At 67.7% G+C, this 224,473-nt stretch carries 205 protein-coding genes and 2 pseudogenes (2 of these 207 only partly in view); 136 read left to right on the top strand and 71 right to left on the bottom strand.

Annotated features, from left to right (window positions below; all coding sequences use genetic code 11):
* The 8 genes from DIS04_RS04070 to DIS04_RS04035 form a co-directional block, all read left to right on the top strand.
* On the top strand, positions 1-1,112 hold the 3' portion of the coding sequence (locus DIS04_RS04070) for a Bcr/CflA family multidrug efflux MFS transporter (RefSeq protein ID WP_111412421.1). Its footprint begins 73 nt before the window's first position; only the last 1,112 of its 1,185 coding nucleotides appear in the window; its start codon lies off the left edge, out of view; it ends in the stop codon at positions 1,110-1,112.
* Positions 1,105-1,839, top strand: coding sequence for a sulfite exporter TauE/SafE family protein (locus DIS04_RS04065; protein ID WP_111412420.1), 735 nt, complete (start codon positions 1,105-1,107; stop codon positions 1,837-1,839). Before DIS04_RS04070 ends, DIS04_RS04065 begins: the two co-directional genes overlap by 8 nt.
* Before the next feature lie 105 nt (positions 1,840-1,944).
* Complete coding sequence (locus tag DIS04_RS04060) at positions 1,945-2,973, top strand: substrate-binding domain-containing protein (RefSeq protein WP_111412419.1); 1,029 nt, start codon at positions 1,945-1,947, stop codon at positions 2,971-2,973.
* 110 nt (positions 2,974-3,083) lie between these two features.
* Complete coding sequence (gene pstC / locus DIS04_RS04055) at positions 3,084-4,340, top strand: phosphate ABC transporter permease subunit PstC (RefSeq protein ID WP_111412418.1); 1,257 nt, start codon at positions 3,084-3,086, stop codon at positions 4,338-4,340.
* A gap of 18 nt (positions 4,341-4,358) precedes the next feature.
* Positions 4,359-5,525, top strand: coding sequence for a phosphate ABC transporter permease PstA (gene pstA / locus DIS04_RS04050; RefSeq protein WP_111412417.1), 1,167 nt, complete (start codon positions 4,359-4,361; stop codon positions 5,523-5,525).
* Positions 5,526-5,586: 61 nt separating this feature from the next.
* On the top strand, positions 5,587-6,396 hold the full coding sequence (gene pstB / locus DIS04_RS04045; protein ID WP_111412770.1) for a phosphate ABC transporter ATP-binding protein PstB: 810 nt from the start codon (positions 5,587-5,589) through the stop codon (positions 6,394-6,396).
* A 10-nt stretch (positions 6,397-6,406) separates the two neighbouring features.
* Positions 6,407-6,832: an arsenate reductase ArsC gene (locus DIS04_RS04040; RefSeq protein WP_111412769.1), complete on the top strand. Its 426-nt coding sequence runs from the start codon at positions 6,407-6,409 to the stop codon at positions 6,830-6,832.
* A 95-nt stretch (positions 6,833-6,927) separates the two neighbouring features.
* Positions 6,928-7,281 (top strand): metalloregulator ArsR/SmtB family transcription factor, encoded by a 354-nt coding sequence (locus tag DIS04_RS04035; protein ID WP_111412416.1) that lies wholly within the window; start codon positions 6,928-6,930, stop codon positions 7,279-7,281.
* Between the two features lie 282 nt (positions 7,282-7,563).
* Here DIS04_RS04035 and arsB read toward each other — a convergent pair whose 3' ends face one another.
* The gene (arsB, locus tag DIS04_RS04030) at positions 7,564-8,646 is read right to left on the bottom strand and encodes an ACR3 family arsenite efflux transporter (RefSeq protein WP_281270161.1); all 1,083 of its coding nucleotides are present in this window, start codon (positions 8,644-8,646) and stop codon (positions 7,564-7,566) included.
* A 136-nt stretch (positions 8,647-8,782) separates the two neighbouring features.
* Between arsB and DIS04_RS04025 the strand changes: the two genes are divergently transcribed.
* Positions 8,783-9,403, top strand: coding sequence for an ABC transporter ATP-binding protein (locus tag DIS04_RS04025; RefSeq protein WP_111412415.1), 621 nt, complete (start codon positions 8,783-8,785; stop codon positions 9,401-9,403).
* Positions 9,394-10,197 (top strand): ABC transporter permease, encoded by an 804-nt coding sequence (locus tag DIS04_RS04020; protein WP_111412414.1) that lies wholly within the window; start codon positions 9,394-9,396, stop codon positions 10,195-10,197. Before DIS04_RS04025 ends, DIS04_RS04020 begins: the two co-directional genes overlap by 10 nt.
* Positions 10,198-10,207: 10 nt before the next feature.
* Here the strand turns inward: DIS04_RS04020 and DIS04_RS04015 are convergent, their stop codons facing one another.
* Entirely contained in the window at positions 10,208-10,993 is a 786-nt protein-coding gene (locus tag DIS04_RS04015; RefSeq protein ID WP_111412413.1) for an alpha/beta fold hydrolase, read from the bottom strand.
* 19 nt (positions 10,994-11,012) lie between these two features.
* Positions 11,013-12,200 (bottom strand): acetyl-CoA C-acyltransferase, encoded by a 1,188-nt coding sequence (locus tag DIS04_RS04010; protein WP_111412412.1) that lies wholly within the window; start codon positions 12,198-12,200, stop codon positions 11,013-11,015.
* Positions 12,201-12,369: 169 nt separating this feature from the next.
* On the opposite strand from DIS04_RS04010, the gene DIS04_RS04005 reads away from it, so the two are divergent.
* The 5 genes from DIS04_RS04005 (at position 12,370) to DIS04_RS03985 (ending at position 18,593) form a co-directional block, all read left to right on the top strand.
* Positions 12,370-12,975, top strand: a complete 606-nt coding sequence (locus DIS04_RS04005; RefSeq protein ID WP_111412411.1) for a TetR/AcrR family transcriptional regulator — start codon at positions 12,370-12,372, stop codon at positions 12,973-12,975.
* 199 nt (positions 12,976-13,174) lie between these two features.
* Positions 13,175-14,845 carry an AMP-binding protein gene (locus tag DIS04_RS04000; RefSeq protein ID WP_111412410.1) on the top strand — a complete coding sequence of 557 codons (1,671 nt, stop codon included), beginning with the start codon at positions 13,175-13,177 and terminating at the stop codon, positions 14,843-14,845.
* A gap of 242 nt (positions 14,846-15,087) precedes the next feature.
* Positions 15,088-15,855: an SDR family NAD(P)-dependent oxidoreductase gene (locus DIS04_RS03995; RefSeq protein WP_111412409.1), complete on the top strand. Its 768-nt coding sequence runs from the start codon at positions 15,088-15,090 to the stop codon at positions 15,853-15,855.
* A 90-nt stretch (positions 15,856-15,945) separates the two neighbouring features.
* Positions 15,946-16,398, top strand: coding sequence for a MarR family winged helix-turn-helix transcriptional regulator (locus DIS04_RS03990; protein WP_111412408.1), 453 nt, complete (start codon positions 15,946-15,948; stop codon positions 16,396-16,398).
* Positions 16,399-16,781: 383 nt separating this feature from the next.
* Positions 16,782-18,593, top strand: a complete 1,812-nt coding sequence (locus DIS04_RS03985) for an acyl-CoA dehydrogenase C-terminal domain-containing protein (RefSeq protein ID WP_111412407.1) — start codon at positions 16,782-16,784, stop codon at positions 18,591-18,593.
* A gap of 96 nt (positions 18,594-18,689) precedes the next feature.
* Here the strand turns inward: DIS04_RS03985 and DIS04_RS03980 are convergent, their stop codons facing one another.
* On the bottom strand, positions 18,690-19,703 hold the full coding sequence (locus DIS04_RS03980) for an alpha/beta fold hydrolase (protein WP_111412406.1): 1,014 nt from the start codon (positions 19,701-19,703) through the stop codon (positions 18,690-18,692).
* Positions 19,700-20,002, bottom strand: coding sequence for a winged helix-turn-helix domain-containing protein (locus DIS04_RS03975; RefSeq protein WP_111412405.1), 303 nt, complete (start codon positions 20,000-20,002; stop codon positions 19,700-19,702). The genes DIS04_RS03980 and DIS04_RS03975 overlap by 4 nt, the downstream gene beginning before the upstream one ends.
* A gap of 177 nt (positions 20,003-20,179) precedes the next feature.
* On the opposite strand from DIS04_RS03975, the gene DIS04_RS03970 reads away from it, so the two are divergent.
* Positions 20,180-20,440 carry a hypothetical protein gene (locus tag DIS04_RS03970; RefSeq protein WP_111412404.1) on the top strand — a complete coding sequence of 87 codons (261 nt, stop codon included), beginning with the start codon at positions 20,180-20,182 and terminating at the stop codon, positions 20,438-20,440.
* Between the two features lie 18 nt (positions 20,441-20,458).
* Here the strand turns inward: DIS04_RS03970 and DIS04_RS03965 are convergent, their stop codons facing one another.
* The gene (locus tag DIS04_RS03965) at positions 20,459-20,884 is read right to left on the bottom strand and encodes a DUF721 domain-containing protein (protein WP_111412403.1); all 426 of its coding nucleotides are present in this window, start codon (positions 20,882-20,884) and stop codon (positions 20,459-20,461) included.
* A gap of 553 nt (positions 20,885-21,437) precedes the next feature.
* Between DIS04_RS03965 and secA the strand changes: the two genes are divergently transcribed.
* The 3 genes from secA to DIS04_RS03945 all read left to right on the top strand — a co-directional run bounded on the left by secA (position 21,438) and on the right by DIS04_RS03945 (position 26,509).
* A complete protein-coding gene (gene secA / locus DIS04_RS03955; protein ID WP_111412402.1) occupies positions 21,438-24,179 on the top strand; it encodes a preprotein translocase subunit SecA in 2,742 nt (913 codons plus the stop codon).
* A 60-nt stretch (positions 24,180-24,239) separates the two neighbouring features.
* Positions 24,240-25,469 (top strand): bifunctional glutamate N-acetyltransferase/amino-acid acetyltransferase ArgJ, encoded by a 1,230-nt coding sequence (gene argJ, locus DIS04_RS03950; RefSeq protein WP_111412401.1) that lies wholly within the window; start codon positions 24,240-24,242, stop codon positions 25,467-25,469.
* A gap of 80 nt (positions 25,470-25,549) precedes the next feature.
* Positions 25,550-26,509 carry a Nudix family hydrolase gene (locus DIS04_RS03945; RefSeq protein WP_111412400.1) on the top strand — a complete coding sequence of 320 codons (960 nt, stop codon included), beginning with the start codon at positions 25,550-25,552 and terminating at the stop codon, positions 26,507-26,509.
* A gap of 210 nt (positions 26,510-26,719) precedes the next feature.
* On the opposite strand, the gene DIS04_RS03940 is transcribed toward DIS04_RS03945, so the two are convergent.
* Positions 26,720-27,622 (bottom strand): carbon-nitrogen hydrolase, encoded by a 903-nt coding sequence (locus DIS04_RS03940; RefSeq protein ID WP_111412399.1) that lies wholly within the window; start codon positions 27,620-27,622, stop codon positions 26,720-26,722.
* Positions 27,619-28,680, bottom strand: coding sequence for an agmatine deiminase family protein (locus tag DIS04_RS03935; protein ID WP_111412398.1), 1,062 nt, complete (start codon positions 28,678-28,680; stop codon positions 27,619-27,621). Before DIS04_RS03935 ends, DIS04_RS03940 begins: the two co-directional genes overlap by 4 nt.
* 161 nt (positions 28,681-28,841) lie before the next feature.
* Between DIS04_RS03935 and DIS04_RS03930 the strand changes: the two genes are divergently transcribed.
* Positions 28,842-30,083, top strand: coding sequence for a lipoprotein-releasing ABC transporter permease subunit (locus DIS04_RS03930; protein WP_111412397.1), 1,242 nt, complete (start codon positions 28,842-28,844; stop codon positions 30,081-30,083).
* The gene (locus tag DIS04_RS03925) at positions 30,076-30,810 is read left to right on the top strand and encodes an ABC transporter ATP-binding protein (RefSeq protein WP_111412396.1); all 735 of its coding nucleotides are present in this window, start codon (positions 30,076-30,078) and stop codon (positions 30,808-30,810) included. The genes DIS04_RS03930 and DIS04_RS03925 overlap by 8 nt, the downstream gene beginning before the upstream one ends.
* 55 nt (positions 30,811-30,865) lie before the next feature.
* Here the strand turns inward: DIS04_RS03925 and DIS04_RS03920 are convergent, their stop codons facing one another.
* Entirely contained in the window at positions 30,866-31,405 is a 540-nt protein-coding gene (locus DIS04_RS03920) for a DUF2062 domain-containing protein (protein ID WP_111412395.1), read from the bottom strand.
* Positions 31,406-31,544: 139 nt separating this feature from the next.
* On the opposite strand from DIS04_RS03920, the gene DIS04_RS03915 reads away from it, so the two are divergent.
* From DIS04_RS03915 to murB, 9 genes are all read left to right on the top strand, one after another.
* Positions 31,545-33,824, top strand: coding sequence for a DNA internalization-related competence protein ComEC/Rec2 (locus tag DIS04_RS03915; RefSeq protein WP_111412394.1), 2,280 nt, complete (start codon positions 31,545-31,547; stop codon positions 33,822-33,824).
* A 33-nt stretch (positions 33,825-33,857) separates the two neighbouring features.
* A complete protein-coding gene (locus DIS04_RS03910) occupies positions 33,858-34,526 on the top strand; it encodes a MotA/TolQ/ExbB proton channel family protein (RefSeq protein WP_111412393.1) in 669 nt (222 codons plus the stop codon).
* Positions 34,523-34,951 (top strand): ExbD/TolR family protein, encoded by a 429-nt coding sequence (locus DIS04_RS03905; protein WP_111412392.1) that lies wholly within the window; start codon positions 34,523-34,525, stop codon positions 34,949-34,951. The genes DIS04_RS03910 and DIS04_RS03905 overlap by 4 nt, the downstream gene beginning before the upstream one ends.
* Positions 34,948-36,705 carry a lipid A export permease/ATP-binding protein MsbA gene (gene msbA, locus DIS04_RS03900; protein ID WP_111412391.1) on the top strand — a complete coding sequence of 586 codons (1,758 nt, stop codon included), beginning with the start codon at positions 34,948-34,950 and terminating at the stop codon, positions 36,703-36,705. Before DIS04_RS03905 ends, msbA begins: the two co-directional genes overlap by 4 nt.
* Positions 36,702-37,712 carry a tetraacyldisaccharide 4'-kinase gene (gene lpxK / locus DIS04_RS03895; protein WP_111412390.1) on the top strand — a complete coding sequence of 337 codons (1,011 nt, stop codon included), beginning with the start codon at positions 36,702-36,704 and terminating at the stop codon, positions 37,710-37,712. Before msbA ends, lpxK begins: the two co-directional genes overlap by 4 nt.
* Before the next feature lie 77 nt (positions 37,713-37,789).
* Complete coding sequence (locus DIS04_RS03890) at positions 37,790-37,999, top strand: Trm112 family protein (RefSeq protein ID WP_111412389.1); 210 nt, start codon at positions 37,790-37,792, stop codon at positions 37,997-37,999.
* The gene (gene kdsB / locus DIS04_RS03885; RefSeq protein ID WP_111412388.1) at positions 37,999-38,772 is read left to right on the top strand and encodes a 3-deoxy-manno-octulosonate cytidylyltransferase; all 774 of its coding nucleotides are present in this window, start codon (positions 37,999-38,001) and stop codon (positions 38,770-38,772) included. The genes DIS04_RS03890 and kdsB overlap by 1 nt, the downstream gene beginning before the upstream one ends.
* 9 nt (positions 38,773-38,781) lie before the next feature.
* Positions 38,782-39,261, top strand: a complete 480-nt coding sequence (locus DIS04_RS03880) for a low molecular weight protein-tyrosine-phosphatase (RefSeq protein WP_111412387.1) — start codon at positions 38,782-38,784, stop codon at positions 39,259-39,261.
* Complete coding sequence (gene murB, locus DIS04_RS03875) at positions 39,258-40,265, top strand: UDP-N-acetylmuramate dehydrogenase (RefSeq protein ID WP_111412386.1); 1,008 nt, start codon at positions 39,258-39,260, stop codon at positions 40,263-40,265. Before DIS04_RS03880 ends, murB begins: the two co-directional genes overlap by 4 nt.
* Before the next feature lie 74 nt (positions 40,266-40,339).
* On the opposite strand, the gene rne is transcribed toward murB, so the two are convergent.
* Positions 40,340-43,528: a ribonuclease E gene (gene rne, locus DIS04_RS03870; protein ID WP_179951211.1), complete on the bottom strand. Its 3,189-nt coding sequence runs from the start codon at positions 43,526-43,528 to the stop codon at positions 40,340-40,342.
* Positions 43,529-44,091: 563 nt separating this feature from the next.
* Here rne and DIS04_RS03865 point away from each other — a divergent pair.
* The 3 genes from DIS04_RS03865 to sppA are packed head-to-tail and all read left to right on the top strand — an operon-like array spanning position 44,092 to position 46,837.
* Positions 44,092-45,039 carry an RluA family pseudouridine synthase gene (locus DIS04_RS03865; RefSeq protein WP_111412384.1) on the top strand — a complete coding sequence of 316 codons (948 nt, stop codon included), beginning with the start codon at positions 44,092-44,094 and terminating at the stop codon, positions 45,037-45,039.
* 38 nt (positions 45,040-45,077) lie between these two features.
* Positions 45,078-45,728, top strand: a complete 651-nt coding sequence (locus tag DIS04_RS03860; RefSeq protein WP_111412383.1) for an HAD family hydrolase — start codon at positions 45,078-45,080, stop codon at positions 45,726-45,728.
* Positions 45,729-45,751: 23 nt separating this feature from the next.
* Positions 45,752-46,837 carry a signal peptide peptidase SppA gene (gene sppA / locus DIS04_RS03855; RefSeq protein ID WP_111412382.1) on the top strand — a complete coding sequence of 362 codons (1,086 nt, stop codon included), beginning with the start codon at positions 45,752-45,754 and terminating at the stop codon, positions 46,835-46,837.
* Here sppA and DIS04_RS03850 read toward each other — a convergent pair.
* Positions 46,822-47,418 (bottom strand): Maf family protein, encoded by a 597-nt coding sequence (locus DIS04_RS03850; protein ID WP_111412381.1) that lies wholly within the window; start codon positions 47,416-47,418, stop codon positions 46,822-46,824. The genes sppA and DIS04_RS03850 overlap by 16 nt on opposite strands.
* Before the next feature lie 118 nt (positions 47,419-47,536).
* On the opposite strand from DIS04_RS03850, the gene DIS04_RS03845 reads away from it, so the two are divergent.
* The 17 genes from DIS04_RS03845 (at position 47,537) to DIS04_RS03765 (ending at position 62,442) form a co-directional block, all read left to right on the top strand.
* Complete coding sequence (locus DIS04_RS03845; RefSeq protein WP_111412380.1) at positions 47,537-48,064, top strand: YceD family protein; 528 nt, start codon at positions 47,537-47,539, stop codon at positions 48,062-48,064.
* Positions 48,065-48,095: 31 nt separating this feature from the next.
* Complete coding sequence (gene rpmF, locus DIS04_RS03840; RefSeq protein WP_111412379.1) at positions 48,096-48,266, top strand: 50S ribosomal protein L32; 171 nt, start codon at positions 48,096-48,098, stop codon at positions 48,264-48,266.
* A gap of 35 nt (positions 48,267-48,301) precedes the next feature.
* Positions 48,302-49,339 (top strand): phosphate acyltransferase PlsX, encoded by a 1,038-nt coding sequence (plsX, locus tag DIS04_RS03835; RefSeq protein WP_111412378.1) that lies wholly within the window; start codon positions 48,302-48,304, stop codon positions 49,337-49,339.
* A 5-nt stretch (positions 49,340-49,344) separates the two neighbouring features.
* Positions 49,345-50,298, top strand: a complete 954-nt coding sequence (gene fabD / locus DIS04_RS03830) for an ACP S-malonyltransferase (protein ID WP_111412766.1) — start codon at positions 49,345-49,347, stop codon at positions 50,296-50,298.
* Between the two features lie 73 nt (positions 50,299-50,371).
* The gene (fabG, locus tag DIS04_RS03825; RefSeq protein ID WP_111412377.1) at positions 50,372-51,115 is read left to right on the top strand and encodes a 3-oxoacyl-ACP reductase FabG; all 744 of its coding nucleotides are present in this window, start codon (positions 50,372-50,374) and stop codon (positions 51,113-51,115) included.
* A gap of 122 nt (positions 51,116-51,237) precedes the next feature.
* Positions 51,238-51,471, top strand: coding sequence for an acyl carrier protein (gene acpP, locus DIS04_RS03820; protein ID WP_008956801.1), 234 nt, complete (start codon positions 51,238-51,240; stop codon positions 51,469-51,471).
* A gap of 190 nt (positions 51,472-51,661) precedes the next feature.
* Complete coding sequence (gene fabF / locus DIS04_RS03815) at positions 51,662-52,903, top strand: beta-ketoacyl-ACP synthase II (RefSeq protein ID WP_422667578.1); 1,242 nt, start codon at positions 51,662-51,664, stop codon at positions 52,901-52,903.
* Between the two features lie 9 nt (positions 52,904-52,912).
* Entirely contained in the window at positions 52,913-53,734 is an 822-nt protein-coding gene (gene pabC, locus DIS04_RS03810) for an aminodeoxychorismate lyase (RefSeq protein ID WP_111412375.1), read from the top strand.
* A 52-nt stretch (positions 53,735-53,786) separates the two neighbouring features.
* Positions 53,787-54,791 (top strand): endolytic transglycosylase MltG, encoded by a 1,005-nt coding sequence (gene mltG / locus DIS04_RS03805; RefSeq protein ID WP_111412374.1) that lies wholly within the window; start codon positions 53,787-53,789, stop codon positions 54,789-54,791.
* A 52-nt stretch (positions 54,792-54,843) separates the two neighbouring features.
* Positions 54,844-55,497 carry a dTMP kinase gene (gene tmk, locus DIS04_RS03800; protein WP_111412373.1) on the top strand — a complete coding sequence of 218 codons (654 nt, stop codon included), beginning with the start codon at positions 54,844-54,846 and terminating at the stop codon, positions 55,495-55,497.
* Entirely contained in the window at positions 55,488-56,489 is a 1,002-nt protein-coding gene (locus DIS04_RS03795; RefSeq protein WP_111412372.1) for a DNA polymerase III subunit delta', read from the top strand. The genes tmk and DIS04_RS03795 overlap by 10 nt, the downstream gene beginning before the upstream one ends.
* A 24-nt stretch (positions 56,490-56,513) precedes the next feature.
* On the top strand, positions 56,514-56,849 hold the full coding sequence (locus DIS04_RS03790) for a PilZ domain-containing protein (protein WP_111412371.1): 336 nt from the start codon (positions 56,514-56,516) through the stop codon (positions 56,847-56,849).
* 44 nt (positions 56,850-56,893) lie between these two features.
* Positions 56,894-57,739, top strand: coding sequence for a TatD family hydrolase (locus DIS04_RS03785; RefSeq protein ID WP_111412370.1), 846 nt, complete (start codon positions 56,894-56,896; stop codon positions 57,737-57,739).
* Between the two features lie 33 nt (positions 57,740-57,772).
* Positions 57,773-58,330, top strand: coding sequence for a DUF1285 domain-containing protein (locus tag DIS04_RS03780; protein WP_111412369.1), 558 nt, complete (start codon positions 57,773-57,775; stop codon positions 58,328-58,330).
* Positions 58,327-60,558 (top strand): ATP-dependent helicase, encoded by a 2,232-nt coding sequence (locus DIS04_RS03775; RefSeq protein ID WP_111412368.1) that lies wholly within the window; start codon positions 58,327-58,329, stop codon positions 60,556-60,558. Before DIS04_RS03780 ends, DIS04_RS03775 begins: the two co-directional genes overlap by 4 nt.
* Positions 60,555-61,376 (top strand): sulfurtransferase, encoded by an 822-nt coding sequence (locus DIS04_RS03770; RefSeq protein WP_111412367.1) that lies wholly within the window; start codon positions 60,555-60,557, stop codon positions 61,374-61,376. Before DIS04_RS03775 ends, DIS04_RS03770 begins: the two co-directional genes overlap by 4 nt.
* A gap of 88 nt (positions 61,377-61,464) precedes the next feature.
* Positions 61,465-62,442, top strand: a complete 978-nt coding sequence (locus tag DIS04_RS03765) for a Gfo/Idh/MocA family oxidoreductase (RefSeq protein WP_111412366.1) — start codon at positions 61,465-61,467, stop codon at positions 62,440-62,442.
* Between the two features lie 63 nt (positions 62,443-62,505).
* Here DIS04_RS03765 and DIS04_RS03760 read toward each other — a convergent pair whose 3' ends face one another.
* On the bottom strand, positions 62,506-64,176 hold the full coding sequence (locus tag DIS04_RS03760; RefSeq protein WP_111412365.1) for an electron transfer flavoprotein-ubiquinone oxidoreductase: 1,671 nt from the start codon (positions 64,174-64,176) through the stop codon (positions 62,506-62,508).
* Between the two features lie 347 nt (positions 64,177-64,523).
* Here DIS04_RS03760 and DIS04_RS03755 point away from each other — a divergent pair, with 347 nt between their 5' ends.
* The 3 genes from DIS04_RS03755 to DIS04_RS03745 all read left to right on the top strand — a co-directional run bounded on the left by DIS04_RS03755 (position 64,524) and on the right by DIS04_RS03745 (position 67,029).
* On the top strand, positions 64,524-65,273 hold the full coding sequence (locus DIS04_RS03755) for an electron transfer flavoprotein subunit beta/FixA family protein (protein WP_111412364.1): 750 nt from the start codon (positions 64,524-64,526) through the stop codon (positions 65,271-65,273).
* 14 nt (positions 65,274-65,287) lie between these two features.
* Entirely contained in the window at positions 65,288-66,214 is a 927-nt protein-coding gene (locus tag DIS04_RS03750; protein ID WP_111412363.1) for an electron transfer flavoprotein subunit alpha/FixB family protein, read from the top strand.
* A gap of 203 nt (positions 66,215-66,417) precedes the next feature.
* Entirely contained in the window at positions 66,418-67,029 is a 612-nt protein-coding gene (locus tag DIS04_RS03745; protein ID WP_111412362.1) for a superoxide dismutase, read from the top strand.
* A 79-nt stretch (positions 67,030-67,108) separates the two neighbouring features.
* Here DIS04_RS03745 and DIS04_RS03740 read toward each other — a convergent pair whose 3' ends face one another.
* Entirely contained in the window at positions 67,109-67,876 is a 768-nt protein-coding gene (locus DIS04_RS03740) for an ATP-binding cassette domain-containing protein (protein ID WP_111412361.1), read from the bottom strand.
* 75 nt (positions 67,877-67,951) lie between these two features.
* A complete protein-coding gene (locus DIS04_RS03735) occupies positions 67,952-68,362 on the bottom strand; it encodes a hypothetical protein (RefSeq protein ID WP_111412360.1) in 411 nt (136 codons plus the stop codon).
* Positions 68,363-68,583: 221 nt separating this feature from the next.
* Here DIS04_RS03735 and fhuB point away from each other — a divergent pair, with 221 nt between their 5' ends.
* Positions 68,584-70,569 carry a Fe(3+)-hydroxamate ABC transporter permease FhuB gene (gene fhuB / locus DIS04_RS03730; RefSeq protein WP_111412359.1) on the top strand — a complete coding sequence of 662 codons (1,986 nt, stop codon included), beginning with the start codon at positions 68,584-68,586 and terminating at the stop codon, positions 70,567-70,569.
* A gap of 24 nt (positions 70,570-70,593) precedes the next feature.
* On the opposite strand, the gene DIS04_RS03725 is transcribed toward fhuB, so the two are convergent.
* The 3 genes from DIS04_RS03725 to DIS04_RS03715 are packed head-to-tail and all read right to left on the bottom strand — an operon-like array spanning position 70,594 to position 73,270.
* Positions 70,594-71,472, bottom strand: coding sequence for an ABC transporter substrate-binding protein (locus DIS04_RS03725; protein WP_111412358.1), 879 nt, complete (start codon positions 71,470-71,472; stop codon positions 70,594-70,596).
* A gap of 23 nt (positions 71,473-71,495) precedes the next feature.
* The gene (locus DIS04_RS03720; RefSeq protein WP_111412357.1) at positions 71,496-72,431 is read right to left on the bottom strand and encodes a sucrase ferredoxin; all 936 of its coding nucleotides are present in this window, start codon (positions 72,429-72,431) and stop codon (positions 71,496-71,498) included.
* Positions 72,428-73,270 carry an ABC transporter ATP-binding protein gene (locus DIS04_RS03715; RefSeq protein ID WP_111412356.1) on the bottom strand — a complete coding sequence of 281 codons (843 nt, stop codon included), beginning with the start codon at positions 73,268-73,270 and terminating at the stop codon, positions 72,428-72,430. Before DIS04_RS03715 ends, DIS04_RS03720 begins: the two co-directional genes overlap by 4 nt.
* Positions 73,271-73,453: 183 nt before the next feature.
* On the opposite strand from DIS04_RS03715, the gene DIS04_RS03710 reads away from it, so the two are divergent.
* From DIS04_RS03710 to DIS04_RS03665, 10 genes are read left to right on the top strand one after another with little or no spacing between them, the layout of a single operon-like run.
* Positions 73,454-74,887, top strand: a complete 1,434-nt coding sequence (locus tag DIS04_RS03710) for a DHA2 family efflux MFS transporter permease subunit (protein WP_111412355.1) — start codon at positions 73,454-73,456, stop codon at positions 74,885-74,887.
* Entirely contained in the window at positions 74,859-76,685 is a 1,827-nt protein-coding gene (locus DIS04_RS03705) for an IucA/IucC family protein (RefSeq protein ID WP_111412354.1), read from the top strand. Before DIS04_RS03710 ends, DIS04_RS03705 begins: the two co-directional genes overlap by 29 nt.
* Positions 76,682-78,526 (top strand): IucA/IucC family protein, encoded by a 1,845-nt coding sequence (locus DIS04_RS03700; protein WP_111412353.1) that lies wholly within the window; start codon positions 76,682-76,684, stop codon positions 78,524-78,526. The genes DIS04_RS03705 and DIS04_RS03700 overlap by 4 nt, the downstream gene beginning before the upstream one ends.
* 9 nt (positions 78,527-78,535) lie before the next feature.
* On the top strand, positions 78,536-79,312 hold the full coding sequence (locus DIS04_RS03695; RefSeq protein ID WP_111412352.1) for an HpcH/HpaI aldolase family protein: 777 nt from the start codon (positions 78,536-78,538) through the stop codon (positions 79,310-79,312).
* Positions 79,309-80,607 carry a type III PLP-dependent enzyme gene (locus DIS04_RS03690; protein WP_218938121.1) on the top strand — a complete coding sequence of 433 codons (1,299 nt, stop codon included), beginning with the start codon at positions 79,309-79,311 and terminating at the stop codon, positions 80,605-80,607. The genes DIS04_RS03695 and DIS04_RS03690 overlap by 4 nt, the downstream gene beginning before the upstream one ends.
* The gene (locus tag DIS04_RS03685) at positions 80,582-82,558 is read left to right on the top strand and encodes an IucA/IucC family protein (RefSeq protein ID WP_162623012.1); all 1,977 of its coding nucleotides are present in this window, start codon (positions 80,582-80,584) and stop codon (positions 82,556-82,558) included. The genes DIS04_RS03690 and DIS04_RS03685 overlap by 26 nt, the downstream gene beginning before the upstream one ends.
* Before the next feature lie 33 nt (positions 82,559-82,591).
* The gene (locus tag DIS04_RS03680) at positions 82,592-83,554 is read left to right on the top strand and encodes an ABC transporter substrate-binding protein (protein ID WP_245904473.1); all 963 of its coding nucleotides are present in this window, start codon (positions 82,592-82,594) and stop codon (positions 83,552-83,554) included.
* On the top strand, positions 83,548-84,552 hold the full coding sequence (locus tag DIS04_RS03675) for a FecCD family ABC transporter permease (protein ID WP_111412350.1): 1,005 nt from the start codon (positions 83,548-83,550) through the stop codon (positions 84,550-84,552). The genes DIS04_RS03680 and DIS04_RS03675 overlap by 7 nt, the downstream gene beginning before the upstream one ends.
* A complete protein-coding gene (locus tag DIS04_RS03670; protein WP_111412349.1) occupies positions 84,549-85,583 on the top strand; it encodes a FecCD family ABC transporter permease in 1,035 nt (344 codons plus the stop codon). The genes DIS04_RS03675 and DIS04_RS03670 overlap by 4 nt, the downstream gene beginning before the upstream one ends.
* A gap of 33 nt (positions 85,584-85,616) precedes the next feature.
* Positions 85,617-86,240 carry an RraA family protein gene (locus DIS04_RS03665; protein ID WP_111412348.1) on the top strand — a complete coding sequence of 208 codons (624 nt, stop codon included), beginning with the start codon at positions 85,617-85,619 and terminating at the stop codon, positions 86,238-86,240.
* Between the two features lie 85 nt (positions 86,241-86,325).
* Here the strand turns inward: DIS04_RS03665 and DIS04_RS03660 are convergent, their stop codons facing one another.
* Positions 86,326-88,461: a TonB-dependent receptor gene (locus DIS04_RS03660; protein WP_111412347.1), complete on the bottom strand. Its 2,136-nt coding sequence runs from the start codon at positions 88,459-88,461 to the stop codon at positions 86,326-86,328.
* A 219-nt stretch (positions 88,462-88,680) separates the two neighbouring features.
* Between DIS04_RS03660 and DIS04_RS03655 the strand changes: the two genes are divergently transcribed.
* Positions 88,681-90,753 carry a TonB-dependent siderophore receptor gene (locus DIS04_RS03655; protein ID WP_111412346.1) on the top strand — a complete coding sequence of 691 codons (2,073 nt, stop codon included), beginning with the start codon at positions 88,681-88,683 and terminating at the stop codon, positions 90,751-90,753.
* Between the two features lie 68 nt (positions 90,754-90,821).
* On the opposite strand, the gene DIS04_RS03650 is transcribed toward DIS04_RS03655, so the two are convergent.
* The 3 genes from DIS04_RS03650 to DIS04_RS03640 form a co-directional block, all read right to left on the bottom strand.
* Positions 90,822-92,924, bottom strand: a complete 2,103-nt coding sequence (locus DIS04_RS03650) for a TonB-dependent siderophore receptor (RefSeq protein WP_111412345.1) — start codon at positions 92,922-92,924, stop codon at positions 90,822-90,824.
* A gap of 101 nt (positions 92,925-93,025) precedes the next feature.
* On the bottom strand, positions 93,026-93,967 hold the full coding sequence (locus DIS04_RS03645) for a helix-turn-helix transcriptional regulator (protein ID WP_111412344.1): 942 nt from the start codon (positions 93,965-93,967) through the stop codon (positions 93,026-93,028).
* Positions 93,968-94,141: 174 nt separating this feature from the next.
* Entirely contained in the window at positions 94,142-97,219 is a 3,078-nt protein-coding gene (locus DIS04_RS03640) for a cellulose binding domain-containing protein (protein WP_111412343.1), read from the bottom strand.
* A 369-nt stretch (positions 97,220-97,588) separates the two neighbouring features.
* Between DIS04_RS03640 and DIS04_RS03635 the strand changes: the two genes are divergently transcribed.
* From DIS04_RS03635 to DIS04_RS03610, 6 genes are read left to right on the top strand one after another with little or no spacing between them, the layout of a single operon-like run.
* Entirely contained in the window at positions 97,589-98,356 is a 768-nt protein-coding gene (locus DIS04_RS03635) for a DUF3450 domain-containing protein (RefSeq protein WP_245904472.1), read from the top strand.
* Positions 98,353-99,735 carry a MotA/TolQ/ExbB proton channel family protein gene (locus DIS04_RS03630; protein ID WP_111412341.1) on the top strand — a complete coding sequence of 461 codons (1,383 nt, stop codon included), beginning with the start codon at positions 98,353-98,355 and terminating at the stop codon, positions 99,733-99,735. Before DIS04_RS03635 ends, DIS04_RS03630 begins: the two co-directional genes overlap by 4 nt.
* Positions 99,683-100,252: a MotA/TolQ/ExbB proton channel family protein gene (locus tag DIS04_RS03625; protein ID WP_111412340.1), complete on the top strand. Its 570-nt coding sequence runs from the start codon at positions 99,683-99,685 to the stop codon at positions 100,250-100,252. Before DIS04_RS03630 ends, DIS04_RS03625 begins: the two co-directional genes overlap by 53 nt.
* The gene (locus DIS04_RS03620; RefSeq protein WP_111412339.1) at positions 100,245-100,652 is read left to right on the top strand and encodes an ExbD/TolR family protein; all 408 of its coding nucleotides are present in this window, start codon (positions 100,245-100,247) and stop codon (positions 100,650-100,652) included. Before DIS04_RS03625 ends, DIS04_RS03620 begins: the two co-directional genes overlap by 8 nt.
* A complete protein-coding gene (locus tag DIS04_RS03615; protein ID WP_111412338.1) occupies positions 100,649-101,419 on the top strand; it encodes an energy transducer TonB in 771 nt (256 codons plus the stop codon). Before DIS04_RS03620 ends, DIS04_RS03615 begins: the two co-directional genes overlap by 4 nt.
* 4 nt (positions 101,420-101,423) lie before the next feature.
* Positions 101,424-102,503 carry a tetratricopeptide repeat protein gene (locus DIS04_RS03610; protein WP_245904471.1) on the top strand — a complete coding sequence of 360 codons (1,080 nt, stop codon included), beginning with the start codon at positions 101,424-101,426 and terminating at the stop codon, positions 102,501-102,503.
* Positions 102,504-102,517: 14 nt separating this feature from the next.
* On the opposite strand, the gene xthA is transcribed toward DIS04_RS03610, so the two are convergent.
* On the bottom strand, positions 102,518-103,348 hold the full coding sequence (gene xthA, locus DIS04_RS03605) for an exodeoxyribonuclease III (protein ID WP_111412762.1): 831 nt from the start codon (positions 103,346-103,348) through the stop codon (positions 102,518-102,520).
* The gene (locus DIS04_RS03600) at positions 103,348-103,596 is read right to left on the bottom strand and encodes a hypothetical protein (RefSeq protein WP_111412337.1); all 249 of its coding nucleotides are present in this window, start codon (positions 103,594-103,596) and stop codon (positions 103,348-103,350) included. Before DIS04_RS03600 ends, xthA begins: the two co-directional genes overlap by 1 nt.
* A 144-nt stretch (positions 103,597-103,740) precedes the next feature.
* Here DIS04_RS03600 and rhlB point away from each other — a divergent pair, with 144 nt between their 5' ends.
* Entirely contained in the window at positions 103,741-105,015 is a 1,275-nt protein-coding gene (gene rhlB, locus DIS04_RS03595; RefSeq protein WP_111412336.1) for an ATP-dependent RNA helicase RhlB, read from the top strand.
* A 256-nt stretch (positions 105,016-105,271) separates the two neighbouring features.
* Positions 105,272-107,407 carry an ATP-dependent DNA helicase DinG gene (dinG, locus tag DIS04_RS03590; protein ID WP_111412335.1) on the top strand — a complete coding sequence of 712 codons (2,136 nt, stop codon included), beginning with the start codon at positions 105,272-105,274 and terminating at the stop codon, positions 107,405-107,407.
* Between the two features lie 58 nt (positions 107,408-107,465).
* On the opposite strand, the gene DIS04_RS03585 is transcribed toward dinG, so the two are convergent.
* Positions 107,466-108,542 carry a 3-deoxy-7-phosphoheptulonate synthase gene (locus tag DIS04_RS03585; protein WP_111412334.1) on the bottom strand — a complete coding sequence of 359 codons (1,077 nt, stop codon included), beginning with the start codon at positions 108,540-108,542 and terminating at the stop codon, positions 107,466-107,468.
* A gap of 298 nt (positions 108,543-108,840) precedes the next feature.
* On the opposite strand from DIS04_RS03585, the gene rpoE reads away from it, so the two are divergent.
* The 11 genes from rpoE to acpS all read left to right on the top strand — a co-directional run bounded on the left by rpoE (position 108,841) and on the right by acpS (position 119,251).
* Positions 108,841-109,446, top strand: coding sequence for an RNA polymerase sigma factor RpoE (gene rpoE, locus DIS04_RS03580; RefSeq protein WP_111412333.1), 606 nt, complete (start codon positions 108,841-108,843; stop codon positions 109,444-109,446).
* Positions 109,447-109,624: 178 nt separating this feature from the next.
* A complete protein-coding gene (locus tag DIS04_RS03575; protein WP_111412332.1) occupies positions 109,625-110,338 on the top strand; it encodes a sigma-E factor negative regulatory protein in 714 nt (237 codons plus the stop codon).
* Positions 110,338-111,327: a MucB/RseB C-terminal domain-containing protein gene (locus DIS04_RS03570; RefSeq protein WP_111412331.1), complete on the top strand. Its 990-nt coding sequence runs from the start codon at positions 110,338-110,340 to the stop codon at positions 111,325-111,327. The genes DIS04_RS03575 and DIS04_RS03570 overlap by 1 nt, the downstream gene beginning before the upstream one ends.
* 129 nt (positions 111,328-111,456) lie before the next feature.
* Complete coding sequence (locus tag DIS04_RS03565) at positions 111,457-112,875, top strand: DegQ family serine endoprotease (protein ID WP_111412330.1); 1,419 nt, start codon at positions 111,457-111,459, stop codon at positions 112,873-112,875.
* Between the two features lie 197 nt (positions 112,876-113,072).
* Positions 113,073-114,890, top strand: coding sequence for a translation elongation factor 4 (gene lepA, locus DIS04_RS03560; RefSeq protein WP_111412329.1), 1,818 nt, complete (start codon positions 113,073-113,075; stop codon positions 114,888-114,890).
* A 13-nt stretch (positions 114,891-114,903) separates the two neighbouring features.
* Entirely contained in the window at positions 114,904-115,707 is an 804-nt protein-coding gene (gene lepB / locus DIS04_RS03555) for a signal peptidase I (RefSeq protein ID WP_111412328.1), read from the top strand.
* A 24-nt stretch (positions 115,708-115,731) separates the two neighbouring features.
* Entirely contained in the window at positions 115,732-116,424 is a 693-nt protein-coding gene (gene rnc, locus DIS04_RS03550; RefSeq protein WP_111412327.1) for a ribonuclease III, read from the top strand.
* Positions 116,421-117,320, top strand: coding sequence for a GTPase Era (gene era / locus DIS04_RS03545; protein WP_111412326.1), 900 nt, complete (start codon positions 116,421-116,423; stop codon positions 117,318-117,320). The genes rnc and era overlap by 4 nt, the downstream gene beginning before the upstream one ends.
* A 21-nt stretch (positions 117,321-117,341) precedes the next feature.
* Positions 117,342-118,043, top strand: coding sequence for a DNA repair protein RecO (gene recO / locus DIS04_RS03540; RefSeq protein ID WP_111412325.1), 702 nt, complete (start codon positions 117,342-117,344; stop codon positions 118,041-118,043).
* Positions 118,044-118,073: 30 nt separating this feature from the next.
* Positions 118,074-118,871, top strand: a complete 798-nt coding sequence (gene pdxJ / locus DIS04_RS03535) for a pyridoxine 5'-phosphate synthase (protein WP_111412324.1) — start codon at positions 118,074-118,076, stop codon at positions 118,869-118,871.
* A complete protein-coding gene (gene acpS / locus DIS04_RS03530) occupies positions 118,868-119,251 on the top strand; it encodes a holo-ACP synthase (RefSeq protein WP_111412323.1) in 384 nt (127 codons plus the stop codon). The genes pdxJ and acpS overlap by 4 nt, the downstream gene beginning before the upstream one ends.
* On the opposite strand, the gene DIS04_RS03525 is transcribed toward acpS, so the two are convergent.
* Entirely contained in the window at positions 119,185-121,911 is a 2,727-nt protein-coding gene (locus DIS04_RS03525; protein ID WP_111412322.1) for a HAMP domain-containing sensor histidine kinase, read from the bottom strand. The genes acpS and DIS04_RS03525 overlap by 67 nt on opposite strands.
* 115 nt (positions 121,912-122,026) lie before the next feature.
* On the opposite strand from DIS04_RS03525, the gene cysM reads away from it, so the two are divergent.
* Genes cysM through ppc form a run of 5 tightly spaced genes read left to right on the top strand, consistent with a single transcriptional unit; the run spans position 122,027 to position 130,159 of the window.
* On the top strand, positions 122,027-122,923 hold the full coding sequence (gene cysM / locus DIS04_RS03520) for a cysteine synthase CysM (protein ID WP_111412321.1): 897 nt from the start codon (positions 122,027-122,029) through the stop codon (positions 122,921-122,923).
* A gap of 1 nt (position 122,924) precedes the next feature.
* On the top strand, positions 122,925-124,340 hold the full coding sequence (locus DIS04_RS03515; protein WP_111412320.1) for a TRAM domain-containing protein: 1,416 nt from the start codon (positions 122,925-122,927) through the stop codon (positions 124,338-124,340).
* A 4-nt stretch (positions 124,341-124,344) separates the two neighbouring features.
* Entirely contained in the window at positions 124,345-126,621 is a 2,277-nt protein-coding gene (gene relA / locus DIS04_RS03510) for a GTP diphosphokinase (protein ID WP_111412319.1), read from the top strand.
* Positions 126,618-127,514 carry a nucleoside triphosphate pyrophosphohydrolase gene (gene mazG, locus DIS04_RS03505; protein WP_111412318.1) on the top strand — a complete coding sequence of 299 codons (897 nt, stop codon included), beginning with the start codon at positions 126,618-126,620 and terminating at the stop codon, positions 127,512-127,514. Before relA ends, mazG begins: the two co-directional genes overlap by 4 nt.
* Positions 127,511-130,159, top strand: a complete 2,649-nt coding sequence (ppc, locus tag DIS04_RS03500) for a phosphoenolpyruvate carboxylase (protein ID WP_111412317.1) — start codon at positions 127,511-127,513, stop codon at positions 130,157-130,159. Before mazG ends, ppc begins: the two co-directional genes overlap by 4 nt.
* Positions 130,160-130,258: 99 nt before the next feature.
* On the opposite strand, the gene DIS04_RS03495 is transcribed toward ppc, so the two are convergent.
* The 4 genes from DIS04_RS03495 to DIS04_RS03480 form a co-directional block, all read right to left on the bottom strand.
* Positions 130,259-130,918: a peroxiredoxin gene (locus DIS04_RS03495; RefSeq protein WP_111412316.1), complete on the bottom strand. Its 660-nt coding sequence runs from the start codon at positions 130,916-130,918 to the stop codon at positions 130,259-130,261.
* 161 nt (positions 130,919-131,079) lie between these two features.
* Positions 131,080-131,724, bottom strand: coding sequence for a hypothetical protein (locus DIS04_RS03490; protein ID WP_245904470.1), 645 nt, complete (start codon positions 131,722-131,724; stop codon positions 131,080-131,082).
* 163 nt (positions 131,725-131,887) lie between these two features.
* The gene (locus DIS04_RS03485) at positions 131,888-132,793 is read right to left on the bottom strand and encodes a ketopantoate reductase family protein (RefSeq protein ID WP_111412314.1); all 906 of its coding nucleotides are present in this window, start codon (positions 132,791-132,793) and stop codon (positions 131,888-131,890) included.
* 67 nt (positions 132,794-132,860) lie between these two features.
* Positions 132,861-134,792, bottom strand: a complete 1,932-nt coding sequence (locus DIS04_RS03480; protein WP_111412313.1) for a DNA topoisomerase III — start codon at positions 134,790-134,792, stop codon at positions 132,861-132,863.
* 140 nt (positions 134,793-134,932) lie between these two features.
* Here DIS04_RS03480 and DIS04_RS03475 point away from each other — a divergent pair, with 140 nt between their 5' ends.
* Both DIS04_RS03475 and DIS04_RS03470 read left to right on the top strand, forming a co-directional pair.
* Positions 134,933-136,177, top strand: a complete 1,245-nt coding sequence (locus DIS04_RS03475; RefSeq protein ID WP_111412312.1) for an ABC1 kinase family protein — start codon at positions 134,933-134,935, stop codon at positions 136,175-136,177.
* Between the two features lie 83 nt (positions 136,178-136,260).
* Complete coding sequence (locus DIS04_RS03470) at positions 136,261-138,078, top strand: SEC-C domain-containing protein (protein WP_111412311.1); 1,818 nt, start codon at positions 136,261-136,263, stop codon at positions 138,076-138,078.
* A 6-nt stretch (positions 138,079-138,084) separates the two neighbouring features.
* Here the strand turns inward: DIS04_RS03470 and DIS04_RS03465 are convergent, their stop codons facing one another.
* Positions 138,085-139,452 (bottom strand): AmpG family muropeptide MFS transporter, encoded by a 1,368-nt coding sequence (locus DIS04_RS03465; protein WP_111412310.1) that lies wholly within the window; start codon positions 139,450-139,452, stop codon positions 138,085-138,087.
* A gap of 176 nt (positions 139,453-139,628) precedes the next feature.
* Here DIS04_RS03465 and rfaH point away from each other — a divergent pair, with 176 nt between their 5' ends.
* From rfaH to ccoM, 3 genes are all read left to right on the top strand, one after another.
* On the top strand, positions 139,629-140,171 hold the full coding sequence (gene rfaH, locus DIS04_RS03460) for a transcription/translation regulatory transformer protein RfaH (protein WP_111412309.1): 543 nt from the start codon (positions 139,629-139,631) through the stop codon (positions 140,169-140,171).
* Between the two features lie 42 nt (positions 140,172-140,213).
* Positions 140,214-140,720 (top strand): FKBP-type peptidyl-prolyl cis-trans isomerase, encoded by a 507-nt coding sequence (locus DIS04_RS03455; RefSeq protein ID WP_111412308.1) that lies wholly within the window; start codon positions 140,214-140,216, stop codon positions 140,718-140,720.
* A gap of 157 nt (positions 140,721-140,877) precedes the next feature.
* Positions 140,878-140,994 (top strand): cytochrome c oxidase subunit CcoM, encoded by a 117-nt coding sequence (gene ccoM / locus DIS04_RS20820; RefSeq protein WP_281270158.1) that lies wholly within the window; start codon positions 140,878-140,880, stop codon positions 140,992-140,994.
* Positions 140,995-141,089: 95 nt separating this feature from the next.
* Here the strand turns inward: ccoM and DIS04_RS20885 are convergent, their stop codons facing one another.
* From DIS04_RS20885 to DIS04_RS03440, 3 genes are all read right to left on the bottom strand, one after another.
* Entirely contained in the window at positions 141,090-141,821 is a 732-nt protein-coding gene (locus DIS04_RS20885) for a lytic transglycosylase domain-containing protein (protein ID WP_340148160.1), read from the bottom strand.
* Complete coding sequence (locus DIS04_RS03445) at positions 141,757-143,478, bottom strand: proline--tRNA ligase (protein ID WP_111412307.1); 1,722 nt, start codon at positions 143,476-143,478, stop codon at positions 141,757-141,759. The genes DIS04_RS20885 and DIS04_RS03445 overlap by 65 nt, the downstream gene beginning before the upstream one ends.
* Before the next feature lie 281 nt (positions 143,479-143,759).
* Complete coding sequence (locus tag DIS04_RS03440; protein ID WP_111412306.1) at positions 143,760-144,353, bottom strand: GNAT family N-acetyltransferase; 594 nt, start codon at positions 144,351-144,353, stop codon at positions 143,760-143,762.
* Between the two features lie 133 nt (positions 144,354-144,486).
* On the opposite strand from DIS04_RS03440, the gene DIS04_RS03435 reads away from it, so the two are divergent.
* Positions 144,487-144,924 (top strand): hypothetical protein, encoded by a 438-nt coding sequence (locus DIS04_RS03435; protein WP_111412305.1) that lies wholly within the window; start codon positions 144,487-144,489, stop codon positions 144,922-144,924.
* 6 nt (positions 144,925-144,930) lie between these two features.
* On the opposite strand, the gene DIS04_RS03430 is transcribed toward DIS04_RS03435, so the two are convergent.
* The 5 genes from DIS04_RS03430 to DIS04_RS03410 form a co-directional block, all read right to left on the bottom strand.
* A complete protein-coding gene (locus DIS04_RS03430) occupies positions 144,931-145,821 on the bottom strand; it encodes a peptidoglycan recognition protein family protein (RefSeq protein WP_245904469.1) in 891 nt (296 codons plus the stop codon).
* A gap of 38 nt (positions 145,822-145,859) precedes the next feature.
* Positions 145,860-146,618, bottom strand: a complete 759-nt coding sequence (locus tag DIS04_RS03425; protein WP_111412303.1) for a DUF3307 domain-containing protein — start codon at positions 146,616-146,618, stop codon at positions 145,860-145,862.
* Positions 146,615-147,250: a hypothetical protein gene (locus tag DIS04_RS03420; protein WP_111412302.1), complete on the bottom strand. Its 636-nt coding sequence runs from the start codon at positions 147,248-147,250 to the stop codon at positions 146,615-146,617. The genes DIS04_RS03425 and DIS04_RS03420 overlap by 4 nt, the downstream gene beginning before the upstream one ends.
* A 215-nt stretch (positions 147,251-147,465) precedes the next feature.
* Entirely contained in the window at positions 147,466-148,647 is a 1,182-nt protein-coding gene (locus DIS04_RS03415) for a vWA domain-containing protein (protein ID WP_111412301.1), read from the bottom strand.
* Positions 148,648-148,650: 3 nt separating this feature from the next.
* Entirely contained in the window at positions 148,651-149,505 is an 855-nt protein-coding gene (locus tag DIS04_RS03410; protein ID WP_111412760.1) for an AAA family ATPase, read from the bottom strand.
* A 123-nt stretch (positions 149,506-149,628) separates the two neighbouring features.
* Between DIS04_RS03410 and DIS04_RS03405 the strand changes: the two genes are divergently transcribed.
* On the top strand, positions 149,629-150,474 hold the full coding sequence (locus tag DIS04_RS03405; RefSeq protein ID WP_111412759.1) for a sterol desaturase family protein: 846 nt from the start codon (positions 149,629-149,631) through the stop codon (positions 150,472-150,474).
* On the opposite strand, the gene DIS04_RS03400 is transcribed toward DIS04_RS03405, so the two are convergent.
* From DIS04_RS03400 to DIS04_RS03390, 3 genes are all read right to left on the bottom strand, one after another.
* Positions 150,471-151,397 (bottom strand): NAD(P)-binding domain-containing protein, encoded by a 927-nt coding sequence (locus tag DIS04_RS03400; protein ID WP_111412300.1) that lies wholly within the window; start codon positions 151,395-151,397, stop codon positions 150,471-150,473. The genes DIS04_RS03405 and DIS04_RS03400 overlap by 4 nt on opposite strands.
* 72 nt (positions 151,398-151,469) lie before the next feature.
* The gene (locus tag DIS04_RS03395) at positions 151,470-152,288 is read right to left on the bottom strand and encodes a DUF1206 domain-containing protein (protein WP_245904467.1); all 819 of its coding nucleotides are present in this window, start codon (positions 152,286-152,288) and stop codon (positions 151,470-151,472) included.
* 300 nt (positions 152,289-152,588) lie between these two features.
* Positions 152,589-153,164 (bottom strand): hemerythrin domain-containing protein, encoded by a 576-nt coding sequence (locus tag DIS04_RS03390; protein ID WP_111412299.1) that lies wholly within the window; start codon positions 153,162-153,164, stop codon positions 152,589-152,591.
* Between the two features lie 168 nt (positions 153,165-153,332).
* Between DIS04_RS03390 and DIS04_RS03385 the strand changes: the two genes are divergently transcribed.
* On the top strand, positions 153,333-154,094 hold the full coding sequence (locus DIS04_RS03385) for a metallophosphoesterase family protein (protein WP_111412298.1): 762 nt from the start codon (positions 153,333-153,335) through the stop codon (positions 154,092-154,094).
* Between the two features lie 88 nt (positions 154,095-154,182).
* On the opposite strand, the gene nhaD is transcribed toward DIS04_RS03385, so the two are convergent.
* Entirely contained in the window at positions 154,183-155,655 is a 1,473-nt protein-coding gene (nhaD, locus tag DIS04_RS03380; protein ID WP_111412297.1) for a sodium:proton antiporter NhaD, read from the bottom strand.
* Between the two features lie 213 nt (positions 155,656-155,868).
* On the opposite strand from nhaD, the gene DIS04_RS03375 reads away from it, so the two are divergent.
* From DIS04_RS03375 to DIS04_RS03365, 3 genes are all read left to right on the top strand, one after another.
* Positions 155,869-156,150: a DUF503 domain-containing protein gene (locus DIS04_RS03375; protein ID WP_111412296.1), complete on the top strand. Its 282-nt coding sequence runs from the start codon at positions 155,869-155,871 to the stop codon at positions 156,148-156,150.
* A 486-nt stretch (positions 156,151-156,636) separates the two neighbouring features.
* Positions 156,637-157,962, top strand: coding sequence for an NTP/NDP exchange transporter (locus DIS04_RS03370; protein ID WP_111412295.1), 1,326 nt, complete (start codon positions 156,637-156,639; stop codon positions 157,960-157,962).
* A 10-nt stretch (positions 157,963-157,972) separates the two neighbouring features.
* A complete protein-coding gene (locus tag DIS04_RS03365) occupies positions 157,973-158,917 on the top strand; it encodes an aldo/keto reductase (protein ID WP_111412294.1) in 945 nt (314 codons plus the stop codon).
* Between the two features lie 112 nt (positions 158,918-159,029).
* Here the strand turns inward: DIS04_RS03365 and DIS04_RS20925 are convergent, their stop codons facing one another.
* Positions 159,030-159,521 carry a con-10 family general stress protein gene (locus DIS04_RS20925; RefSeq protein WP_111412293.1) on the bottom strand — a complete coding sequence of 164 codons (492 nt, stop codon included), beginning with the start codon at positions 159,519-159,521 and terminating at the stop codon, positions 159,030-159,032.
* A 317-nt stretch (positions 159,522-159,838) separates the two neighbouring features.
* Between DIS04_RS20925 and DIS04_RS03355 the strand changes: the two genes are divergently transcribed.
* From DIS04_RS03355 to DIS04_RS03345, 3 genes are all read left to right on the top strand, one after another.
* Positions 159,839-160,837 (top strand): potassium channel family protein, encoded by a 999-nt coding sequence (locus tag DIS04_RS03355; protein ID WP_111412292.1) that lies wholly within the window; start codon positions 159,839-159,841, stop codon positions 160,835-160,837.
* A 151-nt stretch (positions 160,838-160,988) separates the two neighbouring features.
* A complete protein-coding gene (locus tag DIS04_RS03350; RefSeq protein WP_111412757.1) occupies positions 160,989-162,779 on the top strand; it encodes a methyl-accepting chemotaxis protein in 1,791 nt (596 codons plus the stop codon).
* Positions 162,780-162,850: 71 nt separating this feature from the next.
* Entirely contained in the window at positions 162,851-163,822 is a 972-nt protein-coding gene (locus DIS04_RS03345) for a YbgA family protein (protein ID WP_111412291.1), read from the top strand.
* A gap of 41 nt (positions 163,823-163,863) precedes the next feature.
* Here the strand turns inward: DIS04_RS03345 and DIS04_RS03340 are convergent, their stop codons facing one another.
* Positions 163,864-165,639 carry an ABC transporter transmembrane domain-containing protein gene (locus tag DIS04_RS03340; protein ID WP_111412290.1) on the bottom strand — a complete coding sequence of 592 codons (1,776 nt, stop codon included), beginning with the start codon at positions 165,637-165,639 and terminating at the stop codon, positions 163,864-163,866.
* Between the two features lie 103 nt (positions 165,640-165,742).
* Positions 165,743-168,217, bottom strand: coding sequence for an NAD-dependent epimerase/dehydratase family protein (locus DIS04_RS03335; protein ID WP_111412289.1), 2,475 nt, complete (start codon positions 168,215-168,217; stop codon positions 165,743-165,745).
* A gap of 191 nt (positions 168,218-168,408) precedes the next feature.
* Between DIS04_RS03335 and DIS04_RS03330 the strand changes: the two genes are divergently transcribed.
* Positions 168,409-169,134, top strand: a complete 726-nt coding sequence (locus DIS04_RS03330) for a glutamine amidotransferase (RefSeq protein WP_111412288.1) — start codon at positions 168,409-168,411, stop codon at positions 169,132-169,134.
* A gap of 4 nt (positions 169,135-169,138) precedes the next feature.
* On the opposite strand, the gene yejK is transcribed toward DIS04_RS03330, so the two are convergent.
* The 10 genes from yejK to DIS04_RS03280 form a co-directional block, all read right to left on the bottom strand.
* Positions 169,139-170,155, bottom strand: coding sequence for a nucleoid-associated protein YejK (gene yejK / locus DIS04_RS03325; protein ID WP_111412287.1), 1,017 nt, complete (start codon positions 170,153-170,155; stop codon positions 169,139-169,141).
* Between the two features lie 114 nt (positions 170,156-170,269).
* Positions 170,270-171,496: a GGDEF domain-containing protein gene (locus DIS04_RS03320; protein ID WP_111412286.1), complete on the bottom strand. Its 1,227-nt coding sequence runs from the start codon at positions 171,494-171,496 to the stop codon at positions 170,270-170,272.
* Between the two features lie 316 nt (positions 171,497-171,812).
* Positions 171,813-172,574 (bottom strand): ABC transporter permease, encoded by a 762-nt coding sequence (locus DIS04_RS03315; RefSeq protein ID WP_111412285.1) that lies wholly within the window; start codon positions 172,572-172,574, stop codon positions 171,813-171,815.
* Positions 172,571-173,545, bottom strand: a complete 975-nt coding sequence (locus tag DIS04_RS03310) for an ABC transporter ATP-binding protein (protein ID WP_111412756.1) — start codon at positions 173,543-173,545, stop codon at positions 172,571-172,573. The genes DIS04_RS03315 and DIS04_RS03310 overlap by 4 nt, the downstream gene beginning before the upstream one ends.
* A gap of 110 nt (positions 173,546-173,655) precedes the next feature.
* Positions 173,656-175,122, bottom strand: coding sequence for an Nramp family divalent metal transporter (locus tag DIS04_RS03305; RefSeq protein ID WP_218938120.1), 1,467 nt, complete (start codon positions 175,120-175,122; stop codon positions 173,656-173,658).
* A 151-nt stretch (positions 175,123-175,273) separates the two neighbouring features.
* A complete protein-coding gene (locus DIS04_RS03300; protein ID WP_111412284.1) occupies positions 175,274-175,552 on the bottom strand; it encodes a peptidylprolyl isomerase in 279 nt (92 codons plus the stop codon).
* Between the two features lie 94 nt (positions 175,553-175,646).
* Positions 175,647-175,934 (bottom strand): DUF1330 domain-containing protein, encoded by a 288-nt coding sequence (locus DIS04_RS03295; RefSeq protein ID WP_111412283.1) that lies wholly within the window; start codon positions 175,932-175,934, stop codon positions 175,647-175,649.
* A gap of 15 nt (positions 175,935-175,949) precedes the next feature.
* Complete coding sequence (locus DIS04_RS03290; RefSeq protein ID WP_111412282.1) at positions 175,950-176,270, bottom strand: hypothetical protein; 321 nt, start codon at positions 176,268-176,270, stop codon at positions 175,950-175,952.
* 30 nt (positions 176,271-176,300) lie between these two features.
* Positions 176,301-177,185, bottom strand: coding sequence for an SDR family NAD(P)-dependent oxidoreductase (locus tag DIS04_RS03285; RefSeq protein ID WP_111412281.1), 885 nt, complete (start codon positions 177,183-177,185; stop codon positions 176,301-176,303).
* Positions 177,182-177,814 carry a glutathione S-transferase N-terminal domain-containing protein gene (locus DIS04_RS03280; RefSeq protein ID WP_111412280.1) on the bottom strand — a complete coding sequence of 211 codons (633 nt, stop codon included), beginning with the start codon at positions 177,812-177,814 and terminating at the stop codon, positions 177,182-177,184. The genes DIS04_RS03285 and DIS04_RS03280 overlap by 4 nt, the downstream gene beginning before the upstream one ends.
* 134 nt (positions 177,815-177,948) lie before the next feature.
* Between DIS04_RS03280 and DIS04_RS03275 the strand changes: the two genes are divergently transcribed.
* From DIS04_RS03275 to DIS04_RS03260, 4 genes are all read left to right on the top strand, one after another.
* Positions 177,949-178,419: a GFA family protein gene (locus DIS04_RS03275; RefSeq protein WP_111412279.1), complete on the top strand. Its 471-nt coding sequence runs from the start codon at positions 177,949-177,951 to the stop codon at positions 178,417-178,419.
* Positions 178,420-178,485: 66 nt separating this feature from the next.
* Complete coding sequence (locus DIS04_RS03270; protein ID WP_111412278.1) at positions 178,486-179,022, top strand: hypothetical protein; 537 nt, start codon at positions 178,486-178,488, stop codon at positions 179,020-179,022.
* On the top strand, positions 178,994-180,205 hold the full coding sequence (locus DIS04_RS03265) for a methyltransferase (RefSeq protein ID WP_111412277.1): 1,212 nt from the start codon (positions 178,994-178,996) through the stop codon (positions 180,203-180,205). The genes DIS04_RS03270 and DIS04_RS03265 overlap by 29 nt, the downstream gene beginning before the upstream one ends.
* 148 nt (positions 180,206-180,353) lie before the next feature.
* Positions 180,354-182,339, top strand: a complete 1,986-nt coding sequence (locus DIS04_RS03260) for a diguanylate cyclase (protein WP_111412276.1) — start codon at positions 180,354-180,356, stop codon at positions 182,337-182,339.
* Between the two features lie 24 nt (positions 182,340-182,363).
* On the opposite strand, the gene DIS04_RS03255 is transcribed toward DIS04_RS03260, so the two are convergent.
* A complete protein-coding gene (locus DIS04_RS03255) occupies positions 182,364-183,485 on the bottom strand; it encodes a site-2 protease family protein (RefSeq protein WP_111412275.1) in 1,122 nt (373 codons plus the stop codon).
* Between the two features lie 212 nt (positions 183,486-183,697).
* Between DIS04_RS03255 and DIS04_RS03250 the strand changes: the two genes are divergently transcribed.
* On the top strand, positions 183,698-184,708 hold the full coding sequence (locus DIS04_RS03250; protein WP_111412274.1) for a M28 family peptidase: 1,011 nt from the start codon (positions 183,698-183,700) through the stop codon (positions 184,706-184,708).
* A gap of 88 nt (positions 184,709-184,796) precedes the next feature.
* Here the strand turns inward: DIS04_RS03250 and DIS04_RS03245 are convergent, their stop codons facing one another.
* Positions 184,797-185,267: an aminoacyl-tRNA deacylase gene (locus tag DIS04_RS03245; RefSeq protein ID WP_111412273.1), complete on the bottom strand. Its 471-nt coding sequence runs from the start codon at positions 185,265-185,267 to the stop codon at positions 184,797-184,799.
* Between the two features lie 213 nt (positions 185,268-185,480).
* Here DIS04_RS03245 and DIS04_RS03240 point away from each other — a divergent pair, with 213 nt between their 5' ends.
* From DIS04_RS03240 to DIS04_RS03200, 9 genes are all read left to right on the top strand, one after another.
* On the top strand, positions 185,481-185,828 hold the full coding sequence (locus tag DIS04_RS03240; RefSeq protein ID WP_111412272.1) for a hypothetical protein: 348 nt from the start codon (positions 185,481-185,483) through the stop codon (positions 185,826-185,828).
* 39 nt (positions 185,829-185,867) lie between these two features.
* Complete coding sequence (locus DIS04_RS03235) at positions 185,868-186,974, top strand: heparan-alpha-glucosaminide N-acetyltransferase domain-containing protein (RefSeq protein WP_111412271.1); 1,107 nt, start codon at positions 185,868-185,870, stop codon at positions 186,972-186,974.
* Positions 186,971-188,059, top strand: coding sequence for a serine hydrolase (locus DIS04_RS03230; protein ID WP_111412270.1), 1,089 nt, complete (start codon positions 186,971-186,973; stop codon positions 188,057-188,059). Before DIS04_RS03235 ends, DIS04_RS03230 begins: the two co-directional genes overlap by 4 nt.
* A 221-nt stretch (positions 188,060-188,280) precedes the next feature.
* Complete coding sequence (locus tag DIS04_RS03225) at positions 188,281-189,357, top strand: TRAP transporter substrate-binding protein (protein ID WP_111412269.1); 1,077 nt, start codon at positions 188,281-188,283, stop codon at positions 189,355-189,357.
* 64 nt (positions 189,358-189,421) lie between these two features.
* Complete coding sequence (locus tag DIS04_RS03220) at positions 189,422-190,012, top strand: TRAP transporter small permease (protein WP_111412268.1); 591 nt, start codon at positions 189,422-189,424, stop codon at positions 190,010-190,012.
* A gap of 3 nt (positions 190,013-190,015) precedes the next feature.
* The gene (locus DIS04_RS03215) at positions 190,016-191,299 is read left to right on the top strand and encodes a TRAP transporter large permease (protein WP_111412267.1); all 1,284 of its coding nucleotides are present in this window, start codon (positions 190,016-190,018) and stop codon (positions 191,297-191,299) included.
* Between the two features lie 15 nt (positions 191,300-191,314).
* Positions 191,315-191,839 (top strand): gluconokinase, encoded by a 525-nt coding sequence (locus tag DIS04_RS03210; protein WP_245904466.1) that lies wholly within the window; start codon positions 191,315-191,317, stop codon positions 191,837-191,839.
* Positions 191,840-191,953: 114 nt separating this feature from the next.
* Complete coding sequence (locus DIS04_RS03205; RefSeq protein WP_111412266.1) at positions 191,954-192,949, top strand: substrate-binding domain-containing protein; 996 nt, start codon at positions 191,954-191,956, stop codon at positions 192,947-192,949.
* 20 nt (positions 192,950-192,969) lie between these two features.
* Positions 192,970-193,869, top strand: coding sequence for a DMT family transporter (locus DIS04_RS03200; RefSeq protein WP_111412265.1), 900 nt, complete (start codon positions 192,970-192,972; stop codon positions 193,867-193,869).
* Here DIS04_RS03200 and DIS04_RS03195 read toward each other — a convergent pair.
* The 4 genes from DIS04_RS03195 to DIS04_RS03180 form a co-directional block, all read right to left on the bottom strand.
* Entirely contained in the window at positions 193,847-194,596 is a 750-nt protein-coding gene (locus DIS04_RS03195) for an ABC transporter ATP-binding protein (RefSeq protein WP_111412264.1), read from the bottom strand. The two genes, DIS04_RS03200 and DIS04_RS03195, sit on opposite strands and share 23 nt — an antisense overlap.
* Positions 194,590-195,660, bottom strand: coding sequence for a FecCD family ABC transporter permease (locus DIS04_RS03190; protein ID WP_111412263.1), 1,071 nt, complete (start codon positions 195,658-195,660; stop codon positions 194,590-194,592). Before DIS04_RS03190 ends, DIS04_RS03195 begins: the two co-directional genes overlap by 7 nt.
* On the bottom strand, positions 195,650-196,783 hold the full coding sequence (locus tag DIS04_RS03185; RefSeq protein WP_111412262.1) for an ABC transporter substrate-binding protein: 1,134 nt from the start codon (positions 196,781-196,783) through the stop codon (positions 195,650-195,652). Before DIS04_RS03185 ends, DIS04_RS03190 begins: the two co-directional genes overlap by 11 nt.
* 177 nt (positions 196,784-196,960) lie before the next feature.
* Positions 196,961-197,386, bottom strand: coding sequence for a RidA family protein (locus DIS04_RS03180; RefSeq protein ID WP_111412261.1), 426 nt, complete (start codon positions 197,384-197,386; stop codon positions 196,961-196,963).
* Positions 197,387-197,552: 166 nt separating this feature from the next.
* On the opposite strand from DIS04_RS03180, the gene DIS04_RS03175 reads away from it, so the two are divergent.
* Both DIS04_RS03175 and DIS04_RS03170 read left to right on the top strand, forming a co-directional pair.
* The gene (locus tag DIS04_RS03175) at positions 197,553-198,971 is read left to right on the top strand and encodes a bifunctional enoyl-CoA hydratase/phosphate acetyltransferase (RefSeq protein WP_111412260.1); all 1,419 of its coding nucleotides are present in this window, start codon (positions 197,553-197,555) and stop codon (positions 198,969-198,971) included.
* Positions 198,968-200,218 carry an acetate/propionate family kinase gene (locus tag DIS04_RS03170; protein ID WP_111412259.1) on the top strand — a complete coding sequence of 417 codons (1,251 nt, stop codon included), beginning with the start codon at positions 198,968-198,970 and terminating at the stop codon, positions 200,216-200,218. The genes DIS04_RS03175 and DIS04_RS03170 overlap by 4 nt, the downstream gene beginning before the upstream one ends.
* On the opposite strand, the gene DIS04_RS03165 is transcribed toward DIS04_RS03170, so the two are convergent.
* Entirely contained in the window at positions 200,197-201,300 is a 1,104-nt protein-coding gene (locus tag DIS04_RS03165; protein ID WP_111412258.1) for a class I SAM-dependent methyltransferase, read from the bottom strand. The two genes, DIS04_RS03170 and DIS04_RS03165, sit on opposite strands and share 22 nt — an antisense overlap.
* A 107-nt stretch (positions 201,301-201,407) precedes the next feature.
* Between DIS04_RS03165 and DIS04_RS03160 the strand changes: the two genes are divergently transcribed.
* Positions 201,408-202,442, top strand: a complete 1,035-nt coding sequence (locus DIS04_RS03160) for a GlxA family transcriptional regulator (protein ID WP_111412257.1) — start codon at positions 201,408-201,410, stop codon at positions 202,440-202,442.
* A gap of 14 nt (positions 202,443-202,456) precedes the next feature.
* Here DIS04_RS03160 and DIS04_RS03155 read toward each other — a convergent pair whose 3' ends face one another.
* The gene (locus DIS04_RS03155; protein ID WP_111412256.1) at positions 202,457-203,851 is read right to left on the bottom strand and encodes an aminotransferase-like domain-containing protein; all 1,395 of its coding nucleotides are present in this window, start codon (positions 203,849-203,851) and stop codon (positions 202,457-202,459) included.
* Between the two features lie 97 nt (positions 203,852-203,948).
* Here DIS04_RS03155 and DIS04_RS03150 point away from each other — a divergent pair, with 97 nt between their 5' ends.
* The gene (locus tag DIS04_RS03150; protein ID WP_111412255.1) at positions 203,949-204,551 is read left to right on the top strand and encodes a LysE family translocator; all 603 of its coding nucleotides are present in this window, start codon (positions 203,949-203,951) and stop codon (positions 204,549-204,551) included.
* Between the two features lie 26 nt (positions 204,552-204,577).
* Here DIS04_RS03150 and DIS04_RS03145 read toward each other — a convergent pair whose 3' ends face one another.
* Together DIS04_RS03145 and DIS04_RS03140 are read right to left on the bottom strand one after the other, a co-directional pair.
* Positions 204,578-205,525: a threonine ammonia-lyase gene (locus DIS04_RS03145; RefSeq protein ID WP_111412254.1), complete on the bottom strand. Its 948-nt coding sequence runs from the start codon at positions 205,523-205,525 to the stop codon at positions 204,578-204,580.
* Positions 205,526-205,534: 9 nt separating this feature from the next.
* Positions 205,535-206,155 (bottom strand): exopolysaccharide biosynthesis protein, encoded by a 621-nt coding sequence (locus tag DIS04_RS03140; protein ID WP_111412253.1) that lies wholly within the window; start codon positions 206,153-206,155, stop codon positions 205,535-205,537.
* A 307-nt stretch (positions 206,156-206,462) separates the two neighbouring features.
* Between DIS04_RS03140 and DIS04_RS03135 the strand changes: the two genes are divergently transcribed.
* Both DIS04_RS03135 and DIS04_RS03130 read left to right on the top strand, forming a co-directional pair.
* Positions 206,463-208,178 carry a methyl-accepting chemotaxis protein gene (locus DIS04_RS03135; protein ID WP_111412252.1) on the top strand — a complete coding sequence of 572 codons (1,716 nt, stop codon included), beginning with the start codon at positions 206,463-206,465 and terminating at the stop codon, positions 208,176-208,178.
* A gap of 240 nt (positions 208,179-208,418) precedes the next feature.
* Positions 208,419-209,768: a cytochrome P450 gene (locus tag DIS04_RS03130; RefSeq protein WP_111412251.1), complete on the top strand. Its 1,350-nt coding sequence runs from the start codon at positions 208,419-208,421 to the stop codon at positions 209,766-209,768.
* A gap of 72 nt (positions 209,769-209,840) precedes the next feature.
* On the opposite strand, the gene DIS04_RS03125 is transcribed toward DIS04_RS03130, so the two are convergent.
* Entirely contained in the window at positions 209,841-211,370 is a 1,530-nt protein-coding gene (locus tag DIS04_RS03125; protein WP_111412250.1) for a GGDEF domain-containing protein, read from the bottom strand.
* Between the two features lie 381 nt (positions 211,371-211,751).
* Here DIS04_RS03125 and DIS04_RS20920 point away from each other — a divergent pair.
* Together DIS04_RS20920 and DIS04_RS20705 are read left to right on the top strand one after the other, a co-directional pair.
* Positions 211,752-212,021 (top strand): annotated as a pseudogene (locus DIS04_RS20920) (AraC family ligand binding domain-containing protein); the annotation flags it as partial.
* A 262-nt stretch (positions 212,022-212,283) separates the two neighbouring features.
* Entirely contained in the window at positions 212,284-212,586 is a 303-nt protein-coding gene (locus DIS04_RS20705) for a helix-turn-helix domain-containing protein (RefSeq protein ID WP_340148164.1), read from the top strand.
* Here DIS04_RS20705 and DIS04_RS03115 read toward each other — a convergent pair.
* The 3 genes from DIS04_RS03115 to DIS04_RS03105 all read right to left on the bottom strand — a co-directional run bounded on the left by DIS04_RS03115 (position 212,572) and on the right by DIS04_RS03105 (position 214,424).
* The gene (locus tag DIS04_RS03115; RefSeq protein WP_111412249.1) at positions 212,572-213,165 is read right to left on the bottom strand and encodes a LysE family translocator; all 594 of its coding nucleotides are present in this window, start codon (positions 213,163-213,165) and stop codon (positions 212,572-212,574) included. The genes DIS04_RS20705 and DIS04_RS03115 overlap by 15 nt on opposite strands.
* A 73-nt stretch (positions 213,166-213,238) precedes the next feature.
* Positions 213,239-213,925, bottom strand: coding sequence for a type 1 glutamine amidotransferase domain-containing protein (locus tag DIS04_RS03110; RefSeq protein ID WP_111412248.1), 687 nt, complete (start codon positions 213,923-213,925; stop codon positions 213,239-213,241).
* Between the two features lie 73 nt (positions 213,926-213,998).
* Complete coding sequence (locus DIS04_RS03105; protein WP_111412247.1) at positions 213,999-214,424, bottom strand: DCC1-like thiol-disulfide oxidoreductase family protein; 426 nt, start codon at positions 214,422-214,424, stop codon at positions 213,999-214,001.
* A 284-nt stretch (positions 214,425-214,708) separates the two neighbouring features.
* Here DIS04_RS03105 and DIS04_RS03100 point away from each other — a divergent pair.
* From DIS04_RS03100 to DIS04_RS03085, 4 genes and pseudogenes are all read left to right on the top strand, one after another.
* A pseudogene (locus DIS04_RS03100) lies at positions 214,709-215,080 on the top strand (glyoxalase superfamily protein); the annotation flags it as partial.
* A gap of 40 nt (positions 215,081-215,120) precedes the next feature.
* Entirely contained in the window at positions 215,121-215,504 is a 384-nt protein-coding gene (locus tag DIS04_RS03095; protein WP_111412245.1) for a nuclear transport factor 2 family protein, read from the top strand.
* 54 nt (positions 215,505-215,558) lie between these two features.
* Positions 215,559-216,305 carry an SDR family oxidoreductase gene (locus DIS04_RS03090; RefSeq protein ID WP_111412244.1) on the top strand — a complete coding sequence of 249 codons (747 nt, stop codon included), beginning with the start codon at positions 215,559-215,561 and terminating at the stop codon, positions 216,303-216,305.
* A 343-nt stretch (positions 216,306-216,648) separates the two neighbouring features.
* Positions 216,649-218,841, top strand: coding sequence for an OsmC domain/YcaO domain-containing protein (locus tag DIS04_RS03085; protein WP_111412243.1), 2,193 nt, complete (start codon positions 216,649-216,651; stop codon positions 218,839-218,841).
* A gap of 86 nt (positions 218,842-218,927) precedes the next feature.
* Here the strand turns inward: DIS04_RS03085 and DIS04_RS03080 are convergent, their stop codons facing one another.
* A complete protein-coding gene (locus DIS04_RS03080) occupies positions 218,928-219,362 on the bottom strand; it encodes a GFA family protein (protein ID WP_111412242.1) in 435 nt (144 codons plus the stop codon).
* Positions 219,363-219,516: 154 nt separating this feature from the next.
* Here DIS04_RS03080 and DIS04_RS03075 point away from each other — a divergent pair, with 154 nt between their 5' ends.
* From DIS04_RS03075 to DIS04_RS03055, 5 genes are all read left to right on the top strand, one after another.
* A complete protein-coding gene (locus DIS04_RS03075; RefSeq protein ID WP_111412241.1) occupies positions 219,517-220,533 on the top strand; it encodes a GlxA family transcriptional regulator in 1,017 nt (338 codons plus the stop codon).
* 186 nt (positions 220,534-220,719) lie between these two features.
* On the top strand, positions 220,720-221,193 hold the full coding sequence (locus DIS04_RS03070; protein WP_111412240.1) for a LabA-like NYN domain-containing protein: 474 nt from the start codon (positions 220,720-220,722) through the stop codon (positions 221,191-221,193).
* Between the two features lie 56 nt (positions 221,194-221,249).
* Entirely contained in the window at positions 221,250-221,600 is a 351-nt protein-coding gene (locus DIS04_RS03065) for a DUF1622 domain-containing protein (RefSeq protein WP_111412239.1), read from the top strand.
* Between the two features lie 58 nt (positions 221,601-221,658).
* The gene (locus DIS04_RS03060) at positions 221,659-222,249 is read left to right on the top strand and encodes a GNAT family N-acetyltransferase (protein WP_111412238.1); all 591 of its coding nucleotides are present in this window, start codon (positions 221,659-221,661) and stop codon (positions 222,247-222,249) included.
* A gap of 183 nt (positions 222,250-222,432) precedes the next feature.
* Positions 222,433-223,371: a GGDEF domain-containing protein gene (locus tag DIS04_RS03055; RefSeq protein ID WP_111412237.1), complete on the top strand. Its 939-nt coding sequence runs from the start codon at positions 222,433-222,435 to the stop codon at positions 223,369-223,371.
* Positions 223,372-223,410: 39 nt separating this feature from the next.
* Here the strand turns inward: DIS04_RS03055 and DIS04_RS03050 are convergent, their stop codons facing one another.
* On the bottom strand, positions 223,411-224,067 hold the full coding sequence (locus DIS04_RS03050; RefSeq protein ID WP_111412236.1) for a Crp/Fnr family transcriptional regulator: 657 nt from the start codon (positions 224,065-224,067) through the stop codon (positions 223,411-223,413).
* Between the two features lie 60 nt (positions 224,068-224,127).
* Between DIS04_RS03050 and DIS04_RS03045 the strand changes: the two genes are divergently transcribed.
* Positions 224,128-224,473: the 5' portion of a Spy/CpxP family protein refolding chaperone gene (locus DIS04_RS03045; RefSeq protein ID WP_111412235.1), read on the top strand. The gene runs 182 nt beyond the window's last position; the window shows 346 of its 528 coding nt (coding positions 1-346); it begins with the start codon at positions 224,128-224,130; its stop codon lies off the right edge, out of view.

The raw sequence follows: 224,473 nt of genomic DNA, 5'->3' as shown, positions 1-224,473 counted from the left end.
CCTATCTCCCCGCCATGGCGGCACTGGCCGCCAGCATCGGCGCCAGTATCCACCATACCGAACTCTCCTTGAGCGCCTTTCTGGCCGGCTTCGCCCTGGGCCAGCTGCTGTTCGGCCCGCTCTCAGATCGGGTGGGGCGCAAGCCGGTGCTGCTGGGCGGCCTGGTGGCCTTCCTCCTGGCCAGCCTGGTGATCACCACCGTCGACTCGCTGGCGGAGCTGCTCGCCTGGCGCTTCGTGCAGGCGCTGGGCGGCGGGGCCACGGTGGTCAACTCGGCGGCCATCGTGCGCGACTGCTTCAGCGGTCGGGAGGCGGCCAAGGTGATGTCGACCATGGCGATCATCATGCTGCTGGCGCCCCTGGTGGCGCCGGTGGTGGGCAGCGGCCTGCTCTACCTCGGCGACTGGTGGCTGATCTTCGTCTTCCTGGCCGGCTATGCCGCCTTCCTGATGTGGCTGATGGGCACCCGGCTGCCCGAGACTCGGCCCCCCGGGGCACCCGCCGCCTCGCCGCGCCAGATGCTGGGCAACTACCTCAGCGTGCTGCGCCACCGCGAGGCCATGGGCTACGTGTGTGCGGCCTCGATGTCCTTCGCCGGGCTGTTCGCCTTCATCACCGCCTCGCCGTTCCTCTACCTGGAGCACTACGGGCTGAGCCCCGGGCTCTATCCGCTGGTGTTCGGTGTCAACGTAATCGCCATGGCGGCCTCCAATCGTCTCAACATCCGCCTGCTGCGCCGCCGCACGCCGCAGCAGAACCTGCGCCTGGGCCTGGCCATCCAGTTGGCGGCGGCGAGCGGGCTCGCCCTGCTGGTGGCCACGGGGCTGGAGTCGCTGTGGAGCATGGTGCCGCTGATCATGCTGTTCGCCGGCACCATCGGCCTGGTGGCGCCCAACGCGATCTCCTCGCTGCTCGATCACTTCCACCACATGAGCGCCACGGCGGCGGCCCTGCAGGGCAGCATCCAGTTCTCCTGCGGGGCGCTGTCAGGGGTGCTGGTGGGTGCCTTCCAGATCGACAGCGCCTGGCCCATGGTCGCCACCATGCTGGCGGCGTCGCTGGCAGGCAACCTGGGGCTGCGCCTGCTGTCGGCCCGGGGCGGTCATGCCTGACCTCTGGCTGTCGTGGCTCGACATGACCTCGGCCACCTGGTTCGGCTGTGCGCTGGTGCTTGCCCTGGGCGCCTTCGTGCAGCGTGTCACGGGCTTCGGCCTGGCGGTGATCGGGGCGCCGCTGCTGCTGATGCTCGAACCCCGGCTGGTGCCGGTGATCCTGGTGCTGTTCGGCTTCACCGTGTCGCTGATGATGGTTCGCCACTACCGCCACGAGGTGCGCCTCGGCGAGATCGGCATGGCGCTGCTGGGGCGCCTGCCCGGCAACGGCCTGGGGCTGTGGCTGCTGCTCGCCGCTCCCATGGCGGTGCTCGAGCAACTGATCGCCGCGAGCGTGCTGTTCGCGGTGGCGGTGACGCTGTTCCGCCTGCGCCTGCCGGTCAACCGGGTGAGCCTGTTCGGCGCCGGGGTGCTGTCGGGCATCTTCGGCACCGTGGCCGCCATCGGTGGGCCGCCCATGGTGCTGTTGATGCACGGCCTGCCGCCGGACCGCCTGCGCGGCAACCTGGCGGCGTTCTTCGTCATCACCGCCAGCCTCACCCTCGCCACCCTGGCGCTGGCCGGTCAGGTGCGTCCATGGCACCTGGGGCTCGCGCTCACCTTCCTCCCGGCGATACTGCTGGGCAACGCCCTGGCCGACCGTATCGCCCATCGCCTCGATCGTCGTCAGCTGCAAGGCGCCTCGCTGGCGCTGTGCACGATGGCGGCGCTGGGGCTGCTGATCTGAGGGCGCGACAAAGTTCGGTCACATTGTCACGAAGCTGTCATGGAGCTGCGGCATCTTATGCCAAGCAAAGGCCAGATACCTTTCTCATCGACAGGAGTGACTCGCATGAACCGCACCCTCAAGGGCCGTGTCTTCAAGACCACCATCGTCGCCGCCGCCGTCATGGGCGTGGTGGGCGTCGCACAGGCTCGCGATCAGATCCGCATCGTCGGCTCCAGCACCGTCTACCCGTTTGCCAGCTACGTGACGGAGGAGTTCGGTGCCGTCACCGACTACCCGACCCCGGTGATCGAGTCGACCGGTTCCGGTGGCGGCATCCGGCTGTTCTGCAACGGTGTGGGCGAGGGCACTCCGGACATTTCCAACGCCTCGCGACGCATCAAGGCCTCTGAGGTGGAGCGCTGTGAAGAGAACGGCGTGACCGACGTCACCGAGGTGAAGATCGGCTCCGACGGCATCGTCTTCGCCCAGTCCAGCGCCAACGAGGCGCTCGACCTGACTCTCGAGCAGCTGTTCCTCGCCGTGGCGGCCAAGGTGCCGGTCGATGGCGAGCTGGTCGACAACCCCTACGAGAAGTGGAGCGACATCGACGCCTCGCTGCCGGATCGCGAGATCTCCATCTACGGTCCGCCCAGCACTTCCGGGACCCGTGACGCCTTCGAGGAGCTGGTCATGGAAGCGGCTTCCGAGGAGTTCGAGGAGTATGGCGACGAGGCCTATACCGAGATTCGCTCCGACGGGGTCTACATCGACGCCGGCGAGAACGACAACCTGATCGTCCAGCGCCTCTCCGAGGACACCAAGGCCTTCGGCATCTTCGGCTACTCCTTCCTGGTCGAGAATCCGGACGCCCTGGTCGCCGCCAGCATCGAGGGCGTCGAGGCGGAGCCCGAGGCCATCAGCGCCGGCGACTACCCGATCGCCCGCTCGCTGTTCTTCTACGTCAAGAACCAGCATGCCGAGGAGGTGCCGCCGCTGTATGACTACGTCGAGATGTTCGTCTCCGAGGAGATGATCGGCGAGCTTGGCTACCTGGCCGACATCGGCCTGATCCCGCTGCCCGAGGAGGAGCGTGAGGCGACCCGGCAGAAGGTCGAGGAGCGTACCCGCCTGCAGGTTTCCGACCTGGATTGAGGACGGAAGCGGGCAGGGAGGCCTGATCGGCCGACAGCCTCTGGCTGTCGGCCGTCGCACGTTCCGGCAGTCGAGTCGAACTGCCGTCGTCAGTCACCCGAGAGAGAGACATGCAGACCAACCACCTTCTGACACTCTTCATCGGCGGCCTGCTGCTGCTGGGGCTGCTCGCCTTCGTGCTGGGGCGGGCCAAGGCGGCTCGGGTCCGGGCCTCGGGACAGGCCATGTATGCCCAGCCCGACCAGTACGCCTGGTTCACCGTGATCTCAAGTGCCGGGCCGGCGCTGCTGGTCGGTGCCGCCGGCGCCTTCGTCATGCTGCTGCTGGGCGCCGACATTCCCGTCTTCCTGCTGCTCGCCGCCAGCCTGGCGGTCGCCGCCGTGGGTGCCATCGTCGGCCTCGCCTGCGTCAGGCCCGAGTTCCATGCCCGTCAGGCGATCGAGCGGGTGATCCGCTGGCTGCTGGTGGGCGCCGCGCTGATCTCGATCTTCACCACCTTCGGCATCCTGTTCTCGATCGTCTTCGAGGCGCTGCGCTTCTTCCAGATGCACAGCTTCTGGGAGTTCGTCACCGGCACCGTATGGAACCCGGGCGCGAGCTTCCTGGCCGCCGCCGGCCGCGCCGGCGAGGGCGGCAGCGCCGCCCAGTTCGGCTCGGTACCGCTGTTCGCCGGCACCTTCATGATCACTGCCATCGCCATGCTGGTGGCGATCCCCATTGGCCTGCTGGCGGCCATCTACATGTCGGAGTTCGCGCCCCAGCGCGTGCGTACCCTGGCCAAGCCGACCCTGGAGGTGCTCGCCGGCATTCCCACCGTGGTCTACGGCTTCTTCGCCGCCATCACCGTGGCGCCCATCGTCGTCAATGTCGCCGGTTTCTTCGGCCTGGATGCCTCGTTCAACAACGCCGTGGCCCCGGGCGTGGTGATGGGCATCATGATCATTCCCTTCATCTCGTCGCTCTCCGACGACGTGATCAACTCGGTGCCCGACAGCATGCGCCAGGGCTCGCTGGCGCTGGGCATGACCCAGGCCGAGACCATCCGCGACGTGGTCATCCCGGCGGCCCTGCCCGGCATCATCTCGGCCTCGTTGCTGGCCGTGTCGCGTGCCCTGGGCGAGACCATGATCGTGGTGATGGCCGCCGGCATGCGCCCCAACCTGACGGCCAACCCGCTCGAGGACATGACCACCGTGACGGTACGCATCGTCGCCGCCCTGACCGGCGACCTGGAGTTCGAGAGCGCCGAGACGCTCTCGGCCTTCGCCCTGGGGCTGGTGCTGTTCGCCGTCACCCTGAGCCTGAACCTGGTGTCGGTGCTGATGATCCGCCGTTTCCGCGCCAAGTATCGCGTCAACAATCTGTAATGCCGAGGTAACGACCCGATGAGTCAATCCTTCGACGCCATCAGCGCGCAGTTGAGAAAGCGCCACCGCCGCTCGGCGCGGCTCAAGTGGACCTCGATGGGGGCGCTGGGGCTGGCCGGCCTGTTCCTGGTGCTGTTCTTCGCCGACATGCTGAGCAAGGGGCTGCCGGCCTTCCAGCAGGCCTACATGCAGGTCGAGCTGGAGTACAGCGAGGAGGCGAGCCGCATGGGGCGAGCCGCCATGGACCCCGAGGTCGCCCGGCTGGTAAGCCGCACCTTCGAGCGGGTCATTCCGCGCATGATCCGCAACGACCCCGACCTGCTGGGCACGAGCGAGACGCGCTGGGTGCTGGCCAACAGCCAGGTCGACCAGTACCTCAAGGGGCATGCCAGCAAGCTGCGCGACAACGAGCGGGCGGTGGTCGACGAGCTGGCCGAGGAGGGGCGCGTGGCACTGCGCTTCAACACCACCTTCTTCAGCCGCGGCGACTCCAAGATGGCCGAGAGCTCGGGCATCCTGGCCGCGGCCGTGGGTACCGTGATGACCATGCTGGTGACGCTGGCGATCTCCTTCCCGATCGGCGTGATGACGGCGGTCTACCTCGAGGAGTTCGCTCCCGACAACCGCCTGACCCAGCTGATCGAGATCAACATCAACAACCTGGCGGCGATCCCCTCGATCCTGTTCGGCCTGCTGGGCCTGGCGATCTTCATCAACTTCTTCGGCGTGCCGCGCTCCTCGCCGCTGGTGGGCGGCATGACCCTGGCGCTGATGACACTGCCGGTAATCATCATCGCCACGCGCACGGCGCTGCGCAGCGTGCCCGACTCGATCCGCCATGCCGCCTTCGGCGTCGGCTGCTCGCGCTGGCAGGTGGTGCGCGACCACGTGCTGCCACTGGCCATGCCGGGCATCATGACCGGCTCGATCATCGGCCTGGCCCAGGCCATGGGCGAGACGGCGCCACTGATCATCGTCGGCATGGTGGCCTTCATTCCCGACGTGTCGGCGTCGTTCACCCAGGCGGCCACCGTGCTGCCGGCGCAGATCTTCACCTGGGCGGGAGAGCCGGAGCGCGCCTTCGTCGAGAAGACCGCGGGGGGTATCCTGGTGCTGCTGGCGATCCTCATCTTCCTCAACGCCAGTGCGGTCATCCTGCGCAAGAAATTCGAGCGCCGCTGGTAAGCCCATCGCCACAGGACACACTACGATGAACATTCACGTTGCCGAGCGGAGCACCGCGTCCATGTCCCGACACGAACCCGGCCAACCGGTCACCCGCAATAGCGAAGCCAACCATGAGTTGAGCATCCGCGTGCGCGATCTCAGTCTCTGGTACGGCGAAAGCCAGGCCTTGAAGAATCTCAACATCGACCTCTACCAGAAGAACGTCACCGCGCTGATCGGTCCCTCGGGCTGCGGCAAGTCGACCTTCCTGCGCTGTCTCAATCGCATGAACGACCTGATTCCCGGCGTGCGCGTCGAAGGGCTGGTGGAGATGGACGGGCGCGACATCAATGCGCGCAAGATGGACGAGGTCGCGCTCAGGCGTCGCGTGGGCATGGTGTTCCAGAAGCCCAACCCGTTCCCCAAGTCGATCTACGAGAACATCGCCTACGCGCCGCGCATGCACGACCTGGTCGGGCGCAAGGCCGAGCAGGACGAGCTGGTGGAGCGCGCCCTGCGCGACGCCGGCCTGTGGGAGGAGGTCAAGGACAAGCTGCACCAGCCCGGCACCTCGCTCTCGGGCGGCCAGCAGCAGCGCCTGTGCATCGCCCGCGCCATCGCCGTGCAGCCCGACGTGATCCTGATGGACGAGCCGACCTCGGCGCTCGACCCCATCTCCACCGCCACCATCGAAGACCTGATGGACAAGCTCAAGCGACAGTTCACCATCGTCACGGTCACCCACAACATGCAGCAGGCGGCACGGGTGGCGGACTACACCGCCTTCTTCCACCTCGGCGAGATCATCGAGTACAACGATACCAAGACGATGTTCTCCAACCCTGCGACCAAGAAGGCCGAAGACTACATTACCGGACGTTATGGCTGAGGCACCGTTCATGACACGCAAACGTGTGCTGTTCCTGTGCAATGCCAACTCGGCGCGCTCGTTGATGGGAGAGGCGCTGCTGCGCCACATGGCGGGAAATCGCTTCGAGGCCTTCAGTGCCGGCACCGAGCCCGACCGCCCGCACGAACTGGCACTGGCTGCCTTGGAGAAGCAGGGCATCTCCACCCAGGGATTGGCCAGCAAGCCCCTGGAGGCATTCGAGGGCGAGCACTTCGATACCGTGATGATTCTCTGCGACAAGGCGCAGCAGGCCTGTCGTGAATGGCCTGGCGGCTGCGAGGAGCGGCTATTCTGGGATATTCGCGATCCCCGGTTGATCGGCCGCCCCGATGCCTATGAGCAGGCCCTGCAGGAGATTCGCCGCCGTCTTGTGCTATGGCTTGAAGTCGCGTCGCGGGGGGATCTCGCGCGCTGAGGAAGCGTGGGCGTGGCGGCGTCAGCCGCCGCTGTTGGTGCACCGGGATTGACGTAGAATGGTGACGTCAACTCCCGTCGTATAAAGGAGGCGCCTTGACCCTGCCCGAGCCTGCCCGACTCTTCAAGTGCCTCGCCGATGAGACTCGCCTGCAGTTGACGCTGCTGATCTGGCGCGAGGGCGAGCTGTGCGTGTGCGAGATGACCCATGCGCTCGGCGAACCCCAGCCCAAGGTATCGCGCCATCTGGCGCAGCTGCGCGAATGCGGGCTGCTGCAGGATCATCGCGATGGCCAGTGGGTCTATTATCGGCTGGCCGAGCCCCTCGCCGACTGGGTGACGGCCGTCCTCGCCGCCGCCGAGGCCGGTGAGGCGTCCCGCCTGGACGCCTTGCAGGCGCGTCTGCTTGGGATGGGTAACCGTCCGGAGCGCCGCGCTGCGTTTTGTTGATTAATCCTGGCCGTTCCTCTCGTTTTTCCTGTCTTCCTCGAACTGTCATCTTCAGCTGTTACTTATGTTCCCCGACGAGGCGGCCTTTGATGGCTGTGTCGGACGACCACCAACGCGCGGGGAGCGTATGAAGCGATTCCAAGACATGACGGTACGGCTCAGCTGGTCGCTGGTGCTGGTAACCTTCAGCGTGCTGATCCTGGGTGCGGTTGGTTTCCGGCAGTAGCCCGAAGGCAAGGTGACGCCCGTGCAGCGCCCGGTTGAAGCGCTGCTCGAACCGGCTTAGCCCCGGCCCACGCTGGCGGATGGAAAGTGGTGTCGTGTGCTGTTGGCGATGCGCACCAGGGCCAGCATCAGCGGCACTTCCACCAGCACGCCCACCACCGTGGCCAGTGCCGCGCCGGATTGCAGACCGAACAGCGAAATGGCAGCGGCCACAGCCAGTTCGAAGAAATTGCTGGCACCGATCATCGCCCCGGGGGCGGCGACGCTGTGGGGGACCCGCCACGCCTTGGCCCAGCCATAGGCGATGAAGAAGATCAGAAACGTCTGGAGGACCAGTGGAATCGCGATCAGCACGATGTGCAGCGGGTTGGCGAGGATGACGTCGCCCTGGAAGGCGAACAACAGCACCAGGGTGACGATCAGGCCGACGGGGGTGATCGGCCCCAGCCGCTTCATGAAGACGGAGTCGTACCACGCGAGGCCGTGGCGGGCGATCAGGCTGCGCCGGGTCAGGTAGCCGGCCGACAGCGGGATGACGATGTAGAGAAGAACCGACAGCGCCACGGTATCCCACGGCACCTGGATGTTGGAGACGCCGAGCAGGAGGATCACGATGGGGGCGAAGGCGAACAGCATGATCAGGTCGTTGAGAGCCACCTGTACCAGGGTATAGGCCGCGTCACCGCGAGTCAGGGTACTCCAGACGAAGACCATGGCGGTACAGGGCGCGGCACCGAGCAGGATCGCGCCGGCGAGGTACTGGCTGGCCAACGGTTCGGGAATCCAGGGCCGGAACAGCACCATCAGGAAGCCCCAGGCGATGGCGTACATGGTAAAAGGCTTGATCAGCCAGTTCACCGTGGTGGTGATAACCAGCCCCTTGGGCTGGCGGCGAACGCCGAGCACGGCGGTGAAATCGATCTGCGCCATCATCGGAAAGATCATCGCCCAGATCAGGAGCGCCACCGGGATCGAAACCTGGGCGACTTCGAAGCGAGCCAGTGTCTCGGGAACGGCGGGAACGAACTGGCCCAGCAGTACCCCGGCCACGATGGCAAGGGCCACCCACACGGAGAGAAAACGCTCGAAGTCACCCATCCCCACGTCGGAGGAGGGCATCTGAGGGGAACCGCCTGCCATTTGTATCGCTCCTTCGATTCTCGCTGTGCCTGGCGAAAGATATATGCTTTCCCATATATGGGCAACGCCGCCAGGCATGTCGAAACCAGGGCGAGCGCTGCTATGATTCGGCCAATACCGAGAACGGGGAGGCGACTTGGGCTCAACCGAAACTCTGCGGCTGGCTGACGTAGGCATCGGCGCCCTGAATGGCATCGAGCTCGAGGTCTCGCCAGGCGAGATCGTTTGCCTCTCCGGTGCCAGCGGCTCGGGCAAGAGCCGGCTGCTGCGCGCGGTGGCCGATCTCGACCCCCATGAGGGCGAGATCTGGCTGGGTGACCAGGCTCAGGCGCATATGCCCGGCCACGCCTGGCGGCGTCGGGTGATGCTGGTGCCCGCCGAGAGCCACTGGTGGGCCGAGACGGTGGGCGAGCACTTCACGGGCGAGCCGGAGGCGGCGGAGCTGGAGGCGCTGGGATTCACGCGCGACACCCTGGCCTGGCAGGTGGGGCGACTCTCCACCGGCGAGAAGCAGCGCCTGGGGCTGCTGCGGGCCGTGAGCCGCGAGCCTGGGGCGCTGCTGCTCGACGAGCCGACCGCCAACCTGGACGACGTTGCCAGTCAGCGTGTGGAAGCCTGGCTCCTGGAGCGGGTTCGTGAGCGCGGCTGGCCCACCCTGTGGGTGGCGCATGACCGCGAGCAGATCGCCCGGGTGGCCAACCGCCATTGGCGGATCGTGCAGGGGCGGCTGGAGGAGGTGGGCGTCGCATGGGCGTGATCGCGCTTTCCTGGTGGCAGCTCGCACTGGCGGCCACGATGGTCGTGGGACTTGCCGGCTGCGTCGCCGCCATGCGGCTGGGCATGAGCCGCAGCCTGCTGGTGGCTGCACTGCGTACCGTCATTCAGCTGGCGCTGGTCGGCCTCGTGCTGGAGGCGTTGTTCGCGGCGGAGCGGCTGCTGTGGGTGGTGCTGATGGCGCTGGGCATGCTGCTGATTGCCGGTCGTGAGGTGATGGCGCGCCAGAAGCGTCGCCTGCTGGGCGGCTGGGCCTTCGGTATCGGCACGCTGTCGATGTTTCTCTCCTCGTTTACCGTTGCCGTATTGACGCTGACCGTGGTCATCGGCCCCGAGCCGTGGTATCGGCCGCAGTACGCCATTCCGCTGCTGGGCATGCTGCTCGGCAACACCATGACCGGCGTGGCGCTGGCGCTGGATCGCCTGACCGATACCGCCTGGCGCCAGCGGGGCGTGATCGAGAACCGCCTGATGCTGGGCGAGCCGTGGCAGGTGGCGATCGGCGACATCCGCCGCGAGGCGATGCGCAGCGGCTTGATGCCGATGATCAATGCCATGGCCGCGGCGGGTGTGGTCAGCCTGCCGGGGATGATGACCGGACAGATCCTTGCCGGTACCGCGCCGGGCCTGGCGGTGAAGTACCAGATACTGATCATGTTCGCGATCACGCTGGGTACGGGCTTCGGCACCTTGGCGGCGGTGGCGGTGGGTAGTCGTCGGCTGTTCGATTCCCGCGAGCGCTTGCGCCTCGACCGGCTCGCCACTCCCCAGAGATGAGCGAAGGCAACTAGCGGATCGCCGGATCGGCGAGGAAGGGCTGGATGAGATCGAGCAGGCGCTCGGGGCACTCGCGATGGGGAACGTGGCCGCAGTCGGGCAGCAGTCGTGCCTCGGAGGGGCCCGCCGTCAGCGCGGCGATGCGTGCCGGTTGCTCGGCAGAGCCGTATGCGTCGTCTTCTCCGTGGAGCGCCAGCGTCGCGCAGCGTACCTGGTGTAGGGCATCATCCAGGCGCCAGTCGCGGAAGGCTTCGGAGTGCCAGTTGTCGACCCAGCTACGCAGCACCCATACGGCCTTGTCACCGTGGTATCGCGCCAGGCGCGCCATCTGCTCGGGGGCGGCGAAGGCCCGCTCGGCCTCGCGGATTCCCGCCAGGGTGCGCGGCTCGCTGAAGGCCTGGGCGCTCACCGTTACCAGCGCCTCGCAGGCGTCGGCATGGACGCCGGCGGCGTGGACGGCCATGCAGCCGCCCACGCTGTGGCCCAGCAGCACGAAGCGATCCAGCCCCAGCCGCTCGCGGACCGCCGCCAGGTCTTGCCGTGGTTCGTCCGCGATGAAGCTGGCGGGCTGGGGGCCGGGATAGGCATCGGAGCGCCCGTAGCCCAGGCGATCATAGGCGATGACTGGGCGTCCGGTGCGCCGCGCCAGGCGCTGCGGGAAATCCCGCCACAGGGCCACGCACCCCAGGGAGTCGTGCAGCAGCACGACGGGGCTGCGCCCCGTAGCCTCTTCCGCCGGCGACCAGCGCACGGCCTGCAGCTCACCCCGTGGCGTCTCGATGCGGTATCCCCTCATGACGGTCTCCCGGCCGCGCTCAGTCGATCAGCTCGACCGCCACCGCCGTGGCCTCGCCGCCGCCGATGCACAGGCTGGCGATGCCGCGCTTGCCGCCCCGGGTGCGCAGGGCGTGGATCAGCGTGGCGATGATGCGCGAGCCGGTGGAGCCGATGGGGTGGCCCTGGGCACAGGCGCCGCCATAGACGTTGACCTTGTCGTGGGGGATGTCGAGCCCGTCCATGGCCAGCAGGGTGACCACGGCGAAGGCCTCGTTGATCTCGAACAGGTCGACGTCGGCGACGCTCCAGCCCAGCTTCTTGAGCAGCTTGTCGATGGCGCCCACCGGGGCGATGGTGAACTCGCTGGGGTGCTGGGAGTGGGTGCTGTGACCGAGCATGCGCGCCAGCGGCTTGGCGCCGAGGCGGTCGGCGGCGGCCTGGCTCGACAGGATCAGCGCCGAGGCGCCGTCGGAAATCGAGCTGGAGTTGGCCGCGGTGATGGTGCCCTCCTTGGCAAAGGCGGGGCGCAGCGAGCGGATCTTGTCGAGCTTGGCCTGGAACGGCTGCTCGTCGTGCTCGACCACGCTCTCCCCTTGGCGGCTGGTGACCGTGACCGGCGCCATCTCGGCGTTCAGGTGGCCGGCGTTGGTGGCCGCCATGGCGCGCTCCAGCGAGGCGATGGCGAAATCGTCGAGGCGCTCGCGCGAATAGCCACGCTGGCTGGCGACCTCCTGGGCGAAGACCCCCATCAGCTTGCCGGTCTCGGCATCCTCCAGGCCGTCGAGGAACATGTGGTCCTTGAGCTCGCCGTGGCCCAGGCGGTAGCCGGTGCGCGCCCTGGTCAGCACGTGCGGGGCGTTGGACATCGACTCCATGCCCCCCGCCAGGATCACCTCGCCGCTGCCGGCGCGGATCAGGTCGTGGGCCAGCATGGTGGCCTTCATGCCCGAACCGCACAGCTTGTTGATGGTGGTGGCGCCGATGCCGTCGGGGATGTTGGCCTGGCGCATCGCCTGGCGGGCCGGGCCCTGCTTGACCCCGGCCGGCAGCACGCAGCCCATGATGCCTTCGTCGATGGCATTGGCCTCGATGCCGGCGCGCTCGATGGCGGCGCGGATGGCCGTGGCGGCAAGCTCGGGGGCCGTGAGACTGGCCAGGCTGCCGAGCATGCCGCCCATCGGGGTGCGGGTGGCGGAGAGGAAGACGATATCGGTGGGACTGCTCATGGTGGCGCTCTCCTGTCGTGTCTTGCGTTGTGTCTGTTGTCGTCGCGAGCCGGACCGCTGGGGCGTGTCGGCTGTCTCGTCCGCGCATTCTCGGCGGCATGTCGCGTTGACCTGCCAGCGTCGCTGTGCTTTTCTCAAGATCAACCAAGCAAGCGCTAGTGTAAACCCGATGAATGTCGTTAACGAGTCCCCTCGCCGCAAGGAATTGACCCGTCTGGCCGCCCAGTTGTTCGTCCAGGAGGGCTTCGACCGCACCACGGTGCGCATGCTCGCCCAGGAGATGGGCATCAAGTCCGGCAGCCTGTTCCACCATTTTCGCGACAAGCAGGAGATTCTCGCCGCGGTCATCGAGGAGGGCACCCAGAACGCCCTGACGCTGGCGCGGCAGGCCCTGGAGGAGTGCGGGGAGTCGGCCAGCGAGCGCCTGCACGCCATGGCCCGGGCGCACCTGGAGACGCTGCTGACCGACCGCAACGCGCATGTTGTGGCGCTCTACGAGTGGCGTCGGCTCGACCCGGCGGCCCGCGACCACCTGAGCCACCTGCGCGACGCCTACGAGGAGCTGTGGGAGCGGGTCATCGACGAGGCCCTCGCGGCCGGGCTGATCCACGGCGACCGCTTCTTGGTATCGCGCTTCGTCATGGGGGCGCTGAACTGGACCGTGCGCTGGTACGACCCCGAGGGGCCGCGCAAGCCCGAGGATCTCGCACGCGAGCTGGTGGCGATGATCGCCCCGGCGACGCACCCCCGGCCCGGGTTGTCGACCAAGGTCTAGCCCGGCTCCCTGCCTCGGGGGGTTGCCCCGCCCACGCTTTGCTTCTAGCTTGTACCAAGCGCTTGCTAGGTTGACGCTTACGTCAACTGACTCTAAGCAGAAGAGATTCCGACGCGTGGCACGACCGCGTACCGCCTCGGAGTGCGCCGGAGCCAAGGCGCATCGACAACAAGCACAAACCGGTACAAGAGGGCACTCCATGAGCACGCCAACCCTTCCTGCGTATTCCCCCTATTACGAGCGTTTCTCCATCGACGACGTCATTGGCCGCCTCGACGACCATGGCGACGGCAAGTTCAACGCCTTCGAGTCCTGTTGCGGACGCCACCTGCGCGCTGGCCGGGGCGAGGTGCTGGCGCTGATCCACGAGGATACCCAGGGCCGCGTGAACCGACTCACCTATGCCGAGCTGGAGGCGCGCAGCGCCAGGCTGGCCGGCTGGTTCGCCGAGCGTGGCCTCGGGGTCGGCGATCGCATCGCCTGCATGCTGCCGCGCTCGCCCGAACTGTTGGTCGCGGTGCTGGCTACCTGGCGCATCGGGGCGGTCTATCAGCCGCTGTTCACCGCGTTCGGCCCCGATGCCGTGGACTACCGCCTGGGGCGTGCCGACACCAGGCTGGTGATCACCGATCACGCCAACCGCTTCAAGTTCGACGGCCTGTCGCAGTGCCCGCCGGTGCTGGCCGTGGGCGGCGCAAGCGAGGGGCACGACGCCGACCTCGACTGGGGCGAGGCGTTGTCCCATTCGCCGATCCAGGCCAATCCGCCGCGGCTTTCGCCGGAGGCGCCGTTCCTGCAGATGTTCACTTCGGGCACCGTGGGCAAGCCCAAGGGCGTGGCGGTGCCGCTCTCCGGCATGCCCGCCTTCGCGCTCTACATGGAGCTGGCCATCGACCTGCGCGAGAGCGACCGCTTCTGGAACATGGCCGACCCCGGCTGGGCCTACGGCCTCTACTACGCCATCGCCGGGCCGTTGCTGCTGGGGGTGACCACGCACTTCTGCGAGGCGGGCTTCAGCGCCGAGGGGGCGCTCGCCTTCATGCAGCGGCATCGCATCACCAACTTTGCCGCCGCCCCGACCGCCTATCGCCTGATGAAGGCCTCGGGGCTGTTCGATAGCGCCCACGAGCGCCTCGAGCTGCGCGTGGCCAGCTCCGCCGGCGAGCCGCTCAACACCGAGGTGGTGACCTGGGTCGAGCGCTCGCTGGGCTGCCCGGTGATGGACCACTACGGCCAGACCGAGACCGGCATGACCTGCTGCAACCATCATGCGCTCGAGCATCCCAAGCACGTCGGCGCCATGGGCGTGCCGATGCCCGGCTACCGCCTGGCCATCCTCGACGCCGAGTACAACGAGCTGCCCGCGGGCGAGCCCGGCGTGCTGGCGGTGGACATGAAGCGCTCGCCGGCCCACTTCTTCGCCGGCTATACCTGGCAGGAGAAGCACCCCTTCGCCAACGGCTACTACCTGACCGGCGACGTGGTGATCCGCAACGAGGACGGCACCTTCCAGTTCGCCGGCCGTGACGACGACATCATCACCACCGCCGGCTACCGCGTCGGGCCCACCGACGTCGAGAACACGGTGATGACACACCCGGCGGTGGCGGAATCGGCCGCGGTGGGCCAGCCCGACGAGATTCGCGGCGAGATCATCAAGTCCTATGTGGTGCTGCGCGAGGGCTTCGAGGCGAGCGATGAGCTGGCCGAGGAGATCCGCCAGCGGGTGCGTGAACGGCTCTCCACCCATGCCTTCCCGCGGGTGATCGAGTTCGTCGACACTCTGCCCAAGACACCCAGCGGCAAGATACAGCGCTTCAAGCTGCGTGCCGATGCCGCCGAGAAGGCTGCAACTGGCACTGCGTCATGACGGTACCCTGAAGCGAGAGGTGGAGAGGGCAGGGCGTAGAGGGGGACTTATGCCATGGGTGAGGAGCACTGCTCCGAACGGGCTGGCCATGGATGGCCAGCACCGGCCCTGCAAGCGAAGCAGGATGCGAGAGCGAAGCAGGGCATCAGTAGCGCCCGGGGATGGGGTCACCGCGTCCCCTCATGGTCCTGTCGTCGGAACAACCTCCCGTATCTACAGCCATTTGAACTCAGGAATTCGATATGCAAGTGAAGGACCGTACCTTTCTGATCACCGGCGCCGCCTCCGGGCTGGGGGCGGCCACCGCCGAGCGCCTGGTCGCCGGCGGGGGGCGCGTGGTGCTGTGCGACCTGAGCGAGGCCGTCGAGGCCCACGCCGAGAGGCTCGGGGAGGGCGCCCGGGCGGTGCGCGGCGACGTGACCTCGGCCGCGGACATGCAGGCGGCGGTCGACGCCGCCGTGGCGCTGGGGGGGGGGGCAGGCCTGGCCGGGGTGGTGCACTGTGCCGGCGTGGTCAGCGTGGCCAAGCTGGTCGACCGCGAAGGCCACCCCGCCGATCTCGAGGCCTACGCGCGTACCGTGCAGATCAACCTGGTCGGTACCTTCAACGTGATGCGCCTGGCGGCCGCCGCCATGGCGAGCAACGCTCCCGGTGACGACGGTGAGCGCGGGGTAATCGTCAATACCGCCTCCATCGCCGCCTTCGATGGCCAAGTCGGGCAGTGTGCCTACAGCGCCTCCAAGGCCGGCGTGGTGGGCATGAGCCTGCCGGCGGCACGCGAGCTGTCACGCCACGGCATCCGCGTGATGGCCATCGCGCCCGGCGTGTTCCAGACGCCGATGATGAGCGAGATCCCCGACGAGGCCGCTCAGGCGCTGGCCGCTTCGGTGCCGTTTCCCAAGCGGCTGGGGTATCCCGACGAGTTCGCCCGGCTGGCCGAACAGATCATCACCAACCCCATGCTCAACGGGGAGGTGATTCGCCTGGACGGCGGCATCCGCATGCAGTGAGCGTTGGCGACCATGCCTTGGCAGGTCCAGGCTGGCAGGATAGCGTAGGGCGCACGCGACTCGCACGACTAGACCAGGGGAGCCACCGCCATGGCCAGCCAGGAGATCGGCGCCGAGCTCGAGCTCGACAGCCAGCTCTGCTTTACGCTCTATTCCACCTCGCTGCTGATGACCAAATTCTACAAGCCCCTGCTCAAGGGGCTTGGGCTCACCTATCCGCAGTACCTGGTGCTGCTCACCCTGTGGCAGCAGGATGGCCTGAGCGCCGGTGCCATCAGCCGGCGCCTGATGACCGATACCGGCTCGCTGACTCCCGTGTTCAAGCGCCTGGAAGTCGATGGGTTGCTCCAGCGGGTGCGTAGCCGGCGCGACGAGCGGGTCGTCGAGCTGTTTCTCACCGAACGGGGCAGGGCGCTGCGGGACCGAGCCCGAGAGATTCCGGACTGTGTGGTGATGGCCAGCGGCCAGCCGCCCGAGGAACTCGCCGAGCTCAAGGCCCGGCTGGAGACGTTGCGGCACAGGCTGCAGGAGGCCATGCCTTAGGCGGTGGCGCGCTGTCGCGCCGCTGGACCCGGCTAGATGTCCCTTTGCCTCAGATGCCTTGCGCGCCAGTATTCTGAACGAAAGTCTTCGCTGCGCTTTTCAATGGCAGGCTTGCTTATTGCTCTAACCTATTCTGTAGACGTTTTTTCTCCTCAGCCTTCCGCCTGGACATTGCGGCAGGAACGCCGGTCCGCCCCGCCCGTCGCTCAGCGGTTGAAGGCCGGTCGTGGGCGTTTGCCAGGCGAGCGGCGCTGGAATTAAAACGGGCGCTTGACTCTCGCTCGTCCGCGAGCTAGTTTCAAACACATGTTTGAAAGCGGTGGCTGCCGCTTTGCCTCGCCTGGCTTTCGGCGACCGAATGGCGACCTTATTGGAGAGTTGAGATGCCCGACTATCAGGCCCCCCTGCGCGACCTTCGCTTCGTGATGGACGAAATGCTGGACTATCCCGCTCACTATGCCCGGCTGCCGGGCGGTGAGGAGGCGACGCCCGACGTGGTGGCCGCCATTCTCGAGGAAGGCGCGCGCTTCGCCCGCGAGGTGCTGCTGCCGCTGAACCAGAGCGGCGACCAGGAGGGTTGCCTGCTGGAGGGCGGCGAGGTGAAGGCGCCCAAGGGCTTCAAGGAGGCCTACCGGCAGTACGTCGAGGGGGGCTGGCCGAGCCTGGCCGCAGATCCCGCTCACGGCGGCCAGGGGTTGCCGCACTCGCTGGCCATGGTCCTCAACGAGATGGTGTGTTCCACCAACCTGGCCTGGGGCATGTACCCGGGGCTGTCCCATGGCGCCGCCGATGCCCTGCGTCACCACGGCACCGAGGAGCAGCAGGCCACCTACCTCACCAAGCTGGTGGAAGGCGTGTGGACCGGCACCATGTGTCTCACCGAGCCCCACTGCGGCACCGACCTGGGCCTGATCAAGACCCGCGCCGTGCCCACCGCCGACGGCGCCTACGAGATCACCGGCACCAAGATCTTCATCTCCGCCGGTGAGCACGACCTGGCCGAGAACATCGTGCACCTGGTGCTGGCCAAGCTGCCGGACGCACCCGAGGGCTCCAAGGGCATCTCGCTGTTCGTGGTACCCAAGTTCCTGCCTGACACAGCGGGCAATCCCGGCGAGCGCAACGGCGTGGCCTGCGGTTCTCTCGAACACAAGATGGGCATCCACGGCAACGCCACCTGCGTGATGAACTTCGATGCCGCGCGCGGCTATCTCGTCGGCCCGCCCAACAAGGGGCTGGCGTGCATGTTCACCATGATGAACGCGGCACGCCTGGGCGTGGGCATCCAGGGCCTGGGCCTGACCGAGGCGAGCTTCCAGAACGCGCTGGCCTATGCCCGCGATCGCCTGCAGATGCGTGCGCTCTCCGGCCCTCAGGCCCCCGAGAAGCCCGCCGACCCGATCATCGTGCACCCGGATGTGCGGCGCATGCTGCTGACCCAGAAGGCCTTCGCCGAGGGCGGGCGGATGCTGGTGCTGTACACGGCGCAGATGCTGGATATCGTCGAGCACGGCCAGGACGCCGCCGAGCGCGAGCGTGCCGAGACCCTGCTCAGCCTGCTGACGCCGATCGTCAAGGCGTTCCTCACCGAGGTCGGCTTCGAGGCCACCAACGAGGGCGTGCAGGTCTTCGGCGGCCACGGCTTCATTCAGGAGTGGGGCATGGAGCAGCTGGTGCGCGATTCGCGCATCACGCGCCTCTACGAAGGCACCACCGGCATCCAGGCCCTCGACCTGCTGGGGCGCAAGGTGCTGATGAGCCAGGGCGAGAGCCTCAAGGTGTTCACCAAGGAGATCCACAAGTTCTGCCAGGCGGAAGAGGCCAACGCCGAGCTCGCCGAATTCGTCGGTCCGCTGGCCAAGCTCAACGCCGAGTGGGGCGAGCTGACCATGGGCGTCGGCATGAAGGCGATGAGCGACCGCGAGGAGGTGGGCGCGGCCAGCGTCGACTACCTGATGTACTCCGGCTACGTCACGCTCGCCTATCTCTTCGCCCGCGCGGCGAAGCAGGCCCGGGAAGCGCTGGCGGCAGGCGGTGGAGATGCTGCCTTCTACCAAGCCAAGATCAAGACGGCACGCTTCTATTTCCAGCGTCTGCTGCCCCGCACCCTGGCCCACGTGCGCATGATCCAGGCCGGCGCGGAGCCGCTGATGGCGCTGTCGTCGGAGGAGTTCGGGCTCGGCTTCGAGATCTGACCAACCAGGCATCTCTCTCGGTCAGTGCGGCTGATCGGTGTCTTGCGGCGGGCCTGTGCCCGCCGCTTTTTTGCGTCACCCGGACCCGGGCTCGCCTCACTCCTGGCACAGCTCGCGGCGCAGCGTGTCGCGGTCGCTCTCCTCGCCCGAGGGCAGCTCGGCGGCGGGGTCCCGCAGCCAGGCGGCCAGGTCGCGCTCGGTGCGCTCGCGCTGGGTGTAGCGAGTGAGCATGTGATAGCCCTCGGGGTAGAGCGCCAGGCGTATCGCCTCGTCGCCGGGGAGGCGCTCGAGCAGGGCGCAGAAGGCGGCGCTCGGGATGACCTCGTCCTGGTCACCGTAGAGCACCAGGGCGGGCGCGGGCAGTTCACGGGCGGCCTGCAGCGCCAGCCCCATGGTGCGGGTCAGGCCCGCGAGGGTGTCGACCCGGGCGCTGCGCAGGATAAGCGGGTCACCGGCCAGCTGGCGCTTGATTTCATCATCGTCGGTGGGCTCGATGCCGAGGCGGCGCGTGGTGTTGACCGAGAGCGTGGCCTGGGGGATCAGCCTGACGCCCAGCCACAGCCCCAGCCGCTGATACCAGGGCATGGTCTGCTTGCTCCACACGGCGGGGGAGATCAGCACGCTGCCCTCCACCGGTGGCGGAACCTCCGCGGTCATGGCGAGCAGCACCACTGCGCCACCCATGCTCTTGCCGACCAGGTAGAGTGGCGTGTCGGGGCGGCGTTCGCGCAGCAGCCTGGCGAGCAGGATGACATCGTCACGCAGCCGCTCGTGGCCGGCCCACAGTCGACGCTGCGCGGTGGTGCCGAAGCCGCGCTGATCGTGAGCGTAGACCTCGATGCCGTGCTCGGTCAGGGTCCTGGCCATGACCTCGAAGCTGCCGGCGTGGTCGTTGAAGCCGTGCACCGCCAGCACCGTGGCATGGGGATCGCCCGCCGCGGGCCAGTGGCGCAGCGGCAGCCGGTAGCCATCGTCGGCGATAACCAGATGAGGCCTCAGTTCGGGCACGCTGTCGGCGGGCCCGGGGGTCTGCAGCTGCGGCCCGGCACAGCCGGCCAGCACGAGCGCCAGGGCGACCAGCAGCGCTCCGGTTCGCCCCGGCCGCCTCATGTCAGCGCAGGATAGCCCAGGGTGCGACGCAGGCGTTCGGCATGACGCGCCACCCAGTCCCGGTCGATCGGCCCCCAGTCGGTGATCTCGTAGCGGCCGCTGTTGTGGCGTTCGCCCGGCGCGGGCCGGAACTCGCAGCGCACGTCCAGCTCCTGGAGCGCCTTGAGGGTATCCTGGGCGGTGCGCCGAGGCATGCCGGTGGCATCGACGATCGCCGGTACGCTGGCGATGCCGCTTGCGATCAGATGGGCGAGATAGAGACGACGGTAGAAGCTGGACTGGGTCTTGCTTGGCGTCATGGGCTGCCTGCGCTGGCGGAGGGGCGGAGGTCCAGCATAGCGCCGGCTGCGGCATGGCTCCAGCGCTGGCCGAGCGTGAGGATGTCGTTGCCGCCGGTATCCCCTACAGTGTAGGAGAAGCGGGCTTGTCCATGCTTTCGCCGGTGTTGCACCGGCTCAGCGTTCAAGGAGGGAGCCATGACCGTAAAGCAGGTGGATAAAGAGACTCTTCGCGCCCAGGTCGAACGCTGCATGTTCGGCGAGCGGCTGGTGATCGAGCACGAAGGCAAGCGCTTATCGGCGCGTGTGCAGCACGTGGGAGTCACGGGAGTCAAGGTGGTGCCCGAGACGATGCTGATGGAGCACGAGGGCGAGCCCGGCGACATCAACGGTGTCACCGTCCCCTATGGCGACATTCGCGAAGTCGAGGTCGGCGGGGTCACCTATCGCCTCGCCTGAGCCTCGGCAGGGCAAGGGTCAGTCGCCGCGCTCCGCATGCGAGGCGAGGCGCTCCAGGGCACGCTTGAGGCGCGGGTCATCGACGTCGGCGGCGCAGGCCGAGATCTCGTCGGCGGCCGGTGCCGGCAGGGTGCGTACCTGGCGCGGCGGCACCTTGAGCGGGCGCACGGGGCGCACCTTCAGGCTGAAGCCGGTGACCGCGGCGAACTCGGGTAGCTGGTGCAGCAGCTCGAGCAGCCGCGGCTGCTCGTAGCGCAGCCAGGTCAGCCAGACCGCGCGATCGGTGAGCAGGGTCAGCCTGCCGTCGTGGTAACCGCCCACGTAGAGGTGGTCGCGCACCTCTTCCGGGAGCCGTTCGCGCAGGTGCTGTTGGGCCCGGGCGATCAGCCTTGCCGTGCGCATCAGCGGCGCCAGTTCCCCGTTGCTCCCCAGGAGGCGAGACATGGGCTGTGCTCGTGCGCGCTTAACCTTTATACTCATGGGCTTGTTTCTCGTCCGAACCAACACGCCAAGCCTAGCACGCTCGGAGACCCGCGACAGCATGACCGCCGCCCAGCCACAGGATCGTAGCGTCGCCAGCCCAACGGCTGTGTCGACCCGCTGTCGACAGCGGTCGCGCTGGTGGCTGGCGGGCCTGCTGGTGAGCTGCCTGTTGCCGGCCGGCCTGACCCAGGCGGAAACGCTGCGCTTGGCCGAGCGCGTGGTTCAGACTTGTATCCTCGCCCCGACGCTGATGCGTGCCCGCTGCCGTAGCGAGGCCCGTCGGCGCGCCTTGCCGCACTGGCCGCGGCGGCGCCCGCGTGGCATGCCGAAGCGTGCCGTGGCGCGGCGTGCGGTGCCGCCGCGTCGCTGGGCGGCCGCCCATGACGTCCTTTCCCGCCGGGGTCCGCCCGGCCTGCCGTGTTGTTCACAAGCCAACCCATGCTGCCGGTGACGGCTGGCCGTCTGCCAGCCTCGTACAGCACCGGCTGAACGCGACACGCAGAATGGACCTTTCATGATCAATACACTGTTACGCAAGGTCGTCGGCTCGAAGAACGACCGCGAAGTCAAGCGCATGCAGCGGCAGGTGGCACAGGTCACCGCGCTGGAACCGCAGTTCGAGGCGCTCGACGACGACGCGCTGCGGGCGCGCACCGAGGAGTTCCGCACGCGCTTGCAGGCCGGCGAGAGCCTCGACGACCTGCTGCCCGAGGCCTTCGCCACCGTGCGCGAGGCGAGCAAGCGGGTGATGGGCATGCGCCACTTCGATGTGCAGATGATCGGCGGCATGACGCTGCACCGGGGGCGCATCGCCGAGATGAAGACCGGCGAGGGCAAGACCCTGGTGGCGACCCTCGCGGTCTATCTCAACGCCCTGCCGGGCGACGGCGTGCACGTGGTGACCGTCAACGACTACCTGGCGCGCCGCGACGCCGAATGGATGCGCCCCCTGTACGAGTTCCTCGGCCTCTCGGTGGGCATCATCTACTCGGGGCAGACCTCCGCGGAGAAGCGTGCCGCCTACGCCTGCGACATCACCTACGGCACCAACAACGAGTACGGCTTCGACTACCTGCGCGACAACATGGCCTTCTCGCTGGAGGACAAGGTACAGCGCGGCCTGAGCTACGCCATCGTCGACGAGGTCGACTCGATCCTGATCGACGAGGCGCGCACGCCGCTGATCATCTCCGGTGCGGTGGACGAGAACACCGAACTCTACAAGGTGGTCGATCGCCTGGCGGCGCAGCTGGAGAAGGGCGAGGTCTCCGAGGACGCCGACGCTCCCGTCAACGGCGACTTCCTGCTCGAGGAGAAGCACAAGCAGGTCGAGATCACCGAGGCCGGCCACCACAAGGTCGAGGAACTGATGCGCGCCGAAGGGCTGCTGGGCCCCGAGGACTCGCTCTACGCCGCGCAGAACCTCAACCTGCTGCATCACATGCACTCGGCGCTGCGCGCCCGGCACCTCTACCACCGCGATGTCGACTACATCGTCGCCAACAATCAGGTGGTGATCGTCGACGAGCATACCGGGCGCACCATGCCGGGGCGGCGCTGGTCCGAAGGCCTGCACCAGGCGGTGGAGGCCAAGGAGGGCGTGCCGGTGCAGCGCGAGAGCCAGACGCTCGCCTCGACCACCTTCCAGAATTACTTCCGCCTCTACGACAAGCTTGCCGGCATGACCGGCACCGCCGACACCGAGGCCTTCGAGTTCCGCCAGATCTACGGCCTCGACGTGGTGGTGATTCCCACCAACCGGCCGCTGATCCGCCGCGATCTCAACGATCTGGTCTACCTCACCGCCGAGGAGAAGTTCGAGGCGATCATCGACGACGTCAAGACCGAGACCGAAGCCGGTCGCCCGGTGCTGGTGGGCACCGCCTCCATCGAGACCTCGGAGTACCTCGCCGGGCTGATGAAGGAGGCCGGACTGCGCTTCAACGTGCTCAACGCCAAGCAGCACCAGAGCGAGGCCGAGATCATCGCCCAGGCCGGGCGCCCCGGCGCCATCACCATCGCCACCAACATGGCCGGCCGCGGCACCGACATCGTGCTGGGCGGCAACTGGGAGGCCGAGGCGGCCAAGCTCGACAACCCCACCGAGGCGCAGCTCGAGATGTTGCGCGAGGAGTGGCGGGAGCGACACGAGGCGGTGCTGGCGGCCGGCGGCCTGCACGTGATCGGCTCCGAGCGCCACGAGTCGCGGCGCATCGACAACCAGCTGCGCGGCCGTGCCGGCCGCCAGGGCGACCCGGGCTCGACGCGCTTCTTCCTCTCCATGGAAGACAGCCTGATGCGCCTGTTCGGCTCCGATCGCGTGCAGCGCATGATGAAGGCGCTGGGCCTGGAACGCGGCGAGGCCATCGAGCACAAGATGGTCACCAACGCCGTGGAGCGGGCCCAGAAGAAGGTCGAGAGCCGCAACTTCGATATCCGCAAGCAGCTGCTGGAATACGACGACGTGGCCAACGACCAGCGCCGCGTGATCTACGAGCAGCGCAACGAGATCCTCGCTGCCGAGGATGTCTCCGAGAACGTGCTGGGCATCCGCGACGAGGTGCTCGACCTCGCCATCAGCGAGTTCGTGCCGCCGCAGAGCCTGCCGGAGCAGTGGGACCTGGCCGGCCTGCAGGAGCACCTCAAGGCCGAATTCAATCTCGAGGCCCCGGTAGTGGCGTGGTCCGAGCAGGACGAGCGCTTCCACGAGGAGCAGCTGCGCGAGCGCCTGCACGAGATGCATCGCGGCATCTACCAGGAGAAGATCGACATCGCCGGCGCCGAGCTGATGCGGCGCTTCGAGAAGCAGATCATGCTGCAGGTGCTCGACACGCGCTGGAAGGAACATCTGCAGTCGATGGACCACCTGCGCCGCGGCATCCACCTGCGTGGCTATGCCCAGAAGAACCCCAAGCAGGAGTACAAGCGCGAGGCGTTCGAGCTGTTCCAGGCCCTGCTGACCAACATCAAGGCCGACATCACCCGCATTACCAGCCACGTGCAGGTGCGCCGGCCGGAAGAGGTCGACGAATTGGAGCGTCAGCGCCGCGAGGCACTCGAGCGCGAGAAGGCGGCCGCCGCGAGTCGTCACGAGGCGCCGGAACTCGCCGGGGGCGGCGAGCAGGCCGAGGCCGCGACGGCACCGGCGGCGGACAGCCGGCCGGTGCGCCGCGAGGGACCCAAGGTGGGGCGCAACGACCCCTGCCCCTGCGGCTCGGGAAAGAAATACAAGCAGTGCTGCGGACAGCTGAGCTGAGACCTGAGGCGAGGCGCCCGACGCGGCGCTCGCCCCAACCACGTGAGGAGTAGAGTAGCCATGGCAGTGGGTGAGACACGTTTCCCGGCCATGCCGGTCATCGAGGGGCTGCGCCTGGGCACTGCCATGGCCGGCATCAAGAAGCCGGGGCGGCGCGACCTGGTGGTGATCGAGATTCCCCAGGCTGCCCGGGTGGCGGGAAGCTTCACCCGCAACGCCTTCTGCGCCGCGCCGGTCACCGTGGCCAGGGAGCACCTGGCGGCCTGTCAGTCCCGCGGCGAAGGCCCCCGGCTGCTGGTCGTCAATACCGGCAACGCCAACGCCGGCACCGGCGAGGTCGGCTTGCGCGATGCCCGGGAGACCTGTGCCGAGCTGGCCCGGCTCGCCGGCGTGCCGGAGGACAGCGTGCTGCCGTTCTCCACGGGGGTGATCGGCGAGCCGCTGCCCATGCCGCGGCTGCTGGATGGCCTGCCGGCGGCACTGGAGGCGCTGGGCACCGACGGCGAGGCGTGGCGGCAGGCCGGGGAGGGCATCCTGACCACCGATACGCGGCCCAAGGGGGCCAGCGCGACCCTCGAGTTGGACGGGCAGCGGGTGACCATCAACGGCATCAGCAAGGGTTCGGGCATGATCAAGCCCAACATGGCGACCATGCTGGCCTTCGTCGCCACCGACGCCGCCATCGAACAGCCGCTGCTCGATACGCTGCTGCGCGAGACGGTGGATCGCTCGTTCAACTGCATCACCGTGGACGGCGACACCTCGACCAACGATGCCTGCATGCTGATCGCCACCGGGCGTGGCGCGACGGTCGCCAGCGACGCTCAGGTCGCCGTGTTCCGCAACGCCCTGCAGCGGGTCATGACCGAGCTGGCCCAGGCGATCATTCGCGACGGCGAGGGTGCCACCAAGTTCGTCACGCTGCACGTCTGCGAGGCGGCCAGCCGCGAGGAGGCGCTCGAGGTGGGATTTACCGTGGCGCACTCGCCGCTGGTCAAGACGGCGCTGTACGCCTCCGACGCCAACTGGGGGCGCATCCTGGCGGCGGTGGGCCGGGCCCCGGTGAGAGATTTCGACGTCGAGCGGGTGACCATCGACCTGGGCGACGTGCGCCTGGTGGAGCACGGCGGCCGGGCCGCCGGCTATACCGAGGAGCAGGGCAGCCGCGTGATGCGAGAGGAGGAGATCGGCATCCGCATCGCGCTGGGACGCGGCAGCGAGAGCGCCACGGTGTGGACCTCGGACCTGTCGCACGACTACGTCAGCATCAACGCCGACTATCGCAGCTAGGACACGGCCGCGACGCAAGAACATCACCCTCGCAGCGCGCATGACGGTGCGGGACAAGCGGGTAGGAGTCAATGAACGTAATGGTGAAGAGAAGGGTGCACGTGGCGGCTGCCGCCATCCTCAGCAGCGATGGCCGGAAGGCGCTGATCGCCCGCCGCCCCTCCAACGTCGACCATGGTGGGCTGTGGGAGTTTCCCGGCGGCAAGCTGGCGCCCTACGAGACTGGCCTGGAAGGGCTGAAGCGTGAGCTCCACGAGGAGCTCGGGGTCGAGATCCGGCGTGCCCAGCCGCTGATTCGCGTGCACCACGAGTACCCTGACAAGCACATCCTGCTCGACGTCTGGCAGGTGCACGAGTTCAGCGGCGAGCCGTTCGGGCGCGAAGGGCAGGCGGTGCGCTGGGTGCCGCTCGACGAGCTGGTCAACTACCCGTTCCCTGCGGCCAACCTGCCGATCCTGCAGGCGGTGATGCTGCCGACCGAGTACCTGATCACCGACGAAGAGGGCGACGAGGGCCTCTTCGACGCCTGCCTGGAGCGGGCCCTGGTGGAGGACCGCGTGCGCCTGGTCCAGCTGCGTGCCAAGACGCTCGACGAGACGGCCTACCTGGCACGCGCCGAGCGCGCCCTGGCGCTCTGTCACCGGCACGGTGCGCGTCTGCTGCTCAACGCGGAGCCCGAACTGCTGGAGCGGGTCGATGCCGACGGCGTCCATCTCACCAGCGAGCGGCTGGTGAGCCTCGAGCGTCGCCCCATCGCCGAGGCCAAGTGGCTGTCGGCGTCGACCCACGACCGCCAGCAGCTCGGCCAGGCGGCCCGCATCGGCTGCGACTTCGTCACCCTGTCGCCGCTGCGCACCACGCCGTCGCACCCCGAGGTGGCGCCGATGGGCTGGCACGACTTCCAGCAGCTGGTGGAGCGCGCCGCCATGCCGGTGTTCGCGCTGGGGGGCATGACCCGCTTCGATGCCAACCACGCCCGCGCCGTGGGCGCCCAGGGCATCGCCTCGATTCGCGACTTCTGGAAAGCGCCGGACGCCTGAGTGCCAGCCATTGGCCGCGCGGGCATGGCTCGCTTGCGCCAGACCTGAACCCCGATGCGTCACGAGCCGGGCGACGCGTCGGGGAAGAACAAGGTCCCTCTTGCTTCCCCTCGATCGACGTCCCTGTCGATCGCCGCTGCCCGGCTCGTTTGCATCGGCGCTCTGGCAGAATCGCTCGCAGGCCTCGCACGGCCACCCGCCGCGAGTCTTTCAGTCTCTATAACGCCGGGTCAGGTCGCCATAGGCGTCGATGCGACGGTCGCGCAGGTAGGGCCAGATGCGCCGCACGTCCTCGCCGCGACTCATGTCGAGCGTTACCAGCAGGCGTTCGGCCTCGCTGCCGGCGTGGGCCAGCAGCTCGCCCTGGGGGCCGGCGACGAAACTGCCGCCCCAGAAGTCGATACCGTCGCCGACGCCCGAGTGGTCCGGCTCGTGGCCGACGCGGTTGGCGACGATCACCGGCACCCCGTTGGCCACCGCGTGGCTGCGCTGGATCAGCGTCCAGGCCTCCTTCTGGCGCGCCTTCTCGCCGTCGTCGTCGGCGGGGCTCCAGCCGATGGCGGTGGGGTAGAGCAGCACTTCGGCACCGGCCAGCGCCATCAGTCGCGCCGCCTCGGGGTACCACTGATCCCAGCAGACCAACAGCCCCAGACGGCCCACCGAGGTGTCGATGGGCTGGAAGCCCTGCCTGCGGCTGTCGTCCTGGTCGCCCGGGGCGAAGTAGAACTTCTCGTAGAAGCCGGGATCGTCGGGAATGTGCATCTTGCGATAGAGGCCTACCTGACCGCGGTCGCGATCGTAGACCACGGCGGTGTTGTGGTACAGGCCCGGGGCGCGACGCTCGAACAGCGAGCCGACCAGCACGATGTCGAGCTCCGCGGCGAGTGCCGCCAGGCGCCGGCCGGTGGGGCCGTCCAGCGGCTCGGCCAGGTCGAACAGTTCGGTGTCCTCGTACTGGCAGAAGTAGTGCGTGGCATGCAGCTCCTGGAGCAGTACCAGCTCGGCGCCGGCGGCCGCCAGTTCGCGTACCCCGGCTTCGCTCTCCGCCAGGCTGCGCTCCTTGTCCGGCCAGGCGGGTTGCTGGACCAGGCCGACCTTGAGGGTGCGGGTCATCGAGTTTCTCCTTGCTGTGTGGCGACGTTCAGGGTGCCCCGGGGAAGTTGCATGGTCAGGCAGTGCAGGCTGCCATGCTGGCGGATCACGCTGAGGCAGTCGATCGGCACGATGTCGCGGCCGGGAAAGGCGGCGGCCAGGGCGGCCAGCGCGCGGCTGTCGGCGGCATCGCCATAGACAGGCACCAGCACCGCCGAGTTCACGATCAGGAAGTTGGCATAGGTCGCCGGCAGCCGATGCCCGTCCACCGGGTCGAAGCAGGGGCGGGGCCAGGGCAGCGGCACCAGGCGGTAGGGCTCGCCGTCGGCTCGACGCAGCGCCTCGAGCTCGGCCTCCATGGCGGCCAGGGCCGGGTAGTGCGGATCGGATTCGTCGTCGCAGCGCACGTAGGCGATGGTGGTCGGGTCGCAGAAGCGTGCCAGGGTGTCGACGTGGCTGTCGGTGTCGTCGCCCTCGAGGTGCCCGTGGGTCAACCACAGCACCCGCTCGGCGCCGAAGTCGGCCCTGAGCAGGGCCTCCACCGCCTCGCGGTCGAGCTGCGGGTTGCGGTTGGGGTTGAGCAGGCAGGCCTCGGTGGTGAGCAGGGTACCTTCGCCGTCGGTGTCGATGGCGCCGCCCTCGAGCACGATCTCACGGCGCTCGACCGGGCAGCCATAGGCACCGGCCTCGGCCAGGCGGCGGGTCAGCCGGTCGTCGCGAGCGGCCTCGAACTTGCCGCCCCAGCCGGTGAAGACGTAGTCGAGCAGCACGGGGCTGCCGTCGCGCTCGATGGTGATGGGGCCATGGTCGCGGGCCCAGGTGTCGTCGGCCTCGGCGACGACCAGGTGCAGGCGCTTGGCGTCGACCCCCAGGTTGGCGAAGCGCTGCGCGAGGTGGGCACGGGTGGCGGCGTCGGGCACCGCGATCAGCACCTGCTGGTAGCGCGCGATGGCCACCACCATCGCTTCCAGGGTGGCCTCGATGCGTTCGAGCAGCGGCGCCCAGTCGCTGGTCGGGCCGGGCCAGGTGAGCTGGACGGCATCCTGCGGGTGCCATTCGGGAAGCAGGCGGTTGGCCATGAACGAAGCCTCTTGAGTCGCGTCACAAGACGGTGCCGGGCACCGGGTCGGCGCAATGTAGGTGCGTACCGCCCATGTTGCAAGTAGCGGTATCCACACGCAGCCGATGCAGTGCGACGCAAAAAACCGTACCATGGCCTCCTCTGACAAGGAACGCGAAGATGCTCGACCGCCTGCCACTGCTGATCGGGTTGCGCTACGTGCGCGCCAAGCGCCGCAACCATTTCATTTCCTTCATATCCTTGACCTCCATGCTGGGCCTGATGCTGGGCGTGGCGGTACTCATCCTGGTGCTCTCGGTGATGAACGGCTTCGACCACGAGCTGCGCACCCGCATCCTCGGCATGGTGCCGCACACCAAGATCGAGTCGCGCAGCGGGCTGGTCGAATGGGAGGCCCTGGCCGAGCAGCTGATGCAGCGCGAGCGGGTGATCGGCGCGGCGCCCTACGTCGAGCAGCAGGGCATGTTTTCGGTGAGCGGCCGCAACGAGGGCGCGATGGTCAACGGCATCCATCCCGAGTGGGAGGATCGCGTCTCGATCATCGGCCGCCACATGCGCCAGGGCAGCCTCGACGACCTGCAGCCCGGCGAGTGGAACATCGTGCTGGGCTCGTTGCTGGCGCGCCACCTGGGGGTCGGTGTCGGCGACCGGGTCACGCTGCTGGTGCCCGAGGCGTCGATCACGCCGGCCGGGGTATTCCCGCGCCTCAAGCGCTTCACGGTAAGCGGCATCTTCAGCGTCGGCGCCGACCTCGACGCCAACCTGGCCTACGCCAACATCGAGGACATGCAGACCCTGGCGCGACTGGGCGATGCGGTGGGGGGGCTGCGCCTGGAGCTCAACGATCTGTTCGCCGCCGGTGCCGAGACGCGCGCCATCGTCAACGAGCTGGGCAGCGATTACCGCGGCATCGACTGGACCTTCTCCCATGGCAACCTGTTCCAGGCGATCCAGATGGAGAAGCGCATGATCGCGCTGCTGCTGACCGTGATCATTGCCGTGGCCGCCTTCAACATCGTCTCGACCCTGGTCATGGTGGTCACCGACAAGCACGCCGATATCGCCATCCTGCGCACCATCGGCGCCACGCCGCGCTCGATCATGGGTATCTTTGTGGTACAGGGGCTGGCAATCGGCGTGATCGGCATCGCCATCGGCGTCGGGCTCGGCATCCTGCTGGCGCTGACCGTCTCCGACCTGATCGGCTGGGTCGAGTCGACACTGGGCATCCAGTTCCTCGATGCCGGCGTCTACTTCATCAGCGACCTGCCGTCGCGCCTGCACTGGGACGACGTGCGCGACATCGTGGGCGCCGCCTTCGGCCTGACCTTCCTGTCCACTCTCTATCCGGCCTGGCGCGCCTCGCGCGTGCAGCCCGCGGAGGTACTGCGCTATGAGTGATTCGGCCACCGCGAACCACGAGAGCCTGATGCAGCGTACCGCCAGCGGCAGGGTGATGCTGGCCTGCCGCAACCTGACCCGCATCTACCGCGAGGGGCCTCAGGACGTCACCGTGCTCGACGGCCTCTCCCTCGAGGTGCGCGCCGGGGAGCGGATCGCGGTGGTGGGCAGTTCAGGGTCGGGCAAGACGACGCTGCTCAACCTGCTCGGGGGGCTGGACCGCCCCACGCGCGGCGAGGTGGCGATCGCCGGCGAATCCCTGCTCGACCTGGGCGAGGCGGCGCTGGGCAAGTTCCGCAACCGGCATATCGGCTTCGTCTACCAGTTCCACCACCTGCTCGCCGAGTTCACCGCACTGGAGAACGCCGCCCTGCCGCTGATCATCCGCGGTCTGCGCAAGAAGGCTGCCGAGTCGCAGGCCCGCGTGCTGCTGGAGAGGGTCGGCATCGCGCATCGCGCCGACCACAAGCCGGGCGAACTCTCGGGCGGCGAACGCCAGCGGGTGGCCATCGCCAGGGCGCTGGTCACCGACCCCAGCCTGGTGTTGATGGACGAGCCGACCGGCAACCTGGACCAGGCCACCGCCGCCAGCATCCTGGCGCTGATGGACGAGCTGGCGCGCACCATCGACTGTGCCTTCGTGGTGGTGACCCACGACCCCTCACTCGCCGCCCACCAGGACCGCGTGCTGCGCCTGGACGGGGGGCGTCTCACCGAGCAGGCCTGAGGTCGAAGCGGCCGCCAGGCTGCGCCCCCCCTTCCGAGCCCCTTGCCCAAGGGGCTCAGTCGGTCATCTCGCGGCGACGCAGTCGGCGCTTCATGCCGCGCCGCTTCCAGCTGCGCGAGATGTGCCAGCGCCAGGCCAGGCGCACCACCAGGTTCACCACGATGGCCAGCACCACGGCCGTTGCCACCGACCCCAGGGCCAGGGCGGGCAGGATGCTGGCCATGCGCTCCGCGATCCAATGGGTCGAGATGCGCGCCGGCGCCTCTCGCGCCGGGGTGTCCATCAGCCAGGCGCCGATCCGGTAGTTGCCGTAGAAGACCAGCGGCATGGTCAAGGGGTTGGTGATCCATACCAGCCCCACCGAGAGCGGCAGGTTGCAGCGCAACAGCCAGGCACCGACGGCGGCGACCGCCATCTGGCAGGGTATCGGCAGCATGGCGCTGAACAGACCCACGGAGAAGGCGTTGGCCACCGTGCGACGGGAGAGCGCCCACAGCCCGGGATCGCCGATCATGCCGCGCATGAAGCGCAGCGAACGCTGGCGCCTGAGCGTCTCGGGATTGGGCATGTAGCGCTGCAGGAATCGGCGCGGCATGTCGGGTTGGCTCGCGGCTTCGGGACCCGGGTATTATCCATGTATGGGAGGGGGCCCGCCATGTCGGGGGTGGAAGGCGGCTCAACGGATGCGTCGGGCCAGGGGCGGTGAGGAAGGGGGCGAGGGAGTGCGACTGGGCATGGCAATGCCGCTGGCGCTGGCGGGGCTCGCCGGCGTGGCGTTGGGGGGGTGGGCGCCGTCGGGGCTGGTCGAGGTCTGGGCCCTGGTCCTGCTGTGTCTGATTGCCCGAGGCGATTGGCGGGCGCTTGCCCTGGCGGCGGTGATCGCCTTGGCGGCGACCCAGGTGCTGCTGGCCAGGGGCGCCGTGCTGCCCGACGGGCTGCTGCGGGCCGATCTCGCCCTGGTGGGACACGTCGAATCCGTCGAGGAGGAGGGGCGGCTCAGCCGCCTGATGGTGCGCGTCGAGGCGTGCCGGCCCAGGGAACCCGCCAGGCTGCCGTGCGACTCCCTGCGCCGGGTGCGCTTGAGCTTCTTCGAGGCGCCCGCGATCGAGCCGGGCGAGTGCTGGGCGATGACCGTGCGGCTGAGGCCGCCGGCGGGCTTCGCCAATCCCGGGACGTTCGACTATGGCGCCTGGCTGTGGCGCGAGGGCATCCAGGCCACCGGCTACGTGCGCAGCGAGCCGGCGGCCGAGCGGCTGGCGGCGGCACCGACAACGCTGCGCCAGCGGGCGCTCGAGCATCTCGACGCACGGGAGTTAGCCCCGCAGACCCGGCGCTGGCTGGCGGCGCTGACCCTGGGGGCAGGCGAACGGCTTGCGCGCGACGACTGGGAGCTGCTCAACGCCAGCGGTACGACCCACCTGGTGGTGATTTCCGGCCTGCACGTCGGGCTGGTCGCCACCTTCACGCTGCTGGTGGCGCGCGCGTTGGCCCGGCTGCTCGTGCCGCGGCGCTGGCGCATGGCGGTATGGCCGTGGTGGCTGGCCGGCGTCGCCGCCGTCGGCTACGCCTGGCTGGCGGGGCTGCAGCCCCCGGCCATGCGCGCCATGCTCATGACCCTGGTCGGGCTGTGGGTGGCTAGCGGGCGCCATGCCCCCGGGCCGTGGCAGGCCTGGTGGCTCGCCCTGGGGCTGGTGGTGCTGATCGATCCGCTGTCGGCCTGGCGCCCCGGGCTGTGGCTGTCGTTCCTGGCCGTGGCGTTGCTGATCCTGATCTGGCAGGGACGCCCGCGCCCCCGGGGCGTCTCCGGCTGGAGCTGGGGACTGGTGCGCACCCAGCTGCTGCTGGCACCGCTGATGGCCGCCGCCGTGCTGCTGGCGTTCGCCCGGCTGGCACCGGCGGCGCCGCTGGTCAACCTGGTGGCGGTGCCGCTGGTGAGTCTCGTGCTGGTGCCGCTCGGCCTGCTGGGCTGGCTGTTCGCGCCCTTGCCCTACCTCGGGGCTGCCTGCTGGTGGCTCTTCGGGCATGTCACGCGGCTATTGGTAGGCCTGCTGGCGCTGGCCGTGGAACGTCTGCCGCTGTGGTGGCCCTCGCCGGAGCAGGTGCTGCCGCTGGCCCTGATGCTCGGCCTCGTGGCCGTGCTGTGGGCGCTGCCCGGCCTGGCCAGGGCGCTGCGCCTGGGGGCCACGCTGCTGCTGGTGCCCGCCATGCTGGGGCTGACGGCGCCGCTGCCCGAGCCGGGCGTCCTGCGGGTCAGGGTGCAGGACGTCGGCCAGGGACAGCTGATCGAACTGCGCAGCGCCACTTACCGCTTGCTCTACGATGCCGGGCCCCGCTTCGCCTCGGGGTACGCGCCGCTGCGTTCGTTGTGGCCGGCGGGGCAGCGCTTCGAGGAGGTGATGATCAGCCACGGCGATCTCGATCATGCCGGAGGGCTTGCCGAGCTGGCCGAGCAGCACCGGGTGGGGAGGTACCTGGCGCCACCCGGCGAGTCGATCGGCGTGCCGTTCGAAAGCTGCCGGCGCGGCCAGGCCTGGCGTCGGGACGGCGTGGCGTACCGCGTGCTGTGGCCGCCCGCGGAGGTGGCGCACCTCGCCGACAACGATCGCTCCTGCGTGCTGCAAGTGACGGCCGGGCGCGACCGGCTGCTGATCACCGGCGACGTCGGCCGCGAGATCGAGCGCCTGTTCCTGCTCGACGTGGCGCGGCCGGTCACCCTGCTGGTGGCCGGGCACCATGGCAGCCGCACCAGCTCGGGGCCGCAGCTGGTGCAGTGGCTGAGCCCGCGACACGTGATCTACAGTGCGGCCCGCCACGGTGCCTTCGGGCATCCCCACGACGAGGTGGTGCGGCGCTTCCGCCGCGCCGGCAGCTGCCAGTGGAACACCGCCCTGGATGGCGCCGTGACCTTCTGGCTCGGCCGTGAGGAGGGGGTCGAACCCGCCGCCGTGCGCGGCATGCCCTGGCGCCGCGGCGGTGTCGAAGGCAGGTGCCATGCGGTAGAATCGCGCCATTGATCGCGACGCTCGTGGCGTGAAGAGAGGAAAACGATGGACATGATGGATGCGCTCATCGCCGGTGGCTGGCTGATGATCCCGCTGCTGGGATGCTCGCTGCTGGCCACGGTAATCATCATCGAGCGCCTCTGGACCCTGCGCGCCAAGCGTATCGCGCCATACGGCCTGGGCCAGGAGGTCTGCTCGCTGGTGGCGCGCGGCCAGGTCAACCTCTACTGGCTCGAGGGCCATTCGCCGCTGGGCGGCGTGCTGGCCGCCGGGCTGCGCAATGCCCGCCTGGGCCACGAGCAGGTCCGGGCTCGACTGCAGGAGGCGGCCACGGCGGTCATCCACGACATGGAGCGCTTCCTGAGCCCCCTCGGCACCATCGCCGCCATCACCCCGCTGATCGGGCTGCTGGGCACCGTGGTGGGCATGATCGAGGTGTTCTCGGTGATCGTGTCCGCCGACGGCGCCAGCCGCACCGCCGAGCTGGCCGGCGGTATCTCCCAGGCGCTGGTCACCACCGCGGCGGGCCTCACCGTGGCGATCCCGGCCCTGATGTTCCATCGCTACTTCCTGCGCCGGGTCGAGGACATCACCGTGCGCATGGAGGAGCAGGCAGGCCAGGTGGTGGAGTTTCTCGCCCATTATCGTGGCGAGCTGGGCTTCAGCGAGCAGCACGAGGGCGAGCGACCCGCCGCGGAGGCCAGGGGCTCGTGAAGTTCACGCGCCGTCGCCGCGACCCGGTGGAGGTCAATCTCACGCCGCTCATCGACGTGGTCTTCCTGCTGTTGATCTTCTTCATGGTCTCGACCACCTTCGAGACGCGGCAGGCACTCGAACTCACGCTTCCCGAGAGCGCCGCCGGGGTCGACCTCGAGGCTTCGCCGGTCACCCTGGTCGTGACGGAGCAGGGGCGCTATCGGCTGGAGGAACGCGAGCTCGGCGGCAACGAGCTGGGCGACGCGCTCTCCGCCGAGGCCGAGCAGGCCAGGCGCCACGGCCTGGTGGTCGAGGCCGACGCCCGGGCGGTACACGCCGACGTGGTACGGGCGCTCGACCAGGCGGGCATGCTCGGCATCCGGCAGGTTCGCATCGCCACGCGTGCCCCACAGGCAACATCCACGCAAGCGGAGACACCGTGACAGAAGATCGCAGCCAACACTCGGGTTGGGCCCTCTACAAGCAGCTGCTGGCCTACGTCAAGCCGCACTGGATCTCCTTCTCCCTGGCGATCGTCGGCTACGCGCTCTATGCGGCCTCGAGCACCGCCCTGGCCGAGATGATGAAACGGCTGATCGACGGCATCCAGGACCCCGATGCCTCCTTTCGCCTGCTGCTGCCGCTGTTCGTGGTGTTCATGTTCGCGGTCAGGGGGATCGGGACCTTCCTCGGCACCTACTTCATGAGCAACGTGGCGCGCAACGTGGTGCACGCGCTGCGCTGCAACGTGTTCAACCACATGCTGCACCTGCCGGGGCGCTTCTTCGACTCCCACTCCAGCGGCCATCTGATCTCGCGGGTCACCTACCATGTGGAGCAGGTCACCGGCGCGGCCACCAACGCCATCACCATCCTGCTGCGGGAAGGGCTTTTCGTGCTCGGCCTGCTGGGCTACCTGCTGTGGACCAACTGGATGCTGACCCTGCTGTTCATGGCCGTGACCCCGCTGATCGGCGGCGTGGTGAGCTATGCCAGCAAGCGCTTCCGGCGCATCTCCCAGCGTATCCAGAGCTCCATGGGGGACGTCACTCACGTCGCCTCCGAGGCGCTCACCGGCTATCGCGTGGTGCGCACCCACGGCGCCGAGGCCTTCGAGAAGGCGCGCTTCGCCCGGGCCAGCGACTACAACCGCCAGCAGAAGATGAAGGAGGCCCTGACCAAGGCGATCAGCACGCCGGTGATCCAGCTGATGATCGCCGTGTCGCTGGCCCTCCTGGTGTGGCTGGCGATGTCCCCGGCGCTGCTGGCCAACATGACCCCCGGCGAGTTCGTCGCCTTCATCACCGCGGCGTCCCTGATGGCCAAGCCGGTGCGTCAGCTCACCGAGATCAACAGCGAGATCCAGAAGGGCATCGCCGCGGCAGGGGAGCTGTTCGGCCTGATGCGGGTGCCGACCGAGCCCGACGAGGGCACCGTCGAGCCCGAGCGGCTGCGCGGCAGGGTCGAGCTGCGCGGGGTGCATTTCCGCTACGGCGACGACCAGCCCGAAGTGCTCAAGGGCATCGATGTCGTCATCGAGCCCGGCGAGATGATCGCCATCGTCGGGCGTTCCGGAAGCGGCAAGTCGACCCTGGCCGGGCTGCTGCCGCGCTTCTATCGGCCCACCGCCGGTCAGGTGCTGATCGACGACGTGCCCATCGACGACTACCGCCTGGCGCCGCTGCGCCGGCAGATTGCCCTGGTCTCGCAGCAGGTGACCCTGTTCAATGCCAGCATTGCCGACAACATCGCCTACGGCGTGCCCCAGGCCGAGCGCCGCGCCATCGAGGCGGCGGCGAAGGCGGCCTACGCCCACGAGTTCATCGAGCGACTGCCCGAGGGCTACGACACCATCGTCGGCGACAACGGCGTGATGCTCTCCGGCGGCCAGCGCCAGCGCCTCGCCATCGCCCGGGCGATCTTCAAGGACTCGCCGCTGCTGATCCTCGACGAGGCCACCTCGGCGCTGGACACCGAGTCGGAACGCTATATCCAGCAGGCGCTGGAGGTGGTCTGCCATGGGCGTACTACGCTGGTCATCGCCCACCGGCTCTCCACCATCGAGCGGGCCGACCGTATCCTGGTGATGGAACAGGGCCAGATCGTCGAGCAGGGCAACCATGCCGAGCTGCTGGCGCGCGAGGGGGCCTATGCCGCGCTGCACCGCCTGCAGTTCCAGGAAGCCTCGTTGACATGAGCCGTGGGCTGGGCGAGCGCTGGCTGCAGGCGGCCTATGACGACGCCGCCTGGCTCAGGGCGCTGCGGCCGCTCGAGGCGGTGTATCGCTGGGCGATCGCGCGCCGGGCCGCGGCCTACCGCGAGGGGCGTCGCGAGGTCTGGCGCGCCCCGGTGCCGGTGATCGTGGTCGGCAACGTGACCTTGGGCGGAACCGGCAAGTCGCCCCTGGTGGCCTGGCTCGCCCGTCACCTCAGCACGCGCGGCTGGCGGCCGGGCATCGTGTCGCGGGGCTATGGTGGCAAGGCGGGGCGGGACGCCGGCTACCCCTTGGCCGTGACGACGCGGACGCCCTCCGCCGAAAGTGGCGACGAGCCGCGCATGCTGGCGCGTCAGACCGGCCTGCCGGTGGTGGTCGACCCCGATCGCCCGCGCGGGGCGAGGGCGCTGCTCGACCAGGGTTGCGATATCCTGCTCAGTGATGATGGCCTGCAACACCTGGCGCTGGGGCGCGATATCGAACTGGTGGTGGTCGACGGCCGCCGTGGCTTCGGCAACCAGCGCTGCCTGCCGGCGGGCCCGTTGCGCGAGCCCTTGTCGCGTCTTGGCGAGGTCGATGCCGTGCTGATCAACGGGGAGGCGGCCTTCGCGCCACCCGAGGGCGCCCATGCCTTTCGCCTGGCGCCGGTTCGCTGGCGGGCCATGGCGGACGGTGCGCTGTTTCCCCTCGCGCCGCTGCCCTTTCACGGACCGGTGCACGCCGTGGCGGGGATCGGCAACCCCGGGCGCTTCTTCGCCACGCTGGCCGACCTGGGCGTGGAGGCGCGGCCGCATGCGTTTCCCGACCACCACCGCTTCACTCCGCAGGACCTGGCCTTCGGCGACGAGCTGCCGGTGGTGATGACGGCCAAGGACGCCGAGAAGTGCGACAACGTGACCCTGCCCCGGGGCTGGGTGCTCGAGGTCGACGCCGAGCCCTCGGCCGACTTCGTGGCCTGGCTGGACAGGCGGTTGGCTGGGCTGCGATAACCACAGGACGAGGTGGGACAAGAGTTGGAATCAGGCGGGGCGCCGCCCCGCGACGGTCGGACGAGAGAGGTGAAACGATGGACAAGGAACTGCTGGCCATGCTGGTCTGCCCGCTGTGCAAGGGCAAGCTCAAGTACGACCGGGAAGCCCGGGAGCTGGTGTGCCACTACGATGGCCTGGCCTATCCGATACGCGACGATATCCCGGTCATGCTGCCCGAGGAGGCGCGCCGGCTGGACGTCGACGAAAAACTGCCGCCCTCGTCCGGCCGTACCGGGGAGGCGTGATGGCGACGGAGAACGCCTTCATCGCGGTGATTCCTGCCCGTTTCGGCTCCTTGCGCCTGCCGGGCAAGCCGCTGCTCGACATCGCCGGCGAGCCCATGGTGGCGCATGTCTGGCGGCGTGCGGGCGACAGCGCCGCCACTCGCGTGGTCGTGGCCACCGACGATGCGCGCATTCGCGATGCCATGCTGCCGCTCGGGGCCGAGGTGGTGATGACCCGGGCCGATCATCCCTCCGGCACCGATCGCCTGGCCGAGGTCGCCGAGCAACTGGGCCTCGCCGACGATGCCGTGCTGGTCAACGTGCAGGGCGACGAGCCGCTTGTCCCGCCGCGCCTGATCGATCAGGTCGCCTTGCGGCTCCTCGACGACCCGGGTGCCTCCATCGCCACGCTTGCCGAGCCCATCGCCGACGTCGAGACGCTGTTCAACCCCAATGTGGTCAAGGTGGTTCGAGCGCTCTCGGGGCGTGCGCTGTACTTCTCCCGGGCGCCGATTCCGTGGGACCGCGAGGCCTTCGCCGCGCGCCCCGAGTGGCTCGAGACCGACGCCTGGCTGCGCCATATCGGGCTGTATGCCTACCGTGCCGCTTTCCTGGCCGAGTATCGCGACTGGTTACCCTCGCCACTGGAACGGCTGGAGCAGCTGGAGCAGCTCCGGGCGCTGCACCACGGCCACGCCATCCAGGTGGCACTGGCCGCCGAGCCCAATCCGGCCGGCGTCGACACACGCGAGGACCTGGAGCGCGTCAGGGCGCTGCTGAGCACGAGGAAGTAAGGAGGGAGGATGCGCGTTCTGTTCGTCTGTCTCGGCAACATCTGCCGTTCCCCGACCGCCGAAGGCGTGTTTCGCCGCGAACTCGAGGCGGCCGGGCTGGTCCACCGCGTGGAGGTCGACTCCTGCGGCATCGGCGACTGGCACGTAGGCAGGGCGCCGGACCCCCGCGCCGCGGCCGCCGCTGGTCGGCGCGGCATCGACCTGAGCGGGCTGCGAGCGCGTCAGCTGGCGGCCGAGGACTTTCACCGCTTCGATTACCTGCTGGCCATGGATCATGACAACCTGGCGGCGCTGCAGGCGCAGTGTCCCGAGGGCTGTCGGGCCCACATCGGCCTGTTCCTCGACTTTGCCGGGCACCACGACCGCCCGGTGCCCGACCCCTACTACGGCGGCGAGCGGGGCTTCGAGGAGGTGCTGGAGCTGATCGAATCCGCCTCGCGCGGGCTGGTCGAGGAGATCGCCGGACGTCTCGAGGGGCGGCGGCCTTGAGCGATGCCGTCCTGGCCGACCATGACCTGGGCTCGGCCAACACCCTGGGGCTGCCTTGCCGCGCCGAGCGCTTCGCCGCGCCGGCCACCCTCACGCCGCTGCGCCGGTTGCTGCGCCTGGCGAGCGCTCGCCAATGGCCGCTGACCGTGCTGGGGGGCGGCAGCAACCTGATCCTGCCCGAGCGGCTGCCGGGCCTGGTACTGCAGCCGGCATTGCGGCAGTGGTGGCTCGAGCAGCGGGGCAGCGCTGTCCTGGTGCACGTCGGGGCGGGGGTCGAGTGGCATCCGCTGGTGATGGCCCTGGCCGAACGCGGACTGTGGGGCACGGAGAACCTGGCGCTGATACCGGGTTCCTGCGGCGCCGCGCCGATCCAGAACATTGGCGCCTATGGCGTCGAGCTGGGGGAGGTGGTCGAGGCGGTCCGGGTGCTGTTCGTCGAGGATGGTCGTGATGCGCTGCTGACTCCCGAGGAGTGTGCCTTCGGCTATCGCGACAGCATCTTCAAGGGCGAGCTGGAGGGCAGGGCGATCATTACCGGCTTGACCCTGCGGTTGTCCCGCTCGGCATCCCCGCGCCTGGCCTATGGCGACCTGGCCCAGCGGGTAGGCAGACACCCGGGGCCGCTCGAGGTGGCCCGGGCGGTATGCGCCATTCGCCGTGAGAAACTGCCTGACCCGGCAGAGCTGGGCAACGCCGGCAGTTTCTTCAAGAATCCCATCGTCGATCGCGAGGAGGCCGCCGAGCTGCTTGCGGTGTGGCCCGACATGCCGCATTTCGCTCTGCAGGATGGGCGCGTCAAGCTGGCGGCCGGCTGGTTGATCGATCGCTGCGGGCTCAGGGGATGGCGTGACGGCCACTTCGGCGTGCACGACCGCCAGGCCCTGGTGCTGGTGCATTTCGGCGGCGGCAGCGCCGTGGAGCTGATGGCCTTTGCCGAGCGCGTCGCCGAGCAGGTACGGGCGCGCTTCGGCGTGTCGCTCGAGCGAGAGCCCCGGCTGGCCTGAAGCCGCCGCCGGCCAGCAGCGCCCAATGAAAAATGCCCGCGCGTTGCGCGGGCATTCTCGTTGGCGGCGTAGGCTTATCCCTGCTTGCCTTGCTGCGCTTCCTGCTCGCGTCGACGAATCTCGCGCGGATCGTTGTGCGCCCGGCGCCGACGGCGCGAGGCGGCCTGGGACTGAGCCGTCGGCTCGCCGCTGGCCTCCTGCTGAGGTTGCTGTGGCTTGGGCGCGTCGGCCTTGGGGGTCTCGGCCTTGGGGGGCTCGGCCTTCGCCGGCTCGGCGGGCTTCTCCGTCGACTTGGGCGCCTCGGCCCTGGGTGTCTCGGCCTTAGCCGGCTCGGCGGGCTTCTCCGTCGGCTTGGGCGCCTCGGCCCTGGGCGTCTCGGCCTTCGCCGGCTCGGCGGGCTTCTCCGTGGGCTTGGGCGCATCGGCCTTCGCCGGCTCGGCGGGCTTCTCCGTCGGCTTGGACGCCTCGGCCCTGGGCGCATCGGCCTTCGCCGGCTCGGCGGGCTTCTCCACCGGCTTGGGCGCGTCGGCCCTGGGCGCATCGGCCTTCGCCGGCTCGGCGGGCTTCTCCGTGGGCTTGGGCGCCTCGGCCCTGGGCGTCTCGGCCTTTGCCGGTTCGGCGGGCTTCTCCGCCGGCTTGGGCGCCTCGGCCCTGGGCGTCTCGGCCTTCGCCGGCTCGGCGGGGGTCTCCGCCGGCTTGGGCGCCTCGGCCCTCGGCGCCTCGGCCCTCGCCGGCTCGGCGGGCTTCTCCGCCGGCTTGGGCGCCTCGGCCCTGGGCGCATCGGCCTTCGCCGGTTCGGCGGGCTTCTCCGCCGGCTTGGGCGCATCGGCCTTCGCCGCTTCGGCGGGCTTCTCCACCGGCTTGGGCGCGTCGGCCTTGGGCGTCTCGGCCTTCGCCATCTCGGGCTTGGCTTGCGACTTCGGCTGCTCGGCCTTCACCCCCTCGACGGGGACCTCCTGCGGCGGTTCGCTCTTGCTGGGTTCGGCCTGTTCGCCCGCTTGCAGGCGCTTCTGCTCGGCCTCGGCCTGCGGATTGATGGCGTGCTGGCGCGAGCGGTTGCGCGGGTTGTTGCGCGTGCGCTTGGGCTTGCCATCGTCCGACTTGGCGGGTTCGGCCGCTGACTCGGCGGGCTTCTCCTGAGGCTCGGGCTTCTCCTGAGCCTCGGGCCTCTGGCGCCGGGGCGCCGCCTCGTCACGGCCGCGGGACTTGCTGCCCTGGCGACTCTCCTCGCCCGGCTGCGGCCGGTCGGTGCGTGCCTGGCCACGACCGCGGCCGCCGCGACCTTCCCCGCGGCCGGCGGCTCCGTCCTGACGCGAGTCGGCACGCCCGCTCTCCTGCTGCCCTTGCTGACGCGCCTGGCCACGCTGGCTGCTGCGGCCATCCTCCTGGGCATCGCCACGCGAACGACGTCGCTGGCGGCCGTTGCGCTCGCCGCGCTCTTCACTGCCGCTACGGCTCGGCGTGGGGCTGGTCGGCTTGCGGGGCTCCACCGGCGTGGCGGTATCCTGCTCGGCGCCGCCAAGCAGCTTGGTAACTCCCTTGAGCAGGCGGCCGAGCACGCCGGCAGCGGGAGCGGCAGCGGCCGGCGCCGGCGGGGCGGCAGGCGGCGGGGCGGTCGGCTGCGAGGCGTGCTCCTGCTGCAGGGATGCCGGTGCCGGCTCGTTGTGGATCACCGTCTTGACCGCCGCCTCGGTGCGGGCGACCGGCTTGGCGATGCTCATGTCCGGCTCCTTGCCGATCTCGGTATGCACCGAGAGCTCGAAGCTGGACTTGTCCTGGTCGCCTTCCTCCTCGATATGGTCGTCACGCAGGCGCTGCACGTCGTAGTGCGGCGTGTCCATGTCGGGGTTGGGCAGCACCAGGACACGCACGCCCTGGCGCTTCTCGATATCGGCGAGTACCGCACGCTTCTCGTTGAGCAGGTAGGTGGCCACCGGCACCGGCAGGATGGCGCGGATCTGGGCGCTGCGCTCCTTCATCGCCTCCTCTTCGATCAGGCGCATGATCGACAGCGACAGCGAGCGCACGTCGCGGATGGTGCCCTGGCCGTTGCAGCGCGGGCAGACCACGCCGCTGGTCTCGCCCAGCGACGGACGCAGCCGCTGGCGCGACATCTCCATCAGGCCGAAGCGCGAGATGCGGCCGATCTGGACCCGGGCGCGATCGAGCTTGAGTGCGTCGCGCATGCGGTTCTCGACCTCGCGCTGGTTGCGCGCCGGGCTCATGTCGATGAAGTCGATCACCACCAGGCCGCCGATGTCGCGCAGGCGCAGCTGGCGAGCGATCTCGTCGGCCGCCTCGAGGTTGGTCTGTAGCGCCGTCTCCTCGATGTCGCTGCCACGGGTGGCGCGTGCCGAGTTGATGTCGATGGAGACCAGGGCCTCGGTGTGGTCGATGACGATGGAACCGCCGGAGGGCAGCTTCACTTCGCGCTCGTAGGCGGTCTCGATCTGGGATTCGATCTGGAAGCGCGAGAACAGCGGGACTTCGTCGGCGTAGAGCTTGATCTTCTGCTGGTACGAGGGCATGACCTGGCGAATGAAGGCCAGGGCACGCTGATGCACCGTCGGGTCATCGATGAGCACCTCGCCGATGTCCTGACGCAGGTAGTCGCGCATGGCGCGGATGATAACGTCCGACTCGCGGTAGATCAGGAACGGGGCCGGGCGCTTGCCGGCCTCCTCGGTGATCGACTCCCATACCTGGACCAGGTAGTTGAGGTCCCACTGCAGCTCTTCGCTGCTGCGGCCGATGCCGGCGGTACGCACGATCACGCCCATTTTTTCCGGCACGGTGAGCTGGCCCATGGCCTCCTTGAGCTGGGTGCGCTCGTCGCCCTCGATGCGCCGCGAGATGCCGCCGGCGCGAGGGTTGTTCGGCATCAGCACGAGGAAGCGACCGGCCAGGCTGATGAAGGTGGTCAGCGCGGCACCCTTGTTGCCGCGCTCCTCCTTGTCGACCTGGACGATGACTTCCTGGCCCTCCTTGAGCACTTCCTTGATGCTGGGGCGCCCCGAGGCGTCCTTCAGGAAGTACTCGCGAGAGATCTCCTTGAGGGGGAGGAAGCCGTGGCGATCGGCCCCGAAGTCGACGAAGGCGGCCTCGAGGGAAGGCTCCACGCGGGTGATCTTGCCGCGATAGATATTGGCTTTCTTTTGTTCCCTGGCACCCGACTCGATGTCCAGGTCATACAGGCGTTGTCCATCTACCAGCGCGACGCGCAGCTCTTCGGGCTGGGTCGCATTGATGAGCATCCGTTTCATGTTGTCTCGCAAACTGGACGCGCCGGTAGGCTTCGAAGAAGGCGAACCTCTGGGTGCTGCGTGCTTGTGCTCAGCGCATGTCGCGGATGCGCAGTGGCGCCCGATCGAGCAGGTACCCGAAACGGGCCCAGCACGACATGATCATGTTGAGTACGTGGCGGAGGCAGGACATGTCTCGGTGGGGCTTCTCCCATCCGGCCCTGCGGTCACCGCCAGACACCTGGCATTCATCGATTCGCCAACGCCGGCCACCGGCACGATGTGGAACGATTCCCGTGGCCACCGCTCGCCTGTGTCGCGAGTCGGGTCCGGGCGTGGCGTCACTGCTTGTCTACTTTCTTGCGTCTATCACTCGTCGGCGGCGGGGCCCGTGGTTGAGGGATCGTCGCCGCCCGATTTCGTCGCTCCGGCCTGCGTGTCTGTCGTGCAGGCGCCATGGGACCGAAGGGATCCATCCGAGCGAGCTGGCAATATAGCAGTATTGCCAGGGCGCAGCAATTGGCGCAGCGTGTCGCCGAGTGCGTTAGAATGCTGCCTCACAACAGATTTTCAGCAGGAGTGTCATGGCCGAGGGGCGCGACGTACAGTGGGTGGAAGTGGGCGAGGGCCAGTCGGGCCAGCGGGTCGACAACTTCCTGATAACGCGCCTGAAGGGCGTGCCGCGAACGCTGGTCTACCGCATCGTGCGCAAGGGCGAGGTGCGGGTGAACAAGAAACGGGTGAAGGCCGACTACCGTCTGGAATTGGGCGACGTGGTGCGCATTCCGCCGCTCAAGCTGGCCCCGCGCGAGGCGGTCAGGCAGGTCAGCGAGGGGCTGCGCAACCTGCTGGCCGGCAGCGTGTTGGTGGAGGGGCCGGGCTGGCTGGTGCTCAATAAGCCCGCGGGGCTTCCCGTGCATGGCGGCAGTGGCGTCAAGATCGGCCTGATCGAGGCGCTGCGCCAGGTGCGCGAGGACCTCGACTTTCTCGAGCTGGTGCATCGCCTCGATCGCGACACGTCGGGCTGCCTGCTGCTGGCCAAGTCGCGCCCGGCGCTGCTGGCGCTCAACGAGGCGCTCAAGCATCACCAGATGGACAAGCGCTACTTGGCGTTGGCGGCGGGGCGCTGGCCGGCGCGCCGCGAGTTCGTCAGCGCGCGTCTCGATCGCTACGATGCCGGCAACGGCGAGCGCCGGGTGCGCGTGGATGCGGCCGGCAAGGTGGCGCGCACCCGCTTCGCCATACGCGAGGCCCTGCCCAAGGCGACCCTGATCGAGGCCGAGCCGGTGACGGGGCGCACCCACCAGATCCGCGTGCATGCCGCCCACGCCGGTCATCCGCTGCTCGGCGACGACAAGTACGGCTCCCGCGAGGGTGAGTCGCTGGCACGGCGCCTGGGGCTTGGGCGCCTGTTCCTGCACGCCGAGTCGCTGACCTTCCCCGAGCCCAGCAGCGGGCGGCCGGTACAGATCCGCGCGCCGCTGCCCGCCGAGCTCGAGGCGGTGCTTGCAAGCGCTCGTGTAGGCGGTTGAAGCCCGACCCGCCACTGACCAGAGGATCGGAGCCGTCCATGCGCTATCGACTGGTGATCTTCGACTGGGACGGCACCCTGATGGATTCCGCCGCCCGCATCGTCGCCTGCATGCAGGCCGCGGCCCGCGACGCCGGCTGGGGCCGTCTCGAGGAGGCTGCCGTGCGTGACATCATCGGCCTGGGGCTGCCCGAGGCCATCGACCGGCTGTGCCCGGGCATCGATGCCGAGCGCTTCGAGCTGCTGCGCAGTCGCTACGCCCATCATTTCGTCGAAGGCGACCGCACGCCAATGAGCTTCTTCGATGATGTCGAGGCCGGCATCGCCACGCTGCGCGAGCATCCGTCGCGGCGCCTGGCCGTGGCCACCGGCAAGAGCCGGCGTGGGCTCGACCGGATCTTTCGCGAAAGCGGCAGCGGCAGCTGGTTCCATGCCAGTCGAACCGCCGACGAGACCCGTTCCAAGCCGCACCCGCAAATGCTCGAGGAGCTGCTGGTCGAGCTGGACGTGGCGGTGGAAGAGGCCGTCATGGTGGGGGATACCGAATACGATCTGGAGATGGCACGCGCCCTGGGCATGGATCGGGTGGCCGTGACCTGGGGGGTGCATGCCGCGGAACGGCTGGCGGTGAGTCACCCTGTCTATACTGCCCGGGCGGTGACCGAGCTGTTCGACTGGTTGAACCGATAGCAGGCCAAAGGAAGACGACGTCAATGAGCGATGACAAGCGAGAAGGTCGCGACATCCGCGAAGACCGCTGGACCGAAGGGCCGGAGCTGCCCCCCGGGCAGGCCCATCAGGAGCGCCAGGCGAAACCTGGGGCGCCGGCGGAAGGCCCCGAAACGCTGCGCGAGCGCCGGCGCCTGGCGCAGCAGGAGATGCTCGACCGCTGGATCGACGGCGTCCTGGTCGAGCAGCGCCGCTCGCGGCGCTGGAAGCTGTTCTTCCGTTTTCTCTTTGCCGCGCTGATCCTGGCGTCGCTGGCCGCCACGTTCTACGGCCTGTTCGGTGATCCGACCTCGGAGCCGCAGCGACAACACCTGGGGGTGGTCAAGGTCCAGGGGGTCATCGACAGCGAGTCGCCGGCCAGCGCGGAGCGCATCATCGAGGGCTTGAATCGCGCCTGGGAGTCGACCAATGCGGCCGGCGTTGTGCTGCACATCGACAGCCCGGGGGGCAGTCCGGTGCAGTCCCAGCGCGTCTACGACGAGATCGTGCGGCTGCGTGAGAAGGGCGACAAGCCGATCATCGCGGTCATCGAGGACGTGGGGGCCAGCGGCGCCTACTACATGGCGGCAGCGGCCGACGAGATCGTCGCGGCGCCGGCGAGCCTGGTGGGCTCGATCGGCGTCATCTTCGCCAGTTTCGGCTTCGAGGAGGCCATCGATCGGCTCGGCATCGAGCGGCGCATCTACGTCAGCGGCGAGAACAAGGGCTTCCTCGATCCCTTCTCGCCGGTAGAGCCGGACGAGCGTGACTTCTGGCAGGGCGTCATGGATACCACGCATGAGCAGTTCATCGAGGCGGTTCGCGCGGGCCGAGGCGACCGTCTGGCCGATGACGAACGCCTCTTCACCGGCCTGATCTGGAGCGGCGAGCAGGCCGTGGAGCTGGGGCTGATCGACGGAATCGGCAGCCTCGACACGCTGAGTCGTGACCTGTTCGGCGAGGTGCGCCTGCACGACTACACGCCACGGCTGGATCCCTTCGAGCGACTGAGCCGCCAGTTCGGCAGGGTCGCCGCCGAATGGATGGGGGTGCCCTCCAGCGGTTCACCGGTACGCTACCAGCTGCCCTGAGTGCCCAGCGGGTCGAGGCCCGCTTCGCGCAGCAGCGCGCACAGCCGGATCAACGGCAGCCCGATCAAGGTGTTCGGGTCGTCGCCCTCGAGTCGCTCGAACAGGGCGATGCCGAGCCCCTCCATGCGAAAGCTGCCGGCGCTGTCCAGTGGCCGTTCGCGCTCGACGTAGCGGGCGATCTCGGCGTCGCTGAGCCGGCGAAAGACCACCGCGTAGCGCTCATGACAGACCCAGTGCCGTGCATTGCGGGTATCGACCACTGCCAGGCCGGTCAGGAACGTCACCCGGTGGCCGGAGAAGCGGCCCAGCTGTGCGCGAGCCGTCATCTCGTCGCCGGGCTTGCCGAGGATCTCGCCGTCGAACACGGCGACCTGGTCCGAGCCGACCACCAGGTGGTCGGGGTGATCCTCGGCCACGCGGCTGGCCTTGGCCAGTGCCAGGCGGTGGACCAGTGCCTCGGGCAGTTCGCCCGGACGGGGTGTCTCGTCGATATCGGGGCTGGCCCAGGCGTAGGGCAGCCCGAGTCGGTCGAGGAGCTGGCGGCGCCAGCGGGAGCCGGAGGCGAGGACGAGTCGAGGCATGCAGCCCTCCTGTGGCAGGCGGTGACAGCGGCAATCGGGGGTCGAGCAGGTGGGTAGTGTAACCTGTTGAGATGGCGTCTTTGACAGGGACAGGGGGAGTGCCTATCATTGCGCGCCTATGTTGACCTCACGACTTCCCAACAGGGTCGAGCCCTATCGGCTTGCCGCCCGCGACGAACGCCTCTCCGGCCTGATGGCGCTCGACCAGTTCGAGCGCCTCGCCGCACAGGTGGGGGCGCAGGCGGGCGACTGCCAGGTGTGGCTCGATTTCGGCATTGATGCCCAGGGCCGCCGCGAGATTCGCGGTCGCCTTGAAGCCGAGCTGCAGCTGCCGTGTCGGCGCTGCCTCGAGCCGATGGCGCAGCATGTCGAGAGCGAGTTCCTGCTGGGCATGGTCTCGAGCGATGCGCTGGCGGCAGAGCTGCCGAGCACCCACGAGCCGGTGCTGGTGGAAAACGAACAGCTGAACCTGCTGGAGGTGGTCGAGGATGAACTGATCCTCAGCCTGCCCCAGGTGGTTTACCACGACGAGGCGCTTTGCCGTGTCTCGCGCGACCAGCTGAGCAGCGGCGAGGAGGCCGAATCGAGCGAGCCGACTCCCGCGAGTCCTTTCGAGGTGCTGCGTCACCTCAAGGGCAAATCCTGATTGTTTATCGTCTCACTTCGGAGTGACTCCCATGGCAGTTCAACAGAACCGTAAGACCCGTTCCAAGCGTGGCATGCGTCGCAGCCACGACGCGCTGGGCGCACCGACCCTGTCCCAGGACAAGGAGACCGGCACCACTCACCTGCGTCATCACGTCTCCCCCGACGGCTTCTACCGTGGCCGCAAGGTGGTCGACGCCTGAGTCGACCCGCACTCGATGACCGTCGGCACCTGAACGTGCGGATTGCCATCGATGCGATGGGCGCAGACGCCGGTCCCGCCGTTGCCGTGCAGGGAGCCGCCGCCGCCGTCCAGGCCTGGCCGGGGCTGGAGATCGACCTGTTCGGCCCGGGCGACCAGCTGTCAATCGAGCTCGAGAACCTGCCGCGGCCACTCGCCGCGGCCGGTTCGCATCTGTCCGTCCATCACGCGCCGGGGCTGATTCGTCAGGATCAGCGACCCTCCGACGCGCTGCGACGTGGTGGCGACACGAGCATGGCGCGGATGCTCGAGCATGTGGCCGGGCGTCACGCCGCCGCAGGCATCAGCGCCGGCAATACCGGTGCTCTGATGGCCCTGGCCCGGCGGGCGCTTGGCACCGTGGCGGAGATCCCGCGTCCGGCCATCTGTACCGCCATCCCTACCCGTGGCGATGGACGCTGCTACCTGCTGGACCTGGGGGCCAACGTCGACGTCACCGCGGAGCGGCTGGTGGACTTCGCCCGCATGGGGGAGGTCATGGCGCGTCACGTCGACGGGCTCGCCGCTCCCCGGGTGGCGCTGCTCAACGTCGGCAGCGAGGGTACCAAGGGCAGCGAGTCGGTGCGCCAGGCGGATGCGCTGCTGGGGGCGCTGGGCTCGCTGAACTATATCGGCTTCATCGAGGGTGACGGCATCTTTGCCGGCTCCGCCGATGTGGTGGTATGCGACGGCTTCGTCGGCAATGCGGTGCTGAAGGCCAGCGAAGGCCTGGCGCGGATGCTGATCGAGCGGGTCCAGACGACCTTCGAGTCGCACTGGGGCAGCCGCCTGGTCGGCCTGCTGGCAAGGCCGGCGCTGCGTCGCCTGAAGAACGAACTCGATCCGGTGCGCTACAATGGCGCCAGCCTGCTGGGCCTCGATGGCATCGTGATCAAGAGTCACGGCAGTGCCGATGCGACCGGCTTCTCCTACGCCGTGTCGCGGGCCGCGCAGGAGGTCAGCCGCGACTTGCCGGGACGGCTCGCGGTGGAGCTGGGCGCTCGCTGTGACAGCACTCAACAAGAGCAATGGTGAACGACATGACACAACCCCTTGCCCTCGTCTTTCCCGGGCAGGGCTCCCAGCAGGTGGGCATGCTGCGGGAGCTGGCGGAACGCTACAGCGTCGTGCGGACAACCTTCGAGGAAGCCGCCGATGCCTTGGGCTACGACCTGTGGAAAGTGGTCCAGGAGGGGCCCGAGGAGGCCCTCAACGCGACCGCCTGTACGCAGCCGGCGCTGTTGACCGCCAGCGTGGCCATCTGGCGCGTCTGGCAGGAGCTGGAAGGGCCGCGCCCCGGTGCCATGGCGGGCCATAGCCTGGGCGAATACAGCGCCATGGTGTGTGCCGGCGTGATGGGGTTCGCCGATGGCGTTCGCCTGGTGCGCCTGCGCGGCGAGGCGATGCAGGAGGCCGTCCCGGTCGGCCAGGGCGCGATGGCGGCCATCCTCGGGCTCGAGGATGCCAGCGTTGAAAAGGCATGTGCCCAGGCAGCGCAGAATGAGGTGGTCGCGGCGGTGAACTACAATGCCCCGGGGCAGGTGGTGATCGCCGGCGACAAGGCCGCCGTGGAGCGTGCCATCGTCCTGTGCCAGGAGGCGGGAGCCAAGCGCGCCATGCCGCTGCCGGTGTCGGTGCCTTCGCACTGCGCCCTGATGCGGCCGGCCGCCGAGCGGCTCGAGGCGGCCATGGCGGAGCTCGACATGCGCCCGCCGCGCTACACCGTCTACCAGAACGTCGATGCCCAGGCGCACGCCGATGTCGCGACCCTGCGCACGCGCCTGATCGAGCAGCTCTATCTGCCGGTGCGCTGGACCGCCTGTGTCGAGGCGATGGAGGCGGCCGGTGCCGCGGTCTTCATCGAATGCGGGCCGGGCAAGGTGCTCACCGGTCTCGGCAAGCGCATTGCCAAGGGCAGCAAGGGGCTGGCCGTCAACGACCCCGACAGCCTCGAGGCGGCGCTTGGTCTGGCGCGTGAGGCGGCCGGCCTGTAAGGCACGGCAGCCCGTACAAGGAGGGGCGTTGCAGCCCTCTACGACTCAACAGCATTCGGAGCGGGAACAGGTTATGTCCAGCGAACGCAGAATCGCCCTGGTGACCGGGGCCAGCCGTGGGATCGGCCAGGCCATCGCCCATGAGCTTGGCCGCCAGGGGCGCGTGGTAATCGGGACGGCCACCACGGAGTCGGGAGCCGCCAGGATCGACGAGGACCTGCGGGCCAACGGCATCGAGGGCGCCGGCAGGGCCCTCGACGTGACCGATCAGGGTAGCGTCGATGCGCTGATCAAGGCCATTGGCGAGGAGTTCGGCGCCCCCACCATCCTGGTCAACAATGCCGGCATCACACGCGACAACCTGCTGATGCGCATGAAGGAGGACGAGTGGGACGCGGTGCTCGACACCAACCTCAAGTCGGTCTACCGCGTCACCAAGGCGTGCCTGCGCGGCATGACCAAGGCTCGCTTCGGTCGCATCGTCAGTATCAGTTCCGTCGTGGCGACCATGGGCAATCTCGGCCAGACCAACTATGCTGCCGCCAAGGCGGGCATGGAGGGCTTCACTCGCGCCCTGGCGCGTGAGGTGGCGTCGCGGGCGATCACCGTCAATGCGGTGGCGCCGGGCTTCATCGCCACCGACATGACGCGGGCGCTTCCCGAAGAGCAGCACCAGGCGCTGCTGACCCAGATTCCGCTGGCGCGTCTTGGCGAGCCCGAGGAGATCGCCGCCGCGGTCGGTTTCCTGGCGAGCGAGGCCGCCGGCTACATTACCGGCGAGACGCTGCAGGTCAACGGCGGCATGAACATGCGTTGAAGCCCCCGTCGGTCGGTGGTTGCGCCGACAGGGGGGCGTCTATAAACTACCCCGCAGCTTGAGTTTGCGGACCAAACGGCTGGTCATCTGAACGGCTAACTTGAACGACTGGAGTACGTATAATGAGCACCATCGAAGAGCGCGTGAAGAAGGTTGTGGCCGAGCGCCTGAACGTCAAGGAAGAGGATATTCAGAACAGCTCCTCCTTCACCGAGGACCTTGGCGCTGATTCCCTGGATACCGTCGAGCTGGTCATGGCGCTCGAAGAGGAATTCGATACCGAAATCCCCGATGAAGAAGCCGAGAAGATCACCACCGTTCAGGAAGCCATCGATTACGTCAACGCCCATCAGTAAGGGCGCGGTCGTCACTGCTTGCTGAGGTGAAGGGCTCTGCCTGGGCCCTGGAAAAGCCGTCCTGTGTGCCAGGGCGGCTTTTTGCTTTGTGTCGTGGCCGTGGCTGCCCAAGCGAGGAGCATGTCCGGTATAATGCGCGCAATGACGGCCCGGGAGAAGGGCCGTGTCATCAAGGTTGTCTGGAGGATTTCTGATGGCTCGTAGAGTTGTGGTGACCGGACTGGGGCTGGTCACGCCGGTGGGCAATACCGTCGAGGAGAGCTGGGAGAACATCCTGGCCGGCAAGAGCGGTATCGCCCCCATCGAGCATTTCGATGCTACCGGCTTCAACACTCGCTTCGGCGGTTCGGTCAAGAACTTCGACATCAGCCCGTACCTGAACCCGAAGGATGCGCGCAAGATGGACCTGTTCATCCAGTACGGCGTGGCAGCGGGAGCGCAGGCCATCCAGGATGCCGGGATCGAATGCAGCGAGGAGAACGCCGAGCGAATCGGCGTCGCCATCGGTTCCGGCATCGGTGGGCTGCCGATGATCGAGCACAACCACAACGCCCTGCACAAGGGCGGGGCGCGCCGTATCTCGCCGTTCTTCGTGCCGGGGTCGATCATCAACATGATCTCGGGCAACCTGGCCATCCAGCACGGCTTCCGTGGTCCCAACATTGCCATCACCACCGCCTGCACCACCGGCACCCACAACATCGGCTACAGCGCCCGCACCATCGCCTACGGCGATGCCGACGTGATGATCTGCGGCGGCGCCGAAATGGCCACCACGCCGCTGGGGCTGGGCGGCTTCTCCGCTGCCCGGGCGCTGTCGACGCGCAACGACGATCCCCAGGCCGCCAGCCGTCCCTGGGATCGCGATCGCGACGGCTTCGTGCTGTCGGACGGTGCCGGTGTGCTGGTGCTCGAGGAGTACGAGCACGCCAAGGCACGCGGCGCCCGCATCTATGCCGAGCTGACCGGTTTCGGCATGAGCGACGACGCCTATCACATGACGGCACCGCCCGAGGACGGCAGCGGGGCGGCACTCTCCATGCGCAATGCCGTCCGTGACGCCCGGCTCGACCCCGCGGCGGTCCAGTACATCAATGCCCATGGCACCTCGACCCCGGCAGGCGACCTGGCCGAGAGCCGGGCGGTGCGGAAGGTGATGGGCGCGTCGGCCGATTCGGTGGCGGTGAGTTCCACCAAGTCGATGATCGGACACCTGCTGGGGGCTGCCGGTGCGGTCGAGGCGGTGTTCTGCATCCTGGCGATCCGCGATCAGGTGGCGCCACCGACGATCAACCTGGACAACCCCCAGGAGGGTTGCGACCTGGACTACGTGCCGCACACCGCCCGCGAGATGAAGATCGAGGTGGCGCTGTCCAATTCGTTCGGCTTCGGTGGCACCAACGGTACCCTGGTCTTCTCCCGGCTGCGCTGAGCGCCTGACATGACCCGGCCGCCGTCACATGCGTGGGTCCCGGTCGACGACCGCGGCCTGGCCTATGGCGACGGGCTGTTCGAGACCGTGCTGGTACGCGACGGAGAACCGCTGCTGTGGGCTCGGCACATGGCCCGGTTGGCCTGGGGCTGCCGCACACTGGGCATTGCCATGCCGGCCAGCACCGTGCTCGACGGCCTGCCCGGCCAGGCGGGGGCCGGTCTCAGGGTGCTCAAGTTGATCGTGACCCGGGGCAGCGGTGGGCGCGGCTATCTTGCCCCGTCATCGGCCGAGCCGCGCCTGCTGTGGCAGGTCGACGACTTCACGCCGCAGGCGCAGCGCTGGGAGTCGGGTGTGCGGGTGCGCCATTGCCGGTTGGCGCTGGGCATCCAGCCCGCACTGGCCGGGCTCAAGCACCTCAATCGGCTCGAGAACGTCCTGGCGCGCGGCGAATGGGACGACCCCGAGGTGGCCGAGGGCCTGCTCCGCGACAGCCGTGGCAACCTGGTCGAAGCCACCTGCATGAACCTGTTCTGGCGGCGTCATGGGCGGTTGGAAACGCCGCGACTCGACGGCAGCGGCGTGGCCGGTACCCTGCGCGCGGCGCTGCTGGAACGCCTGGAGATCAGCGAGGTCGCCCGGGGGCCGGAAGCGCTGGTCGACGCCGAGGCCGTGTGGCTCGGCAACTCGGTCCAGGGGGTCTGGCCCGTGGTGCGTCTCGATGATGCCGAGGGCTCGCCGCTGGGCAGCTGGCGGTTGGGGCGCGCGCATCGTGCCTTCCAGGACGAGGCCCATGCGCTGCTGGGATACCCGGCGCGCTTCTCGAGTTGAATGCCGCAGACAGGGGGTCGCGGGCGGAAATGACAGGTAACGAGGAAGACGCATGCTGCGTGTGGTGAAGTTTCTGTTGGTGCTGGTCGTCCTGGCGGCCGCGGTGGCCTTCGCCGGCCATCGCTACTGGGAGAGCCGGCTCGAGGCCCCCATTGCGGTGGACGAGGAGACGCTGTACGAGGTGCCGCGTGGCGCGGGCTACAACCGCGTGGTGTCGCAGCTGGCGGAACGCGGCGTGATCGAGGACGAGTGGGCGTTTCGCCTGCTGGCGCGCCTCGAGCCCGAGTCGATCCCGCGTCTGCGCGCCGGCGAATACCTGCTCGCGCCGGACATGAGCGGGCGAGAGCTGCTCGAGCTGCTCGGCAGCGACCGGGTCGTCACCTACCCGCTGACCATCCCCGAAGGCTGGACGTTCCGCCAGATGCGCAACCGCCTCGATGCCGCGCCCAAGCTCGAGAACCATACCGCGGAACTCAGCGACGACGAGATCATGGCGCTGCTCGAGCGCGAGGGACGCCATCCCGAGGGCTGGTTCTTCCCCGATACCTACCGCTACCACAAGGGCATGAGCGACATCGACATCCTGCGTCAGGCGCTCGCCAGCATGGAGCGGGTGCTGGACGAGGTGTGGGAGGCGCGTCGCGACGACCTGCCGTTCGAATCGCCCTACGAGGCGCTGATCATGGCGTCGCTGATCGAGCGCGAGACCGGCGCCCCCGAGGAGCGTCGCGAGATCGCTGGCGTCTTCAAGCGTCGGCTGGAGCGCGGCATGCGCCTGCAGACGGATCCGACCGTCATCTACGGCATGGGCGAGCGCTACGAGGGGCGCATCACCCGTGCCGACCTGCAGGAGTCGACCGCGTACAATACCTACACCATCGACGGCCTGCCACCGACGCCCATTGCCATGCCGGGGCGCGCCTCGCTCGAGGCCGCGGTCGATCCGCTGCCCGGCGAGACCCTCTACTTCGTCTCGCGGGGCGACGGTACGCACCACTTCTCGCGCACGCTGCGCGAACACAACAATGCCGTGAACCGCTACATCCGCAACCGCTGAGATCACCCTCTTAGCGGCTTGCCGGAGCGCGGTCGGACTGACAGGAGCGCCGATGCAACAGCGTGGACGATTCATCACCCTGGAAGGCGGCGAGGGGGTCGGCAAGTCGACCAACCTGGCGTGGCTGGCGCAGTGGCTGACGGCGCGCGGCATCGAGGTGGTGCGTACCCGGGAGCCGGGCGGCACGCCGCGGGCCGAGGCCATGCGTGAACTGCTGCTCGCGCCGCAGGCCGACGAGCCCCTCGATGCCGATGCCGAGCTGCTGCTGGTGTTCGCCGCTCGCGCCCAGCACCTGGCGCAGTGCATTCGCCCGGCACTGCAGCGGGGCGCCTGGGTCCTCTGCGACCGCTTCACCGATGCCACCTTCGCTTACCAGGGCGGCGGCCGCGGCATCGCAGCCGACCGCATCGCCCAGCTGGAGCGCTTCGTGCAGCAGGGACTCGAGCCCGACCTGACCCTGCTCCTCGACATGCCGGTGGAAGCCGCGCAGCGGCGCCTGCAGGGCCGCCTGGCCGCCAGCGGCCAGGCCCGCGACCGCTTCGAGCAGGAGCACGCGGCCTTCTTCGAGGCCGTGCGTCGCGCCTACCTGGCGCGGGCCAGCGCGGCGCCCCGGCGGGTAGCGGTCATCGACGCCGATGCCCCCCTCGAGACCGTTCAGGCGCGCCTGGCGGCATGCCTGGAGGAGCGGACGGGAGCATGGCGGTGAGCGAGCCCTCGCTGGCCACCCCGCTGCCGTGGCAGGCGCCGCTGTGGCGCCAGTTCCTGGCGCTCTACCGCGGCGCTCGCCTGCCACACGCGCTGCTGCTCTCGGGGCCGCACGGCGTCGGCAAGCAGCGCTTCGCCGACGCCCTGGTCGCCCATCTGCTGTGCACCTCGCCCGGCGAGGTGGCCTGCGGCCAGTGCCACGGCTGCCGCATGCTGGCGTCGGGCTACCATCCCGACCTGCTGCGCGTGTCGCCCGACGAGGGCAAGCGGCAGATTCGCATCGACCCCATTCGCGAGGTCAACGCCTTCGTCGCCCAGACCGCCCAGCAGGGCGGCCATCGCGTGATCGTGCTGTCGCCGGCCGAGGCGATGAACGTGGCCGCCGCCAATGCGCTGCTCAAGAGCCTGGAGGAGCCGGGTGAGCGCACCCAGTTCGTGCTGCTGGCCGACGTGCCCTCGCGCATGCTGGCCACCATTCGTTCGCGCTGCCAGCACTGGAGCCTGCCGTTGCCGGAATCCGAGCACAGCGTGGCGTGGCTGGCGCAGCAGCTGGGCAGCCGCGAGGAGGCCGCCTTCTGGTATCAGGTCGCGGGTGGCCTGCCGCTGCTGGCGGCCGAACTGGCCGCCCCCGAGTCCCGGGCGCTGCGCAAGCAGCTGCACGAGACCTTCGACGCCCTCGTGCGCGGCGCCGAGCCGGTGGCGGAGGCGGCCCGCCTCGATCGCCAGTCCCTGGAGGCGATCCTGTGGTACGGTATTGCCTGGCTCGAGGATCTCATCCGCCTGGGCCTGTCGGGAGAGACCGGGGAGGTGCGCAACCCCGACCTGCTGCCGCTCTATCGCCAGGCGGTCAAGAATGCCCGGGTGCAGGACTGGTTCCGGCTGCTGGACTTCGCTCGCGAGCAGCGTCGCCTGCTGGCCGTGGGAGGCAATCCCAACCCTCAGCTGGTCCTCGAGGCCTGGCTGGTACGCTGGTCGACCCTGCTGCGTTCCTGAGGCGGGGCGAAGGGAGGAGAACGCATGGCACCGCAGAAGGCCCTGTCACTGACGATCCAGGACGAGCAGACGCTGCTCTCCGCCTACATGCCGCTGCTGGAACGGGGCGGGATCTTCGTGCCCACCCGCGAGCGCTACGAGCTCGGCCAGGAGGTCTACCTGCTGCTGACCCTGCCCGGCGAGAGCGAGCGGGTGCCGGTGACCGGCCAGGTCGTCTGGGTCTCGCCAGACGGGGTGGCGGGGCGGCGCGTGCCGGGAATCGGCATTCACTTCAGTCCCGAGGACCAGGCGGTACGCGACCGCATCGAGACCCTGCTGGCGGGGCAGCTGGACAAGGGCGCCCCGACCTATACCCTGTGACGGGGCGACGCCGCCCAACGCATTCACCAGACGAGTTTCCCCGCATGTTTGTCGATTCGCACTGCCATCTCGACCGCCTCGATCCCGCCACCCACGGCGGCAGCGTCGCCGCCGCCCTGGAGGCGGCCCGTGGCTGCGACGTGCGCCAGTTCCTGGCCATCGCCGTGTCGCTCGATGATGTGCCGACCCTGGCCGGGATCGCCCGCGAACACGCCGACGTGGCGATCTCCGCCGGCGTGCATCCGTTGCAACTGCTGGAACGCGAGCCCGATATCGACACCATCAAGGAGGCGGCGGAGCGCTTCGATGCCGTTGCCATCGGCGAGTGCGGCCTGGACTACCATTATCTGGGCAAGACGCCCGAGCGCGTGCCGTCGCGCGAGGTACAGCGCGAGCGCTTCCGCCGCCAGCTGGTTGCCGCCACCGAGCTCGAGCTGCCGGTGATCGTGCATACCCGCGACGCCCGCGAGGACACCCTGGCGCTGATCCGCGAGCACAGCGACCCGGCCATCGGCGGGGTACTGCACTGTTTCACCGAGGATCTGGAGATGGCACGGGAGGCGGTGCGTCACGGCTTCCATATCTCGCTCTCGGGCATCGTCACCTTCCGCAACGCCGAGCGCCTGCGCGAGGTGGCACGCCGTGTGCCGCTCGACCGGCTGCTGATCGAGACCGACAGCCCCTACCTGGCACCGGTGCCGCATCGCGGCAAGCCCAACGAACCGGCCTGGGTCGTGGAGGTCGCCGAGTGCATTGCCGCCGAGCGCGGCATCAGCATCGAGGAGGTCGCCATGCAGACCACGGCCAATTTCTTCCGGCTGTTTCGCCGCGCCGCCCCCGAGGTCTCGGCCGAGACCCGTGAGGTCCTGGCCCATGCCGGCCTGGTGTAGCGGTCAGGCGATGAACCTGTCGAAGGGGCACGCATGAACCTGGACCCTCTGCTCAATCACGTCGACTCCGACGGCACCCTGCCGCCGGTGGATCGCTGGCAGCCGACCCAGGTCGGGGAGATCGACCTGGAGATAGCCGCCGACGGCCGCTGGTTCCATGACGGCCGCGAGATGTCGCGGCCGCGCCTGGTGCGGCTGCTCTCGACGCTGCTGCGGCGAGAGGCGGACGGCCACTACTACCTGGTGACCCCAGTGGAGAAGCAGCGCATCCGCGTGGTCGACCGGCCCTTTATCGTGGTCGACGCCGAGCATGACGAGGCCGCCGGCGACTGGTGGCTGACGACCCACGCCGGCGATCGCCTGCGGCTGGACGATCGGCATCGGCTGCAGGTGAGTGCGACACCGGATGGCGCCCAGGTACCCGAGGTGCCGGTGCGCTTCGGTCTGGCCGCGCGACTGGGGCGCAACGTTTTCTACCGCCTGGTCGAGCAGGCCGAGCAGCGCGAGCGTGAGGGCGGCGCGATCGAGCTTGGCCTGACCAGCGGCGGTTGCTGGCAGCCGCTCGGCGAACTACCCGCCGAGGCATCGTGAGACTGACCCGCGAACAGCGCGCCGTGGTCGAGCATGGCCCCGGTCATGCCCGGGTGGCGGCGGTCGCGGGCGCCGGCAAGACCACCACCCTGGTCGCCCGCGTGCTGCATCTGCTCGCGCGGGGCGTCCCGGCGAAGCGGATCCTGGTGCTGATGTTCAACCGTTCGGCACGCGAGGACTTCCAGCGTCGACTCGTCGAGATGGCCCCCGCCGGCCAGCGCCTGCCCGATGTGCGCACCTTCCATTCGCTGGGGCATCGCCTGACCGCCAGCCTGACCCGCTGGGGCGTGCTGGCCCCGCGCCGGCTGGTTGCCGCCGACTGGCAGGTGGAGCGGCTGCTGCGCCAGGCGACCCTCGAGGTGCTGGAGGATGGCGAGCAGCGCGAGCTGGCGCTCGAAGCCGATACCCTGGAGGCGCTGGCGCACTTCTGTGGCCTGGTGAAGGCCGAAATGGTGCCGGCGGCCACGCTCCTGGAGCGGCTCGACCACGATGAGGGCTGCGGACACTTCGCCGAGGCGTTCGAGCGGCTCGAGACGCTGCTGGCCGAACACGGCCTGATGACCTATTCGGACCTGCTCTACCGGCCGCTGCGTGCGCTGGAGGCCGACCCCCGCCTGGCACGTCGGGTCCAGGGCTTTCTCGACCAGGCGATCGTCGACGAGTACCAGGACATCAACCAGGCGCAGCTCCGCCTGCTGGCGCTGCTCGTCGGTCGCGACGCCGACGTGATGGCGGTGGGAGATGCCAACCAGTGCATCTACGAGTGGCGCGGGGCCCATCCCGACACCATGCGCGAGCACTTCGCCGCGACCTTCGGCACGGCAACCGACTATCCGCTCTCGACCACCTTTCGCCATGGTCACGGGCTGGCGCTGCTGGCCAACCATGCCATCGCCGCCAACCGGCGGCGGCCCGACCAGCTGTGCCTGGCCGCGCCGGGAAACCCCAATACCGATCTCGCCGTCGAGCAGGGCCGGGCGGCGCTGCAGGCGACCCTCGACCGCTGGCAGGACGCCGGAAGAACCCTCGGCGAGGCGTGCCTGCTGGTCCGCAGCTGGGCGCTGTCGGTACCGGTGCAGCTGCAGCTGCTGCAGGCCGGTATCCCCTTTCGCCTCTCCCGCGAGGATCGCTTCGTCTTTCGCCTGCCGCTGGTGCAGGCACTGGCCGGCTACCTGCGCCTGGCGCGCCACCCGGCCCTGCTGCACGACCCGGCCCATCTCCTGCGCCTGCTCGAGCAGCCCACGCCGTTCGTCGCCCGGGAGCGTCTCGTCGCCCTGGCCCAGCGCCTGGCGCAGACGCAGCGCTACCCCGAGCGGGACGACCCGCTGCTGGCCGGCCTCAAGCCCATGCAGCGGCGCAATCTCAAGCGGCGCTGGACCCTGCTGTGCGAGCTGCCGCGCCTCGGCGAATGGCCGCCAGCGCGCCTGCTGGCGCATGTCGTCGAGGCGCTGGATGCCGAAAAGGTGCTCAAGCGCGCCGCCGCGCGCCGCGAGAAGGGGGAGGAGGACGTCCGCCTGCTCGACGTGCTCGTCGAGCAGGCGGGCGAGACGCATCATGTCGATGCCTTCATCGAGCTGCTCGAACGGCCTGTCGAGAACCGTGCCGACGGGCTGCTGATCACCACCGTGCATGGCGCCAAGGGGCTGGAGTGGCCGCTGGTGATCGTCGCCGGCGCCAACGAGGAGGATTTTCCCCACTACAGCCGCGACAATCCCTTGACGCCCGCGCGCCTGGAGGAGGAGAGGCGCCTGTTCTACGTCGCCGTGACCCGCGCGCGTGAACGACTGCTGCTGTTGCATGACGGCGGCGATCACCGTCCCAGCCGCTTCCTGGCCGAGACGGCATGGGAGGATTGCCGGCAGGTCGCGGCCCGGCTGTCGGCCCCGGAGCAGGACGATGCCGCCCTGGCGGTGGCGTCTCCCGAACTGGTCTCGCGCTATCTGACGGCTGTCGGTCATGCAGGGGTCGGGCTGCTGCCGCGCGGGGCGGCGGTCGGCGAGCCGGGCGCGACGTACGCCGTGCAACCATGCCGCCCCGGGCAGTGGCTGCGCCACGCGGTATTCGGTGACGGCGAGGTGGTGGTGGTGGAGGGCGACCCCGCGGATCCGGTAATCGAGGTAAACTTCAAGCAGGCCGGGCGACGTCGTTTGCTGGCCTGCCGGGCGCCCGTCGAATGGCTCGCCAGCGAGGGCGGGCCTGCGGAACCTGTCCAAGGAGAACGCGCATGAGCCAGGTGCTGATCACGGCCACCGAGCTGGCCGATTCACTGCAGGGACGACAGCCTCCGCGGGTGCTCGACTGTCGCGCGCGGCTGGGCGATCGCGATGCCGGGCGTCGCCTGTGGGAAGCCGGCCATGTACCCGGCAGCCTGCATCTCGACCTCGATCGCGACCTGGCGGCCATGCCGGGCGCCGGCGGCCGCCACCCCTTGCCCACGCCGGAGGCCTTTACCGCCACGCTGCAGCGGCTCGGCATCTCGCCCGCTGTTCCGCTGGTGGTGCTGGACGACATGGGCGGGCAACTGGCCGCTGCCCGGGCCTGGTGGATGCTGGCCGTGTGGGCGGGCCATCCCTCGGTCCGCCTACTCGATGGCGGCCTGCGCGCCTGGCAGGAGGAGGGTGGCGAGCTGGTGCTGGGGCGGGAAGCGCTGCCCGAGCCGAGCGGCTGGCAGCCGCGGTTCGACGATTCGGCGCGGGTCTCGTCCGACGAGGTGTTCTCGGGGCGGGAACTCAAGGTCGATGCCCGCAGCGAGGAGCGCTTCCGCGGCGAGGCCGAGCCCATCGACCCGGTGGCGGGGCACATCCCCGGCGCGGTGTGCCGGCCCAGCGCCGCCAACCTCAACGAGACGGGGCGCTTCAAGCCAGCCGAGACGCTGGACGCCGAGCTGCCCCGCGACGAGGCCGTGGTGGCCTACTGCGGTTCCGGCGTGACCGCTTGCCACAACGTGCTGGCCTACGCCATCGCCGGTCGCCCGCTGCCCCGGCTCTATCCCGGCTCGTGGAGCGAGTGGATACGCGACCCTGCGCGGCCGGTGGCGCGAGGCTGAGTGAGCTAGGCTTCAATCACCTGCAGGCGGCCTGCACGGGCAGCCAAGGGGCGGCAAACGCCAGGCATGGGAAGCGAGGGAGGACACGATGAATTTTGCCCTCATCGGTGCTGCCGGATACATCGCACCTCGTCACATGCAGGCCATCAAGGAGACGGGCCACACCCTGGTGGCGGCTTACGATATCAACGATTCGGTGGGCATCATCGATTCCATCTCGACCGACTGCGCCTTCTTCACCGAGTTCGAGAGCTTCATGGAGCATGCCTGGTGGCTCGGGCGACAGCCGGGGAGGGGAATCGACTACTGGGTGGTCTGTTCCCCCAACCATCTGCACAGCGCGCACATCACCGCCGGCCTCTACCTGGGCTGCGACGTGATCTGCGAGAAGCCGCTGGTGTCGACGCCGGCGCAGCTCGATGAGCTGCGCTGCATCGAGCGCGAGACCGGGCATCGCGTCTACAGCATCATGCAGCTGCGCCACCATCCGGCCATTCACGAGCTGCGCGACAAGGTGCTGGCCGAGCGCCGCGACGGCCGATACGAGGTCGAGCTGACCTACGTCACCGTACGCGGCCCCTGGTACCTGGCCAGCTGGAAGGGGGATCCGCGCAAGTCGTTCGGCGTCATGGCCGAGATCGGCATCCACTTCTTCGACATGCTGCAACTGATCTTCGGTGAACTGGGAAGGCAGGTGCTGCACTACCACGACGAGCACAAGGCCGCCGGCTATCACGAGTATGAGAAGGCACGGGTTCGCTGGTTCCTGTCCATCGACGCCGAGGACCTTCCCGAACGCCTGGGCGGGCAGCCCTCGACCTATCGCAGCATCACCTGCGATGGGGAGGAGTTCGAGTTTTCCACTGGCTTCGCCGACCTGCATACCGTCAGCTACCGCGAGATCCTCGCCGGCCGCGGCTTCGGCATCGAGGCCGTGCGGCACTGCCTCGAAACCGTGCATGAGCTGGGTTCGCTGTGCCCCGAGGTCCCGCGCGAGGGCGAGGCGCACCCGCAGCTGTCCCGGCTGGTGGCGGTCACCGCACGGGCCGCCGGCGGCGGCCGTTGACCGCTACCCGCCCGGAACGGCGAAGGGCGCGCCGACTGGCACGCCCCTCGTCAGGTTGCACCGTCACATGTTGGGGTAGTTGGGGCCGCCACCGCCCTCCGGCGCCACCCACTTGATGTTCTGCGCCGGGTCCTTGATGTCGCAGGTCTTGCAGTGCACGCAGTTCTGGAAGTTGATCTGGAAGCGCGGCTTGCCGTCGTCGTCCTCGACCACCTCGTAGACTCCGGCCGGGCAGTAGCGCTGCGCCGGCTCGGCGTACTTCGGCAGGTTCTCGCGGATCGGCAGCTCCGGGTCCTCGAGCCGCAGGTGACAGGGCTGATCCTCCTCGTGGTTGGTGTTCGACAGGAACACCGAGGAGAGCTTGTCGAAGGAGAGCTTGCCGTCGGGCTTGGGGTAGTCGATCCTCTCGAACTCGCTGGCCGGCTTCAGTGCCGCGTGATCCGGGGTGGTGTCGTGCACGTTGGGCAGCTTGCCACCCAGCAACTGGTCGAGGAAGTTGTAGGCCCCGCCGCCCACGGTGCCGTACTTGTGGATCGCCGGGCCGAAGCTGGCGCTCTCCTTGAGTTCGGCGTAGGCCCAGCTCTGCTCCCACTTGCGGCTGAAGGCGGTCAGCTCCTGGCCGCCCTCGTCGCCGCCGGCGATGGCCTCGAAGACCGCCTCGGCGGCCACCAGGCCGGATTTCATCGCCGTGTGCAGGCCCTTGATCTTGGCGAAGTTGAGCGTGCCGGCATCGCAGCCGATCAGCAGGCCGCCGGGGAAGGTCATCTTCGGCAGGCAGTTGAGGCCGCCCTTGGTGATGGCGCGTGCGCCGTAGGCCACACGCTTGCCGCCCTCGAGGTGCTGGGCCAGCACAGGATGGTGCTTCATGCGCTGGAACTCGTCGAAGGGCGAGAGCCAGGGGTTCCGGTAGGAGAGGTCCATGATCAGGCCGACCACCACCTGATGGTTTTCGGCATGGTAGAGGAACCAGCCGCCGTGGGTGTCCTTGGCCAGCGGCCAGCCGGAACCGTGCAGGACCAGCCCCGGCTCGTGCTTGTCGGCGGGGATGTCCCACAGCTCCTTGAGGCCGATGCCGTAGTGCTGGGGATCCTTGCCCGCGTCGAGGTTGAAGCGCGAGATCAGCGCCTTGCCCAGGTGGCCGCGGGCACCCTCGGCGAACAGGGTGTACTTGGCGCGCAGCTCCATGCCCGGCATGTAGCTGTCCTTGGGTGTGCCGTCGGCGGCCACGCCCATGTCGCCGATGAGGATGCCGCGCACGGTGCCGTCCTCGTCGTGAATCACCTCCTGCGCGGCAAAGCCGGGAAATACCTCGACGCCGAGCGCCTCGGCCTGCTCGGCCAGCCAGCGGCACAGGTTGCCGGCGCTGATCACGTAGCGAGTGAGTTCGCCGCCGGTGTTGTGCATGCTCTTCGGCACCAGGGCATTGGGCAGCTTCTGTGCCTTGTGGGCGTCCTTGAGCAGGTAGACCTCGTCGCGGGTCGCCGGGGTGGTCAGCGGGGCGCCACGCTCCTCCCAGTCGGGGAACAGTTCTTGGAGCGCGCGGGGCTCGAAGACCGCACCCGAGAGGATATGAGCCCCCACCTCGGAGCCCTTCTCCACCACGCACACCGACAGCTCCTGGCCCGCCTCGCCCGCCTGCTGCATCAGGCGGCAGGCCGCCGACAGCCCCGAGGGACCGGCGCCGACGATCACCACGTCGAAATCCATCGAATCGCGTTCTACATGCTCAGACATCCACTCGCTCCTCCCTCGGCTCCGGCGTCGGACAGCTACCACCAACGTCGAAAGAAAATAAAACGGTCGTTTGCTTCTCGATATTCTCCATGATAGGCATAATAAACGACTCAGGACACCCCTACGATGGCAATGTAGGATGACTCGACTCTGCCAGGGGATTGTTGCCACAGACCGGGCTATGGCACATTGGCAAAGTTTTTCGATTCGGCGCCTATCAAACGCTTGCATGAAACATATAAAGGCATGCCAACCGGTTCTAAGGAGTCGTTGACCCTCCCCCGAGGTGCCGGGCGTCAGCGAGTCAAAACCAGACGGTTCACCCCATCGAACCAAGCGAGGACACCATGAAAGTACTCGTCGCGGTCAAACGCGTCATCGACTACAACGTCAAGATCCGCGTCAAGCCGGATCACTCCGACGTCGACCTCACCAACGTCAAGATGGCCATGAACCCCTTCTGCGAGATCGCCGTGGAAGAGGCCGTGCGGCTGAAGGAGAAGGGCGTCGCCAGCGAGGTGGTCGCCGTCACCATCGGCCCCAAGGCCGCCCAGGAGCAGCTGCGCACCGCGCTGGCGCTGGGTGCCGACCGCGCCGTGCATGTCGAGACCGAAGAGCGCGTCGAGTCGCTGGCCGCGGCCAAGCTGCTGGCCAAGGTGGTGGAAGAGGAGCAGCCCGGTCTCGTCATTCTCGGCAAGCAGGCCATTGACACCGACAACAACCAGACCGGCCAGATGCTCGCGGCGCTCGCCGGCCTGCCCCAGGGCACCTTCGCCTCGGAGGTGGTGGTCGATGGCGACAAGGTCCAGGTCACCCGCGAGATCGACGGCGGCCTGCAGACCGTCGAGCTGACCCTGCCGGCCATCGTCACCACCGACCTGCGCCTGAACGAGCCGCGCTACGCCAAGCTGCCCGACATCATGAAGGCCAAGAAGAAGCCGCTCGACGTCAAGTCGCCGGCGGACCTCGGCGTCGAGGTGGCGAGCCGACTCACGCTGCTCAAGGTCGAGTCGCCGGCCGAGCGCAAGGGCGGCATCAAGGTGGGCTCCGTCGACGAGCTCGTGGACAAACTCAAGAACGAAGCCAAAGTTCTTTGAAAGGAGCTGATTTCATGAGCATCCTGGTACTTGCCGAACATCACGACGGTCAGCTCGCTGGCGCCACCGCCCACGTCGTGGCCGCCGCCCAGGCCATCGGCGGTGACATCGACGTGTTGGTGGCCGGCGAGAACGTCGCCGCCGTGGCCGAGGCCGCCGCCAGGCTCGACGGCGTGCGCAAGGTCCGTGTGGCCGACCACGCCGTCTACGCCCACCAGCTGGCCGAACCCATGGGGGCGCTGCTGGTCGAGCTCGCCGGCGCATACAGCCACGTGCTCGCCGCCGCCTCCACCACCGGCAAGAACGTGCTGCCGCGCGTCGCCGCGCTCAAGGACGTCTCGCAGATCTCCGAGATCGTCGAGGTGGTCGATGCCGACACCTTCAAGCGGCCGATCTACGCCGGCAACGCCATCGCCACGGTCAAGAGCGACGACGGCCTCAAGGTGATCACCGTGCGCTCGACCGGCTTCGACGCCGTCGGCGAGAGCGGTAGCGCCGCCGTCGAGAGCGTCGATACGGTGGTCGAGAACAGCCAGTCCTCCTTCATCAAGCAGGAACTGGCCCAGAGCGACCGCCCCGAGCTCGCCGCCGCCAAGGTGGTCATCTCCGGCGGGCGCGGCATGGGCAGCGGCGAGAACTTCAAGCTGCTCGAGGGCATCGCCGACAAGCTGGGCGCGGCCATCGGCGCCTCGCGCGCGGCGGTCGACGCCGGCTTCGTGCCGAACGACATGCAGGTGGGCCAGACCGGCAAGATCGTCGCCCCGGAGCTCTACATCGCGGTGGGCATTTCCGGCGCGATCCAGCACCTGGCCGGCATGAAGGACTCCAAGGTGATCGTGGCGATCAACAAGGACGAGGAGGCGCCGATCTTCCAGGTGGCGGATTATGGCCTGGTGGGCGACCTGTTCGAGATCCTGCCGGAGTTGGAAAGCAAGCTGTAACCACTCCCGCAAGCCCCTCGGAAGCCGGCCCCAGGGCCGGCTTCCTGCGTACTCACCAAGTACATTAGGAATGGCTATATGCAGGCTGCGAATTCGCTATTAGCGTGAACCGCCACTCTTTGCCATGCTAGCTGGATGGAATCCGGGGGACTTCTTCCCCCTCGACCGTTGCTTTCATCCGTTGCTTTCATGGAGGAGCGAACATGCCGCATACATTGCCCGAGCTTCCTTACGCCTACGATGCGCTCGAGCCCCATATCGATGCGATGACCATGGAGATTCACCACTCGCGCCACCACAAGACCTACGTCGACAAGCTCAACGCCGCGCTGGAGGGTACCGGACTGGAGGATGTTCCGGTGGACGAGCTGATGGCCAGCATCGATCGCGTGCCGCAGGAAAAGCGACAGGAGGTGATCAACAACGGAGGCGGCCATTCGAATCATTCCAAGTTCTGGCAAATGATGTCGCCCACCGGTGGTGGTAACCCCCAGGGCCGGGTGGCTCAGGCCATCGACAGCGAGCTGGGGGGATTCGACGCCTTCAAGGAGGCTTTCACCAAGGCGGCCCTGGGGCGCTTCGGCAGCGGCTGGGCCTGGCTGAGCGTCACTCCGGAGAAGAAGCTGGTGGTGGAGAACACCCTGAACCAGGACAGCCCGCACATGCACGGTAACACCCCGGTGCTGGGTGTGGACGTCTGGGAGCACGCCTACTACCTCAAGTACCAGAACAAGCGACCCGACTACGTGGCGGCCTTCTTCAACGTGATCAACTGGGAGGACGTGGAGCGCCGTTACCAGCAGGCCGTTTCCTGAACGCAGTGCAAGCGCGCTATCGCGAGTCGCCGCAGCCCATGGCTGCGGCGACTTTCGTTAAAGGCCGGCTGCCTGCCTCTCAGCATGCCACGGCGATTCGATGCGCTGCGCTGGGATGGGGCATGACCTGCATGGGCAGGCCGTAGATGGCTTCCAGGGTGGCGTCGGTCATCATCTCGTCGGGCGAGCCATGGGCCAGAACGCGGCCGCTGTGCAGCGCGAGCAACTCATCGCAATAGCGCGAGGCCATGTTGATGTCGTGCAGCACGATGATCACGCACAGTTTCAATTCGTCGCACAGCTGGCGGATCAGGGCCAGCACCTCCATCTGGTGGGCGATGTCGAGGGCCGCCAGCGGCTCGTCCAGCAGCAGGAAGCGACTCTCCTGTGCCAGCAGCATGGCCAGCCAGACGCGTTGCCTCTCGCCTCCGGAGAGAGTGTCCACCAGGCGGTCGGTGAAAGTCTCGGTGTGGCTGAGCGCAATGGCACGTTCCACCGCCGCCCTGTCCCGGGACGATTGGCGGCCCAGCAGACCGTGCCAGGGATAGCGACCGAAGCCGATCAGCTCGCGCCCGGTAAGGTTCTCGGCACTGGGAAGGTGCTGGGGCAGATAGGCGACACGGCGAGCGAACTCGCGCGGCCCCCAGTCGCTCAGGGAGCGCCCGTCGAGCAGGATCTCGCCATGACTGACCGGCTGCTGCCGGGCGAGCAGCTTGACCAGCGTCGACTTGCCCGATCCGTTGTGGCCGATCAGCCCGTAGACCTTGCCTTCCGTGAAGCGGTGCTCGACGGGCTGAAGCAGCGGCTTGCCATCGATCTCGAAGGTGGCGGCCTTGACCTCGAACATGAAAGTCCTTGCGGGAAGTTGCGGAGACGTAGGGTAAACGAGAATTGTTGTCCTTGGCCAGTGCTGCCGGTACGGCTACGATGACCACCCCAGCCAGCTGCGCAGCCGCTGCCGGGGTGAGCTGTCGTCGCAGGCTGAGGTACGGCCGGCACTGCCCGAGAGCTGAGCCGTAGCTTGCTTGAGTGGCGCCATGATGGCCTCGAGATGATGCTGGCACAACCGCCGATCGAGGGCGGCGGGGCATTGCGCCATCAGCAGGCCGCAGTGATAGATCGCCACATCCAGCGGCGGGCAGGCCTCCCGGAACGGGGCGGCTTCCCGCCGGCAGCGCTTCAGCTCGCCGAACAGCAGGCTCAGCATCTGTGCATCCAGCCAGCACGGCGTCTCGTCTCGTCCGCGGGAAGCCGCCATCGAGTTCTGGATGGCCTGGAAGGAGACGTGCAGGAAGACGCAGGTGTAGTAAAGCTGGGAGCGCTCTGCGGCCATGAATCCTCCCGGAGGGTATTAATGAGACTGATTTGCATTCTGGTTGGCTTCATGCGCCCTGTCAATCGATAAGGCACATCCTGCAATTTTATTGAGAATCGTTTTCAGATAAGATCGCCGCCAGTGCAGTTGTCAAAAGGGTCAAGGGTCGAATGCATGGGCGACGAAAGCGTGCTGGGGAGCGCAGGGGCGGCGGACAACGAACGCCGGGAGCGTTGGCCATGAGTGCACCCACGATACGGGCCGCCTCGCCGGCACGTACCTGTCTGCTGCTGAGCCTGCCGCTCCTGAGCCTCCTCTGGCTGAGCCTGCAGGAGCATGGGGGCATCGAACCGGCACTGCAGGTTCTGCTGGCGCCGTCGTTGCGGGAGGTCGGGGATCTGCTGCTCTACTACGCCTGGTGGCCCAGGCTGACGGTTGCGCTCCTGGCCGGCGGCGGGTTGGCCCTGGCCGGGGTGCTGATGCAGCAGGTACTGCGCAATCCGCTGGCGTCGCCCACCACCCTGGGGGTGGCCGCGGGTGCCAACCTGGCGCTGCTGGCCGCGACCCTGCTGGCGCCTGGCCTGCTGGCGCTCGGGCGCGAATGGGTGGCACTGGCTGGCGGCGGGCTGGCGATGGGCCTGGTCTTCGCGCTCGCCTGGCGACGCGGCCTGGCCCCCATCGTGGTGGTGCTGGCGGGGCTGGTGGTCAACCTGTACCTCGGGGCCCTGGCCTCGGCCCTGCTGCTGTTCAATCACGAGGCGCTGTCGGGCCTGATGATCTGGGGAGCGGGCTCGCTAGCCCAGAATGGCTGGGACGGTGTGGCGACGCTGTGGCCGCGGTTGGCCATCAGCAGCGTGGCAGCCTGGTTGCTGCTGCGTCCGCTGGCGGTGCTCGAGCTGGACGATGCCAGTGCCAGGAGCCTCGGCATATCGCTGCGCTACCTGCGCTTCGCCGGCATGGGGCTTGCGGTCTTCATCACCGCCAGCATCGTCAGCGTGGTGGGCATCATCGGTTTCATCGGTCTGGCGGCGCCCAATATCGTACGTCTTGCCGGTGCGCGTCGCCTCGGCGAGCGTTTGCTGTGGGGGACGCTGCTGGGCGCGGTACTGCTCGCCACGACCGACCTGCTGCTGCAGAGCTTCACCGGCCTGCAGTCGACGCTGATTCCCACCGGTGCGGTGACCGGTGCGCTGGGGGCGCCACTGCTGCTGTGGCTGATCCCGCGCCTGAAGCTGCAGGGAAATCGTCCGCCGCAACCCGCAACCGTGCTCGCCAACCGTCGTGTTGCCCCGGGGCGTCTGATTGCGGTCCTCGTCCTCGGGCTGCTGCTGGCGACCGTGCTGGGGCTGCTGCTGGGGCAGGGCGCGGATGGCTGGTTCTGGCTGGCGCCGGCCGACTGGGACATCATGCAGTGGCGCCTGCCTCGCGTGCTGGCGGCAGCCGCCAGTGGGCTGATGCTGGCCCTGGCGGGCACGCTGCTGCAGCGCCTCTCGGCCAACCCCATGGCCAGCCCCGAGGTGCTGGGGGTCAGTGGCGGGTGCGCCATTGCCCTGATCGTCGGCGTCTTCATGCTTGCCGCGCCGAGCGGCGGCGTCCTCGCCGGTGTCGGGACCCTGGGCGCCTTCGCCACCTTGCTGGTCCTGGCGGTGCTCAATCGTCGCAGTGGCTTCGTGCCGGAGCGGCTGTTGCTCACCGGGGTGGCGATCACTGCATTGTTCGATGCCGTTCGCGGGGTGATGCTGGCAGGCGGCGATCCGCGCGGACAGCAAGTGCTCGCCTGGCTGGCAGGTTCCACCTATTACGTCGATCTCGACAGTGCGCTCGTGATGGCTGCACTGGCGGCATTGCTGGCGCTCTGTACCCTGCCGCTCTCCCGCTGGCTGGACATCCTGCCGCTGGGGGCAGCGACCACGCGAGGGCTGGGAGTGGAGCTGGGCCGTGCGCGCCTGGCGCTGCTGCTGTTGGTGGCCCTGTTGACCGCCTGCGCGACCCTGATGGTGGGGCCGCTCTCCTTCGTCGGGCTATTGGCGCCACACATGGCCAGGCTGCTGGGCCTGTCACGGGCACGCCAGCATCTGCTGGGGGCGGCGCTGGTCGGCATGCTGCTGATGGTATTGGCCGATTGGGTCGGCCGGCAGGTGATCTTTCCCTATGAGATCCCCGCCGGCCTGGTCGCCTCCCTGATCGGTGGCGCCTACTTCATGTGGGGACTGAGGCGACTGTGACGAGGTGCCGGCCCCGACGGGACGCTAGGCCTCCGGAGACCGTGACAGCGCGTCGACGAGGAGGTCGGCAAAGCGGCTTGCCGAGGGCAGGGCGCCGAAGCTCCATACTGGCGGCAGGGTGATCAGGGTACCCTCGCGCACGCTGGGGTGGAATTGCCAGAGCGCGCTGTCGGCGAGCTTCTCTTCGACGCCGACGGGATAGGGCTCGACCACCACCAGGCGCGCCTCGAGCTCGAGCAGTGCCTCCAGGCCGACCAGCGAGAAGCCCCAGGAGTTGGTTTTTCCCTGCCAGGCGTTCTCCAGGCCTAGACGGTCCAGCACGGCCTGGAACAGGCCATGCTCGCCGAACACCCGCACGTGCCGGTCGTCCATGAACTGAATGATCAGGAGGGGCGGGGTCGTCTGCGGCAGGCGCGACTTCAGTGTCGCCAGGCGTGCCTCGGTCGAGGCGACCAGGCGCTCGGCCGACGCCGGTCGTCCGATCGAGTCACCCAGCTCACGGGTGAGGGCGAGCATCTGCTGCCAGGTGTCGCCCTCCGGCGTGTAGATCTCCCTGACGTCCACCGCCCCGACACGGCTCAGGCGAGGCGCCAGGTAGGTGAACATCGGCGTGAGCAGGGTCCGTTCGGGCGCGATGTCGGCGAGCAGCTCGACATTGGGTTGCGTGCGCAGCCCCAGGTCGACGACCCGATCGGGCAGCCTGGGTGCGCCGACCCAGCTGTGATAGTCCCCGACCTGGGCAACCGCTTCGGGGGGCTCGCCCAGGGCGACGAGGGTTTCGGCCAGAGTCCAGTCGAGGGTGGCCAGGTTTGCGCTTTCGTCGGCCCCTGCGGGGCCGACGGCCAGCCACAGCCAGGCGAGCAACCCGAGCAGGCGGCGAAGGGGGAGGAACGACAGGGGCATGGCGTGACTCGGGTTAGGGTTGATCAGTGCGGTACGGCCATCTCGACGGCCTCGACGCGTGTCGGTACCCACACTTGGCTTGGTGTAGGCGGTCCCGCGACGAGATCGGCGCAGGTGTCGTGGCGCCGCAGCCACCTGGATTCGCAGCGCACCACGAGCCGCCCCGCGCCGCTCTTGCCATGCCAGACCACGGCCAGCTGGCAGCGCCCCGAGGTTCCTGCCTCGACTGGCTGTTGCATCGCCACGTCGGCGTGGATGCCCCGTGCCGCCAGCCACTCCAGCGCGGCGACCTGGGCGCACTGCTGCACTGGGCTCAGGCGCGAGTCGCCGCGGTAGCAGGGCAGGTAGGGGCGTCCAGCCATCTCGCTCTCGAGCAGCGGCAGCACGTCCGCCTCGCCGATGCGGCCGTACTTGCGCAGGGCGGGAAACACCATGGCGCTGGCCGCCAGCCGGCAGCCGCCCAGGTGGGTGCTCTCCCACACCTCGAAAGGCAGGTCACGCTCCGTTACCGCTGTGCTCAAGGCCTTGTAGGCGGCATAGCCGAACTTGGCGCAGCACTTGTCCTTCTTGCCGTGGGTACAGCACAGCAGCAGAGAGCCCGAGGGCGGGGCGGTTTCCCAGCGTGCAAGGGGCGCCCGCTCGCGCAGTGCCGCCAGGAACGCACCCAGTTCCTCGTGGCTCACCTCGAAGCCGCGATTCTCCGGCATCAGGTAGAGGCGGTGACAAGCGTCGGACTGGTCGCGGCGATGGATCAGGTTGACCCGCCGCCCCGCCTCGGCGATGGCTTCCAGCTGCGACATTACCGCATCAGGCATGTCGCTTGCCCGGCGCAGGCTGCGCTGCCATTTGGCGCGTGGCCAACTGAGCAGCAGGTTGTGCTCGGCGTGGGCGGCGCTACCCGCCAGCGGGTCGCCCAGCGCGACACTCTCCCGAGCGCAGAAACGCTTGGCACCGTTCATGCCGGTACCCCCCGATGCACCGGCCCCGGCGACATGGCACCGCCCATGGCCGGCACGCAGACCGGCCGGCCGGTATTCGGTGCACGCATGACGTCGGCATCGAGATCGAACACCTGCTTCAGGTTGGCCGCGGTAAACACCGCTTCCGGCGGGCCGCTGTGCACGATGCGGCCCTCGCGCAGCATCACCAGTACGTCGGCATAGGCGGCGGCCAGGTTGAGGTCATGCAGCACCACCAGCAGGGTGCGGCCGCGCTCACGCGCCAGCCGCCCCAGCAGCTCCAGCAGATCGACCTGCACCTTGAGGTCGAGAAAGGTCGTCGGTTCGTCGAGCAGGATGAGATCGGTCTCCTGCGCCAGCACCATGGCGATCCAGCAGCGTTGCCGCTGGCCGCCCGAGAGGGCGTCCACCGGGCGTTCGGCGAACTCGGCGACCCGAGCAACATCCATGGCCGCTCTTACCGCGCGTTCGTCCTCCCTCGACCACTGGCGCCACAGCCGCTGGTGAGGGAAACGTCCCATGCCGACCAGTTCCCGTACCGTGAGGCCTTCGGGTGCGCTGGGGCTCTGGGGCAGGATGCCGAGCCGATGGGCCACGTCGCGGGTGTGCATGCGGTGGATGTCACGACCGTCGAGCAGCACGCGGCCACATTCCGGTGGCAGCGTGCGCGCCAGGGTCTTCAGCAGCGTCGACTTGCCGCTGCCGTTGGGGCCGAGCAGTGCCGTGAGCCGACCCTCTTCGACGCGAAAGTCCACGCCGTCGAGAACGCGCCGACCCTCGTAGCCTGCGGCAAGAGCCACGCCCTGAAGGCGTGCGGGGGCAGAAGGGGAGGAAGTCATCGAACACCGACTCATGAAAATCTGGTGCTGAGTATAAGCGTTTCTCATTCCCAGTGCGATGCTTACATAAGACTACGAATGATTCTGAGAATCGTTTGCATATAAGGATCGGCTGTGGCAGCCTCTCCCTTGTTGTCGCGTCCCGCTCGGCTACTGACGGGAAGAAATCGAGGAAGGAGCCTCATGAGGACAAGGAACGCCGTCGCTTATCGAACGCTCATCACCGTGCTGCTGGGGACGTTTACCGTCAGCCTCAACAACAGCGCGCTGAACCTGGCGATTCCTGAACTGATGCGCGTGTTCGACGCGGGAGCGGCCCGCGTCGGCTGGGTGATGAGCCTGTTTCTGCTGGCAATGGGCATGACCATGCCGCTGACCGGTTTTCTTGCCGCCCGCTTCGGCACGCGACGCCTCTATCTGCTGGGCCTGTGGCTGTTTCTGCTCTCCTCCCTGCTCGGTGCCCTGGCCGCGGGCTTGGCGGGGGTGCTGCTGGCGCGTGGGCTGCAGGGTGTGGCCGCGGGGCTCATGATGCCGCTCTCGCTGCCATTGATCTTCGCCGCCTGGCCCGCCGAACGGCGTGGCCGGGTGACCGGCCTCTGGGGCTTCGCCGCGATGGTGGCTCCGGCGATCGGTCCCGGCGTCGGTGGGCTGTTGCTGGAAGTCAGTTCCTGGCCGGCCCTGTTTGTGATGAACCTGCCGGTCGCCATCCTGGCGCTGGCGAGCGGTCACGGCTACCTGACGGAACGTCCTCTCGACCGCAAGCGCCCCTTCGACCTGGCCGGCTTCGTGCTGGTGACCCTGGGCGTCGGCGGGGTACTGATTGCCCTGGGTGCCGTGGCGTCGCCGCTCGACCTGCTGGCATATCGAAGCTGGGCTCCGCTCGCCGTCGGGATGCTGCTCCTGGTCGTTTTCGTGCATGTCGAGCGGGGAAGGCGATACCCGCTACTTGAACTGCGGCTGTTCTCCGTTCGCGTCTTTCGCGCCAGCGTTCTCATCGCCTGCGCTCAGGCCGTCGCCACCTTCGGTTGCCTGCTGCTGATCCCGCTCTGGATGCAGCAGGTGATGGGCTACGACGCGCTCACCACCGGCATGATGTTCTTGCCTGCCGCTCTGATGGCGGCCGCCTGCTCCCCCTGGGCGGGTCGCCTGGTCGACAGGGGCTCGGCGCGCCGAATCGTGGTCCTCGGCCTGCTGGTGACCGCAGCCGCGCTGCTGGGACTCGCCGCGCTGGGCCACGACGCGCCGCTGTGGCTGATCGGCGTGTTGATGGCGGCGCGCGGAGTCGGCCTTGGCTTCGGCTACCTGCCGGCGACCACGGTCGGTCTCAATGCCCTGCATGACGACCGCATCGCCCAGGCGTCGGCGATGAACAACCTGGGCCGCCGGCTTGCCTCGGCGCTGGGGGTCGCGGCACTGGCCCTGCACCACGACCTGCGCACGTCGCACCTCATCGCCCAGGGGGCCTCTGGCGAGGCGGCCGCGCTCGCGGCAGCGAGCGAGGCCTTCGTCGCCCTGGCCGTTCTGGTTCTCCTGGCAACGCCACTGGCGTTGTCGCTTCCCTCCCACCGCTGTGAGGAAACGCCAGCCCATGACTCACATCGAGCTACCAAGATCTAGCGCTCCCGAGAGAGCACAAGCCCCGGATCAGGCCCCCCTGCCTGCGCCCCACGCCCACTGTCCTTCCTATGCCAGCCACCTGCTGGCGAAGGAGGCCACGCTGCGCGCGCTGCTCAACAGCTACCTGCGCGAGACGGGATGCCATGACCCGCGGCGGGACGAGAGCGAGCTGGCGGCACCGCTGCTCGATGCCGGCGAGCCTTTCCGGGTGACGCTGCCGGCGGGCGAGCTGATCGGCACGCTGCGCACCTTCTCGCCCTCGGGGCAGCATCGCTACGGTGCGGCCTTCTATCTGCGCGATGCCCGGGGGCGGGTGGTGCCGCTGGACATGCAGGACATCCTTCAGCACCTGCTGGAATCGTTGGGCGTACCGGCAAGCGGCAACACCCACGAGCTGCGGCTGTGGGACATGCGCGACAAGATCAACAACAGTTTCACCCGCATGGCGGCGCATCTCGACGACTTTCGTCGCCGCCACGCCGGCACGCCATCCGAGGCGCCAGACTTCATCACCGCCGAGCAGTCGCTCTACCTGGGGCATCCCTTCCATCCGTTCCCCAAGTGCTCCCAGGGTGCCGAGCGGCGCCCGTTCGACGACTACAGTCCGGAGCGCGGCGCCCGTTTCCGGCTCCGCTATGTGGCCGTGCGACGCGAGTGGCTGGTAGAGGAGTGGCTCGAGGCGCCCGGCGGCGGCCTCGCCGAGGACGTGGTGGCCGCGGCCCGTCGTCGGCTCGGCGGGCGATACGACGACCATGCCGTCCTGCCCATGCACCCCTGGCAGGCGGACTATCTGCTGCCGCAGCCCGACATCCGGCCACTGCTGGAGAGGGCAGATCTCGTCGACCTGGGGACGCTTGGCCCATGGGCCTATCCCACTTCCTCGGTGCGCTCGGTGTGGCTGCCCGAGACCGGCCACGGCTACAAGCTGCCCCTGCAGGTGCGCATCACCAACCTGGTCCGCGAGAACACCCTGGAGCAATCGCGCCGAACCCTCGACGCCGCGCGGGTCATCCACCGCCTGCGGGGAGACCTGGAGAGCGAGGCCTTCCAGGTGGTGAAGGAGACCGGCTATCGCACCCTGGATTCGGCACATCCGGCACTGGCCGCCCACCGGGTCGCTGCGTTCACGACGCTCTTTCGGCCGATGCCGGCCGACACCCGGCAGGCCTGCGTTCTCGCGTCGCTGCTCGAGCCCTATCCGGGGGAGACCGAGCCCAAGCTGATCGCGGCGATTCGCCAGGGCGCCGGCGGAGAGGTGGATCTCGCCCGCTGGTTCGAGGCCTACCTGGATATTTCCCTGGTACCGATCCTGAGCGTCCTGGCGCAAACCGGGGTCAGCTTCGAGGCGCACCTGCAGAACTGCCTGTTGCGTCTGGAGCAGGGGTGGCCGCGGACCCTCTACGTACGCGACCTGGAAGGCGTCAGCCTCGATCGCGAGCGGGTCGCCGAGCTATACGCCTGGCCCGCGCTCGGCATTGCCGAGGACAGCCCCTTGCTGTACGCGCCGGAGACCGCCTGGCGGCGCACCCAGTACTACTTCTGCGTCAACCACCTGGGTGGCGTGGTGAATGCGCTGGCCGGTCACCTCGGCGTCTGCGAGAGCCGCTTATGGCGACTGGTGGGCGCTCGCCTGGCGCGCCTGCGAGAGGAGGGGGGCGAGCGCCTCGCGGCCTACGCCGAAGCGCTATTGCGGGCCGACCACTGGCCGGCCAAGGCCAACCTGTTGAGCTGTTTCCGCCAGCGCGGCGCCTCGCCGCTGTTCATCGATATCGTCAACCCGATCAAGCGAGCCGAATGAGCGACATGGAAGCGATCCTTCACACCCCCACATCGATCGTCGAGCCGGGGCTGCTGCCCGCCACGCCGGAATACGCGCGCGCACAACAACGCGTACTGCGCCAGCTCATCCAGGCCCTGCTGTTCGAGGACGTCCTGCCTTGCGTCGAGGAGCCGGACGGCGCCAATGGCTTGCGCGCCTTCTCGCTCAGCGGACTGGACGCCGAAGGCTCCGAGGTACGCTACACCGCCTGGGGCGCACGCAAGCGGAGCTTCGGCCGGGTGCGCCTGTCGCTGCATCCGGTGCAACGCCAGGCGGCGGACGGGCGCCAGCGTGAAGCGGCCCTGGCCGATTTCGTGACCGAGACGATGGCGCCCATCGTTCCCGCCGAACGCTTGCCCCGGCTCTTGGAAGAACTGCAGCAGACCCTGCTCAAGGACGCCCAGTCGCTCGTCGTGAGCGGCATGCCGACCGTGCCCGACCTGGCGTGGGATCATGACGCCTGGGAAGGCCGGCTGCAGGAAGGACATCCCTACCACCCCAGCTACAAGTCGCGACTGGGTTTCTCGCTAGACGACAACGCCCTCTACGGCCCCGAGTTTCGTCAGCCGATCCGGCCCCTCTGGCTAGCCGTGCATCGTGACGACTGCCGTGTCTCGGCTTCCGAATCGCTGCAGCTCGGTGCCTTCCTGCGCGAAGAGCTGGGGGAGGCGACACTGGACCGTTTCCGCCGTCGGCTGGTGGCCTCGGCGGGACGTCGCCCCCAGGACTTCGTCATGCTGCCGGTGCACCCCTGGCAGTGGAGCCATATCGTCCTGCCCGCCTTCCAGGCCGAACTCGCCGCCGGCCGGCTGTGCTACCTGGGTGCGGCCGCCGACACCTACCGCGCCCAGCAGTCGATCCGCACCCTGGCCAATGCCAGCCGACCGCGGCGGGCCAACCTCAAGCTCGCGTTGAGCATCGTCAACACCTCCACCAGCCGTATCCTGGCCGCCCACACGGTGGAAAACAGCGCACGCGTCAGCGACTGGCTCCACGACCTGGTGAGGCGGGATGCCTCGCTGCGAGACACGGCGGTCATACTGCGCGAGGTGCTGGGTGTGGCTCACGACGTCTCGCGCCTGGCCGAGCCGCGGCGCAGCCAGGCCTACGGCACCCTGGGCGCCGTGTGGCGGGAGAGCCTGCATCGACATCTGCGGGCGGGAGAGCGCGCCCTGGCCTTCAACGGCCTGACCCAACTGGCTGCCTCGGGTGCCCCGATGCTCGATGGCTGGGTGCGACGCCATGGCGTGGCGGCCTGGACGCGCCGCTTGCTGGAAGTCACGGTCACGCCGCTGATCCACCTGCTCTACGCCCACGGTGTCGGCCTGGAGTCCCATGGGCAGAACATCCTGCTGATCCACCGCGACGGCTGGCCCGAGCGCGTCGCGCTGAAGGATTTCCACGACGGCGTGCGCTTCAGCCCGGCGCTGCTGGCCGAGCCCGAGCGTGCCCCGGCGCTGGTGCCGGAGCCGGCCAGTCACGCGGCGGTCAATCGCAATTCCTACCTCCTGACCGACGATCCCGACGAGGTGCGCGACTTTACCTACGACGCCCTCTTCTTCATCGCCCTGGCCGAACTCTGCCTCTGCCTGGAACAGCACTACGGCCTGCCGGAGGCCGATTTCTGGGCGATGACCGCCGGGGTGATCCGCGACTACCAGGCGGCACGGCCGGAGCTGACGGCCCGTTTCGCGCTGTTCGACCTGTTCGCCGCGACAGTGAACATCGAGGAGCTCGCCAAGCGCCGGCTGTTCGGCGACGGCGAGAAACGCATTGCCACCCGCGACAATCCCCTGCATCCCTATCGGCCAACCACCTGAGGAGACCCGATGCTGACCCCCAATACCCTCAAGCGCCGACTGGAGCGCGGCGAGACGGCGCTCGGCCTGTTCGCCTCGATTCCCACGGCCGTAACCGTCGAGATGATCGGCCAGGCGGGCTTCGACTTCGTCATCCTCGATACCGAACATACCCTGGTGAATCCCGAGACGCTGGAGCACATGCTGCGTGCCGCGGAGCTCGCCGGCATCACCGCCCTGGTGCGGGTGAGACGCCCCGATCCCGATGTCGTGGTGCCGCTGCTCGACGCCGGCGCGCGGGGCATCGTGCTGGCCGACGTGCGTGGGCCGGAAGCGCTGGCGGCACTGAGCGACAGCCTGCGTTTCCAGCCGCTGGGGTGGCGCAGCATGAACGGAGGGCGCCCGGCGCGCTTCGGTGCCGACGACCTGGTCGACTACCTGCGGCGCGCCAACGACGCGCTCATGCTGGTGCCCATGATCGAGCACCGTGAAGGGGTGGAGAACCTCCCCGCGATCCTGAGAGTGCCTGGCGTGGACATGGTGCTGGAGGGGGCGGCGGACCTGTCGCAGTCGCTGGGCCTGCCCTGGCAGACCGACGCCCCGGCGGTGCGCGAGATGCTCGACCGGATCCACGCCGAGTGCCGGCGCGCCGAGGTGCCGTTCTGTGCCATTCCCCGCGGCACCGCGCGACATGACGACTGGCGCGAGCGGGGTGTTCACGCCTTCGTGCTGGGCGACGAGCGCGGCATTGCCTTTCGAGCCTTGCAAGCGCAGCTGGCCACCTATCGCGAGGAGGCGAGCCCATGACGAGCGCGGCCAGCATCATGGTGCGGGCGCCCTGGCATCTGCCGTCAGAGGCAATCCGGCGTCGCCTGACGGCGTTCGACGAACAGGCCGCCGAGGGCACGCACGAGCCGGTCTGCGCGTTTCTCTACGACCTGGCGGCGCTACGCGAACACGTCGCAGCGATGATGACGGCACTGCCGCAACGTTGCCGGCTCTACTATGCCGTCAAGGCCAACCCCGACCGCCATCTGATCGCGGCGCTGGCGCCGCTGGTGGCGGGCTTCGAGGCCGCCTCGATCGGCGAGATCCGTCGCATCCGCGAGGTCAGCGATACGGCTTCGATCCTCTTCGGCGGCCCGGGCAAGAAGGATGCCGAGCTGGAGGAGGCGCTGGCGCTTGGGGTGGAGCGTATCCACGTCGAGAGCCTGCACGAGCTGCGACGCCTGCGCCTGATCGCCGAGCGGCGCGGCCTGGTGGTGCCGATCCTGCTGCGCGTGAACCTGCACGATACCCTGCCCGAGGCCACCGTCACCATGGCCGGGCGGGCCACCCAGTTCGGCATCGACGAGCCGCAGGTGGCCGAGGCGATCGCCGAGGCACGGCGCAGCCCGGCGCTGCGGCTCGACGGCTTTCACCTGCACTCGATCTCCAACAACCTCGACGCTCGCCTGCACGCCCGGCTGGTGGCCACCTACCTGGCGCGGGTGCGTGCGTGGGCCGAGCGCTTCGACCTCGAGATCCGCTGTGTCGATGCCGGCGGTGGCTTCGGTGTCTCCTACGACGAGCGCCCGGATTTCGACTGGACGCTGTTCCTCGAGGCGCTGCGCCCGCTGCTCGACGACGATCCGCTGCCCGGGGCGGAACTGCTCTTCGAGCCCGGGCGCTTCCTCGTGGCCTTCTGCGGCTACTACGCCGCCGAGGTCATCGACCTCAAGCAGAGTCATGGCCGCGATTTCGCCATCCTGCGCGGGGGCACCCATCACTTTCGTCTGCCCGCCTCGTGGCGCCACGACCATCCTTTCGAGGTGGTGCCGCGTCGCCACTGGCCCTATCCCTTCCCGCGCCCCACCCTCGAGGGCCGGCGCGTGACCCTGGCCGGCGAGCTGTGCACGCCCAAGGACGTGCTCGCCAGCGAGGTGCCGGTGGCGCGGCTGCGGGTCGGCGACGTGGTGCTGTTCCACCGCGCCGGCGCCTACGGCTGGACGATCTCGCACCATGACTTCCTGGGCCACGCCCACCCCCAGCACCTCTACCTCGACGATCGCTGCGACGACAAGGAGCTTGCCCGTGATGCCGACTGCCCCCTCCTTCCCTGACGCCTCCCTCCGGGGCGAGGCGGCCCGCCTCGCCGAAGCGCGCCTGCTCGGCGACCTCGTCGACACCCTGCTGGCCGAGGGCTTCCTCGACGGCCAGCCGGTCGATTGGCCGGCACCCGGGGCGTTGCCCGCCGGCTTGGGCTGGCCGTCGGGGGCGGAGTGCCTGCGCTGGTGGGTCGCGCCCGAAGCGGGGCGAGCATTGCTGTTGCCGCTGCGCGGCGCCGTGCTGCCGCCGCGGCGGCACGTCGCTGGCGCCGGGGTCCTCGCGGTGGGCTTTCGAGCCGATGGCGGCATTGCCGAGTGGCGACGCCTGACGTCAGCCGAGCTGTTCGAACAGGTCGAGGCGAGCTGCCTGGACGAGACCCGGCGACAGCAGCCCGGAGTCGCCAACGTGCGACGCCTGCTGGCGACCACCCTGTGGCAGACGCGTCAGTCGATCGCCGAGGCACCGCTGTTCGAGGCGTCGTTGGGGCAGTCCGCCGCGGCTGGCCTGCGCAGCCTGGAGCGTCGCGCCGCACTGCGCGACCGACCCTTCCATCCGCTGGCCAGGGCCAAGGAGGGACTCGACGAGGAGGACCACCGCCGCCATGCGGCGGAGTTCGCCCGACCCATACGGCTGCGCTGGCTGGCCATTCGCCGTGAGTCGGTGGCAACAGGCAGCGCGGCGATGCCCGGAGCGCCGGAGCCGATGGCGCTACTGCTGGACGAGGCCGGCCGCGCCGAGCTCGAAGCGGAGATGGCACGGCGCGGGCTGAACCGCGAGGCCTGGCTGGCGTTGCCGGTGCATCCCTGGCAACACGAGCATGGCTTGCCCAGGCACCTCGGCGACATGCTGGCGGCAGGGGAGGGCATGGCGCTGGAAACCGCCGTCGGCGACTTCGGCGCGACATCGTCGCTGCGCTCGCTGGCACCGCTGGGTGAAGGGCGCTTTCACCTGAAGCTGCCCATGGCGGTCTTCTCCCTGGGGGCTGCACGCTACCTGCCGGCGGTCAAGCTGATCAATGGCGAAGGCGGCCAGACCCTGCTCGAGCAGGCCCGCGAGCGTGACGCGGTCCTGGCCGAGCGGCTCCATCTTTGTGACGAGCGCCGCTGGTGGTCCTATCTGCCCCGGGGCAGCGGCCTGTTCGACGATCCGCCGCGCCACCTGGGCGCGCTGGCCCGCGAATACCCCCGGGTACTGCTCCAGGACCCGACAGTGCGCCTGCTGCCCATGGCGGCGCTGGGCGTGTCGACCGCCCAGGCGGCTTGCGCGGGGGAGCACCCCTTCGCGGCGTGGCGTCGCCAGCGCGGGCTGGACGATGGTCCGGCGGCGACGGTCACGCTGTTCGGCGAACTGTGCGACGTCTTCTTCGAGGTGGCCCTGCGCCTCTATCGGCTCGGGCTGATGCCCGAGATCCACGGCCAGAATGCCGTACTGGTATGCCGCGACGGGCGCCTGCAAGGCTTGCTGCTGCGCGATCACGACTCGGTGCGCCTGCATCGGCCGTGGCTCGATCGTCATGCCATCGACGACCCGCAGTACCGCATTCGGCCGGGCTACTCGAACAGCCTCTACAACGACACGCCGCGAGACCTGCTGTTCTATTTCCAGACCCTCGGCGTGCAGGTCAATCTGGGCGCGATCGTCGACAGCCTCGTGATCGAACATGGCCATCAGGGCCTGACGGAGGTTCGGCTGTGGCAAGCCATGCGCGAACGCCTGGAGGCGATGATCGCGGCCGTGCCGTTCGACGACGCGCAGCGGTGCACCCTGAACGAGGAGTTGTTCGCGGCGCCGCGCTGGCCGCTGAAGTGCGTGCTGCGTCCGCTGCTCGAACAGCAGGGCGTGCCCGGCAGCATGCCCTCGGGAAAATCGAGTCAGCCCAACCCCTTCCGCCGGGTGGTCGAGACTGAGGACCTGGTGAATCCTGCCTCGAGCGGGGAGTGCGTTGTCGGCACCGAACCTGTATAAAGGGCACGTCTCACCGAATGGCGAATGATTCTCATGCCTTTTTTGCGAAGCTGCCATCGCCTGGTTGCCCTGATGCTGCTGTCGGGCTGCCTGGCGAACACGCTGCACGCCGGGACGCCGCGGCAGGTCGAGCACGCCCTGGGCAAGGAGCCCATCGAGGGCGAGCCTCGCCGCATCGTCACGCTCTACCAGGGCGCCACCGACAGCGCCCTGGCCCTGGGGCTCGAGCCGGTAGGGGTGGTCGAGTCCTGGCTCGAGCGCCCCATGTATCGCTACCTGCGCGACGCGCTTCCGGCGCAGGTGCGCTACCTGGGACTGGAAACCCAGCCGGATCTGGAGGCAGTGGCGAGTCTCGCGCCAGAACTGATCGTCGGGGCCCGTTACCGTCACGCCGATATCTACCCCCTGCTCTCGCGCATCGCGCCGACGGTGATCGCCGAGACCGCCTACGACTTCAAGGCCTTGCTCGAACTGCTCGGGGAGGCGACCGGGCGCGAGGCCGAGGCCCGGGCACTGCTCGCCGCCTGGCATGCGCGGGTCGCCGACTTCCGTTGCCGCGCCGCGGCCAGGCTGGGCGAAGCCTGGCCGCAGCGGGTCTCGGTGGTCAGCTTTCGCGGCGACCACGTGCGCCTCTACTACGACGGTTTCGCGCGACGCGTTCTCGATCAACTGGGCTTTCTGAGGCCGGAAGGGCAGCAGGGAAGCCACTGGGGCATCAAGCTGGTCAGTCGCGAGAGCCTTCCGGCCATGGATGCCGACGCCATCTTCGTCTTCATGCGCGACGATGCGGCAGTCAGCGAGCTTCATCGCCGCTGGACGAGTCATCCGCTGTGGCAGCGCCTCGAGGCGGTGGAGCGGGGCAGGGTCTATCGGGGCGATCCCATCCTCTGGAGCATGGGCGCCGGCATCCTGGCCGCCAATCGCCTGCTGGACGAACTCTATGCGCACTATGGCTTGCACGACGAGACCCGCGAAGGAGAGTTCACCTCATGCTGAACACGCCGCTGACCAGGCTGCTTGGACTGGCGTTGGCGGCGGCGCTGGCGCTCATGGCCGGCGTGGCGAGCCTGGCCTTCGGCGCCACGACCGTGGCGCCCGCCAGCCTGGTGCAGGCATTCCTTGCTCCCGACCCGGGCTCGGTGGCCCATCTCATTCTGCTCACCGAACGCTTGCCGCGCGCGGTGATTGCCGCCGTGGTGGGGGCCAGCCTGGCGGTGGCCGGGGCCTTGATGCAGACCCTGACGCGCAACGCGCTGGCCGCACCGAGCGTGCTTGGCATCAACGCGGGGGCGATGTGCTTCGTGGTGGTGGCGAGCAGCCTGTTCGCGCTGCGCTCGCCGCTGGCGCTGGTCTGGATGGCCTTTCTCGGGGCACTGACGGCATCGCTGCTGGTCGCGCTGCTGGGGCGCGAGCGGGGTGGTGGCCTCTCGCCGGTGCGGGTGGTGCTGGGCGGCGTGGCGGTCACGGCGCTGTTCGTTTCGCTGGCCCAGGGGCTGCTGATCATCGATCAGGAGGGCTTCGAGAGCCTGCTGCTGTGGCTCGCCGGCTCGGTGGCGGGGCGCGGCCTGGAGGGGTTGAAGCCGCTGTTGCCGTTCCTGGTCGCCGCCGCCGCCGCCTGCGTGCTGCTGGTGCGCCAGCTCAACCTGCTGATCCTGGACGACGAGCTGGTCAAGGGGCTCGGGCAACATACCGGTCGCATCAGGCTGCTGGCCGGTGCCGCGGTGATCGTGCTGGCCGGTTGTTCGGTGGCGCTGGCCGGGATGATCGGCTTCGTGGGGCTGATCGTGCCGCACATGGTGCGGGCGCTGTTCGGTCGGGATCATCGCTGGGTGCTGCCCGGCTGCGCCCTGCTCGGTGCCGGCCTGCTGCTCGCCGCCGATACCCTGGCGCGCTTCCTGATGCCGCCCCAGGAGGTGCCGGTGGGCGTCATGACGGCGCTGCTCGGCACCCCGTTCTTCCTGCATCTCGCCCGCCGCCGGAGCCTGGCGCCATGAGCCGTGCCGTCATCCTGCGCGCCGTCGGCGGGCGGCTGTCGCTGCGACTGGAGCGCCGCACCCTGACGGCGACGCTGCTGCTGGCGCTGGTGCTTGCCGCGAGCGCCCTGGCTTCGCTGAGCCTGGGCAGCCAGGCGACCGCTCCCGGAGAAGTGCTCGAAGCCCTGATCCACCCCGAACGCAGCGAGATCGCCCTGGTCGTTCGAGAGATTCGCCTGCCGCGCATCGTCCTGGCGATTCTCGTCGGTGCCTGCCTGGGCGTCGCCGGGCTGCTGCTGCAGGGTCTGGTACGCAATCCGCTGGCTTCGCCCGACGTGATCGGCATCACCGGCGGGGCCTCGCTGGCGGCGGTGTGTTTCCTGGCCCTGGGCGGGGCGGCCCTGGGCGAGGCCTGGCTGCCACTGGCGGCGTTGGCCGGTGCGCTGGCGGTGGCGCTGCTCATTCTCGCCCTGACCGGTCGCAATGTGACCCCGGCGCGGCTGGTGCTGATCGGCATCGGCGTTGCCGCCGCGCTGGGGGCGGGCACCACCCTGGTGCTGGTGCTTTCCACCGACACCACGGCGATGCGCGCCTATGTGTGGCTCACCGGTAGCCTCTACGCCGCCCAATGGGGGGAGGTGGCCGGTCTCGCGCCCTGGGCGCTGCTGGGATTGCCTCTGGCCATGACGCTGTCGCGGCGCCTGGATGTGCTGGCACTGGGCGACGAGATGGCCATCGGGCTGGGCACGGCGGTGCGGGGCACCCGGTTCGCGCTGCTCCTGCTGGCCGTGGCGCTGGCCGGCGCGTCTGTCGCCTACGCCGGCGGGCTCAGCTTCATCGGCCTGCTGGCGCCCCACATCGCGCGCCGCCTGGTGGCGCGTGGCCACGCTGGCCTGGTGCCGGCCACGGCAATCATCGGTGCCCTGATCGTGCTCCACGCCGACCTGCTGGGGCGGGTAGCCTTCCTGCCCCGAGACCTGCCGGCGGGCATCTTCGTCGCCGGCATCGGGGCACCGTTCTTCATTTTCCTGCTTTACCGCTGGCGGCGCTGAGTGCCAGCGAGTCTCTGGCAAGGAGTCACGCTCATGTTCGCCATTCATCCCCGAGGGTCGGGCGTCGTGCCTGAACTGCTGGACCGCTACCGCGAGGTGGCCACGTCCACCCTCGGCCACCTGACCGATTTCGGCGCCATCGTCGGCATCTCGCCGTTGCGTCGTCCGGTGAGGCTGCTGGGCCCCGCGCTGACGGTGCGTATCCCGCATCTCGACGGCAGCGTGATCCGCAGCGCGCTGGAAATGGCCGAACCGGGAGATGTGCTGGTGATCGACGTCTGCGGCGACGAGCGTCGCGCCTGTTGGGGTGAGCTGCGTAGCTACGCGGCGCTGCGCAAGGGGCTCGCGGGTGTGGTCACCTCGGGACGGGTCACCGACACGGTGGAACTGGCTCGACTCCGGCTGCCGGTTTACTCCCGCGGAACCAGCCCGCTCACCACCCGTGCCATGGAGCTCGAGGGCGAGGTCAACGTGCCGGTTTCCATCGACGGCGTGGCGATCTCGCCGGGTGATCTGATCGTTGGCGACGACGACGGTCTCTTCGCGCTCGCACCGGCACGCGCCGAGGCGCTGCTGGATCCCGTGCTCGACAAGCAGGCTCGTGAAGCGGAGCGGCGGCAGGAACTCATGGCCGCGCATCCCGAGTGGTGGCGTTGAGGGTAAAGGAAGAAAGGTAACGACGAAAAAGGCGGCGCCCGAGGGCGCCGCCAAGCAGCAAGCCAGGTCCGTGTCAGGCCGCGGATCAGAAGTCCAGCTGATAGCCGAGGGTGAAGGTGCGACCGCGGCCGGCGAAGTACTGGGCATCGCCGTCGCGGGCGGTCTGGGAGTAATAGGTGACGTACTGTTCGTCCAGCAGGTTATCGATACCTGCGCTCACCCTGCCGACCGGGAGCCGATAGGTCACGGCGGCATCTACCAGGCTGTAGCCTTCGAATTCGTCGAGATTCTCCGGCTGGTCGTCGAAACTCGAATCGAAGTAGTGGCTGAACTGGACGAAACTGCTCAGCTCTTCATTCCAGCGGGCATTCCAGCCCAGGGTCAGACGCTCCGGGGCGATATTGAGCCCACCGAGTTCGCTGTCGACGCGACCATCCCCGTCACTATCGGCCTCGCCCTCGCTCCAGGCGTAGGAGGCGTGCAGGTCGTGGGCTTCGTTGAGCGCCAGCTCGCCGCTGAGCTCGACGCCGCGGATCTCGGTCTTCTCGCGGTTGCTGACGAAGGTACCGCCTTCCTCCGACAGGCGCTCTCCCAGCTCCGAATCGGATTCGTAGTAGCTCAGCTCGGCGCTCAGCCGGTCCCACTGCAGGCGTGTACCGATCTCGCGGTTGTCAGTGACGATGGGCTCGAGTTCGAAAAGCGTATCGACATCGCCGGGTTCGTCGACGCCACGCAGGACACGGCCAACATCGGGCAGGCCGAAGCCTTCGGAGTAGTTGGCGAACAGCTGCGCCCAGTCGGTGACCTGGTAAACGGCACCGAAGTTGTAGAGCGTCTCGTCGAAGCTGGGCTTGCCGCCTTCGACCGTAACGCCGTTGGCCGAGGCGATGGTCTGGTAGGTATCCACATCCAGTTCGGCGTACTCCTGGCGCACGCCGGAGTGCAGGGTCAAGGACTCGGTCAGGTCGAAGCTGCCCTGCACGAAGAGAGCGGCGTTGCGGAATTGCGTCTCCGGTACCCATTGACGATCGGTCTGGGTCAACACCTGCTGGGTGTCGTCCTGCAGCAGGTCGAGGCCCGTGGTGAGGCTGAGACGATCGTCGAGCAGGCCGCTGCGAGTGAGGGTCAACTTGGCACCGAGCTTGTCCGACTCGTTGCGCGACTGGTCGATCAGCGTGCCGACCGGGGCAATGGCGGGATCCTGAAACGTCGGGATGATGCTGGCGCCGCCATATTGCCCCTCGAAGCGCTGGCGATACAGCTTGGCATCCAGTTCGTTGCCGAACCAGTCGGCATGTGAATACGACAGGCTGGCCGTCGTGGATTCGTTGTAGGCGGGGTCGCCTGGCGGGCTGCCGCGGCGAGCCGTGGTGGTGATGCCGCGGCTTCGATCACCATCCACGGACTCGTAGTCGCCCTGGTTCTCCAGGTTGAAGTGATTCAGCGCAACCTCCAGGTTCTGGTCGTCATCCAGCCAGTACCCGAGTCGGGCGAAGAGGTTGTAAGAGGTGGAATCCTGGATTTCGCCTTGGGTGTTGTCGACACCGATGCGTCGCCCGTCGCCGTCACGAAATACACCTTGCTCCTGGCGTGTCACCGCGGCGAGGTAATCCCACCGGTCTCTCTGGCCGTTGATGTGATAACGGAGCTTGTGGCCGAAGCCTTCGGAGTCGAATTCATCGTCGGTGGTGAGGCTCGCCGCGGCAGACTGATTGAGTTCGCCGGGTTCTGCCCTGCGAGTCACGAAGTTGATGATGCCGCCGGTGGCGCCCAGGCCATGCTCCGCGCTGGCGCCATGCAGGACTTCGATCCTCTCGACCATATCGAGGTCGATGGTATAGCCGTCGCGCGCCCCGGGTCGGATGGGGGTCGATTGGGGGATGCCATCGATCATGTAGAGCGGAGCCCGCCCGCGGAAGGTCTCGCCGGAGTTGGTCATTTTCTGCCGGCTGGCAGAGTAGCCGGGGATCAGGTTGCCCAGGATTTGCCCGCGATCGCTGGTGAAGGCGAGCTGCTGCTCGATCTGCTCGCGGTTGATCACGGTGACCTTCTGGGGCGTCTCGCCTGCCTGGCTGCGGTTGCGGGTGGCGGTCACGACCAGCGGGGAGAGGTCCGACGAGGCGCCGGGCTCGTCGGTCCCGGCCTGGCCGAAAGCCAGCCCTGGCAGGGTGGAGCCGAGCACCACTGGCGCCAGCCAGGCGATATGCGTCTTTTGTGTCATCGGAAGTCGTTCCCTTGCTTGTGGTTGGGCTAGTGCTTCGCCCTGCGCGAGCGTGCGGATCCGTGACGAAGCGCAGCGAATGATAATTCTTATTATTTGTGATTTCAAACCAGTCGGCATGCCGAGTCATTTATTGTTGCTAAACGTAATGAGAATGATTGTAAAATGCTTCTAAGCGGCGCATCGCCATTCCGCCAACACCTAGCCAAGAGGCATCCCATGTCAGCCGTAGCTCGTACGCTCCACCCTACCGTCCTGTCCAGGGCGGTTCGTCAAACCATCGGTCTCACGCTCGGCAGTGCCCTGGTGGGTCTGCCGACCCCGGCGCTTGCCGCCGAGGATGCCGTCGAAACGGATACCCTGGTGGTGGTGGGCACGGCACTGAAGGTGGCGACGCCGTTGGTCGAGACACCGCGTCCCGTCTCGCTGGTCGATCGTGAGGAACTCGAGACGCGCAACGTGCAACAGCTCGACGAAACCTTTCGCTACCGTGCCGGTGTGCTTTCCGGCCACTACGGTTCGGACAACGACACCGACTGGCTCAAGGTGCGTGGCTTCAATCACTCCACCTATCAGGATGGCCTGCGTCTCTATCGCGAGGGCTTCTACCAGTGGTTGCCGGAGCCCTACGGGCTGGAGAGGGTAGAGGTTTTCAAGGGACCCTCGTCGATTCTCTACGGCGAGGCGCCTCCCGGTGGGTTGATCAACGCGGTGAGCAAGCGCCCCACGGACGAACCCCAGGGACGCTTCGACCTGCAGCTAGGCAACCGCGACCATCGCCAGGTCGGCGTCGACAGCTCAGGGCCCGTCAGCGAGACGGGGGACATCCGGTACCGGCTGGTTGGTACCTGGAAGGAGCGCGATGGAGATCTCGACCACACCGGCAACGAGCGCTACTACTTTGCCCCGAGCCTGGCGGTGGATATCGGCGAAGACACCACTCTGACACTGCTTTCCAGCGTGCAGAAAGACGATGGAGTGCCCGTCAACCCTTTCAAGCCACCCTACGGAACCCTTCAGGACACTCCCTTCGGCAAGATCGAGCGTCCGACCAATCTCAGCCAGCCCGACTACGATACGAACGAGCGTACTCAGTGGGCCCTGGGCTACGAACTGGAGCACTGGTTCGACGACATCTGGCGCTTCGAGCAGAACCTGCGCTACAGCGAGTTGGACTTGCTGCTGCGCAGCAGTTATGCGCTGGGCATGATCGGGGCGCGAGAAGCGGGGCAAGGCCATACGCACCGTGATGGTGACATCCACAGCTGGACGGTGGACAACCGTTTGCTCGGCAACTGGTTCGGAGATGGGTACGAGAACACGCTGCTGCTTGGCATCGACTACCAGGACCTCGAACTCAGGGGGCAGGAAGCCGACAACTTCGCTTTCGGCACCATCGACGTCTTCGACCCGGTCTATGGCAGCTTCACGCCCATCGACGACAGTCAGCGAGTTCAGCGCGATATCGACAAGCAGCAGACCGGCGTTTATCTGCAGAACCAATTGCGCTTGGACGACCGATGGGTACTGCTGGGCGGGGTGCGCTACGACCAGGCGGAGACCGAGAATGCCAACCGCACTGCCGAGCTGACGGAACGCTCTGACGACAATCACCTCTCCTGGAGCGGTGGGGTGATGTACCTGGGCGATGGGGGCATCAACACCTACCTGAGCTATACCGAATCCTTCGATCCGCTGGGGCGTGTAGACGATACGGGTGCCCTCTACGAACCCCGCGAGGGGGAGCAGTGGGAACTCGGAGTGAAATTCGCCCCGGTAGAATGGGATGGCTACATCACCGTGGCTGTGTTCGACCTCGAGGAGAGCAACGGCCTCGTGACTTCACCGGGTGGTTTCCAAGTGCAAGAGGGCGAGCAGCGCTCCCAAGGCGTCGAACTGGAGGGCCGTGTACAGTTGAGCGAGGAACTGCGCCTCACCGCCGCGTATACCTACACCGATGCGCGCACCGAGGAAGATCGGCGCAGAGATCTGGTACCACGTCACCAGGCCTCCACGTGGGTGGATTATGCGTTTACCCAGGGGGCACTCGACGGTCTACGGCTGGGAGGTGGCATTCGTCATGTGGGTTCCAGCGTGGGGGGCGAGCTTGAGGCGCCCGACTACACCCTGTTCGATGCCATGGTCGCCTACGACTTCGACGACAACTGGCGGGCGCAACTCAACGTCAACAACCTCACCGATGAAATCTACGTCGCCTCCTGTGAGGCGGATTTCTGGTGCTACTACGGCGAATCGCGCAGTGTGATCGGCAGTCTCAGCTATCGCTGGTAATTCGTCAGAACCGAAAGGAACGCGCTGCCGGCCTGTGCCGACAGCGCGTTCCGCTTTGCGGGGGCGGATCAGAAGGCGTAGCTCAGCGTGCCGAGCACGCCGCGCTCGGCGCCGAAGTAGCAGAACTCCAGCGAGTTGCACGAGGCAACATGCGTTTCATCGGTGAGGTTGGTGACGTTGAGGCGTGCGTTCATGCCGTCGAGGCCAAGACGGCCGAGGTCATAGCCCAGGGTGGCATCAACCAGGGTGTACGACGGCAGCTCGAAGGTGTTGGCGCGATCGGCCTGGATATCGGCGTAATGGCGCACGCCGAGCCCGGCATCGAGGCCGGCGAGCATGCCCGTGTCGAAGGCATAGTGTCCCCACAGGCTGGCCTGGTGGCGCGGGGCGTAGATGGCGCGGTTGCCCTCGTTGCCATCGTCGCTGCGCTTGTAGGTGATGTCGGTAAGGCTGTAGCTCGCCTGCAGGCGCAGCCTGTCGGTCAGGTGGGCATGGGCCTCGAGTTCAACGCCCTCGGACTGGATCTCGCCCACGGCACGGTAGGGATCGGTGGGCTGCTCCTTGGTCGCCACGTTCTCCTGGTTGATCTGGAACAGCGCCACGCTGTAGCGATCCCTCGACCCCGCCGGCTGATACTTCATGCCAGCCTCGATCTGCTTGCCTTCCATCGGCGGCAGCAGGTCGCCCTCGGCATCGACGAAACTGGTTGGGGTGAAGGCGGTGGAATAACTGATATATGGCGCAACCCCGTTGTCGAACAGGTAGAGCAGGCCGGCACGCCCGCTGAACTGGGTGTCGTCGAGCTCGCTGGTATCGTTGGTATCGAGGTTGGTATTGCGGATATCGACCCAGTCATGACGTCCTCCCAACGTCAGGCGCCAATTCCCTAATGCCATCTGGTCCTGCAGGTAGACACCGGTCTGGCGCAGTTCGTGATCCTCGCGAGTCGGTGCGAAGAAGGCGAGCGGCTCGGCGCCGTAGTGGGGGGCGAAGGCATCGATGTTGGGGAACCAGCCCGAGGGCCATGAAACCCGATTGTCGCGGCGCTGATAATCGGCCCCGACCAGCACGGTATGATCGATGAAGCCGGTGGCAAGGTTGGCCTCGAGCTGGTTGTCCAAGGTCCAGGCTTCCAGGGACTCGTCGGCGCCGGAGTAGTAGCGGGTCAGCTCGGTATCACTGCCGGGAGCCCAGCCGAAGGCGTAGACCTGATTGAGCACGACGTCGGAGCTGAGGTAATTGAGGCGCTGGCGGCCGGTCCAGGCCTTGCCGAAGCGGTGCTCGAGCTCGTAGCCGAGCAGGCGCTGGGTACGTTGGTACTGGTCGTGTTCCTCCTCCCCTTCGAAGAAGGTATTGGCGATACGCCGACCGTGGCGATCCACCACGGTACCCTCGTAGGGCAGCCCGGCATGGTAGCCGCCTTCCGGGTCCTGCTGCAGATAGGCCTTGAGCGTCAGGCTGGTGGCGTCCGTAACATCCCAGGTCAGCGAGGGGGCGATGGCGTAGCGCTCCTCTTCCACCGGGCCGAACTGGGTATCCGCAGCCCTGGCCAGGCCGACGAGGCGGTAGGCGACGCGCTGCTCCTCGCCCAGCGGCCCCGTCAGGTCGAAGGCGGCGCTGCGCTGGGCGTTGTTGCCTGCGGAGAGGCGCAGCTCGCCGCCTTGCTGGAATCGGGGGCGCTTGCTGGTGAGGGCGACGACGCCTCCCGGCGATGCCTGGCCATAGAGAACGGAGGCGGGCCCGCGTACCACCTCGATATTCTCCAGGAACCAGGGGTCGATGGTCATCGAGCTGTGCGAGTTGGCATCGCCCATCAGCTTGAGGCCATCGAGAAACGCGTTGCTCAGGCTGCCGTCGGAGAAACCGCGCAGCACCAGGTAGTCGAAGCGATTGGATGCGCCGATCTGGTTGGTGAAGACGCCCGGGCTGTAGTCCAGGGCACGTTGCACCGTGCGCGCACCACGACGCTCCCACTCCTCGCGTTCGAGGGTGGAAGTGGCCTGGGGCGTTTCGTTGAACGGCGTCTTGGTCTTGGTTGCCGCCTGGCCGGTAACGGTCAGGGTATCCAGCGTATCGTTATTCTCAGCCTGTGGCTGCTGAGCCTGGGCATTGGCCACGACGAGGGCGGACACAAGCGAGATGGCCAGTGCCAGGGGACGGGGTGTGAGCATGCCGGTTCCTCTGCGGATTAATATCATTGGGTAATGATAATTATTCCATATTCATTGAGGCGTCGCCCTGTGCGGCGCGCTCAACTTTCTCTTCATGGCGCTCAGGTGGCGCGCGGCAGGGCGCTCGGTGGGTAGCCGTAGCGCTGTCGAAAAGCGGTGGTGAAATTGCTGGCGTGGCGGTAGCCCGCGCACCGTGCGGCCTGCTCGACCGTATGACCTTGCAGCAGCCTGGCACGTGCGAGTTCCAGTCGTTGCTCACGCAGGTAATCGAAGACGCTGCAGCCATAGGTCGCCGGAAACTTGCGACGCAGGGTGGCCGGGCTCATCGCGGCGAGTTCGGCCAGCGCCGCCAGGCTGTGCGGGTGTCCCGGGTAGGCCTGCAGCCGTTCGCGGACCCGCTCCAGGCGCTGCCGTTCCCCAGGGGAGACACGAGAGGCTGGTTCCATGAGGCCCGGCGGCAGGCCATGGGCCAGCAGCTGCAGCGCAAGCCCCTCCCACAGCAGGCGCATGGCGATGCCGGCGAGCGGACTGCTCAAGGCATGCTCCAGCATGTGTTGAAGTCCGGCTGGCAGCGGCCAGGCATGCAGGCTGGAGTTCGCCACTGGCCGCTTGCCGCCCAGCGCATCGGTCAGGCGCGATGCGTCCAGGGCCAGGGTGAGGGCCCGGATGCGCTGGTTGGGTGGCTGCATGGCCTGCAGACCCTCGCGGTCGTTCAGCCTCACGCTCAGGGCCGTGCCGGCGGCGAGACCAAGGCGTTGGCTCCCCAGCCCGACTTCGGCGTGTCCCTCCAGCATGACGATGATCGATAGAGGCGCGGCGCGACGGGAGTGCGAATCGTAGCGCTGCAGCACCTCGATGTCCGACGCCACCACCTGCATGCCGCGCCCGGGGACGAACTCCTGGATGCGCCCGCGCAGTACCGGTACCCGGCGCAAGCCCTTGGGGGGCAGCGAAGGAAACCGGTAATCGATGCCGTAGCGCTCGCCATAGCGCCGGAGGTCACAGGGCGTGTGATGCTGGATGCCGTCGCTCGGCAGGTTCATCGGGGGCAGGTCTCGCGCGCACAGCGGGAAGCCAGCATAGCAGGCCCGGGACGAATATCAATGAGACGTATTGGCGTTTATTTGGGCGGCCTGCGCATCCTGATCAATCTGGCATGAAAACGCCCGGCACGTGGCCGGGCGTGGGGGGCGGGGTGGAATGTGGAAAAATGTCGCCTACAGCAGGAAGTCCTCGGCGCGCAGGCCGTCGACACCCAGGACATCGATCTGCAGGTCGACGACGCCGTCGCCGTTGACGTCGCCCTGGAGCAGGCCGCCTTCGCTGCGCAGCTCGCCGGCGGTGCCGCTGAAGGCGGCGCTGCCGACCCAGGCAAACGCCTGCGCGCCATCGCTGGCGAGATCCGCATCGATGCCTGAGAGGTCGATCAGGTCGCCTTCACCACGCTCGAAGTCGACGATGATGTCGCTCTCGAACGCCGTCGACTCGTAGGTCGAGAGGTAGACGAAGCGGTCTCCACCCTCGCCGCCGGTCAGGCTGTCGCCGCCCAGGCCGCCGTAGAGGACGTCGGCCTCCGCCGTGCCCAGCAGGGTGTCGTCGCCCTCGGTGCCGATCTGGCCATCCAGTTCCACTGTGGGGGTACCGGCCAGCTTGCCTTCGGCGGCAAGACCTTCGGGCAGGGCCTGGCTGTCGTCGCGGACCTTGTAGGAGATGCGCCATGTCTCGCCGGGATCCAGTGTCGTTGCACCGCCGGTCGCGGCCACGGCGTAGCCTTCCTCAGTGGCGGTATATGTTCCGTTCCACATGTCGGTGATGCTCCCCGGCAGGCTGAAGCTTACCGATGGCATCTCGATGACGACGTCCGCGGTGTTGGTGACCAGTACCTCGGACATGTAGCCACCCGACCAGGTCTTGGTGACATTGCTGGCGATGTCGAGGAAATCCGCGGCCGTGGGGGCGGGGGTCAGGGCCTCGACCAGGGCCGGGTCGGCGGCTTCTCCGGCTACCAGCGCCGTCGGGTCCAGCGTCAGCTCGGTGCCGTTCAGGGCCAGCGACGTCGGCAGCTCGCTGACCGGTGCGTAGGCCTTGAACGAGAAGCGCATCACTCCGCCGGCCTTGAGCGTGTCGCTGCCGTCATAGGCGACCCGGTAGGCATCGCCATTTTGCTCCAGCAGCGTCGCGCCATAGAAGGTGGTGATCTCCGCCGGCAAGGTGAAGGCGATCTCGGGACTGGCCACGTCGATGGCGGTGTGGTTGGCGACCTCCACACGCAACACGTAGCCGCCAGACCAACGGCTGGCAACGGTCAGGCCGAGGTCGAAACCGCTGGCATCGAGGGCCGGTTCCCCGGCTTCGGGCAGGGGCGAGTCCGGTTCCGGCGTCGACTCTTCAGGTGCCCCGGTCGCGGCCTCCTCCTCGGGCAGGGGCGTGTCGGTGCCCGTGCCCGGGGCGGGGTCGGCGAGGATCTCCTCCGGCGTGGGAACGCTCGGTGCCTCCCCCAGCGATACGGAGCGCGAGACGATGTCGAGCACGGCGCCATCGGTGAACAGTACACGCTCGACATCGATCAGCAAATCGTCCTCGCCTGCGCTGGAGAGAAGGGCACTGCCGTCGTCGTTGAAGTGGATCTCGTAGGCGCTGTAGCCCTGCTCCATATGCGCCACGTCGAAGCCGGCACCACCGTGGAGAAGGTCGTTGCCCAGGCCGCCACGCAGGACATCGTCGCCGCTGCCGCCGATCAGCGTATCGTGGCCCAGGGCGCCATCGAGATAGACGCCATTGTCGGTCCCCAGGATCAGGTCGTCACGGCGCGTGCCGATCGCGTAGTCGAAGACGATCTGATTGGCGCCCGCTTCGGTGATGGCACCGAACGTCTCGCCGCCGCTGTTGTACCACACCACGGGGGAGAGCCCATCGGCCTCGGCGTCGCGAATCGAGCGTTCGACGTGCACGGTATTGCCATGGTCCTGGCCACCGTGGAAGTTGATGTCGCGATCCGTCGCCTTCACATGGATGTCGTTGCCCACCGAGGAGCGCCAGGAGGCGAACAGCACGCTATGGCGCATGCCCGAGTCCTCGAGGTTGCTCAAGGTGCCGTCATAGCTCTCGCGCAGCTCGTAGGCGTAGCCATTGCCGCCGCCGCCCTTGTTGAAGGCGCCATGCGCGCCGAGCGAGTCGGCATGCAAGTCGAGCGAGAGGGCGAACTCGAAGGCGGTGGAGGGGCCATCGAGCACCTCGATGTCCACGACCCGGGCGCCCACCGTGCCGTTGAGCTTGATCGCCTGGTAACCGGTCAGCTCCGCCAGGCTGTTGCTGAACGATGCCTTGTCGGGCGCACCCAGCTCGTAGCCCAGCGTGAAGCCCTGCAGGGTCACGTTCTCCAGCGCGTCGAAGCGCTGCACCTTGGCCTCGCCACCGTCGAAGTCGAAGTGCAGGCCCCGGTCGAGCGTCACCGTGCCGCCGTCCACCGAGACCACCTTGGCCATGCTGGTGCGCAGGGGAGCATTGAGCTTCTGCCAGGAGGTATCGCCGATCTCGTCGAAATACGCCTGCGTGTTGTCCTGCCAGATGCGCACGGTGTCGCCGACCTGCAAGCCATGGTCGGCCCTGAGCGACAGGCGGTTGTCGCCCATCGCGGCATCCTGCCCGAGGTAGCCGGCGAAGCGCGTCGCCGTGCCTTCCACCAGGAAGCCGTGCGCATCGCCCGAGGCGAGCGCTTCGTTGCTGAAAGTGATGCGCGTCTCGCCGCGTCCCGCTCCGACGAGGGCAATATCCGCGCGGCTCACCGTGATCGTCTGATCGAAGCGATAGTCACCGGCGGCCAGGCGAAGTACGGCGCCCTCCGGGGCGGAGTCGATCAGCGCCTGCAGCTCGGTGGCGGTGATCCCGGGGCCGACGGTAGCGACTCCATCCTCGTCGAAAGGGCTGGGCTCGGGCGGTTGGGGTTCGAGGCTCTCGGCGGCCAGCAGCATTTCCGCCTGGGGGGAGAGCTCGGGAGCGACGCCATTGACCGTCAGCGAGCCGGGCATCTGGCCGCTTTCGCCGAGGGCCTTGAACTTGAAGCTCACGGTTTCACCCGGCGCGATGTCGTTGGCGATGTCATCGTCGACAATGGCGTAACGGCCAGCGTCGTGACCGGCGATCGTGCCATTCCAGACATCGGTGACGGTCGCATCGAGGGAGAATTCGACGCGATAGTCGACGATCGGTTGAGTTCCCTGATTGGTGATGAAGATCTCCATCACGAAGCCGCCGTTCCACTGGCTGCTGAGAGAGGCATCGATGAAGGGACGCATGGGACTACCGCCATGAATAGTGAAAGCAGGCCGCCGGGGCGGGCCGAATGTCGTCTGCGGCAGAAGAAGCGCACACGCGAGTGAGCGGGGCTCGGGTCGCGTGGCTGGGCAGTCAGTTGCCCCTGTGTCGTCCCTGGGGGTGTTCTATCGGGCAGGACGGCGCAAATATAGCGTTTCGTTGCGTTTCGCTTCTGAAAGAAAAGCGAACATTTCTTTACGCAATTCTCGGACCTCCCTGTCGCCGGGCATGCCCGAGGTCCGCAGGTGGCCGGCGCGACCAGTGGATTGATAACAATTATCATTAGTGGCATCATCGACGCCGCCCACCCAAGGCGACCGTTCACCCTTTCACGTCTCGGGAGTCCGCCAGTGAGATCGTTTCGACCCCCCTGCCTCATGGGCCTGCTGTGGCTGGGCCTCGTTGCCTCGGCCGTTGCCGACCCCGAGGTCCGCGAGGAGGCCAGGCAAGCCCAGCGCAGCCAGGCCGAGCTGCAGGAGCGCATCGACGCCGCCGATGACGAGTCGCGGGCCATGCTCGAGGAGCTGCGCGAGCTGGAGCGCGACGAGCGACGGCTGGCTCGGGAGAACGCCGAACTCGCGCCTCGCCTCGAGCGTCAGGCCGCTTCGCTGGAACGCCGCGAGCAGGCCCTGGATACGCTGGAGGAAACCCGCGACGCCTTGCCGGCGCTGCAGGAGCGCATGATCGACCGTCTCGAGCGCTGGGTCGAAAACGACATGCCGTTCCTGCGCGAGGAGCGCCTGGCGCGGGTGGCCAGCCTGCGCTCCCAGGCCGACGAACTGTCCGCGGCAGAGCGCTGGGAGCGCATTGTCGAGGCCTGGCGCGCCGAACTGGAGTACGGCAGCGAAGTCGATGCCTGGCGAGGTTACCTGGGCGAGGGGGACTCGCGCCGCGAGGTGGACTACCTGCGCCTGGGACGCGTGGGCTTCTACTATCTCACCCCCGATGGCCGCGCGGGCCGCGTGTGGCAGGCCGATGCGGGCAGCTGGGCCGCGCTCGACGAAACCCAGCGCCGCGAAATTCGCAACGGCTTGCGCATTGCCCGCGACCGTCGCGCACCGGAGCTGCTCAGCGTGCCGCTGTCGCAGCCGCTCGAGTCGGTGGAGGACGACACATGAAGGCGACACGATACGCCGCGGCCTTCCTGGCAGCGTTGTGGCTGAGCGTCGGGCTGGGCCAGGTGCAAGCCCAGGCCCAGTCGGAGCCGCTCGAGAGCCTGCGTGCCGAACGCGAAGCCGCGGAGAGCCGCGACCGGGCGCGACTGGCCGAGCTGGTCGAGGACCGCGAGGCGCTCGAGGCGGCCCTGGAAGAGGCGCGCGCCTCGCATGCCGAGGCCGAGACGCGAAACGAGGCGCTCAAGCGAAGGGCGCGCGAGCAGGACGCGCGGGGCGACACCCTCGAGGCGCGCCAGGACGAGCAGGACGACGATCTCGAGGCTATCCTGGCATCGCTGAAAGAGCACAGCGGCGAGCTGCGCGACAGCCTGGCGGATAGCTGGCTCGTCGTGGGCGGTGCCGGTCTGCCGCCACGCCTCGACGATGCCGAGGTGCTCGAGCTCGGGCACCTGGAGGCGTTCGCCGACAGCCTGATCGCGCTGACGGTCGACAGCGCTCGCGTGATCCGCTTCGAGGCGCCGGTGGCGGATGCCAGTGGCGACATCGCTGACCGCGAGGTCGTGCGCCTGGGCGACTTCGCCGCCTTCACCGACAGCCATCTGCTGCGGCGCGGCGCCGACGACGAAGCGCTATCGGTGGTCGAGCGCACTCCCTCCGAAGTGGTCGACAGCCTGGCGGCCTTCCATGCCGGAGAATCCCGCGAACTCACGCTGGACCCGACCCGGGGCGAAGTGATGGCGGCCCTGGCGCAGCGTCCCAGCCTGGTCGAGCGCTTTCACCAGGGGGGCGCCGTGGGCTACGTGGTGGTCGGGCTGGGCGCCATCGGCCTGCTGGTGGCCCTGCTGCAGTACGGCTACCTGCTGAAGGTCAGCCTGGCCATGCGCCGTCAGCTGCGCGACCTCGACACGCTGCGCGAAGACAACCCGCTCGGACGTGTCCTGCTGCGCTTTCGCGCGCTACAGGACGACCCCGTGCCGGAGGCGCTCGAGGCCCGCCTCGACGAAGCCGTGCTGGCCGAGCTGCCGCGCCTCGAGCGTGGCCAGCCGATCGTCAAGCTGCTGGCCGCCGTGGCGCCGCTGCTGGGGCTGCTGGGCACGGTGACCGGCATGATCGTGACCTTCCAGGCGATCACCGTGTTCGGCACCGGCGATCCCCAGCTGATGGCCGGCGGCATCAGTCAGGCGCTGGTGACCACCGTGCTGGGCTTGATCACCGCCGTGCCGCTGCTGTTCGCCCACACCGCCCTGGCGGGTCGCAGCCGGCACCTGGCCGGTCTGGTGGAGGGGCAGGCGAGCGCGGCACTGGCCGAGCAGCTCGAACAGCGTCCGCATGGACCGGGCAGCGTTACCGGGGGCACGCGCCGTGATCCCGCTCTGGCTTGAGCCGCTTGAGCGCCTGGTCGAGGCGGGCGGTGCGGTACTGGTCGTGATCGCCCTGGTGGCGATGCTGCTGTTCAGCCTGGCGCTGGAGCGGGTGTGGTATTTCCGCATTACCTATCGCCGGGCGAGGCGCGCCCTGATCGGGCGCTGGGCGGCACGCCATGATCACCTGAGCTGGAGTGCCTTGACCCTGCGCGAGGCCTGGGCGCGGGAGCTGATCGGGCGTCTGCGGCGTCCGCTGCCATGGCTCAGGCTGTTGGTGGCGCTGTGCCCGCTGCTGGGCCTGCTGGGTACCGTGACCGGCATGATTGCCGTGTTCGACAGCCTGGCGATGACCGACACCAGCCAGGCCAGGGCCATGGCCGACGGCGTCGCCCGCGCCACCCTGCCCACCCTGACCGGCATGGCAGTGGCGGTGGTGGGGCTACTCTTCACCAGCCGTCTCGAGCACATCATTCGTCGCGAGGACCAGCGGCTGCACGACCGCCTGGCTCGCGCCGTGGAGGATACCGATGCGTAGACGCCGCCTTGGCGCCGACGATGGCGAAGCCAGCGAGGTCAACCTGACGCCGATGCTGGACGTCGTCTTCATCATGCTGATCTTCTTCATCGTCACCACCAGCTTCATCAAGGAGAGCGGGGTGGAGGTCGAGCGCCCCGAATCGAGCGCCGCCTCGCCGCGGCCCGACGCCCAGGTGATGGTCGCCATCACGCCGGAGGGAGCGGTGTGGGTCGACGGTCGCGCGGTGGACCTGCATCGCGTCGGCAATGAGGTGGCCGGGTTGGTCAGTGACGACGGCTCCGTGGTGATCCAGGCCGATCGCGACTCCACCACCGGCCTGCTGATCGAAGTGATGGATCGCATCCGCGAGGCGGGTGTGGAGCAGGTGGCGGTGGCCGCCAGCCGGAGCCGGTCGTGACCCGTATTCCCTTCTCCTCGCTGGGCGGCGTGGCTCTTGCGCTGCTGCTGTTCTGGCTGCTGGCCCTGCTGGTGGCGCCGCCGGAGGAGGAGTTCGACGTGCTCGACGAGAGCATGACGATGCGCATGGCCGAGGCGCCCGAGCCAAAGCAGAGCGAGCAGGAAGAGGTGGCCGAGCCCAGTGCCGAGCCGCCGCCCCAGGCCGAGGCCGAGGCCAGCCCGCCGCCCCGGCCGGAGCCGCTGCCGCCGCTGGAGAGCGAGATCCCCATGCCCGAACCGGAGCTGCCGTCGGAGCCGGTCGAGTCGCCCGAGCTCGACACCAGCCTGCCCGAGTTGAGTGAAGCGCCGCCGGAGCCAGAACCCGAACCCGAACCCGAACCCGAACCGACCCCTGAGCCCGTAGCGGAACCCTCCCCCGCACCGGCTCCTGCGGCCGAGTCCAGTGCCGCCGCGGAGGGTGAAGAAAGCGATGAGCAGGCCGCTCCCGCCGAGCAGGGCCCGGTGGACGTCGGCGAGATCGCCCCGACCAATCGCGTGCCGCCGGAGTATCCTCCGCGTGCGCAGCGTCGCGGTCTCGAAGGGTATGTCGAGCTGCAGTTCCTGATCCGTCCCGACGGCAGCGTCGACCGCTCCTCCGTCCGCGTGGTCGAATCGCGCCCCCGCAGCGTGTTCGACTCGGCGGCCGAGAAGGCCGTGGCGCGCTGGCAGTTCGAACCGGCCGATGGGGTGCGCCGTGCGCGTCAGCGGCTCGAATTCCAGTTGAGGTGATGTCATGTCAATTCGTGCCGTGATGCGCATCGTCACTAGTCTCGGGTGGCTGCTCGCCGCCGCGGCGCAGGCCGATGCGCCAGCGCTGCCCGGCGATATCATCGCCGACCTGGAGCGGCTCCAGACCCAGCTGCAGCGGGGCGAGCCCGAAGGCGTGAGCGAGCGAGCTCGCTCGCAGGCCACCCGCCTGGAGAGCGGTAACGCCGCCGACCGCTGGGCCAGCGCGCTCTACCGACAGCTTGCGGCCGGGGCCGACTCGCGGGCCGGTCGCCATGGGGCGGCGGCCGAGCAGCTGCGTCAGGCGCGTCGCACCGAGGGGGCGCCGCAGGCGCAGCGCGACCGCTGGCTGCGAGAGGAGGCCCGACTGCGACTGGCGGCGGGGCAGACCGAGCAGGCGGCGACGCTTCTGCGCGACTGGCATCAGCGGCATGATGGCAGCCCCGATGACCGTTGGCGCCTGGCGCGCGCCCTGGCCGAGCTTGAACGCTGGGACGAGGCGGCGGATTGGGTCGAGCGGGCGCTGGCCGACGAACCCGACCCGGATGATCGCCGGCAGGCCCTGGCGATGGCCGTGTTCCAGCGGGCGGGACGCGGCGAGCAGGCGCTGGCCCACCTGGAAGCCTCGCTCGATGCACAGGCCGAGCCCGAGGCCTGGCGACGTGCCGCGGCACTGGCCCAGGGGCTCGGCGAAGCACGGCGCGCCGCGGCCATCTGGGAGGCCGGCTGGCGGCTGGGGGCGCTGGCGGGCGAAAGCGACCTGCGCCGGCGCATCGAGCTGCACCTGGCGGCGGGAACCCCGGCTCGTGCCGCGGAGATGCTCGAGGCGGCGCTGGGCGACGGGGTGCTGTCAGAGACCCTGGCCGAGCGGCGCCTGCTGGCCCGCGCCTGGGAGCAGGCCCGCGACCGCGAGCGGGCGCTGGCGGCCTGGCGCGAGGTCGCCCGGCGCAGCGGGCAAGGGGAGGACTGGCGACGCCTGGGCCTGCTGGCGCACGCCTGGGGTCGACTCGAGCTGGCGCAGGAGGCCCTGCAGCAGGCCCAGGCGCGGGGCGTCGAGATCGATGAGCGCTGGCTCTCGACCCGCTAGGGCGAGGCCAGACGCTATAGGTCGAAGTCGGTCCACACCGGGGCGTGGTCCGAAGGGCGCTGCATGGCGCGCAGCTCGTAGTCGATGCCGGCATCGCGCACACGCTCGGCCAGCGGCGGCGTGACCAGGATATGGTCGATGCGCAGCCCGCGCCTGGGGTCCCGTTCGAAGCCGCGGGAACGGTAGTCGAACCAGCTGAAGCGGTCGTTCACCGCCGGATGACGTACCCGGTAGCTGTCGGAGAGCCCCCAGGCCTTGAGCGTGCCCAGCCACTCCCGCTCGATCGGCTGGAAGCTGGTCTTGCCCTCGCGCAGCCAGCGCTTGCGGTTGGCCTCGCCGATGCCGATGTCGATGTCCTCGGGAGAGATGTTGAAGTCTCCCATCACCACCAGCCGCTCGTCGGGACGGTGCCGCTCGTGCAGCAGTTGGGTCAGCTGGGCGTAGAAGGCCCGCTTGTTGGGAAACTTGGTCGGGTGCGCGACGTTCTCGCCCTGCGGGAAGTAGCCGTTCCACACCGTCAATGCTTCGCCGTCGGCGGTGCGCAGTCGCGCGCCGATCAGGCGCCGCTGGGACTCCTCGCCGTCGCCGGGCAGGCCGAAGAAGACCTCCTCCGGCCCGCTGGGGCACAGCGTCTTGTGACACAGCAGGGCGACGCCGTAGTGCCCCTTCTGGCCGTGGAAGTGGACGTGGTAGCCCATTGCCTCGACGGCCTCGCAGGGAAACTCGTCGTCATGGACCTTGGTTTCCTGCAGGCCGATCACCAGCGGCCGGTGGGCGGCGATCAGCGCCTCGAGCTGGTGCAGGCGCGCACGCAGCCCGTTGATGTTGAACGAGACCAGGCGTATCACTCGTCGCGCTCCTCGCTGGATGTCGAGGTGGGTTCGGGGTGGATGGCGATGCCTTCGCCCTGCGCCTGGCGGGCCAGCTTGCGCGCCGCCTGCAGCTTGCGCTGCTGGCGCTTCTTCTGGGTGAAGCGGCGCGACGAGGTCACCTGGTCGGGGTTCTCGTGGCGCCACTTCTTGTAGTCCTTGCGCTTGCCGGTGCGGATGGTCACCTTGTCGGCCAGCGAGCGAGTCTTCTTGCGGCGTGTCATCGGGCCTGGCTCCAATGGGTGTCGAGTGGCAGCAAAGCGCCATTCTACCAGTCCAATGCAAGAGGCGCGCCCTCGACGCCATAGGCTGGTACAATATGCGGCTGTACAAAGTTCATCCATTGCTACGGACAAGACATACAGCCTATGAGCGAGTCGGAACAGACCACAGCCCCGGCCGAGAACCGCAAGCCCAAGCGTCGTCGTCGCAAGCCGCGCCGCCGCCAGTCGAACTGGGATCTGCGCCAGTTTCAGGTGCCTGCCGTGGCGGGCAAGTGGCGCTTTCACGACTTCGATCTGCCCCTGCCGCTGATGCGCGCCATCCATGCGCTGGGCTTCGAGTACTGCACACCGATCCAGGCGGAGGCGCTGACCCATACGCTGCTCGGTGGCGACGTGGTCGGCAAGGCCCAGACCGGTACCGGCAAGACCGCCGCCTTCCTGATCTCGATCCTGGCCTACTTCCTCGAGGAGGAAGCGCCGGAAGGGCAGAAGCCCGGCGCCCCGCGCGCGCTGATCGTCGCCCCGACCCGTGAGCTGGCGCTGCAGATCGAGAAGGACGCCAAGGCGCTGGCGCGCTTCACCGACCTCAACGTGGCCAGCGTCGTCGGCGGCATGGACTACCAGAAGCAGCGCGAGAACCTGGGCAAGAAGCTCGACATCCTGGTCGCCACTCCGGGGCGTCTGCTCGACTTCCACGAGAAGCGCGACGTCGACCTGACCCAGGTCGAGATCCTGGTGCTCGACGAGGCCGACCGCATGCTGTCGATGGGCTTCATTCCCGACGTCAAGCGCATCATCCGCCATACGCCGAAGAAGGAGGAGCGCCAGACCTTCCTGTTCTCCGCCACCTTCTCCCAGGACATCCTCAACCTGGCCAGCCAGTGGACGCACCAGCCGACCCACGTCGAGATCGAGGTCACGGTCGACAACAAGGCCAACATCGATCAGCGCGTCTACATGGTCAGCGACGAGGACAAGCCGCGCCTGCTGATCAACCTGCTCAAGCAGGAGAGCTTCGACCGGGTGATGGTGTTCGGCAACCGCCGCGACCTGGTGCGCAAGCTCGAGGGGCTGCTCAAGAAGGCCGACATCAACGTGGCGATGCTCTCCGGCGACGTGCCGCAGAACCAGCGTATCAGGACCCTCGAGCAGTTCCGCGAGGGCGAGGTGCAGGTGCTGGTGGCGACCGACGTGGCCGGCCGCGGCATCCATATCGAGGACGTCAGCCACGTGATCAACTACACCCTGCCCGAGGACCCGGAGGACTACGTCCACCGCATCGGTCGTACCGGCCGTGCCGGGGCAGCTGGGGTGTCGATCAGTTTCGTCGGCGAGGAGGATGCCTTCTCGCTGCCGGAAATCGAGCGCTATATCCAGGACAAGCTGCCCTGCGTGCATCCGCCCGAGGGGCTGCTGTAACGCTTGATGACCTCGCCGCGAATACGCCGGGGACAGGTTGAAGAGGAGATCTTTTGCCAGGGGTGAGGAGCACTGCTCCGAACGGGCTGGCCATGGATGGCCAGCACCGGCCCTGCAAGCGGAGCAGGATGCGAGAGCGCCGCAGGGCAAAAGTAGCGCCCAGGGGGCACAGCGCCTCCTCGAAAACCTGTCGACGGCGTTGAAGCCACCACCGCCAGGCGTTCCCCAGCCAGTAAGATCTCTAGAGAGTTAGGCCATGCTCGACGAGGCCCTCAAGGGCGAGATACAGGCCGCCTACCGCCGCGTGCTGGAGGCCCAGGGGCTGACGCCACGCTACGGCCAGCGACTGATGATCGCCGAGATCGCCCGCACGCTGGGCGCCATCGAGGCCGATGACGCCGGCCGGCGGCTCTCCGACGAGCATGTCTGCGTGCTCGAAGCGGGCACCGGCACCGGCAAGACCCTGGCCTACCTGCTGGCGGCGCTGCCGGTGGCCAAGGCCAAGGGCAAGCGCCTGGTGATTGCCACGGCCACCATCGCCCTGCAGGAACAGGTGCTGCTGCAGGACCTGCCTACCCTCAAGGCCCACAGCGGCCTCGACTTCGACTACGCCCTGGCCAAGGGGCGCGGCCGCTACGTCTGCCTGACCCGCCTGGAGCAGGCGCTCGATGGCGTCGAGGACAACCCCACCCTGTCGCTGTTCGAGCAGAGCCTGGCCCAGGGCGGCGGCGACCACTTCCAGGCGCTGGTTCAGGAGATGGCCGACGCCTACGGCAGCGGCCGCTGGGAAGGGGATCGCGAAAGCTGGCCGCAAGCCATCGACGACAGCGAATGGCGGCGCCTGACCATCGACCATCGCCAGTGCACCAACCGCCGCTGCGGCCACTTCGCCGCCTGCGCCTTCTTCCGCGCCCGCCGTGACCTCGAGAGCGCCGACATCATCGTCGCCAACCATGACCTGGTGCTGGCCGACCTGTCGCTGGGTGGCGGCGTGGTGCTGCCACCCCCCGGCGACTGCATCTACGTCTTCGACGAGGGCCACCATCTGCCGGACAAGGCGCTGAGCCATTTCGCTCACCGCGTGGGCATCAACGGCAGCCTGCGCTGGCTGGGCAACCTCAAGAAGTCGCTGACCGAACTCCACCAGGCGCTGGCGATACAGCCGACCCTGGCAAGGCTGCTGGCCGGCCTGCCGGAAACCATTGGCGCGCTGGAACCGCGCCTGGGCGAGGCCTTTTCGCTGGGCCATCAACTGGCCGGGCGGCAGCATGGGCTGGAGGAGGGCGAGGAGAGCCACCAGTACCGCTTCGAGATGGGCCGCGTGCCCGAGGCCCTGCGCGAACACGCCGGTGGCCTGCAGGTGGCGTTCGCCGAGCTGTCCCGCACCCTCGAGACGATGAGCGACATCCTGCGCGAGAGCCTCGACCCCGACAAGCACACCGGGCTCGAACGCGAGCAGGCCGAGGCGTGGCTGCCGCTGCTGGCACTGCTGCACGGTCGAGCGCTGGAGGCGCACGGCCTGTGGGAGGCCTATGCCGAGGCCGACGTCGACGGCGAGCCGCCACGCGCCCGCTGGCTGACGCTCGAGCGCTTCGGTGCCGACCCCGAGCTGGTCTACTCGGCGAGTCCCGTGTCGGCGGCGCCGACCCTGGCCCGAAGCCTGTGGGGTAGCTGCTTCGGTGCGGTGGTGACTTCGGCCACGCTAACGGCGCTGGGGCGCTTCGAGCGTCTTCAGGAGCGCGCCGGGCTGGCCAACCGCTACCGCTACCAGCGTCTGCCCAGCCCCTTCGACTACTCCCGCGCGGTGCTCAGCGTGCCGCGCCAGGCCGTCGACCCCGGCGATCGCGAGGCTCATGAACGGGCCATCATCGACTTCGTCACCGACCTCGGTCGCAAGGAGGCGGTGCTGATGCTGTTCTCGTCGCGGGCGCAGCTGCGCACCGTGGAGAAGGCGCTGCCGGCGCCATGGCGCGAACGGGTGCTGGCCCAGGACCGCCTGCCCAAGCGCGAGCTGATCGAGCGCCATCGGGCGCGGGTGGATGCCGGGGAGGGTAGCGTGATCTTCGGCCTGGCGAGCTTCGCCGAGGGCATCGACCTGCCGGGCGACTACCTGACCCACGTGGTGATCACTCGGCTGCCGTTCGCCGTGCCCGACGACCCTGTCGGGGCGACGCTGGCCGAGTGGATCGAGAGCCGGGGCGGCAACCCCTTCATGCGCATCAGCGTACCTGACGCCTCGATCAAGCTGGTGCAGGCCTGCGGCCGGCTGATCCGCAAGGAGGCCGACCAGGGGCGCATCACGCTGCTCGACCGGCGCGTGCTGACCCGGCGCTACGGCCAGGCGCTGCTCGACGCACTGCCGCCGTTCGCAAGAGAGATCGACGGCGGCTAGAGGGGCACACAGGAAGGCCCGCCAGTCGCGGGCCCCTGCCTGGCAGCGCGAGCGTGTCTCAGCCCTGGTGGCGCTTGGGCAGCACCGGGGCGAGCTTCTGCGCCATGCGGGTCATGCTCTCCTCGGTGGTCGGCCAGTCGATGCAGGCGTCGGTAATGGAGACGCCATACTGCATCTGGCTGTGGTCGTCGAGGATCTTCTGGCTGCCCCAGCCGATGTTGGACTCGACCATCAGCCCCATGATCGAGCGGTTGCCCTCGAGGATCTGGTTGGTGACATTGTCCAGCACCAGCGGCTGCAGCGCCGGGTCCTTGTTGGAGTTGGCGTGGGAGCAGTCGATCATGATATTGGGTTTGATGCCGGCCTTCTTCAGCTCCTGTTCGGCCAGTGCCACGCTTACGCTGTCGTAGTTGGGCTTGCCGTTGCCGCCGCGCAGCACCACGTGGGCGTAGGCGTTGCCGCGGGTGCGGATGATCGCCACCTGGCCGCTCTGGTTGATGCCGAGGAAGTTGTGCGGGTGCGAGACCGACTGCAGCGCATTGATCGCCACGTCGAGGCTGCCATCGGTGCCGTTCTTGAAGCCGACCGGGCTGGAAAGGCCGGAGGACATCTCGCGATGGGTCTGGGACTCGGTGGTGCGGGCACCGATCGCCGACCAGCTGATGCAGTCCTGCAGGTACTGGGGCGAAATGGGATCCAGCGCCTCGGTGGCCAGCGGCAGGCCGAGCTCGGACAGGTCGACCAGCAGCTTGCGGGCAATATGCAGGCCCTCCTCGATCTCGAAGGAGCCGTTGAGGTGGGGGTCGTTGATCAGTCCTTTCCAGCCCACCGTGGTGCGGGGTTTCTCGAAATAGACGCGCATCACGATGAACAGGCTGTCCTTCACGGCATCGGCCAGGCGGCGCAGGCGGCGCGCGTAGTCCAGGGCGGCATCGACGTCATGGATCGAGCAGGGGCCGATCACCACCAGCAGCCGCGGGTCGCTGCCGTCGAGGATGTTCTGGATCGTCCGGCGACCCTCGATCACCGTTCTCTCGGCGACTTCGCCGAGGGGGATCTCGTTCTTGAGGGCTTCGGGAGTGATCAGTACGTCCTGGGACAGGACGTTGAGGTTGCTGACCTGCTGATCTGACATGTTGCTACCTGTGTCGTGATGCGTTGATGGCGAGAGGATGAACTACTATACACCCGCCGAGGAAGAATTCCGCAATCGCAACGGAACCCGGCGCCTCGGGGATTGTCACAGCGCGGGCGGCATGGCGAGCGGCTTGATGCGCGGCCAAGAAACAGGAACACTTGTCGAAACGGGCGATGACGCCCCGAGACTTACAGCGGCCAACGGGCTCCAGGTTGATACCATGCATGCAGACCACCTAACGACGCCTTCGTCGCTCCTCCCGCTTCGGGGTCCCTCCCTGCCGGGGGGAGCGTGAATGGGTAACCGGGAAACCGATCAACAGCTCGTGGAGCGCGCACAGAAGGGCGATACGCGAGCCTTCGATCTACTGGTCAAGAAATACCAGCACAAGATCATCGGGCTGATTGGACGCTACATACAGGATCACGCCGAAGTGCAGGACGTGGCCCAGGAAGCCTTCATCAAGGCCTATCGCGCACTCGGCAAGTTTCGCGCCGAGAGTGCCTTCTATACGTGGATGTATCGCATCGCCATCAACACGGCGAAGAACCATCTGGTGTCGAAGGGGCGCCGGCCTCCCGGCAGCGATCTCGACATCGTCGACGCCGAGATCCTCGACCATACCGGGCGTCTGGCCGACATCGAGACGCCGGAATCGTCGCTCGCCCGGGACCAGCTCGAGGCGGCCGTGTTCGAGGCGATCGAGAACCTGCCCGACGACCTGCGCACGGCGATTACCCTGCGCGAACTCGACGGGCTCTCCTATGAGGACATCGCCAATATCATGCAGTGTCCGGTAGGCACGGTGCGTTCGCGCATCTTCCGTGCTCGCGAGGCGGTGGACCAGCACATCCAGCCGCTGGTCACGACGTCGCGCACGCGGGAATCGCTGACGGAATGACGTTTTCGACAATGATTTCGCCTCGGCGCTGAACTGTCTCGCGTCGATGGCGTCTGAAGCATTGACCGCTGTATGACAGCGACGATACGGGCCGCCGGCATTCCGGTTGGGTGTGGTCTGGAATGCCGGGAATATTGATTGCGAGGCAGGGTGCCTTGACGATGTGGGGGTGTAAGGAATGAGTCAGAATGCACGGGAATCGCTTTCTGCCCTGATGGACAGCGAAGGTGATGATCTCGAGCTTCGCCGAACTCTGAAATCGCTCGAGAGCGATCCGGATGCGGCAGAAGCCTGGCGGCGCTATCACTTGATGCGCAGCCTGATGCGGCGGGATCATGACATCGACGTCAGCACGGATCTTTCGGCCGGTATCATGGCCAGGCTGGACGCCGAACCGGCGCCGGTCCTGGAGGAGCCGCCCATCGCACCGCGCCGCTCCCACCCCCTTGCGCGCAGTGCCGGCATCGCCGCCGCCGTCACCCTGATGGTGATCACCGGGGTGCAGTTCTATCAAGGCAACGGCTTCACCGGAACGGGCAGCGACACCCAGCTGGCCGACGGAGAAGTGCCCGCCTCCTCCGGGCAATCGCAGCGCAATCTTGCGGTTCAGGCGGGCAGCGGCGGCCAGGCGACTCCCGTCGGCATGCCGCTGGCCTCCCCGGCGGCTTCGGGCGGGCAATCCGGCCTGATGCCGGTAGGGGCGAGCTTCGATTCCCCCCTGTTCATGACGCCCAACCCTCGCCAGTCGCAGCGCTCCGACCAGGACCAGGCGCGCCTGCTGCAGTCCTATCTCGATCGCCACTCCGAGGGTGCGACCTATCGCAGCGGCGATGTCTGGATGCCCCTGCTGCGGGGTTCGGGAGCGGGTAACGAGACACTGGGGCAGCGCTGATGGCGGGCAGGCGTATCGCAAGGCGCCTGGCCCTCTACAGCAGCGCTGCGCTGATTGCCTATTTGTCGCCTGCCGTCGCCGAACCCACCCAGGGACAGGCCGACGCCGAGCGATTCGACTGCCGCCAGCTGGCCGATTGGGATCAGCCCGAATCGCCGTTGGAGTGGTTCGAGCGCAGCCTGTGGGCCAACCATTGCCTCGTGTTCCAGGCGCGTGCGGTGCGCATCGGTATCGATGGGGTGCGTACGCTGGCGCTCTCGCGCGACATCCGCGACGGTGTCGAGCGCGAGGTGGCGCGCTTTCTCGATGGGCCACCGGTCATCTTCGAGCGCAGCGGCGGTATCAGCCGCATGAGCTGGTCCAGCGCCGATGACGAAGCGCCGGCCTCGCCGGAGGGCATCGCACGCCATGTCGACCAGTTCTACCGTCTCTCCCTGGGCAACGACGAGCGAATCGCCAACCGCAGCGCGGTGAGGCTGGATATCGAACCGCTCGACGGCATGCGCTTCGGCCAGCGCCTGTGGCTCGATGCCCAGACCTCGCTGCCGTTGAAGCGCGAACTCATCGATGACCGCGGGCGCGTGGTGGAGACCTTCCAGCTCACCGAGCTGCAGTCGCCGCGGCTGCACGAAGGGGGAGTGCTGCTGGACGACTATCACGAGGCGCCGGAGCCGTCCTGGCACCCCGCCTGGCTGCCCGAGGGGTTCGTCGACCAGCCGGCCGACAGCGACGCGGAAGATCCGGATCGAGCGGTCGAGCATCGCATCTACAGCGATGGCCTGTCGACGCTCAGCCTGTTCGTCGAGCCGATCGAGGAGGGGCACGAGCGTCTCATTCCCGGGCTGCATCGCCTGGGAATCTCGCTCGCCGTGGTTCGCCACGTGGTGGCCGACGAGCGACCTCACCAGGTCGTCGTCATGGGCGAGCTGCCGCCGCGCGTGCTGGTCCAGGTGGCGGAAAGCCTGACCTGGCGCGAGGCGCCCGAGTGAAGGCGGGCCGATCGGCAGGTCTCCTCGAGGGTCCTGGTCCCTTTGAATGGTGCATGAGCCACCTTGAAAATCGACGTGTGGCTCCCTAGTTACCGCTTGTGACGACGTTAAGCTGATGCAGGAGCTCTTATGATGCCATTGACGCGACAGTTCTCCCTCTGGGCGCTCATGCTGGCCGTGCTGCTGTCGTGGCAGTCAGCCTTCGCCCGCGATCTGCCCGATTTCACCGAGCTGGTGGAGCAGGCCGCGCCCGGGGTGGTCAACATTTCCACCACTCGGGTCATTCCGGATCGTTCGCAGGCTTTCGAAGGTTTCGGTGGCCAGGAGATTCCCGAGATCTTCCGGCACTTCTTCGGCGACCGCTTCCCGGCGCCGCCGGGCGGCCCCGGCCAGGGCGGGGAGCGCCAGTCTCTGGGGTCCGGTTTCGTCATCAGCGAGGACGGCTACATCCTGACCAATGCCCATGTGGTCGAGGGGGCCGACGAGATCCTCGTGCGTCTCAACGACCGCCGCGAGCTCGAGGCGGAACTGGTCGGGGCCGATAGCCAGACCGACGTGGCCCTGCTGCGGGTGGATGCCTCCGACCTGCCGACGCTGAACATGGGGGATTCCGACGACCTGCGCGTGGGGGAATGGGTAGCCGCCATCGGCTCGCCGTTCGGCTTCGATCACTCGGTGACCGCCGGTATCGTCAGTGCCATCAACCGCACCCTGCCGCGCGACACCTACGTGCCCTTCATCCAGACGGACGTGGCGATCAACCCGGGCAACTCGGGGGGACCGCTGTTCAACCTGGATGGTGAGGTGGTCGGTATCAACGCCCAGATCTTCACGCGCAGCGGCGGCTTCATGGGGGTGTCCTTCGCGATTCCCATCAACGTCGCCATGGACGTGGCCACCCAGCTGCGTGACGACGGTCGCGTACGGCGCGGCTGGCTCGGCGTGATGATCCAGCCGGTGTCGCGCGACCTGGCCGAGTCGTTCGGCATGGACAGCCCCAGCGGTGCCCTGATCGCCGACCTCGACCCCGAGGGGCCGGGGGCGCAGGCGGGCCTGCGGGCGGGTGACATCGTGCTCGAGGTCGATGGCGAAGAGGTCGAGCGTTCGCGCAACCTGCCGCGGCTGATCGGCCGGGTGAGCCCCGGCGACGAAGCCGAACTGACCATCATGCGTGACGGCGAGCGCCAGGACCTCTCCGTGACCATCGGCGACTGGCCCGATAGCGAGCAGAGCGCCCAGGCTCCTGCCGGCGAGTCGGACGCCCAGGCGCGCCTGGGAATCGCCGTGGCCGAGCTGGAGCAGGCCGAGCGTCAACGACTGGGGGTCGACAGCGGCGTGCTGGTGCGTGACGTCGACCCGCGCGGGGCGGCAGCCGAAGCCGGTATTATGCCGGGCGACGTGATCGTCAGCCTCGACCACCATGCCGTGGAGAACGGAAGGCAGCTGCGCGAGCTGATCGAATCGGCGCCCACCGATCGCGCCATACCCGTGCGACTCTATCGCGAGGGGCGCTCGCTGTTCGTGGCGCTGCGCCTGGGTCGCGGCTGATCCGACCTGGCAGCAGTCGAGCGACCGGACACCTCCCGCTCATGCGGGGGGTGTCCGCGTTCTGGGCGCCTCATGCGGCTGTGCTGTCCAACCCAAGGCCATGCCGGTACAATACCGGCCATCGAATTCTCATGACGTTAGCGGGCGCCGATGACTCCGCCGCTGCCGCGCTCGTGTCGAACACCGGATTGGGCTAGATGAGCAACGAAGCAAGCAACGAAAAACTGAAGCACATTCGGAATTTCTCGATCATTGCCCATATCGATCACGGCAAGTCGACCCTGGCGGACCGCCTGATCCAGAGCTGCGGAGGGCTTTCCGAACGCGAGTTGAAGGAGCAGGTGCTCGACTCGATGGATCTCGAGCGCGAGCGCGGCATCACCATCAAGGCGCAGTCGGTCACGCTCGACTACCAGGCCCAGGACGGCAACACCTACCAGCTCAACTTCATCGATACCCCGGGGCACGTGGATTTCTCCTACGAGGTATCGCGCTCGCTCTATGCCTGCGAAGGGGCGCTGCTGGTGGTGGACGCCGCCCAGGGCGTCGAGGCGCAGTCGGTGGCCAACTGCTACACCGCCATCGAGCAGGGGCTCGAAGTGCTGCCGGTGCTCAACAAGATGGACCTGCCCCAGGCCGACCCCGACAAGGTCTCCCACGAGATCGAGGAGATCATCGGGCTGGACGCCACCGACGCCTGCCAGGTCTCGGCCAAGAGCGGCCTGGGCATCGATGCGCTGCTCGAGCGCCTGGTGCGCGACATTCCACCGCCCAAGGGCGACCCGGGGGCACCGCTGCAGGCGCTGATCATCGATTCCTGGTTCGACAACTACCTGGGCGTCGTGTCGCTGGTGCGCATCTTCGACGGCACCCTGAAGAAGGGCGAGAAGATCCGCATCAAGTCCACCGGTCGCGACTGGCAGGCCAACGAGGTGGGCATCTTCACGCCGCTGCGCAAGGAGACCAACATCCTGCGCGCCGGCGAGGTGGGCTTCGTGGTGGCCGGCATCAAGGACATCCAGGGCGCGCCGGTGGGGGATACCATCACCCACGCCAAGACGCCCGACGTGCCGCGCCTGCCCGGCTTCCAGAAGGTCAAGCCGCAGGTCTACGCCGGCATGTTCCCGGTCAGCGCCGACGACTACGAGGACTTCCGCGACGCGCTCGAGAAACTGGCGCTCAACGACGCCTCGCTGGAGTACGAGCCCGAGAACTCCGACGCCCTGGGCTTCGGCTTCCGCGTCGGCTTCCTCGGCACGCTGCACATGGAGATCATCCAGGAGCGGCTGGAGCGCGAATACGACCTGGACCTGCTGACCACGGCGCCCACGGTGGTCTACGAGCTGGCGATGAAGAACGGCGACGTCAAGTACGTCTCCAACCCCTCCAAGCTGCCCGACATGGCCGACGTGGAGGAGATGCGCGAGCCGATCGTGCGGGCCAGCATCCTGGTGCCGCAGGAGTTCGTCGGCAACGTGATCATGGAGTGCGAGAACCGCCGCGGCAACCAGCTTGACATGCAGTTCCTCGGCAGCCAGATCCAGCTCACCTACGAACTGCCGATGTCCGAGGTGGTGATGGATTTCTTCGACCGCCTCAAGTCCATCTCCAAGGGCTACGCCTCGCTGGACTACAACTTCGAGCGTTTCGAGGCGGCCAGGCTGGTGCGCCTGGACGTGCTGATCAACGGCGACCGCGTCGATGCACTGGCGGTGATCATCCACCGCGACCACGCCCATTCGCGCGGCCGCGTACTGGTCGAGAAGATGAAGGAACTGATTCCACGGCAGATGTTCGACGTGGCGATCCAGGCCGCCATCGGTGGCCAGGTGGTGGCGCGCTCCACGGTCAAGGCGCTGCGCAAGAACGTTACCGCCAAGTGCTACGGCGGTGACGTGACGCGCAAGAAGAAGTTGCTCGAGAAGCAGAAAGCGGGCAAGAAACGCATGAAGCAGGTCGGTCGGGTGGAAATTCCCCAGGACGCCTTCCTGGCCGTGCTCAAGGTGAACGACTAGGAACGGCGACGCTATGGACTTTTCACTTCTGTTGGTGGTGGCCGTGGCCGTCACCGGCTTGATCTGGCTGCTCGACCTCGTCTGGCTGCGTCCGGCACGCCGCCAGAAGCTGGCCGCGGTGGAGGCGGGTACCACGGAAGGGCTCGACGAGTCCGCCCGCGAGCGGGCGATGAAGGAGCCCTGGCCGATCGACTACGCGCGCTCCTTCTTTCCCGTGCTGCTGGTGGTGCTGCTGCTGCGCAGCTTCCTGGTGGAGCCGTTCCAGATTCCTTCCGGCTCGATGCGCCCGACCCTCGAGGTGGGCGACTTCATCCTGGTCAACAAGTTCGCCTACGGCCTGCGCCTGCCGGTGACCCATAACCGCATCCTCGAGGTGGGGGAGCCCGAGCGCGGCGACGTGATGGTGTTCCGCTTTCCGACCGAGCCCTCGGTGAACTTCATCAAGCGCGTCGTGGGCCTGCCGGGCGACACGGTGCGCTACGAGGACAAGCAGCTCTATGTCAACGGCGAGCCGGTCCCCAAGCGGGTGCTCGACGAGGCGCCTTCCACGGCGCCGGGCGAGTGGCTGCTCGAGGAGCGACTGGGCGAGGTGAGCCATCGTATCTACAATAACCCTCGTGACCCGGGGCCCCGCGTGCGCGAGATCGTCGTGCCCGACGGCCACTATTTCACCATGGGTGACAACCGCGACCACTCCAACGACAGCCGCTACTGGGGCTTCGTGCCCGAAGAGAACGTCGTCGGCCAGGCATTCGCCGTGTGGATGCACTGGGATGGCGGCCTGCCCAGCTTCACCCAGGTTCGCCGCATCCATTGATGGACCGGAAATAACAGGAATTTCGTGAGCACATCCCTTACCGCCTTCAGCCGCCGCATCGGCCACAGCTTTCGCGACGAGTCGCTGCTGGAACTGGCCATGACCCACCGCAGCTTCGGGGGACGGAACAACGAACGGCTGGAGTTCCTCGGCGACTCCATCGTCAACTTCGTCATCGCCGAGGCCCTCTACCAGCGTTTCCCCCAGGCGCGCGAGGGGCAGCTGTCGCGCCTGCGCGCGCGCCTGGTGCGCGGCCAGACCCTGGCCGAGCTGGCCCGGGAGATGGCCTTCGGCGAATGCCTGCGCCTGGGCTCGGGCGAGATGAAGAGCGGCGGGCAGCGGCGCGACTCGATCCTGGCCGATGCCGTCGAGGCCGTGCTCGGGGCGATCTATCTCGACGCCGGCATGGACGTGGCCCGCAGCCGAGTGCTGTCCTGGTACGCCGAGCGTCTGGAGTCGATCGACCTGCAGGATACCCAGAAGGATCCCAAGACCCGGCTGCAGGAGTTCCTGCAGTCGCGCCAGTCGCCGCTGCCGCGCTACGAGGTCGTGTCGGTGGAGGGCGAAGCCCACGACCAGACCTTTACCGTGGAGTGTCACATCGAACTGCTCGATACACATACCCTGGGCAGTGGCTCCAGCCGCCGCCATGCCGAACAGCAGGCCGCCGAACTCGCGCTGCTGCAGCTGGAGAATCGCAAGGGGCAGATGGCATGAGCGAGACCTGCGGCTTCGTGGCCATCGTCGGCCGCCCCAACGTCGGCAAGTCGACCCTGATGAACCGGATTCTCGGCCAGAAGATCTCGATCACCTCGCGCCGGCCCCAGACCACGCGACACCAGGTCATGGGCATCAAGACCGTGGGCGAGGCCCAGTTCATCTACGTCGACACGCCGGGCATCCACATCCTCGGTCGCGACCGCAACAAGGCGATCAACCGCTTCATGAACCAGGCGGCGACCCAGGCCCTGCGCGATGTCGACTGCGTGGTCTTCATCGTCGACCGCACGCGCTGGACCGACGAGGACCAGGTGGTGCTGACGCGGCTCGCGCACGTCGCGGCGCCGGTGATCCTGGCCGTGAACAAGGTCGACCGGCTCGAGGACAAGAGCACGCTGCTGCCGTGGCTCGGCGAGGTCGGCGCACGCCGCGACTTCGCCGCCATCGTGCCGATCTCGGCCAAGCATGGCACCAACGTGCCCGAGCTCGAGGCGGAGGTGGCCAAGCACCTGCCCGAGGGGATCCACCATTTTCCCGACGACCAGATCACCGACCGGAGCCAGCGCTTCCTTGCCGCGGAGCTGGTGCGCGAGAAGATCATGCGTCAGCTCGGCGACGAGCTGCCGTACCAGGTGACGGTGGAGATCGAGGAGTTTCGCGACGAGGGCAGGGTGGTACACATCAGCGCCCTGATCCTGGTGGAGCGTGACGGCCAGAAGAAGATCCTCATCGGCGACAAGGGCGAACGGATCAAGAGCATCGGTCGCGAGGCGCGGCTCGACATGGAGCGTGCCCTGGACGCCAAGGTGATGCTCAACCTGTGGGTCAAGGTGAAACGCGGCTGGTCGGATGACGAGAGAGCACTCAAGAGCCTTGGCTATGATCTCGACTGACCTCGCCTGACGCCCCCGACCATGCAGCCCCAGCCGGCCTTCCTCCTGCACAAGCGCCCCTACCGCGAGACCAGCGCGCTGGTCGAGCTGCTCACCCTCGACCATGGCCGCGTGCGCGCGGTGGCCCAGGGCGTGCAGCGTCCGGGGTCGCGCTCGCGGGGGCGGCTGCAGCCCTTCGCCCCGCTTCACCTGACCTGGGTGGGCGAGGGTGAGCTCAAGCGCCTGCGCCTGATGGAGAGTCGCGGCGCGGCGGCGCTGCTGGTGGGCGAGGGCCTGCTGTGCGGGCTCTATGCCAACGAATTGCTGACGCGTACGCTGCCGGTGGAGCTGTCGGCGGCGGAAGTGTTTGCCTACTACACTGCGCTGCTGGAGGCGTTGCCTCGCCCCGATGGCCGCGCCGTGGCGCTGCGGCACCTGGAATTCGCCGTGCTCGAGGCGCTGGACGCCGCCCCCCGCTACACCACGCCGGAGGGCGGGGAGCTCGACCCCCAGCGGCGCTACCGCTTCGATACGCCCTCGCGCGCCTTCGTGCCCGGCGAGCCCGGCCTCGACGGGCGTACCCTGCGCCTGCTGGCCGGCGGCGACTGGGCAGCGCCCGGCCTGGCCGGTCCGGCCAAGGCGGTGGCCCGGGCCGCGCTGGCCCCGCTGCTCGGCACGCGGCCGCTGCGTTCGCGCGAGCTGATGCGCCAGCTTGCCGAGCGGCGCCGTTCCGCCTCACACTGAAGGCTCACCCGACCTCAGCTGGAGACCCTCATGCACCCCCCGCGCATACTGCTTGGCGTCAACATCGATCACATCGCCACGCTGCGCCAGGCGCGCGGCACGCGCTATCCCGATCCGGTCCAGGCGGCGCTGCTGGCCGAGGAGGCCGGCGCCGACGGGATCACCGTGCACCTGCGCGAGGACCGTCGGCACATCCGGGAGCGCGACGTACGCCTCCTCGCCGAGGTGCTCAACACGCGCATGAACCTGGAGATGGCGGTGACCGAGGAGATGCTCGCGCTGGCCGAGGAGCTTCGCCCGGCGCATGTCTGCCTGGTGCCCGAGAAGCGCGAGGAGCTGACCACCGAGGGCGGCCTGGACGTGGCCGGTAACTTCGACGCCATCGCCGCGGCCTGCCGGCGCCTGGCGGCAGCGGGCTGCGAGGTGTCGCTTTTCATCGACCCCGAACCCACCCAGATCGAGGCCGCCAGGCGTGCCGAGGCGCCGGTCATCGAGCTGCATACCGGGGCCTATGCCGAGTGCGCCGGCCAGGCGGCCCGCGAGGAGCATGCCCGACTGGCGGCGGCGGCAGAGATGGCCCTGGAGCTGGGGCTCACGGTCAATGCCGGGCACGGCCTGCACTACCACAACGTCGAGGCGATCGCGGCGATCCCGGGCCTGCACGAACTCAACATCGGCCATGCCATCATCGCCCGGGCGTTGTTCGTCGGGCTCAAGGAGGCCGTGGCGGAGATGAAGCGGCTGATGATCGCCGGCCAGGAGGCGGGATTCATCGCCTCGCTGGAAGAGCACGAGCACGATCACCACGGCGACCACGACCACGCATGATCCTCGGCATCGGCACCGACATCGCCCGGATAGCGCGCTTCGAGGCCGCCATGGCGCGCCACGGGGAGCGCTTCCCGGCGCGCCTGCTCGGTGAGCTGGAGCGGGAGCAGCTGGAGCGGCGCGCCGATCGGGCGGCGTTTCTCGCCAAGCGCTTCGCCGCCAAGGAGGCCTTCGTCAAGGCGCTCGGTACCGGGCTTCGGCATGGCATGCGCTGGGCCGAGATTCAGGTGGCCAGCGATGCCCTCGGCCGGCCGTCGCTGATGCTCTCGGGGCGGGCACACGAGCTGGCCACCACGGCGGGGGTACGGGCCATTCACCTGTCCCTCAGCGACGAAGCCGAGGTGGCGCTGGCAATGGTCGTGCTGGAGGGGGGCGCCTGAAGCGCGGCACGCCATTCGCCCAGGCGTCCGATGGCCTGGAACAGGTCGTCGATGAGGCTGTCGACCTCGGCCATCCCGCGCGAGCGCAGCCGGGTCTCCAGCGTCTCCGCCACCAGCGCGAGCTCGGGCGCTCCGCAGTATCGGCAGGCGCCGTTGAGCGCATGCACGGCATCCAGCAGCCGCTCCGGGTCGCCGCTGGCCAGGGCGCCGCGCAGTTCGTCGACGGTCTTCGGCAGCGACGCGACGAGTTCCTCGAGCAGCTCGCGCGCCAGGTCCTCGTTGCCGTTGGCCAGGCGCGTGCCGAGCTCCATGTCGACGACCTCCAGCTGGCTGGCCAGTCCGGCCTCCTGAGTGGCGGGCAGGCTCGGCGTCTGAGGTAGTGCCGCCAGGCCGACGTGGCGATGGAGCACGGCCTCCAGGCGGTTGGAATCCACGGGTTTGACCAGCACTTCCTGCATGCCCGCCGCCTGCAGCCGCTCGTGCTCGCTGTCGTGGGCATGGGCGGTCACCGCGATGATCGGGCAGGTCGCCCAGTGGCCGCCCAGGCGACGCAGTGCCTGGGTGGTTTCGATACCGTCCATGCCCGGCATGCGGATGTCCATCAGCACCAAGTGGAACGGGGGGGACTCGGCGAGCGCCAGGGCTTCCTCGCCGCTCGCGGCTTCGACCAGCTCCAGGCCGGGGCGCTGCAGCAGCTCGCGCAGCAGGCGGCGGTTGATGCCGTTGTCGTCGACGACCAGCACGCGAGTCGGGCGCGCCTCTGCGGTCTCGGGGCAGCGTTTTGCCTTGCTGCAGCGACGCAGGGCATCCGCCAGGGCCTGACGCGACACCGGCTTGCCGAGGATCTCGCAGCCGCTCGGCAGGTGCAGGTCGGGCATCTCGAGCGGCGCCACGTTGATCAGGAGCAGCACGGGGCAGGAACTTGCCTGCAGCCTTGCCCGCCACTCGTCGAGCACCGCCTGGTTCAGGTCGGCGGGCAGCGCGGCGACCAGCAGCGAGGGGAGGGGAGGGGTCGGCTCGGGCTGGTGGAGCTCCACCACCTGGCCGCCCCATAGCGTGAGCAGGTGGCTCAGGGCGTGGCGCGTCGGGGCGTGCGGCTCGTAGAGGGCGACCCGCTGGTTGTCGAGAATGGTCTCGGCCGCGGGTTCACCGCTGTCGATGACGTCCAGCGGCAGGGTGAAGGAGAACGTCGAGCCTCGCGACGGCTCGCTCTCGACGGTGATCTGGCCGCCCATCTGCTCGACCAGCTGGCGGCTGATCGCCAGGCCCAGCCCGGAGCCGCCGTAATGGCGGGAGTGGCTGGCGGCGGCCTGGCGGAAGGCCTGGAACAGGTTGTGCTGTTCCTGGGGGGTGAGTCCGATCCCGGTGTCGCTGACATTGACACGCAGCAGCGCGCGCCCCTGGGCGTTCTGCTCCTCCAGCATCACCCGCACGATGACCTCGCCGTGCTCGGTGAACTTGAGCGCATTGTGGATCAGGTTGGTCAGCACCTGGCGGATGCGCAGCGGATCGCCGCGCAGCAGCGTCGGCACGTCGTCATAGACCAGGCCCAGCAGGTGCAACCCCTTCTGGTGGGCCAGCGGTGCCTGCTGGCTCAGCGCCTCGTCGACCAGCGACACCATGTCCAGCTCGGCACGATCCAGCTCCAGCCGGCCAGCCTCCATGCGCGAGAAGTCGAGGACGTCGTTGACCAGGGCGAGCAGGTTGTCGCAGGCGATCTGCACCTGGTCGAGCCACTCGCGCTGGCGCGGCTCGAGGCGCGAACGCCCCAGCAGCCGGCAGAAGCCGACGATGCCGTTGAGCGGGGTACGAATCTCGTGGCTCATGCTGGCCAGGAACTCGGACTTGATCCGGTTGGCCTCCAGCGCCCTGCGGTGGGCCAGGTCGAGCTCGATGTTCTTGATCTCGATGGTCTCCATCGACTCTTCCAGGTCGCTGGTGGTCTGCTCGATCTGGCGCTGGATGTTCTCGTGCGATTGCTGCATCTCGTCGCCCAGCGCATTCACGTGGCGGGCCAGGCGTCGCAGTTCGGGGGCTCCTGCCTCCGGCAGGTGCACCTCGAAGTCGCCGCCCCGCAGCCGCCTCAGCGCTTCGGCGGCATCGCCCAGGCTGGTATCCACGCGACGGCCGAGGGCCGAGGCGATCACGAACAGCAGCAGGCCGAGGATCAGCAGGCCCAGCCCCGTGATGGCAAGGCGGCGATAGTAGCCGAGGGTGAGCGGGCGGCTGTCCACGTCGAGCTCCAGCCAGGCCCGGCTGGTCATGCTGCCCTCCAGCTCGGCCGGGGCCAGCGGCACCATCAGGCGCCACAGGTCGCTGCTGGTATCGAGGTGCACCTCGAGCGGCGGCGTCGTGGCGACCTGGGCGCGGTTGCGGCCCAGCTCCAGCTGAATCATGTCGCTGTCGGTGTAGATCCCCACGCCACGCGCCTCGTCGATTTCCAGCAGGCGCCTGGCCATGCCGTCCAGCCGCGACTGGTCGGCCTCGATGACGGCTCGGGCCATTTCCGGCGCCTGCTGCTCGACGGCGGTCACGACACGATCGCGCAGGGCCGACTTGCGCCATTCGGTATCCAGGTGCAGCGCCAGCAACGCCGCGAGCAGCAGCACCAGCAGGGGGAGACACAGTATCCACAGCGTCAGGCGATTTCCGAGTGACATCGGCTTTCCTTGGTCACGGCCTTTGTCCCAGTATGCCACATTGTCGGGGCATGCCTGTCCAGCGCTCGGCGGCACGGATATACTAGCGAAAAGACCTTAGCCGAAGGACGCTTACATGCAGTTCCCTACCATCGAGGATATCGTTGGGCATACGCCGTTGATTCGGCTCAAGCGGATCACCGCGGGGCGCAACAACACCCTGCTGGCCAAGCTCGAAGGCAACAACCCCGCCGGTTCGGTGAAGGACCGGCCGGCGCTGTCGATGCTGGAACAGGCCGAGGCCAGGGGCGAGATCGTGCCTGGCGACACCCTGATCGAGGCGACGTCGGGCAACACCGGCATCGCCCTGGCCATGGCCGCGACGATCAAGGGCTATCGCATGATCCTGATCATGCCCGAGAGCGCCTCGAGCGAGCGCAAGCAGGCCATGGCGGCCTACGGCGCCAGGCTGATCACCGTCAGCAAGGAGGGGGGCATGGAGGAGGCTCGCGACCTGGCCGAGGCGATGATCGCACGCGGCGAGGGCAAGCCGCTCAACCAGTTCGCCAATCCCGACAACCCGTTGTCCCACTACCGCGGCACCGGCCCCGAGCTGTGGGAGCAGACCGGGGGCACGATCACCCACTTCGTCAGTTCAATGGGCACCACCGGGACCATCATGGGGGTATCGGCTTACCTCAAGGAACGCAATCCCCAGGTTCAGATCGTCGGCCTGCAGCCGGAAGACGGCGCCAGCATTGCCGGCATTCGGCGCTGGCCCAAGGCGTACCTGCCGAGCATCTTCGATGCCTCCCGGGTCGATCGCGTGCTGGATATCGGCCAGTACGAAGCCGAGGAGCACATGCGCCTCCTGGCCAGGGAGGAGGGCATCCTCGCGGGGGTCTCCTCGGGCGGGGCCCTGGCCGGTGCGCTGCGCGTCGCCGAGGAGGTCGAGAATGCGGTGATCGTGTTCATCGTCTGCGATCGAGGCGATCGCTATCTCTCGACCGGGTTGTTCGCCCCGGAGGCTTGAGGTGGCCATGCTAGGCAAGCGACGACCGGCGCGCCGGCGCAGCGGCGTGTCGGGGCTGCAGCGGCGCCCGGGCGAAGGGCCTCCGGCGCCATCCGCCGACGAGGCGGCGGTGAACATCGAACGCTTGGCCCACGACGGCCGGGGCGTGGCGCGTGGCGCCGACGGCAAGACCCTGTTCGTCGATGGGGCACTGCCCGGCGAACGCGTCGAGGTGGCCGTCCACCGCACGCGCAAGCGTTTCGACGAGGCCCATGTCCGCGCGCTGCTCGAGCCGGCGGCCGAGCGTGTCGCGCCGCCCTGCGCCTACTATGGCCAGTGCGGCGGCTGCGACCTGCAGCACCTCGCCGTCGCGGCCCAGCGCGAGCACAAGCGCGAGGTGCTCGTCGAACTGCTCCAGCGTGAGGGCATCGAGCTGACCGAGCCGCCCGAAGTGCTGGTGGGAGAGCCGCTCGGCTATCGCCGCCGAGCCCGGCTGGGGGTCAAGGTGGATGCCGAGGGGCGCGTGCATCTCGGTTTTCGCGCGCGTCACGCCAGCCGGCTGGTCGACATCGAGACCTGCAAGGTGCTGCAGCCCGGACTGTCGGCGCTGCTCGAACCCCTGCGGGAGCTGCTCGGGGAACTCGAGGCGCCGCGACTGGTGGGCCATCTGGAACTGATCGCGGCCGACTCCCGGCGGGCGCTGGTGGTGCGTCAACTGCGCGACAACCGCGTCGACCTGCAGCGCTGGCGTGCCTTTGGCGAGGCCAACGACGTGGCCGTGGCCTGCCTGCTGGGCCGCGAGGCGCCGACCCTCGAGTGGCTGGGGGAGGTCCCGAGGCTCGGCTACCGGCTGCCGGCGGGCGACGCCGGGCTCGAGCTCGGCTTTGCCCCGGGGGATTTCGTCCAGGTCAACGGCGAGGTCAACCGGCAACTGGTGGCCACGGCACGGCAGTGGCTGGCCCCGGTGGCCGGCCGGCGCGTGCTCGACCTGTTTGCCGGCATCGGCAACTTCGGCCTGCCGCTGGCGTCCGACGGTGCCCGGGTCACGGCGGCGGAGGGCAACCCTGCCATGGTCAGCCGGCTCGAGATCAATGCGGGCCGCAACGGACTCGACATCGAGGCCCTGCAGCTCGATCTCAACGATCGAGCGGCCGTGGCGGAACTCCTGGCGCACCTTGCCCCGGAGGCGGTGGTGCTGGACCCGCCCCGCGACGGTGCCGATGCGGTGTGCCGTGCGCTGATCGAACGCCCCGTCCCGCGGCTGGTCTACATTGCCTGTGACCCTGCCACGCTGGCGCGCGATGCGGCACGACTCGTGCATGGCGGTTATCGCATCACTCGGGTGGCGGTGGCCGACATGTTCGTGCACACCTCGCACCTGGAGTCCCTGTTGTTGCTCGAACACGGTGCAACGCAGCCGTCATCGCAAGGAGCCTAGAGAGATGGTGAAAGTACGCGACGATCAGCCACTGACGGATAATGGTGACGTCGACATCGGTCACTGGCTGGAGCGCCTGCAGGAAGACGTCAAGCTGCGCGACCCGGGGGAAATGCGCGAGGCGTGCGATCTCGCCAGGCGACTCTCGCAGGAGGCGGATCGCCCCCACAAGGCCTGGCTGCCGCGGGACGCCACCTATCGCATGGGCCTCGAGATGGCCGACATCCTGGCCCAGCTCAAGCTCGACCAGCCGACGCTCGAGGCGGCGGTTCTCTACCGCGCGGTGCGCGAGGGCCTGATCTCAGTGGAGGCCGTGGCCCGCCGCTTCGGCAAGGAAGTGGCGCACCTGATCGAGGGCGTGCTGCAGATGGCCGCCATCAGCAACGCCCAGATCCCCAGCCAGGGGCTGGTCCAGCACGACCAGCAGGACAACCTGCGCAAGATGCTGGTGACCATGATCGACGACGTGCGCGTGGCGCTGATCAAGATCGCCGAGCGCACCTGCGCGCTGCGCCAGGTCAAGGATGCCCCGCGCGAGAAGCGCCTGCAGGTAGCGCGCGAGGTGTTCGACATCTATGCGCCGCTGGCGCATCGGCTGGGCATCGGCCAGGTCAAGTGGGAGCTCGAGGACCTCTCCTTCCGCTACCTGCATGAAGACGACTACAAGACGATCGCCCGTCAGCTGGCCGAGAAGCGCCTCGACCGCGATCGCTACATCCACGACGTGGTGGAAGTGCTCAAGGGCATGCTCGAGGCGCAGGGGATCACCCGCTACGAGGTCAACGGCCGCGCCAAGCACATCTATTCGATCTGGCGCAAGATGAAGCGCAAGCGCATCGACTTCGGCCAGGTCAACGACGTGCGCGCGGTACGCATCCTGGTGCCCGAGGTGGCCGACTGCTACACCGTGCTGGGGCTGGTCCACTCGCGCTGGCACCACGTGCCCAACGAGTTCGACGACTATATCGCCAACCCCAAGAAGAATGGCTACCAGTCGCTGCATACCGCCGTGCTGGGGCCGGAGAACAAGGTGCTGGAGATCCAGATCCGCACCTTCGCCATGCACGACGAGGCCGAGCTGGGCGTGTGCGCCCACTGGCGCTACAAGGGCCACGACACCGGCGGCAAGAGTTCCAGCTACGAGGAGAAGATCGCCTGGCTGCGCCAGGTGCTCGAATGGCAGGACGAGGTGGGCGACTTCGGCGACCTGCGCGAGGGGCTCTCCAGCGACGTGGCGCCGGACCGCATCTACGTCTTCACCCCGGACGGCCACGTCATCGACCTGCCGCGCATCGCCACGCCGATCGACTTCGCCTACCGCGTGCATACCGAAGTGGGCCACCGCTGTCGCGGGGCCAAGGTCGACGGCCGCATCGTGCCGCTCACCTACAAGCTCAGGACCGGCCAGCAGGTCGAGATCCTCACCGCCAGCAAGGGCGGCCCCAGCCGCGACTGGCTCAACCCCAGCCTCGGCTACGTGCGCACCTCGCGGGCGCGTGCCAAGATCCAGTCGTGGTTCAAGCACCAGGCCCGCGAGCAGAACGTGGAAGAGGGCAAGGCCCTGTTCGATCGCGAGATGAAGCGCCTCGACGTGGAGGACATGGACCTCGATACCCTGGCCCACAAGGTCAACTACCAGACTCCCGAGGACATGTACGCCGCGCTGGGGGCGGGGGACCTGCGCATCGGCCAGGTGCTGCACCAGGCCCAGCAGCTGTTCGGCGAGACCGACGACCAGGAACAGCTCGATCGCCTGCTGGCCAAGCCGCGGCGCGACCAGGGCAAGGGCGCCGCCAGCGACATCACCGTGCTCGGCGTGGGCAACCTCAAGACCAGCATGGCCAACTGCTGCCATCCGGTGCCCGGCGAGCCGATCGTCGGTTTCATCACCCAGGGCCGCGGCGTCACCGTGCACCGCCAGGATTGCCCCAATATCCTGCAGCTGCGCCTGGAGGAACCGCAGCGGGTCATCGAGGTGGAGTGGGGGCAGCGTGCCCGCACCCAGTATCCGGTGGACATCGAGATCCAGGCCTGGGACCGTTCCGGCCTGCTGCGCGACGTCACCGGCATCCTCGGCAACGAGAAGGTCAACGTGCTGTCGGTGAATACCCTGACCGATACCCGCGACGGCATCGCCCGCATGCGCATCACCGTAGAAGTCGACGGCCTGGAGACGCTGGGGCGGCTGTTCTCGCGCATCCAGCAGCTGTCCAACGTGATCGAGGTCCAGCGCCTGCGCACCGGGGCCAAGGGCACCAGGCACAAGGGGAGCGGCACATGAGCGAGACCCGCCACGCCATCGACGACCTGCTGACGCTGATGGCCGTGCTGCGCGACCCCGGGCAGGGCTGTCCGTGGGATCTCGAGCAGGATTGGGACAGCATCGTGCCGCACACCCTGGAGGAGGCCTACGAGGTGGCCGACGCCATCGAGCGGCGCGCCTGGGACGAGCTGCCCGGCGAGCTCGGCGACCTGCTGTTCCAGGTGGTCTACTACAGCCAGTTCGCCCGCGAGGAGGGACGCTTCGACTTTCACGACGTGGTGCAGACCCTGATCGCCAAGATGGTGCGCCGCCATCCCCACGTCTTTCCCGACGGCACCCTGGCGTCGCGCCGCCCGCCCGGGGTCAGCGCCGAGCAGGTCGAGACCCGGCAGGTCCACAGCCGCTGGGAGTCGCTCAAGGCCGCGGAGCGCGCCGGGCGCAGCGACGAGGCGCTGGGGGCGTCGGTGCTCGACGACGTGCCGCGCACCCTGCCGGCACTGTCGCGTGCCGCCAAGCTCTCCAGGCGCGCCGCCCGCGTGGGCTTCGACTGGCCCGACAGCGCCGGCGTGATCGCCAAGATCCGCGAGGAGCTCGACGAGGTCGAGCAGGCCCTGGCCGCCGACGATCGCGCCCAGGCCGCGGAGGAGGTCGGCGACCTGCTGTTCGCCGTCACCAACCTGGCGCGGACCCTCAAGGCCGACCCCGAGCGCTGCCTGCGCGAGACCAACGCCAAGTTCGAGCGCCGCTTCCGCCACGTGGAGGCGGCGCTGGCCGAGCGTGGCACGACCCCCGGCGACGTCGATCTCGACACCATGGAGCGGCATTGGCGCGAGGCCAAGCGGCGCGAACGCAGCGAATACGAAACCTCAGTTGAACATCCCGAACCGTCTTCAGGAGGAGATCGGCCATGAGCGGCGATCTGCACGAATCCCTACGCGACAACGTACGCATCCTCGGCGACAGCCTGGGCCGCACCATCGCCGATGACCTGGGCCAGGGTTTCGTCGATCGCATCGAGACCATCCGCGGGCTGGCCAAGAGCGGCCGCCAGGGGGACGGGCAGAGCAGCCGCGAGCTGATCGACTACCTGCGCAAGCTCCCCGACCGCGACCTGCTGCCGGTCACCCGCGCCTTCAACCAGTTTCTCAACCTGGCCAACATCGCCGAGCAGCACTACCGGGCTCGCTTCCGCCGCGTCGAGGATTACAAGCCGGGCTCGCAGCCGGTGCTCTCCGAGTTGCTGGAGCGGGCCCGCGGCGCCGGGCACGCGCCGCGCAAGCTGGTCGAGAGCCTGGCCAGCATGCGTGTCGAGCTGGTGCTCACCGCGCACCCCACCGAGGTCATCCGGCGTACCCTGATTCAGAAGTACGATGCCATCGACGAGTGCCTCACCGTCATCGAGTCGTCGCTGGACTACCCCGAGCGCGCCAGCCGCGCCCGCGGGCGCCTCGAGGAGCTGATCAGCCAGGCCTGGCACACCGACGAGATCCGCCACGAGCGGCCAACCCCGGTGGACGAGGCCAAGTGGGGGTTCGCCGTGATCGAGAACTCGCTGTGGCAGGCGGTGCCGGCTTTCCATCGCGATCTCGACAGCCTGCTGCTGGAATCCGCCGGCGAGCGCCTGCCGCTGGACGCCGCACCGATCGTCTTCGCCTCGTGGATGGGGGGCGACCGCGACGGCAACCCCAACGTCACCTCGAAGGTGACTCGCGAGGTGCTGCTGCTGGGGCGCTGGATGGCGGCCGATCTCTACCTGCGCGACCTCGAGCAGCTCAAGGCCGAGCTCTCCATGTGGAAGTGCAACAGCGCCCTGCGCGCCGAGGTCGGCAACGTCGCCGAGCCCTACCGCGAGCTGCTCAAGCGCCTGCTGCAGCGGGTCGAGGCGACACGTGACTGGGCCAAGGCGCAGCTCGACGGTCGCAGCTACGAGGGCGGCCCGATCATCGAGAACAGCGACCAGCTCTACGCGCCGCTGCTGACCTGCTACCGCTCGCTGTGCGACGTCGGCCTCGACACCATCGCCAACGGCGCGCTGCTCGACACCCTGCGTCGAGTGGCGGTATTCGGCGTGACCCTGACCAAGCTCGACATCCGCCAGGAGGCCAGCCGCCATGCCCAGGTCATGGAGGAGCTCACCGATGCGCTCGGGCTCGGCCACTACCGCGACTGGAGCGAGGAGCAGCGCCAGGCATTCCTGCTCGCCGAACTCGAGTCGCGTCGACCGCTGATCCCGCGGCGCTGGGAGTGTTCGGCCGAGACCCGTGAAGTGCTCGACACCTTCATGGTCATCGCCAGCGAGCAGTCCGAGGCGCTCGGCACCTACATCATCTCGATGGCGGGTCAGCCCTCCGACGTGCTCACCGTCGCGCTGTTGATGAAGGAGGTCGGCGGCGTCGTCTCGCTGCCCATCGCCCCGCTGTTCGAGACCCTCGACGATCTCAATCGCGCCGGCGACGTGATCGACCGGCTGCTGGCGCTGCCGGGCTACCGGGCGCTGGCCGGCGACCGCCAGGAGGTGATGATCGGCTATTCCGACTCGGCCAAGGATGCCGGCCAGCTGGCAGCGGCCTGGGCCCAGTACCGCGCCCAGGAGCGACTGGTGGACATCTGTCGTGGCCACGGCGTGGCCCTGACCCTGTTCCACGGCCGCGGCGGGGCGGTGGGGCGCGGCGGCGGCCCGGCCTATGCGGCGATCCTGTCGCAGCCGCCGGGCTCGGTGAACGGCAGCCTGCGTGTCACCGAGCAGGGCGAGATGATCCGCTTCAAGTTCGGCCAGCCCGACATCGCCCTGCGCTCCATGGAGATTTACGCCTGCGCGGTGCTGGAAGCGACGCTGCTGCCGCCACCGGCGCCCGAGCCGCACTGGCGCGAGGAGATGGATCGCCTGGCCGAGATCGCCCACCGCAGCTATGTCGGCGTGGTGCGCGAGGACCCCGACTTCGTGCCCTATTTCCGGGCGGTGACGCCCGAGGGTGTGCTCGGCCACCTGCCGCTGGGCTCGCGCCCGACCAAGCGTCGCCAGGATGGCGGCGTGGAGACCCTGCGCGCGATTCCCTGGATCTTTGCCTGGACCCAGATCCGCCTGATGCTGCCGGCCTGGCTGGGCAGCGGCGAGGCCTTCTCGGCGCGCATGGAGGAGGAGGGTGGGCTCGAGGTGCTGCGCGAGATGCGCGATCGCTGGCCGTTCTTCGGCACCTACCTCGACATGCTGGAGATGCTGCTGGCCAAGGCCGACGTGGGCATTGCCTCCTACTACGAGCAGCGCCTGGTCGACGAGCCGGCGCTCAAGGAGCTCGGTACCCAGCTGCGCCAGCGCTTCACCCAACTGCAGCAGGTGGTGCTGACGATCCTCGACCAGCCGCAGCTGCTGGAGCAGACGCCGCTGATCCGGCAGGCCATCGAGGTGCGCAACCCCTACATCGACCCGCTGCACGGGCTGCAGGCCGAGCTGTTGCAGCGCAATCGCGATGCCGACGGCGCCATCAGCGGGGAGCTGTCACGGGCCCTGATGGTGACGATGGCGGGGATTGCCGCGGGCCTGCGCAACACGGGCTGAAAAAGTGACGGCGCACGTGGCGTGTTCCTGTCATTGCGCCCAGACATGAATCGCCCCGGCCAGGCCGGGGCGATTCATGTGCAGTTTGCTCGAACGGTCCTACTGCGGCTGCTTGACCGTGCGCAGGTAGGGCTTGATGGTGGTGAAGCCCTCCGGATACTTCTTCTTCGCCTCCTCGTCGCTGACCGAGGGCGGGATGATCACGTCGTCGCCGGGGCGCCAGTTCACCGGCGTGGCCACGGTGTGCTTGGCGTTGAGCTGGATCGAGTCGAGCAGGCGCAGGACCTCGTTGAAGTCGCGGCCCGAGGTCATCGGGTAGACCAGCATCGCCTTGACCTTCTTGTCCGGCCCGATGATGAACACCGAGCGCACCGTGGCGTTGTCCGCGGGGGTACGGCCCTCGGCGCTGCCCGGCTCCTCGGCGGGCAGCATGTCGTAGAGCTTGGCCACCTCGAGCTTGTCGTCGCCGATCATCGGATAGTTGGGCGCGGCGCCCTGGGTCTCCTCGATGTCCTTGGCCCAGGCGGTGTGGTTGTCCACCGGATCGACCGAGAGGCCGATGATCTTGGTGTTGCGCCTGTCGAACTCGGGCTTGAGCTTGGCCATGTAGCCCAGTTCGGTGGTGCATACCGGAGTGAAGTCCTTGGGATGCGAGAAGAGAATGCACCAGCTGTCACCGATCCATTCGTGAAAGTTCAGCGTACCCTGGGTGGTTTGCGCCGTGAAATCGGGCGCGGTATCGCCGATTCTGAGACTCATCTTCGTGACTCCAGGAACAAGTTCAGGGATGGAGGCCACGGCAGTGCGTGACCAGCCAGTTCACTATAGGTCATGATGCGTAAGAACACCCGGCTATGACAACAGGGTCAGGGGCAATCTAAACGATCTATGGTTCGGCACGCCGAAGCAGGGCCGGCAACCTAGAAAGCGTAGTGGAGCGAGGCCGTGATCAGGTTCAGGTGGGCCATGCTGGGGGCATCGATCTCCTCGAACTCCAGCCGGCTCACCAGCCGGTCGCGCTGCAGCCGTGCGCCGAAACCCTGGATGCGAGCGGTGCCGTTGGTCGCCGCGTAGAGTGATTCGCTCTGGGTCACCGGGTCGCCCTCCCATTCGGCGAAGCCCGACTTGGCATAGAGCCCGAACTGGCCCATGCGCACCCCCGCGACCAGGCTGCCCCCCAGGGTGGTGGTGTCGACCAGCATGGCCTGGTCGGCTTGGCGGGTCGGCACCTCGTCGCTTTCGCGATAGGTGAATTCGGCACCGAGGTCGAGCAGCGGCAGGTTCATCGGCGAGAACCCCGCCGTCACGCGGAAGCCGGAGGTATAGCCATCGATCGTTTCCAGGTCGCCGCCTTCCAGCACCACGCCGTTGTCGAGATACATGAGATCGCTGGTTCTGCTGGCATAGGAGGGTCTGTTCAAGGGAGAGGCGTTCAGGGAGGCCAGCAGCTCGTGGGAGGCTTCGGTGTAGGCGGCCGGCTCGCTGTACAGGGGAGCGGGCTCACCCTGAGGCATGCCGGTGTCGGCCAAGGCCGAGAGTGGCAGCAGCGTCAAGCCGGCAGCCATGGTGATGGCACCTCTGCAACCCGCTTTCATGTTTCTGACCCATTTCCCTGTGCGATACGGTGCGCTTCCCCGAACGGGCAAAGCGATACACGCGCCTAGCTTGGGCGTACGGAGCTGATTACAAGAGCTTAGCAGCCCGGCCTGGCGATCGCCAGGCTGCGCCTCAACGCTGGGGCATGGCCGCTCGCGCCAGGGTGGCGTCGAGTTCGTTCAGGCAGGGAGTGGCGATGTCGTGACGGCGAGCGGCGGCCAACAGCGGGCCGAGGATGGCCTCGCGCTCCGTGGGCCTTGCCGCCAGCACGTCCTGCAGCATCGAGGCACGGTTGCTGGCGGTGTTCTCCACCACCCGCCAGACCAGTGCGCGCCAGCCGCCCGCCGGGGGTGGGATGCCCTCCGCGGCGGCGATCCGGGCCACTTCGTCGATGATGCGCTCCACCATGGGGCGAAACGGCCGGTCGCGCAGCTGGCCATTGCGGATGCGAAAGCGAGCCACCAGCGGATTGATGGCGGCGTTCACGGCCAGCTTGTGCCACAACCGGAACGCGATGTCGTCGACCGCCTCGGCGGCCAGGCCCGCCTGGCCGAGCAGGGCGGCCAGTGCGCGGCTGCGCCTGACATGGCGATTCTCGAGGTTGCCGAGGTAGGTGACGCCGCGACCGGCATGGGTCACGCCCTCGTCGCCATCGAGCCAGGCGCCTTCGGTGGTGGAGGCGCATAGCACCGGGCCCGGATGGCGGCAGGAGAGTGCGGGTTGCACCTGATAGCCGTTCTGCCACAGCACCAGCGTCGGCGTGCCCGGCAGGTGTTGCATGACGGTCGCGTAGGCGGCTTCGGCGGCATAGGCCTTGGTGGTGAGGTGCAGGAAGGCGGGCGTCACGCTCGGCAGCCGGTTCACCACATACGTGGCGAGGCGGCGTCGGCGCAGCGTGCCTTCGGGGGTGGTAAGGGTCTGCTCGCCGGGCAGCGCACGGCGCCCGGCCAGCGCCACCGGTGCGATCCCGGCCAGGTGCATGGCCAGCAGGCGGCCCAGGGCGCCGGGGCCGACGATCAGGTGGGTCTGGTCATTCATGGCGTACCTTGGTCATCGAACAGGGGCAGCATAGCGACCCTCGATAGCCGGGTGCCAGTTCGCGCCATCATGCCCTAGGGCGGGTCTTGCGCCGCGCCCGGCCCGAGGTGGCCCGGCCGCGTCGGCCCTTGCCGCTCGCCCCACGTCGTTTCGTCGTCGGCGCGGTCGCCTCGCCCTGGGCCACGGCCATCGCCTGACGCAGGCGATTCGTATCGGCGCTGCCCAGCAGGCTGCGCAGGTCCTCGACCAGGGCGGCGAGGAAGGGCGCCGGATCGTCGCCCTGTTCGGCGATCGCCGCCAGGCGCTGCTCCCACAGGGCGGTTCGCTCGGGGCGGGAGGCGGCCTCGGGCAGCGAGGCGATCAGGCCGCTGCCCAGACGCGTGGCGCGCAGGGTCTTGTGTCGGCGCAGCAGGTAGCCGCGCTCGATCAGCGTCTCGATGATGCCGGCGCGGGTCGCCTCGGTGCCCAGGCCGTCGTGCTCGCGCAGCGTGCGCTTGACCGCAGGGTCGTCGACGTAGCGAGCGATGTTCATCATCGCCTTGATCAGGCTGGCGTCGGTGAAGGGCTCCGGCGGGCGGGTCTCACGATCCTCGACCTCGCAATGCGCCACCCGGCAGCCCTCGCCCTCGCTGAGCGGCGGCAGCGGCGGGGCCTCCTCGCGGGTGGTGAACAGCGGCTTCCAGCCCGGCTGGAGGATTTCCTGGCCGCTGGCGCGAAAGCGCTCGTCCAGTATATGGAACTCCGCCTTGACCTCGCGCGCGACCAAGGGCGGGTAGAACTGGGCCAGCACGTTGCGCGCGATCAGCCGGAACACGTCGGCCTCGGCGCGCTCCAGGCGGTCGAGTTCGGCCGGCTTGCCGGTGGGTGCCAGGGCATGGTGGGCGCCCACCTTCCTGTCGTCCCAGGCCTTGGAGCGCAGCTCGAAGTCGGCCCCCGCGAGCCAGCCGCGCAGGGTCTCGTCCTGGCCGCAGGCGCGGGTCAGGCTGGCGCGCGCCTGGGCCAGATGCTCTTCGGGCAGGTAGCGGCAGTCCGAGCGCGGGTAGGTGATCAGCTTGTGGCGCTCGTAGAGTCGCTGGCAGATGTCCAGTACCGCCTGTGCCGAGAGCCCGAAGCGGCGCGCGGCATCCACCTGCAGCGCCGAGAGCGAATAGGGCAGCGGGGCCGACTGGCGTTTCTGTCGGCTGTCCAGCGAGACCAGGCGGCCCTCGGCGTCGGGCAGCCGCGCGGCCAGCGCCGCGGCCGGGGCGCGCTCGAGCAGGCGTCCCTGGTCATCGAGCCGGTGGTCCTCGCCGGGCTGCCACCAGGCACGCAGACGACCGTTGGCCACCGCCAGGTCGGCCCACAGCACGTGAAAGGGATAGGGGCGGAAATCGCGGATCTCGGCGTCGCGGCGCACCACCAGCCCGAGCACCGGTGTCTGCACCCGGCCCACCGAGAGCACGCCGTCATGGCCGGCCTGACGCCCGGTGAGGGTCCAGGCGCGAGTCAGGTTGATGCCGTACAGCCAGTCGGCGCGGGAGCGCGATTCGGCGGCACGGTAGAGCGACTGATAGCGGGCGTTGTCCTCCAGCCGCGCCAGGGCTCGCTGGACCGCCGGCCGGTTGAGATCGCTGACCAGCAGGCGCGTTACCGGGCCCTTCCAGCCGAGGTATTCGATCACCTCCTGCACCAGCAGCTGCCCCTCGCGATCCGGGTCGCCGGCATGCACCACCTCGCGGGCCTGCTTGAGCAGCTTGCGGATGGTCGCCAGCTGCCCCCTGGCCTTGGGCCGCGGTGCGAGCAGCCAGCGCGCCGGCAGGATCGGCAGGTGATCCAGCCGCCACTGCTTGAAGGCGGGATCGTAGGCATCGGGCGGGGCCTGCTCCAGCAGGTGGCCCAGGCACCAGGTCACCACGCTGTCGCCGGCGTGGATGGCGCCGTCCTCGCGGCGCATGCCGCCCGGCAGGGCTTCGGCGATGGCCCGGGCCAGGCTCGGTTTCTCGGCGATGATCAGGCGCATGTCATCTTTCCGCTGCAGTCGAGTCACGTCATTTATGGATATTCTTACAGTAATCGTTCCACAAGGCCAGGGAGCAGAGGCACCTCTAGGGGTACAATGCCGGTAGCAAATGCAAACCGACAGGCTGAGGGAGTGCCAGCATGCGAGAGCGCGGAAGGGCACGGCGTCTGCTGGGTCTCGGGGCGCGTACCGGCGGTACCCTGCTGCGCAGCCGGCTGGGCGGCGAGGCCGATTGGCGTGCGCTGGGCGAGGCGTTGTTCGAGGGGCTCTCCGAGCTCAAGGGGCCGGCCATGAAGCTGGCCCAGATCATGGCCCAGTGGGACGACCTGCTGCCGCCGGATCTCGCCGCCGAGCTGGCGCGCCTGCAGCGCCAGGCCGAGCCCATGCCCTGGGAAGGGATACGACGCACCCTGGTCGAGCAGTATGGCGACCCGGATCTCCATTTCCGCGAGATCGAACGAGTTCCCTTCGCCAGCGCCTCCATGGGGCAGGTGCATCGCGCGGTCAGCCACGCCGGCGACACCCTGGTGCTCAAGGTGCAGTACCCGGGCCTCACGCAGGTGCTGGAGGACGACCTGGCCCAGCTTCGGCGCATCATGCGGCTCGGGCGCTGGCTCAAGGTGCCCCAGGCGCGACTGGATGCGCTGTTCGAGGAGCTTGCCGCCAGCCTGCGCAGCGAGCTCGACTATCACGCCGAGGCGCGGGCGCTGGCGCGCTATCGTCAACGCTATGCGCATCTGCAGGGGCTGCTGATACCCGAGCCGCTGCCGGAACGCTCCGGGCCGCGAGTGCTGGCGATGCGCTACGTGGCCGGCACGCCGTTGCGCGAGCTGGAGGGGGCGGACGATGGCGTGCGCCAGCGCGTCGCCACGACGCTGGCCGACTGGCTCACCGAGGAGCTCTTCACTCATGGCGAGCTGCACGCGGACCCCCACGCCGGCAACTTTGCCGTCGACGCCGAGGGGCGGCTGGTGATCTACGACCTGGGAGCGGTGATCCGCGTACCCGAAGCGCACCTCCGGGCCATGCTGCAGCTGCTCGACGCGACCCTGGCCGGCGACCCCATGGCCATGGACGAGGCCCTGCGCCGGTTGGGCGGACGCCAGGGGCAGGGCGCGCCGCTGGCGCTGTATCGCGAGTCCGCCGAGGCGGTGGCGCCGCTGTTCGCGCCCGGGCCCCAGGACTTCTCGGACGTTCGAGTGCATCGCCGCCTGCGCGATCTCACGCCCCGCGTCTGGGCGGCCATGGACCGCCTGCAGCCACCGGCCGACGTGCTGCTGCTGTCGCGCACGTTGAACGGCCACTACTGGAATCTGGTGCGCCTGGGGGCTCGTCTCGACATGCACGCCCGCACCCGGCCGCTGCTGGCCTGGGCGAGGCGCTGAGCCATGTGCGACCGCTCTTGTGTGCAGCACCGAGCGGCGCTTCCCTGTTACTATATTCGCCTTTTGAACTGGCGGAGAGTGTGATGCTGGCAGTATGGGTGGAACAGCTGCTGGGCTATGCGTCGGGGGCCCTGGCAGCCATCCGTGAGGAGGAGCGCTATCCGGCCCTGATGGCGTGGGCGCGCGAGGAGGGGGCCGAGCTGATGGGCGGCGACCTGGCCATGGCCCAGGCCCTGGCGCCGATCCTGTGGAGCCAGACCCCGCTCGAACGTGCCGGCTTCACCTGCGAGCCCCTGGCACGCCCCGGCCGCAACGAACCCTGCTGGTGCGATTCCGGGCGCAAGACCAAGCACTGCTGCGGGGCCGTCGCGATGCCCGCCGAAGTGCCCGACCATCTCATGTGGATGCTCTCGCTGCGCGACTGGAAGGGGCCCACGCTCAAGGCCGCCCTGGAGAGCGGCCACGCCCCCGCCCAGGCCCTGCTCGAGGCCGGGCTGATCGCCGCCGAGACGGGCCAGCGCGGGCGTGCCCAGCAGATCCTCGAATCGCTGTTCCAGCGTGCCGACTGGTCGCGCCTGCCGGCCCAGGCCGAGCCCGCCTTCGAGCTGCTGATCGACCTCTACCAGGAGCGCGGCTTCATCCGCAAGCGCGCCGACCTGCTCGACGAGGTGCTCGAGCGTGGCCCGCTGTTCCTGCGCGGCGTGGCCCTGGAGCGGCTGTGCCTGATGCACCTGGACAACGACGACCTCGACAGCGCCCGTTCCGCCTTCGTGCGTGCCCAGCAGGCGCTGCCCGACTCGCCGACCCTGGCCTATATCGAGGCCATGCTGCTGCTCCACGAGGGGCACGAGGAGGAGGCCGCCGAGCGCGCGCGCTTCTGGTTCCGGCGCCTGGCGCGCAAGGGCGAGCTGGAGCCCGACCAGCTGCAGTTCCTGGCCGACCTGGCGGATAACCCCGGCGCCACCCTGGCCGACCAGTTGCTCAACGCCGAGGAGGACCTGGCCGAGCCGCTGGCGTCGTTGCAGGAGCTGCTCTCTGAGCTGCCCACTGCGCGCGGCCTGGACGTGCGTCGCACGCCCGACGGCGAGCTGGAGTATCACAGCAGCGCGCGGGAGGACACCCTGTTCGCCGCCTGGCAGAAGCATTTCCAGGTCGAGGTCGATGACGAGAGCGCGCTGGGCCTCAAGGGCGATCCGTGGATCCAGGCCGGCGACTGGTTGCGCGAACTCTGCGCGCATCCCGAATGGCTCGACTCGCCGCGGGTGGTGGAGTCGCTCACCCTGGCCCTGACCAGCCGCTTCGGCAGCCTGCCGTGGATGTCCCCTAGCCTGTTCGAGCCGCTCGCCGATCGCCTGGAACGCTGGCTCGAGCGGATCCGCGGCGAGGGTCAGGGCCCCTTTCTGTGGGACAGCGCCGACAACGCGGTGCTGCTGCGTACCGGCCTGGCGCTGGTGGTCGGCATGGAGCGGGGGGCCCGGGAGCGCTCCCGTCGCCTGGCCGAGCGGCTGCTCTCGCTCGACGATCAGGACAGCCTGGGCCTGCAGGAGCTGGTGCTCGACCAGCTGCTGCGCGAGGGGCGAGATCGCGAGGCGCTGGCGGTGACCGAAACCCGCCGCGACGACACCCCGGTGCTGGGCCTGCTGATGGGCCGGGCGCTGGCGCTGTTCCGGCTGGAGCGCCTCGACGAGGCCAACGAGGCGCTGCGCGAGGTGCGTCGCCACAATCCCCATGCGCTGTCCATGCTGTGCGCCGAGCAGACTCGCCCGGTGCCGTCGGGCCCGGACAGCGTCGCCGAGCCCGGCACCCGCGCCGAGGCGTGGCAATACCGTACGCTGATGCGCGACCAGTGGCGCGCCACGCCGGGGGCGCTGGCCTGGCTGCAGGAGCAGATCGACGGCTGAGCGCGGTCAGGCCGCGCGGGGGGCGGGCGGCGGCACCAGCTCCCTGTCGCGGCTGATCCAGATCGCCAGCGCGATGGCCGGCAGCCCCAGTGCCGTGGCGATGACGAAGAAGGTCGCGTAACCCTCCGCCGCCACGACCATGCCACCGAAGCCGCTCAGGAACTTGCCCGGCAGCGTCATCAGCGACGAGAACAGCGCATACTGGGTCGCGGTGTAGGCGCGCGAGGTCAGGCTCGACAGGAAGGCGATGAACACCGCGCTGGCCAGGCCATTGGCCAGGTTGTCGCCGACGATCGCCATCACCAGCATCGGCAGGCTCTGGCCGGCCAGCGCCAGGCCGGCGAAGAGCAGGTTGGTCAAGGTCGCCGCCGTCGCCCCCAGCACCAGGATCGGGCCGATCCCGTAGCGCGCCACCAGCAGCCCACCCAGGATGCCGCCGCCGATGCTCATGGCGATGCCGAACACGTTGGTGACGTTGGCGATGGTCGCCAGCGAAAAGCCCATGTCGATATAGAGCGGATTGGCCATCGAGGCCATCGCCAGGTCGCTGATGCGGAACACCGCCACGAACACCAGCAGCCACAGCGCCTTGAGCCGATGGCGGGACACGAAATCGGTGAAGGGGCACACCACCGCGCCGATCAGCCAGGCGCCCAGCCGCCGCAGCAGGCGCGGCTTGCCACGGCTGACGCGGATGAAGGCGCGTACGCGAGGCTCGTGGATCAACTGCGTGGTCAGCGACAGGCGCTCGGGCTCGGGGCGCAGCAGCACCGTGATGACGCCCACGCCGACCAGCATCGCCATGGTCAGGTAGGCCGCGTGCCAGGAGAGCCAGGAGGCCACGTAGAGGGCTCCGGCGCCGGCGGCGAGCAGGCCGCCGCGATAGCCGATGATGTAGGTCGAGGCCATGGCCGCCTGGATGTCGTCCGGCGCCGACTCGATGCGGAAGGCGTCGATGGCGATGTCCTGGGTGGCCGAGCCGAAGGCCACCAGCAGCGCGAAGCTCGCCACCAGTACCAGGTTCTGCCGCGGGTCGAGGCTCGCCAGGCCGACCAGGCCCGCGACGATCAAGGCCTGGGCGAGCAGCATCCAGCCGCGGCGCTGGCCGAAGCTGCGGGTCAACACGGGCAGGGCCAGGCGGTCCACCACCGGAGCCCAGAAGAACTTGATCGAGTAGAGCATGCCGATCCAGGAGAAGAAGCCGATGGCGGCTACCTCGACGCCGTCGCTGCGCAGCCAGGCCGACAGGGTCGAGAAGACCAGCAGGAACGGCAACCCGGCCGAGAAGCCCAGGAACAGCATGGTGATCACGGGGGCTCGCAGGTAGATCGCCAGGGCGGCTCGCCAACTGCGCTGAGCGGTGGGGGTGATCATGCGTGGCGGAACTCCTCGATGGTCGTTGGCCGGGGGGCGGCCCACGGCCGGCAAGAGTGTTAGAATGGCCCACCGCTCGGCGGAGGTGGGCGGCCCAGGAGGCCCCATCGTTCGGCCGCTCGATTGTTGCAGAGCCCCGGCATCGATGCCAGCAGGATATCCGGTAGGAGGCCTTCATGAGCCACAGCGAACGTCAGCCGATCGAAGACGAGAACGATAGCCTGCCGCGCTGGTACGTCGTTCAGTGCAAGGGCGGGGAATCCTTCCGCGCCGCGGAGCACCTCGCCAACCAGGGCTACGAACTGTTCCATCCCATCCTGCAGGTGCAGAAGAAACGCGGCGGCAAGCTGGTCTGGCTGGACGAGCCGCTGTTCCCCCACTACCTGTTCATTTGCCTCGACCGCATCGCCAGCAACTGGCGGCCGATCCGCTCGACCCGGGGCGTGCTCAAGATCGTCACCTTCGGCGACCGGCCGCTGCCGGTCGACGACGAGCTGGTGAGCATGCTGCGCGAGCAGGGCGCCCAGGGGCAGGAGAACGTGGCCAACGTCTACTTCCGCGCCGGCGAGAAGGTCGAGATCACCGAAGGGCCGTTCAAGGATCTGCAGGCGGTCTTTGCCAGCCACAAGGGCGACGAGCGGGCGATCGTCCTGCTCAACCTGCTCAATCGCCAGCAGCAGCTGGAAATGCCCGTGGCGAACCTGCGGCCGCGTACCTGAGCCCCGGGTCTGCAGGCCTCGCCATCGACAAGAGGAGACCCCATGAACATAGCCCCGCAGCGGGTCGTGACCCTGCACTACGTTCTCAGCGACGCGCAGGGACAGGTGCTCGACGACTCGCGGGCGCGCGCCACGCCCCTCGACTACCTGCATGGCCACGACAACATCATGGCCGCCCTCGAGCGTGCCCTGGCGGGGCACGCGGCCGGTGACAGGCTCGTCGTGACCCTGGCGCCGCACGAAGCCTACGGCGAGCGCAACGACGAGCTGGTGCAGCAGGTCGGTCGCGGCGCCTTTCCCCAGGACGCCTTGGCCCCCGGCATGCGCTTCCAGACCCCGGGCGACGACGGCCCGCAGATCGTCACGGTGCTCGAGGTCCGTGACGACAGCGTGGTGGTGGATACCAATCACCCGTTGGCCGGCCAGACGCTGAGCTATGCACTGGAAGTGCTCGAGGTGCGCGAGGCGACTCGCGCCGAGCTGGCCAAGGGCCACCCGCTTGCCGCCGACGTCACCCCCTCCGCAGTGGAAGATCGCAAGCTGCCCTAGGCCGCACGCGATGAAAACCTTGCCCAAAAACTGACCTGCATCAATTCGCCGCGCGTCACTCGCCACGCCCGCGGCGAAATTTGATGCAGGTCAGTTTTCCCCTGTCATCAACGGGCTAGAGTGAACCCATCGCATCAGGTGACGGGGAGAGACCACCATGTACTGGGATGACGCAGTGATTTTCGGGCTGGTAACCGTCGCGATGATGGTCGCGTTCTTGGCAGGTTGGGTCGGCTTCGTGATTCGCGATCACCGTCGCAAGCGCAAGCACTGAGCCAGCCAGCAGAGCAAGTCGTCAGGGGAGGGGGGATCTTCCCCCCAGTAGCCGGCCCAATTGGGCCGGCATTTTTTTGTGCGTCCACGTTGCCTTCAGCGCTCGACCCACCAGTGCTCGGTCCAGGTGCGCATCACCCGTTCGGGATACCAGGTCTGGCCCAAGCTGCCGTTGTAGCGGGCCAGCGCCCGGGTAAGGTCGCCGCGTTCGACGGCCAGGTAGTGGGCGAGGATGGTGCAGCCGTAGCGCAGGTTGAGCCAGGGGTCCATCAGATCGTCGGCGCTGCGGCCCAGCTCACGGATCCAGAATGGCATGATCTGCATCAGCCCCACGGCGCCGGCGGAGGAGATCGCCTGCGGCTGGAAGGCGCTCTCCACCTGGATCACGGCGAGCACGATCTCGGGCGCCAGTCCGGCCAGCCGGGCCTCGTGGTAGATGCGGGTGAGCATCTCGCCGCGCAGAGCCTCGTCGTGGACGAAGCGTGCAAGCCTGGGCTCCATCTCGCTCATCCACTGACGTGCCGCCCATACCTGGTCCGGCGAAGGCGGTGTGGTCACCAGCGTATCGAGGGTCTGGCGCAGCGACGGCGGGATGTCGGCTTCCACCCGTACCCGCTGAGCGGGTGGCGCCTCCAGGGCAACGGGCAGGGCGTCGAGAAAGCCAGCTTCCTCGGCGTGGAACTCCTCGCCATGCTCGAGCGCCGACGCTGGTACGCTGCCAAGCAGGCCGGCCGCGACCAGTAGCGCCGCGGCCGGCAGGCGTTCAGAGCGCGGTTCGTTCGCGCAGGAACTCGACGATGTGGTCGGCCGGCACCATGGTCGCTTCACTGTCACGCCGCCCCTTGTACTCCAGTTCACCGTTGTCCAGCCCGCGGTCGCCGACCACCAGGCGATGGGGAATGCCGATCAGCTCCTGATCGGCGAACTTCACCCCCGGGCGCAGGTCGCGGTCGTCCAGCAGCACGTCGATGCCGGCGGCGGTCAGGGCCTGGTAGAGCCGCTCGGACTCCTCGCGCACGCGCTGCGACTTGTGGGCGTTCATCGGCACCAGGGCGACCTGGAAGGGGGCGATGGCGTTGGGCCAGATGATGCCGCTCTCGTCGTGGTTCTGCTCGATGGCGGCGGCCACCACGCGGGTCACGCCGATGCCGTAGCAGCCCATCCAGGGGTGGGCCGCCTTGCCGTTGTCGTCGAGCACCGTGGCGTTCATCGACTCGGAGTACTTCGTGCCCAGCTGGAACACGTGGCCGACCTCGATGCCGCGCTTGATCGAGAGGGTGCCCTGGCCGTCCGGCGAGGGATCGCCCTCGACCACGTTGCGGATGTCGGCCACCTTGGGCAGCGCCACGTCGCGCTCCCAGTTGATGCCGAAGTAGTGCTTGCCGTCGACGTTGGCGCCGGCGCCGAAGTCGCTCATCAGTGCCACGCTGCGGTCGATGATGACCGGCATGTCGAGGTTCACCGGGCCCAGCGAACCGGGGCCGGCACCCACCGCGGCGCGTATCTCCGCTTCCGTGGCCATGGTCAGCGGGGCCGCCACTTCGGGCAGGTTCTCGGCCTTGACCTCGTTGAGCTCGTGGTCCCCGCGCACCAGCAGGGCGATCAGGCCGCCCTCGGTGGCGCGCACCATCAGCGTCTTGATGGTCTTCTCGATGGGCAGGCCGTGCTGTTCCACCAGCGCGGCGATGGTCCTGGCGTTGGGCGTGTCGACCAGGCGCAGCTCCTCGCTCGGTGCAGCGCGTTCGGTATGGGTGCCCTGCGGCGCGGGCAGTGCCTCGGCCTTCTCGATGTTGGCGGCGTAGTCGGACTCGGTGGAGAACGCGATATCGTCCTCGCCCGAGGCGGCAAGCACGTGGAACTCGTGGGAGCCGGTGCCGCCGATGGCGCCGTTGTCGGCCAGCACGGGACGGAAATCCAGGCCCAGGCGGGTGAAGATCCGCACGTAGGCGTCGTACATGGCCTGGTAGGTCTCCTTGAGGGAGGCCTGGTCGATGTGGAAGGAGTAGGCGTCCTTCATGATGAACTCGCGCGAGCGCATCACCCCGAAGCGCGGGCGGATCTCGTCGCGGAACTTGGTCTGGATCTGGTAGAAGTTGGCCGGCAGCTGCTTGTAGCTGGAGAGCTCGCGGCGCATCAGGTCGGTGATCACCTCTTCATGGGTGGGGCCGACGCAATAGTCGCGCTCGTGGCGGTCCTTCAGGCGCAGCAGCTCGGGGCCGTACTGCTCCCAGCGGCCGGACTCCTGCCACAGCTCGGCGGGCTGCACCGCCGGCATCAGCACTTCCTGGGCCCCGGCGCGATCCATCTCCTCGCGCACGATCCGCTCCACCTTGCGCAGCGTACGCAGGCCGACCGGCAGCCAGGTGTACAGGCCGGAGGTGAGGCGGCGGATCATGCCGGCACGCAGCATCAGCTGGTGGCTGATGACCTCGGCGTCGGCAGGCGTTTCCTTGAGAGTGGCAATCAACAGTTGAGTGGCGCGCATGGGTCCGGCGTTTCCTTCCAGCATGGGCTGACATGAGTCGAGGTGCCGCGGCGGGCGGCGTTCGGGGCATTGTACGGCCAACGGGTAACGGCGGCAAAAGCGTTGCTCAACCCGTATGCCTCGGCGCTGGTCCGTCGACCGGGCTTCAAGGAGGCGCTGTGCCCCCATCCCTGGGCGCTACATTTGCCCTGCTTCGCTCACGCATCCCGGTCCTGCGAGCGGAGCAGTGCTCCTCACCCCTGGCAAATGACCTCCTGTCCCCGGCGCCCCTCGTGTGACTGTTATCTCAATGACTTCAGCCAGAACACCATCGGCTTGTCGCTCTCCTCCGGCTCGCCGATGTCCTTCCAGCGAAAGGTGGTGGCGAGCTCCGGGTGGCGCTCGTAGCCCTGCGAGCGCCAGAAGCCATGCAGCGGCACGTAGTCGGCCGGCTTCAGCGGGTGATCGGCGGGGCGCTCCACGGCGCAGAAGGCCACGGTGGCAAAGCCGCGCTTGGCCGCGTGGCGCTCGCGCTCGGCGAGGAAGGCCTTGCCGATACCGCGACCCCGGTAGCTCGGCAGCAGTACCGATTCGCCGTAGTAGAACACGCTGTCGATATCGAAGCCGGCACGCTCGAACGGCGCACGGAATTCCTCCACGTCCTCGGCCAGCGGCATGCCGGTGGCGGCCCCCACCAGGGCATCGCCGTCCTCGGCCAGTACGAACAGGCTCTCGGGGCACTCGGCGTAGCGGCGCAGGTAGTTGGCCTCGTAGTCGAAGCTGCCGTCATACAGGTAGGGGTAATCACGGAACACGGTGATGCGCAGGGTGGCCAGTGCATCCAGTCGCGGCTCGATGGCGCTGCCCTGGCAGGTGAGCAGTCGCGTTTCGCTCATGGGTCCCTCCGTGAAAGTTTCAAACGTACGTATGAGTCGCTGTTGTGGTAATCTCCCGCCATTCTCCATGGCGGCGCCAAGGGCGGCAATCGTCCGGCGTCGGTAAGCTGACCCTCTGCGGAGCATCCGTTCCATGACGATCCGAATCCGCCGGGCCCTGGCTGGCCTGGTGCTTGGCACCTCCCTCATCGCCCTGGTGGGTTGCGGTACCGTCTTTCATCCCGAGCGCAAGGGCCAGTTGAGCGGCCGTATCGACCCGGTGGTGGCCATCGCCAACGGCGTGGGGCTGCTGTTCTTCATCGTTCCGGGAGTGATCGCCTACGCCGTGGACTTCTCCAACGGCACCATCTACCTGCCCAGCGCCCACGACAGCGCCGGCGTCGATGTCCTGCCGATGGAGGAAGGCATGGACCTGCCCGCGCTGGAGCGACTGCTCTCCGCGAGGACCGGCATGCCGGTGAGCCTCGACCGCGAACTGTTGAGGGTCGAGGAGGTGGAAAGTCTCGACGAAGCCCTGGCACTGGTGCGCATGGCCGGTATCCACGACCGCGAGCGGCTGGCGACGATGTAAACGCCGTCACTGGCCCGGCGCCGCCATCGCCCCCTCGAGCCGTTGCAGCTCGAGGGGGCGATATTTTTCCAGCAGTGACCAGAGGATGGCCGCTGTCTCGGTATCCGGCCGGCCGCGGTAGTCGGCGGGGCGAAAGCGCATCTGGAAGGCGCGCAGCACCGCGCGGGTCGTGCGGTCCGGACTGCCGTTCTCCTCGAGCGAATAGCCCCATGCCCCGAGCGCCCGCTGCAGGGTGGCAAGTGGTGGCGCCTGGGTCGCGAAGCGGGCCTGCCAGCGCGCGACGTCTTCCTCCTCCGGCCACACGCCGATGCCCGCCTGATACAGCTCGCGCCACGGGAAGCGGGGGCCGGGGTCGATCTTGCGCGTCGGTGCGATGTCGGAATGTGCCACCACGTCGGTGGGATGGATGCCATGGCGCTCGATGATGTCACGCGAAAGAGCGATCAACGCCTCGATCTGCGCCTCGGGGTAGGGCGCCCAGTGGATCTCCACAGGGGCGTCCGGGGCCTCTTCCAGCAGCCGTTCCACATCGGCATACGGGCGGTCGGGCCCGGAATTGACGATCTCGATGCCGATCGAGGTGTCGTTGATGTTGGTGCGGCCCCTCCAGGCGCTGGCGCCGGCGTGCCAGGCGCGGCGCTCCTCGTCGACCAGCTGGTAGACCAGCGGCTGGCCGCGGTGGTCTCGTGCCGGCAGCGGCAATACGTAGTGGGCGCTGACATGGGGGCCGGTGAGCACGGCCAGCGATTCGGCCTCGTCGACGTCGGTGTAGTGCAGCACCAGGTGGCGCACCCGGCTGGAGTGGGAGGCTGACACCTGACTGTGATCCACCGCGTAGCCGTCGCGCTGCTCGAGGTGTCCGGGGGCGGCGCAGCCGGCCAGCCATGCTGCCGTCATGGCCATGCTCATCAAGGTGGCCCAGCGGTGCGGCATGTTCAGCCCCCCGTCGTCGCCAGTCGAATCAGCAGGCCCAGCACCATCGCGGTCGAGACGCTGAGCAGGGTGCCCATGAGCACGTACTCGGTCAGCTTGCGATCCTGCGCCCCGCGCAGTTCGCCGAAGCGCAGCACCGATTTGGCGGCGAGCAGGAAGCCGATGGCGGTCAGCTGGTCGAGCAGCACCAGGGTCAGCACCAGCACGCGCTCGGCCATGCCGATGCGTGCCCCGGCGGCGATGAGGGTGCCCGGGTTGTCGATCTCGGCACTCCAGCGGCGCATGACCAGGGCGATCACGATCGACAGCGGCCTTGTGACGAGCAGGTACGCGACGACGACGCCGAGTACCGGTGGGGTGAACAGCCATTGCCAGAACGCGATCAACGGCTGCCAATCGCCCAGCCAGGTCAGCCAGACGCCCAGCAACACCAGCAGGTGCAGCGCCTGGTCGAGCAAGAACCAGCGCAGCCTTTGCGGGGGCAGATAGGCCTTGCCAAGGTCGATCAGGGCGTGGCTCGAACCGATGGCCAAGGCGCCACCCAGCGCCATGGACAGGGAGCCTGCGGTCGAGTGGGTGAGGGTGGCCGCGCCCAGCACCGCGAAGGTCAGCCCGGCGTGCAGCGCGGCGTGGAGGTAGAGCTGCGGCGAGCGTACCTTGCGTGTGTAGCGGGCCTCGACCCAGCGCCTTGGCTGCAGGGCGAAATCGCCGAGCAGATGGACCAGCACCAGCCCCAGCAACAGCGAGAGATCGGCGTTCATCGTGGGTTGTCCTTGAAGCGCTGTTCGAGATGGCGCAGGTAGTCGTCGAGCAGGGGCCAGCGCGCCGCCCGCAGCCGCTTGTGCACGCTGGGCTGGCTGATGCCGAGCCGCCTGGCCAGCGCCTGTTGGGGTTCCTCGTGCCACAGGCTAAGGTAGACCGCCTCGGCGGCGTAGCGCGACCAGCCGTCGATCAGGTCGTCGACGAAGCGGGTCAGCAGCGCCAGGCATTCGCTGGGGCGATCCTCGACCAGGCAGAGGTGGGCAGAACCCTCGCTCATGGCGTCGAGGGCCTGGCCGGAGTGCACGAAGACCTCGCCGCTGGCCTCGCTGACCCCCTGTCCGGGCTGCCAGCGATCCTTGCCGATGGCGACCGCAATGCGCGCGTCCCAGCGCTGTCGCTCTTCGGAATGGCGGATCAGTGCCGCACGCAGCAGCACTGCCGCGGGCATGGCCGAGGCCGGGTCGGGCAGGGCGAGCTGAAAGCCGTCGCCGCGGTAACGTTCGCTCTGGCCGCCGTAGCGGCCGGTGATCGCCTCGAGAGTGGCATCGAGCACCTCGAAGAGCCGCTTCGGGTCGCTGGCCTTGCGGGAATCGACAAGGTCGCCCGTGAGCACGGCAATGCGCTGCACCATTGGCTCGCCTGCGTGGTAAGGGTCGTGACTGGATAATAGCCCTTAAGGGTTATTTTTCAAGTTAATAACACAGAAGGGCTATCGGGAATGTCTCGCCACCGGGCCTGCCCGGCCGCTCGTTTGATTCGGCATCTCATGCAAAAAGCTGTATGAAAATACAGTATAGGGAGCCGTCGCGGGATGGGCAAGCTCATCGCCCAGTGCAGCCGCCGACGTCAGCCGTGCGCCAGCTCGCGCATGGCGTTCTCGAGCCCTTCCAGGGTCATGGGATACATGCGCTCGCCGATCAGCCGGCGGATCAACTGGGTGGAGTGGGTGTATTCCCAGGCGCGCGGCGGCATGGGGTTGAGCCAGGCCAGGCGGGGGAAGGCATCGGCCAGGCGCTTCAGCCATACGGCACCGGCCTCCTCGTTGAAGTGCTCCACGCTGCCGCCGGGATGGGTCACCTCGTAGGGCGACATGGCGGCATCGCCGACGATCACCACCTGGTAGTCGCGGCCGTAGGTGTGCAGCACGTCCATGGTGGGGATACGCTCGCTGGTGCGCCGGTAGTTGTTGCGCCACACCCCTTCGTACAAGCAGTTGTGAAAATAGTAGTGCTCCAGGTGCTTGAACTCCGAACGGGCGGCGGAGAACAGCTCCTCGCAGACGCGGATGTGATCGTCCATGGAGCCGCCCACGTCGAGGAACAGCAGCACCTTCACCGCGTTGTGGCGCTCCGGGCGCATGCGCACGTTGAGCAAGCCGGCGTCGCGGGCGGTGTCGCGGATGGTGGCATCGACGTCGAACTCCTCCGCCGCGCCCTGGCGGGCGAACTTGCGCAGCCGGCGCAGCGCCATCTTGATGTTGCGCGTGCCGAGTTCGAGGGAGTCGTCGTAGTCGCGGAAGCGGCGCTCGTCCCATACCTTCACCGCGCGGCGGTGGCGCGAGCCCTGCTGGCCGATGCGAATGCCCTCGGGGTTGTAGCCGTAGGCGCCGAAGGGGCTGGTGCCACCGGTGCCGATCCACTTGTTGCCGCCGGCGTGGCGCTCCTGCTGCTCTTCCAGGCGCTGCTTGAAGGTTTCGATCAGCTTCTCGAGCCCGCCCAGCGACTCGATCTGCGCCTTCTCCTCCTCGGAGAGTTGCTTCTCGAATTCACGGCGTAGCCAGTCGTCGGGAATCAGCGCCTCGATGGCGGCATCGAGATTTTCCAGGCCGTCGAACCAGGCGGCGAAGGCGCGATCGAAGCGGTCGAAGTGGCGCTCGTCCTTGACCAGCACGGTGCGCGCCACCTGATAGAATGCCTCCATGTCGGCGAATACCACGCCGCGCTCGACCACCGCATGCAGGTCGAGCAGTTCGCGCAGCGATACCGGTACGCCGGCGCGCTTGAGGGTTTCGAACAGGCCGATGAACATGGCTCAGCGCCTCTGTTGGCCCTGGCGGCGCATCATGAACGCCAGGCGCTCGAGCAGTTGGGTATCCTGCTCGTTCTTGACCAGGGCGCCTGCCAGCGGCGGAATCGCTTTTACGGGATCGCGGTGGTAAAGCGCTTCGCGGGCCAGTTCGTCGGCCATCAAGAGCTTCAGCCAGTCCACCAGCTCGGAGGTGGAGGGCTTCTTCTTCAGCCCTGGCGCCTGGCGCAGGTCGAAGAACACCTCCAGCGCCTGGCTGACCAGCTGTGGCGCGATGTCGGGGAAGTGCACGTCGACGATGGCGGCCATGGTCTCGCGGTCGGGAAACTCGATGTAGTGGAAGAAGCAGCGGCGCAGGAAGGCGTCGGGCAGCTCCTTCTCGTTGTTCGAGGTGATCACGATGATCGGCCGGTGGCGGGCGCGAACGGTCTCGCCGGTCTCGTAGACGTGGAATTCCATGCGATCCAGCTCCTGGAGCAGGTCGTTGGGGAACTCGATGTCGGCCTTGTCGATCTCGTCTATCAGCAGCACCACGCGCTCATCGGCGGTGAAGGCTTCCCACAGCTTGCCGGGCTTGATGTAGTTCTCGACGTTCTCCACGCCCTCGACGCCGAGCTGGGAGTCGCGGAGGCGGCTCACCGCGTCGTACTCGTAGAGGCCCTGGGCCGCCTTGGTGGTGGACTTGATGTGCCAGGTGATCAGTTGGGTGCCCAGCGAGTTCGCCAGTTCCTCGGCCAGCAGGGTCTTGCCGGTGCCCGGCTCGCCCTTGATCAGCAGCGGCCGTTCGAGGGTCACGGCGGCGTTCACCGCCTGCTTCAAGGCATCGGTAGCCACGTAGGTAGAGGTCGAATCGAAAGCCATGGTCATGCCTCGGCGTAGCATCGTGTAGGGGAGAGTCAAACAAGTGTACGGAAGGGTGGTGCAAGGGACAAATCCCGCTCGAAAGCGATACCATCAGAGCAGGGATTCGCCGGAGCCATGAACATGAGCGATATACTACTGCTTCACGAACCGCTGGTCCGGCTCGGCGCGTTTCTGCTGGTATTGGCAGCGATGGCGCTATGGGAGATCCTTGCCGCACGCCGCGAGCAGAGAATCCGGCGTCGCCAGCGCTGGCCCGGCAACCTCTCGATCGTGGTGCTGGATACCCTGGCGGTTCGCCTGGTCTTTCCCCTGGCGGCGGTGGGGGCCGCCCTGACGGCCGCCGAGCACGGCTGGGGCCTGTTTCACCTGGTCTCGGCGCCGCTGTGGCTGGCGCTGCCGCTCTCGGTGCTGCTGCTCGATGCGGCAATCTACTTCCAGCACCGGCTGTTTCATGCCGTGCCCTGGCTGTGGCGGCTGCACCGCATGCACCATGCGGACCTGGAATTCGACGTGACCACCGGGTTGCGCTTCCACCCGCTGGAGATCCTGATCTCGATGGCCATCAAGGTCGCCGTGGTGACGCTGCTGGGAGCGCCGGCCGTGGCGGTGCTGATCTTCGAGGTCCTGCTCAACGCCACTTCCCTGTTCAATCATGGCAACGTGCGCCTGCCGGAGTGGCTCGAGCGCCGGCTGCGCCTCGTCGTGGTGACGCCCGACATGCACCGCGTTCACCACTCCATCGTGCGTCGCGAGACCGACAGCAACTTCGGCTTCAACCTGCCCTGGTGGGACCGCCTGTTCGGCACCTACCGGGACCAGCCCGGCGCCGGCCACCTCGGCATGACGCTGGGCATCGAGGCGTTCCGCGATCCGCGCGAGCTGAGGCTGGACCGCATGCTGATCCAGCCCTTCCTGACCCCCGAACCGCCGGACGAAAAAGCCCGCGGACAGGCATCGCAAGGTTAGCCCTCTTTCCGGCGATACGCCTCCACCAGCGTGGCCGGGTCGTGCTCGGCGTGACCATGGCTGACGTGGACGCGCATCAGCTGGGCGGCGAGGCCGCTCATGGGCGTGGCGCTGCCGACGCGCTGGCTCTGGGCCGTGGCCAGGTCGAGATCCTTGAGCAAGGTGCGCAGGTGCCAGGCCGGGTTGGTGAACTCGCTCGCCGCCATGCGCGGAGTGAGGATCTGGAACGGCTTGGAGTCGGCGAAGCCGTCGGCCAGCGCCTCGGTCAGGCGGCCGGCGTCCACTCCGCTGGCTTCGGCCAGGGCCACCATCTCGGCGATCACCGCGGCCTGACAGCCGACGATCATCTGGTTGCATACCTTGGTGACCTGACCCGCGCCCACCGGGCCCATGTGCGTGACCCGCGCCGCGAGCGGGGCGAGCAGGGCGCGTACGGCCTCGACATCCGCTTTCGCGCCACCGCACATGATGGCCAGGCTTCCCGCCTCGGCGCCAGCCACGCCGCCGGAAACCGGCGCATCGACCCAGCGCATGCCGCACGCCTCATCCAGCTTCTCGGCAAAGGCGCGCGTGGCCGCCGGGTCGCTGCTGGAGAGATCGACCAGCCACTGCCCCGCGCGGCCGTGGGCCGCCACCCCGCCCTCGCCGAACACGACCTCTTCCACCACGGCGGTATTGGCCAGGCACAGCATCACCACATCGGCGCCCTGCACCAGTTCGGCGATCGAGCCGGCCACCCTGGCGCCGGCGTCGCGTAGCGACTGGCACTTCGCCGCGGTGCGGTTCCACACCGTCACCGCGAAGCCGGCGCCCAGCAGGCGGCGTGTCATGGGGGCTCCCATCAGGCCGATGCCGATGAAGCCGAGGCGGGGCTGCGTCATGTCGTGTCTCCGGTGAGCGAGCGGGAATGGGATTCCTAGCATGCGCGATGGAAGGGTTTTCCATCAACTGAATTGCGCGTGCCCGTCCCGGCCACACCGGCCCGGCGGCAGGCCTCAGCCCGGCGCGTTGACTCGCCGGTACACGGCCTCCAGCAGGCTGTAGAGCCCGAAAGCGAACAGGCCCAGGGCGACGAAGGCGAGCAGCCAACGGCCGAAGGCCTGACCGCGAAGGGCGTTGAGGGCCTCGGCCAGGCCGCCCGCCTCGCTGGGGTCCACCCGATAGGCGGCGATGAGGAAGAAGGTGCCGATGATCAGGAAGACCAGGCCGCGGACTACCAGGCCGAAGCGACAGATGGGGTAGGCCCAGCGCTGGGTCTGTGGCGGCATGTCGAAGTGGCGATCGAATTTCGCCTTGCCTCCCTTGATCCCGTGTGCAACCCCGGCCCCGATGATCGCCAGTCCCACGGCCGCCACCAGCCAGCGACCGTATGGCTGTTGCATCAGCCAGCTGGCCATGCCCTGTGAGCCCCCGCCGGAATCTCCCGAACCCCCGCCCAGGGTGAAGATCAGGCTGACGGCAAAGAACGCCAGCATGGCATGGGTAGCCGCGCTCACCAGCAGTCCCGCCCGGACGGTCATGCCCTTGGCATCGGTGCCGTGGTGGTCGCTGTCGTGGAAGGCCTGCACGCAACGCCACAGGGCATGCGCCAGAAGGCCCAGACTGATGGCGCCGAGCAGGATGTCGCCCCACGCGGCGCCCATCAGGCTCTCCAGTGCACCGCGGCTGTCCGTCGTCTCGCCACCCTGGCCAAGCGCTGCCAGCGCGGCCAGGCCGCCGACCAGCAGATAGACGATGCCCCGTGCGGCGTAACCCCAGCGCGCCATGATATCGAAGGCGTCCCCGCGATCCGGGGTCGGTATGCTGTTTGTCACGGCGTCCTCCTGACTGAGCCGAGCCTCGGTGGCGATTCCTTGCGTTCACTCTAGCAGCTCGGCCCGAGGCACCTGGCACGGGGTCTGAAAGCGCCCAAAGGCAGCCCATTGGCGCAGCCAGGGCTACGCAGTCAGGCGGCATCGGACTGCCGGCAGACGGTAAAAACACCCAAGCCACGGTGATTCCAAGCCTTCGCTATCACCGCTCCGGGTAATGCTTGGCGAGCGACGGAAGCGGGGACGTGCTGGCCCCGGGCGCCGTGAGGGCGGCGCCCGGGGAAAGCGCAGGTGCCGTAACGGTCACCCGGTCATTCTGCCGCTGAGTTGGTCGCGCAGGCGGTCGACCATGCCGACGCCCGCGCCGACGGTCTTGTGGAACAGCTCGGAATGGGGCGCGCTGGGGTGGGGGCGGGTCGGCGCCAGCTGCTTGGCCTTCTCCACCTTACTGCCCAGCTCGACCAGCTCCTCGCCGGAGAGGCGTGCCCGCAGCTTGGGAAACTGGTCGGCCTCCTCGTCCTTGGCGTGGTGGCGCAGCAGCTCGTCCAGCTTGTGCACGCGGTCCATGAAGGCCGGTTCGGCGGCGTCGGCGTCTTCCAGTTGCTTCATCACCTGCACGATCTCGTCGTGCTCCTCCTTGTCGTGCTCGGCTTCCTGTTCGCCGTCGGGGATGCGCTTCTCCATCGTCGGGTAGACATACATCTCCTCGGCGACGGAATGACGCATCACCTCGGCGATCAGCATGTCGGTCAGCTCGCGGCGCTGTTCGCCGTCCGGGGACTGCTGGATCTGATCGAGGAGTCCTTCCATCTCGCGGTGGTCGAGGGTGAGGATGTCGACGACATCCCGGGCGGACGTACTGGTGTGCTGGGTATCCATGAGACTCCCTCCTTTGAGTCGTTGTGCCCTTTGCTACGGGCCACTTCAACATAGTCGCAAGCGCTGGCATCAGCCAAACCTGGCGAAGCCTCACGCTGCCCGCTTATGCTGGGTCAATCCGATCGGAGCGGTATCCTTGCCGGTGCGCCGGCACACGAGGAGGTAGCCATGCGACTCAGGGTGCTTTCCGACCTGCATCTGGAACATTTCGACGAAGGGCGCGAGTTGCCGGACGTGGCGGCGGATGCGGTTATCCTCGCCGGGGACATCCACCGCCATGCGGAAGGCCTGGCCTGGGCCGCCGAGCGCTTCGCCGGGCTGCCGATCCTCTACGTGCCGGGCAACCATGAATTCTACGGCGGCTGCATGCCGCTGCTGCGCCAGGCGCTGGCCGCCGAGGCCGAGCGCCTGGGGATCCATCTGCTCGACAACCGCTCGCTCAGCCTGGGGGGCGTGCGCTTCCATGGCACCACCCTGTGGACCGACTTCGCGCTCCATGCCGACGACCCGGACCACGACCCGGCGCTGACCGAGGAGAAGGCGCGCTGGCTGATGCCGGACTTCAGCATCATCGAGCAGCCGGTGGGGGAAACGTTCAGCCCCGCGGAGAGCCAGCGATTGCACAGCGAAGCCCTGGCCTGGCTCGCGGGGGAGCTGGCCGAGCCCTGCGTCGGGCCACGGGTGGTGATCAGCCACCATGCGCCGCTCGCCGGATGCATTCCGCCGCGCTATCGGGGCGATGCGCTGTCGCCGGCCTTCGCTTCCCATCTGCCGGCGATGATGGGACGCATGGACCTGTGGATCCATGGCCACGTGCACGAGCCGGTGGATCGCGAAATCGACGGCACGCGAGTGCTGGCGAACCCCGGAGGGTACCCGGGGGAGTTCGAGCCGCCTCTGTTCGTGGCGGACCTGGTCATCGAGGTGTGAACGCCGCCCCGGTGGTAGCGTGAGCGGCATTGGCGGGGAGCGCAGGCTCTACGGCGCCATCCCTGGCGCCGGCAGCCGGGGGCGGCGGTCAGTGGAAGCTGGCGGCGTTCAGCCACAGGTGGGTGATGATGCTGGCGACGTAGCCCAGCGCAATGACCGGCGCCCAGCGCAGGTGCCCGGCAAAGGTGTAGTAACCACGCGCCTGGCCCATCAGCGCGACGCCGGCGGCGGAGCCGATGGAGAGCAGGCTGCCGCCGACCCCGGCGGTCAGCGTGATCAGTAGCCAATGGCCGTGGGACATCTCGGGCTGCATGGTCAACACCGCGAACATCACCGGAATGTTGTCCACCACCGCCGAGACCAGGCCCAGGGCGATATTGGCCCAGGTGGCGTTCCAGCCGTTATAGAGCAGTTCCGACACCAGGCTCAGGTAACCCAGGAAGCCCAGGCCCCCCACGCACATCACCACGCCGTAGAAGAACAGCAGCGTGTCCCATTCGGCCCGTGCCACGCGGTTGAAGACATCGAACGGGACCACGCTGCCGAGCTGGGCCAGGCGGCGCTCATCCCCCGCCAGGGTGTAGCGTTCGCGCTTGCGCTCCAGCGAGCGGGGCAGGGTGCGGCGCAGGTAGTAGCCGAAGAACTGCAGGTAGCCGAGGCCCGTCATCATCCCCAGCACCGGGGGCAGGTGGAGCAGGGTATGGCTGGCCACGGCGGTGGCCACGGTGAGCAGGAACAGGGCGATGATTCGCCGTGCGCCACGCTTGAGGTCGACCTCCTCATCGACCCCATCCGGGGTGCGATTGCCGAGGAACAGGCTCATGGCCACCGCCGGCACGAGGAAGTTGACCAGCGAGGGCACCAGCAGGGCGAAGAACTCGTAGAATTCCAGCATGCCGGCCTGCCACACCATCAGCGTGGTGATGTCGCCGAAAGGGCTGAAGGCGCCGCCGGCGTTGGCCGCCACCACGATGTTGATACAGGCCAGGTTGATGAAGCGCTTGTCGCCCTCGGCCACCTTGATCACGACGGCGCACATCAGCATGGCGGTGGTCAGGTTGTCGGCCACCGGCGAGATCACGAAGGCGAGACCGCCGGTGAGCCAGAACAGCTGGCGGTAGCTGAAGCCCTTGCGTGTCATCCAGGAGCGCAGTGCGTCGAAGACCCGGCGCTCCTCCATGGCGTTGATGTAGGTCATCGCCACCAGCAGGAACAGCATCAGCTCGGCGAACTCGAGCAACGTCTCGCGAAAGGCGTGTTCGGCCTCGTTGGGCATGCCGGCCTGAACGTAGACCCAGCCGATCATGGCCCAGATCAAGCCGGCGGCGACCAGTACCGGCTTGGACTTGCGCATGTGGATCTTTTCTTCGGCCATCACCAGGCCGTAGGCGAGAACGAACAGGGCCACGGCGGCGAAACCGACCAGCGAGCTCGTCAGCACGAGAGGCCCGGTGGCGGCATGGGCCAACGGGCTGGCGAGACCTAGCAGAATGACGGACAGCAGGGCGCCTGGCCGACGGAGGGACCGTGGCCTGGCAGGGGCAGGACAGCCGATGGGCATCTTGATAATTCCTGGGAAGGGAAAGGGGGAAAAGACACCGCCTGTATATCACGCCGTGTTGCGCTGCGGTATCGTCCTGAGGCCGCTCTGCCATGCCAGTTCGGCATGGGGCCTGGCAGGGCGAGTCGTGCCGTCGTGCAGAGCAGGGGTGACGGCATGTGCTAGCGTAAAGCCGGGGCGCCATCGGCATCGTAGGCAGGCCAGGAGGAAGCCATGCACATCGTCATCTTGTCACTGCAGGTCTCGCTGCCCGGCTGTGCATCGCTGAAGGAGAAGCGGCAGCGCATGGGCGGCGTGCACGAGCGCTACGGCCGCAACCCGGCGATAGCCGTATGCGAGAGTGGCCAGCAAAATCGGCTGGAAGCGAGCGAATGGACCTTCGTGGTGGTCGGCAACGAGCGGCAGAAAGTCGAGTCCCTGTGCAGCGAGATCGAGGACAGGGTGCAGCGCACGGTGGACGGCCGCGTCATGCAGGCTAGACGTGAAAGCGTGTAGCGGTCTTTCGCCGTGACGGGCGGCTTCCTATTCGCGTTCGCTGATTTTGCAGCGCGTCAAAATGCGGCAAGGCAATCCCTGAGCGACCTTTGCTGGTGCAGGGAAGGGGCGCCGGGACGAAAGGGCACAAAGCCTGCGATGCTGTTTTTCTTGCAGGGCTCTGTTTCTAAAGGAACTCTGTAATTATTGGCGCAGTAATCGCATTATACTGGGCGACTGGAAACCCATGGTGGGTATCGAGTACCGATCAACGCTGAAGGAAGGTGGGTTGCATCTTCCTCGGCAACGTCGCCACCGGCTGAACGAACGCCTGGCGATTTACCGATGTGAGCTGGCGTGCTCCACCTGACCCCCTTCGGGGGGTCTTTTTTATGTCGGGTCAGGGTGAGCGCTTGGGGCCCTGGTCACAACACGACCTTGGTCGTGTGCGGGGTCAACGCAGCCAGAGCTGCTATGGTCTAGACATGCCTCCATCGTGACATCGCCATGCCTGCCATCTTCCAGCGCCTGTTCAATGTCCGTCGCGACGAGTTCCTGCCGGTGCTGCTTGCCATCATCTTCTTCTTCTGCGTGCTGACGGCACTGATGGTGCTGCGCCCGGCACGCGAGGCCCTGGGGTTGCAGGGCGGCATCGGCGCCGTGCGCTGGCTGTTCATGGGCACGGCACTGGCTACGTTGCTGGTCAACCCGATGTTCGGCCTGCTGGTGAGCCGGCTGCCCAGGCTGCAGTTCATCTCGGCCACCTATCTCTTCTTTGCGGCCAGCCTGCTGGTCTTCTACTTCGTGATGACCCGGACCCCCGCTGTGATCGGTGTGACCACGGGGCAGGTGTTCTATGTCTGGTTCAGCGTGTTCAACCTGTTCGTGACGATGGTGTTCTGGGCGCTGATGGCCGACCGCTTTTCGCTGGCCCAGAGCAAGCGATTCTTTGGCCTGATTGCCGTGGGCGGAACCTGCGGGGCGATCTTCGGTCCGTGGCTGGCGACGAGGCTGGCCGCTCCCCTGGGCACTCCGGGCCTGCTGCTGGTCTCCACTGGCTTTCTGGCGCTGGCGTTGGCCTGTGCCTGGGGGGTGGCGCTGCTACAGCCCTCACCCGGCGAGGAGGAGAGAATCGACAGGGAAGCGCCTGCCGTCGACGAAACAGCACGCATTGGCGGTAGCGCCTGGGAGGGCTTCCGCGCGGTGTTTCGTTCGCGCTACCTGTTCGGCATTGCCGCCTACGTGATCATCCTGGCGGTCATGGCGACCTTTCTCTATTTCACCCGGCTGCAGATGGTGGCGGCGGTGGACGACGACCTGGACCTACGCACCACCCTGTTTGCCCGGATCGACCTGATTACCCAAGTGGCCACGCTGGTGCTGCAGGCGGTGGTGGCGGGCCACTTGATGCGGCGGCTTGGTGTGGCGATCACCCTGATGCTGCTGCCGTTGACCGCGGCGCTGGGTTTCGTGGGACTCGCCATCGTCGGTTCGCTGGCTGCGCTAATCGCCTTCGAGGCAGCCTTCCGTGCCGTGCAGCGGGCACTGATGCGACCGGCGCGCGAGACCCTCTACACGGTCGTCAGTCGCGAAGACAAGTACAAGGCCAAGGCCTTCATCGACACCTTCGTCTATCGCGGTGGCGATGTGGTCGGCGCCCAGGTCGAGGGGCTGCTGGCGCGGCTGGGATCCGGTCTGGCCGCGGTGGCCAGTGTTGCCGTGCCGCTGGCATTGGTATGGGCTGGGCTGGCCCTGTGGCTGGGCCGTACCCAGCAACGCATTGCCGAGGCCAGCGAGGCAGCAGCGGAAGACCGAAAGCCGCAGTACACGTAAAGGAGCCAACATGATCTCGCGTCGCGACTATCTCAAGCTGAGCCTGGCCGCAGGAGCGGCCTTGAGCGTTTCGCCCAGGCTGTTGTGGGCCGAGGACCGTCAACTCGAGCCCATTATCCGGGCGATTCCCGCTTCGGGTGAACGACTCCCCGCGGTAGGGTTGGGCAGCTCCGCCACCTTCGCCGAGGTGGCGAGAAGTGAAGACGTGGAGGCGTTGCGAGAGGTATTTCTCGCCATGCGCGAGCATGGCGGCACGGTGTTCGATACCGCACCGGCCTATGGCGCTTCCGAAGAGGTGGCCGGGCGGCTTGCGGCAGAGCTCGGCATCACCGAGGAGCTCTTCTGGGCCACCAAGGTGAACGTCGCGGGGCGTGGCGGCGGCAGTGCCGACCCAGCGGCGGCGCGCGCACAGATCGCGACCTCCTTCGAGCGCATCGGCAAGCGTCCCCTGGATCTGATTCAAGTGCACAACCTGGGTGATGTACCGGTACAACTGGGCCTGCTCAAGGAGCTGCGCGAAGCGCAAAGGGTGCGCTACATCGGAGTGACCACCACTTTCGAACGCCAGTACGATCAACTCGAGCGCATCGTGGCCGAAGAGCCGCTGGACTTCATCGGCATCGACTACGCCATCGACAATCGCGACATGGAGCAGCGCATCCTGCCCATGGCGCAGGATCGCGGCATCGGTGTGCTGGTCTACGCTCCCTTCGGGCGCACGCGCCTGTGGAATCGCGTCCGGGGGCATGAACTACCGGATTGGGCTGCGGACTTCGATGCCCACTCCTGGGGCCAGTTCTTCCTCAAGTTCGTGCTGTCTCACCCCGCCGTGACGGTGGCCACGCCGGCCACCAGCAGGCCGCGCCACATGGTCGACAATATGGGGGCTGCCTTGGGACGATTGCCCGATGACGCCATGCGCGAGCGCATGGTAGCCCACCTCGAAGGCCTGTAGAAAAAGCTGCCAGGGAGAACCCTGACAGCTTTCCTTTCAATGGCCTGTTCCGTTCCCGAGGCCTCCTCGCCTCGCTCGTTCGTCCCTGAACGCGAGAACGAAAGGGGCCTGATCAATGCCCCTGGTTCTTGCCACCCTTGCGGCCGGCTTCGGAGGCCTTCTGCGGGTCGTTGGCAAAGTTGCCACCGCTGTGCTGGCCGCCTTTCTGGCCGGCCTCGGCGGCCTTCTGCGGGTCGTTGGCAAAATTGCCGCCGCTGTGCTGGCCGCCTTTCTGGCCGGCCTCGGCGGCCCGCTGCGGATCGTTGGCGAAATTGCCACCGCTTTCGTGACCGCCTTTCTGGCCGGCCTCGGCGGCCCGCTGCGGGTCGTTGGCGAAGTTGCCGCCGCTCTGCTGGCCACCCTTGTGACCGGCCTCGGCGGCCCGCTGCGGGTCGTTGGCGAAGTTGCCGCCGCTCTGCTGGCCGCCCTTGTGGCCGGCCTCGGAAGCCCGCTGCGGATCGTTGGCGAAGTTGCCACCGCTGTGCTGGCCGCCTTTCTCGCCGGCCTGGGAAGCTTTCTGCGGATCGTTGGCAAAATTGCCCGGATTCTGGTTGCGCTGTGCCATGTTAGATCTCCTTCCTGGTTTGCCTGTCGAATCACAAGCGAGATCGTACTTCCAATCGTACTTCCATTTACCGGTTTTCCGGCACTGCTGGCGTCTGCCATCACGGTTCAACGTAGGTACGGCCAACCGGCATATCAACCAATGTCGGGTTTCCTAATGAAAAGAAAAGTTGGCGTACCTAACGAAAGTTTGCCCACAACGGCGCTAGCTGCGCCCCGGCGTGTTTTCATCCACTGTTGGTTGAGATTTCGCCAGTCAGGCCACGGGATAGGCTAGGGTAACGGGAGGAAGTCACTCGCAAGGCAAGGACAGCATCGATGGCATACTTTATTGCACTGAGCGGTCTGGTTCTGATCGGCCTGGTGGTCTACGACGCCGTCCAGACGACGCTGTCGGCAGCTCGCGCGGGGCCATTGGCCCGTCTTCTGGGGCGCTTCGTGTGGCTGTCCGTCCTGAGGTTGCACAGGCGTTTCTCGCGGCATGGCTGGCTGGAAGCCGTTGGGCCCTGGGTGACGGTCGCCTTGATGGTGACCTGGGTAGGGTTGATCTGGCTGGGCTGGTGGCTGGTCTTCTGCAGCCAGGAAGCGGCCGTGTTTCACCCCGATTCCGGCACGTTCGCCAACCCCATGGAGCGGCTCTACTTCGTCGGCTATACCATCACCACGCTGGGCTACGGCGACTTCGTTCCCGGTTCCGCCGAGTGGCAATTGCTCGCTGTGGTGGCGGCCGCCAATGGCTTCTTCCTGCTGACGCTTGCCGTGACTTATATCCTCTCGGTGATGTCCGCCGTGGTCCAGAAGCGCCAGTTGGCACTATCGATTCATGCGCTCGGCGAGACCCCGGCAAGCATCGTGGAGAACCTGGTCGGGGAGGGCGACTTCAGCGTCCTGGCCGGTCAGGTCGACGAATTGCAGCCGACCATCATCAGCGTGGGCCAGCAGCATCTTGCCTATCCGATGCTGCATTACTACCACCAGGGCGACATCGAGCGCGCCCTGCCGGTCGCTCTGTGCCGGCTCTACCAGGCGCTCGCCATCGTCTGCCATGGCAGTACGTCCCTGTCCCCTTCGGTGCGCGTCAAGCTGCAGGCGACGCTCTACGCGCTGGACAATTTCCTGTCGGTGCTGTGCCACGACTTCGTTCGGCCAGGCCGCCGCACGCCTGAGATCGCTGCCGCCTGGCTGCCCGCCACGGCGGCACTCGACGTCTCGCCGGAAGCGCTTTGCCAGCGCCTCGAGGCCTTGGAGGAGCAGCGCACCTGGCTGGCCTATGTGCACAAGGATGGCTGGGACTGGCGCGCGATGTGGGTGCATTAGTTGATACAGGTCAACAAGACTGAAGCTGTGCACAGCCAATGGTCGTAAAGCCTCTGGCGCTGCCGGGTCGCCTGAGGCTTCATGGCGCCACGTCCGTAAATGGAATCAGTGCAACTCCGACGACTCGTCGCAAAAAAAGATGACCCGAGCCATGAAAACGAACGCAATAAACGGAGGCAGGCTCGCCAGCCTCAAGCGGCTGCTGGCACCCAACCTTCAGAACAAGATCCTGCTTCTGGTGCTGGTGCCGCTGATCATCTCCTCTTCCTGCCTGTTGATCCTCGAAGGCCGCGAGCGAATCGACTCCAATCGCAGTCAACTGGAGCAGCAGCGCGAGCAGCTGCTCGAATCCCGGCGCCATGGGGTCGAGAACGTCGTCGACATGGCCAGGAGCCTGGTCGACAGCGTGGCTGAGAGTGGCGGCGATGGCGAGGCGGCCCGACAGGCCGCCATCGGTCTGCTGCGCGACCTGCGCTTCGAGGAGGACAACTATGTGTTCGTCTTCGACGACGAGGGCACCATGCTGGTCCAGCCGGCGGTTCCCGAGCAGGAGGGGCGTAACATGCTGGGTGCCCAGGATCCCAACGGCAAGCCGTTGATCCGCGACATGATCGACATCGCGCGTCGCGGTGGAGGAGCCTACCAGTACGAGTGGCCCAACCCGGCGAGCGGCGAAGTGGAGCCCAAGTACTCCTATGTCGTGGCCGTTCCCGAGTGGAACTGGGTGATCGGTGCCGGCGTGTATGCCACGGGAGTGGAAGAGGCCATGGCCGTTATCGAGCGCACGGCCAGGCAAGACCTGATCGATACCCTGCTGCGGCTGTGGTTCATGGCCTCGGCCATCAACCTGAGCATCACCCTGTTTGCCATCTGGATCACACGCCGCACGGTTCACCGGATTCGCCGTACCGCCAGCGACATGAACGAGATCGCCCAGGGTGTCGCCGAGGGCCGCGGCGACCTGACGCAGCGCCTGAGCGTGACCAGCCGTGACGAGATCGGCGAACTGGCGCGGCAGTTCAACGGCTTTCTGGCGCGCATCCAGGCGACGTTGCGCGAAGTGAGGGAGAGCGCCAACGACGTCTATGCCGCCGCCTTGAGCATCGCCCAGAGCAGCGATGAGCTGGCCGCGCGCACCGACCAGGCGGCGGCCAGCCTGCAACAGACCTCCTCGGCCATGGAGCAGATCACCTCCACCGTGCAGAACAATGCCGAACATACCCAGCAGGCAGACCAGCTGGTACGCGGCAGTGGGGAAGTGGCGCGTCAGGGCAAGGCATCGATGCAGCGGGTCGAAGCGACAATGGAGGAAATCAGCGCCTCCTCGACCCAGATCGGCGAGATCGTCTCGTTGATCGACGGCATCGCTTTCCAGACCAACATCCTGGCACTGAATGCTTCCGTGGAGGCGGCACGGGCCGGCGAGCACGGTCGAGGCTTTGCCGTGGTCGCCCAGGAGGTGCGCTCCCTGGCGCAGCGGTCGGCCGACGCCGCCCGCGAGATCAGTGGGTTGATCGAGGAATCGGTGGCGCGCACCCGGCAGGGCACCGATATCGTGCAACAGGCCGGCACCACCATGCAGGAGATCTTCGCCAGCATCGCCAAGGTCAACGACGTCATCGCCGAGATCAGCGCCGGCTCGCGCGAGCAGAGCATCGGTATCCACGAGGTCAATGCGGCGGTCAGCCAGATGGATGCCATGACCCAGCAGAATGCGGCGATGGTCGGCCACAACAGCGATACGGCCGCCGCCATGCGTGGCCAGGCGGAAAAGCTGACGCGCCTGATCAACACCTTCGTGCTTGGCGGCGAAGCAGCGCTGCCACAGCCCGCCAGCCTCGGCCAGGGACAGTCGGGACCATCGGCAGCCAGCGCGTCCAATGCCCGGGCGCTTCCACGGCAAGAGGCGAAAGCCGCCGAAACGGAATGGGAGGCCTTCTAGCCCCGCTGAACCCTTGCCCGGGAGCGGCAGAGGGGCGACGATGGATCGGTGAGCCGGAAGGGAGCCTTACCTTGGCGGAAACCCTATCGTCGAAACCTGCCATTCCAGTGGGTATCAGTGCCTGCCTGATGGGCGAACAGGTGCGCTACAACGGGGGACACAAGCGCTCCCGCTACTGCCTTGAGGTGCTGCAGGAGTGCTTCGCCTTCGAACCCTTCTGCCCCGAGCTCGAGGCCGGCCTGGGGGTGCCGCGGGAGCCGATCCGTCTGGTCGGCGCTCCCGGCGAGCCGCCGCGGGTGGTGGGCACGGTCGACCCGAGCCTGGATGTCACCGACCGGCTGCGCGAGGTCGGCGAGACGTTCGTCGCCCGCCACCGGGACCTGCGCGGCTTCATCCTGATGAAGGGCTCGCCGAGCTGCGGCCTCGAACGGGTCAAGGTCTACCATGACAACGGCATGCCCAGCCACGCCGACTCCGGCCTCTTCGTGCGCGTGCTGCGCGAATGCTTCCCCGAGCTGCCGCTGGAGGAAGAGGCGCGCATGAACGACGCCGTGCTGCGCGAGAACTTCATCACCCGCGTGTTCGCCTTCGACGACTGGAAGCGCCACGTCGAGGAGGCGGCGGAGTTCCATGCGCTGATCCAGTTTCACAGCCGCCAGAAGTACCTGCTGATGGCGCACCACGTCGAGGCCTATCGCGAGCTGGGCCGCTACCTCGGCAGCGAAGCCCATGCCCAGCCGCTGGCGAAAGTAAAGTACCGCTACCTGCAGCGGTTCATGGCGGCGCTGTCGCGCCCGGCCACGCGCAAGACGCACACCAATGCCCTGATGCATGTGCTGGGCTACCTCAAGCGTGAGCTGGAAAGCGAGGTCAAGCAGGACCTGCTGCAGGCGGTGGAGGAGTACCGGCTGGGGCACGTGCACCTGGCGGTACCGGTGCGGCTGCTCAACCACTACGTCAAGCGCCACGGCTCGGACTACATACGCCGCCAGACCTACCTCGACCCGCACCCGTACGAACTGGGCCTGCGCAACACGATCTAGCGGAGCGGCACGCGGCGATGGCGTTCTCGACCCGAGCGCGATCATGCCTGCTGGTTGTGCCGGCCGAACTGCAGCTGTGCCAGGTGACGATAGAGCGGGCTCTGTTCGAGCAGTTCGCTGTGGCGGCCGGCAGCCACCAACCGGCCCTCGTCGAACACCAGCAGGCGATCGGCGGCGGTCACCGTGGCCAGGCGATGGGCGATCACCAGGCTGGTGCGCCCGGACATCAGCCGGTCCAGCGCCTGCTGCACCAGGCGCTCGCTTTCGGCGTCGAGCGCGCTGGTGGCCTCGTCTAGCAGCAGCACGCGGGGATCCTTGAGCAGTGCCCGGGCGATGGCCAGGCGCTGTCGCTGGCCGCCGGAGAGCTGAACGCCACCGGGACCTAGCTGGCTGTCGAAGCCGCGGGGCAGGGCCTCGACGAAGCCCAGGGCGTTGGCGTCGCGGGCCGCGGCCCGCAGCTCCTCGGGCGAGGCATCCGGCTTGCCGTAGCGCAGGTTGTCGGCCACCGAGCCGGTGAACAGCAGCGGTTCCTGGGCCACCAGGCCCATGCAGGCGCGCAGTGCTTTCGGATCGAGCTCGCGCAGGTCGATGCCGTCCAGCGTCACCTGCCCCCGGTCGGGGTCGTGAAAGCGCAGCAACAGCCCGAGCAGGGTGCTCTTGCCGGCGCCGGAAGGCCCGACCAGGGCGACCCGCTCGCCGGGGCGTATCCACAGGTCGAGGGAATCCAGCGCCGGTAGCGCGCGCCCGGGATAGGCGAAACTCACCTTCTCCAGGCGGATCTCGCCGCGCAGGGGCATGGGCAGGGGCGTCGGCTCGGCCGGCGCCTGGATGCCGGGGGCGGCGTCGAGCAGCTCGAGCAGGCGTTCGGCGGCACCGGCGGCACGCTGCACGTCGCCGGCGACCTCGGCCAGGGTGGCCACGGCGCCTGCCGCGAGTACCGCATAGAAGACGAAGGCCGAGAGTTCCCCCGCGCTCATCTCGCCGGCCAGCACCGCCTGGCCGCCCTGCCACAGCATCACGCCCACGGCGGCGAATATCGCCAGCATGGCGGCAGCGGTGAGCCAGGCGCGCTGGCGCGTGCGTACCACGGCGGTGGCGAAGGCCTGCTCGACGCGCTCGCCGTAGTCGCGCCGATCGATCGCCTCGTGGTTGAACGCCTGTACCGTGCGGATGCCGCCCAGGGCCTCGCTGGCATAGCGGCCCAGCTCGGCGACCCGGTCCTGGCTATGACGCGAGAGCCGCCGGACGCGGCGGCCGAACCACAGGATCGGCAGCACCGTGGCCGGAATGCCGACCAGCACCAGCGCCGAGAGCCAGGGCTGGGTGACCAGCATCAGCCCCGTGGCGCCCACCAGCATCACCAGGTTGCGCAGCGCCAGGGAGATCGACGAGCCGAACAGCGTCTGCAGCACGCTGGTATCGGCCGTCAGTCGCGAGGCGATCTCGGCCGCGCCGTGGTCGCGGTGCTCGGCGCTCTCGAAGTAGGCCGGTTCGAGCTCGAGCAGGTGGTCGAAGACCCGGCGGCGCAGGTCGGCGGCCAGCCGCTCGCCGATCCAGCTCACCTGGTAGTAGCGCAGCGCCGAGGCCCCGGCCAGCAGTACCACCACGCCGAGCATCGCGCCGAGGGTCTGGTTGAGCCGGGCGCTGTCTTCGGCCAGGAACCCCTGGTCGATCACCAGGCGCAGCCCCTGGCCCAGCAGCAGCACGCTGGCGGAGGCCACCAGCAGTGCCAGCGCGGCCATCGCCAGGCGACCCCGGTAGGGAGCGAGCAGCGCCAGCAGGCGCAGCAGGATGCGGGGGTCGGGGCGTGGAGTCATGGAGGCGGGTCGTTCGCGGCGGGCATTGCCGACACGATACCAGCGCCGCCGCCTCAGTGCATGGAGACGAGGCGCTGGTTCGCCGCGCCTCGTCTCGTTGCACTCACCCCAGCAGCCGGCTCCAGCGGCCGTACTCGCCGCGGATCGGCCCGCGGCGCAGGCTCAGCGCGATCACCGCGGCGCCGCAGGCCAGGCTGTTGACGGTGGCGAGCATGCCGGCCCCGTTCAGGAAGGGGGTGAACAACAGCATGGCCCCCAGCGGCAGCAGCAGCCAGCGCACGGGGCGTGCCGATTCGGCCATGGCGATCACCCCCACGGTGACGATCAGCGAACCGACCAGGTGGTCCCAGTCGGCCTGGGCACCTTCGGCCCCGAAGGTGACGCGAGTGAACATCAGCCAGGCGCCGATCAGGATGCACAGCGCCAGGTTCCAAGGCAGGTTCACGCCGGTGCCGATGGCGTCGCCGAGGACCGTGGTCGGCTTGCGCCGGAAGTTCTCCTCGGTCGACTCGTTGGGCCCCTCGTCGGTGTCGCCGGTAAAGAAAATCTTGAGCACCGGGGCGCCGGCCTGGTGGCGCCGCTTGAGGAACTCGCCGGTGGCGACGAACTCGTTGAAGGCGTAGGCGATCTGCAGCAGCATCGCGCCGGCCTGGATCAGGCACAGGGTGCACCAGGTGCCGATCAGGATCGGCTGGATGATGATGAAGGTCACCGAGACCACCCCCAGCGGCACGATCAGCACGCCGAACGAGGCCACGATCCAGGGCATAGTGCGCCAGCGGTTGGTCGCGCCGATGAAGCCGAGCAGGATCTCCAGCATGTAGACGATGCCGCCCAGGCCCGCATCCGGCACCGGCCACGCCTCGGAGGCCTCCGAGGTGATGATGTCCTCGGTGCCGTTGAGCCCGCCGCGGGTGCCGTCGAAGAAGGGATCCCACACCGCGTCGATGTGGCCGAGCTGATAGGCGGCGAGGTAGCGCGAGACGAAAAAGCCGACGACCGCCAGGGCGATGATCGGCATGCGCTGGAACCAGCTCGAGGGGTTGTTGTTCCAGCCCGGCGGCAGGGTGGGGCCGGTCATGGCCGCCGCCGGCGAGATCCCCGGGGCCGGGCGCACCAGGGCCGAGAAGCCGATGGCCAGTGTGCCGACCAGGGTGCCATTGAGGTAGGCCGCCGCGCTGTCGCTCCAGAACACCAGCGGCGCGAACAGCACCCACAGCCCGACCAGGGCGCAGGTCCAGCGCGCCCAGCTGAGCTTCAGCGACAGCGAAAGGGCACCGAACAGCGCCAGCAGCAGGCCCGAGACCATGTCGCTCACGGCCAGGCCGCCGCCGTAGCCGAGCGTGGCGGGCGAGGCCACCAGCCAGGCCCCCAGGCCGACGTTGAAGAAGTGTGCCCACAGGAAGCGATAGTGCTCGCGCTGGACATGGGCCTGGTGATCCTCGAGTACCCGTTCGGGGTTGACGCCTTTCTCCTCGGCCTCCTCGATCCAGTCCGGCGGGGTGATGCCGTTGGCCCGGTACCAGCCGTGGGGATCCTCCAGCAGGCTGTCGACCATCGCCTCGAGCGTATCGTAGAGCTCGTGGCGCGGTTCCCAGCCGAGCTGCTCCCGCGCGCGGCGAATGTCGAGTTCGTAATGGTCGTCGGCCATGTCGATCATGAAAGGACGGATGAAGGGCTTTTCGCCCTTGTCGAAGTCGTCCGGCACCAGCGGCTCGCTCTTCTCCTCGAGCAACGCGCCGGTCCTGGCCAGCGGCTTGGGCATGACCACGGTCTTCCATCGCTTCTTGCCGTGGATCAGTTCGCCCAGGCGGTTCTGCAGCGCCTCGTAGCTGACGGCGTGCTCTTCGCCGATGAGGATCTCGTTGTGCTCGGGCAGTTCGCGGCGGCGGTCGATGGTGCGGCGGAAGGCATCGATCATGTCCTCCTTGTGCACGCAGGCCTGGCCGGCGTTGGTATTGCCGGAATAGAAGTGGCTCTTGAGGGTGTGCTCGTAGATGCGCGCGATCTGGTGCGACAGCGTGGGCACGCTGGTCTTCTCGTCATACATGCCGGCGAGACGCAGCAGGGTGTAGGGCATGGTGGCGTGTTCGCGGATGATCGCCTCGGTTCGCGCCTTCGACCTGGGGTAGGCCCAGGTGGGGCCGATCGGCGTCTCCTCGCTGACCCGGCGGCCGGGCACCTGCGGCTCGTGCACCAGCATGGTGCTGGAGTAGATGAAGCGCTCGACGTTCATCTCCGCCAGCCCCTCCAGCAGGTTGCGCGTGCCCTGTTCGTTGACCTTTTCGTAGAGCGGCGACTCCTCGCCGGTGAAATCGAAGTAGGCCGCGAGATGCACCACCGCGGCGATGTTGCGGCCGTGTCGCGCGGTGATCTCGTCCATCACCTCCTTGATGGAGGCGCTGTCGGTCAGGTCGAATTCGTAGCTCTCGTCCGCCTCCTCCGCTTCGTTCCGGTCGAGGGCGATGATGCGGTAGTCGTCGTTCAGGCTCTGGGTCAGGGCCGTTCCGACGCCCCCCGCAGCCCCCGTGATAATGACCAACGGTTTTCCCTGGGTTGCCACATCCTTGTCCTGCATGGCCAGGATTCCCTCCTTTGGCGGCGTTGATGCGCATCGCGCTGCTGCACACTCAAGCTAGTCGGGTTTGCGCCGACACGGCAAACGCGACTTGCCGGCCGCTGCCATTCTCAGTACAAGAATGGGAGGCATGCGCTGGCTTACCCGGCTGCGTGTCGTTTTGCCAGCACGGGAAAAGGAGCTTCTTACGCATGAAGAGTGTCGTTGCCATTCGTCATGTCGATTTCGAGGACCTGGGCATCTTCGAACCGATCCTCGAGGAGTACGGCTACCGAATCCGCTATCTCGACCCCGGCCTGCTGGGGCCCGATGCCCTCGAGTCGCTGGAGGTCGCCAGCCCGGAGCTGATGGTGATCCTGGGAGCGCCGATCGGGGCCAATGACGATGCGCTCTATCCGTTTCTCGGCGCCGAGCTGGACGCCATCCGCCACCGGCTCGACTCGGGTCGTCCACTGCTGGGTATCTGCCTGGGCGCGCAACTGATCGCGCGGGCGATGGGCGGCAGGGTGTTCCCCATGGCCGAGAAGGAAATCGGCTTTGCCGATGTCTACCTGACCCGCGAGGGCCAGGAGGGACCGCTGCGCCACCTCGGCAATCCGGACGTGGTGCTGCACTGGCACGGCGACATGTTCGAGACGCCTCCCGGCGCCACACGGCTGGCCTACAGCCATCCCTGCTCCCACCAGGCCTTTGCCGTGGGCGACCAGGTGCTCGGCCTGCAGTTCCACCTCGAGGTGGACCCCGCCAGGATCGAACCCTGGCTGATCGGCCATGCCGCCGAGCTGGCCGCAGCCGAGGTCGATCCGGTCGAACTGCGCGAGCAGGCCAAGCGACACGGCGCGAGCCTGACCTCGCGCGGTCAGCAGGTGCTGCGTGAATGGCTGGCCAACGCGGAGGCCGCGTACGGCATCGAGTAGCGCGCTACTCCTGGCGCTGCTTCAACTGTTCCTTCAACTGCTTGGGGACCTGCTTGATGATCAGCCGGTCCCGGCTCTCGTCGTACTCGATGCTCGAACCGAGCAGGTGGGAGTCGAAGCTGATCGAGACGCCCCCGGCGCGTCCGGTGAAGCGGCGGAATTGGCGCAGGGTGCGCTTGTCCGGCGGGATCTCGGGCGACAGCCCGTAGTCGGCATTGCGTATGTGATCGTAGAAGGCCCTGGGCTGCTGTTCGTCGAGCAGCTCGGAAAGCTCTTCCAGGGTGATCGGCTCGCCGCGGCTGGCCTGTTCGCTGGCGTAGTCCATCAGGGCCTCGGTCTTCTCCCGGCTCTGCTCCTCGGCCATGTCTTCCTGTTCGACGTAATCGCTGAAGGCCTTGAGCAAGGTACGGGTTTCGCCGCTGGCGTCGATGCCCTCGGTAGCGCCCAGCAGGGTGGCCAGGTCTTCGGAGAGCTTCTTGCCGCCGCGGTCGTGGATCCAGGAGAGGTAGTGGCGCGAGGCGGCGCCCTCGCGCCACTGGGTGACGTTGAGGCGCAGGCCCAGGCTCATGCGGGCCAGGTTGAGCTGGCTGGCCGGCACCACCTGCAGCGACTCGTTCACGCCGAAGCCTTCCCGCTGGTGCAGCAGCGCCATTGCGAAGTGGTGCGTCTCGCCCTGGCGATACGCCACGCACAGCAGGTGGCCCGAGGCCGACAGGTGCGCATCGACCAGCGGCAGCAGCCGTTCGGCGGCGGCGCGGGTAAAGGCGACGAAATCGCTGCTGCCCTCCAGGTAGGCCGCCAGTGCCTGGGAAAAAGCGGGCGTGGGACCGGCCTCGAGGTCGTCTTCGCCGAGGAAGTGCCCCCAGGCCTTGGTCTTGGCATGGTAGGCGTCGTGGAAGCGGGCGAGGAGCTCTTCCAGCAGCGGCGACGCCGCCAGCTCCGCGGCGGCCGGGCGCAGGCTGGCTGGCGGCTCGCTCCCGGCCTTGTCGATGTAATGGACGATGCAGTGCTGTATCGGCATGGCCTGGTATCCAGTGCGAGGAGGTGGGGCGGCGCGCACACGGGAGTCGTGCCGGGCAAGCAAGAGCGCATGATACCGGGCCCATGGGCGAGTTCAACCCGAGGCGCCGGGAACTCAGGCCCCGGCGGCAAGCGATGAGGGGGCGTCGCCGGCCACGACGACGCAATTGCGACCGCGGGATTTGCCGGCATAGAGCGCATCGTCGGCGCGCTGCAGCGCCAGTTCGAGCTTGGTCTCGTCGGGCTCCACCTGGCTGATGCCCACCGTGACCGAGAGGCGCTGGCCCGGGTCGAGCATCGGCAAGCGCAGGGAGGTGACCTTGTGGCGCAGGCGCTCGGCGATGAAGGTGGCAGTCGCCAGGTCGGCACGGGGCAGGGCGATGACGAACTCTTCGCCGCCATAGCGGCCGATGAGGTCGGTTTCGCGCAGCACCGAGGCACAACAGGCGGCGACGGTCGTCAGGACGAGGTCGCCGACGGCGTGACCGTGATGATCGTTGAGGGTCTTGAACAGGTCGATGTCGACCATGCAGATGGCCAGCGGAATGCCCTCCCGCTGGGCCCGGCGAAACTCGCGCTCCGCCTGCTCGAAGAAGTGGCGCCGGTTGGCGATGCCGGTCAGCGGATCGACACTGGCCATGTGGCGCAGCTGCGCCTCCAGCAGCTGTCGTTCCTCGATCTCCTGTTGCAGCTGGCGGTTGACGTTCCGCTCCTCCACCAGCAGGGCGAACTGCCGGCGTTGCAGCCGGTTGAGACGGCTGAAGGTGAGCCAGCCCATCAGGTTGGCGAAGCCGAGAATCAACAGGCTGCTGAGCAGCATGCCGGGGGTGAGGGGCTTCCACGCCAGCGTGATCAGCAGGAAGCCAGCGGCGAGATAGCCGTTCCAGGTCAGGATCCAGGGCAAGCGATTGGGCACCAGCAGGTAGAGGGTGAGGCTCGCCACGACCAGGCTGGAGAGATGCAGGCCGATGCTGCCCGGATGCAGGAGCAGCGAGATCAGCAGGCCGCTGAGCGTCGCCGAGTAGACCAGGTTGAGCGGCCACGGCCGGTGAGCCTGTGCCGGATGACGGCCGATGAAGTGCGCCAGCGCCAGGCAGCAGAGCGCCACGAAGGTGCGCACGAGGACCAGCGCCAGGAACGGGGTGCTGCCGCCGAGCAGCAGGTAGTCCGCCGCACAGAAGAGCAGGAAGATGCCCGCGACGATCCACAGCGCCCGGCGCAACTGCTCCGCATCCTGGAGCTGCATGCTTCGGCGAAATAGAGCTTCCAGCGCCGAGTCGTGAAACTCGTCGCGCCAGTCGAGCGAAGCCCCCACCCCAGCCTCGATCTTGCCAGCAGTCATTCGTGGTTCCCTTGAAAGACGGCACCAAGCGGATGGTGCCCGTCAACGGCTCTTCCTGATTGTTCTAGTGACACACTGGTGTTGTAACTGCTCCCAATGCACCTTTCCCTGTAATGAACAGTTAAGGTCTTTGGATGATGGTCAAGAAAGCGGATGTGCGCCAGCGGCTACTATGCCCAAATGGCAAAACGGCCAGCCGTAGAGGCTCGCGAGGGGGAGAGATGGATCAAGCCGGAGGGGCAAGTGGCTGGCAAAAAAAGAGTTTCCCGCCTGGGGGCCGGTCGGGGTGGTTCTGACCGGACCAGGCTGGCGCGCCTCAGGGCTTGAGCCGGTAGCCGGTGCGGAAGATCCAGCTGATCACCGCCAGCGCGACGCCGAGGAACAGCGTGATGATGGCGAGGCTGGCCCAGATGCTGACGTCGCCCGAGCCGTAGAAGCTCCAGCGGAACCCGCTGACCAGGTAGACCACCGGGTTGAGCAGGGTCACGGCCTGCCAGAAGGGCGGCAGCATGTCGACGGAGTAGAAGGTGCCGCCGAGGAAGGTCAGCGGCGTGACGATCAGCAGCGGCACCAGTTGCAGCTTCTCGAAGCCGTCGGCCCAGATGCCGATGATGAAGCCCAGCAGGCTGAAGGTCAGCGCGGTGAGGATCAGGAACAGCAGCATCACCAGCGGATGCTGGATCGAGAAGGGCACGAACAGGCGTGCCGTGCCGAGCACGATGAGGCCCAGGATCACCGACTTGGTGGCCGCCGCGCCGACGAAGCCGAGCACGACCTCGAAGTAGGAGATCGGTGCCGAGAGGATCTCGTAGATGGTGCCCGAGAAGCGCGGGAAGAAGATGCCGAACGAGGCGGTCGAGACGCTCTGGGTCAGCAGCATCAGCATGATCAGCCCGGGCACGATGAAGGCGCCGTAGCTGACGCCGTCGACCTCGCTGATGCGCGAGCCGATGGCCGCACCGAATACCACGAAGTAGAGCGAGGTGGACACCACCGGCGAGACGATGCTCTGCAATACGGTACGCAGGCTGCGGGCCATTTCGGCCAGGTAGATGGTCTTGACCGACTGCAGGTTCATGCGCTCTCCCTGACCAGGTTGACGAAGATCTCCTCCAGCGAGCTCTGCCGGGTGTGCAGGTCCTTGACGCGGATGCCGGTAGCCTCGAGGTCGGCCAGCAGCCCGGCGATGCCGGTCCCCTCGTCGAGACGGGTGACGTCGTAGGTGTAGACCAGCGCGTGGCCCTCCTCGGCCAGCACCAGCTCATGCCCGGCGAGGGCGGCGGGGACGGCATCCAGCGGGGAGGCGAGGTGCAGCGTCAGCTCCTTGCGCCCCAGTTGCTGCATCAGGGCGGTCTTCTCTTCCACCAGTACCAGCTCGCCACGGCGGATCACGCCGATGCGGTCGGCCATCTCCTCGGCCTCCTCGATGTAGTGCGTGGTGAGGATGATCGTCACGCCCTGGTCGCGCAGGCCGCGCACCACCTCCCACATCTCGCGCCTGAGCTCCACGTCGACCCCGGCGGTGGGTTCGTCGAGGAACAGCACCTGCGGCTGGTGGGACAGCGCCTTGGCGATCAACACCCGGCGCTTCATCCCGCCCGAGAGCTCCAGCAGGCGGTTGTCGCGCTTGTCCCAGAGGGTCAGGGCGCGCAGCACGTTCTCGATGTGCGCCGGATCCTTGGGCTTGCCGAACAACCCACGGCTGAAGCTCACCGTGTCCCACACCGTGGTGAAGGCCTCGTTGGTCAGCTCCTGGGGCACCAGGCCGATACGCTCGCGGGCCTCGCGATACTGGGTCACGTTGTCGAAGCCGTCGACCCTGACGCGGCCGCCGCTGGCGTTGACCAAGCCGCAGATCACGCTGATCAGGGTGGTCTTGCCGGCCCCGTTGGGGCCGAGCAGGGCGAAGATCTCGCCGCGGCGGATCGTCAGGTCAACCGCCTTGAGGGCCTGGAAGCCGTCGCCATAGGTCTTCGAGAGCTGCTCGACCTGGATCATGGGGGTGCCGACACCGGCATGACCACCTGCGGTGCCGCCCTGTTCCGGCATGGTGATTGGCGCGGGGTTGGCTGAGAGGTTCATGCGGCGTCCCTGTGTCGAAAGCAGATGGACTCTATCCTAACGCGTGACGGCCCCGGGCGCTGCGCCGATGCCGGATCTCAGCCGTTCAGCAGGCCCGCCATGTTCAGGAGGTAGAGCACCGCGAAGCCGAGGTAGAAAAAGCCGGCGACGGCCATGGTGACGGTCGCCGCGACGCCCGGCCGGAGCGACTCGGGCAGGCGCGTCCGATTGACGTAGAGCGCCGCCAGGGCGATGAAGGGCGTATGGGCTGCGGCAATGATGCCTGAAACGGACATCACCTGCACCGGGTCGCTGAAGGCCAGCAGGATAAGCAGTGGCGCGATGCCGGTCACGCCGACGATGTAGAGCCGCTTGAGCCAGCGACGTTCGTAAATGGGCCATGGCAACCGGCGGCCGAGGGCGTCCAGGCTTTGCAGCAACAGGCCTCCCTTCCCGGCCTCACGGCGGGTGCGGGTCACGATCAGGGTCATGTCGGCAAAGCTGCGCCCCCAGCCATCCTGATTGGCCAGGATGCTGCCGCCCAAGGCGATGACAATGGCGGCTAGCAGCACATAGCGGCCGACCTCGCCCCAAACGTCCGAAAAGATGCTCGTCAGGTCCACCGCGACCTCCGGCCCCTCGGGCATGATGCCCTCCGGCGCCAATAGCTCGGCGCCTAGCACGAGGAAGGCGAAGATCACTACCAGGCCGCCGACCACGCCGAGCGCTGCGGTAACGGTCATGGTGCGGATCCAGCCCCGGGCATGGGCGACCCGTGTCGCGTGGGGCTTGGGTGAGGTCCTGTCCATCTCCCGCCGTGAGTCGTCGGGTTGCTCGTCGTCCGGTTCGCGGCTCTGCAGGCCGCCGCCGAAGCCGCGGGTGGCGGTCCAGTAGCCGAACCAGACGATGCCCATGGAGCCGGCAAGGATGGTGCCCACCCAGGGCAGGATGACGTAGAGGTCGGGATCGTCTGGCCAGCTCGGAGCGAGACCCTGGGCGATCGGTGCCAGCCCGGGGAAGACGATCACCGCCGTGACGACGGCCATCACCATCAGCGCGAGGGCCATCACGCGGCTGAAGGTCTCGATCAACGAGTAGCGACCGGTCGCGGTGAACAGGGTGGAGGCGACCACCATGGCCATGGCATAAACCGTGTTGGGGCCGGGCAGGAATTCGCCCAGCGCACTGCCCACGACGGCGGCGAGCCCGGCGATGCCGATCGCCGCCGCCAGCAATTGCGGCACGAAGATCACCCACACGGCCCAGTTCCTGGGGCCGCTCAGGTTATGCATACCCTCCAGCATGGTCTGGCCGGTAACGATCGAGTAACGCGCCATCTCGCGAATCATGACCCACATGAACAGCACCACCACGAGCAGTATCCAGAGCAACTGATACTCGTAGGCGGAAGCCACGCGAGGGGTGAAGAGGATCGAGCCGGTGCCCACCGCGGAGAGCATCCACAGCAACCCTGGGCCGTACCATCTGACACGTTGCCGTCCCTTGGGCGGGTCGGGCACCCGATCGCGAAAGTGAGCGTCCTGCTCCTGGGGCGTCCTTGTCACATCCCTCTCCTTGCGTCCTGCATGGATGCCTAAAGGTAGCAGGCCTGGCCTCCCCCAAGCCAAGGCGATGCCGGCTGCAGAACGACAAAGCCGCCATGGCGAGGCATGGCGGCTTGGGCGGGTTTGGCCGGGCGCAGCGTGCCGGCCGGTATCAACTGCGGCTGGTGATTTCCAGCAGGTGGTAGCCGAACTGGGTCTTCACCGGGCCGTGCACCTTGTTGAGTTCGCCGGAGAACACCACCTCGTCGAACTCACGCACCATCTGCCCCGGGCCGAAGCTGCCCAGGTCGCCGCCCTGGCGGCCGGAGGGGCAGCTGGAGTGCTCGCGGGCCACTTCGGCGAAGTCGCGTCCGCCCTCGATCTCGGCCTTGAGTGCCGCGCATTTCGCTTCGTCGTCTACCAGAATATGCCGTGCGGTTGCCCTGGCCATGTGTGCTCCTGTCAAGTGGGTGGCATGAGCCGGGTATCCGCCCACACCGTGAAAAGAGGCGCAGCATAGCATGGGGCTGACGCTGCGCCGAACGCTACCCCTGGTAGGCGGCCAGGTCGACCTGGGCCGCGGCGTCGCGCAGCGGGATCAGCGCCTGGTACTCGGGCGAGGCGTACCATTGCTCCACCGAATGCATGTCGGGAAACCTCAGCACGACGATATTGGGGTGGCCCGCGCGTCCCGCCAGCGTTGCCGTGCGCTGACCGCGCAGGATGACCTCGCCGCCCCAGCCGGCCAGCGTCTCGGGAATACGCTCGACATACTCGAGCCAGCGTTCGGGATCGTTGACGGTGACGTGTCCGACGACATAGGCACTGCTCATGGGACCTCCTGGTGATTATCCGCCCACGCCGAACCTTAGCCGCAGGGCCTGCAGGCCGTCGAGCTCCATGCGCACCTCATCAGAGAAGAGCGGATGCCCCTGCAGGCGCAGGGACACCGTGGCATCGGCGCCGCGGTAGCTCACGTCGGCGCGGATCGTGGCCTGGCGGCTGACCGGCGCGAGCGGACCATACTCGATGCCTTCGACCTCCAGGGCGGTGAGCCCACGCGCGTCGAGCTGCTCGTCGATGATCTGCCGGACGACGTGGCCGTAGTAGAGGTAAAGGCCGCCATAGGCCATCGCGGCGAGCAAGAGCAGGGAGATGAATCGGCCCAAGGGGGCTCCTCCGGGTATGGGTGAGTCGGGCTAGGGGCGGCGTTCGTCGCGTGTCGATGCCAGCAGCACCCGGTCCATGCCCCGGGTGGAGAGCAGCCGCTTCAGCACGCCGAACAGGTGGGTGGGCAGGGTCACATGATAACGCGGTTTGGGCCGCCGGCTCTCCAGGGCATGGACCAGCTTGTCGACCACGGCACCGGCACCGAGGGTGAACACGCCGCCAGAAGCGCCCTTGCTGCCGGCCAGCCGGGCTTCCACGGCACGGTAGGTGTCGCGGTGGAAGCTGTTGGCGGTGTCGATGTTGGCCTTGAAGGCGCGATAGGCATTCTCGCGAAAGCGGCTGGTGATGGGGCCGGGCTCGATCAGGCTGACATGGATGCCGCTGCCGTACAGCTCCTGGCGCAGGGCATCGGTCAGGCCCTCCAGGGCGAACTTGGAGCACACGTAGGCGCCGCGATAGGGCAGGGCGGCAAACCCCAGCACCGAGCTGTTCTGCACGATGCGGCCACTGCCCTGCGCGCGCATGATCGGTATGACCTTGGTGGTGAGCTCATGGGTGCCGAGCAGGTTGGCCTCCAGCTGGGCGCGCAGTACGTCTCGGGTCAGGTCCTCCACGGCACCCGGCTGGCCGTAGGCGGCATTGTTGAACAGCGCGTCGAGCCGGCCGCCGCCGAGGGCCAGCACGTGCTCGACGCAGGCGGCGATGGAGTCGCTCGAGGCCAGTTCGAGGGGCACGGCCTCGAGCCCTTCCGCCTGAAGCCGTTCGAGATCCTCCCGGCGGCGGGCGGTGGCGAAGACCCGCCAGCCGCGCTGCGCCAGGGCATGCGCCGCGGCATGGCCGATGCCGCTGGAGCAGCCGGTGACCAGGATGCTGCGTGGCGCGGCGCCGCTGCCTGGGATGTGAGCGCGGTTCATGGCAGCGGGATCTCGTTGACCCGCTGCGGTACGTGATAGCCGCGTTGTACCGCCGGGCGGCTGGCGATCTCGACATACCAGCGCTTGACGTTGGGGTAGTCGGCGAGATCGATGCGCTGCCACTCGTAGCGCGACACCCACGGCCAGCTGGCGATATCGGCGATGGTGTACTCGTCGCCCGCGAGGTAGGCGTGGTCGGCCAGGCGGGTGTCCAGCACGCGGTAGAGACGCTGGGCCTCGCCGTGGAAGCGCTCCTCGGCATAGGGTGCCTTGCCGGGGTGGAAATGCAGGAAGTGGTGGGCCTGGCCGAGGAAAGGACCGAGGCCGCCCATCTGCCACATCAGCCACTCGAGGGTGCGATGACGCTGCTCGAACTCCGTGGGCAGCAAGCGCCCCGCCTTTTCGGCCAGGTAGATCAGGATCGCCCCCGACTCCATCAGCGCCAGGCCGGTGTCGCTGTCGCGAATGGCGGGGATCTTGTTGTTGGGACTGACCTCGAGGAAGGCCGGGGCATGCTGCTCGCCCCGGGTGATGTCGACGGCGTGGGTGCGATAGGGCAGGCCGAGCTCCTCGAGCAGGATGGAAACCTTGCGGCCGTTGGGCGTGGTCCAGGTCCAGAAGTCGATCATCGTCGTATCCTCGGGTAGTGGCTGCCAATGACCTTACCACTTCGCCGGCCGGCGAGGTAACGGGCGGGGGTGCACGCCAGGCCCGATAAGCAGCTACGCTGAGGGAACATCGACATCCGCTCAAGCGAGGCCCCATGCTCCTGCAAGGCTCCTGCCATTGCGGTGCGGTGCGGTTCGAGCTCGAATCACCGCATCCCTACCCCTACCAGCGCTGCTACTGCTCGATCTGCCGCAAGACCGCGGGAGGCGGGGGGTATGCCATCAACCTCGGCGGCGTATACGCCACCCTGAAGGTCGAGGGGGAGTCGTTCATCTCGCTCTATCATGCCGTGATCGACGGCGAGGAGAGCACCGGCGAGCGGCACTTCTGCTCGCGCTGCGGCAGCGCCCTGTGGGTCTACGATCCGAACTGGCCCGAGCTGGTGCACCCCTTCGCTTCGGCCATCGACACGCCACTGCCGGTGCCCCCCGAGCGGGTGCACCTGCTGCTCGACAGCAAGGCCAACTGGGTCGAGCCGGACGTCCGGCCCCAGGACAAGTGCTTCGACCATTACCCCGAGGAGAGCCTGGCGGAGTGGCATGCTCGCCTGGGGCTTGTCAGGTAGCCGGGTGCCCTTGAGAATGGCCGCCGAACGGCAGCAGGCGAGCCGCAACGGCGGCGAGGGGGAGAGATGAAGGCGAATCACGCGCTGTGGGGGTGGCTGGGTGCATGGGCACTGCTGGTGCTGGCCGCGCCGGCGGCGGCCGATGCCGAGGAGGAGCCCACTATCAGCGGCAGCATGGTGGGGCTGCTCGACGGCGAGGAGCGCGAGTGGTACATCGTCAGCCTGAACGCCGACTCCTACGCCACCTTCACCGAGATCGGCGATCAGGTTCAGATCGACCTGGTCGGCGTGGTCGAGCCCGACGACCGACAGGTGCGTGACTCCCTGTCGCTCAGCATCACCCTGGTGGAGGAGGAAGTGACGGAATTCGACGTGCTGCACCCCATTGGCGCCACCGCCATGCCGCCGGTGTTCACATCCGACAACGCCTCGGTGCGGCTGGACCTCAAGCGCTTCGACGTGACCGGCAGCAAGGCTCGCGTAGTGGGCAGGGTCGAGGGTGTCCTGGCCCTGCAGAAGGAGCTGGGCGAGCAGCCCAGCGAGGACGAGGGCATCGGCATATCGGTGGAGTTCGATGCCGAAGCATCCCGAATCGAGTACTGAACCACGCTTTTCCCGCCTCACCGCACTGCTGGCCGACTGGCGGCCGCTGTGGTACCCGGCGCCGTTCCAGTATCGCCGTCCGCCTTGGGGAGACGTCGGCAGCGAGCTGACTGAGTGCCTGCTGGGGCTGGACGATGCCCAGGTGGATCGGTTGCAGGCAGACCCCTGGCAGGATTCGCCGCTACGCGACTGGCTGCCGGTCGGGGAGTTGGCCGAACTGGTGCGCCTGGCGCCACTGGCTGCCGCGGAAGTGCGGCTACCACCGGCCTGGGGAGAGCACGTGGGAGGGCGCAAGTGGCAGCAGATCGAGGCCTTCGCCCGACACCTTCATGTGGCTCCCCGCGACAGCCTGCTCGACTGGTGCGCCGGCAAGGGGCATCTGGCCCGGGCACTGGCCCGGTGCCATGCGGCCGAAGTCAGTGCGCTGGAGTGGCAGCAACCGCTGTGCGAGGAGGGACGTCGTCTGGCGGCAGCGCAGCAAGCCCCGGTACACCTGCACCGACAGGACGTGATGACAGCCGAGGCCGAACGCCACTTCTCCGCCCGGACCCATGTCGTCGCCCTGCATGCCTGTGGCGACCTGCACCTGCGGCTGCTCGAGCTGGCCCTGGCAGCGCAGAGTGCGGTCACCCTGGCGCCGTGCTGCTACCACCGTACCCACGAGGAGACATACCGGCCCGTGTCCCGGCGTGGCCGTGCGCTGGCGTGCGTCCACTCGCTGCGGCTGGCGCGGGACGACCTGGCCCTGGCGGTGCAGGAGACGGTCACGGCGCCGCGCGGGGTGCGCCAACGCCGTGAGCGGGCCAACGCCTGGCGACTGGGGTTCGACGAGTTGCAGCGCGAACTGCGCGGCGAGGACAGCTACCTGCCGGTACCCAGCCTGGCCTATGGCCGCTTGCCCGAGCGCTTCGAGGGCTTCTGCCGCTGGGCGGCGCGACGCAAGGGGATGGAGCTGCCGAGTTCGCTCGACCTGACGCCCTTCGAGCGGGTGGGCTGGCAGCGCCTGGCCGAGGTCAAGCGCCTGGAGCTGGTGCGCCACCTGTTCCGCCGGCCGCTGGAGATGTGGCTGGCGCTGGATCGTGTTTCGCTGCTGGAAGAGGCCGGCTACCGGGTGGAGCTGGGGGCGTTCTGCGCTGCCACCCTGACCCCGCGGAATCTGTTAATTCGCGCGCGGAGGGCTTAATCTTGAAGTAGCAGGCGACTTCCTCATTTCAGCTCAGGCGAGGCCTGCCGATACAAAAAATAACGCATGAACGACGCCGGTTTCAGGCTTGCGGGCGGTTTCGGCCCGTTGCGGCCTGGCGGGGCGTCGATAAGCAAGGGAACCGGCTGTGAACGAAGGTAACTCGACGGCATCGACCGACGACGATCTGGGCCGTCTGCTCGAAGCGCTGCCCGTCCCGGTGCTGGTGGCTGGCGCTGGACAGCAGTGGCGCCTGCTCTATGCCAACGATGCCGCGCGCCGCTATCTGGGGCTTGGTGGGAAGGCCGAGAGCCAGCCGCTGCTGCCGCTGCTCGACGACGCCGATCGCCAGGCGCTCGAGACCGCCCTGGCGCAGCCGGAGCTCGCCGAGGGCAGCGTCGCGTGCCGGGGCGTGAACGGCCAGCCCCCCTTCGAGGCACTGCTGCGGGGCGCCACCTGGCAGGGGCGGGCGGCCTGGCAGCTGACGCTGCTGCCGCTGGCGGAGGGAGGCCGCTCGGACAGCGAGGCCTTCTACAAGCAGATGTTCAATACCAACCCGGCGATCAAGCTGCTGATCGATCCCCTCGATGGGCGCATCGTCGATGCCAATGCCGCTGCCGTGGCGTTCTACGGCTACTCCCTCGCTGCCCTCAAGGGCTTGAACATCAGCGACATCAATTGCCTGAGCCCCGCCGAGGTGCGCGCCAACATGGCCAGGGCGGAGGCCTGCCGGCAGCTCTTCTTCGAGTTCCGCCACCGCCTGGCCAGCGGCGAGATTCGCGACGTCCATGTCTACTCGGGGCCGGTGATCCTGCGGGGCCGCGAATACCTGCACTCGATCATCGTCGATGTCACCGGCGAGAAGCGCTACTACGCCCAGCTCGAGCAATACAACGACCTGTTCCACAACCTGCCGGTGGGCATCTATCGCCACGCGGCTGACCCCAGGGGGCACTTCACCGCCGCCAATCCCGCGATGCTGCGCATCTTCGAGGCGGATACCCGCCAGGCGCTGTGCGCCGCACGGGTCGGCTCGCTCTACGACTGCCCCGCCGAGATCACCCGTTTCCTGGTGGACCTCGAGCGCGACGGCGCCGTGACCCGCCGCCCGCTGCGCTTGCGCACCCTCAAGGGTCGCCTCATCCATGCCGAGGTGACCACCTATCGCCAGCGCGCGGCGGATGGCACCGTCGAATACAGCGGTATCGTCGAGGACGTCACGGAGCGCTATGCCGCCCAAGTCAATCAGGAGCGGCTGACGCACCTGCTGGACGCCTCGCCGGACATCGTCGCGATTGCCGATGCCGAGCATCGAGTCGTCTACCTCAACAGGGCCGGCCGCGAGCTGCTGGGCATCCTGCCCGAGGCGTTGTCGGACGCCCTGGCGGCGGTTCATCCGCTGTGGGCGCGCCGGCTGATCCAGGAGAAGGGCATCCCCTATGCCAACGAACACGGCCACTGGTACGCGGAAACGGCCGTGCTGGGGCGTCACGGCGAGATCCCGGTTTCGCAGCTGATCGTCACCCGCCGTGACGAGAACGGCGACATCGAGAGCATCGCGACCATCATGCGCGACATCAGTCAGGCCAAGCGCTACCAGGCGGAACTCGAGTACCATGCCGGCCACGACCCGCTGACCGGGGCGGTCAATCGCAACCGCTTCATCGACCTGCTGGCGCGCGAGCGGCAGCAGGCCCGGCGTGAGGGCCGTGCCTTGAGCCTGGTCATGTTCGACATCGACCACTTCAAGCACGTCAACGATACCTTCGGCCACAGCGTAGGCGACATGGTGCTGGGCAAGCTGGTGCACACCTGCAGTGCACTGCTGCGCGAAGTGGACGTGCTGGCGCGCTGGGGCGGCGAGGAGTTCATGCTGTTGCTGCCGGGGACGACACTGGCGGGCGCCATGACACTGGCCGAGCGTCTGCGCCGGGCGGTCGAGGAGGAGGATTTCGCACCCGTTCGCGGTCTCACCAGCAGCTTCGGTGTCGCCGAGCTGGCGCTCGACGAGCCCGAGACGCACTGCTACAAGCGCCTGGACGAGGCGCTCTACCGGGCCAAGGCCGGCGGGCGCAACCGGGTATGCCTCGCCGAGCCCGTCGGTGACCCCCTCGAGTGGCGCCGGGCGCACTAGTGCCCCCCGGACGATGCAGGCCTCTCAGCGGTTCACTTCCAGATGGATCTCGACGGTGCGCAGCAGGCGCTGACGGTCGATCCAGCCGCTCACGCGCCCGTTCTCCATCACCGGGACCTGATTGAGGCCATGCTCGTTGAGCAGCTGCAAGACCTCGTCCGCCTTGGCGCCCGGGGCCACGTGATGCAGCTTGGCGACTGGGGTCATGATCTCCGCGACTCGGGTGTCGGGCCACTGCGACTGTTCCACCCGACGCGCATCGCTGAGCGAGACCAGACCCTCGATGTGGGCGGGGTCGCTGCCGACCAGGAAGGCGCGCCGGCCTGAGGGCAGCACGTCCTGGTACAGCCACGCCTCCACCGAGCGTTGCGCCGCCACCAGCGGCACGTCGGCTTCGGCAAGGTCGCGCGCGCGCACCCCGGCCAGCCGCTCCCTCAGCAGGTACATGCGCCCCTGGGCCTGGGTCATGTTGAGCAGGAACCAGGCGATCAGCATGATCCACAGGCCGCCGACGAGGTTGCCGGCCGCCATGTTCCACACCGCCAGCGCGAACAGGCCGTAGGCGACCAGCTTGCCGCTGGCGAAGGCTGTCTCGTTTGCCTTCCTGGGGTTGCGGGTCAACTTCCAGACCACGGCCCGCAGCACTCGGCCCCCGTCGAGAGGGAAACCGGGGATCAGGTTGAAGATGGCCACCATCAGGTTGATCGTCGCCAGCCAGCCCAGGGCAACGGGAACGGGCTGATACCAGCCGCTGGTGGCTGCCGCCAGCAGGCCGAACGCACCGGCCAGAAGGAAGCTGACGATCGGCCCGGCGATGGCGATCCAGAACTCATCGTCCGCCCTGTCCGGGTCGCGGGTCATCTGGGCGACGCCGCCGAAGATGAACAGGGTGATCGCGGTGACCAGCACGCCGCGGCGGATCGCCACCAGGCTGTGCCCCAGTTCATGGGCGACGATGGAGGAAAAGAACAGCAGGGCGGTCACCAGGGCGGTGACGACGACGGTGGCGAGCGACCACTCGGGATACTGGTTGTGGAACCCTGCGCTCATGGTCGTCAGCAGCAGGGCAAAGATGATCAGCCAGCTGATATGGACTTCCAGGCGGATGCCGCGAAAATGACCGATGACCAGCACGGACTTGAACATCGAGCGCCTCCTCTTTTTAGGCTCAGTTTGGCCGCATCGGCGGTTCGAAGCCAAGCCGTGCCGGTGGCCAGCGGGATTTTTACCTGTTCAGCGATACCCCGCGCGCCTATCTTTTTCCAGGTAGGGCTGACTCCAGGGAAGGAGGGGGGAAGAATGAACGCTAACCGCTGCAACGCCTGCCAGGGTCCCGGGAGTGCCACGAGGGATGAGCGGTGAAACGCAGGCGCTCGCTCCTGCCGACACTGCTCGGGCTGCTCGTGCTCTTTGCCTTCGCCGCACTGGCGGGCGGGTACTGGCTGATGCTCTCCATGCCGGGTGCCTCGTTTCGCGGTGAGCCCGCTCCGCTGGGCGAGCGGGGAGAGGACCTCAGTGACCGCCTCCACGCCCACGTGCGTGCCTTGTCCGAGGGGATCGGTGAGCGCCACTACTGGCGACCGGAAGCGCTGCAGGCCGCCGGCGACTACATCGAAGACGCCTTTCGCGCGGCGGGGCATCGGCCACGACGCCAGGCCGTCGAGACCGGCAGCCGGGTATTCCACAATATCGAGGTGATCCTGCCCGGCGGGCGACGGGCGGACGAGGTGCTCGTGGTCGGCGCGCACTACGACACGGTGCGCGGCAGCCCGGGGGCCGATGACAACGCCTCCGGCGTGGCCGTGCTCATCGAGCTGGCGCGCCTGCTCCAGGAGGCCAGACTCGACCGCTCGCTGCACCTGGTGGCCTTCGTCAACGAGGAACTGCCGTTCTTCAGCACCCAGGCCATGGGCAGCCTGCGCTACGCCCGTCAGATCGGGAACGAGGGAAATGAGGTCGTCGGCATGCTGTCGCTGGAAATGCTCGGCTACTTCAGCGGCGAGCCCGGCAGCCAGGCCTATCCCTTTCCGCTCGACCGCTTCTATCCCGACCGGGCCGACTTCGTCGCCTTCGTCGGTAACCTGGATTCGCGTCGCCTGCTGCGCCGGGCCATCGGCGAGTTTCGCCGCCACGCCGAAGTTCCCTCCGAGGGGCTGGTCGCTCCACCGCTGTTGGGCGACATCCGCCGCTCCGACCACTGGGCCTTCTGGAAGATGGGAATGCCCGCGCTGATGCTGACGGACACCGCCAATTTCCGTAACCCCTATTACCACGGCCCCAGCGACACCCACGAGCGCCTCGACTACCCCACCATGGCCCGGCTGACCGAGGCGTTGGCGGCCACGCTCGAAGCCTTGGCCAGGCATTGAGCAGGGCCGCTACCCGGAAGCGGGCCTCGCCGCTGGCGAGGCCCGGGGAGAGGAGGGCGGGGCAGGGCGCAGGCGGCTCCTGTCGCGCTCAGTGGTGGCGGCTGAACTGGCCGTGCGGACTGTCGCCCATCAGCTTCTCGAATTCGTTGCCGCTCATGTGCAGCAGCGTTTCGTGATCGCCGGCATCGAAATAGATGTCCGGCTGGTGGCGCAGCATGTCATCGACGTAGACCTGCAGGCCGTACGCCTGTCCAACGGGGGTGGTGGCGCCGGGGTCGCAGTCGCGGAAGCGGCTGACGATCTCGTCTTCCGTGGCCAGCTCCACCGGTTCGTTGAAGAGCTGGGAAAGGCTGTCGAGGTCGGCATCGCAGGTGCTGGGCAGAACGGCGATCCGGTAGCCCGAACTGCTATGCAGCATGATGGCCTTGGCGAGCTGCTCGCCGGTGATGTGGGATTGCTGGGCAACGCGGCTGGCGCTGACTTCACGGGTGTGCTTGACCTCCTCGTAATCGATATCACAGGCTCTCAAGTACTCCCGTAGGGTTGCCGGGATAGCCATGACTCTGTCTCCCTCGGCACGGGGCCGACGTGCGCTGGTGGTGTGCCTCCCTGCGGCGGTGTGTGTCCTCGCATCATCAGCATAGCGCGCCAGCGGGCAGGCATCCCGTGCGGTGCGCACGTCGGGCAGCGTTGATCGCCCGCCGGGCGTGGCGCCGCTCGCCTGGCCATACTGTCGGCATGTGCTGAACGTCACCAGGCGGAAGGGATCGGAGTGAAAGCGAAGCGACAGGGCGTCATGGCCGGCGTGGCCCTGCTGGTCCTCGTGGCCTGCTCGGATTCGGCGGGCGAGGTACGGCAGGTGAGCCTGCCGGTGCTGATCAACCAGGCCGAGCAGCTCGATGGTTCCCGGGTGGCCACGCGAGGAACGGTGCGGCATTTCGAGGACCCGCTGCACTACTGGATCGAGGACGAGGACCTGAATCGAGTGGAGGTATTCCCTCACGAGCAAATCGCTCCCCATCTGGGCGAGACGGTGCGCGTCGTGGGCGATTTCGAGTACTCTCGCCGCAGAGGGCGTCGCTTGACCCTGGAGAGCATCGAGCCGGTCGATGAACGCTAGGGCTGGGACAAGGATACAGATCGCCGCGAGGGAACCGCCATGATTCGGCTCAGCCAGAAGCCGCAGCTGCCGCCATTGCCCGCCCGGGTCGATGCCATCGACCTGGCGCGTGGCTTTGCCATCGCCCTGATGATCCTCAGCCACACCGTCAGCGGTCTGCTGGGCATCGATCAGGTGCCCGACTGGGGCATGGTGCCGGTCCACCTCATCACCAAGTTCTCCTCCTCGCTGTTCATCCTGGTGTTCGGTATTGCCCTGGCGGTGGCCTTCCTGCCCAAGGCCGGCACTCCCGACTGGCCGGGTCGACGGCGCAAGCTGATGCTGCGCGGGATCGAGGTGCTGTTCTGGTACAAGGCGCTGACCGTGGTCGAGATGCTGCCCATGTTCACGCCGCAGGATATCGTCGCCACGCTGCTCTACCAGCGCTTCGCCATCTGGGTCGAGATCCTCGGTTTCTACGCCCTGGCGCTGCTCTGGCTACCGTGGGTACTGCCACTGTGGCGTCGCCTGCCGCTGTGGTCGCGCCTGCTCGCCCCGGTGGCGGTGGGGGCGAGCTCGGTGCTGCTGGAGCGTCACTTCCACTTCTGGGGCAGCGAGACGCTCAAGGCGCTGCTGGTCGAGGACCTGGACCACTACACCTGGGGCCAGCTCGCGCGGCTGCCGCTGGTGATGATGGGCCTGCTGATCGGCGAAGCCGTTCTGCGCTGGTATGGCGAGCCGTCCAGCCGCCGGCGCCTGGTGGCGTGCCTGGCCGGCATGGGAGCGGCATGCCTGGCGGGGTTCGCCGCGCTCTCGATGGGCGAGCCCTACCCGGCGCTGCAGGCCGTGGCCCAGAACGTCGGCAAGCACCCGCCGGAGGTGCCCTTCATGCTCTTCAGCGTCGGCGGGGCGCTGGTGATCATGGCGCTGTGCCTGCTGGGCGGCCGGCGAGCCGCCACCTGGCTCAAGCCGATCACGCTGATCGGTGGCGATGCCCTGCGCGCCTTCATCTTCCATATCGTGGCGATCTTCCTGGTGCTGCGCTTGCTGTTCGGGGCCTGGCAGGTCTACAGCTATCCTCAGGTGCTGGGCATTGGCCTGGGCCTGATCCTGCTCACCTCGGGCTGGATCGTCCTGATGCGCCGATTCAGGGAGCTGAGTCGATGAAAGGCACAAGAGGCTTGCGCGCGTTGCTGCTGCTGGCCATGGCGATACCGTCGCTGGCCATCGCCCATTCCGGCTGGGCGGAGCAGGTCGAGACCTGGGCAGAGCCGCCCTGGGCCGCGCGCCTGGAAGCCAGGCTGGCACTGCTCGAAGCCGGTTTCGACGGCGAGCTTGGCGTGCACGTGCGAGATCTCGAGACGGGCGCACGGCACGGTTGGCGAGACGCCGAACCCTGGTACCTGGCCTCGCTGGTCAAGGTGCCGGTGGCGATCGAGCTGATGAGCCGGGTCGAAGCCGGGGAGTTGAGGCTGGAGGAGCGCCTGACGCTCGCGCGCGGCGACTACGTCGATGGTGCCGGTCCCACCAACTGGTCGGCGCCGGGTAGCGCTCTAAGGCTGCGCCAGCTGCTGGAGTCGATGCTGATCGTCAGCGACAACACCGCCAGCGACATGCTGATCCGTCGAGTCGGGCTGGATGCGGTCAACGACCGCGTGCGCCGTCTCGCCCCCTCCGGCGGCGTGGGGCCGATCACCACGCTGGTCGACGTGCGTCGCCACGCCTACTCCCACCTGCATCCGGCGGCCTTCGACATGAGCGGCATGGATTTCATCGAGCTGCGCAAGCATCAGGGGGAACGCGCACGGCTGGCCTGGTTCCGCCGCCGCCTCGACCTGAACTCGCAGGAGCTGCTGTCGCCGAGCATCGACGAGGCATTTCGGCGCTATTACGCCACCGACCTCAACAGCGGCCGGCTCGACGCCTACGCCGAGCTGCTCGCGGCGCTGGCCCAGGGGCGTGCTCTTGGGCCGGACGCCACGGCCGAGCTGCTGGCGGTGATGTCACGTACCACCAGTGGTGCGCGGCGGCTCAAGGCCGGCTTCGGGGGGGAGGTTCGCTTCGCCCACAAGACCGGCACCCAGCACCGGCTGGCCTGCGATGCGGGCATCGCTACCCGCGGGGCGGGTGCCGAAGCGCGCCGCCTGGTGATCGTGGCCTGCGTGCGCGGCGAGCTCGATCTCGGCCGCAACGAGCAGATGCTGGCCGCGGTGGGACGCGCCGTGAGGGAAGCCGGGGCGTTCGAAGGCTGAGTGGAATGCGGCGCGGGCCTTGGTGGGGCCAGGCATGCGACGAACGTCTAACCCTCGCCGTTCGGTTCGTGATTGACAGCCAAACGGCGGATGGCTAGCCTTCAAAGCATCGGATGTTACCGGTAACAATTTGCCGGCATTCGACTCCCCGCGAGCTACTCGGCCCGCGGGGGGACGCAACGATGTGCCAACTCACAACGATAATTCGACTGGAGTCCGCCATGACCACCATCTGGCGCAACACCCTCACGCTCGCCGGTGCTGCCACCCTGTCCCTGGGCATTGCCTATGCCCAGAGCCCGGACCTCTCCGACCCGCCCGAGATCGAAGGCGATACGGTGGGCGACCACGGTAGCCACACCCTGCGCATGGGCATCGGCCTGGCCGAGAGTTCGCCGCAGTATCTCTCCGTGAAATACTTTGCCGACATCCTCGACCAGCGCAGCGAAGGCCGCATCAGCGTCGACATCTTCCCCAACAGCCAGTTGGGCGATGACGTACAGATGATGGAAATGCTGCAGACCGGCTCGCTGGACATGACCTATCCCTCCTCGTCGCCGGCGACCACCTACGTCGAGGAGCTGGCGGTGTTCGACCTGCCGTTCCTGCTGCCCAACCGCGAGGCGGCCGTCGCCGTCATGCAGAGCGATGCCGCCCAGGAGATGCTGGACGCCTTCGAGGGCAGCGGCATCAAGGCACTGGCCTTCTCCGAGAACGGCTATCGCCAGCTCACCAACAGCGATCGCCCGGTGGAGTCGCCCGATGATGTCGCCGGCCTGGACGTGCGGGGCCTGACCGTGCGCACCATGGAGAACCCGGTACACCTGGCGATCTGGGAGGCGCTAGGCGCCAACCCCACGCCGATGGCGTTCGGTGAGCTTTTCTCCGCCATGGAGCAGGGCGTGGTCGATGGCCAGGAGAATCCGTGGAGCACCATCCTGACCTCCAACTTCTACGAGGTACAGGACTACGGTTCCGAGACCCGCCACGTCTACACCCCGTTCATCCTGATGATCTCCGAGCGCACCTGGGAGAACCTGGCGCCGGAATACCAGGAGCTGGTCCAGGAGGCCGCGCGGCAGTCGGCCGAGTACGAGATACAGCTGGCCACGGAGTACGACGACTGGTCTCGCGAACAGCTGGAAGAGCGCGGCATGGAGATCACCCGCCTCGACGACGACCAGGTCGCCGCCTTCCAGGAGGCCGTGCAGCCGGTCTATGACGAGTGGGGCCCGCGCATCGGCGAGGACCTGATCGCCGAGATCCAGGAGATCGTCGAGTCCTCCTCCGCCGAGTAATCCTTCCATCGACTGACTTGGCAGGGCAGGGGGCGCTCCCCCCTCGCCCTGCACGGAGCGCCGCATGACTTCGCCCACCCTGCCGCCGGCCGACCCTGGCTCCTATCTCGACGACCCCAACCGCGAACCGCTCGAGATCGACACCGAACAGCGTCGCGGGCCGGCGGTCTTCCGCCTGCTGACCCTGGCCATGGAACACCTGATCGCGACGATCCTGGTGGCGCTGATCGTCTCCGTCTCGGCCAACGTTCTCGGTCGCTCGCTGCTCAATCGCTCGCTGCCCTGGGCCGACGAGCTGGCACGCATGCTGTTCATCTGGCTGATCTTCGTCGGCGCCGCGGCGGCCTTCGCCCGCTACGAGCACATCGCCGTGGATTTCCTGGTGCGCCGGCTCAAGCCGCGCGCCGCCTATACGCTCTTCCTGCTCCAGCACCTGATCATCGCCTCGCTGATGGGGATCCTGGTCTGGGGCGGCTACCTGGTCATGTCACGCTCCACCGGCCGGACCGCCATCCTCGGCGTGCCATGGAACCTGATCAACGTCTCCCTGGTGCTGTGTTCGCTGTTCATCGTCGCGGTGGCCCTGTGGCGTGCCTGGCTGTGCCTGCGCTTCATCCGCGACCCCCAGGCCGCCATCCGGCAGACAGGAGACTGACCCATGCTGTGGATCTTCCTTTTCATCCTGTTCGCCTCCATCGTCCTGGGGCTGCCTATCGCCTTCGGCCTCGGCATCGCCGCCGTGGTGATGGCCTTTCTTTCGGACATCCCGCTGTCGATCCTGATCGAGCAGTCGATTCGCGGGGTCAACAACTTCCCGCTGCTGGCGATCCCGTTCTTCATCCTGGTCGGCGAGGTGATGAGCAACGGCGGCATCGCCCGCAGGCTGATGGAACTCGCCGGCGCGCTGGTCGGTTTCGTGCGCGGCGGGCTCGGGCAGGTGGCGATCACCGGCTCGATGTTCTTCGGCGGCATCAGCGGCTCGGCGGTGGCCGACACCGCGGCCACCGGGGCGATGATGATCCCGTCGATGAAGCAGCAGGGCTATTCCGCCCCGCACGCCACGGCGATCAACACCGTCTCCTCGGTGATCGGCATCATCATCCCGCCCTCCATTCCGCTGATCCTGTTCGGCATCGTCACCGAGACCTCGATCAGCCGCCTGTTCATCGCCGGGATCGTGCCGGGCCTGCTGATCGGCTTCGCGCTGATGGTGACCACCTTCATCATGGCCAGCATCGAGCACGCCGGACAGACCCGTAAATTCGAGCTGGCCCGCCTGTGGCAGGCGTTCAAGGCGGCCTGGCTGGCGCTGGTGCTGCCGGTGATCGTGATCGGCGGCATCCTCGGCGGGGTCTTTACCGCCACCGAGGCCGCCGTGGTGGCGCTGCTCTATTCGCTGTTCATTTCGCTCGCGGTGTATCGCGAATTCCACCCCCGCGAGCTGTGGGGGATGCTGATCCGCACCGCGCGGCTGACCGGGATGGTGCTGCTGCTGCTGGCCTTCGCCACCGTGATCGCCTGGTTCCTGACCATCAACATGGTGCCGCAGACCCTGGTGCGCCAGGTGCAGGCGATCACCCAGGAGCCGTTCTGGCTGCTGCTGATCGTCGCCGGGCTGCTGCTGCTGGTGGGCTTCGTGATGGACCTGACCCCGGCGATGGTGATCATGGCGCCGATGCTGACGCCGATCGTCACCTCGGTGGGGGTCGACCCGGTCTACTTCGGCGTGCTGATGGCGTTCATCCTTGGCATCGGCCTGCTGACGCCGCCGGTGGGCACCTGCCTCTACGTGGGCTGCGGCGTCGGGCGGGTCAGCATGGAGCAACTGGTCAGGGCGATGCTGCCCTATTACGCGGCGCTGCTGGTGGTGCTGGTAGTGTTGATCGCCTTCCCCGGGATCGTGACCTGGCTGCCCGACATGGCCGCCGTGCGCGGCAACTGACGACCGGGAGGTCTCGTGAAGGATGACACCTACCGCATCGTGGTGATGGGCGTGTCGGGCTCGGGCAAGTCGTGTATCGGCGCCTTGCTCGCCAGCCGCCTGGGCGTCGCCTTCGTCGATGGCGACGACTACCACTCGCCGGCCAATGTCGACAAGATGGCCAACGGCATTCCGCTCGACGACGAGGATCGCCGCGAGTGGCTGGAGACCCTGGCGGGGCTGATCGGCGACCATCGCCGCCGCGATGCCTCGCTGGTCCTGGCCTGCTCGGCGCTGAAGCAGCGCTACCGCGACCTGCTTCGGCGCGGCGACCCCGGGCTCGCCTTCCTGTTTCTCGACGGGCGGCGCGAGCAGCTGCGTGAGCGCCTGGCCGCACGGGAGGAGCACTTCTTTCGCGGCGAGGCGATGCTCGACAGCCAGCTCCACGACCTGGAGCCCCCGACGGAAGCCGAGGCCGTGGTGTGCAGCATCGGCGAAACTCCCGAGACGATCGTCGAGACATTCCTGGAAGCCTTGCCTCACGTGCACCGCGCTCCCTGAGGGGATTGGCTCGAGTCAGCGGCGGGACCGGGGCGACTCCGGTATGATGCCGCTCGTGCCGGCGGCGGGTGCCGCTCGGCGCCGGCCAGGACCAACAGCAGCCAGCGGGGCACCGTGAAGAAGAAGCGACCGACACTGCAGGACATTGCCGACCGGGTCGGGGCGACCAAGATGACCGTGAGTCGCTGCCTGCGCGATCCCACCACCGTCTCGGAGGGCCTGCGCGAGCGGATCTTCCGGGCGGCGGAACAGGTCGGCTACATTCCCAACCGGGCGCCCGACCTGCTCTCGCGTGCCACCAGCCACTCCATCGGCGTGCTGGTGCCCTCGCTGACCAACCAGGTATTCGCCGACGTGCTGGTGGGCATCGAGGAGGTCACCGAGCCGCTCGGCTACCACCTGATGCTTTCCCACTACGGCTACAGCCAGGAGCTGGAGGAGCGCAGCCTCGCCTCGCTGCTCTCCTACAACGTCGATGGCGTGATCCTCTCCGACAGCCACCACACCGCGCGCACCTGCCGGATGCTAGAGACGGCAGGCATCCCCATCGTGGAGATCATGGATTCGCTGACCCCGCCGCTGCAGCAGTCGATCGGCTTCGACAACGTGCGTGCCGCCGATGACATGGTCAGCGAGATGATCCGTCATGGCCGGCGTCGGATCGTCTACCTCGCCGTGCGCCTCGACTCGCGGACGCGCCAGCGCGAGCAGGGTTACCGCCAGGCCATGGAGCGGCACGGGTTCACGCCGCTGACGCTGCAGCGCAGCCAGCGCTCCTCGTACAGCGTGGGGGCGGCACTGCTCGACGAGATCCTCGCCGAGCATCCCGAGACCGACGGCATCTTCTGCACCAACGACGACGTCGCGGTGGGGGCCTATTTCGAGTGCCTGCGGCGTGGCGTCGAGGTGCCGGCACGCATGGCCATCGCCGGTTTCCATGGCCACGACGTGGGCCAGGTGATGACGCCGCGGCTAGCCAGCGTGATCACCCCGCGCCAGGCGATCGGCAAGCGTGCCGCCACCGAGCTGCTGCGGCGTATCCAGGGCGGTGAACTCGAGTACCAGACCATCGACATGGGGTATTCCATCGAACCGGGCATGACGCTTTGATTGGCTGACAAGGAAGACTGATGGAACCTGTCACCGACCGGCCCACGGCCGGCATCCTGTTAAGATTGCTGTCGGGCCTGTTGTTCGCCGCCATGCTGGTCAGCATCAAGGCGGTGAGCAGTGAGGTCCCCGTGGGACAAGCCGTGTTCTTCCGCTCGGCCTTCGCCCTGTTACCCATCGTGGTGTTTCTCGCGGCAAGAGGGGAGTTCCCGGCTGGCCTGGCCACTCGGCGCCCCGCGGGGCATTTGCTGCGCTCGGGCCTGGGGGCAACGGCCATGTTCGCCTCCTTTGCCTCGCTCGCCCTGTTGCCGGTGGCGGAAGCCACGCTGCTGATGCAACTGACACCGGTGCTGATGGCATTCGGCGGCGTCGCTCTGCTGGGCGAATCCTTCACCCCTCAGCGTGGGGCAGCGATGCTGCTGGCGGTGTCGGGTATCGCCGTGCTGATCCTGCCCAGTCTTGAAGCGGGCACGAGTAGCGTTCGTTTCGAGGGTTATCTCCTCGGCCTGCTCGCGGCGCTGCTGTCCGCCGGAGCGCTGCTCACCGTGCGGCGTATCTCACGCACCGAGACGGCTGCCTCGATTGCCTTCTACTTCGTGTTGATCTCGACCCTGGCGGGGCTGGCTACGCTGCCCTGGGGATGGACGGCGCTGACATGGGCGGAGTTGTGGTTGTTGATACTGTCGGGGCTCTTCGGCGGAGCGGCGCATATCGCCATGACCCTGGCGCTACGCTACGCCGAGGCCTCACGGTTGGCGCCGTTCGAGTACGTCGCGATGATCTGGCCGGTGCTGGCCGACCTGCTGATCTTCGGCTTGCCGCTATCGAGCGGGTTTCTGCTGGCCCTGCCACTGATTCTGGGTGGGGCAGGGCTGGCGGCGCTGGAGGGGCGCGGCTTCAGACGCTTGCTTCGACGATGAGCTGGGGCTGACCCCTCGAGCAGGGCTCGATACGGGCCTCGACCCGGTAGACCCGGTGCAACAGCTCCGGCGTGACCACATCGCAGGTCTTGCCGCAGGTGACCAACCGGCCATTTTCCAGCACCATGGCCTCATCGGTGAAGCGCAGCGCATGGCCCAGGTCGTGAAGGGCCACCATGATCAGCATCTGGCGTTCCCGGGCCAGGCGGCGCAGGATCGAGAGCAGACCGATCTGGCGGTTGAGGTCCAGTGCCGAGGTGGGCTCGTCGAGCAGCAGGATCTCCGGTTCCTGCACCAGGGCCTGGGCGGCGCTGACGAGCTGGCGCTGTCCGCCGCTGATGTCGCCGATGTCGCGTTCGACGAGTGCCGTTATGCCCAGTTCTTCCAGGGCCTGATCGACCTTTGCCAGATCTTCCGGCCGTACCTTCAGGGCGCGCCCCTGCATACGCGCCAGCAGCACCGACTCGTAAACCGTCAGCACGGCATTGACGCCGGTGTCCTGGGGCATGTAGGCCACCGGTCTTGCGGAACTGGCCCCGCTGATGCGGACCTCGCCGCCGCCCTTGAGCACGCCGAAGATGCGCCGGAACAGGGTGGACTTGCCGGCCGCGTTGGGGCCAAGCAACGCCACCACGCGACCGCCCTCGAAGCGGGGCGTGGAAATTTCCGCCAGGATCTGGCGGCGACCGTAGCGAGCCGACAGGCGGTCGAGCTGGAGCGTTACCATGAGGCCTTCTTGTGATTGAGGATCAGAAACAGGAAGAAGGGAATGCCCACCAGCGAGGTGATGATACCGATGGGAATGACGGTGCCGGGCAGGATGATCTTCGACAGCACCGAGCCGATCGACAGGATCAGTGCGCCGCACAGCGCCGAACCGGGCAGGAAGAAACGCTGATCCTCACCCACCAGCATGCGCGCGATATGCGGCCCGACCAGGCCGATGAAGCCGATGGTACCGACGAAGGCCACGGCAATGGCGGCCAGCAGCGAGACCAGCACCATCACCTCCAGGCGCAGGGCGCGTGGATTGACCCCCATGCTCTCGGCCTTGGTATCGCCCAGGCGCATGGCGGTCAGTGCCCAGCCATGACGTGCCAGCAGCGGCAGCACGGCGCAGAGAATGACGAAAGATATCCAGAACTTCGGCCAGGTTGCCTTGGTCAGGCTGCCCATGGTCCAGAACACCACGGCTGCTACCGCCTGCTGGCTGGAGAAGAACTGGATCAGCGCCATCAGCGAATTGAAGATGAACACCATGGCGATGCCCAGCAGCACGATGGTCTCGATCGTGACCCCGCGTCTCAGGCTCATGGCATGGATCATGAAGGCGGTCACCATGGCCATGATGAAGGCGTTGATCGGTACCACGTACTCCACCGCGGCGGGAATGATCACCACGCCGAAGGCCAGTGCCAGCGCCGCACCAAAGCTGGCGCCTGCCGAGATCCCCAGGGTGAAGGGGCTGGCCAGCGGATTGCTGAGGATGGTCTGCATCTGGGCGCCGGCGATCGACAGGCTGGCACCCACGACCAGCGCCATCAGTGCCACCGGCATGCGGATCTCCCACAGGATGACCCGGGCCTGCTGGCTCACGGCATCGGGTGTCGCCAGTGCGGCCAGTACCTCACCGAGGCTGAAGCGAGCCGGGCCCAGCGCCAGGTCGACACAGAAACTCAGCGCCAGGCCAAGCGTGAGCGCCAGCAGGATGAGCTGGCGCCGCAGCACGAGGGCACGGTAGAAACCGTGCTCCTCGGCCGTGCCGGTTGGCTGGGCAATCTCATTGCTCATCCAGCGAGACCCAATAGCCGGGTTCATACCCCACGGGGAGGAAGCGCTCGTGCAGCTCCTGCATCGTCGCCTCGGGGTCGAGATCGGCGAACAGCTCCGGATGGAACCACTTGGCCAACTGCTGAACGGCGACGAAATAGTAGGGGTTGTTGTAGAACTGGTGCCAGATGGCGTGGAAATTATCCTTCTCGACGGCCTCGATGCCGCTCATGGCGGTACGCTCGGTCAACGCCTCGAGCTTCGCATGGGCGCTATCCAGGTCGGCACCGGGTCCTACACCGACCCAGGCGCCACCGGGCACATAGGCGTCCCAGCTGCCGCCGGTGACGACCACGTGCTCGGGGTTGGCGGCGATGATCTGCTCGGGGTTCAGCGTGCCGAAGGTGGTCGGAATGATGTCCTTGGCAATGTTGTCACCGCCGGCGAGCTCGACGTACTCGCCGAAATTGCCGGGGCCGAAGCTCATGCAGCAGTCGTCGGAATAACCGCCCGCCCGGTCGATAAACACGCTCGGACGCTCGTCGGCGTCGATTTCGCTTTCGATTACCTCGGTGACTCGCGCCATCTGCGCCTCGGAGAATTCGATGAACGCCTCGGCGTCCTCTTCCTCGCCCAGCAACTGGCCCAGCAGGCGCATGGAGGGAATCGTATGCCTGAGCGGATCCTCGCGAAAGTCCACATAGACAATGGGAATGCCGAGCTCCTCCAGCTTCTTGTCATAGGCGGCATCCTCGGTGGCTGCCTTGGCCTCGAGGTTCATTAAGATGACATCGGGGGCGAGGGATGCCGCCTGCTCGACGTCGAAGGTGCCATCCTTGAAGCCGCCGAAGGTTGGCAGATCCTCGAGCTGCGGGAATTGGGCGGCGTAGCGGGCATAGCTATCCGGATCGGCCTGCGAGAAATCCTCGCGCCAGCCCACCACGCCGGCAAAGGGGTCTTCCGGCTGCAGGGCCCCGAGCAGGTAGACCTGGCGCCCTTCGCCGAGAATCATGCGCTCGACGGGAACCTCGAGTGTGACCTCGCGGCCAGCGATATCGGTAACGGTGATCTGTTCGGCCTGCACGGCGGTGCAGCCCAAAGTCAGCGCCGTGACGCAGAGTACCCTAGAAAGATTGCTGTTCATGTTCTGGAGTTTCATCGCTCTGGGGGGCCGAGCCGAATGCCGATATGCCTGGCAACTGCCATCACCCCCGATATGGAAAACTAAAAGAGTGGCTGTTGCGTATCATTCCCAATCGCAAGCGCGGGCAGTATGGTCGAATGCTCGGCTCTTGTCGAGATGGCCAGCAGGGAGGTGGCGTCACTCCTCGTGGTCGGCTTCGCCCTTGCAATGAGAGGAGGTCGACGGCTGGCGAGCCATCAGCGTGATCTCCACGTTGGCGCCGCCGCTCAGGCGTGACGATTCGGTGCAGGTGCGGGCCGGATAGCTGTGGTTCTCGAAGAACTCGGCGTAGGCCGCATCCATGGTGTGGATGGTATCCAGGTTGGTCAGGTGGATGTCGACCCGCACCACATGGGCCAGCGAGGCGCCGGCGTACTCCAGCATGCGCGACAGCCGTCGCATCACCCAGCGCGTCTCCTCGGCGATGTCGCCGACCACGGCCTCGCCGCCCTGGATGTCGGTCACCGTGAGTCCGGAAAGAAAGAGGTAGTGGCCATCCATCGCGATGTGGCTGCCGGGGAAGACCGGCACGGCGAGCGTCGGATCGTTGAGGAAGCGATGCATGGCGGCTGGGCCTCGTCGGGTTATCGTTCCATTCATTGTGGCGCTTCGCGCCTTGGGTGCAAGGCGCTTGCCTTCACCATGAGCGTGGTCGATGCTATCGACTGAGACTTGCTGCGTTGCAGTATTCGACGCGCCCGTGGCCCCCTTTCCGATCAAGGCGTAGCGTATGGACAGTCAGGTTCAGTGGACCGAAAACGGCCAAATCGAGAATCGCACCTTCGACGAGATCCAGGTCGGCGATTCGGCATCGCTCGAGAAGCGCCTGACCCTCGACGACATCAAGCTCTTCGCGATCATGTCGGGGGACATCAACCCGGCGCATCTCGATGACGACTTCGCCCGGAGCACGCGCTTCCAGGAAGTGGTCGCCCACGGCATGTGGGGCGGGGCGCTGATCTCCACCGTGCTCGGCACCGAGCTGCCAGGGCCGGGCACCATCTACCTGGGCCAGACCCTGCGCTTTCGCCAGCCGGTGCGCCTCGGCGACGTGCTGCGGGTGAGCGTGCGCGCCCAGGCCAAGGACGCGCGCCACAAGCGCGTCACCTTCGAATGCCTTTGCACCAACCAGAACGGCGAGACCGTCATCGAGGGCGAGGCGGAGGTCCAGGCGCCCACCGAGAAGGTGCGTCGCTCTCGCACCGCGCTGCCGCGGGTACGCCTGGCCGAGCGGGCGCGCCTGCACGAGATGCTCAGCGCCGCCGAGCACCCCGCGCCGGTGAGCATGGCGGTGGTGCACCCGGTGGACGAGGTGTCGATCCGCGGCGCCTATGAGTCGGCGCGCCAGGGGCTGATCCTCCCGGTGCTGGTGGGGCCCAAGGCCAAGGTGCATGCCGCCGCCGAATCCGCCGGCATCGAGATCGGCGAGTTCGAGCTGGTCGACGTGCCGCACAGCCATGCCGCGGCGGCCGAGGCGGTGGCGATGACCCGGGCGGGGCGGGTGCAGGCGCTGATGAAGGGGGCGCTGCACACCGAGGAGCTGCTTCATGAAGTGGTCAAGCGCGACACCGGCTTGCGCACCGAGCGCTGCCTGAGCCACGTGATGGCCTTCGACGTGCCCACCTATCCGCGACCGCTGTTCATCACCGACGCGGCGATCAACATCTACCCGACGCTGGCCGACAAGCAGGATATCGTGCAGAACGCCATCGATCTGGCCCACGCGGTCGGCAACGAGTTGCCCAAGGTGGCCATTCTCTCGGCGGTGGAAACGGTCAACCCCAAGATCGCCTCCACGCTGGAGGCGGCGGCGCTGTGCAAGATGGCCGAGCGCGGCCAGATACGCGGCGGCGTGCTCGACGGGCCGCTGGCCTTCGACAACGCCGTTTCCGAAGCGGCCGCCGCGGCCAAGGGCATCGTCTCGCCGGTGGCGGGGCGCGCCGACATCCTGGTGGCGCCGGACCTCGAATCGGCCAACATGCTGATGAAGCAGCTCACCTACCTGGCCGACGCCTCCGGCGCCGGGCTGGTCATGGGCGCCCGGGTGCCCATCGTTCTCACCAGCCGCGCCGACGATGCCATCACCCGCCTGGCCTCCTGCGCGCTGGCGCTGCTGGTGACGGAGCAGCGCAAGAAGGCCGGGCCATGAGCGGCGAGATACTGGCGATCAACAGCGGCTCCTCCAGCCTCAAGTTCGCCCTGTTCGAGGCCGCGCATGCGGAAACCCCCATGGGCCTGACGCTGCGCTGCCGCGGCCAGTTCTCGGGCCTGGGCGATCAGGCGCGCCTCGAACTGGGGGCGGGATTCGACGAGGCCGCGGACGAAGCGTGCACCGCCGCGCTGCGGAACGTGCCACCCCTGCTAGGCCACCCGGGCGCGCTGGCCCGCCTGCTCGAGTGGATCGAGGCAAACCCGGCCCTGGGCGACCTGCGCGCCGTGGGCCACCGCGTCGTTCACGGCGGCTCGCGCTACCGCGAGCCGCTGCGCCTCGACCAGGCAAATCTTTCTCAGCTCGAGGCGCTGGTATCGCTGGCCCCGCTGCACCAGCCCCATGGCCTGGCACCGGTGCGGGCGCTGGCCGGCCTGCGCCCGACGCTACCCCAGATCGCCTGCTTCGACACCGCCTTTCATGCCACCCAGCCGACGGTGGCCCAGACCTTCCCCTTGCCGCGCCGCTTTCGTGAACGGGGGGTGATTCGCTACGGCTTCCACGGGCTCTCCTTCGATTACGTCAGCCGTGCCCTGACCGAGCAGGTGCTGCCGAGCTACCGCCAGGCGATGCCGAGCGGGCGCGTGATCATTGCCCACCTGGGCAACGGCGCGAGCCTGTGTGCGCTGCGCGACGGTCGCAGCGTGGCCGCCACCACCGGTTTCACTGCGCTGGAGGGGCTGATGATGGGCACCCGCAGCGGCAGCCTCGATCCCGGCCTGGTGCTGCACCTGATCCTGCAGGAGAACCTGCCCGCCGCGGCGCTGCAGCGCATGCTCTACCAGGAGTCGGGCCTGCTTGGCGTGTCGGGCATCAGCGGCGACATGCGCGAACTGCTGGCCAGCCGAGCGCCCGAGGCGGCGGAGGCCATCGAGCTCTACGTCTACCGCATCGTGCGCGAGATCGGCAGCCTCGCGGCGGCGCTGGGCGGGCTCGACCACCTGGTCTTCACCGCCGGCATCGGCGAGCACGCCGCCCCGGTGCGCGCCGCCGTGGCCAAGGGCTGCGAGTGGCTTGGCGCGCGGCTCGACGCCGCGGCCAACGCCGCCCATGCCACCGACATCGCCGCTGCCGACAGCGGGCTCGGGCTGTGGGTCATTCCCACCGACGAGGAGCGCATGATCGCCTGGTACACCGCCGCCGCGCTGCCGCTGCGCCCGGATTCTCAGGGGCGGCAGACGAAGTAGTCGTTCTGGATGTCGTGCTCGAGCTGGTGCACCGCGATGTCGCCGAAGCCGGCCTCCTCCAGGTAGGCCAGCGCGCGCTCGCGCCCCCACATGGTACCCAGCCCTTCGCCGCCCTGGGCCAGGGATACCGTCATGCAGTGGCTCACCGAGACCGCGTAGAGCATGGTTCCCAGCGGGTGTTCGCGGTCGAGATGGTGGTGGCTCGAGGCGTGGATGTCCTGCACCAGGTAGACGCCGCCCGGCGCCAGGCTGCGACGAATGCCCCTGAGCAGACGGCGCGGCCGCGCCTGGTCGTGGATGCCGTCGAAGGTGGTAACCAGGTCGAAGGCCTCGGGCTCGGCGGTCTCGTCGAAGTCGCTCAGGTCACGCACCTCGAAGGTGAGATTGGCTAGCCCGGCGTGTTCGGCTTCACGCCGGGCCCAGTCGATGGCCTCCTGCGACAGGTCGTAGCCAACGAAGCGGCTGGCAGGGTAGCGCTGGGCCATGGCCATCAGCGCCCGGCCGCGACCGCAGGCGCAGTCGAGCACCCGGATGCCACGCTCGAGCCGCTCGGTTAGGCCCTCGACCAGCGGCAGGATGGCATCGAACAGGGCCGGCAGCACGGTCTGGCCGCTGTCGCTGGCCATCACTTCGTGGAAGCGCGGATAGCGCGAGTAGGGCACGCCGCCGCCTTCATGGAAGCAGCGCACCACGTCGTCCTCCACGCTGCCCAGGATGGCGATAAACTGCGAGTAGACCGCCAGGTTGACCGGGCCCTTGTCCGTCAGCAGCAGGGCATGCTCCTGCGGCATCCAGTAGGTGCCGGCCGACGGATCGGTCTCGATCACGCCGCCGGCGACCATGCCGCCCAGCCATTCGCGTACGTAGCGCTCGTGGAGACCGGTTCGCGTGGCCAGGGTCTTGCTGGTTTCGGGGGGCGCCTCGGCCATGGCCGCCAGCAGGCCGGTGCGATGGCCGAGCGAGAGCAGCAGCATCAGGCCGCTTGCGTTGAGCGCTTCGACCAGGCGCTCCTCGAAGGCTTCGGTCGTGGTGGCAGCGCCAGTGTTGGTTTGCTTGGTGCCAAGAGTGGGAACATCACACATGGTGGCTCTCCTTCGTGTTGTCGTTGGCGTTGTCGTACAGGATCACGTTACGACGAACGGCGTGCCGCCACGCAGGCGCAATGCGACGTAAACAGGAGTTTTCTGCCATGGGGAACGATGTCGAAACCGATGAGCCGCTGACCATGGCGTTGCTGGCCACACCCGAGGCGACCGCCTCGACGCTGTACGGCATGTTCGACCTGTTCGGCTCGGCGGGGCGGGATTGGAATTTCCTGATCCATGGGCAAATGGGCGAGCCACTGTTGCGCCCGCTGATCGTCTCGCGTAGTGGCGAAGGCTTCCGCGCCCCCAACGGCGCCTGGGTCCAGCCCGACAGCAGCCTGGAGGAGTGCCCGCCGATCACCGCGGCCTGCATTCCGGATCTCTTCATCGCCCCCGATGACTCCTTGGCGGGCCGCTACGACGCCGAGATCGCCTGGCTACGCGATCGTCATGCCCAGGGGGCGCTGCTGGCGGCAGCCTGCACCGGGGCCATGCTGCTGGCCGAGTCGGGAATGCTGGAGGGGCAGGAGGCCACCACCCACTGGGCCTACTGCGAGGCCTTGGCGCGACGCTATCCCGGGGTGCGCGTGCATCCGCACCGCATCCTGGTCGCCAGCGGGGAAGGGCAACGCTTGATCATGGCCGGCGGCGGCACCAGCTGGTTCGATCTTGCCCTCTACCTGGTGGCCCGCCTGCTCGGCACCGACGAGGCAATGCGCCTGGCGCGTATCCATCTGATCGACTGGCACCAGGATGGGCAGCAGCCCTATGCCGTGCTGAGCAGCTCGCGCCAGGTGGCGGACGCCTGCATCGCGCGCTGCCAGGTATGGGTCGCCCAGCACTACGACGATCACTCGCCGGTGGCCGGCATGGTGGAGGTCAGCGGCCTGTCGGAACGCGCCTTCAAGCGCCGCTTCAAGGCGGCGACCGGCATGACGCCGATGGACTACGTGCACACCCTGCGCCTGGAGGAGGCGAAGCAGCTGCTGGAGCAGGGCGACGAGCCGATCGAGGCGATCGCCGAGCAGCTCGGCTATGCCGACCCCAGCTTCTTTCGCCGCCTGTTCGGTCGTCGCGTGGGGCTGACGCCCAGCCGCTACCGGCGACGCTTCCGCGGGCTGCGGTTGCGCCTGTCCTGAGGCGGCCCGTTGCGCTACAGGGTCTGCCAGGGTGCCGCGGGGGGCTCGGCGAGCAGCTCGGCCAGGGCCTCCAGGGCCTGGGCCAGCGCCTCGCGCGAGGGCGCGGCGCTCAGGCACAGCCGCAGCGCCTGGGGCGCGGGCTCGCTGCCCACGCAGAAGGGCTCGGCGCTGCTGACGAGGACCCGGCGCTGCGCCAGCGCCTCCACGAACACGGCGCTGCGCAGCCCCTCCGGCAGCGGCAGCCAGAGGTTGTTGCCATGCGGACGTCCGCTCACCGCGTAGCCGGCCAGGCGCTGCCGCGCCATGTGCTGGCGCTCGCCCAGCTCCTCGATCAGCCACGCGAGCAGGGCGTCGCTCTCCTCGCTTGCCACCCAGCGGCACACCGCCTCAACCATCAGCGGCGGCACCATCCAGCTCTGGGCGCGCAGCGCCGTCCCCAGCCGCTCGCGCAGCGCCGGTGGTGACAGCAGGGTGCCGATGCGCAGGCCGCCGGCCAGCACCTTGGCGGTACTGAAGAGAAACAGCGTGCGCTCCGGTGCCAGGCGGTAGACCGGCGTGCCGCGCTCCGCCTCGGGCAGGTACTGCACGCCATCCTCGACGATCCAGAAGTCGTGGCGGCGGGCCAGGGCCACCAGGCGTTCACGGCGCGCTTCGCTCATGGGCGTGCCGGTGGGGTTGTTCTGGTCGGGGGTGACGTAGACGAGGCGAGGTGGCTGCTGCGCGCAGAGCCGCGCCAGGGCGTCCATGTCCATGCCCTCGGCGTCCATCGGCACGCCCAGCAGCTTGAGGTGCGCCTGGCTGGCGGCGGTGATCAGGCCAGGGTAGGTGAGCACGTCGGCGGCGATGCGCTCGCCCGGCCGCGTCAGTGTCTGCAGCGCCAGGTGGATGCCGTGCTGTCCGCCCTGGGTGACGGTCAGCGGTTCAGGCTCGGCGGGCATGCCCAGCCGGGTCATCCAGGCGGCGAGCTGTTCGCGATGGGCGGCTACGCCGCGATCCGGCTGGTACTCCACGGCGCGATGGAGCACCGCGGGCTGCTCGGCGATCTCTTGCAGCACGCGCCCCAGGCTGGCGACTCGCATCGGGTGCGGCGGCGGCAGGCTCAGGCTGAGGTCGATGATGCCATCTTCGACAGGGCGACTGGCGAGGAAATCCTGGCCCGAACACGCCTCGGCGCCACGCACGTAGGTACCGCTGCCTACCCGGGCCACCACCCAGCCCTGGCGCTCGGCTTCGGCGTAGGCGCGGGTCACGGTCCCCACGGTGACTCCCAGGCGGTCGGCCAGGCGGCGCTGCGGCGGGAGTTTCTGCCCCGGCAGGAGCTCACCGGCCTGCACCGCCACGGCGATGGACTCGGCGATGGCTCGGTAGCGCACGCCCGTTTCGGCAAGCTGTGGAACCCACATTGTCATGGTGACAATAAAACCTTTGACGGCGGAATTAGCCTCATTATGCTAACAATTGTAGGCGTTTTCCAATCCTGACGATAAATTGTATGGGTACAAAGACATGGAAGCTCTGGCGTTTCTCGGCCCGGCAGCCCTCTACATGATCTCGATGACCATCACCCCGGGGCCCAACAACATGATGCTCACGGCCTCGGGGGCCAACTACGGTTTCATGCGTACCTTGCCACACATCTTCGGCATCCTGGGCGGCTGCTTCCTGCTGTTTGCCGCCATCGCCCTGGGGCTGGGGTTGATCTTCGAACGCTACCCCGCGGTGCAGATGACCCTGCGCGTGGTCGGCAGCGCCTACCTGCTCTACCTGGCCTGGAAGATCGCCACGGCACCGCCGCCCGACCTGCGCCTCAAGGGCCAGGGGCGGCCACTCAGCTTCTGGCAGGCGGCGGCCTTCCAGTTCGCCAACCCCAAGGCCTGGGTGATGGGCCTGGCGCTGATGGCGGGCTTTCTGCCCGAGGGGGGCGACACCGTCGTCAACGCGCTGCTGCTGGCCGGGTTCGCCGAGCTGGTGGGCCTGCCCTGCATCGCGCTGTGGGCCGGCTTCGGCACCGCCATCGGCCACTGGCTCGACACCCCGCGTGCCTGGCGCATCTTCAACGGGACCATGGGTGGGCTCACCGCGGCCTGCGTCTACTTCATCCTGGCCTGATGTGCCAGGCGGTAAGGCGGCTGGCGTCACAGGAATGGTTCCAGCTCCTCCCGGCTCATGTTGCCGCCGGTGATCACCACCACCACGTCGCCTTCGGGCGGCAGCGCGACGGCTTCCTCCAGCAGCGCGGCGACGCCCACCGCGGCGCCCGGTTCGGCCATCAGCTTGGCCTGGTAGAGCAGGTGGCGCATGGCGCCGGCGATCGCCGCCTCGTCGACCTCTGCCAGGGCCCGTGTCGTCTCGCGACACAGCGGATAGGTACGCTCGCCGACGATGGCCGCGCCCAGGCTCTTGGCGCAGGTCTCGACCCTCTCCAGCCGCGAGGGAGCGTTCCGGGCCCAGGCGTGGGCCATGCTGGCGGCGCCGCTCGGTTCCACACCGAACAGCGCCAGCCCGGGGCGCAGCGCGGCGGTGGCCGAGCCGATGCCGGCGATCAGCCCGCCGCCGCCTACCGGGCAGAGGATGGCCGTGGCCTCCGGCGCCTGCTCGAGGATCTCGAGCCCGACCGTGCCCTGGCCGGCAATGATGCGTTCATCGTCGTAGGGGTGCACCAGGGTCAGCCCGCGCTCGGCCACCAGCTCATGCATGCGCTCCCAGGCGGCGTTGATGTCGCCGTGCAGGATGACCTCGGCACCCAGCTCTCGGCTGCCCTCCACCTTGAACCGGCTGGCGTTCTCCGGCATCACGATGGTCACCGGCACGCCGGCCTGGCCCGCCGCCCAGGCGAGCCCCAGGGCATGGTTGCCCGCCGACACCGCCCCCAGGCCGCCGGCCAGCTCCTCCTGGCTGGCGGTGCGTACCCAGTGCAGACCGCCGCGCGGCTTGAACGAGCCGGTGCGCTGGAACAGCTCGCCCTTGAGCCAGACGCGTCGGCCGAGACGGTCCGACAGGCCGTGGTCGAGCAGCAGGGGAGTGGGCGGGAGGGTGTCGGCAATGAGCCGCTGGGCTGACTGCAGGCGTTCGAGTGCGATCATGGGCCACTCCTACAGCAGGTTGTACAGGATGACGAACAGGCTCGTGCCGGTAATGAGGAAGGCCAGGATAGAGAGCAGGCCGTCGCGCGCCATGATCGCCAGGCCGAAGAAGGTCAGGGCCACGCCGGCGATGTTGACCGTCAGCGGGATCAGCTCCATGGGAGGCATGGCCAGGGCCAGCATGAAGCACGCCAGGGCGGTGAGCTGGATGCCGCATGGGCCGGTCATGAACGAGATGCGCGGGTGCAGCAGTCGATCGATCCACTCAGCCGGCTTGTACATCCATTTGAGTCCCTTGTGCACCTTGTCGCTGGGCAGCGTGCGGTTGCGCAGCCAGCCGGGCAGCCAGAAGGTGCGCCGGCCGATCAGCAGCTGCGCGCAGACCAGCAGCGTGAACAGGGCCATGAGCGTCGGCACGCCGGGGATACCGCTGACGATGGGCATCAGCGTCACCAGCCCGGCCAGCAGCAGCAGCGGGCCGAAGGCGCGCCGGCCGATGGCGTCCAGCACCTCGTCGAAGCGGATCCGCCCAGAAGGCGTATCGATCGATTCAATGGCACGCATCAGCTCGACCAGGCTATGCGGTTCCGTGGTGGAAACCCCCGGCCCGGTGTCTCTCGGGGCCTGCATCCGTTCTCCCATTCGCATGTCCCTTGGCTGGCACAAGAATTCCCGTGGCTCACAGCATAGCGTCAATGGGCCGAGATGCCTGCCGCTACTGAATGGGCTCGCCAGCCCTCGGCCGACCGCCTGCTACCTCGTGCAGCGGAGAGCGGGTGCCCTGCTTATTCCGTTGATCTATATCCATAAAAGAATGCAATTAGCCGATGGTCGTCTTTTTTCTGTCCCGTTGGCTCAACTTCTCGACCCGCATGCCGATGTTTATAGGACAGACAGTACCCACAAGAACCAGACAGCGTCATGCAAGGGGCTAGCGATGAAGAATCTATCCATCAAATGGAGCCTGACGGCAGCACTGGCGTTGCTGGTGCTGATGATCGGCTTGATCAGCGCGTTGGGGTTCTACTCCAACGCCAACGGCGAAGCGGCCCTGCACGAGCTGGCGGAAACCAACATGAAGCTGGCCGATACTGCCAACCGGGCGCAGGTGAACGTGCTGCGCGCGCAGACCTTCCTGGACCGCTACGCCAGCCTGAGCACCCAGGGCAACCCGGACAAGGCCGGCGAGAGTCAGCAGCTGGCGGTAACGGCGATCGAAGCGGCACAGCAGAGCTTTGCGCAGTTCCGTGAAGTGCCACTCGACCCCGCAGACCCCCGTGCGCCGCACGTCGCGGCCATCACCGAGGCCTATGAGGCGTTCGTCATCGAGGGCCTGGTACCGCTGCTGGATGCCGCGCCGTTCCAGGTCCAGCGCAGCCAGGAGCAGCTGACCGAACAGGGTGCGGCACTGGATGAGGCCATGGATAACTTCATCCATTACATTGAGGAGCGCTCCATCCACGCCATTGAACAGGTCGAGGCGGTGGACCGCAACGTGACGATCGTCGGCGCGACGCTGCTCGTGGTGGCTCTGGTGGGTACCCTCCTCATTCGCATGGCCCTGATGCGTGTGGTGGTGACCCCGTTGCAGGAGGCCATTGCCCACTTCGAGCGCATCGCCGACGGCGACCTGACCGCGCGTATCGAGGAGCGCGGCCGCAACGAGATCGGCCAGCTATACGGCGCGCTGGGACGCATGCAGCAGAAGCTCAGGACGCTGGTCGTATCGCTGCGCGAGAGCAGCGAGAACGTCTTTGTCGGCGCCGGCGAGATTGCCACGGGTAGCCAGGACCTCTCCTCGCGCACCGAGCAGCAGGCCTCCGCCCTTCAGGAAACCGCCTCCAGCATGGAGGAGATGGCCTCCACGGTGAGCAAGAATACCGACACGGCGATCGAAGCCGACCGGCTTTCCGCGTCTGCCTCGCAGAACGCCGAGGCCGGCGGTCAGGAGGTCGAGCGCACCGTGAAACTGATGCGCGAGATCGCCGATAGCGCCAAGCGCATCAACGATATCATCGGCGTGATCGACTCCATCGCCTTCCAGACCAACATCCTGGCGCTGAACGCCTCGGTGGAGGCGGCCAGGGCAGGGGAGCAGGGCCGCGGCTTCGCCGTGGTGGCCAGCGAAGTGCGCTCCCTGGCCAGCCGCAGCGCGGAGTCGGCCAAGGAGATCCGCGGCCTGATCGAGGAGACCACCACGCGCATCAGCAGCGGCGCCGAGCAGGCCGAGCGCAGCGGCCAGACCATCAACGATACCGTCGACTCGATCCGTCAGGTGAGCGCCCTGATGGCCGAGATCTCCACCGCGACGCGGGAGCAGAACAGCGGCATCGAGCAGATCAACACCGCACTGACCGAGATGGATTCGGTGACCCAGCAGAACGCCTCCCTGGTACAGCAGACCAGCGCCGCGGCGGCCTCGCTGGAGGAACAGGCCAGCAACCTCGCCGCGCTCATCGCCACCTTCCGCGTCGACGAGCACGCCGCGCCGGCAACGGGACGCAGCGAGCGCGCGACCAGCGGCCAGCACGGCACACGCAGCAGCAAGGTGGAGCGCCAGGCTGACCGGCATCAGCTGGTACGCCTGACAGACCCCAAGCCGACGAGCGCTCGCCAGCGCTCCACCGCGGAAGAGGACTGGAGCGAGTTCTAGGCAGCGACTCCGCCGGGCTCGATCCGGTACGCCATGATTGGCTTCAAGGCCCCGATGCCATATGGCTCGGGGCTTTCGTCTGGCCGCGGCAAGTCGACACCCCACGCCGATATCGGCGAAGGCCCTGGTGGCGGCAACCCTCCTGGCCGCGGGGAGGCATGTAAGTTTTTGTAGGAACAAGCGCTTACGGGTAGTGTCGCGACTAGACTGCCAGCAGGAAGGCAATCGAAGGAGCGCAGCATGACTAGGGATTCGGTTCAGGGCGCGTTGCCGCAAGCGAGTGTGGCGGAATCGCTCGCCGTGTTGACTGATGTCTTGATCCCCAACGTGGCGAAGGGCGTACTCATCCGTCGCCCCAGGATCGTCGGGATGGCGGAGCGGCTCGGACTGGACCGGCGAGCCGTGCAGCGCCTGCAGCAGCTCAACGAGAAGTACGGTCGCGGTCCGCTGATGCTGCAGGTGCCGGGCGAGAAGACGATGGCCCTGGTACTCGACCCCGATCACGTCAACCGCGTACTCGATCAGTCGCCGGCACCGTTCGCCACCGCGGAGCAGGCCAAGCGCAGCGCGCTGGCGCACTTCGAACCCGATATGGCACTGGTCTCGCATGGCCGGGAGCGCGCCGAGCGTCGTCGCTTCAATGAGGCCGTGCTGCACAGCGAGTGTCCGGTGCACGGCCTGGGCGAGCGCTTCGTGACGGTGGCCAGGGAGGAGGTCGATGAGCTGCTTCACGCCACGCGTCAGCAGGGTGACACGCTGGACTGGGCGGCCTTCTTCGAGACCTGGTCGCGCGTGGTGCGCCGCGTGGTGCTGGGCGACACCGCTCGCGACGACCACGCCCTGACCGAGGCGCTGGGCAAACTGCGCGCCGCCGGCAACTGGGGCTTCATGCACCCGGGGCGCGACCGCCTGCGGGACGCCTTGCACGAACGGCTGCGCCGCTACCTGAAACGGGCGGAGCCTGGCAGCCTGGCCGCCGAGGTCGCGCGCGTGCCCATCAGCGAGACCACGCAGCCCGGCCACCAGGTAACGCAGTGGCTGTTCGCCTTCGATCCGGCGGGCATGGCCACGTTCCGCACCCTGGCGCTGCTGGCGGCGCACCCCGAAGCTGCCCGGCGGGCACGGCGGGAGGCCGCCAGCCTGGAACGGCAGACCACCCCCGAGCTTCCCTACCTGCGCGCATGCGTGCTGGAATCGCTGCGCCTGTGGCCCACCACGCCCATGTTGCTGCGCCAGAGCACCGAGACGACCCTGTGGGAGAACGGCGCCATGCCGGCGGACACCTCGTTGCTGATCCTGGCGCCCTACTTCCATCGCGACGAGCGCCATCTCGCCTCCGCCAACCGATTCGACCCGGACCTCTGGCTGAAGCCGGAAGCGGCGGGGGCGTGGCCGCTCATCCCGTTCAGTGGCGGTAGCGGCATCTGCCCGGGGCGGCGTCTGGTGCTGCTGGTGACCAGCACGGTGCTGGCGAGCTGCCTCTCTCGACGGGAGTTCCGCCTGGACCCGCCCAGCCGGCTGCTCAGCAGCAAGCCGATGCCGCCGCTGCTCGACAACTACGCTCTCAGGTTCAGGCTCGACCCGCACTGAGGCCGGTGCGCGGCCGGCAGCGATGGCGCCATGCGGGATTGCCAGGCAAGCCGTGGTCCGGCGGCCCAGGCCTCAGCCAAGCGCTCTTGCCTTGCGCCGCTGGGTCTTGTCGTCGTACATGCGATTGTCCGCCAGGGTCAGCACCTCCTGGGCCGGGGCTTCGGTGGAGCTGGCGCTTCCCATGCTCACGCGAAGTTCCACTTGCAGCGGTTCGCCGCGGGCCGAGGTAATGGAGCAGTATCGGCCTTCCAGGTTCGTGCGGATCAGTTCGCAGACGCGATTGGGCGCCGACAGGTCGGCGGAAGGGAACAGAATGACGAATTCGTCTCCGCCGTAGCGTGCGAGGATGTCGCCCTCCCGGCACTGGAGCTTGAGGTGGTCGGCGACCGTGGTGATGAGCTGATCGCCCGCCACGTGACCATACCGATCGTTCACCTCCTTGAGCCCGTCGACGTCCATCATCAGCACGGCGAAGTCCAGTCCCGGTGGCTGAGTCTTGCCCTGTATGCTCAGCTGTAGCGCCGATTCGAAGAAGCCGCGGTTGTAGAGCCCCGTCAGCCCGTCACGCTCCGCCGTCTTCTTCAGCGCCAGATGCAGCAGCTTGTTCTCGGTGGCAACCGCCAATTGGTCGGCGAACAGGGTCAGAATGCGCTCCAGGCGAGCGTCGAGGCTGGGCGCACGTACGATCAGCCAGCCTTCGTAAATACTCAGCCGTTCCGCCATGGGCGTGGCATAGAGCTGCTCGCCGATGGCCTTGTCGCGCAGCTTGATCGTACTCTCCTGGCGCTCATGGAGCGCGGCCAGCAGGCTGCCCAGGCGGCGCTCGTCCTCCGGTCCGAGCCGCAGGCCGGCCACGGCCGCATAGCGCGTCACCTCGGGGCGTTGCCGCTCCTGCAGGAACACGGCAAAGCCGTACTCGGGAAAGTCGGCACGCAGATGCCTAAGCGAATCGTCCAGCAGGGTATGGATGTTCGTGGCGCGATTGGCGACGACCCCGAGCTGGAGCAGGGCATGAAACGCCCGATTCTGGAACTTGATCTCGGCGATGCTGCGGCCGATCTTGCGATTCTGCCCGTACATCACCTGGGCGATGCCGAGGAAGTAGAGCACGGCGCCGATACCCTGGTAGATGTCCAGCCCGACGCTGACATGCGGCCGAAAGCTGAAGCCGGTCAGGGCGCTCCAGCCCAGTGCGCCACCGACGAACAGGGCCATGGAGGAGGCCATTCGGCGCGGACCGCCGACCACCATGTTGTTCATGAAGCAGGCCAGGCCGATGGACAGGGTGGCCCAAACATAGAAGTCCAGTACGCTGCACCAGATGCCGAACACCAGGCTGTCGAAGTAGAGGTTCCTGAACTCGGCGCGCTTCGAGTCCTGTGCCAGCATGGCATGGCCGTAGGCCAGCGCCGGCCACAACAGCAGGAGCAAGCCCGGGCCGATCAAGCTCCAGCCGCTACCCTCTACCAGGGCAATCCACAGCGTGAGCCCGAAGGTGTGGCAGTAGGCGAAGGCGCGGGGGACCAGTGTCGCCAGGGCGAGACGGTGAGGGCGCTTGAGTCTGGGCTGAGCCCGAGCTGAAAGAGTCTTGAAATCTAGCATGCCCGCCTGGGTCGTCTTGTCTGCTGGGAGCCGGCAAGGCGACATCGATTCGTTAGAGTTATGTCGATTAACACGAACGTACCAGTAGCCTAACACTGGCGGGTATGGCTGGCATCAACCTGCTTCGTCGCCGACAGCCGGCGAGGTGGGCGCCTGCTGCCGATTCGCACGCTTTCCCCCGGCCCGGATCGGCTGGCAGTCGGTTGCCTTCTGGTGGGTGCGAAGCTCGCAAGATATCTGGCACCTCCTGTGCTGGGCGTGTCGCGACAAGCCTCCTTCACTCTGGTTAGCAGAGAGGCGCCGAGCCTGCAATGAGGGTACGGCTGGCGGCGGCCACCCACGAGCGCTATCTTGGATCTCGACGCACTCCGGAAGCCCGCCATGTCGGACACCAACAAGCCCCTGTTCTGGCGCGACCCGCGCATGCCGCACGTGGAACTGCGCAAGGTCGATGACGGCCGCAGGGTCTGCTACGCCCCGCACAGCCATGCCCATTGGTCGCTGGGCGCCATTACCGCCGGGGAGAGCACCTTCCGCTACCGGGAGGATTGCTACCACGTGCATGCCGGCACCCTGGTGCTGATGAATCCCGACTGGCTGCACGCCTGCCGCGCCATCGACGACCGGCCCTGGGCCTACCTGATGCTCTACGTCGATACCGACTGGCTGACCGAGCTGCGCCATCGGGCCGGGTTGCTGGCATCGCCGCGCTGGCAGGATCTGGCCACCGCCGTGATCCGAGAGCCCTGGTGGTATGCAGGCTATTGCCGGATGACCGCCTGCCTGCTCGACCCCGACCGCGACCTGCTCGACAAGCAGACCGAAGTGATCGAGTACCTCTCCGCCCTGATGCACGAGCTGGCCGGTCAGCCGGCTCGGCCAGTGGCCAGGGCGCCGGCCGTGCTGAAGGGAGCTGGCGGCCTACCTGGATGCGCATGCGTCGGAGGAGATCTCGCTGGACGACCTGTGCGAGCGTTCCGGCTACAGCCCGGGCCACCTGATACGCGCCTTCAAGCAGCACTTCGGCTTCACGCCCCACGCCTACCTGATCAACCGGCGCATCCAGCTGGGCCAGCGCGATCTGAAGCGTGGCACGCCGATTGCCGAGGCGGCGCTGAATGCCGGTTTCGCCGACCAGCCGCACTTCCAGCGCACCTTCAAGCGCCTGGTGGCGGCCACGCCCAACCAGTACCGGCAGCCCTCAGTCGAGAAGTAGGTACAAGCAGCTAGCGGCGAGCAGCACCGCCAGCGTGCGATTGACGGTGGTCAGCACGGCAGGCCTGTGCACGTAGCGGCGCAGGAAGGCCCCGGCATAGACCCAACTCCCCAGCGACAGCCAGCAGATCGGCAGGTAGAGCCCGGCGAACAGCAACACCTGATTCAGATCGCTGCCGCTGGTGTAGGCGCCGATGCCCGAGGCCGACGCCAGCCACGCCTTGGGGTTGAGCCACTGCATCAGCGCCCCGGTCAGGAAACCCGGTGCCCGCGGGGCCTCGCTCTCGGGAACGCGGCCATCGTCGCGGAACAGTCGCCAGCTCAGGGTAAGCAGAAACGCCACGCCGGCCCAGCGCAGTGCCTGGTTCAGCCCCGGCACGACCGCCAGCACCGAGTAGAGCCCCAGCCCCACGGCAATGAACAGCACGACGAAGCCCAGCGTTGCGCCGGTCACGAACACCATGCCCTGGGAAAGGGGGTAGCGCGTGCCGCTGCAAAGGCACACCAGGTTCACCGGCCCCGGCGAGATCGAAGCCGCAAGGGCAAATGCCGACATCGGCAGAATCATGGCAAGGCTCATCGTCATCCTCCTGGGTGGCAATGAGCCAAGCCTGCCTCGTCGCTAGGGCGCGGTATTGAACGAAATTGAGGTGCTACCTGCCGAGTGCCGCCAGTAGCAGCCTGGCCGTGGGCTCGGAGGAGGGTGGGTTCTGCCCGGTGATCAGCAGGCCGTCCTGCCGGGTGTAGGGCGTGAAGACCTCGGCCTTGGAGTAGTGGGCGCCGGCCTCCTTGAGGGCGTTCTCCACCAGATGCGGAACGACTTTGGTGAGGCCTACGGCTTCCTCCTCCTCATTGGTGAAGCCGGTGACCTGTCGACCCCGAATGATCGGATTGCCGTCGGCATCGCGGGTGTGCACCAGCACGATAGGCGCGTGGCACACGGCGGCCACCGGCTTCTGCTGGGCCCAGAAGGTCTCGATCAGGCGGATGGAGTCCTTGTCTTCCACCAGGTCCCAGAGCGGGCCGTGGCCGCCCGGGTAGAAGATGGCATCGAAGTCGTCGGCGCTGACCTCGCTCAGTTTGTGCGTATTGGCCAGCGCCTGCTGGGCCTGGTCGTCCTGCTGGAAGCGGCGGGTCGCCTCGGTCTGGCTCTCCTCGGCGTCGCTCTTGGGGTCCAGCGGCGGCTTGCCGCCCTTGGGCGAGGCGAGGACGACCTCGGCGCCGGCGTCCAGGCAGGCGTAGTAGGGTGCCGCCAGCTCTTCCAGCCAGAACCCGGTGGGCTCGCCGGTATCGCCGAGACGGTCATGGGAGGTAAGGACCATCAGAATGCGTGAACTCATGGGAACTCCTGTCATGGCGGTTGGCTAGGGTAAACCCTCAGCTAGCGGGGCCGCCGCTGTGAGAAAATTCGGTTCACTTGCCTTTCAGGTTGTCGATGGGGCCCGTCCCCAGCATTTTCAACAGCCCGCTCCGTACCGCCTTGAACAGCGGATAGAGCCGAGTCGTGCGTTGAGGGCTAGAGAAGAGTCGGTACATCAAACGGTTGAACCCACCATTGCGGGTACCGAGCAGGGTGAGCCGGTGCAGGGCTTCGCTGCCGTGGTACCAGCGCTCGCCCACCTGCAGGGCGAAGCCCTCATCCAGGTCAATGCCCAGGTCCGTGAGCTCCCGGCGTGCTGCGCTGTTCTGCCTGGCGTCGATCAGCTCCAGTTCGCCGACCTCCTGGCGGATGCGCTGCCAGCGTACGTAGCGCCGGCACATCGGGCAGGCGCCGTCGTAAACCAGGCGAAGACGACGGTCTGAGGGTTCGTGCTCGCGGAAATGGCTCGCTGCCGTCATTTGCTACCCTGGATGTCGGAATATCAAGCTTCCCGACACTCGATTCTAGCAGGTGGCGGGTGGCTGCGTGGGGCCGAAGCGCTGCAGGCCAGCCCGGCTGTGGAAGCCACAGCCAGCGCTTGACCGCGCAATTGCCAGCCTTGCTGGGCTGGTATCCTTGCCCCGGCCTTGTGCCAAGGGCACCCTTGACCTATGCCTGAAGATGGCGTTTATGAAGCGTCCTGCAATTCAATCGACGGCGGGTATACGGCTCAATAGGCGTATAAGCACAACAAGGACTCAATGGAATGAAATTCGGCAAGACGACACCGATCCTGCGCATCTTCGATGAAGCCAAGGCCAGGGAGTTCTACATCGAATTCCTCGGTTTTCAGGTGGACTGGGAGCATCGCTTCGCGGAAGGCATGCCGCTGTACATGCAGGTATCCAAGGATGGCTGCGTACTGCATCTCTCCGAGCATCATGGCGACTGCAGTCCGGGCGCGGCGCTGCGGATCGAGGCCGACGAACTCGAGGCGTTTCACCAGCAGCTGCATGCTGCCGATTACAAGTACGCCAAGCCGGGGCTGGAAGTGATGCCCTGGGGTAGCCAGGACATGACCATAGCCGACCCGTTCGGCAACCGGCTGACCTTCACCGATGCGATAAGCACCTGAACGCCGGGTGACGTCACCGCTGTCTCGAAAGGAGCACTTCATGGACGAATCGACGAAGCGTGATCTGATAGAGCGCTACATCACCGCGTATAACCACTTCGACATTGACGGGATGCTGGCCGTGCTGGAGCCGGACGTCATCTTCGAGAACTACTCTGGCGATGAGCTCACCACCTCGGCCAATGGCATCGACGAGTTTCGTCAGCTTGCCGAACATGCCAAGGGATTCTTCTCCGAGCGCGTACAACGCGTCAGCAGCCTGACCTTCAGTGAGGCGGGGGCCACCGCCGAGATCGACTACCACGGCCGCCTGGCGCAGGATATCCCTGGCGGGCCGAAGGCCGGAAGCCTGATCGAACTGAATGGCGTCTCCGAGTTCAGCTTCGGCAGCGAGCGGATCACCAGGATCGTCGATCGCAGCTGATTCCGATAGGGTGGGGCATCCTTACCCAGCTTTCGGGCAACAGGAGGAAACTCATTGAAGAAGGTACTGGTGGTTACTGGCGGCAGTCGAGGCATCGGCGCGGCAACGGCGCGCCTGGGCGCCGCTAGCGGTTACGCCGTGTGCATCAACTATCGGCATAACGAAGCCGCGGCGCTCGCCGTGGTCGAGGAGATCACCCGTGCCGGCGGCGAGGCGATCGCCGTGGCGGGCGATGTCGGCTCCGAGGCCGACGTGGTGAGACTCTTCGAGCAGGTCGACGAGAAGCTCGGCCCGGTCACGGCGCTGGTCAACAACGCCGGGATCCTGGAAGCGCAGATGCGCGTCGAGCAGATGGATGCCGCACGCCTGAGCCGTGTTCTCTCGATCAACGTCGTCGGCAGCATCCTTTGTACTCGCGAGGCCATTAGACGCATGTCGACCCGGCACGGCGGGCAGGGCGGGGCCATCGTCAACGTCTCCTCCATTGCCTCCCGGCTCGGTGCGCCCAACGAGTACGTCGACTACGCCGCCGCCAAGGGCGCCATCGACAGTTTCACCACCGGCCTGGCCAAGGAAGTCGCGGGCGAAGGCATTCGCGTCAACGCCGTGCGCCCGGGCGTGATCTACACCGAGATCCACGCCAGCGGCGGCGAGCCCGACCGCGTGGAGCGGGTGAAAGCCTCCGTGCCCATGCAGCGCGGCGGCCAGGCCGAGGAGGTTGCCCGCGCCATTCTCTGGCTGCTCTCCGACGAAGCCTCCTACTCCACCGGGGCGCTGCTGGACGTCACGGGCGGGCGGTAGTCGTCATCCTTTCGAGGCGACGGCCCAGCCTGACAGGAGTATGCCTCTAAACCTTTTGTCTACGTTGCGCTAACCGTTACTCAGCGTTAAATTGGGTAACGAAAGTCGCTGAGACGGCTCTGACGAAAAAGACACAAGTACGCAGGGAACTACCCGGTAACGCGTTTACCGGGTAGATTCTTGTTTGCCTCCAGCCAGGCTCTTCTGCTCCCAACGGTCCGCCCCGTATCTTGCTCTCCCAAGTCTTCCTATCTCGCCGCGAGGTTGCCGAAAGGGCCCGGGCGGTGTGTTAGACTGCGCGCCTCGGCCTGCGCCAGCAACACTTCCCCATCGGTAGCCCGTCATGGAAATCAAAGTCAATTTTCTTGAAAATCTCAGGCTTGAAGCCAAGTTTGACGATTTCACCGTCATCACCGACCAGCCCATTCGCTACAAGGGCGACGGCTCGGCGCCAAGCCCCTTCGACTACTTCCTGGCGTCCTCCGCGCTGTGCGCGGCCTACTTCGTGCGGGTGTACTGCAAGGCGCGCGACATCCCCACCGAGAACATTCGGCTCTCGCAGAACAACATCGTCGATCCCGAGAACCGCTACAACCAGATCTTCAAGATCCAGGTCGAGCTGCCGGAAGACATCTCCGAGAAGGATCGCGAGGGCATCCTGCGCTCCATCGACCGCTGCACCGTCAAGAAAGTGGTGCAGACCGGCCCCGACTTCCAGATCGAGACGGTGGAGAACCTCGACGAGGACGCCCAGGCGCTCCTGATGGTGCAGCCCGACGAGGAGGCCTACACCTGGATCGAGGGCAAGGACCTGCCGCTGGAGCAGACCATCGCCAACATGTCCGGCATCCTCGCGGAGCTGGGCATGAAGATCGAGATCGCCTCCTGGCGCAACATCGTGCCCCACGTGTGGTCGCTGCACATCCGCGATGCCGCCTCGCCGATGTGCTTCACCAACGGCAAGGGCGCCACCAAGGAGAGCGCGCTGTGCTCGGCGCTGGGCGAGTTCATCGAACGCCTGAGCTGCAACTTCTTCTACAACGACCAGTTCTTCGGCGAGGAGATCGCCAACAGCGCCTTCGTCCACTACCCCAACGAGGAGTGGTTCAAGCCCGGGCCCAACGACGCGCTGCCCGAAGGCATCCTCGACGACACCACCCGCGAGATCTACGACCCCGAAGGCGAGCTGCGTGGCTCGCACCTGATCGATACCAATTCCGGCAAGCGGGAGCGGGGCATCGTCGCCTTGCCCTTCGTGCGCCAGTCGGACGGCGAGACGGTCTACTTCCCCTCCAACCTGATCGAGAACCTCTACCTCAGCAACGGCATGAGCGCCGGCAACACGCTGCAGGAAGCCCAAGTACAGTGCCTCTCGGAGATTTTCGAGCGGGCGGTGAAGCGCGAGATCCTCGAGCAGGAGCTGGCGCTGCCCGACGTGCCCATGGCAGTGCTCGAGCGCTACCCGGCCATCCTCGAAGGCATCCAGGCGCTGGAGGCCCAGGGCTTCCCGGTGCTGGTCAAGGACGCCTCGCTCGGCGGCCAGTTCCCGGTGATGTGCGTGACCCTGATGAACCCGCGTACCGGCGGCGTGTTCGCCTCCTTCGGCGCCCACCCCAGCTTCGAGGTCGCGCTGGAGCGCAGCCTCACCGAGCTGCTGCAGGGCCGCAGCTTCGAGGGGCTGAACGACTTCCTGCCGCCGACCTTCAACTCCCAGGCCGTCGCCGAGCCGAACAACTTCGTCGAACACTTCATCGACTCCTCGGGGCTGGTCTCGTGGCGCTTCTTCAGCGCGAAAAGCGACGTCGAATTCAGCGACTGGGACTTCTCCGGCACCAACGCGGAGGAAGCGGCAACCCTGTTCGGTATCCTTGAAGAGATGGGCAAGGAGGTGTACGTGGCCGTCCACGAGGACCTGGGCGCACCGGTGTGCCGCATCCTGGTGCCGGGCTATTCCGAGGTCTACCCGGTGGACGACCTGATCTGGGACAACACCAACATGGCGTTGGATTATCGCGAGGACATCCTCAACCTCCACGCCCTGAGCGACGAACAACTGGCCGACCTGCTGGCGCGCCTGGAGGAGAGCCAGCTCGACGAGCACATGGACATCATCACCCTGATCGGCATCGAGTTCGACGAGAATACCGTGTGGGGGCAGTTGACCATCCTCGAATTGAAGCTGCTGATCCACCTGGCGCTGGGGCAGCACGAAGAGGCGCTGGAGCGGGTCGAGATGTTCCAGCAGTACAACGACAACACCGTGGAGCGCGGGCTGTTCTACCAGGCCATGGCCGCGGTGCTGGAGATCGTGCTCGACGACGAGCTGGAGCTCGACGACTACCGGCACAACCTCACCCGAATGTTCGGCGAAGAGACCATGGCCGCGGTGGTCGGTTCGGTGACTGGCGAGGTGCGCTTCCACGGGCTCACGCCCACCAGCATGCAGCTCGAAGGCCTGGAGAAGCACCAGCGGTTGATCGAGAGCTACAAGAAGCTGCACGCCCACCGCGCGAGGCGGGCAGGGCTTTCCGTGTAGGCCGGCTGAGTTTCCCTCCCAACATCGCCGCGCCCCGGGTCAGTTCATGCTGGCCCGGGGCGCGGCATGGCGGCATGTCCCTTGTCTCATTCCGCCATGTGCTGACCGGATCCGCCTATTTCCGCGGGTACGTCGCGGAATTTATCGATGCCGTCGCGAATCGGCAGCACGCTTTCCTGATAATGCACGTGAAGGCCCGGGGAAAACCGAAGGCTGGGCAGGATCGCGGCATAGACATCCGTCAACCCAAGCTCTGGGTGCTCGGTGAGAACGTGGCCGCCACAGATCTTGCACCATTTGCGATAGCTCTGCGGCGTCTTGTGATAAGTGCCCACGTTCTCCTCCCCTTGGGTGATGCGAACCGCCTCCGGCTTCCATAAGGTGAAAGCATTGATGGGGGCCGCGGACCAATGCCTGCACGAATCGCAATGGCAGTAGCCCATGGCCTGCGGTTCACCGCTGGCGGTGACTTGTACGGCACCACAAAAGCAGCTTCCCTTGTAAGTGGTGTAGTCGCTCATGCTTCGTCTCCTCTGTGTGCCTGGCCCCGGCACGTCGAGTGGCCTGCCTTCGGCTCGCCTCAACGCGTCCCGTCAGTCTTTACCAGGCGCCACCTGTCGAATAGTGGCGAGAACGACACAAAGCGGGGGCGATTCGGCCATCGAGGAGGAACGGATGATCGATGTGACCGTGGTGCTGGTGGAGGGAGGCATGCCCTCGACGGCAGTGGCGCCGGTGGAAGTGTTCAGCATGGCCGGCGTGCTATGGAACAGCATGCGCGGAAAGCCGGTCGAGCCGCCTTTCCGGGTGCGAACGGCGTCACAAGATGGTCGGCGGGTATCCACCGCCGTGGACCTGAGCCTGGAGCCAAGCTTTGCCCTCGAGGATGTGGAGAAGACCGACCTGATCGTCGTCTCGGCTGTGGGCGCTGACCTGGACGCCGCCTGTCCAGCCAACACGGCGCTCTATCCGTGGCTGCGCAAGTGGCACGCGCGTGGTGTGACGGTGGCCGGTGTCTGCGCAGGTGTCGCTCTGCTCGCCGAAGCAGGCCTCCTGAATGGCCGGACCGCGACGACCCACTGGGGCGTGGTGGAGGCATGCCGGCGCCGCTACCCACAAGTGCACTGGCAGCCCGAGCGATTCCTGACGGAAAGCGACAACGTGCTATGCAGTGGTGGCGTGTATGCCGCCGTCGATCTTAGCCTTTACCTGGTCGAGAAGCTTTGCGGTCATCGAGTCGCCATGGAGACGGCCAGGGCGCTGCTGCTGGAGACGCCACGCGTGTGGCAGGCCGGATACGCGGCGGAACCTCCCGACGCGACGCATGAGGACAGGCAGATCCGGCGGGCTCAGGAGTGGCTTTTCCACCACTTCACCGAACCGGTCCGGATAGAGGCCCTGGCCGATCAGGTCGGCATGAGCTCGCGGAACTTCATCCGCCGCTTCAAGCTGGCCACGGGGGAAACGCCCACCGGCTACCTGCATCGCTTGAGAGTCAATGCCGCCCGCCATCTGCTGGAAAACGAGCAGCAGACCATCCAGCAGATCAGTCGTGCCGTCGGCTACGACGACCTGGCCTTCTTCAGGCGCTTGTTCAAGCGCTATACGGGGCTCTCGCCACAGCGGTATCGTGAGTGCTTCGGCCAACCGCACGAGAGCATTGCCATTGCCGGCCGCGCACCGCACCGTTGATGCGGGATGACGGAAGTTGGGGGCTCACAGGTAAACAGGCAGGGGCGTCACCCATTTCGACACTGGCGCGGCTCTCTGCGCAGCCATCTTCGCTTACGTCTGGTTCGGCGCCGCGCCCCGGGTCAGTTCATGCTGGCCCGGGGCGCGGCGTTTGGTGCCATTATTCAACAAAAATGAGTACATCAGATGGAGAAAGTTGCGATTTTCGTAGACGTCCAGAACGTCTACTACACGGTACGGGATGCGTATCAGCGCCATTTCGACTACAACGCGTTCTGGGCCGAGGCCACGGCTGGCAGAGAGGTCATCAGGGCCATCGCCTATGCCATCGACCGGGGCGACCGGAAGCAGCGCGAGTTTCAGGCTATCCTTCGCGCTATTGGATTCGAGGTGAAGCTGAAGCCATTCATCCAGAGATCGGACGGCTCGGCAAAGGGCGATTGGGATGTCGGCATCACGCTGGATGCCATCGAATACGCCGAGCAGGCGGATATCATCGTGCTGGTTTCGGGTGACGGCGATTTTGACCTGCTGGCGGACAAGATTCGTGAAGTGCACGGCAAGAGGGTTGAGGTCTATGGCGTGCCGCAGTTAACGGCAGCTTCGATAAAGCGAGCCGCGACCGAGTTCAAGCCAATCGGGGAAGAGCTTCTGTTGTGAAATGACTCTTCGTCCTACGGCGTCACTACAGGAATGTATCGCATGCAGGAGGCAACGTGCCGGAATTGGTAAAAGCGGTGGCAGAGTGGGGGGTAACGATCACCGAGATCGTCGGCATCCTGATTATCGTCGGATTTGCCTTATATGCCCTGGTCGTTGTACCGCTCCTACGGTTGAAGCAGCACCAACCCGAGGAGATCTATACTCAGGTCCGTCAGCGTCTAGGCCGGGGGATTCTGCTTGGCCTGGAATTTCTCGTCGCCGCAGACATCATCCATACCGTGGCGGTGGAGCTGACCTTCGAAACGGTAGGCATCCTCGCCATTATCGTGCTGATACGTACCTTCCTCAGCTTCACGCTGGAGGTCGAGCTGTCCGGACGCTGGCCCTGGCAGAGGAAGGAGTAATGGCGTTGTCACTCATGCCGTCCGGACGCTCCGCAGCGATGCGTGGGAGAGCCGAGCCATGGAAACGACGATACGCAAGGCCAGGGTAGAAGATGCCCCGACGCTGGCCGAGCTCATGAACCTGGCGGGCGAGGGAATCCCTGCCTACCTCTGGGAGCGCATGGCCGAGCCGGGCGAGGATGTCATGGCGTTCGGCGCGTGCCGGGTGGCCCGGCCGGAAGGAGGGTTCAGCTACGCGAACGCGCACGTCGCGGAAGTCGACACCGGCATTGCCGGCATGTTGCTCGGCTACCGTCTGGACGATCCCTATGATACCGGCCCGATGGACGAGCTTCCCGCCGTTGTCCGGCCGCTTGTCGAGCTGGAGGCGTTGGTTCCGGGCTCCTGGTACGTCAACGCCGTGGCGACCGTTTCGGCATATCGCGGCCAGGGGGTGGGGCGCAGGCTCATGGCACAGGCGGAACGCCTTGCCGCCGAGTCGCACGCCAGGACGATGAGCTTGATCGTGGCAGAACAGAATGACCGCGCACGACGGCTATACGAAGAACTTGGCTATCAGGCGCACGCCCGTCGACCGATTGTCCCGTTCCCCCGCTGCCCTCACCGCGGCAATTGGCTGCTGATGACGAAGCCGATGGCGTCGTCTTAGGGGTACCGGCTGGGCACCGGCGACGCTCAGTCCGGTCAAGGCGCACATCAGGCAGGCTCATGCTCGCGTATGGGTCCCATAGTCATATTTTGCTCCGTTTCTCCGCCTCGCTGTGTCAGAGTCGTGAAGCAAGGTTAGTTCATGCATGGACGCGCATGACACATTTGCGGAGGCCATGAATCCATGAATGACGTTGTCGTAGAGATGAACATGGACACCGCCGTCTACAAGACGCTGCTGGAGTCTACCCAGGCCATCCCCTGGAAGATCGATTGGGCAGCGATGCGCTTTGCCTATATCGGACCGCAGATCGAGCGCTTGCTGGGCTGGCCCCAAGGCAGTTGGGTCGGTATCGACGACTGGGTCGAGCGCATGCATCCCGAGGACCGCGAGCGGGTCGTCAACTTCTGCGTGGCGCAATCCAGGGCAGGGGTCGACCACGAGGCGGACTACCGGGCACTGAAGGCCGATGGCAGCTACGTGTGGATTCGCGATGTCGTGCACGTGGTACGCAACGACGCGGGCGAGGTGGAAGCGCTGATCGGCTTCATGTTCGACATCAGCGAGCGCAAGGAGAACGAGGAGAAGCTGCTGCGGCTGCAACGGGAGCTGGAGGAGCTCTCGTATCAGGACGGCCTGACCGGTGTCGCCAACCGGCGCCTGCTGGATTCGGTGCTGGAGACAGAGTGGGCCAGCGCTCGGCGTTCCGGCCAGCCGCTTTCGTTCATCATGCTCGATATCGACTGCTTCAAGCAGTACAACGACCATTACGGCCATCTCGCCGGTGACGACTGCCTGCGCCGTGTGGCGCAGATACTGGGTTCATCGATCGTGCGACCACGCGACTTGCTGGCCCGCTTCGGCGGCGAGGAGTTCGCCCTCGTGCTGCCCGAGACGGATCAGGAAGCCGCCTGTCAGGTAGCGGAGCGCTGCCGCTCAGCCATCGGTGACGCGGCCATTCCTCACCGTGCTTCCGATGTCTCTCACCTCGTCACCGTCAGCATGGGGGTCGCCACCGCCCATCCGACGGACGGCGGCGGTCAGGCCTCGCTGATCGAAAAGGCGGATAGGCTGCTTTACCGGGCCAAGCAGGGTGGGCGGGATCGTATCGTTGCGGAGTGATGTGTTCCAGCCGTTACAGAGAACACGTTCGCTGCGATGCTAGCGGGCTGCGCCCAGGACGATATTCCGGTTCTTAGGGGGCACTAACCAGACCTGCCGGCCTTCTCGCCGGATCCTTCCTTCGCGCTGAAGCTGTGCCAGCGCGCGATAGACCGTTTCGTGCGTCAGCCCTATCTCGCCCGCCAGGGCCTTCCAGCTGCCGGCTAGCGTAAGCTCCGCGTGCTCAGCGCTGGCGTGCGCCTGCAGATAGGCGAGCAGGCGTTCCTGAGCGGTTGGGATATTGAGGATCTCGATGCGCAGGCGCGCTTCATGCAGCCGCCGGGCCAGATCGGTCATGAGCTCGGTCGCCAGCGCAGGTTGCCGCTGCATGCCTTCGACCACGGCTGCCTTGGGGAAGCTGAGCAGGCAGGCCGTTGCATCAGCCATCGCATCGCAATGGTAGCGTTCCGCGAACAGCGATGCTTCGGCCAACCAGCGGGTGGGGCCTACGCGGTCGACGGTCACTTCAGCGCCCGCCTGACTCACCCGCATCAGCCGAACCTGGCCGGACACGATCACGTACACCGAAGTGACCGCCTCCCCGGCGTGAAACAGCATCTCCCCCGCGGCAAGTCGCCGCCGATGGCCTGGGCGGCCGGCTAGCGTCTCCAGGGTCGAGGCGATGCCCGGTGGTTGACTGGATATGATCTCGCTCATACCCAAATGATGCTGCCGGGCCCACTCTAGGTGCAACCGAAACCGAGAGAGGGCTCTCCAATGACACGTCTGCTGGCTTTTGTGCTGTTAGTTCTGACCACCGGGGCGGCCCAGGGCGAAGCGGCAGGGCATGGCTCCTACGCCGGGTTTCATTCACGCGAGATCAAGGCGCTCTCCGCCAGCGTCATGGAAGGGCTTCGGCTGGGCAGGGGGATGGCGCAAGCCCTGCCGGCGGAGTTGAACGGCTATCCAGGTCCCATGCACGTGCTGGAACTGGCCGATGCACTGAACCTGACCGAAGAGCAGCGGGAGCGAACCGAACAGGCCTACGAGAACATGCGCGCCCGATCCATCGGACTCGGTGAGCAGGTGATCGAGAGCGAGCGCGAACTCGACCGGCTCTTTG

It is taken from the genome of Billgrantia lactosivorans (genome assembly GCF_003254665.1).
In the GTDB taxonomy this organism is placed as follows: Bacteria; Pseudomonadota; Gammaproteobacteria; order Pseudomonadales; family Halomonadaceae; genus Halomonas; species Halomonas lactosivorans.
The sequence above is the reverse complement of the archived record's forward strand: the minus strand, read 5'-3'. Positions and strand labels throughout refer to the sequence as shown.

Bases quoted from the DNA above. Each gene is read 5' to 3' on its own strand.
- DIS04_RS04065 (WP_111412420.1), top strand. From the start codon at position 1,105: ATGCCTGACCTCTGGCTGTCGTGGCTCGACATGACCTCGGCCACCTGG.
- DIS04_RS04060 (WP_111412419.1), top strand. From the start codon at position 1,945: ATGAACCGCACCCTCAAGGGCCGTGTCTTCAAGACCACCATCGTCGCC.
- pstC (WP_111412418.1), top strand. From the start codon at position 3,084: ATGCAGACCAACCACCTTCTGACACTCTTCATCGGCGGCCTGCTGCTG.
- pstA (WP_111412417.1), top strand. From the start codon at position 4,359: ATGAGTCAATCCTTCGACGCCATCAGCGCGCAGTTGAGAAAGCGCCAC.
- pstB (WP_111412770.1), top strand. From the start codon at position 5,587: ATGTCCCGACACGAACCCGGCCAACCGGTCACCCGCAATAGCGAAGCC.
- DIS04_RS04040 (WP_111412769.1), top strand. From the start codon at position 6,407: ATGACACGCAAACGTGTGCTGTTCCTGTGCAATGCCAACTCGGCGCGC.
- arsB (WP_281270161.1), bottom strand. From the start codon at position 8,646: ATGGCAGGCGGTTCCCCTCAGATGCCCTCCTCCGACGTGGGGATGGGT.
- DIS04_RS04020 (WP_111412414.1), top strand. From the start codon at position 9,394: ATGGGCGTGATCGCGCTTTCCTGGTGGCAGCTCGCACTGGCGGCCACG.
- DIS04_RS04015 (WP_111412413.1), bottom strand. From the start codon at position 10,993: ATGAGGGGATACCGCATCGAGACGCCACGGGGTGAGCTGCAGGCCGTG.
- DIS04_RS04010 (WP_111412412.1), bottom strand. From the start codon at position 12,200: ATGAGCAGTCCCACCGATATCGTCTTCCTCTCCGCCACCCGCACCCCG.
- DIS04_RS04005 (WP_111412411.1), top strand. From the start codon at position 12,370: ATGAATGTCGTTAACGAGTCCCCTCGCCGCAAGGAATTGACCCGTCTG.
- DIS04_RS04000 (WP_111412410.1), top strand. From the start codon at position 13,175: ATGAGCACGCCAACCCTTCCTGCGTATTCCCCCTATTACGAGCGTTTC.
- DIS04_RS03995 (WP_111412409.1), top strand. From the start codon at position 15,088: ATGCAAGTGAAGGACCGTACCTTTCTGATCACCGGCGCCGCCTCCGGG.
- DIS04_RS03990 (WP_111412408.1), top strand. From the start codon at position 15,946: ATGGCCAGCCAGGAGATCGGCGCCGAGCTCGAGCTCGACAGCCAGCTC.
- DIS04_RS03985 (WP_111412407.1), top strand. From the start codon at position 16,782: ATGCCCGACTATCAGGCCCCCCTGCGCGACCTTCGCTTCGTGATGGAC.
- DIS04_RS03980 (WP_111412406.1), bottom strand. From the start codon at position 19,703: ATGAGGCGGCCGGGGCGAACCGGAGCGCTGCTGGTCGCCCTGGCGCTC.
- DIS04_RS03975 (WP_111412405.1), bottom strand. From the start codon at position 20,002: ATGACGCCAAGCAAGACCCAGTCCAGCTTCTACCGTCGTCTCTATCTC.
- DIS04_RS03970 (WP_111412404.1), top strand. From the start codon at position 20,180: ATGACCGTAAAGCAGGTGGATAAAGAGACTCTTCGCGCCCAGGTCGAA.
- DIS04_RS03965 (WP_111412403.1), bottom strand. From the start codon at position 20,884: ATGTCTCGCCTCCTGGGGAGCAACGGGGAACTGGCGCCGCTGATGCGC.
- secA (WP_111412402.1), top strand. From the start codon at position 21,438: ATGATCAATACACTGTTACGCAAGGTCGTCGGCTCGAAGAACGACCGC.
- argJ (WP_111412401.1), top strand. From the start codon at position 24,240: ATGGCAGTGGGTGAGACACGTTTCCCGGCCATGCCGGTCATCGAGGGG.
- DIS04_RS03945 (WP_111412400.1), top strand. From the start codon at position 25,550: ATGGTGAAGAGAAGGGTGCACGTGGCGGCTGCCGCCATCCTCAGCAGC.
- DIS04_RS03940 (WP_111412399.1), bottom strand. From the start codon at position 27,622: ATGACCCGCACCCTCAAGGTCGGCCTGGTCCAGCAACCCGCCTGGCCG.
- DIS04_RS03935 (WP_111412398.1), bottom strand. From the start codon at position 28,680: ATGGCCAACCGCCTGCTTCCCGAATGGCACCCGCAGGATGCCGTCCAG.
- DIS04_RS03930 (WP_111412397.1), top strand. From the start codon at position 28,842: ATGCTCGACCGCCTGCCACTGCTGATCGGGTTGCGCTACGTGCGCGCC.
- DIS04_RS03925 (WP_111412396.1), top strand. From the start codon at position 30,076: ATGAGTGATTCGGCCACCGCGAACCACGAGAGCCTGATGCAGCGTACC.
- DIS04_RS03920 (WP_111412395.1), bottom strand. From the start codon at position 31,405: ATGCCGCGCCGATTCCTGCAGCGCTACATGCCCAATCCCGAGACGCTC.
- DIS04_RS03915 (WP_111412394.1), top strand. From the start codon at position 31,545: ATGGCAATGCCGCTGGCGCTGGCGGGGCTCGCCGGCGTGGCGTTGGGG.
- DIS04_RS03910 (WP_111412393.1), top strand. From the start codon at position 33,858: ATGGACATGATGGATGCGCTCATCGCCGGTGGCTGGCTGATGATCCCG.
- lpxK (WP_111412390.1), top strand. From the start codon at position 36,702: ATGAGCCGTGGGCTGGGCGAGCGCTGGCTGCAGGCGGCCTATGACGAC.
- DIS04_RS03890 (WP_111412389.1), top strand. From the start codon at position 37,790: ATGGACAAGGAACTGCTGGCCATGCTGGTCTGCCCGCTGTGCAAGGGC.
- kdsB (WP_111412388.1), top strand. From the start codon at position 37,999: ATGGCGACGGAGAACGCCTTCATCGCGGTGATTCCTGCCCGTTTCGGC.
- DIS04_RS03880 (WP_111412387.1), top strand. From the start codon at position 38,782: ATGCGCGTTCTGTTCGTCTGTCTCGGCAACATCTGCCGTTCCCCGACC.
- rne (WP_179951211.1), bottom strand. From the start codon at position 43,528: ATGAAACGGATGCTCATCAATGCGACCCAGCCCGAAGAGCTGCGCGTC.
- DIS04_RS03865 (WP_111412384.1), top strand. From the start codon at position 44,092: ATGGCCGAGGGGCGCGACGTACAGTGGGTGGAAGTGGGCGAGGGCCAG.
- DIS04_RS03860 (WP_111412383.1), top strand. From the start codon at position 45,078: ATGCGCTATCGACTGGTGATCTTCGACTGGGACGGCACCCTGATGGAT.
- sppA (WP_111412382.1), top strand. From the start codon at position 45,752: ATGAGCGATGACAAGCGAGAAGGTCGCGACATCCGCGAAGACCGCTGG.
- DIS04_RS03850 (WP_111412381.1), bottom strand. From the start codon at position 47,418: ATGCCTCGACTCGTCCTCGCCTCCGGCTCCCGCTGGCGCCGCCAGCTC.
- DIS04_RS03845 (WP_111412380.1), top strand. From the start codon at position 47,537: ATGTTGACCTCACGACTTCCCAACAGGGTCGAGCCCTATCGGCTTGCC.
- rpmF (WP_111412379.1), top strand. From the start codon at position 48,096: ATGGCAGTTCAACAGAACCGTAAGACCCGTTCCAAGCGTGGCATGCGT.
- fabD (WP_111412766.1), top strand. From the start codon at position 49,345: ATGACACAACCCCTTGCCCTCGTCTTTCCCGGGCAGGGCTCCCAGCAG.
- fabG (WP_111412377.1), top strand. From the start codon at position 50,372: ATGTCCAGCGAACGCAGAATCGCCCTGGTGACCGGGGCCAGCCGTGGG.
- acpP (WP_008956801.1), top strand. From the start codon at position 51,238: ATGAGCACCATCGAAGAGCGCGTGAAGAAGGTTGTGGCCGAGCGCCTG.
- pabC (WP_111412375.1), top strand. From the start codon at position 52,913: ATGACCCGGCCGCCGTCACATGCGTGGGTCCCGGTCGACGACCGCGGC.
- mltG (WP_111412374.1), top strand. From the start codon at position 53,787: ATGCTGCGTGTGGTGAAGTTTCTGTTGGTGCTGGTCGTCCTGGCGGCC.
- tmk (WP_111412373.1), top strand. From the start codon at position 54,844: ATGCAACAGCGTGGACGATTCATCACCCTGGAAGGCGGCGAGGGGGTC.
- DIS04_RS03795 (WP_111412372.1), top strand. From the start codon at position 55,488: ATGGCGGTGAGCGAGCCCTCGCTGGCCACCCCGCTGCCGTGGCAGGCG.
- DIS04_RS03790 (WP_111412371.1), top strand. From the start codon at position 56,514: ATGGCACCGCAGAAGGCCCTGTCACTGACGATCCAGGACGAGCAGACG.
- DIS04_RS03785 (WP_111412370.1), top strand. From the start codon at position 56,894: ATGTTTGTCGATTCGCACTGCCATCTCGACCGCCTCGATCCCGCCACC.
- DIS04_RS03780 (WP_111412369.1), top strand. From the start codon at position 57,773: ATGAACCTGGACCCTCTGCTCAATCACGTCGACTCCGACGGCACCCTG.
- DIS04_RS03770 (WP_111412367.1), top strand. From the start codon at position 60,555: ATGAGCCAGGTGCTGATCACGGCCACCGAGCTGGCCGATTCACTGCAG.
- DIS04_RS03765 (WP_111412366.1), top strand. From the start codon at position 61,465: ATGAATTTTGCCCTCATCGGTGCTGCCGGATACATCGCACCTCGTCAC.
- DIS04_RS03760 (WP_111412365.1), bottom strand. From the start codon at position 64,176: ATGTCTGAGCATGTAGAACGCGATTCGATGGATTTCGACGTGGTGATC.
- DIS04_RS03755 (WP_111412364.1), top strand. From the start codon at position 64,524: ATGAAAGTACTCGTCGCGGTCAAACGCGTCATCGACTACAACGTCAAG.
- DIS04_RS03750 (WP_111412363.1), top strand. From the start codon at position 65,288: ATGAGCATCCTGGTACTTGCCGAACATCACGACGGTCAGCTCGCTGGC.
- DIS04_RS03745 (WP_111412362.1), top strand. From the start codon at position 66,418: ATGCCGCATACATTGCCCGAGCTTCCTTACGCCTACGATGCGCTCGAG.
- DIS04_RS03740 (WP_111412361.1), bottom strand. From the start codon at position 67,876: ATGTTCGAGGTCAAGGCCGCCACCTTCGAGATCGATGGCAAGCCGCTG.
- DIS04_RS03735 (WP_111412360.1), bottom strand. From the start codon at position 68,362: ATGGCCGCAGAGCGCTCCCAGCTTTACTACACCTGCGTCTTCCTGCAC.
- fhuB (WP_111412359.1), top strand. From the start codon at position 68,584: ATGAGTGCACCCACGATACGGGCCGCCTCGCCGGCACGTACCTGTCTG.
- DIS04_RS03725 (WP_111412358.1), bottom strand. From the start codon at position 71,472: ATGCCCCTGTCGTTCCTCCCCCTTCGCCGCCTGCTCGGGTTGCTCGCC.
- DIS04_RS03720 (WP_111412357.1), bottom strand. From the start codon at position 72,431: ATGAACGGTGCCAAGCGTTTCTGCGCTCGGGAGAGTGTCGCGCTGGGC.
- DIS04_RS03715 (WP_111412356.1), bottom strand. From the start codon at position 73,270: ATGACTTCCTCCCCTTCTGCCCCCGCACGCCTTCAGGGCGTGGCTCTT.
- DIS04_RS03710 (WP_111412355.1), top strand. From the start codon at position 73,454: ATGAGGACAAGGAACGCCGTCGCTTATCGAACGCTCATCACCGTGCTG.
- DIS04_RS03705 (WP_111412354.1), top strand. From the start codon at position 74,859: ATGACTCACATCGAGCTACCAAGATCTAGCGCTCCCGAGAGAGCACAA.
- DIS04_RS03700 (WP_111412353.1), top strand. From the start codon at position 76,682: ATGAGCGACATGGAAGCGATCCTTCACACCCCCACATCGATCGTCGAG.
- DIS04_RS03695 (WP_111412352.1), top strand. From the start codon at position 78,536: ATGCTGACCCCCAATACCCTCAAGCGCCGACTGGAGCGCGGCGAGACG.
- DIS04_RS03690 (WP_218938121.1), top strand. From the start codon at position 79,309: ATGACGAGCGCGGCCAGCATCATGGTGCGGGCGCCCTGGCATCTGCCG.
- DIS04_RS03685 (WP_162623012.1), top strand. From the start codon at position 80,582: ATGCCGACTGCCCCCTCCTTCCCTGACGCCTCCCTCCGGGGCGAGGCG.
- DIS04_RS03680 (WP_245904473.1), top strand. From the start codon at position 82,592: ATGCCTTTTTTGCGAAGCTGCCATCGCCTGGTTGCCCTGATGCTGCTG.
- DIS04_RS03675 (WP_111412350.1), top strand. From the start codon at position 83,548: ATGCTGAACACGCCGCTGACCAGGCTGCTTGGACTGGCGTTGGCGGCG.
- DIS04_RS03670 (WP_111412349.1), top strand. From the start codon at position 84,549: ATGAGCCGTGCCGTCATCCTGCGCGCCGTCGGCGGGCGGCTGTCGCTG.
- DIS04_RS03665 (WP_111412348.1), top strand. From the start codon at position 85,617: ATGTTCGCCATTCATCCCCGAGGGTCGGGCGTCGTGCCTGAACTGCTG.
- DIS04_RS03660 (WP_111412347.1), bottom strand. From the start codon at position 88,461: ATGACACAAAAGACGCATATCGCCTGGCTGGCGCCAGTGGTGCTCGGC.
- DIS04_RS03655 (WP_111412346.1), top strand. From the start codon at position 88,681: ATGTCAGCCGTAGCTCGTACGCTCCACCCTACCGTCCTGTCCAGGGCG.
- DIS04_RS03650 (WP_111412345.1), bottom strand. From the start codon at position 92,924: ATGCTCACACCCCGTCCCCTGGCACTGGCCATCTCGCTTGTGTCCGCC.
- DIS04_RS03645 (WP_111412344.1), bottom strand. From the start codon at position 93,967: ATGAACCTGCCGAGCGACGGCATCCAGCATCACACGCCCTGTGACCTC.
- DIS04_RS03640 (WP_111412343.1), bottom strand. From the start codon at position 97,219: ATGCGTCCCTTCATCGATGCCTCTCTCAGCAGCCAGTGGAACGGCGGC.
- DIS04_RS03630 (WP_111412341.1), top strand. From the start codon at position 98,353: ATGAAGGCGACACGATACGCCGCGGCCTTCCTGGCAGCGTTGTGGCTG.
- DIS04_RS03625 (WP_111412340.1), top strand. From the start codon at position 99,683: ATGGACCGGGCAGCGTTACCGGGGGCACGCGCCGTGATCCCGCTCTGG.
- DIS04_RS03620 (WP_111412339.1), top strand. From the start codon at position 100,245: ATGCGTAGACGCCGCCTTGGCGCCGACGATGGCGAAGCCAGCGAGGTC.
- DIS04_RS03610 (WP_245904471.1), top strand. From the start codon at position 101,424: ATGTCAATTCGTGCCGTGATGCGCATCGTCACTAGTCTCGGGTGGCTG.
- DIS04_RS03600 (WP_111412337.1), bottom strand. From the start codon at position 103,596: ATGACACGCCGCAAGAAGACTCGCTCGCTGGCCGACAAGGTGACCATC.
- rhlB (WP_111412336.1), top strand. From the start codon at position 103,741: ATGAGCGAGTCGGAACAGACCACAGCCCCGGCCGAGAACCGCAAGCCC.
- dinG (WP_111412335.1), top strand. From the start codon at position 105,272: ATGCTCGACGAGGCCCTCAAGGGCGAGATACAGGCCGCCTACCGCCGC.
- DIS04_RS03585 (WP_111412334.1), bottom strand. From the start codon at position 108,542: ATGTCAGATCAGCAGGTCAGCAACCTCAACGTCCTGTCCCAGGACGTA.
- rpoE (WP_111412333.1), top strand. From the start codon at position 108,841: ATGGGTAACCGGGAAACCGATCAACAGCTCGTGGAGCGCGCACAGAAG.
- DIS04_RS03575 (WP_111412332.1), top strand. From the start codon at position 109,625: ATGAGTCAGAATGCACGGGAATCGCTTTCTGCCCTGATGGACAGCGAA.
- DIS04_RS03570 (WP_111412331.1), top strand. From the start codon at position 110,338: ATGGCGGGCAGGCGTATCGCAAGGCGCCTGGCCCTCTACAGCAGCGCT.
- DIS04_RS03565 (WP_111412330.1), top strand. From the start codon at position 111,457: ATGATGCCATTGACGCGACAGTTCTCCCTCTGGGCGCTCATGCTGGCC.
- lepA (WP_111412329.1), top strand. From the start codon at position 113,073: ATGAGCAACGAAGCAAGCAACGAAAAACTGAAGCACATTCGGAATTTC.
- lepB (WP_111412328.1), top strand. From the start codon at position 114,904: ATGGACTTTTCACTTCTGTTGGTGGTGGCCGTGGCCGTCACCGGCTTG.
- era (WP_111412326.1), top strand. From the start codon at position 116,421: ATGAGCGAGACCTGCGGCTTCGTGGCCATCGTCGGCCGCCCCAACGTC.
- recO (WP_111412325.1), top strand. From the start codon at position 117,342: ATGCAGCCCCAGCCGGCCTTCCTCCTGCACAAGCGCCCCTACCGCGAG.
- pdxJ (WP_111412324.1), top strand. From the start codon at position 118,074: ATGCACCCCCCGCGCATACTGCTTGGCGTCAACATCGATCACATCGCC.
- acpS (WP_111412323.1), top strand. From the start codon at position 118,868: ATGATCCTCGGCATCGGCACCGACATCGCCCGGATAGCGCGCTTCGAG.
- DIS04_RS03525 (WP_111412322.1), bottom strand. From the start codon at position 121,911: ATGTCACTCGGAAATCGCCTGACGCTGTGGATACTGTGTCTCCCCCTG.
- cysM (WP_111412321.1), top strand. From the start codon at position 122,027: ATGCAGTTCCCTACCATCGAGGATATCGTTGGGCATACGCCGTTGATT.
- relA (WP_111412319.1), top strand. From the start codon at position 124,345: ATGGTGAAAGTACGCGACGATCAGCCACTGACGGATAATGGTGACGTC.
- mazG (WP_111412318.1), top strand. From the start codon at position 126,618: ATGAGCGAGACCCGCCACGCCATCGACGACCTGCTGACGCTGATGGCC.
- ppc (WP_111412317.1), top strand. From the start codon at position 127,511: ATGAGCGGCGATCTGCACGAATCCCTACGCGACAACGTACGCATCCTC.
- DIS04_RS03495 (WP_111412316.1), bottom strand. From the start codon at position 130,918: ATGAGTCTCAGAATCGGCGATACCGCGCCCGATTTCACGGCGCAAACC.
- DIS04_RS03490 (WP_245904470.1), bottom strand. From the start codon at position 131,724: ATGGCTGCCGGCTTGACGCTGCTGCCACTCTCGGCCTTGGCCGACACC.
- DIS04_RS03485 (WP_111412314.1), bottom strand. From the start codon at position 132,793: ATGAATGACCAGACCCACCTGATCGTCGGCCCCGGCGCCCTGGGCCGC.
- DIS04_RS03480 (WP_111412313.1), bottom strand. From the start codon at position 134,792: ATGCGCCTGATCATCGCCGAGAAACCGAGCCTGGCCCGGGCCATCGCC.
- DIS04_RS03475 (WP_111412312.1), top strand. From the start codon at position 134,933: ATGCGAGAGCGCGGAAGGGCACGGCGTCTGCTGGGTCTCGGGGCGCGT.
- DIS04_RS03470 (WP_111412311.1), top strand. From the start codon at position 136,261: ATGCTGGCAGTATGGGTGGAACAGCTGCTGGGCTATGCGTCGGGGGCC.
- DIS04_RS03465 (WP_111412310.1), bottom strand. From the start codon at position 139,452: ATGATCACCCCCACCGCTCAGCGCAGTTGGCGAGCCGCCCTGGCGATC.
- rfaH (WP_111412309.1), top strand. From the start codon at position 139,629: ATGAGCCACAGCGAACGTCAGCCGATCGAAGACGAGAACGATAGCCTG.
- DIS04_RS03455 (WP_111412308.1), top strand. From the start codon at position 140,214: ATGAACATAGCCCCGCAGCGGGTCGTGACCCTGCACTACGTTCTCAGC.
- ccoM (WP_281270158.1), top strand. From the start codon at position 140,878: ATGTACTGGGATGACGCAGTGATTTTCGGGCTGGTAACCGTCGCGATG.
- DIS04_RS03445 (WP_111412307.1), bottom strand. From the start codon at position 143,478: ATGCGCGCCACTCAACTGTTGATTGCCACTCTCAAGGAAACGCCTGCC.
- DIS04_RS03440 (WP_111412306.1), bottom strand. From the start codon at position 144,353: ATGAGCGAAACGCGACTGCTCACCTGCCAGGGCAGCGCCATCGAGCCG.
- DIS04_RS03435 (WP_111412305.1), top strand. From the start codon at position 144,487: ATGACGATCCGAATCCGCCGGGCCCTGGCTGGCCTGGTGCTTGGCACC.
- DIS04_RS03430 (WP_245904469.1), bottom strand. From the start codon at position 145,821: ATGACGGCAGCATGGCTGGCCGGCTGCGCCGCCCCCGGACACCTCGAG.
- DIS04_RS03425 (WP_111412303.1), bottom strand. From the start codon at position 146,618: ATGAACGCCGATCTCTCGCTGTTGCTGGGGCTGGTGCTGGTCCATCTG.
- DIS04_RS03420 (WP_111412302.1), bottom strand. From the start codon at position 147,250: ATGGTGCAGCGCATTGCCGTGCTCACGGGCGACCTTGTCGATTCCCGC.
- DIS04_RS03415 (WP_111412301.1), bottom strand. From the start codon at position 148,647: ATGTTCATCGGCCTGTTCGAAACCCTCAAGCGCGCCGGCGTACCGGTA.
- DIS04_RS03410 (WP_111412760.1), bottom strand. From the start codon at position 149,505: ATGGCTTTCGATTCGACCTCTACCTACGTGGCTACCGATGCCTTGAAG.
- DIS04_RS03405 (WP_111412759.1), top strand. From the start codon at position 149,629: ATGAGCGATATACTACTGCTTCACGAACCGCTGGTCCGGCTCGGCGCG.
- DIS04_RS03400 (WP_111412300.1), bottom strand. From the start codon at position 151,397: ATGCTAGGAATCCCATTCCCGCTCGCTCACCGGAGACACGACATGACG.
- DIS04_RS03390 (WP_111412299.1), bottom strand. From the start codon at position 153,164: ATGGATACCCAGCACACCAGTACGTCCGCCCGGGATGTCGTCGACATC.
- DIS04_RS03385 (WP_111412298.1), top strand. From the start codon at position 153,333: ATGCGACTCAGGGTGCTTTCCGACCTGCATCTGGAACATTTCGACGAA.
- nhaD (WP_111412297.1), bottom strand. From the start codon at position 155,655: ATGCCCATCGGCTGTCCTGCCCCTGCCAGGCCACGGTCCCTCCGTCGG.
- DIS04_RS03375 (WP_111412296.1), top strand. From the start codon at position 155,869: ATGCACATCGTCATCTTGTCACTGCAGGTCTCGCTGCCCGGCTGTGCA.
- DIS04_RS03370 (WP_111412295.1), top strand. From the start codon at position 156,637: ATGCCTGCCATCTTCCAGCGCCTGTTCAATGTCCGTCGCGACGAGTTC.
- DIS04_RS03365 (WP_111412294.1), top strand. From the start codon at position 157,973: ATGATCTCGCGTCGCGACTATCTCAAGCTGAGCCTGGCCGCAGGAGCG.
- DIS04_RS20925 (WP_111412293.1), bottom strand. From the start codon at position 159,521: ATGGCACAGCGCAACCAGAATCCGGGCAATTTTGCCAACGATCCGCAG.
- DIS04_RS03355 (WP_111412292.1), top strand. From the start codon at position 159,839: ATGGCATACTTTATTGCACTGAGCGGTCTGGTTCTGATCGGCCTGGTG.
- DIS04_RS03350 (WP_111412757.1), top strand. From the start codon at position 160,989: ATGAAAACGAACGCAATAAACGGAGGCAGGCTCGCCAGCCTCAAGCGG.
- DIS04_RS03340 (WP_111412290.1), bottom strand. From the start codon at position 165,639: ATGACTCCACGCCCCGACCCCCGCATCCTGCTGCGCCTGCTGGCGCTG.
- DIS04_RS03335 (WP_111412289.1), bottom strand. From the start codon at position 168,217: ATGCAGGACAAGGATGTGGCAACCCAGGGAAAACCGTTGGTCATTATC.
- DIS04_RS03330 (WP_111412288.1), top strand. From the start codon at position 168,409: ATGAAGAGTGTCGTTGCCATTCGTCATGTCGATTTCGAGGACCTGGGC.
- yejK (WP_111412287.1), bottom strand. From the start codon at position 170,155: ATGCCGATACAGCACTGCATCGTCCATTACATCGACAAGGCCGGGAGC.
- DIS04_RS03320 (WP_111412286.1), bottom strand. From the start codon at position 171,496: ATGACTGCTGGCAAGATCGAGGCTGGGGTGGGGGCTTCGCTCGACTGG.
- DIS04_RS03315 (WP_111412285.1), bottom strand. From the start codon at position 172,574: ATGAACCTGCAGTCGGTCAAGACCATCTACCTGGCCGAAATGGCCCGC.
- DIS04_RS03310 (WP_111412756.1), bottom strand. From the start codon at position 173,545: ATGCCGGAACAGGGCGGCACCGCAGGTGGTCATGCCGGTGTCGGCACC.
- DIS04_RS03300 (WP_111412284.1), bottom strand. From the start codon at position 175,552: ATGGCCAGGGCAACCGCACGGCATATTCTGGTAGACGACGAAGCGAAA.
- DIS04_RS03295 (WP_111412283.1), bottom strand. From the start codon at position 175,934: ATGAGCAGTGCCTATGTCGTCGGACACGTCACCGTCAACGATCCCGAA.
- DIS04_RS03285 (WP_111412281.1), bottom strand. From the start codon at position 177,185: ATGAACCGCGCTCACATCCCAGGCAGCGGCGCCGCGCCACGCAGCATC.
- DIS04_RS03280 (WP_111412280.1), bottom strand. From the start codon at position 177,814: ATGATCGACTTCTGGACCTGGACCACGCCCAACGGCCGCAAGGTTTCC.
- DIS04_RS03275 (WP_111412279.1), top strand. From the start codon at position 177,949: ATGCTCCTGCAAGGCTCCTGCCATTGCGGTGCGGTGCGGTTCGAGCTC.
- DIS04_RS03270 (WP_111412278.1), top strand. From the start codon at position 178,486: ATGAAGGCGAATCACGCGCTGTGGGGGTGGCTGGGTGCATGGGCACTG.
- DIS04_RS03265 (WP_111412277.1), top strand. From the start codon at position 178,994: ATGCCGAAGCATCCCGAATCGAGTACTGAACCACGCTTTTCCCGCCTC.
- DIS04_RS03255 (WP_111412275.1), bottom strand. From the start codon at position 183,485: ATGTTCAAGTCCGTGCTGGTCATCGGTCATTTTCGCGGCATCCGCCTG.
- DIS04_RS03245 (WP_111412273.1), bottom strand. From the start codon at position 185,267: ATGGCTATCCCGGCAACCCTACGGGAGTACTTGAGAGCCTGTGATATC.
- DIS04_RS03235 (WP_111412271.1), top strand. From the start codon at position 185,868: ATGATTCGGCTCAGCCAGAAGCCGCAGCTGCCGCCATTGCCCGCCCGG.
- DIS04_RS03230 (WP_111412270.1), top strand. From the start codon at position 186,971: ATGAAAGGCACAAGAGGCTTGCGCGCGTTGCTGCTGCTGGCCATGGCG.
- DIS04_RS03225 (WP_111412269.1), top strand. From the start codon at position 188,281: ATGACCACCATCTGGCGCAACACCCTCACGCTCGCCGGTGCTGCCACC.
- DIS04_RS03220 (WP_111412268.1), top strand. From the start codon at position 189,422: ATGACTTCGCCCACCCTGCCGCCGGCCGACCCTGGCTCCTATCTCGAC.
- DIS04_RS03215 (WP_111412267.1), top strand. From the start codon at position 190,016: ATGCTGTGGATCTTCCTTTTCATCCTGTTCGCCTCCATCGTCCTGGGG.
- DIS04_RS03200 (WP_111412265.1), top strand. From the start codon at position 192,970: ATGGAACCTGTCACCGACCGGCCCACGGCCGGCATCCTGTTAAGATTG.
- DIS04_RS03195 (WP_111412264.1), bottom strand. From the start codon at position 194,596: ATGGTAACGCTCCAGCTCGACCGCCTGTCGGCTCGCTACGGTCGCCGC.
- DIS04_RS03190 (WP_111412263.1), bottom strand. From the start codon at position 195,660: ATGAGCAATGAGATTGCCCAGCCAACCGGCACGGCCGAGGAGCACGGT.
- DIS04_RS03185 (WP_111412262.1), bottom strand. From the start codon at position 196,783: ATGAACAGCAATCTTTCTAGGGTACTCTGCGTCACGGCGCTGACTTTG.
- DIS04_RS03180 (WP_111412261.1), bottom strand. From the start codon at position 197,386: ATGCATCGCTTCCTCAACGATCCGACGCTCGCCGTGCCGGTCTTCCCC.
- DIS04_RS03175 (WP_111412260.1), top strand. From the start codon at position 197,553: ATGGACAGTCAGGTTCAGTGGACCGAAAACGGCCAAATCGAGAATCGC.
- DIS04_RS03170 (WP_111412259.1), top strand. From the start codon at position 198,968: ATGAGCGGCGAGATACTGGCGATCAACAGCGGCTCCTCCAGCCTCAAG.
- DIS04_RS03165 (WP_111412258.1), bottom strand. From the start codon at position 201,300: ATGTGTGATGTTCCCACTCTTGGCACCAAGCAAACCAACACTGGCGCT.
- DIS04_RS03160 (WP_111412257.1), top strand. From the start codon at position 201,408: ATGGGGAACGATGTCGAAACCGATGAGCCGCTGACCATGGCGTTGCTG.
- DIS04_RS03155 (WP_111412256.1), bottom strand. From the start codon at position 203,851: ATGACAATGTGGGTTCCACAGCTTGCCGAAACGGGCGTGCGCTACCGA.
- DIS04_RS03150 (WP_111412255.1), top strand. From the start codon at position 203,949: ATGGAAGCTCTGGCGTTTCTCGGCCCGGCAGCCCTCTACATGATCTCG.
- DIS04_RS03145 (WP_111412254.1), bottom strand. From the start codon at position 205,525: ATGATCGCACTCGAACGCCTGCAGTCAGCCCAGCGGCTCATTGCCGAC.
- DIS04_RS03140 (WP_111412253.1), bottom strand. From the start codon at position 206,155: ATGCAGGCCCCGAGAGACACCGGGCCGGGGGTTTCCACCACGGAACCG.
- DIS04_RS03135 (WP_111412252.1), top strand. From the start codon at position 206,463: ATGAAGAATCTATCCATCAAATGGAGCCTGACGGCAGCACTGGCGTTG.
- DIS04_RS03130 (WP_111412251.1), top strand. From the start codon at position 208,419: ATGACTAGGGATTCGGTTCAGGGCGCGTTGCCGCAAGCGAGTGTGGCG.
- DIS04_RS03125 (WP_111412250.1), bottom strand. From the start codon at position 211,370: ATGCTAGATTTCAAGACTCTTTCAGCTCGGGCTCAGCCCAGACTCAAG.
- DIS04_RS03115 (WP_111412249.1), bottom strand. From the start codon at position 213,165: ATGAGCCTTGCCATGATTCTGCCGATGTCGGCATTTGCCCTTGCGGCT.
- DIS04_RS03110 (WP_111412248.1), bottom strand. From the start codon at position 213,925: ATGAGTTCACGCATTCTGATGGTCCTTACCTCCCATGACCGTCTCGGC.
- DIS04_RS03105 (WP_111412247.1), bottom strand. From the start codon at position 214,424: ATGACGGCAGCGAGCCATTTCCGCGAGCACGAACCCTCAGACCGTCGT.
- DIS04_RS03095 (WP_111412245.1), top strand. From the start codon at position 215,121: ATGGACGAATCGACGAAGCGTGATCTGATAGAGCGCTACATCACCGCG.
- DIS04_RS03085 (WP_111412243.1), top strand. From the start codon at position 216,649: ATGGAAATCAAAGTCAATTTTCTTGAAAATCTCAGGCTTGAAGCCAAG.
- DIS04_RS03080 (WP_111412242.1), bottom strand. From the start codon at position 219,362: ATGAGCGACTACACCACTTACAAGGGAAGCTGCTTTTGTGGTGCCGTA.
- DIS04_RS03075 (WP_111412241.1), top strand. From the start codon at position 219,517: ATGATCGATGTGACCGTGGTGCTGGTGGAGGGAGGCATGCCCTCGACG.
- DIS04_RS03070 (WP_111412240.1), top strand. From the start codon at position 220,720: ATGGAGAAAGTTGCGATTTTCGTAGACGTCCAGAACGTCTACTACACG.
- DIS04_RS03060 (WP_111412238.1), top strand. From the start codon at position 221,659: ATGGAAACGACGATACGCAAGGCCAGGGTAGAAGATGCCCCGACGCTG.
- DIS04_RS03055 (WP_111412237.1), top strand. From the start codon at position 222,433: ATGAATGACGTTGTCGTAGAGATGAACATGGACACCGCCGTCTACAAG.
- DIS04_RS03050 (WP_111412236.1), bottom strand. From the start codon at position 224,067: ATGAGCGAGATCATATCCAGTCAACCACCGGGCATCGCCTCGACCCTG.